Below are 226,880 nucleotides of genomic sequence, written 5' to 3'. Positions count from 1 at the left end.
CGTGCTATTGGCCCGGTGCAGGCCCAATGCCGAGTTGTCCAGCATGTTCGACCAGATGCGCTCGGCGGCTTGTTCCCCGTCCTGGCGACGGGCGGCTTCGAGTAGTTGGCGCGGGGTCCAGGCGTTGGGGTCGAGGCGGTAAAGGTCGAAGGTGATGTCGTGGGCGCGTTGTACGTCCCAGACCGGCAGGTTGAGTGCGCTTTGCGGATTGTCGTTCTTTTCGAACTGTATTTGACGGCGTTTGTAATCCTCCTGGATCAGTTGCTGGCCGAAGGCTTCCCACTCGCGTTCGGTGAGCGCGCGGCCACCGTGTTGTTGGGCATAAGTGTTGGCCACCTTGCCGGGCATGTTGTCGTTGCGCACCACGCCCAACGCCAGCAGGCCGTAGCCGTCGTTGCCAGGCAGATGCGCGAGGTAGTTCCAGTAAAGCTCGCGGTTTCTTCCCACCTCGGCGTAGTGCTTGAGGATGTTCAGGTCTTGCCGGGTCAGGCCACTCATCATTGCTCCCCTTTCGTCTCAATGTCGATATGGAACTTTGCCATCAGTTCGCGGTAGCGTGCTTCGATCCGCGCCCAATCGCGCATCAGCACGCGCGGATAGTCCGCTTCCACGGACAAACCATACTCCGGTATCGCGAAGCTGTGCGAGCACTGGGCGACACGCGGGTTGTCGTCCTCGATCACCGTATCGCCCTGGATGATCAAGCCATCCGGCATCTCCCGGTGGGAGCAGCGGATAAAGGTCAGGTTATGCCCTTGCGCGTCCCGGCGCACGAACCAGTCTTCGATATCCCAGGGGCCATCGGGCAGGCCATAGCGATCGCGCTGCCCTTCGGTCAGCTTGAGATAGCGCGCCTTGTCCGCTTCGCTCACGTACCAGCGCTCCAGGCCCCGCACGTCCTCGCCACGGGTGCGATGGGAAATGTTTGACATGGGATCCTGCCGCAGGATCGGGTCGTCCGAGAAACTTCTGCCGTCGCTGTCCATCGCCTCCTGCAACGGCCGCTTGTCGATATAGGTGAAACCCGCGCGAATCTGCCGGTTGAACTCGTTCATACTCATCTCGCGCCGCCGGCCGGGAGGGAGTGGCTCCAGTTTTGGCCAGACGAGTTCCATGCTCACGCTGCCTTGGAAATCCGGGCCGATCTGATCGGTGAAGTAGTTGGCCGGGATCATGAAACGATGCGGCCCGAGCCGGGCCAGTTTTGGCGCGTTGGTATAAGTGTAGTCACCCACCGTGGGGCCGATGACCAAGGGTTCCTTCAGCGTGGACATGTCGATCTTCCTCTCGGTTTTCTTGTCGGCCGGTGGGGCGGGTTCAGCGGCGCAGGCCCACAACAGGCCGGCAACGATCAGCGGGAAAAGCAGTGCGCCGGTCACGGTGCGCGTCCGGTCTGTGCCGTTCGCGGCGAGCTGGTGCGCGAAAGTCGTCGGGAGGCGGGCTCGGGTTTCATTTGGATGCGCTCGATTCCCGGGTTCCGCCCGTGGGCGGGACAGGCAGCCACGCCACATCGCATGTTTGCCGCCTTTTCCGCATGCCGTGTCCGTGTCGGATCATCTCGAAATCGCGGTACTTGCCCATGCGATACATGCCCTTGGCCAACCCTAGGTGGGGCCAGTATAGGCATAGGCGGCTCACCCCCTTGGACAGGGAGGCGGGATAAAGAAACGCGCCGTCGAACATCGACTCGCCATTGCCCGGACATGGCCGGCAACGGATATCGATTCGACTCGATGCAAAACGATCCGCGTGAAATTTTCCGGGCGCGTCATCACCATGCATGCCCCTGGCAAAACGCTCCGGGGGGCGGGTTACACGCGAATCGGGTTCAACCGGGCATCCCGCCCCGAGGCGGGAGAGTTCCAGGTGCGTTGGGACGACCTGGAACCGTCACTTCAAGCCGCGCCGTCAATAGAACGGATCGAACGGGTCCTGCAACACGATGTTGGCATCGCGGTCGGGGCCGGTGGAAACGATCGCCAGCGGGCAGCCGGCCAGTTCTTCCAGCGAGCGCAGATAGGCGCGCGCGGCGGGCGGCAGTTTGTCCCATTCGGTGATGCCGTGGGTGGTTTCCTGCCAACCGGGGAACTCCAGGTAGACCGGGGTGATTTCCTCCCAACCCTTGGCGTCCAGCGGCGCGTATTCGGTGCGTTTGCCACGGTATTCGTAGGCGATGCACATCTTCAGCGTCTCCATGCCGTCGAGCACGTCGAGCTTGGTGATGCACAGGCCGGTGATGCCGTTGATCGCCACCGCGCGCTTCAGCGCCACGATGTCCATCCAGCCGCAGCGGCGCGGCCGGCCGGTGGTGGCGCCGTATTCCTGGCCGCGGTCGCGCAGGCCCTGGCCGATGTCGTCGTCCAGTTCGGTCGGGAACGGGCCGCTGCCGACGCGCGTGGCGTACGCCTTGGCGATGCCGAGCACGTAATCGATATCGCCAGCGCCCACTCCGGTACCGGCATAGGCGCCGCCCACCGTGGTGTTGGAAGAGGTGACGTAGGGATAGGTGCCGTGGTCGATGTCGAGCAACGAACCTTGCGCGCCTTCGAACAGCACCTTCTTGCCCTGCCGGCGCAGCTCGTGGAGGATGCCGGCCACGTCCGCCTTCATCGGCTGCACGTATTCGCCGAAGGCCAGCGCCTCGTCCAGCGTCTGCTGGAAATCGACGCCTTCCACGCCCAGGTATCGGGTGAGTACGAAGTTGTGGTAATCGAGCGCGCTGCGCAGCTTGTCGGCCAGCTCGTCGGGATAGTGCAGATCGGCGATGCGGATACCACGACGCGCCACCTTGTCCTCGTAGGCCGGGCCGATGCCGCGGCCGGTGGTGCCGATGGCCTTGCCGCCGGCCGCCTTTTCCCGCGCCTGGTCGAGCGCGATGTGGTAGGGCATGATCAGCGGCGTGGCCGGCGAAATCTTCAGCCGCGAGCGCACCTCGACGCCATTGCCCTCCAGCTCGGCGATTTCCTTCCGCAACGCCCCCGGGTGCAGCACCACGCCATTGCCGATCAGGCATAGCGCGTCCTCGCGCAGGATGCCGGAAGGGATCAGATGCAGCACGGTCTTCTTGCCGCCGATCACCAGCGTGTGACCGGCATTGTGGCCGCCCTGGAAACGCACCACCGCGCCGATATTCTGCGTCAGCAGGTCGACGATCTTGCCCTTGCCCTCATCGCCCCATTGCGCACCCAATACAACGACCGATTGGCCCATTTTGCCGACTCCATACGTGAGAAAAGCCGGGCGGGGCAACGTCCCCGACCGGCTTTTGGAAATGATACCGATGGCGCTCGGGCTTTGCCAGCACCGCTTCTTTCAGCGACCGGCCCCGACCAGCGGCGGCAAGGCCGGTGGCGCCCGCGTCCAGTCGCGTAGGAAACCGCCCTCCAGCGCATAACGGCCGAGCCAGCCTTGCTGGGTCCCGGCCAGCACGCGCAGCATATGGCCGCGCCCGCCGGGCAGCCGACCGGCCGGCAGGAAGGCAAGATCGCGCAAACGCGCCAGCCAATCGTGATGGGACTGGAACAGCGGCGTCAGCCAACGGCTCCAGCGGTGATAGGCGGCCAGATGCAAGCGACGCGCATCGGCATAACGGGCCAGCGCCTCACCCAAATCACGGTGCGCGGCCAGCGCATCGGCCAGCGTCACCGCATCCACCAGCGCCATGTTGGCGCCCTGCCCCAACTGAGGACTCATCGCGTGGGCGGCATCGCCCACCAACACGCTGCGCCCACGGTGCCAGACGCCCATCACCGCATCACGATAGGCGGCACGCGCCAGCAGGCCGACATCGAAGCCCTCGCCCAGCAGTCCGCGCGCTTCCGGCCAGACCGCCGCCAATTCGTCCAGCCATGCATCGCGACCCGCTTCGCGCCAATGCTCGAAGCGCTCGGTGCGCAGGCTCCAGAAGAAGCTCAGCTTGGGAACGTGATCGTCGGGCAGCGTACCGACCGGCAGCAAGCCGACCATATGCCGCGCCAGTACGTAGCGCTGCCGCAGTTCATCCAGCCACGGCCAATCCCCGGCCGGCAGCAGGCACCACAACGCGCCCCACGGATAAGGCTGGTTGATGCGGGGCGACGAAACCGTTTCGCGCAGGCGCGAGGCCGAGCCATCGGCGAGGATCACCAGATCGAACGGGCCGTGCCAATGGCCGAGATGATCGCGGACGCGTCCGGCCTCGTGGTCGATGGCATCGATGGCAAGGCCGGCATGCATCGTCGCGCGCCGGCCGATGGCCCGGTGCAGGATCGTGAACAAGGCGCCGCGCTGCATGCCGAGACCGCACAGGCGCGGGTCGAGATCGGCATAGCGCATGTCCATCACCGCGCGCCCGTGCACCGTTTCGCCATAGAGCCGCCCGACCGGCGCGCCGTGGCGACGCACCTCGTCGAGCAGGCCGAGCCGCCACAACGCCTGAAGGCCCGTCGGTTGCAGCAGGAAACCGGCGCCGACCGGGCCAGGTTCCGGCACGCGCTCGAAGATCTCGACTTCGATGGCCTCACCGGCCAACGCATGCGCGCAGGCCTGGCCCGCCGTGCCGTAGCCGACGATCGCGACGTGGCGTTTGCGCATCAGAGGGCGAGCAGGCGCTCGATGAGACGCGGCACCCGATCCATCGCCGCGCGCACGTTGGTCAGCACTTCCTCCATGGTGATCGCCTCGTCCGGGTCCGGTCCGGCGCCGGCGGCCCAGTTGGCGACGATGCCGAGACAGGCGTAGTCCAGCCCCAGCTCGCGGGCGAGGCCGGCTTCCGGCATCCCGGTCATCCCGACCAGATCGCAACCGTCGCGCTTCATCCGCGCGATCTCGGCCCGGGTTTCCAGCCGTGGCCCCTGAGTGGCGCCATAGCAGCCGCCGGCCATCAGATCGATGCCGATCATGCCGGCGGCTTCCAGCACGCGCCGGCGCAGCGACGGGCTATAGGGGTCGCCGAAATCGACGTGCAGCACCTCGCTGCCCGGCGCTTCGCCGAAGGTGCTGATCCGGCCCCAGGTGTAGTCGATCAGTTGATCGGGCAACACCAGCGCGCGCGGCCCGCAGTGCGCGCTGATGCCGCCGACGGTATTCAGCGCCAGCACCGTCTGTGCGCCCAGTGCCTGCAATGCCGCCAGGTTGGCGCGATAGTTGATGCGATGGGGCGGAATCGAATGGCCCTCGCCGTGGCGGGCGAGGAAAGCCACGCGCTTGCCGGCATAGCGGCCGATCCGCACCGGTCCCGAGGGCGGGCCGTAAGGCGTGAGGGGCTGCTGGGTGTCGGCATCGGCCAGTTCGGCCAATTCGTAGACACCGGTACCGCCGATGATGGCGAGATCGATGGTGGATGCGGAGGCGTTCATTCCATGGCCCGTGCGAGTCGAATGCGGCGCTTATTTTCGCATGCGCGCCAAGGCGGGCCGGAAACCCGGAAAGCGACGCGGGCGATGCGCCGCTTTCCGCATGTCAGTCCTTCAACGCATAGATCGCCGGCAGATTCCGCCCCTGCTCGTGGTAATCCATGCCGTAACCGAAGACGTAGCGATCCGACACTTCCAGCCCGAGGTAGTCGGCGCGGACGCCATCCACGCAGCGGTCGTGGTTCTTGACCACCAACACCGCGATGCGCACGTCCTGCGCGCCCTGATCCTCGCACCAGCGCTTGACCGCCAGCATGGTGTGGCCCTCGTCGAGAATGTCGTCGGCCAACAGCACGCGCCGGCCGCGCATCGAGGTGGCCGGACGGTGCAGCCAGGCGAGGCCCGAGCCACTGGTCTGGCCGCGATAACGGGTGGCGTGGAGGTAATCGAATTGCAGATCGAGCCCGCGCGCGCCCAATGCCAGCGCCAGGTCGCTGGCGAACGGCAGGCCGCCGTTCATCACGGTGAGATAAAGCGGCGGCGGCTGGCCGTCGTCGTAGTCGGCACGGATGGCATCGGCCATGCGCTCGACCGCGGCGCAGATGGCGGCGTAGTCGTGGATCAAGTCGGCATCGACCAGGGCGGCGGACAAGCTCGGCGTCATGCAATGTTTCCCGTGTCATAGGCACCGGATTCGCCGGTACAGGTCTGGATGTCGTCCAATTCGCGCGCGAGTGCGTTGCGCGCGTCGTGGTAGCGGGCATCGGCCAGCAGCTGGCTCCAGCCCATCGGCCCGCGTCCGATCAGGCCGGTCAACGCCAGCGTATTGAATTCGCGTCCTTCGAGCGCCGCCAGCGACTCCGCCACCAGTTCGGGATGGCAGACCAGCACCGCATCGCAACCAGCATCCAGGTGGGCGTCGATACGCGCCTTGACGCCGCCGGCGGAAAACGCCGCCGCCATGCCGATATCGTCGGAGAACACCACGCCGTTGAAGCCCATCTCGCCGCGCAGGACGTCGCCGATCCAGCGCGGCGAATACCCGGCCGGCGCCGGCGCGACCCGCGGATAGACCACGTGCGCCATCATCACCGCGTCGGCGCCGGCATCGATGCCGGCGGCGAACGGCAGCAAATCGAGCTGGCGGAGTTCTTCCAGCGGACGCGCGTCGATGGCTTCGTCGTAGTGCGTGTCCTCCAGCACCGAACCGTGGCCGGGGAAATGCTTGAGCGTGGCCGCCATGCCGGCATCGTGCATGCCTTCGACATAGGCACGGGTGAAATCGGCCACCACCCGCGGATCGTCCGAAAACGCGCGGTTGCCGATGGCGCGGTTGCCCCGGCCCAGGTCGACCACCGGCGCGAAGCTCAAATCCACGCCGGTCGCACGGATTTCGCTGGCCATGAGCCAGGCGTGCTCCCGGGCGAGATCCAGCGCCGCCTGGCGGTCGCGCGCATGCAGCGCGCCGAAGCCTTCCAGCGGCGGCAGCTGGCTGAAACCCTCGCGGAAGCGCTGCACGCGCCCGCCCTCCTGATCGACGCAGATGAGTTGCGGGAAGCGCGCGGCCTCGCGGATCGATTGCGAGAGTTCGGCCACCTGCGTCCTGGATGCGAAATTGCGCGCGAACAGAATCACGCCGGCGCAGGCATCGTGACGCAGCCAATCGCGCTCCTCGGCGCTGAGTTCATGTCCGGCGATGCCGATGACGAGCATGGATGACCTCGATGCGATGAAAAAAAACGCGCTGTGTGCGGCTTGCGTATTGTCGCCCATCCCGGAGCGAAGGCGCGAAACGGCGGATCGTTTGACCCTTCTGCCATTGGGCGAGGCGTCACCGGCGCCGACGAGTTCCCGAGCCGCCGGACCATGCCCGCCGGCCACCATCAAGCCGGGTGACGCGCCTCGTCGTTCCATTTCGAAAACGGATGCGCCACCAGATTGAGGTTGTAGTAACGCGGCAGATGCGTCACCTCGCGTCCGGCCCAGTCCGGCATGGCGAAGGCTTCGTCCTCGGCATCCAGTTCGACTTCGGCCACCACCAGCCCGGCGTTGTCGCCGAGGAACTCGTCGATCTCCCATTCGTGGCCCGCATGATGCACGAAGTAGCGGCGCTTGAGCACGGTGCCGCCGACGCAAAGCGCGACCAGGGCACGGGCATCCTCGACCGGAATCGGGTAATCGAACTCCTGCCGCGAGGCACCCATCTCGCGCGACTTGATGTTGAGCCGCGCATCCTCACCCTCCAGCCGCACCCGCACCGAGGCGTTCTGGCGGCCGGCCACCACCGATTCGCTGTCGTTGAGATAGCCCTGCGCCATCTCGACGACACGATGGGCCGCCTGGCGCCAAGCATCCGACGTGGTGAGGAACTTACGCTCGATCTCGATACCCATGGCTCACTCCTTCTCGAACACGGCGATGGATTCGACGTGCGCGGTATGCGGAAACATGTCCATCACCCCGGCGGACGTCAGCCGCCAGCCGCGCTCGCCCACCAGATAAGCGGCATCGCGCGCCAACGAACCAGGATGGCAACTGACGTAGACGATACGCTTGATCCCATCGAGCGAGAGCTGCTTCAGCACCTCCAGTGCACCGGCGCGAGCGGGATCGAGCAGCAGCTTGTCGAAGCCCTGCCCGAACCAACGCTCCTGGCGCAGATCGGTGGTCAGATCGGCCATGTGGAACTCGACATTCTCCAACCCGTTGTGCAACGCGTTGGCGCGCGCGCGCGCGACCAGCCCGGCATCGCCCTCCACGCCCACCACTTCCGAAGCGACGCGCGCCAGCGGTAAGGTGAAATTGCCCAGCCCGCAGAACAGGTCGAGCACGCGCTCGCCCGGCCGCACATCGAGCAACGCCAGCGCGCGGGCGATCATCTTCTCGTTGAGCCCGCCGTTGACCTGGATGAAATCGAGCGGACGGAACCGAAGCTCGACATCCCAGGGCGCCAGCTTGAATGCCAGCGGCGGCGGCGGGGTGTCGTCGAGCGGATGCACCGAGTCGATCCCCTTCGGTTGCAGGAAGATGGCGAAGCCGTGCGCGGCGGCGAAATCACGCAACTTCCGCAAATCGTCTTCGCTCAAGGGTTCGAGGTGGCGAAACACCAGCGCGCGCGCCGCGTCGCCGGCGATGAACTCGATCTGCGGCAGCGCGCGTCGCGCATCCATCGAATCCACCAACGCCGAGAGTTCGGCAATCTTGAAGCCGATCTCCGGCACCACGGTATGGCACTCGCCCAGGTCGGCGACGAAACGGGGGTCCCGCTCGCGGAAACCGACCAGGGTCTTGTTCTTCTTCTCCACCCGGCGCACCGAGAAACGGCCCTTGCGGCGATAACCCCACGCGGCATCGACCAACGGCGGCAGCACCTCGCCCGGCGCCACATGGCCGATGCGCTCGAAGTTCTCCAGCAACACGCGCTGTTTGGCATGGATCTGCTTGTCTTCGTCGAGATGCTGCAACACGCAGCCGCCGCAGGTGCCGAAGTGTGGGCAGCGCGGCTTGACGCGATCGGGCGAGGCATCCAGTACCTCGACGGTTCCGGCCTCGTCGAAACTGCGCGAACGCGCGGTCTGCCGCGCCATCACGGTCTCGCCCGGCAACGCGCCGGAGACGAATACGGTCTTGCCGGCATGCGCACCCGCCTCGCGGCGGGCAACGCCGCGGCCATCATGGCTCAGGTCGAGGATACGGGCCTGGAAAGGCGTCTGGTCGATGCGGGCCACGGCGTCACGCGAAGAAAAAAGGGCGGGCATTCTCGCATGCCGCCCAGGCGCCGCATCGGCGGCGCAGTCATTTTCTGGCGGAATAATGGGCGTAGCGGGCCTTGGCGAAGCCGTTGCAGGTCCGTACCTGCCTCGCCAATTCGGCCCGGTTGGGCTTGTCCGGGGTGCCGATGCGCTTCATCAACTGGTCGGTCCAGCGCTCGAACTGCGGCTTGCCGACCCCGGCGTCCTGCATGGTGCGATCCATCAGGCCGCCCAGCCTCACCAGGTCGTCCTTGTGCGAGGCGTTGACCGGCAGGCCGGCGGCGATCTTGTAGATCACGAAACACTGGCTGGCCTGCTGGCCGAGGTTGGAATTCTGGGCCTGCGCCCCGGTGAACAGCCCAAGGCCGGACAAGGCCACGCCGAAAACGGCGATACGGAGACTCCTCATGATTCGTCCCCGGGTTTATTTCTGCTTCCAACTGCCGCCGGACTGGTACCACCAGCCGCTCCTGGCCCGCTCGATCCACTGTTTGGCGAACACCTCGCGGATCCTCGGTTCCCAGTCGGGCTGGCCGTTGGCGACGGCGACTTCCCGATACAGCGCTTTGCGGTCGCGGTTGTCGTCGGCGACGGCGCTGTTGATCGCCACGCGATCCTTCAGTTCCAGCTTCGAGGCATCGCGCACGGTGATCATGCCATCGGCGGTGAAACCGAGCGCGCCGGCATCGAAGCCCTTGCGCAGGCTGGCGTCGAAACGCGACTGCATCTGCGACTGGATGGCGCGGATCGCCGGCGTGTCGATGGTGATGTCCGGCGCGGACTGCGCGTAGGCGCTGCCGATGCCGATCAGCGACAGCGGGTCGATGCGTGTCCGCAGCACCGCCATGCCGCCGCCACTGCCGGGCTTGGCTTCGGGTTTGGGCGTGGCCGGCTTGCCATCCTCGCCGATCACCTTGTCGACGAACTCGCGGGCGGCTTCTTTCGCCTCCGCGGCGGGAAAATAGACATTGATGGTCACGCAGGCGGCCAGCGCCAACGCGGCCGGGACGGGCATCCAGTGTTTCATCGCCATGACGGGCTCCTTGGGTTATTCGATGACAGGCTTGAGATCGCCGCTACCCACCGCCTTCAGTCGCTCCAGCAGAGTCGGCCAATCGACCCGGCGATGGTAGCCGACCACGGTAAGGCGCGGCAGGCCGGCCCCTTCGACGATAGTAAAGCCGGCCGCGTCTGAACGGCGTGTGTTCGCCGCCAAGTCGTCCAGCCCGCCCATCGCGCAGACTTCGTTTTCCAGCCGGCAGCGGATGCCGATGCGGGCATAGCCGAAATCGTCGAACAAGCCGATCAGCCGTCCTTGCAAGCTGCCGACCAGACTGGCATCGCCGACGCTTGAGATGTTCTGCACCGCGCGCTGGCTGATGCGCTGGCGCACGCCGGGTTTGCGATCGGTCACCAGCAGGGCGTCGAAGCGCACCGGCGTCCAGTTCACCAGACGCAGGCCGCGAACCCGGCCGTCGAGTCTGCCGGTGATGCTGCCGAAGCCAAGCACTTCGGTCAGCCGCCACAAATCCAGGTCGTTGAAATCGAGATCGGCCGAGAGCGTGGGCGCGGTGCCGAACGGGCGCTCCATCGAAAGCTCGGTGACTTGCACGGTGCCATCGAACACGCCGATGGAAAGGCCGCCATCGAACGCCAGCAGGTCGTTGGCGTAGCTGACACGCGGAATCTCGCCGTTCAATTCGCCGCGAAACTCCGGCAGGCCGAGCGCCTTCGCCATCCGCCCGACATCGATGCCGGCGAGGTCGAGGCCGAATCGCATGCGCAGGCCGTCGGCCGCGCGCGGCGGTTCGATGCGCAAGTCGTGGATATCCATGCGGCCGCCGAAGATCGGCAGCCTGGCGCTGCGTTGCAGGGCCAGCACGCCATCACGGCTCTGGAACGGCAGGGTGGTCGGACCAAAAGCCAGGCCCAGCACGTCGGCGGCCCGCCAACGCAGCATCGAGGCCACTGGCGCGTCGAACGAGAACGCGACGTCGCCATCCACGCCCCGCAAGCGGAAGCGGCCGCGCGGATCGACCAGATCGACGCCGGCCAATTCGGCGCGCGCCTGCCGCAGCCGGCCATCGGCGAACGCCAGTTGGCCGCGCAGGCGGCCACGCAGATCGACCTCGCCCATTCCCGCCTGTCCCAATAGGCCGCCAAGGTAGCGATCGCGCAGGCCGGCCGCCGCCTCGCTGGAGAAATCGGCGTGCAGTTCGCGCAACTGGCCGGCGGCATCGAAGCCGATCCGGGCGTCGGCGCGCAAGGTGCCGCCATCGCGCCATTCGAGCCGTGGCAGCCGCCAGCCGCCAGCCGATGTCTTTTCGGCATTCAGCGCGAAGCGCGCCGGCGTCCCGCTCAGCGACAGATAGGTCTGGCCAAACAGCGCCTCGCCGCCCAGCGCGCCATCGAGCGAGAGCGTGTCGTGTCCGGCCAGGGTGCGGTAATCGAGGCGGAAGCGACCCTCCAGGTTCTGCATCACCGTCGCTGCATCGGTGGTTTGCAGGGCGCCGTCGCGCAATACCAGGGTGCCGGCCAGGTGTCGTGGCGCCCGCGCCGGCGCGCGAATCTCCAGCGCGCCATCCACCCACCCGCGTTGCAGCCGCGCCGCCGGCCAGACTTGCGCCGCCAGCGCCGCCGCCCATTGCACCGGCACCCGCGTCAGCTCGATCCGGGTCAGGTCCGGCGTGGCGCCGCGCCGCGCCAACGCCAGCCGCGCATCACCCCGGGACAGCACGGCATCGGTACGGACATCGTCCAAGCGCAGCGCCAGCCGCATGGGCGCGCCGCCACGCCCGGCGATCGTCCCTTCGCAGCGCCACCCGCCGTTGGCCGCCGGCCGCAACGGGCAACGCCAGTCGAGGTCGTCGAAGCGATAGCCCAGATCATCCGCCCGCACCCGACGCGCTCGCAGGCGCAGGCCACCCGCGGCGGCACCCGCCGGCCAGTCCAGCAGCACGCTCACCTCTTCCAGCACCGCCACGGGCGTCGTCACCCGCGCGATTCGCAGGTGGGCGCTACGCGCTTCGGCCAGTCCGGGCCAAAGCGCGAAGCCAGCCAGCAGGGTTAGGATGCGCAGGTACATGGGGAAACGAGGATACGGAATGAAGGATCATCCGCCGATGAACCCACGCCTGCTGCTGGTCGAGGACGCCCCGGTCAGCCAGGCGTTTCTCGCCGAAGCCGCGCGCGCCGTGCCCGCCCACGTCGATGTCGCCGGCAGCTTGGCCGAAGCGATGACGTTGGCCACCGACTTCCGCTTCGACGCCTGGCTGATCGATGCCCATCTGCCCGATGGCCGGGGCATCGAACTCCTCGCGCGCCTGCGCGAGACGCTGCCAGCACCGCATCCGGTCGCGCTGGCGCACACCGCCTCGCACGATGCGGCCGAGCTCGCCACCCTGCGCGAAGCCGGCTTCGCCATCGTGGTGTCGAAGCCGCTTTCCGCCGCTGCCTGGCAAGCCGCCCTGCGCACCGCGCTAAGCGACGACAAAACCACCACCTGGGACGATGCCGCCGCGCTACGCGCGCTGAACGGCAATGCCGGCTCGGTGCGGGCGCTGCGCGGACTGTTTCTGGCCGAACTGCCGGAGCAGCACGCGGTCATTCTCACCGCGCTGGAAAACGGCCACCTGGATACCGCCCGCGGCGAACTGCATCGATTGAAGGCGGGATGCGGCTTCGTCGGCGCCACCCGCCTACGTGCCGCCGTGGATGCGCTGCATGCCGCCCCGGCCAGTCCAGCGCTGCGCCACGCCTTCACCGAGGCCGTGACCGAGCTACTGGCGCGACCCGCGCCAAACCCAGACTGAGCCACCCCCGACGGAAACCGAAAAAAGCCCGGGGCCGACGTTTCCCTCTGCCGGCCCCGGCCCCACACGAACCTTCCCGCCTGCTCAGTGCCGGGGCGAATGCCCCGTCCGCTGCGGATGCTCGGCCACCTTCCGGGCGTGCATGGCATCGAACTCGGCACGGGAAAGCTGACCATCGCCATTGCTATCGGCGGCCTTGAACCAGTCATCGCGGCGGGCCTTCATCCGCGCCTCGCGGTCGGCGCGGTCGAGAAAGCCATCCTTGTTGACATCGAGCCGGTCGAAACGCGCGGCCAGCGCCGGCTTGGCGGAAGCTTCCACACGGTTGATACGACCATCGCCATCCTTGTCCAGCCCGTGCCGGCCATGCCGGTCCTTGCCGCCATGTCCGCGGCCATGCGTGGCATGCGCGGCCCGCCGCTCATCGGCCGACAATTTGCCGTCCTTGTCGGTGTCGAGCCAGTCGAAGCGCTCGGCCAGACGTGGATGCCGCGCGGCCTCGGCGCGGGAGATGAAGCCGTCGCCATCGGCATCGGCCTTCGAAGCGGCCTGCCCGCCGGTCTGTCGAGGCGCGGCGCTGGCGATGCCACAAACCACCGCCAGCACGGCGACGACGGGCAGTGTGAATCGACTGGAACGCATTGGGATACTCCTGTTGCCTGATCGTTGCCAGATCAACGCGCCGGCATGGGCGGGGTTGACCGCCAGGCCGGCCGGTTCAGCCGGTGGCCAGTCAGCGCCGACGAAACCCGGCACGGCTATCCTCTCGGCATGCGCGAAGTACCGGCCAACCACCACGACATCCGCCTGTTCCAGACCAGCGAATACATCTGCGGCTACTGGCGCGACCGCCCGGCGTGCGACCTGGTGATCGAACCCGGCGATCCGCGCCTGCCCGACATCTATGCACATGCGCTGGAGCTGGGCTTTCGCCGCACCGGCGACCTGATCTTCAGCCCGAACTGCCACGGCTGCCGGCTGTGCGTGGCGGTTCGCATCCCGGTCGCCCACTTCCGTCCCAATCGCGGCCAGCGCCGCAACCTCAGGCGCAACGTCGATCTCGCCACACGCGTGATACCCGCGGTTCGCGGCGAGGAACACTTCGCGTTGTACCGCCGCTATCTGCAAAGCCGCCATCGCGGCGGCGGCATGGAGAACCACGGCCCGGCCCAGTTCGACCAATTTCTCTCCGGCACCTGGTCGGACACGCGCTTCCTCGAAGTCCGCCGCCGGCGCGAGCACGGCCTTGGCGAACTGCTCGCGGTCGCCGTCACCGACCGCCTGCCGCAAGACCTGTCGGCCGTCTACACCTTCTACGACCCGGCCGAAACGGCACGCGGCCTCGGTACCTTCTGCGTGCTGCGACAAGTGGACTGGGCGCGCCGCGAAGGTCGCCGGCATCTTTACCTCGGCTACTGGATCGCCGGGCACCCGAAGATGGACTACAAGCGCCGCTTCCGCCCGCTCGACGGCTACGATGGCCAACGCTGGCGTCCCCTCGAATACACCCTGCCCGAGCCCCCATGAAACCCGCCGCCCGATTCCGTCTCGCGCTCGTCGCGCTCGCCACTCTCGCGCTCGCCGCCTGTCTACGCATCCACGTCGAGGGCACGCCAGACCCGCGAGCGCTGGACCAGTTGCCCGGCGAAATGGCCCGCGCGATCCGCGACTCGCTGCCGCCGGTGCGCTTCGCTACCTACAACGTCTCGCTCTATGACAACGAGGCCGGCGGCTTGGCGAAACGGCTTCGCGAAGGCGACAGCGGCGCGCGCAAGGTCGCGGCGGTGCTGCAACGGGTACGCCCGGACGTGGTGCTGCTCAACGAATTCGACTACGACGAAGACGGTCGCGCCGCCGACCTCTTCCAGCGGCGCTATCTGGAAGTCGCCGCGCACGGCGGCCGGGCGATCCACTATCCCTACCGTTACTTCGCCCCGGTCAATACCGGCGTGCCGAGCGGCCTCGACCTGGATGGCGACGGCAAGGCCGGCGGCACCGGCCGCGCGCGCGGCAACGATGCCTGGGGCTATGGCCTGCACCCGGGCCAGTACGGGATGCTGGTGCTGTCGATGTACCCGCTCGATCCGGCGCGGGTGCGCGGCTTCCGGTTGCTCAAGTGGTCGGCGATGCCCGGCGCGTTGCGGCCGGTCGATCCGGCCAATGGCAAGCCCTGGTATCCCGACTCCGTCTGGCGGCAGCTACGGCTGTCATCCAAATCGCACTGGGACGTGCCGGTGCTGACGCCGCAGGGCGAGATCCATTTTCTGGTCGGCCATCCCACGCCGCCGGTGTTCGATGGCCCGGAAGACCGCAACGGCGCGCGCAACCATGACGAAATCCGGCTGTGGGCGGAATACCTTTCCGGCCGCGACCCGCCCTGGCTGTGCGACGACCGCCAACGCTGCGGCGGCCTGCCGGGCGGCACAGCCTTCGTGATCGCCGGTGACATGAACGCCGACCCGGCCGATGGCGACGCCCGGCCCAACGCCATCGCGCAACTGCTGGCGCACCCGCGCGTGTCGCCCCACCCCGCGCCCCGCAGCGCCGGCGCGGCCGCGCGCGCCAGGCGACACGGCATTGCCCGGCGCGGCGACACCGCCACCCACACCGGCGATTTCGGCGCAGAATCCGGCACCTTGCGGCTGGACTACGTGCTGCCCTCGCGCGAGCTGGCGGTGCGCGATACCGGCGTATTCTGGCCCGCGCCGAGTACGCCCGAAGCGCGCATCAGCGATGGCAGCGACCACCATCTGGTCTGGATCGACGTGACACGGCAACCTTGAGCGCGCGCCCCGCTACAGCAGGGCCACTTCCGCCTTGCGGCCAAAGCCGAAACGGCCGTCGTGCTTGAGCGTGACGATCATCCGCACCATGTTGGCGGGCAGCATGAGTTCCACTTCCAGCGGCCCGCCCTCGGGGTTCTCGATCGCCAGCGTCATCTCGATCAGCACGCCGCCGGTATCCACCTCCCGGCATTGCAGGCAAGGCTCGCCCCCCGGGTGGCTCAGATAGGGCTGGACGATGCCGCCCAGCGCCTCGACCGCGGCCGGGAATAGATAAACCGCGTAACCGTCCTCGGGCGGCGGGATCGCCGGCGGGCCGGCCTTGGCGGGCGCGGCGGCGTCCGGCGCCGCGGACGTCGCGACATCGGGCAATGGCGCGCCAGCCACCGTCACCTTCACGCCCGCGCCGGATTTACCAGCCCAGGGCTTGCCGCCCGGCAGTGCGTTCTTGGTTTCGATCACGACTTCGTCCTCAGACCAGTTCGACCGTCAGCGCGCCGGCGGCCTCCCGGGCCTTGGCGCGCGCTTCCTCCACCGAATCGGCCCGCGCCAGCGTGACCGCGACCCGACGCCGGCCCTCCACCCGTGGCTTGCCGAACAAGCGCAGCGCCGTGCGCGGCACCGCCAGGGCGGTATCGACAGCGGAAAACACCGGCACGCCATGCCCTTCGGCCAGCACCGCGCAGGAGGCCGAAGGCGCAACGCAACCGATCCATCCCTCCGCGTCCGCGCCCACCGGCAGGCCGAGGATGGCGCGCGCGTGCAGGGCGAACTCGGAAAGCGTCTGCGAGACCAGCGTCACCAGCCCGGTATCGTGCGGCCGCGGCGAAACCTCGGAGAACCACACCGCGTCGCCCTTGACGAAGAACTCCATCCCGAACACGCCCCATCCGCCCAGGCTGTCGGCCACCTGGCGGGCGATCTCACGCGCGCGCGCCAGCGCCCGTGGCGACATCGGCTGCGGCTGCCAGCTTTCGCGATAGTCGCCATGCGCCTGCCAATGGCCAATAGGTGGGCAAAAGGCGACGCCGCCGGCATGGCGCACGGTCAACAGAGTGATTTCGTATTCGAAATCGACGAAGCCCTCCACGATCACCCGCCCCCGCCCGGCGCGGCCGCCGGTCTGGGCGTAATCCCAGGCCGGCTCGACGTCGGCCTCGCGCCTGAGCGTGGACTGACCCTTGCCGGACGAGGACATCACCGGCTTGACCACGCAAGGCAGGCCGATCTCGCCGATGGCGGCCAGATAATCCTCGCGGCTGTCGACGAAGCGGTAGGGCGAAGTCGGCGCGCCCAGTTTCTCGGCGGCGAGGCGGCGAATGCCCTCGCGGTCCATCGTCAGCCAGGCCGCGCGCGCGGTGGGGATCACCCGCAGGCCGGCATCGCGCTCCAGCTCGACCAACGTGGGGGTATGAATGGCTTCGATCTCGGGCACCACCAGATGCGGCTTCTCCGTCTCGATCAAGGCACGCAGCGCGGCGCCGTCGAGCATGTCGACGACATGGCTACGATGCGCCACCTGCATCGCCGGGGCATCGGCATAACGGTCGGCGGCGATCACCTCCACGCCGAAGCGCTGCAACTCCAACGCCACTTCCTTGCCAAGTTCGCCCGAACCGAGCAGGAGCACGCGGGTGGCGTGCGGCGAAAGCGGGGTGCCGATCGTGATCATCGCGCGCTTGCATGGGGAGAGGGCGGCCAGTTTATGCCCATCGACGCATCTGTCATGCTTCGCCGATGCGCCCCCCCGTCCCCCGATTCGCGGGCTTCGCCATTGCCTGCGCGCTCACGTTCGCGCTGACCGCCTGCGCCGACGGCGGCGGAGCGGACATGCCGACGCCGCAAATCGCCGGCCTGATCACCGATGGCGCGCTGGACGAAATCAGCGGCATCGCCGCATCGCGCCGGCACGATGGCGTGCTGTGGGCGATCGATGACAGCGGCAATCCGGCGCGGCTGTATGCCATCGGCCGGCGCGGCGGACGTCTCGGCACCTACCAGGTCGAGGGTGTCGAGAAGACCGACTGGGAAGACATCGCCGCTTTCGAACTGAACGGCAAGCCCTATCTGCTGGTCGCCGATACCGGTGACAACGGCGGCATCCGCAAACTGCTGCAACTGCACGTATTCGAGGAACCCGAGGACGCCGAAGCCGACGGCACGCTGCGCCCGGCCTGGTCGCTCCAGTTCCGCTGGCCGGATGGCGCCCGCGATTGCGAGGCCGTAGCGGTGGATGCCGAGCGCAATCAGATCATCCTGATCAGCAAGAAGCGCCAGCCGCCGCAGGTGTTCACCCTGCCGCTGCAACCACGCGCCGGCGGCAAAGGCCCGAAGACCGAGACCGCGGCCCTGGCCGGGACGCTCGCCGGCGCGCCGCAGGCCGATGCCCGCGAGCGCCGCGACAACCCGACGATGGCGCGCCTGAGAAGCCAAGTCACCGCCGCCGACATCGCCCCGCATCGCGACGCTATCGCCGTGCTGACCTACGACAACCTGCTGATCTACCGCCGCAAGCCCGCGCAAACCTGGCCACAGGCGCTGGCCTCGGCGCCGCAGGTAGTGCGTCTGCGCTTCCTGCCGCAGGCCGAAGCGGTGGCCTGGTCACGCGGCGGCGGCGGCATCTACGCCACCGGCGAATTCAACCCCGCGCCAATCATGTACCTGCCCTGGGCACGCTGATCCGGGCCATCGATTGGCCTGCCCGGCCACGCTTTCCACGCCCCCCCGGTGGCGCCGGCGCTCAGCCGCCGGTGAACATCACCCGGTATTCCGGCGCCAGATACGGGCGCAGCACCGCGACCGGCACCTCGACCGTCTGGGTGCCATCCGAATAGGGGCCGACCTGATAGGGCGGAAACACGAAACGCAGCCCGAACCAACGGCCATCGGCGGCCGGAATCGGCTCGAACTGGGCAAAATTACCGGCATCCGGCTCGGTACCGGCATCGATCATGCTGGCGGCGTTCTTCAGCATTTCGGCGCGCTCGTCCTCCGGCACTTCGTCCTCGACTAGACGCGTCGCCACTTCCTCGCGCAATTGCTTGCGGACGTAATCCGAAATCACCTTCCAGCCATCGGCCGAGGGAATCAGTTCCCGTGGCGACAGCAGGCGATCCTCCTGCCGTAGATAAGTGAAGCGCGCGATCAGCGGAATACCATGAGCGCCGCCCGTGTACAGGCTGCCGTCGGCCGCGATCACCACCACCTGAGGCGTGTTCATCAGCTCGGTGAAATTGAGGCTGAGATCGTAGGGCATGCCGGCGCTTCCGCTCCCCGCGGAAAGCCCGACCGCCTCGTCGAGATCCCTGCGAGCGGTATTGGCGTAGACGCGCAGCGCCTCGGCCAGCCGTGGGTGACGGTTGGCCACCTCGGGATAAGTGATGCCGATCAAATACCTGGGGTCGCGCTCGATGACATCCTTCAGCGGCGCATTCGGAGCCGGTACCTCGGCCTGTTGAATCCGGCCGGTCGTGACCGTTCCGGCCGAGGGCATCTTGCGGTCGCAACCGGCGACCAGCGCCAGCGCCAGCAGTGGGCAGAAGAGCAGATGACGACGCATGGGACAGCTTGAAACCGATATCGAGACGAGGCAAACACGGCCAGCCTAGCGGCAACCACGTGATACGTGGATCAGCATCGCATGATGACCGCGTGCATGGTCGCGCAGTGCTGTGTGGAAAGTGAAAAGAAGAACCCGGCTTGCGCCGGGTTCCGTATTGCGATGATGCGCTGGCTTACAGCGCCTGGACTTCGTCCGCCTGAAGGCCCTTCTGGCCCTGCACGACCTTGAAGGTCACTTTCTGGCCTTCCTGCAACGACTTGAAGCCATTGCCCTGAATGGAACGGAAGTGGACGAAAAGGTCGCTGCCGCTTTCGGGGGTGATGAAACCGTAACCCTTGGCGTCGTTGAACCACTTGACGGTGCCGGTCTGACGATCGGACATGTTGCTACTCCTGGAAAACAGTGGATGAAAACACGGCGCTGACGCCGGACTGTCGAGCAAGAGGCAACACGCAAGCGATGAAGCGACCACACGATCAACCACATCCGATCACGATGTCCAGTGATCCCGCTGAAACAGTACGCGCACCATACCCTACTTTGATGACCGCGTGTTGACATTTCCTACACACCCGTCCCGACGGGTGGCCCGCCCGGCCTCAGTGGTGAAAATCCCGGTACCAGGCCACGAAAGCGGCGACGCCCTCCTCCACCGACACCCTCGGCCGATAGCCGACATCGGCCACCAGGTCGGAGACATCGGCCTCGGTATCCGGCACGTCGCCGGCCTGCAACGGCAGCATTTCCATCACCGCCTTGCGGCCCAGCTCACGCTCCAGCACTTCGATGTAGCGCAGCAACTCGACCGGGGCTTCGTTGCCGATGTTGTAGAGCCGATACGGTGCGACGCCGCTGCTGGCGGGATCGGGCGACTCGCCACGCCAATCCGCGTCCTTGCCGGGGACGCGGTCGAGGGTGCGAACGACGCCTTCCACGATGTCGTCGATATAGGTGAAGCTGCGTTTGTGGCGGCCATGATTGAAGACCTTGATCGGCTCGCCGGCCAGAATCGCCCGGGTGAACAGAAACAACGCCATGTCCGGGCGGCCCCACGGCCCGTAGACGGTGAAGAAACGCAGCCCCGTACTGGGAATGCCGTACAGATGCGCGTAGCTGTGCGCCATTTGCTCGTTGGCCTTCTTGGTGGCCGCGTACAGCGTGAGCGGGTGTTCGGCCGACGCGTGCTCGGAAAACGGCATCGCCCGGTTCGCGCCGTACACCGAACTGGTGGAGGCGAAGACCAGATGTTCGACCCCATGCTGGCGGCAGCCCTCCAGCACATGCAGGAAGCCGGTCACGTTGCTGCTGACGTAGATATGCGGGTTCTCCGCGGCGTAGCGCACCCCGGCCTGGGCCGCCAGGTGAACGACGCGCTCGGGCCGATGGCGGGCGAACGCCTGCTCGATCGCGGCGCGGTCGGCCAGGTCGGCGGCGATGTGGGTGTAGCCGGGATCATCGGCGAACAAGGTCAGGCGCGCCTGTTTCAGGCCGACGTCGTAATAGTCGTTGAGGTTGTCGATACCGACCACCTCGTCGCCGCGCGCCAGCAACCGCCGGGCGACGTGCGAGCCGATGAAGCCGGCGCTGCCAGTGACCAGAACCTTCATGCTCAGAGCCTCCCATCCACCTGTTCGCGCGGCAACACGCCCTTGACATCGAACAGCACGCTGGCGGCCGGGCGACCGTAAGCGCGCGCACCCTCGCCGCCCAGCCGGCGGAATGCCTCGTGCGGCACCGCCAGCACCACCGCGTCGTAAGCGCCGATGGCGGGTTCGGCCACCAGCCTCAGCCCGTATTCCGCGTGCGCTTCGGCCGAGTCGACCAGTGGGTCGTGGACATCCACCGCCACATGGTATTCGCGCAGAGTGTCCACGATGTCGACCACCCGGGTATTGCGCAGGTCGGGGCAGTTTTCCTTGAACGCCAGCCCCAGCACCAACACGCGCGCGCCCACCGGGTTGATGCCCTTGCCGAGCATCCGCTTGAGCACCTGCCCGGCGACGAAGCCGCCCATACCGTCGTTGGTGCGGCGCCCGGCCAGGATCAACTGCGGGTGATGGCCGACCTGCTGCGCCTTGTGGGTCAAGTAATACGGATCGACGCCAATGCAATGCCCCCCCACCAGCCCGGGCCGGAACGGCAAGAAATTCCACTTGGTGCCCGCCGCCTCCAGCACTTCCAGAGTGTCGAGGCCGAGCTTGTCGAACAGGATGGACAAATCGTTGACCAGGGCGATGTTGAGATCGCGCTGGGTGTTCTCGATCACCTTGGCCGCCTCGGCCACTTTGATCGAACTCGCCTTGTGGGTACCAGCGGGGATGATGCCGGCGTACAGCGCATCGATGAAATCGGCCGCCTCGGGCGTGGAGCCGGAGGTGACCTTGAGGATCGAAGTCAGACGATGCCCGCGATCGCCCGGGTTGATCCGCTCCGGACTGTAGCCGACGGCGAAATCATGCCCAAGCCGTAGGCCCGAAGCCTGTTCCAACACCGGCACGCAGACTTCCTCGGTACACCCGGGATAGACGGTGGATTCATAGACCACCACGTCACCCGGCTTCAGCGCGGCCCCCACGCTGCGGCTGGCCACGACCAGCGGCCCCAGGTCGGGACGCTTGGCGGCGTCGATCGGGGTCGGCACGGTGACGATGAAGACGTCGCAACCGGCGATGTCCTCGGGCCGCTGGCTGAAGCGCAGCCGCCGCGCGGCCGCCAGTTCATCGGACCGGACCTCGCGGGTGGCATCCTCGCCACGGCGCAGGGCATCGACCCGCGCCGGATCGATGTCGAAGCCGAGCGTGTCGTGGCGCTTGCCGAACTCCACCGCCAGCGGCAGGCCGACATAGCCCAGCCCGATCACCGCGATGCGGGCTTGCGACAAACGCGCTTGCTGCTCCATTCCTCGGTATTCCCCGCTGGCGAGAGCGGCGGATTATCGCACCGATGGCGCGACACCCGCCGCGCGCGCCGAACAGGCACTCATGACGCGCGCAACGACGCGTACTGCGGATGGCGCGACATCCAGCCATCGGCATAGGAACAGGCCGGCCTGACCTTCCAGCCCTCGGCACGCGCATGGTCGAGCGCCGCCCGTACCAGTTGCCCGGCAATGCCGCGCCCACCGATCGCGGGCGGGACGACCGTGTGCGTGATCACCATCACGGAGCCGTCGCGCTCGTAATCGAGGCGGGCGGTTTCTCCATCGGTCTCGATGCTGAAACACTGGCCGGCGGGGTCGTGCCGAATGACGTCGCTCATAACATATCTCCTCGTGAAGGATGCTGAGAACCACCAAGCCCGGCACGCGGCGGCCCTCAGCCGCCGATGCCCAGCTCGCGCAGGAAGTGTGCCGGTAGGCCCCGCCAGGTGACGAGCATGAACAACATGCCATACGCCGCGCCGAACAAGTGCGCGCTGTGGTTGATGTTGTCGCGGCCGCGCCGGTCCATCCAGATCGAATAAACGGTGTAGAGCACCGCGAACAGGATCGCCGGGATCGGCACCGGAATCGGAAAGATCAGCAACTCCGACCACGGCGAAAACAGGATGAAGGCGAACAGCACTGCGGAAGTACCGCCCGAAGCGCCGAGGCTGCGGTAATGGCTGTCGTCACGGTGGCGGAGCCAAGTGGGCAGGATCGCCATCACGATGGCCGAAAGATAGAAGAACAGAAAGCCCAGCGCGCCGGCCATGCCACCACCGAACACCTCTTCGATCTGCCGGCCGAAGAAAAACAGCGTGACCATGTTGAAGATCAGGTGCATCCAGTCGGCATGGATGAAGCCGTGGGTCAACAGCCGGTCGTATTGCCGGTACCGGCTGATCGCCGGCGGCCAGAGGATCAGCCGATCCAGCAACCGGGCATCGCTGAACGCCCGCCACGACACCAGCACGGTCACGACGATGATGGCGATAGTCATCATGTGGCGTCCCCATCCCCGTCTCGGTAGAAGTCCTGCATCGGGTAGCACCGCGCGTACAGACCGAAGACCAGCGCCGCCAGCAGCGCGAAGCCGGCGAAGAAGAACATCAGGAAGGCCGTCTCGCCGAGGCCGGTCGCGACGATCCCGCCTTCCACCACCGGATTGCGCAACGCCGCGTTGGTCAGCAGCACCCACAGATTGCCGATAGTCACCGACAGCATCCAGAAACTCATGATGCTGCCCTTCATCGACGGCGGCGCCTGGCTGTAAGCGAACTCCAGCCCGGTGGCCGAGACCAGCACCTCGCCAAAGGTCAACAGCGCGTAAGGCAGCACCTGCCAGACGATCGAAGTCGGCGCGCCGCCATCGATCTGCAACTGCAACAGACCGGCCACGACCCAGGCCAGGGCCGAGAAGACGATCCCGCTTCCCATCCGCCTGAGCGGAGTCGGCTCGAAACCGAACCCGCGCAGCGCCGGGTACAGCACCAGGTTGTTGAACGGGATGATCAACATCACCAGCAACGGATTGAGCGCCTGCATCTGCGCCGACTGGAACCAGTCGGGCTTGGTCATCGCCTCGCCCTGCAACACCCAGGTCGAGGCTTTCTGGTCGAACAGCGACCAGAACGGCGTCACCAGCGCGAACACGATCAGGATGCGCAGCACCGCGCGCACGCCATCGACGGCGGCATCGGGATGCCTGCCGCGAACGAGGTCGAGCTGCATCGCGGCGCCGATGCCGCCGCCCGCCATCGCCAGCACCAGCGCCAGACAGAACGCCGGCACGAAATCCAGCTTGCCCAGCGGCCACATCGCCAGGGCGAGCAGCGCCAGCAACAGACCGAAACCGGCCACCGCCTTGCCCGCGCCGCCGGCCATCGCCGCATCACGCGCCACCCGCAGGAAGGCATGCGGATCGGGCGGACTGGGCGGCATCATCACGTACTTGTGGCCGCCCAGCCAGAAGATCACGAGCGCGATCGCCATCAGCAGCCCAGGCACGCCAAACGCCACCGAAGGCCCGTAATTCCTCAGTAGCACCGGCATCAACAAACTGGCGAAGAAGCTGCCGAAGTTGATCGTCCAATAGAAAGCGTCGTAGACCACCTTGGCCCTGTGCTTGTTGGCCTGGCTGAACTGGTCTCCGACGAAGGCCGACACCAGCGGCTTGATGCCGCCCGACCCCAACGCGATCAGAAACAGACCGGCATAGAAGCCGGTGCGGTTGTCCTCGAACACCGCCAGGCAGACATGGCCCAGCACGTAGACCACCGACAACCAGAAGATCGTCCTGTACTTGCCGAAGAAACGGTCGGACAGCCAGCCGCCAAGCAGCGGGAAGAAGTACACGCCGATGACGAAAGTGTGGAAGACATCCTTGGCGATGCCCTGGCGCTCCGCCTCGGGGGCGTAAGCCAGCATCAGGCTGGTGATCAGGAACGGCACCAGGATGTTGCGCATGCCGTAGAAGCTGAAACGCTCGCAGGCTTCGTTGCCGATGATGTAGGGAATCTGCCGCGGCAGGCGCGCATCGGCCGGAGAGGAAGCGGTATTCATGCGTGGCGGGGGTTAGTCGCGATCGGGAAAGCGGCCAAGCCTAGCACCCGCGGCATGACCTTCGGCGCTGGCGGCCCTCCGACATGCGGCTAAGATCGACGCCCCACATCCATCGGATGCGCCCATGCCACGCCACGCCGCGCTCGGTCTCGCCCTTGCCTCGCTCACCCTCGCCACGCCGCCGATGCACGCTGCAGCCGCCGACCTGACCACGCTTTCCGAACACAGCGGTTTCATCCGCACCGGACGCTATGCCGAGGTGATCGCCTTGTGCGACGCCTTCGCCAAGGCATATCCGGAATCGGCGCGCTGCTTCGATTTCGGCATGACGCCCGAAGGCCGGCCGATGAAAGCGCTGGCGGTCTCCACCGGCGGCGCCCTGACGCCCCAAGCCGCGAAGGCGAAGCAACTGCCAGTGGTGCTGGTGCAGGGCGGCATCCACGCCGGCGAGATCGACGGCAAGGACGCCGGCTTCTGGCTGCTGCGCGACCTGCTGGCGGACAAGCGCGCGCACGGCGTGCTGGATCGGCAAGTGATGCTGTTCGTACCGGTGTTCAATATCGACGGCCACGAGAATTTCCGCGCCTGGAACCGCCCCAACCAGCGTGGCCCCGAGGAAATGGGTTTCCGCGTGACCGCCCAACGCTTCAACCTCAACCGCGATTACGTCAAGGCCGATACGCCCGAGATGCGGGCACTGCTGGCCTTGGTCAACGATTGGGACCCGCTCGTCGAAATCGACCTGCACGCCACCGATGGCGCCCAGTTCCAGCACGACATCTCGATCACCGCCCAGCCGGTCAACGCCGGCGACGCCGGCTTGCGGGAAGTCGGCCGCCGCCTGCGCGACGGCCTCATCGCCGATCTGGCCCTGCGCGGCGCCAGGCCCGTGGATTTCTATCCGAGTTTCATCGAGAACGACAACCCCGCTTCGGGCTTTTCGGAAGGCGTGCCGAGCGCACGCTTCTCGCATGGCTATTACATGCTGAGAAACCGCATCGGCATCCTGGTCGAAACTCATAGCTGGCGCCCCTACCCCGAACGCGTGCGCACCACCCGCGACACCCTGGAAAGCCTGCTGACCCGGGTCGCCCGCCATGGCCGCGACTGGCAGGCCGAAGCACGCGCCGCCGACACGAGAGCGCTGGCGCTGGCCGGACAATCGGTGCCGCTGGCATGGAGCGTCCTGGACACGCCGAAGACCATCGAGTTCCACGGTTACGCCTACACCCGCACGCCCTCGGAAATTTCCGGCGCGCTGATGACCCGTTACGACGAATCGAAGCCGGAAGTCTGGAAAGTGCCGTTGCGCAATCAAGTGACGCCGGCCATCGAAACAACCGCCCCTCGCGCCGGCTATCTGGTGCCGGTGGCCTGGGCCTCCTACGTCGAACCGACATTGAAGGTGCACGGCATCGAATACCGCCGCATCGACACCCCTTTGCCAGGTATCGCCGTCGAAACCTTCCACGCCCGCGAGGCGAAATTCGCGCCGAATTCGGTCGAAGGCCACCAGCGCATCGGCCTGAAGGGCGAATGGCGGGCCGACCGCCGCGACCTCTCCACCGGCGCGTTATTCGTGCCGATCACCCAGCCGAAGGCGCGGTTGGTCATGCAATTGCTGGAACCGCTGGCACCAGACGCACTCGTGGCCTGGGGCGCGATGAACAACGCCTTCGAACAAAAGGAATACATGGAGGACTACGTTGCCGAGGCCGAAGCACGCCAGATGCTGGCAAACGACCCGGCATTGAAAACCGAGTTCGAACGGCGCCTCAAGGACGACCCGGAGTTCGCCCGCTCGCCCGAGGCCCGGCTGGACTTCTTCTACCGCCGTCATCCCGCCTACGACCGCGACCTGCGCCGCTACCCGGTACTGCGCACCGCCAACGAACCGGTCAGAAGATGAATCCATGACGCGTCACGCAGTCGCAGGCTTCAAAAAGCATCCTGAAGCCAGTGTGTGAATGCACGAAGGTGGAGCGACAGGCGACTTGGCGCTTCGTGTGGAATCAACGACGCCGTGACGACGACAGGGGTGACGGACACCAATCTGCCCCCCCGGACGATCTAACCCAGCGACAACGCCCTGGCCTGCGTCTGTTGCTGTGCCTGCTGCTGGTTCTGCGCCGCCAGTCGCTCCTCGCGTTGCTGGTTGGCTTGCAGCGTCTGTTGGATGCTCTCTTGCGGCGGCGCTTCGGCGGTCACGTTCAGCCAGATGCGTTGGCCCGGCGTCGTGCCGATCACGTGTAATTGGTCGCCCAGCATCGTCACACCGGCCACTTGTTCCGTCTCGTGGATGCCATTGCGCCTGGCTTCCAGCAACGCCTGCGCGACCACTGCGTCGCCAACGTGGGCGGGCGTTTGGCCGCGCAGTGCGCTGAACATCGCCCGATCGTCGGGGGGCAGCATCCGCAGGCTGTATTCATGGGCTTCGCTGCGTTCAGTTGCTGGTTGCGTCGAGACGTAGTGCGCCGACTTCGCCGCCAGCCAGCGCGCCCCCGAGGTTTCCACCGGGATCGATGTGGCCTCGGCCGCGGGCAGGCCGAAGCGCCTGCCTTCGTCCTCGGCGTAGTGGCGCTCGATGGCGTGAATCCAGCCGTCCTTGTCCATCTCCACCCGGGTGATGCCCTGCTTGCGCTCGGCGGCTTCCGCGGCGAGGCGGGCGGCCAGCCATTCGGTATGCGGGCCGGGGGCGATGCCTCGTTCGGCCTCCATGCGTCGCACGGCTTTCAGGGTGTGGATGTAGGCGTCGTGGCCGGGGTGGTCGGGTTGGCGGATGTCCGAGCCATGCTTCAGCGCCGGGGCGAAGCCGGGCGGCAGCGGCGGATGGGCGGGGGCGGATTCGGCTTGCTGGATAGCTTGCCGAGCATCCGGCGGCTGGGCGTCCGGCTGCGGCTCGCCCTGCGCCAGGGTCTTGGGGCTGGGCAGCAACTGGCGGTGCGGGTCGTCGGCGTGGAACTGATTCGACTTCTGCTGGCGTTCGAGGCGGAGTTGGCGGGCGTCGTCCAGCTTTTGGATGTCCTCCCGGTCGAGTATCGGGAAGGCGCTGAGCCGGGGAATCGTTCTGATCCTCAGCCAGATGTCCAGGCCGTTGACGTGCAGAGCGCTGTCGGCCTTGTTGCCGATGTGGTCGGGATTTTTCCTATCCAGCGATACCGCCGCCACCGCGCTGGCGTAGCCGAGGCCCATGAAATAAGCATTGCCAGGCGCGCCCGGCAGGTAACGCTGGATGTCACTCAGCGTGCTATTGGCCCGGTGCAGGCCCAATGCCGAGTTGTCCAGCATGTTCGACCAGATGCGCTCGGCGGCTCGCTCACCGTCCTGGCGGCGGGCGGCTTCGAGTAGTTGGCGTGGGGTCCAGGCGTTGGGGTCGAGCTCATGATCGCTGAAAGTCTTGTCGTGGGCTTCCTGCACGTCCCAGACTGGCAGGTTGAGTGCGCTTTGCGGATTGTCGTTCTTTTCGAACTGTATTTGACGGCGTTTGTAATCCTCCTGGATCAGTTGCTGACCGAAGTGCTCCCATTCGCGTTCGGTCAGTGTGCGGCCACCGTGTTGCTGGGCATAAGCGTTGGCGACCTTACCGGGCATGTTGTCGTTGCGCACCACGCCCAAGGCCAGCAGGCCGTAGCCGTCGTTGCCAGGCAGGTGCGCGAGATAGTTCCAGTAAAGCTCGCGGTTTCCCTCCTTGGCGTAATGCTTGAGGATGTTCAGGTCTTGCCGGGTCAGGCCACTCATCATTGCTCCCCTTTCGTATCAATGCCGATGTGGAACTTTGCCATCAGTTCGCGGTAGCGTGCTTCGATCCGTGCCCAGTCACGCATCAGTACCCGTGGATAGTCCACTTCCACGGACAAACCATACTCCGGTATGGCGAAGCTGTGCGAGCACTGGGCGACGCGTGGATTCTCATCTTTCACAACATCATCGCCCTGGATGATCAAGCCATCCGGCTTACTGGGCGGATCACAGCGGATGAAGGTCAGGTTATGCCCTTGCGCGTCCCGGCGCACGAACCAGTCTTCGATATCCCAGGGATTCACTGGCCAGGCATAGCGATCGCGCTGCCCTTCGATCAGCTTGAGATAGCGCGCCTTGTCCGCTTCGCTCACGTACCAGCGCTCCAGGCCCAGCACGTCCTCGCCACGGGTGCGATGGGAAATATTGTCGGTCGGATCCTGCCGCAGGATCGGGTCATCCGAGAAACTTCTGCCGTCGCTGTCCATCGCCTCCTGCAACGGCCGCCTGTCGATATAGGTGAAACCCGCGCGAATCTGACGCCTGAACTCGTTCATACTCATCTCGCGCCGCCGGCCGGGGGGGAGTGGCTCCAGTTTCGGCCAGACGAGTTCCATGCTCACGCTGCCCTGGAAATCCGGGCCGATCTGGTCGGTGAAGTAATTGGCCGGGATCATGAAACGATGCGGCCCGAGCCGGGCCAGTTTTGGCGCGTTGGTATAGGTGTAGTCACCCACCGTGGGGCCGATGACCAAGGGTTCCTTCAGCGTGGACATGTCGATCTTCCTCTCGATTTTCTTGTCGGCCGGCGGGGCGGGTTCGGCGGCGCAGGCGGCACCAAGCAGGCCGGCCAAGGCCAGCGCCAGGGAGAGCAAACGGCGCATGACCTGGGCACCGCCTGGCGATATCGGGCTTCTCGTCATGCCAACAGCCGATTTGGTCGGGAATGGCGGTTGATGGATCAGGCCGCGTATTTCACGCGGGTCCATTCGCATCGCGCCCGGCGAGATCACGGCTCGACCACCTTCAAATTCGAGAGGCTGGACTTGCCGATCCCGCGCAAGGTCGGCCGGTACATGTCCTCCACCAGCGGCGGCGGCACCACGTAGCTGCCGGGGCTGACCGCGCGCACCAGATAGAACACTCGCGCGGTGCCACCGGCATCGAGTTTGAGCGCGGCCACGTAGCGGTCGTCGCGAAATTCTTCGTGGGCGATCTCGGCGGCGCGACCGCGATCGCTGAGTTGAACGCCATCGATGGCGACATCGGCCCATGCACGGGCATCGCCGAGGTTGAGGTTCTCCACTTCCAGCCCGGCCGGCAGCAGGTCGGTCAACAGCGCGTTGGGCATATAGGTTTTGCTCTTGATTTCGACCGTCGCGATCAAGGCATCGCCCTCCTTCAGCGTACCGCCGCTCCACGGCTTGCCGTCGGTGCGGAAATAGCGGCGGCTGATATCGAGATCGGGGTTGTCGGGCGCGGGAGCGACCAGCGGAACGCCAGCCACTTCCTGGCTGACGTGGAACGCGCCCTCGCCTTCCGGGTCGAAGCTGGCGGCAAGCAGGGCCGGCACGCCGAAGCGGCGCGCGGTCGAGGCCGTATTGGCCACCCGGTCGCCACCACCATCGAAGCGCCAGGCGCCCGAGAGCCGGCCCTTGCCGCCCGCCAGCAGCGCCTTGCCCAGGCGGGCAATGGCGTTTTGTTCCTGAGTCGACAACCACAGCCAGCGGCTTTCCTCGCGGCGCTGTTCGATCAGCCGGGCCAGGGCGGCATGGCGCGCTTCGTCGCCGGGGCGGCCCATGCCACGCTCGCGCAGCAGCGCCAGCATCATCGCCTGGTCGCGGATGGCGCTGGCGTAATCGCCGAACCAACGGCCCTTGGGATACGGCTTCGCCAGCCCTTCGTCGATCGCCTTCCGCCCGCGCACCTTGTCGCCCTGGAGGCTGAGCGCAATGCCCAGCCGCACCAGCGGCAAGCCGGTCAGGCTGTCGCCGCGGCGGTTGTCGTAGAGCGTGCGCAGGACGCCGAGCGGCGCGCGGTTCTGCCGCGCCAGCACGTAACCGGCATAGGCGTGGTAGGCGAAGCGCAGGTGGTCGCGTTCGTCGCCGGGATAGTCGTAGAAACCGCCACGGCCGCCAGCCAGCAGGTCCTCGTTCATCCGCTCCAGCGATTTCCGCAACATCGATTCCGGGATGGCGAAGCCGCCTTCGCGCGCATCGAGCAGGAATTCGGCGACGTAGGCGGTGAGAAAGCCGTCGGTTCGGCCATCGCCGCCGCCCCACAGGCTGAACGCGCCGGAATGGGCCTGCATCGAGGCCAACCGGCCAAAGGCGCCTTCCATGTAGCGCTGGCGCTCGGAGGCGGCCAGCGGTTTGACGCCCAGTGCGGTGGAGGTGGCGGTATCCAGTTCCAGCGCGGCGTAGCCCTTGCTGGCGGTCTGCTCGACGCAGCCATAGGGGTAATCCAGTGCGCCCTGTAGGGCGGCGGCGAATGGAATCGGCGGCAGCACGCCGACCACCATCCGCGCATCGACCGAACCGGGCATCAGACCCTCGGCCAACGCCGGGTCGAAACGGGCCGCTTCGCCCGCCCGCACGGTGCTCTCGCGGGTGCGCAGCACCATCGGCCAAGCCGCGCGCACTGGCAGGTCGTATTCGCGGCGCACGCGATGACCGCCGCCTTCGACATTCACCGTCACCTTCGCCACCGCGTAGCCGGGCGTGGCGGTGACGGGGAAGCTCAGCGTGCGTTTGGCGCCGTTGTCCAGACGCAGCGTCCGCGCGACTCCATCGACCCGCACCGGGCCACTGGCCGACAGGCCGACCTTGAACTCGCCGGGCTTGCCGCTGAAGTTGCCGACATCCACCGTCACCCGGCTGGCATCGCCCGGCGCCAGCACGCGCGGCATGCTCGGCTCCACCACCACGGGCGCGCGCGACACCATCTCGCGCGATTGCGCGCCGTAGCGATCGGCGGCATAGACCACCGCCGAGACCCGCAAGGTGCCGTTGAAATCCGGCAGTTTGAGCGGGATACGGGCGATGCCCTTGGCATCCAGCCTGAGCGGCCCGGCATGCAGGTCGGCCATGCGCAACTTCGCCGTGGGCCGCAACGCGCGCGCGGGCTTGGCGGCCTCGGCATCGCCGCCGTAGCGCAGCTTGGCCATGCCGCCTTCGAAACTCTCGATCACCCGGCCGTAGACATCCCAGCTGTCGATGCCGAAGCGGCGCTTGCCGAAGAACCAGCCCCAGGGGTCGGGCGCCGGGTATTCGGTGATGTTGGTAATGCCGACATCCACCACGCTCAGCACCGCATAGGCTTCCTGCCCGGCCAGTTGCGGCGCGGCCACGGTGACGTTGATCGTGGCCTCGGGCCGCGCCATCGCCGGCACCGCCAGCCCGACCGCCACCTTGCGGGCATCGCGGCCCATCGGCACATGCACCTCGCCCACCGCGCGCGCCGGCGTGACCTGGCGCTTGGCGCTGCCACCGCGGAACACCAGCGCGGTGATGTAGACGTCGTGGCGTTCCCAGTCGGCCGTCACCGGGAGGGTGAAGGTGCTGCCCGGCTTGGCATCGATTTCCTGCACATGGAGCAGTTTGTCGGACTCCACCAGCAGCAGCCCCTTGCCGGCCTGCGGCGGCGTCACCGTGACCTTGAGCTTGTCGCCGGCGGCGTAGCGGGTCTTGTCCAAGGCCAGTTTGACCTTGTCCGGGCGGGCGTCGAGGCCGCGGTTGTCATCGCCCCAGCTCCAGCCGGCGGTGAACGGGAAGCGCGTGGTGAGCCGGGTCGAGGGGTCGAACACCTCCAGCCGGTAATCGCCCCACTCCACCGGGAAACCGATCTTCGCCGGCGCGCCGCCGGCATCGACCTTCTTCTCGGCCACGGTCTCGTAGCGGCTGGTGTGACGGTAGCTCCAGCCGCCCTCATCATCGAAGCTCCAGTGGTAATCGCGCAACTCCCGCACCAGCTTCACTTGCAGCCCGGCCTGTGGCTTGGGGGTGCCGGCGCGGTCGTAGCGGGCGATTTCGAAGCCGGCTTCCTGGTTGGCGTCGCTACCTTCCTCGGGGTCGAACAGCGGACGCACGCCAACCAGCGCCGATGCCGGCCACAGGATGCGTTTCACCATGCGATCGACGCTGCGGCCGCCGGTTTCGTAGAGGCTGCCCAGCACCTGCACGCTTACCGGCGTGACCGGCGCCAATCCTTCGGGCAGGACGATGTCCCGCGCCAGCTTGCCGTCGTCATCGAGCTTGGCGTCGATACCTTCCTCGTCCGCCGGGGGCAGCTTGACGGTGGGGTCGCCGAAGAACCAGCCCGGCAGTTTCGCCAGCGGGTGCCGTTCCACCCGCCACTGCGCCGTGGCGCCAAAGCGGTTGCCGGCCGCCGGCGCGCCGTACAGGTAGCGGCCGGTCACCCGCAACGGCACCGGCTCGCCAAAAGCCAGCTCCGGCCTGGCGGTATCGAGGTCGAGCTTCATCCGCTCCGGCAGGAACTCCTCGACGTGCAGCTTCATGCCCTGCACGGCATCCTTCGATTGCGGGTCGAGGCGGAATTCCAGTCTCCATTCGCCAGTCGGCGCATCGGCCGGAATCTCGCGCAGGAGGCGGTAGTAACCCAGCGCGCCCGGCGTCATCCGGGTATCGAGGAAGGTCTTGCCATCGGGTTGCAGGAAGCGCACGAACAACGGTTGCGCACCCTCGCCGGCGGCCTTCAGCGGCTTGCCGTCGGCATCGCGCAGGAGCGCCGATATCTGCACAGCCTCGCCCGGGCGGTAGAGGTCGCGGCCCGACCACGGATAGACCTCGAACAAGCCCTGCGGCCGGCCGCCGACATCGAACTCGGAAAGATCCAGCGCAGGCTGGTTGAACGGCAACAGCGAGACGTTGCCGCCCTTCGTCGCCACCAGCACGTGCGCGGCATCCAGCGTGTAGGGCAAGAGCGCATTGCCGTTGCGGTCGCTTTCGGCTTCCATCACGGCGTTGCCCTTGCCGTCGAGGAGGCGCAGTTCAACGCCCGAAAGCGCGCCGCCATCGGCCAGCGAGGCGGTGTGGACGAACATCTTGTCGCGGTAGGCGCGCGCGTGCAGACCGATGTCGCTGATGGTGAAGAAGGTGGTGGGAAATTCGTCGCCGAAGCTGCCCGCCCGCCTCATCACCGCGAAATACAGGCCCGGCTCGCGCAGTTCCTCGATATCCTGGATCGGTAGATAGCTGACCGCGCGCGCGTTGCGTTTGGCGTCGAGCAGGAAGCGGTTGACATACACCGATTCACCGAACTTGCCGATCCCGCTTTCGCTGTATTCGCCCGCCAGGTTCCACAGGCTGCGATTGCCGGGCTTGCGGTATTCGGCGAAGAAGGCCGGCAACCGTTTCTCGACGATGCGGAAGAACTCGACGTCGATCTCGCCGACGTTCATCGAGACCACCGGCAGGCCGCGGCTGTCCTTGGCCGGCAACACGCTGCCTTGCGAGGCGAAGCCGGCCGAGGGCTTCATGTCGCCGCTGAAGACCTTTTCCTCGCGATCGTTGCCGAGGACGCGGCCATCGGCGGCGGAGAGCTTGCCGGAAATCAGCAGGGTGTACTCGGTATCCGGCTCGACGAACTGGTAACGCAAAGTGCGGTTCTCGCCGTCATCGGCCAACACCCAGCCGCCCTCCTCCTTCAGCGTGTCCTTGAAGCGCAGCAGTTGGTTGAAATCCTGGGTGCCGGCCAGCGGCTGGGAAAACTCCAGCGCCAGCACGGCGCGCCCCTCCCGGGTTTCCGGGTAGGCCCGCAGCAGTTTGAATTCCTTGATCGCCTCGCTGGCGGCCTTGATCGGCTCGCCGCTCATCTTGGGCAGTTGCCCCCCTTCCCGGTTGCAGCCGGCCAGCGCCAGCACCGCCAGTACCAGGGCGGCGAACATCGTCCGCCATGCCCGGGGCGGGCTCATCGCGTCCGCTCCCTGTCGCTTCGCCACGGCTGTATCCATCCCGAAACCCCGCTTGATCGTGATGGGCGCCAGTCTATGCCAGCCACATGGGCGGCGATACCGTCCCGCTCAGCGGCGCAGCGTGTCCAGCAGGCTGACCAGTTGATGCGCGGCGGACAATTCCTGTTCCCCCCAATCCTCGCAAGCGCCACGCCGCAATTCGCGCCAGACGCTGAAATCGGCGCGCGGGGCGATGCGCAAGCCGCCATCGGCGATCTGTTCGACGTGCTTGTCGGGAATGCCGGCCCAGCGGATTTCCCGGTCGTACGGGCGGCGCAGGAACAGCAGCCAGTCGTCCCCGGAGGCCGCCATCCTCACCGCCAGCACGCCGGCGACCACGGGCGCTTCCACGCCTGCGCCCTCGCGCCATTCGCCACGGCTGACGGCCGCCACCCAGCCATCCTGGACAGCCAGCCAGCTTTCCAGCGATGCGCGCTCATCGGCATCGAGCAGGCCGGCATCGTCGCGCCAGCGGCCGGCGCGGTACATGGCGATGCCGTCGCTTTCGACCAGCCGGGCCATCAGCGGCAGTTCGCGCTCGATCGCGGCATCGTGATCGGCCGCACTGCCGATCTGGTCGCGCAAGACGGCGCAGATGCCCTCGGTACGGCGCGCCCACGCGCCTTGCTCGGCCTGCAAGTGCGCGGCCACCCGCACCGAGAAGAAGGCGCCCAGCAGGTCGAGCGCGTTGCGCGCCTCGGCCGAAACCCGCCTCGGTTCGCGGTGCTGGAACAGGATCATGCCCCAGAGGCGGCCGTCGAACACGACCGAAATCGACATCGAGGCGCCGACCTCCATGTTGCGCAGGTATTGCAGATGCACCGGCGAAATGCTGCGCAGCACGTTGAAACTCATGTCCAGCGGCATCCCCGCCCTTTCCCGTGCGGTATACAGCGCTACCGGCACGTAACGGGTATCGGGAATCACCCGGATGCGGTTCTTCAGATACAACGCCCGCGCCTGCGCCGGAATATCGGAAGCGGGATAGCGTTGGCCGAGCCACGGCTCCATCCCCTCGGTCACCGCCTCGGCCATCACTTCGCCGGTAGCGTCGGGCAGGAAACGGTAGGCCATCACCCGGTCGAAACCGGTCAGTTCGCGCAGTTGGGCCACCATTTCCCGCGCGAACGAAACGAGATCGGGCTTGCCCGCGGTGCGAAGCGCGGCCGCATGCGCGCTGGCGGTGAAGTTGCGCGCCTGCCGGGCGGCCGGCGCCAGTTCGATCTCGATTTGCAGCAAGCCATCCCCGCAATGGGTGGAAACATCGCAAAGCCAGGCCATATCGCCGATGTTGTACTGGCCGACGTGCTGGGCGGAACGCAGATCCAGGCAGGCGTGCGCCTGTTCGAGACAGGTGCTCACCAGGCCTGCTTCGAGGAAGTCCGCCAACGGCGCGTCCAGCATGGCCTCCGCGCCGACGCCGAACAGCTCGGCCATGTTGGCGGATACGTGCGTGACGGCCAGCGTCCGCTCGTCGGCCACCAGCAGCCAGCCTTCCGGCTGGATCGCGCCCACCAGATGAATCGGCTCGCGGGCGCAAACGATGGCGGCGATCTCATCGGTACGGGGGGCGCTCATGCGGATGCCTTGGCAGGGGAGGAATGGATGGCGGCGGCGCGCGCCGCACCGACGGCCGACACCCTTCGCCACAGCGATGCGATGGTGAAACCGAATATCACGCGCCGGCCCGCATGCGTCACGATACCCCTCAAGCGGACACGTATGCCGAAACGGCCGGCTCGCAAAGGTATTCCATACGGATTCCCCCGCGAACATTCAGAGAATCGCTGGGCCGCGCAGGACAAGCGGCGGCGCGGACGCCACGCCGCCGCTCACCACGCGGAGCCGGCACTCAAACGCTGCTATCCGGCTCCTCGCCATTCTCGTCGAGCGATACGTCCAGGCGCTCGATGGCCTGCAACTTCTCGTCCTTCGCCACTTTCATCAGTGTCACACCCTGGGTGTTGCGGCCCACCTGGGCAATCTGCGAGGCCGGCGTGCGCACCAGGGTGCCGCCATCGGAAATCAGCAGTACATCGTGGTGATCGGTGAGCTGGATGGCGCCGATCAGGCGGCCGTTGCGCTCGGTGGTCTTGAGGGCGATGACCCCCTGGGTGCCGCGCCCCTTCTTGGGGAACTCGGCCAGTTCGGTGCGCTTGCCGAAGCCGTTCTCGCTGGCGGTCAGCACATCGCCCTCGCCATCGACCACGATCAGGCTGACCACTTCCTCGCCTTCGGCCAGCCGCATGCCGCGCACGCCGGTGGCGGTCCGGCCCATCGAGCGCACGGCGTTCTCGTCGAAGCGCACCGCCTTGCCGTTGGAGGCGAACATCATGACGTCGCGCTCGCCATCGGTGAGTTCGGCGTTGACCAGCGCGTCGTCCGCATCCAGGTTGATGGCGATCTTGCCGCGCGCCAGGCGGAAGGCGAACTCGGTCAGCGGGGTCTTCTTGACCGTGCCGTGGCGGGTGGCGAAGAACACGTACTTGCCCTGTTCGTATTCGCGCACCGGCAGCACCGCCTGCACTTTCTCGTCGGCTTCGAGCGGAATCCAGTTGATGATCGGGCGGCCGCGCGCGTTCGGGCCGGCATCGGGCAACTGGTAGACCGAGAGCCAGAACACCCGACCGGCGCTGGTGAAGGTCAGCAGCGTGTCGTGGGTATTGACCAGCCACAACTGGTCGATGAAATCCTCGTCCTTGGTCGCCGCCGCGTTGCGGCCCTTGCCGCCGCGCTTCTGCGCGCGGTAGGTGGTGGCCGGCTGGCGCTTGGCGTAGCCCGAATGCGAGAGCGTCACCACCACATCTTCCGGCGCGATCAAGTCGAGGATGTCGAGATCCTCCTCGCTGGCGCGAATCTCGCTGCGGCGCGCATCGCCGAACTCGGCCTTGAGGTTCGCCAACTCCTCGCGGATCACCCGCATCAGCACGCCCGGCTGTTCGAGGATTTCGATCAACCCGCGGATGGCATCGAGCAGTTGCCGGTACTCCTCGGTCAGCTTTTCCTGCTCCAGCCCGGTCAGGCGGTGCAGGCGCATTTCCAGAATCTGCTGGGCCTGCGTCTCGGTGAGCTGGTAGACGCCCTCGATCAGACCGACGCCCTTCGGCAGCCCTTCCGGCCGCGAGGCTTCCGCGCCGGCGGCGGCCAACAGCGCCCCCACCATGCCCGGCTGCCAGCGCCGGGCCAGCATCTTCTGCCGCGCCTCGTCCGGGTTGGCCGAGGTCTTGATCAGCTCGATCATCTCGTCGATGTTGGCGAGCGCGACGGTCAGCCCTTCCAGGATGTGCGCGCGCGAACGCGCCTTGCGCAGCTCGAAGATGGTGCGGCGGGTCACCACCTCGCGGCGATGGCGCAGGAAGGCTTCGAGAATCTGCTTGAGGTTGAGCAGCTGCGGGCGGCCATCGACCAACGCCACCATGTTGATGCCGAATACCGATTCCATCGGCGTGGAGGCGTAGAGGTTGTTCAGCACCACCTCGGCGGATTCGCCACGCTTGACCTCGACGTAGATGCGCATGCCGTCCTTGTCGGACTCGTCGCGCAGCTCACTGATACCTTCGAGCTTCTTTTCCTTGACCAGCTCGGCGATCTTCTCGATGAGTCGCGCCTTGTTGACCTGGTAGGGAATCTCGGTGACGACGATCGCCTCGCGGCCGTTGTCGTTCACCTCGATGTCGGCCTTGGCGCGCATCCGTACCCGGCCCTTACCGGTGCGGTAGGCGTGCTGGATGCCGCCCACGCCGTTGATGATGCCGCCGGTGGGGAAGTCCGGGCCGGGGATGTATTCCATCAGCCCGTCGATGTCGATCCCGGGCGTCTCGATCATCGCCAGCAGCGCATCGACCACCTCGTTGAGGTTGTGCGGCGGGACGTTGGTCGCCATGCCCACCGCGATGCCGGCGGAACCGTTGACCAGCAGGTTCGGGAACCGGGTCGGCATGACCGTCGGCTCCAGCTCCTTCTCGTCGTAGTTGGGCTGGAAATCGACGGTTTCCTTGTCGATGTCGGCCATCAGCTCGTGCGCCATCTTCGACATGCGCGCCTCGGTGTAGCGCATCGCCGCGGCCGGATCGCCATCGACCGAACCGAAGTTGCCCTGCCCGTCCACCAGCAGGTAGCGCAGCGAGAAGGGCTGCGCCATGCGCACCAGCGTGTCGTAGACCGATGCGTCGCCGTGCGGATGGTATTTACCGATCACGTCGCCGACGATGCGCGCCGATTTGTAGTACGGCTTGTTGCTGTGCGCGCCCAATTCGTTCATGGCGAACAGCACGCGGCGATGCACCGGCTTCAGGCCATCCCGGACATCCGGCAGGGCGCGCCCGACGATCACGCTCATCGCGTAATCGAGATAGCTGCGGCGCATTTCGTCTTCGAGATTGACCGGAATGATTTCGCGGGCGGAGTCGGTCGATTGGGACATCAGCGTTCCGTGTTCGGGTTCGGATGGGCGGCGTTTCGGTCAACCGCGCAAGGCCCGGAGGGGGCGCTTCGCGCGCGCGCCTCGGGCCGCATCGGAAAGACGCGGGATTTTAGCATCCGACAGCCCCCAGCGACAGTTGCAAGCCACGGAAAAACAAGGGGTTGCCGTGCGCCGCCGCCCCGCCGGGGCCAGCCACGGCAGTCGTCTCAGATGCTTGGCGGCGCATGCGCGGATCGCCGCCGGGACGCCCTTCGCCAAGCATCCGTGTCTCAGTGATCGGCGGCGGCCCATCACCGGCAGCCGGCCTTCAGCGCCTTCAAATCGCCCCGGCCGCGCGCGACACGGCCGGAACGTCATGAGTGAGGCGTCAACGCTTGCCGAACGTCGCGTCCATCGCGGCCGCGTTCGGCCGCGTCACCACGCCGCGCTCGCTGACGATGGCATCGATCAGCCCGTGCGGGGCGACATCGAACACCGGGTTCCAGGCCCGCACGCCTTCGGCGACGGTACGCTCGCCGTGCCGAGTGAGCAGCTCGGCCGGGTCACGCTCCTCGATTTCGATGAGATCGCCCGAAGCCGTGGCCATGTCCACCGTCGAGGACGGCGCCACCACCATGAATTTCACCCCATGGTGGCGGGCGGCGATGGCGAGCTGGCGGGTGCCGATCTTGTTGGCGGTATCACCGTTGGCGCAAATCCGGTCGGCGCCGACGACCACCCACTGCACCCGCCCGGTGCTCATCAGATGCGAGGCGGCGGCATCGGCGATCAAAGTGGCATCGATGCCGTCCTGTTGCAGCTCCCACACGGTCAATCGCGCGCCCTGGTTCCATGGCCTAGTCTCCCCGGCGAACACCCGCGCGATGCGGCCCTCGGCCACGCCGGCGCGAATCACCCCGAGCGCGGTGCCGAAACCGGCGGTGGCCAGCGAGCCGGTATTGCAGTGGGTCAGCACGCCGCTTCCCGGCGCGATGAGTGCGGCGCCGGCCACGCCCATGGCCCGGTTCGCGGCCAGGTCCTCGGTTTCTATGGCCCGGGCCTCGCGTTCAAGCACTTCGCGCCAGCCGGCGCCGGCATCGTGCAATACCGCGCGCATCCGCGCCAGCGCCCAGGCCAGATTGACCGCGGTTGGACGCGCCGCGCCGAGGCGCCGCATGGCGGGCGCGAGCTTCGCCATGGCTTCGTCGCCATCGGCGGCCTCGACGTCGCGGGCCGCCAACAGCACACCCCAGGCGGCCGAAATACCGATGGCCGGCGCGCCACGCACGATCAGCCCGCGGATGGCCGCCGCCACTTCATCGCTGCTGGCGGCGCGGGCATATTCGGTGACGAACGGCAGTTTGCGCTGGTCGAGCAATTCCAGCGCGTCGCCGCGCCAGCGGATCGGACGAATGCGGTCGTAACGGGCGTAGTCGAATGCGCTCATGCGCGGAGTCTACCGGGCGCGCCGTCACGGGCACGGATTCCGCGCGGCGGCGGGCCGCATGCGTGCCACGCCGCAATCCGGTCTTCAATACGGCCCTCGGGAAAGGCTAAAGGGCCAACCCGGCTTTTCAACGCACCCACGCCCGGCCATGCACCTTCACCGCAAACCCGGTTACCAGACCATGAATTCGGCGCGGCAGCCCTTGTCGACCCAGACCTCACGGCTGTCCCAGCCCCAACCGCTGCCGCGCTTGCAGGCGGCATTGGAAAGTTGCCGCACCAGTTCGACCTTGCCGGCCGGCGGCTTCAGCGCGCATACCTGCCGCTGCGCCTTCAGCGATTCGCAACGCAACGGCCGTCCGGTCGCGTCATCGCCGGGCATGGCGGCCGAGGCGCCCTGCACCGGCTTCTTGCGCTGGAACAACCGGCCGAAGAAGTTATCGCCGCGCTTATTCGCGCCCACCAGGAATTCGGCACGGCAACCGCGCGAGACCCAGACCCCTTCTTCGTCATAGCCCCAACTGCGCCCGAGTTCGCAATCGATGGAAGACAGTTGCCGGGTCAGGCGCACGCCCTGCCCGGTTTCGGCCGGGCAGCGCGTATGGGCGCCATTGCGCGATTCGCAGCGCAGCGAACGCATCCGCGCCGCCGCGCCGGCCTGGGCCTGCTCGCCATCGAGGGTCGGGCCGAACTCGGCGCGGCAACCACGCGACACCCAGACGCCCTGCGCGTCCTGGCCCCAGGAATAGTTGCGGACGCAGGCATTGCGCGATAGCTGACGCAGCATGGCCGCCTCGCCCTTGAACGGCAGCGGGCAGTGGCTCCAGCGCTCGGCGACGGATTCGCAGCGCACCCGCTCCGGCGTACCGGCCGACGCGGCCGGCGGCGACCCCATCCCCGCCAAGGCGATCAGGAGGAGGCAGGCCAAGCGCGGCGATGTCGGATAGTTCCCCATGCGCGCAATGTAACGCGCCGAGATGAACGCCAAGAGAAACCCGACGGACTCAGGCGCGGGCGAAATCGAAGGCGAGCACGTCGGCGATGCGGGCGGTCTCGCGCATCGCCATCAGCAGCCGGTCGATGCCGAGCGCGACCCCGGCGCAGGCCGGCAGGCCATGCGCCAGCGCGTCCAGCAGATGCTGGTCGATCGGCGGCGCGGCGCCATCGCGAGCCAGCCGTGTATCGACATCACGGCGGAAGCGCTCGCCCTGCTCGGCCGCGTCGCCCAGCTCGTGATAGCCGTTGGCGAGTTCCAGCGGGCCGAGGTAAAGCTCGAAACGCTCGGCCACGGGGTGGCCGTCGCCATCGTCGCGAAGCCGCGCCAGGGCGCATTGCGATGCCGGGTAATCGTGCAGTACGGTGATCGCATCGCACGGAAACAGGGGCTGGATGCGATGGGTCATCAGCAAATCGAGCCAGTCGTCGCGGGTCAGGCCGGCGGGATCGATGACGACATCGCCGAGCGCCGAGCGCAGATCCGCCACCGGGGCGGTGAACGGGTCGATGCCGAGCGAGCGCCGGTACAGCTCGCGGTAGGTCACGATCTCGACCGAAGCCGCCGCGCGCCCGACCAGCGCCAGCGCCGCCCGCACCAGCGCGACCGTCTCGCCGACCAGGCGATGGTGATCCCAGCCAAGCCGATACCACTCCAGCAGGGTGAACTCGGGATTGTGGCGGCCGCCGGCCTCGCCATCGCGGAACACCCGGCCCAGTTCGTAGCAATCGCCAAGGCCAGCGGCGAGCAGGCGTTTCATCGGGTATTCGGGCGAGGTGCGCAGCCAGCGCGTGCGTGGCGCGCCATCGGTGCGGCCGGAGAATTGCAGCGAAAACGGCGCGATGTGGATGTCGGTGACGCCAGCCAGCGACATCATCGGCGTTTCCACTTCCAGCACGCCGCGCGCATGGAAGAATTCGCGGATCAGGCGGTTCAGCCCGGCGCGCAGGCGCAGGCTTTCGAACGATGCGGAGGGTTGCCAGTCGCGCATGGAGCGTCAGGCCAAACCACGAGGCCGCGCACGGCGCCGCGCGCGTCCACGCGATCCAAGATATCGAAGACTGCGCTTGCCGGTTCGCAGGAACGCCGCGCGGACGGGCGGCATCCGCGCATGGGGCGTGCGGGCGGCGTGGCGATTCAGGAAACGCAGCAGCGCCGCTTCGTCCCAGATGTCGAGGCCAAGCGCTTGCGCCTTCGCCAGCTTGCTGCCAGCGGCCTCGCCGGCCACCACGATGCCGGTCTTCTTCGACACGCTGCCGCTCACCTTCGCGCCCAGCGCCTCCAGTCTCGCCCCCGCTTCATCACGGGTCATGCTGGCGAGCCCCCCGGTCAGCACCACGGTCTTGCCGGCCAGCGGCCCCTCGGTCGAACGCCGCGGCGTGCCTTCCGGCCAGTGCACGCCACCGGTGCGCAGGGCGGCGATCACCTTGCGGTTATGCGGCTGGGCGAAGAAGTGGACGATATGCGCGGCCACCACCGGGCCGACGTCGGGCACTTCGTGCAGTGCGGCTTCGTCGGCGGCCATCAGCGCGTCGAGCGCGCCGAAATGGCGGACCAGCGTTTTGGCGGTGGACTCGCCGACATCGCGAATGCCAAGCGCGAACAGCAGCCGCGCCAGCGTGGTGGCGCGGCTGGCATCGATGGCGGCAACCAGGTTTTCCGCCCATTTGGTGGCGATCTTTCCGGCCTTCACCGTTTCCGGCACGCTGCCGTCGCGCTCGTCGGCGCGGCGCTTCATCTCGATGAAATCGCCGACGGCGAGCTTGTAGAGATCGGCCACGGTCTCGACGTAGCCGAATTCCACCAGCGCCTCGGCGAAGCGCTCGCCCAACCCTTCAATATCCATCGCCCGGCGCGAGGCGAAATGGAACAGTGCCTGCACCCGCTGCGCCGGGCAGAACAGGCCGCCGCTGCAACGCGCGACCACTTCGCCATCCTCACGCTCGACCAGCGAGCCGCAGACCGGGCAATGGGTCGGCAACGCGTATGGCGGATGCAACGGCTGGCCCTCGGCATCCAGCGGGCGCTGGCATTCCACCACGCGCACCACTTCCGGGATCACGTCGCCGGCGCGGCGGACGATGACCGTATCGCCGACGCGCACGTCGAGCCGGGCGATCTGATCGGCATTGTGCAGGGTGGCGCGGGCGACGGTGACACCGCCAACGTGTACCGGTCGCATCAGCACCCAGGGCGTGACCGCGCCGGTGCGGCCGACATTGACCTCGATCGATTCGACCGTGGTGCTGGCTTCCTGCGCCGGGAATTTGTGGGCGATGGCCCAGCGCGGCGCGCGCGAGACGAAGCCCATCGCGCGCTGCTGGTCGAAACGGTCGAGCTTGTAGACCACGCCGTCGATGTCGTAGGGGAGCGCGTCGCGACGGGCGCCAATCTCGCGGTAATAGGCCAGCAGGCCATCGCCACCGCATGCCACCCCGGCTTCGGCACTGACCGGGAAGCCGAGCCGGCCTAGCCATCGCAGGGTTTCCGAGTGGGTCGGCGGCAGCGCGGCGCCTTTCACCTGGCCCAGCGCATAGGCGAAGAAACTCAACGGACGCCGCGCCGTGATGCGCGGGTCGAGCTGGCGCAGGCTGCCGGCCGCGCCGTTGCGCGGATTGGCCAGCAGCTTGTGCCCGTTGGCCAGCGCCCAGGCGTTGTAGCGTTTGAACGCGGCTGTCTTCATCACCACCTCGCCGCGCACTTCCAGTACGTCGGGCGCGTCGTCGAGGAGCCGCAGCGGGATCGATTTCACCGTGCGCAGGTTGAGGGTGACGTCCTCGCCGGTGGCGCCGTCGCCGCGGGTGGCGCCGCGCACGAACACCCCGCCCTCGTAGCGCAGGCTGATGGCGAGGCCGTCGAGCTTCGGCTCCACCGAAAACAGCGGCTCGGCATCGCCGGTTTCCTTTTCGATGCGGGCGACGAACTCGCGCACTTCGTCGTCGTCGAAGGCATTGGCGAGCGACAGCATCGGCACCGCATGGGCCACGCTCGCGAACTTCGCCGACGGCGCATCGCCCACGCGCTGGCTCGGCGAATCGGCCGTGACCAGTTCGGGATGCGCCGCTTCCAGGGCGATCAACTCGCGCATCAGGGCGTCGTAATCGGCATCGACGATGTCGGGATCGTCAAGCACGTAATAGCGATGATCGGCCGCGCGTATACGGGTGGCGAGATCGGCGTGGCGGCGGGCGGCGTCGGTCATGCGGGAATTTTACCGGCGAGGCGAAGACTTGCCGCCATGCTGGCGACGATTCGTTCGATGGCGCTTGGCCACGGGCCTCCCCGTCCGTCCCGCCGCCGCCGCGAACCAGTTGGCCGCGGCCGCGCGACTGGCGGCGACACAAGCCCTCGATCGATCAGGCCGACCTCACCAGCGCCCCGGCCTGGTCAGCGGCGGCGCCTCGCGCTGGCGGTCGTAGGCGCGCAGTTCCTCACGGATGTGGCCGATGCGCTGGCGGCCCAGCGCGTTGCGGTCGGAGTCCAGCACCACGCCGTCGAGCAGTTCCGCCATGCGCTGAGCGGTCGGCTCCATCGTTTCCCAGGCTTCCAGCGCGCTGACCGGCGCGGGCAAGGTGAGGAAAAAGGCGATAGCCGGCGTTTCCACCGCATGGATCCCGGCCATATCGAAGCTGCCGGGCTTCATGATGTTGGCGACGCTGAACACCGGACCGTCCTCCGGCTTGCGGTCGATCAGGCGATGAAACACGTTCATGTAGCCGAACACCAACCCGGCCTTTTCGGCGGCGACCACGATGTCCGGGCCGCGCAGGGTGCGTCCGGCGCGCGCGGCGACGAACAGCGAGACGATCTTGTCGAATTGGTCGTCGGCGCGGCGGCCGAGTTCGTGCTTCTGCACCGGCGCATCGAGGCCCAGCTCCGGCTGCGCCGTCGCCCCAGCGGCCTCGGCTTCGTCCAGTTCGGCGCGGATGCCATCACCCAGCGTCGGCTCGCTGCGCCCGCCCGCCCCGCGCACCCGGCGCCCCTGCCCGGCCTTCTCCGGCCGCCGGCTGGCCAGCCAGATGCCCAGGAAGAGAATCGCACCCGCGATCAGGATGCCGATGCGAATGAGCGTGGTGTCGGACATGAGGTATCCCGTTGATGGCTTACGAAGCGCCGACCATGCGCGAGGCTTCCGCAAGATCCACGGACACCAATCGGCTCACGCCCGGCTCACGCATGGTAACGCCGGAGAGCTGCTCGGCAGCCTCCATGGTCGCCTTGTTGTGGGTGACGAACAGGAATTGCACGGCCTGGCTCATCTCCTTCACCATCGCGGTGAAGCGGCCGACGTTGGCCTCGTCCAACGGGGCGTCGACCTCGTCGAGCAGGCAGAACGGCGCCGGGTTGAGCTGGAAGATGGCGAACACCAGCGCCACCGCGGTCATCGCCTTCTCGCCGCCGGACAGCAGAGAGATGTTGGAAACGCGCTTGCCCGGCGGGCGCGCCATGATGGCGACGCCGGTATCGAGCAAGTCCTCGCCGGTGAGTTCCAGATAGGCGTGGCCGCCGCCGAAGAGGCGCGGATACAGTTCCTGCACGCCGGCGTTGACGCGGTCGAAGGTGTCCTTGAAGCGGCCACGGGTCTCGCGGTCGATCTTCTTGATCGCGTCTTCCAGCGTTTCCAGCGCCAGGATCAGGTCGGCATCCTGGGCATCGAGGTATTTCTTGCGTTCCTCGGCCTCGGCGTGCTCGGCGATGGCGGCCAGATTGACCGGCTCCAGCCGGCGCAGCTTGGCATCGAAGTCGGTCACGGCCTTTTCCCAGGCGCCCGCTTCGGCATCGTGGGCCAAGCCGTCGATGACCTCCTGCAACACAAAGCCGGCTTCGACCACCTCGGTGGACAAACGGTTGGCCGCGATCATCGCCGCCTGTTGGTCCAGCTTGCGCTGGCCGATGGCCTCGCGCTGGGCCAGCGATTGCCCATCGCGCTGCTGGCGGGTCTGCTCGAAAGCGCGCAGTTCGGATTCGATGGTTTCCAGCGCGGCGCGCGCAGCGGCCAACGCCTGGTCGACGCGCACGCGCTCATCCAGCGCCGATTGCCGCTCGGCCTCCAGCGCCTGCACCGGGCTGTCGCCCTGCGCCAGTTGCGCGGACAACTCGCCCAGGCGCGAATCCAGTTGCCCACGCTGCTGCCCCATGCGCGAAAGCGCTCGGGTCAGCGAGTCGACCTGGGTACGCTGGGTTTCCACCGTCAACGCCAGTGCGTGCGCGGTCTCACGAGATTCGCGGGCGCGCTCGCGGGCGGCGTCACGCGCTTCGGCCAGCCGGCGGCGTTCGGCATCCAACACTTGCCGGGCATCCTCCAGTTCGGCCATGCGTTCGATGGCGGTTTCGAGTTTTTCCCGCGCCTCGCGGGTCTGCGCTTCGCCCTCGGCATTGCTCTGGGCGATCTGCGCCAGCTCCTGGTCGATGTGGGACAGCCGGCCGCGCGCCGATTCCAGCCGCCCCTTCTGGCTCTGCAACTGCCCGGCCAGTTCGGATACCGCCCGATGCGCCTGGTAGAGCGCGCGCTGGGCCTCCTCGCGCGATTGCTCGGCGGCCAGCGCGCGGTCGCGGAGCGTGGCGATCCGCTCTTCCAGCGCGCGCTCGTTTTCCTGCAACGATTCGATCTCGGCCCGCAGCGCCTGAATCTCGCGCTCGCGCAACAGCGCGCCCTGCTTGGCCGCGCCCGAACGCAGTACGCGCAGCCAACCCGCGCCGATGCGCTCGCCGCCACGGGTGATGACCGAAGCGCCCTCGGGCAAGCGCGGCAGCATGGCGCGCGCCTCGGCCAGCGATTCGGCCGTGTGCAGGTTGGCCAGCATGCGGCGGATCGCCAACGGGCCGCGCACCTTGGCCGCCAGCGAAGTCGGCGCGAACGCGGCTTCGCCCGCTTCCGGCGCGACCAGCGCCAGCCGGCCCTCGCCCAGTTCGCCCAGGACATCGACCAGGCTTTCCGGCGAGGCCACCAGCACGCCTTCGATCATCTGCCCGAGCGCGCCTTCCACCGCCGCTTCCCAGCCGGGCTCGACCGTCAGCGCCTCGCCGACGCGCGGCGCGCTGTCGAGCCCGCGCGCGCGCAACCAGGCCACCGCGGCGCCCTGCTCCTGCCCCAGCGCGGCGCTCTGCAACGTTTCCAAGGAACTCAGGCGGCCGCGCTTCTCCTGCGCCGATTTGCGCGCTTCGGCCAGGCGCGATTGCAGTTGACGCTGCTCTTCCTGCAAGTCGGTGACGGACTGCTTGCGCGTCTCGACCTGCGTTTGCAGGGTGTCGATGCCGGTTTTCTGCTCCTCGTGGCGCAGCTCCAGTCCGGCGAAGGCTTCGGCCAGGGCATCCAGGTCCAGCGCGGCGCGCTCCTCGGCCAGCTTCTCGCGGCGACGCTCGGCATCCAGCAGTTGGCGGTCGAGATAGCCCACACGGGTGCGCTCGACATCGCCGGCGCGCGCGGCCTCGGCCTGCTCGCGGCTCTGCGTCTCCCAACGCTGCTGCCAGTCGCCCAGCTTCGATTCGGCCTCGCGCAGGGCCTCCTGCCGCGCTTCGTCACCCTCGCGCAACTCGGCCAGGCGTGGCTCGGCGTCCAGCAGGCTTTCCCGCAGCATCTCCAAGGCTTCCTCGTCGCTGCCGATGTGGGCGACGACTTCCGAAAGCGCGGCCTCGGCCTCGTCGCGCGCGGTGACCAAGCGGGTGGCGAGTTCGTGCTGATGCTGAATCTGCTGTTCCAGCCGCGCCAGCACGCCGCCGACGCGGTAGACCTCGGCCTGCGCCTGCGCATGGGCATCGATCGCCGACTGGTGACGCTCGCGCCCGGTCTCGATCTCGCGCTCGGCCTGGCGCTGCTCGGCGACCAATTGTTCGAGTTTCGTCTCGTCGGCGGCCAGCGCCTGCCGGTGCCGTTGCAGGTCGGCATCCAGCGCGCGGTATTGCAGCGCCTTCCATTCGGCGTCCTTGATCCGCCGCTCGGCCTGGATCGCGGTGTACTGCTCGGCCTGACGCGCCTGCCGGGCCAGATGGTTCAACTGCTTGCCGACTTCATCGCGCAGGTCGGTAAGGCGCTCAAGGTTCTCGCGGGTGGCGCGGATGCGGTTCTCGGTTTCCTTTCGCCGCTCCTTGTACTTGGAGATGCCGGCGGCCTCTTCCAGGTAAACGCGCAGTTCCTCGGGCTTCGCCTCGATGACCTGCGAAATCATGCCCTGCTCGATGATCGAATAACTGCGCGGCCCCAGGCCGGTGCCGAGGAACAGATCGGTGATGTCCTTACGGCGCACCTTGGCGCCATTCAGGTAATAGCTGGACTGGCCGTCGCGGCCCACCGAGCGCTTGACCGATATCTCGTTGAAGGCGGCGAATTCGCCGGTGATGGCGTGGTCGCTATTGTCGAAGAGCAACTCCACCGTGGCCTGCGAGACCGGCTTGCGCGAATTGGAGCCGGAGAAGATCACGTCGGTGGAGCTGTCGCCGCGTAGGCGGCTGGCCGAGGATTCGCCCATCACCCAGCGCACCGCGTCGATGATGTTGGACTTGCCGCAGCCATTCGGCCCGACCACACCGGTCATGTTGGTCGGCAGATGCAGGGTGGTGGGATCGACGAAGGACTTGAAGCCGGCAAGCTTGATGGTGGACAGGCGCATGGGCGATACAGGTGGCTCCGCGATCGGGTTCACGGACAGGATTTGGATGAACTCTCGCCCGCCTCCGTGGATTGGAGGGAGGCATCTCATCATCGGCATCGGCAATCCGACACGCGAGTATACCGGTAGCGCCGCCGTTGTCGGGTCGCGCCGGCACGGCCCGTTTCCGCCGATGCGCCGGGGGCCGCCCGAATGGCGTGGCCGGGCTTCAGGCTGGCGCGCGCGCCTCGATCGCCAGCGCGTGAATGTCCTCGCGCATCATCTCGCCAAGCGCGGCGTAGACGGCGCGATGACGGGCCAGCGGCGTCATCCCGGCAAACCGAGCGCTGACGATGCGCACGCTGAAATGCCCATGGCCGTGCGCGCCGCCGCCATGACCGGCATGTTTGTGGCTGTCGTCGCGGATATCCAGTTCGGTGGGCGCGAAAGCCGCGCCGAGCAATTCGCGCATGCGCTCGATGCGCCCCGGGTTGAGCCGGGGGATATCGGCTTCGGTACGGCTCATGGCAGCACCTTGCGAAACGGGCGCACCTCGACCCGCGCGTAAACGCCGCCAGTCAAGTAAGGGTCGGCCTCCGCCCACGCGCGCGCGGCGTCGAGCGAGGCGAACTCGGCGATCACCAGGCTGCCGCTGAAGCCGGCCGGGCCGGGGTCCTCGGCATCGATCGCCGGACACGGCCCGGCCACCAGCAGGCGGCCTTCATCGCGCAATCCCGCAAGCCGCGCCAGATGGGCGGGCCGGTGCAGGGCGCGCCGCGGCAGCGCTTCGGCGCCGTCGAAACCTTCGATCAGATACCACATCGCAATGGAGGACGGATTGAGGGTGGGCGAGCGTAGCAGACCGCGCCCAGGGCCGCTCGACCTGCTTTACATGCCAACCGCATTGCGCTTACCCTTAGCCGCACGCGAGGCCCGACGCGTCCGTCATCCGGCGCCGCCGCTCGCCTTCCTCCCGATTTCATGCGCGACCCGCCCCCGTGGCGAGACGGTCGTGGATCGGATGTTGTATCGATGCCCTTTCCTCCGCCGCGGCTCCGGCCCGGCCCTTCCCGCATCCATGACCGAAGACCGCGCCGACGAGGCCACCGCACCCGCCATGCCCACGCATCCCCAGCAGCAGGAAATGCCGCTGGCGACGGTGCTCGGCCAGCCGGTGCTGGAAATCCCGAAGGATCTCTACATCCCGCCGGACGCGCTGGAAGTGATCCTCGAAGCCTTCGAAGGGCCGCTCGACCTGCTGCTTTATCTCATCCGCCGGCAGAATCTCGACATCCTCGACATCCCGGTGGCGGAAATCACCCGCCAGTACGTCGACTACATCCAGGCCATGCACGAGATGCGTTTCGAGTTGGCCGCCGAATACCTGGTGATGGCCGCGATCCTGGCCGAGATCAAGTCGCGCATGCTGCTGCCGCGCCCGGTCAACGACGAAGGCGTCGAGGAAGACCCACGCGCCGATCTGGTGCGCCGCCTCCAGGAATACGAGCGCTACAAGCAGGCCGCCGAGGACCTGGACACCCTACCCCGGCAGGAGCGCGACACCACCTGCGCCGCCGCCCAGCACGTACCCGACCACAAGGTCTCGCGCGAGCCCCCGCAAGTGGATCTGCGCGAAATGCTGCTGGCGTTGCACGACGTGCTGAAACGCGCCGAACTGTTCACCCAGCACGCGATCAGGCGCGATGCGCTCAGCGTGCGCCAACGCATGAGCGAATTGATGGAATTGCTGGGCGATGGCGCCTTCCACCGCTTCGAATCGCTGTTCACCGCCGAGGAGGGCCGGCTGGGCGCGGTGGTGACCTTCCTCGGCCTGCTGACTCTGGCCAAGGAACAGTTGGTCGAGATCGTGCAGGAAGCCCCCCTCGCCCCTATCTACGTCAAATCACTCGCCCTCGGCGAGGACGCCCAGGCCGAGATACCGCGGAGCGAGTTCGACGACGCCGAGCCGGCCACCGAGGCCGCCAGCGAATGACCCCCGATGCCGTCCATGCCCCGGCATGACGAAACCGAAGACCTGATTGCCATGGAACAATCCCTGATCAACCGCATCGTCGAAGCCGCGCTACTGGCGTCCGGCATGCCGCTCACGCTTACCCAGCTCGCGGCGTTGTTCACCGTGGACGAGCCGCCCCCGGAAGGCGGCCTGCAAACCGCGCTGGCCGAATTGCGGAACGCCTGCGAAGAACGCGGCATGGAACTGGTGGAAGTCGCCAGCGGCTGGCGCTACCAGGTCAAATCCGATGTCCACCCGTGGGTCTCCCGGCTGTGGGCCGAACGCCAGACCAAATACACCCGCGCCACCCTGGAAACCCTGGCGCTGATCGCCTACCGCCAGCCGATCACCCGCGGCGAGATCGAGCAGATCCGCGGCGTCGCCACCAACAGCAACATCATCAAGGCGCTGGAGGAGCGCGACTGGATCCGCTCGGTCGGCCACCGCGACGTCCCCGGCCGCCCGGAACTGCTCGGCACCACCAAGACCTTCCTCGACTATTTCGGCCTGAAGAAACTCGACGAACTACCGCCGCTGTCGGAACTCAAGGACTTCGGCGAACTCGACCCGCAATTCAACTTCAACGATGCCCCAATCGCCGCCGGCGCCAACGCCGACATGGCGGCGGAACCGCCCGGCGCGGCCAACACCCGCGACGAGCCCCCCCTGCCCGAACATCCCGCGGGCGATGGCGAAGAAACCGAAACCGCACCGGCATCCGCCGATGACCGGCAAGCCGCCAACGCCGCCGCCCCCACGCCGGACGATGCCGCCGAAGCCGCATCGCCCCCTTCCTCCCCTCCCGAACACGAAGAACACGACATCGCCGCCGATGGCGAAGTCAGGAGCATGCAATGAGCAACAACAACGAACGCCGCAGGCTGTCCTTGAAACGCGACGGCGCCGAGCCCGCCACCGCCAAGCTGGAAGAACGCCTGCATAAGGTACTGGCGCAGGCCGGGCTTGGCTCGCGCCGCGCGCTGGAACAGCGCATCGCCGATGGCAAGGTGATCGTCAATGGCGAGCCGGCCAAGGTCGGCATGTCGGTCAAGGCCGGCGACAAGATCGACATGGATGGCCGCAGCTTCATCGCCAGCGCGCTGACCGAGTCGCCGCGCGTCCTCATGTACAACAAGCCGGAAGGCGAAGTCACCACCCGCGAAGACCCCGAAGGGCGCCCGACCATCTTCGATGGCCTGCCGGTACTGAAAGGCTCGCGCTGGATTTCGATCGGCCGCCTCGACATCAACACCAGCGGCCTGCTGCTGCTCACCACCGATGGCGAGCTGGCCAACGCGATGATGCACCCAAGCTTCGATGTCGAACGCGAATACGTCTGCCGCGTGCGCGCGCCCGAAGGCGAGGAGACGGTCGGCGAAAAGCTCGTCGAGCACCTGCGGCGCGGCGTGACGTTGGAGGACGGCCCGGCCAAGTTCGACGCCATCGAGCGCATGTCCGGCACCGATTCGCACGACTGGTTCCGCGTCACCCTGACCGAAGGCCGCAACCGCGAAGTGCGCCGCCTGTGGGAATCGCAGGGCTGCCAAGTCTCGCGGCTGAAGCGCATCCGTTACGGCAACGTCAGCCTGCCGCAGCCGCTCCTGCGCGGGCAGTCGCAGGAACTCACCGATGCCCAGGTCACGGCGTTGCAGAAATCCGTGGGGCTGGAAGACAGCATCCCCGCCGCCCTGACGCTGCTGCCGGTAATCGGCCAGCGCCGCGCGGCGAAATCCACCGTGCACCTGGGGGGCGAGCGCAGGAGCCAGGGCGGCTACATCGGCGGCCACAATACCGCCGACGAAGGCCGCGAGCTGCGCCGCTTCGACCATGTGCGCGAAGATCGCGGCCGTCGCGGCGCCCCCCGGAAAACCGGGGGCCTGACAATCAGCGGCGAGGCCGCCGCCAAGCAGGCCAACAAGACCTTCAAGCCCAAAGGGCCGCGCCCGCAGGGCCAGCGCATGCGTCCGGGCGAACAACGTGGCGACAGCAACCCGGCGGCGATGCGCACCTGGTACGTGCCCGAGGGCGTCGATACCGGCCCCACCGGCCACCGCAACGCCGATGGCCGCGGCCCAAAGAAACCGTGGGGCAATAAACCGCGCGGCAAATCGGCCGGCCCCAATGCCGGTGGCGGCTTCCGCCAGGGCGAAGGCAACCGCGGCCAGCCCGGCAAACCGAAACACCCCTACGGGCATCCCGGCAACGCCCCCAGCTTCCCCTCCGATCACGCCACGCCCGGCTTCAACCCATATGGCCAGGCCCCACGCCAGAACCGCGGGCCTCGCCCCGGTGGCCCCCGCCCGCCAGGCAGCCGCGGCCCTAAACCGGGCGGCCCCAAACCCGGCGGCGGCAATCGCGGCCCGCGCGGGCGCGGTTGAGCTGACCGACCACGAAAACAATGACCGAGAAAACGCCGGGATTTTCCCGGCGTCTTTCATTTAAGTGCGGCAATTCCCCGGCAATTTCGGCTACGCGCCACGGCAACGCCCCACACCGGAACCGAATTCGGCGCCATCCCCCGATGCCCCGCCCACGCGCACGGAACGAGCGGCATGCCCCCCCATGCCTCCGGTATACACGCAGTTCATTAGCGCAGCTCCGCCATATGAATACGCGTCATTGCCAAATTGCCTGGCGTATCGCCTGGAAGCCTGGAAGCCTGGAAGCCTGGAAGCCTGGAAGCCTGGAAGCCTGGAAGCCTGGAAGCCTGGAAGCCTGGAAGCCTGGAAGCCGGGAAGCCGGGAAGCCGGGAAGCCGGGAAGCCGGGAAGCCGGGAAGCCGGGAAGCCGGGAAGCCGGGAAGCCGGGAAGCCGGGAAGCCGGGAAGCCGGGAAGCCGGGAAGCCGGGAAGCCGGGAAGCCGGGAAGCCGGGAAGCCGGGAAGCCGGGAAGCCGGGAAAGCGTATGCGAGCCTTCCGAGGCTTGCCTGGATCGTCCCCATCATGAACGCCGAAAACCATATTCACCTGCAATTCCCCAATGAACCGCCCCGGGGCCGATAACGCCTGGAGAACAACGCGCTCCCACCCAGCCATCCACGAACCAGTGGCTGGCATCGGCACTCGAATCAAGTGATTCGATGCTCATGGCCCTTTAATCAACGTCGATGGCTCAGCACAACTCGAAGGAACTGGCAATACGCGCTAACGGAGTGTATGTTGTCAACGGCAACAAGCAGTTCGGGGAATACAAGGCACACCATGCGATTGGCAGATCGGTGGCAAGACCTTGGATCGATCAAAGTACGAATCCATCAACCTGGCAACGGATACAGCGGCCAGGCGGAAGGGCTGACAACAACCAGATGGGGAACCCATGAAAGCAAAGATCTTCGCACTCGTTATCGCGGCAGGCGTCCTGACGGGGTGTGCCAGTAATCCACCACTCAACTTTTCTGTTCCGGATGTCGGCATAAGCCAGCAAAAGATTGATGCCGAAATGCGCTCGCTCACCGTAACGCTTGCGCGGCCAGACGAAGCGAAGGGCAAGATCCCGGCACCCGCTCAACATGAAGTGCCGCAAATGTGGCAGACCGCACTCACTGAAGCCATCAACCGCATGGCAATCTTCAAGGATGACGCACCTCGCAAGCTAAGCCTGTCGGTGAAGATACTCGCGCTTGACATACCTAACTTCGGCGCATCCATGACCACCAAGACCATCGCCCGCTACGAACTGATCGACCGCGCGACTGGCGGCATCATTTATACGCAAGATATCGAGGCGGAAGGCACCGTACCGTTCGACTATGCTTTCGTTGGCGTCATTCGCGCCCGCGAATCCATCAATCGGTCGGCGCAGAACAACATCGCCAAGTTCCTCCAGGCGCTTGAGACCGTTGACGTATCACGCCCGATGTTCCCCGCCGACCTGAACAAGGCCGAGTAGATGCGTGGACTCACGCTATCGCTTTTATGCGCGCTTGCCCTCCCGGCCTGCACGCCGAACGTCCGCCCGGATAGCTACTCGATTGGTAGCGTTGGACAAGTCAATCGATCTGTCGGTGCGACAATAATCAGCGCACGCCCAGTACGCATTGACGGATCACGCGGCGTTGGAACCGCCAGCGGCGCTGCCGCTGGCGCGGTCGTGGGCTCGAACGTTGGAGGCAGTGATTCCGCCAACGTGATCGGCGCCATCGGCGGCGCGGTAGTCGGCGGAATCGTTGGGGCGGCCGCCGAACGTGGTGCCAGCGCTACAACCGGTATTGAATACGTCGTACAGACAGAAAACGGCAACCTAATGAGTGTCGTGCAAGGCCCCGAGCCGGCACTTCAAGTGGGCGCGAAAGTATTGCTACTGTACGGCTCGCCAGCACGCTTGATCGCAGACCCAAGAAACTGACACAAAAGCCCGCCGAAGCGGGCTTTTCTCCATGCCCTGCCCATGCGCGCCGTATCTCCGCCTTTATAAAAGCCCGTCAACGATGAGGACGGACATGAAGAAATATCACTTCACCACCAAACAAATCAGTCGCTGCCGAATTGGCCGGCAACGAGGCTTTGCCCCCTAAGCACTCCATACATAGATACGGTGAACGGGACAGTGACAACACCCGATGTCTATACAAGTGAGAGGAAGAGAGCAGCCGGTTCGAGCAGCCACCGCGAAAGCCCTGGCGGGAATGTCAAACGACAAGGATTTGCTTCAGGGTAAAACGCCAGCCAACCAACGCAAGCGCGAGGGCGACTCTCCGTAGGCTACTGCGAGAGCTCGCCATCAAAACGCCAGCCCCCCAACCCGGGACGCGAGAGCGGCTCTCCCATACGCATCCTGCCGCCTTATCCGGCATCTGCGCGACTTCGTCAAGGGCAACCGTTGCCGATTGACCGCTGGAAGCGACTCCGTGAGGGTAGCAACCCTCCACGGGCCTATTGGGCTGCCCCCGCCCCTGCCAGTTGCCCCCGGATTCAATCAACCCTCCCGGGACGCCACAGACAGCCGGACAACAAAAAACCCCGGAATTTCCGGGGTTTTCTGGATTTCCCGAAACGTTCCGGGAAGCCGAGCCGCATAGGGTGGCAATAGGGTGACACCCTATGAAGACAAACGGCAACACAGAGCTAAGTCCATGTTGCCGTTGACTTTTTTGGTCGGGGTAGCCGGATTCGAACCGACGACCACTTGTCCCCCAGACAAGTGCGCTACCAGGCTGCGCTATACCCCGAGAGGCCGGCCATTATAGACGATGTGCAGCCGCTTAGCGCTTCAACAAGTGCAGGACCTCTTCCAGCTCCAACCGCACCTGCTTGATGATCTGGCTGGACAGCGCGGACTCCTGCTTGCCGCTTTCGCCCTCCAGTTGCAGGCGGGCGCCGCCGATGGTGTAGCCCTGTTCGTAGAGCAAGCCACGGATCTGCCGCACCATCAGCACGTCGTGACGCTGATAGTAGCGGCGGTTGCCACGCCGCTTCACTGGGCTCAGGCTGGGAAATTCGGTCTCCCAGTAGCGCAGCACATGCGGCTTGACATCGCACAGCTCGCTGACTTCGCCAATCGTGAAATAGCGCTTGGCCGGGATCGGCGGCAGCTCCTTGTTGCTACCTGGGTCCAGCATAAGCCTCCACTCGCTCCTTGAGCTTCTGCCCGGGGCGGAAAGTCACCACCGTGCGCGCGGTGATCGGGATTTCCTCGCCAGTCTTGGGATTGCGGCCGGGACGCGGGTTCTTCCGGCGCAGGTCGAAGTTGCCGAAGCCGGACAGCTTCACCTGCCGTCCGCCTTCCAGCCCTTGCCTCAAGGTGTCGAAAAACGCATCCACGAACTCTTTCGCCTCGCGCTTGTTGAGGCCGACTTCATCGAAAAGACGCTCGGCCATTTCCGCCTTGGTCAACGCCATCGCCACTCATCCCCTGATATTGGCACCATGTTCGCGCGCCAGCGCTTCGATCACGCTGGCCACCACTTCGTCCACTTCAAGCTCGGTCAGCGTGCGTGATTCCTCCTGCAAAATCAAGCCCATAGTGAGACTCTTGAAACCTGAATCGACCCCTTTGCCGACATAGCGGTCGAACAGGCGCAAGTCGCGCAGCAGCCCCCCCGCCGCCTGCCGGACGGTATCGGCCAGCGCCTGCCATTCGACCGCCTCGGGTACCAGGAGGGACAGGTCCCGGCGAACCGAGGGAAATTTCGAGGAAGCCTCGGCCCGACGTGCGCCGCGACGCGCCAGCATGGCCAGATCCAGTTCGAAACCGACCACCGGCAGGCCGATGCCAAGCTCATCCCAGAGGCCGGGATGCAGTTCGCCGATCCAGCCGATGCGCCGGCCGTCGCGATACACGTCGGCGGAGCGGCCCGGGTGCCCGAAGGCTTCGGTCCCACGACTGAACGCCAGCCGGGCACCGGACAGGGCCGCCAGCGATTGCAGATCGCCCTTGAGATCGTGGAAATCGACCGGACGCGAGGCCAAGCCCCACTGCTCGGCTACCGCATGACCACAGGCAACGGCCGCGATGCGTTCGATTTCCACCGGCGCCTCACCAGCCGCGGCGGGCGCGGCAAAGACGCGACCGATTTCGAACAGGCGAACCCGCGATTGCTGGCGCGCCACATTGCGCCCCAGCGCGGCCGTCAGGCCCGGCAGCAGCATCGGCCGCATCACGCCCAATTCGGCGCTCAAGGGATTAGCCAGCGCCACGCCGCCCTCGACCTGCCATTTGGCGAGCAGACCGGCATCGACGAAGGCGTAATTGATCGCCTCCTGCCAATCGCGCGCGGCCAACTGACGGCGCTGATCGCATTCCGGCACCCGCCCGGCATCCGGCGCGACCACGCGCGCCGCGCCGCCCGGCAACCTGACCGGGATGCGGTCGTAGCCATGGATACGAGCGACCTCTTCGATCAAGTCCTCTTCGATGGCGATGTCGAAACGGCGGGTCGGCGGCGTCACCCGCCAACCCTCGGCATCGCCAGCGAAAACAAAGCCAAGCGCGCCCAGGATGCGTTCGATGTCGGCATCGGCGATGTCGATGCCCAGCACCCGGGCGATGCGGCCACGGCGCAGCCCGATCGAGGCGGGCTTCGGCAGGCCGGCGGCGTCGACCGCCTCGACGACCGGACCGGGCTGGCCACCGGCGATGTCGAGGATCAGCTTCGTCGCGCGTTCGATGGCGATGCGCGGCAGTTCGGGATCGACGCCACGCTCGAAGCGGTGCGCGGCATCGGTATGCAGGCCGAGCTTGCGCGAACGTCCGATGATCGCCTCGGGCGCGAAATGCGCGGCTTCCAGGAAGACGTTCCGGGTGGCGTCGCTCACCCGGCTGTCGAAGCCGCCCATCACCCCGGCCAACGCCACCGGCTTGTCGGCATCGGTGATCAGCAGGAATTCGTCATCCACCGCCACGTCGCGACCATCCAGCAGCTTCAGCGTTTCGCCCTTGCGCGCACGGCGCACACCAACCGGCCCGCGCAGCAGGTCGCGGTCGAAGGCGTGCATCGGCTGGCCCAGTTCCAGCATCACGTACTGAGTGACATCGACCAGGAAACTGACCGGACGAATGCCGCTGCGACGCAGGCGCTCGGCCATCCACAATGGCGTACGCGCGCCGGCATCCACCCCTTCGATGACGCGGCCGACGTAACGCGACGCATCGGTGCCGGCATTCAACTCCACCACCATCGCACTATCGATGACCGGCGCGACGGTCTCGATCTCCAACGCGGAAAGTTCGCCGCCGGTCGCCGCGACCAGGTCGCGGGCAATGCCGCGGATACAGAAACAATCGGCGCGGTTGGGCGTCAGGCCCAGCTCGATCACGTTGTCCGGCAGGCCGAGATAATCGGCCAGCGGCGTGCCGGCCGGGGCATCGCCAGGCAGCTCCAGAAGCCCGGAGGCATCATTGTCCAGGCCCAGTTCCTTGGCCGAACACAGCATGCCGCTGGATTCCACGCCACGCAGTTTGGCCGTCTTGATGACCATCTCGCCCAGCTTCGCGCCCACCATTGCCAGCGGCACCTTCAAGCCCGCCCGCGCATTGGGCGCGCCGCAGACGATTTGCAACCGGCCGTGCGCGCCGGCCTCCACCTCGCAGACCTGGAGGCGATCGGCTTCCGGGTGCTTGGCGGCGGAAACGATCTCGGCCACGAGCACTTTGTCCAGCGCGACGCCGAGCGCCTCGATGCTTTCCACTTCCAGCCCGATCATAGTCAGGCGGCGTTCCAGCGCGGCGGTGTCGATGTCGGTGGCGACATGCTCACGCAGCCAATTTTCGGAGAATTTCATGGCACAGATATCATCGTGATGGAAGATGGATGCCGCCGCGGGCGGGCGGAACGCAAATCAGGCGAAACGGCGCAGGAAGCGCACGTCGTTCTCGTAGAAGGCGCGCAAGTCGTTGACGCCCTCGCGCAGCATGGCCAAGCGCTCCACGCCCATGCCGAAGGCGAAGCCGGTGTAACGCTCGGGGTCGAGACCGACCGCCTTCAGCACATTCGGATGCACCATGCCGCAGCCCAGCACTTCCAGCCAGCGCGAGGCGCCATCCTCCATTTCCCAGCGGATCACCACGTCCGCGCCGGGTTCGACGAAGGGGAAATAGGTCGGCTTGAACAGCATCTCGAAATCCCGCCCGAAGAAACCGCGCAGGAATTCCGCGATCGTGCCCTTGAGGTCGGCGAAGGTGGCACGCTCGTCCACCAGCAGACCTTCGAGCTGATGGAACATCGGCGAGTGGGTCTGGTCGGAATCGGAACGGTAGACCTTGCCGAGCGCGATCATCCGCAATGGCGGCTCCCGCTCGGCGCGGACGTGATCGAGCATGTAGCGTATCTGCACGCCCGAGGTGTGCGTGCGCAGCAAGCGACCATCGGGAAAGTAGAAGGTATCGTGCATGGCGCGCGCCGGGTGGTGCGGCGGAAAGTTCAGCGCCTCGAAGTTGTGCCAGTCGTCCTCGATTTCCGGCCCTTCCGCCACCTCGTAGCCCATCTGGCCGAAGATCGAGACCATGCGCTCCATGGTGCGCGTCAGCGGGTGCAGCGTGCCCGTCTCGCCAGCGCGTCCCGGCAGAGTGATGTCGATGGATTCGCTGGCCAGGCGCGTATCGAGCGCGGCAGCGGCCAACACGGCCTTACGCTCGGCCAGCGCATCGGCAATCGCGTCACGGGCGCGGTTGATGACCTCGCCGGCCGCTTTGCGCGCCTCGGGCGGCAATGCGCCCAGCGTCTTGAGTTGCGCGGTCAGCCTGCCGGACTTGCCAAGCAGGGAAACGCGCAGCGTTTCAAGCGCATCGGGCGCATCGGCGGCGGCGATGGCGGCCAGCGCCGCGGATTGCAAGGTGTCGATTTCACTCATCGGAAGAGGGTAACGCCGGTTGGAAGATGACAAAAGGAAACGGGGAAGGACTCGCGCCCTTCCCCGTCGGTACGACTCGTCGGCAACCCGCGCATGCAGCGCGCGGGCACGATCAGGCGGCGTGGGCGCTCTTGGCCTTTTCCACCAGTGCGGCAAAGCCGACCGCATCGTGTACGGCGATGTCCGCCAGCACCTTGCGGTCGAGGGTGATGCCGGCCTTCAAAAGGCCGTTCATGAAGCGGCTGTAGCTCAGACCGTTGGCGCGCGCGCCGGCGTTGATGCGGGCGATCCACAGGCTGCGGAACTGACGCTTCTTCAGCTTGCGGCCGATGTAGGCGTACTGCTGCGCCTTGGTGACCGCCTGCTTGGCGACGCGGAAAACCTTGCGGCGGGCGTTGTAGTAGCCCTTCGCCTGGCTGATGATCTTCTTGTGACGGCGACGTGCGGTGACGCCACGCTTGACTCGTGCCATGGTTCAGTCCTCCTCAGGCGTAGGGCAGCTGGCGCGCGATGCGGCCGGCGTCTTCGGAGCGCACATAAGCCGGCTGGCGCAGGTTGCGCTTCCGCTTGGTGGCCATCTTGGTCAGGATGTGGCTGCGGTTGGCGCTGCCACGCTTGAACTTGCCGCTGGCGGTTTTCTTGAACCGCTTACCGGCAGCACGATGCGATTTGATCTTCGGCATGGTGATTCCCTTTGAATGTGTCGACTGACCGAGGCGGCGGTGGCAACCGCGCTTTCCTTCCCTGCCCTGATCGGTGATGGGCCTGTCGCCAGGGCGACAGGCGGGTCCTGCTCCCCGCCCGGAGGCGGAGAGCCAGGCATTATGCGGACTTTCCATCGCGCCCGCAAGCCGGGCGATCCGGCGCGGCCTCGGGCTCTATCCAGCCGTAATCCAACGCCTCGGCTTTGCCGCCGAAAACCCGGTAGGCGAACACCGTGTAGGCCAGAATCACCGGAAGCACCACGCAGGTGCCGATGAAAACCACCATCAGCGATTCCGGCGCCGCCGCCGCATCCCAGATGTTCAGCCGGTCCACCACCAGCCACGGGAACAGGCTGTAGGCCAAGCCATAAAACGCCAGAACGAAGATGCCGACCGCGGCCGCGAACGGCACCCAGATACCGTATTCATTGCCAGCCGCCAGCCGCAGCGGCAACCGACTCAGACTGCGCCAAAGCACGAAAAACAATATCGCGGTGGCAATGGGCACCAGCGCCAGCAGCGGCAGGCGCTCGAGCGTGAACCATTTGTCGAAGACGTAGGGCGACAACATCGGCGTGGCCACCGAAACCGCCAGGACACCCAGCGCGGTCCCCCACCACGCCCAGCGTGCCCAGTTCACCGCCTTCGCTTGCAGCGCGCCTTCGGCCTTGACGATCAACCAGCCGGCTCCCAGCAGGACGTAGCCGGCGGCAACGCACAAGCCGATCAAGGCGGCGAACGCATGCGCCCAGAAACCGCTATCGAACCCCATCACCAGCAGGCCCAGCATGTAGCCTTGAGAAAGCGCGGCGCTCAACGAGCCGATGAAGAAGGCGCGATTCCACCACGGTTTGTGGCGCAGATCGGCCTTGACCCGCAGATCGAAAGCGACTCCGCGCAGAATCAGGCCGAACAGCATCAGCGCCACCGGCAGATAGAGGGCGCCGAGGATTTCCCCATGCGCGGCGGGAAACGCCACCAGCAGCACCCCCACGCCCAACACCAGCCAGGTTTCGTTGGCATCCCAGAACGGGCCGATCGAGGCGAGCATCAGGTCCTTCTCGGCATCGCCCGCGCCGCGCATCAGAATACCGACGCCGAGATCGAAGCCATCGAGCAGCACATAAAGCAGCATCGCCAGTCCCATCACCGCCAGGAAGGCCAGCGGCAGCCAGCCGGCGGGGGTGGTCAGATCAATCATCGTGTTTCTCCTTGCCCAGGGTCATCGTCCCGGCGTCTTCGACCGTCGTCGTCTCATCGGCGACGAAAGCCATCACTGGCGGCCCTTCGGCCTCCGGCTTTCCGCGCTCGGCCACCGCCTTGGCGGCGAGATGGCGCAGCGCTCCGAGATAGGCGGCCAGCAACACCGCATAGACGGCCAGGTAGCCCGCCAGAGTCAGGCCAATCTGCGTGCCCGGCACGGTCGAAGCCGCATCGGCGGTACGCAACACCCCCTGCACCAGCCACGGTTGACGGCCGACCTCAGTGGTATACCAGCCGGCCAGCACCGCGACCCAACCGGAAAAGGTCATCGCCACCAGAACGCGCGCCAGCCAGGAGGTGGGCTCGCCGCGCCGCCACAGCCGCCATGCGCCCCATATCCCCACCAGCAGCATCAGCACGCCGATCCCGACCATCAGCCGGAAGGCGAAGAACACCGGCGCGACCGGCGGATGTTCGCCGGCAAACTCGGAGAGCCCGCGCAATTGGCCATCGGAATCGTGGGTGAGAATGAGTGAAGCGAGCCTGGGGATTTCCACCGCATAACGGGTCTGGCGCGCGGCTTCATCGGGCAAACCGAAGGCAACGAGCGGCGCCCCGCGTTCGGTTTCCCAGACCGATTCGATGGCGGCGATCTTGGCTGGCTGGTGCTCCAGCGTATTAAGGCCATGCAAGTCGCCGATGAAAATCTGCAAAGGGATCAGCGCCATCGCGAGGAATACGCCGGTACGCATCGCCGCCGTCACGTCGGCGCCACGATCGCCGCGCAGCCAACGCCAAGCCGAGAGGCCGGCAATCAGGAAGGCCACGGTCAGGAACGAAGCCAGCACCGTATGCCCCAAGCGGTAAGGCATGGATGGGTTGAACACCACCGCCCACCAGTCGGTGACGTGCGCCACGCCTTCGCGCAACTCGAAACCCGTGGGAGTATGCATCCACGAGTTCAGCACCAGAATCCAGAATGCCGACAACAGGGTGCCACCGGCCACCAGCAGCGTCGCCAGCGTGTGCATGCGGTTGCCGACCCGGCGGAATCCGAACAGCATGATGCCGAGGAAGGCCGCTTCAAGAAAAAACGCGGTCAACACCTCGTAGGCCAGCAGCGGTCCGGCAATGTTACCGACGGTGTTCATGAAGCCCGGCCAGTTGGTGCCGAACTGGAAACTCATGGTGACGCCGCTGACGACACCCATCGCGAACGACAACGCGAACACCTTGACCCAGAAGCCATAGGCATCCATCCAACGCGCGTCGCCACTGCGATTCCAACGCCATTTGAAGTAAAGCAGCACCCAGCTCAGCGCAATGGTGATGGTCGGAAACAGGATGTGGAAACTGATGTTGGCGGCGAACTGAATGCGTGCCAGCAATAGTGGATCGAGTCCTTCAGTCATCTGACTTTCCTCCTCCAATGAAACGGTCGCGCACGTCCAGCAACTTGCCTACCTTGCGCCCAAGCTGCATCAGCTCGACCAGGCGCTCGCGATCCATGCGCTGCAATTCGTCGAACCAGCCAGTGGCGAGTTCGATCAATTCGTGCATCTCGCGCATGCGCGTCTGGGCGTGACGGTCGTCGGCTGCCTCGGGGGATTCCAGCAAGGCGGCGCGCAGCACGCTGAGCGTCGGCTCGATCTCGCGTTTGCGGCGCTCCGCGGCCAGGGTCTGGAAGATGGCCCAGACATCCTCGGGCGCGGAAAAATACTCGCGACGGTCCCCTTGCAAGTGTTGCAGTCGCACCAGCCGCCAGCTCTGCAATTCCTTCAGCCCCATGCTGACGTTGGAACGTGAGAAACCCAGCGCCTCGCCGATCTGGTCGGCATTGAGCGGGCGCGGCGACAGAAAGAGCAAGGCATAGATCTGCCCGACCGTGCGGTTGATGCCCCAGCGACTGCCCATCTCGCCGAAATGCAGCACAAAACCCTGAACCAAGGGACTCAGCATGTCTATTTCCGAATTTTCAGAATTTACTGAAATTGCTGGCATGATGCCATGAATTTGATCCAAATCAAATTTTCAGCACGCGGCCATACAGGGAACGGCGCGCCACCCGGCCGGACGATGCAACGTCGTCATCGGCACGAGGCGCGCGCCAGCCCCACAACTCATTCGATCATTCGGCTGCCCGCGGAGTGGCCCACCGGCAACACACCCGATGTCCCATAAGGCCGCCCCGCCGAAGTGGGACGCACCCACTTCGCCGAGCTTTCGATCACGACGCCGAAGCCGCCCGGCGCCCCTGTACGCCTTTCGTATTGTTCAGAGACCGCGCGGCATGGTCTGCTGCTGATGCGCCTGTTGTTCGGCCTGCGCCGTGGAGGCGGACAGCGCCTGCTGGTATTCGGCCTCGGCACGCTGGCTGCTCTGGAGCAGCGAGGTATGGACACCCTGCGAGGTTTCCACCATCACCAGATTCCGCCCATCCGGTTTGCTCGCATCGTATTCCATGGCGAACGCACGGCTGCCGTCATCGCTCACCAACACCTGGTCGATATTGCGCACACCGGCATGGCGCGACTCGGCCGCCAATGCGCCAGCCAAGTTCACCGTATGGCCACCGGATACGACACCGCGCGCCTCCTCCCATTGCCGGAGCCCGTCGTAGGACTGCCGGTAGAGCGCATGGTCGCGGTGTGAAGGGTCGTCGAGCAGGCGAATCGGCGGTTCCTCCAAAGGCTTGCCCGGATGACCGCCGGGCGTGAGTCGTCCAAGACCGGAACGATCCTCCACCCCGCCTTTTCCAGGCTCTCGGAACAGTAATCCGTCACCGTCACGCTGAAGCGCATCCTCCCGCTGTGGACGCCATTCCGGATAGCGTTGATCCATCGAATCGATCACCGCATGGATCAGGTGCAGCTTCACGCCTTGCTTGATTGTCACCGGCACGTCGGGATAAGGGTTGGGAAGATCGATCTGCACGCCCACGGCATCCGGCATCATCGACCGCAGAATCGGGGTTTTTTCCTGCACCTGGGTCAGGATGTCGCCATCGACGCGGTAGCTGCGTATGTTGCCCGCGGCGGCGATCTCCCTGGCTTCGTCGAACGATACCCCGAACCTTTCCACTGTCCGGCGGTGAACGCCGGCAGCGTTGTAGGTCAACGCCGGAACGCCAGTCACCATGGAAGCCGAAGCGGCAAGCCCGCCGCCCAACGACTGCCCACTCAAGACCAGATTGTCGCCGAAGGCTCTCTGCGCCTCCTGGGCAAGACGGATCGCCTGGCTGTATTGCGCGGTCTCGAAACCCAGACCTTGGCCGAAATTGGTCGGAATCCAGTCCTTGAATTCGTTGGAGCCGGCATAGACCAGGGCAAAATTGCCCTGGTCGTCGGTATAGACCTGCGAGAGCAGGCCATTCTTCTTGTTGACCTGCAACGCCGGATCGACACCGTATGCGCGCAGCTCCTCGTCGCGCAAGGGACGCCAGTCCAAAGCGCCATCCAGACGCCCGTTGCCGTCGTAATCGTAGATGTCGTAGATCAATTTCGGCATCACCACGTCGAGCGGTTTCGGCTCGGTGCCATGCAGCCGCTCGGCGAGCGTGCCGCCATGGGTAGGCGAAACCACGGCGTTCATTGCGGCCTGCCTTCGGCTTCAACGCCGTTCGCCAGCAGCCAGGCGCGTATCTCGCGCTGTCCCTCCTTGGCCTTGGCATTCAGCGGCACGCGCTTGGCATCCGGGAAAACGAAACTCTGAAAAGTCGCACCGTTCTTGCTGCGCGCCCGTGGATCGGCCCCATGCTTGAGCAGCACCAGAACCGAATCGTAATCACGCAACATGGCGGCGGCATGCAGCGGCGTGTAACCCACCAGATTGGCTTGGTCGGGCTTGGCGCCCGCCTCCAGCAGCATCGACAGGTGGTCCTTCCTCGCCGCATCCAGCGCCGAGACCAGGGCGTTGGTCTGGCTACGTGAGAGCGCATTGGCATCGGCCCCCGCCTTCAACAAGGTTTGCAGATAGACCAGATCGTCCGCCTGCGCCGCCAAGTGGATCACCGTCTCACCATCCAGCCCCTGCTGCGACGGATTGGCACCCACCTCAAGCAAAGCTTTCAGCGAGCCGGGACGCTTGTTCAATACCGCCCATTCCAGCAAAGTGACGCCATCGCGCCCCTGTGCATTGAGATCGGCCTGCGGGGCAAGGCGCCGGATCGCCACCTCGTCGCCTTTCGCCACCGCGCGCGCCAGTTCGGCAACCGCTGGTTGGAGGAATACCTGTTCCGCATCCGCGCTGGACATCTTCTGCTCTCCGTTGACAGGGCCGGCGGCGTCGCACCACGAAGGCGACAGCCCCAGGACAATCACCATCGGCAACAACATCGATCTCGGCATGACCGCACCCTCGACGATTAGGGGTGCCGCATTCATAACACATCAAGCGTGGGTAAAGTGTTCAGACAAGTTAACTGGCGCCATGGGAACTTCACATGGCGCGCACTCCCCGGCACTCTATAGCGCCTTGACTATCTTTAGCGGGAAAGAAAAACGACTGCTGGCGGCCCGGGCCGCCGCCGTCACTTCTTCTTCGGTGCGATCATCATCACCATCTGCCGGCCTTCCAGACGCGGGCGGGATTCGATCACGATGTCCTCGCCAAGGTCGGCCTCGATCCGGGCGGCCATCTCGCGGCCCAGCTCCTGGTGGCTCATTTCGCGGCCGCGGAAACGGATGTTGACCTTGACCTTGTCGCCTTCCTCAAGGAAACGACGCATGTTGCGCAGCTTGATCTGGTAGTCGCCCTCGTCAGTGACCGGGCGGAACTTGAGTTCCTTGATCTCGACCTGCTTCTGCTTCTTCTTGGCTTCGTTGGCCTTCTTCTGCTGCTCGAACTTGAACTTGCCGAAGTCCATGATCTTGCAGACCGGCGGGTCGGCATTGGGCTGAATCTCGACCAGATCGAGTTCTTCCTCCCCGGCCATGGACAAGGCCTCGTCACGCGAGAGGACACCGATCATTTCACCGTCGCTGCCGATCACGCGCACGCGCGGCACGCGGATTTCATGGTTACGACGGTTCTGCTTCGAATCGAACGTGCTGATATTGCAATCTCCGAAAGGAATCGAGCCGGCCCGCGTTTCTCATCACGGGCCGGGCTTGCTCACGCGGCGGGCCGCGCCCGTGGCGCGTGCTCCGCACGCAGGCGCTCGGCAAAGGCTTCGATGCTCATGCAGCCCAAGTCTTCGCCCCCGCGCGTGCGCACCGCGACGTGGCCGTTCTCCTTCTCGCGGTCCCCGACCACGAGAAGGTACGGCACGCGCTGTAGCGTGTGCTCGCGAATCTTATAGCCGATTTTCTCGTTCCGCAAATCGGAATCGACCCGGAAACCTTGATCCGAAAGGGTTTTTCGGACACCTTCGACATACTCGGCCTGAGCATCGGTGATGTTCATCACCATCGCCTGCACGGGGCTGAGCCAGGCCGGGAACTGGCCGGCATGGTGCTCGATGAGAATGCCGATGAAACGCTCCATCGAGCCAACGATGGCCCGGTGCAGCATCACCGGGTGGCGACGCTGGCTGTGCTCGTCCACGTATTCCGCACCCAGCCGGCCGGGCATCATGAAATCCACCTGCATGGTGCCGAGCTGCCAGGTACGGCCGATGGCATCCTTCAGGTGGTACTCGATCTTGGGACCGTAGAAGGCGCCCTCGCCCGGCAATTCCTCCCATTCCACCCCCGCTCCGCGCAGGGCCAAGCGCAGTGCGTCCTCGGCCTTGTCCCAGGTGGCGTCGTCGCCAAGGCGCGATTCCGGCCGCAACGCGATCTTGATCTGGATGTCGCTGAAACCGAAATCCGAATAGACCTTGAGCGCCTGCCGGTGAAAGGCGGCGACCTCGGATTCGATCTGTGTTTCGGTGCAGAAGATGTGGCCATCGTCCTGGGTGAAGCCGCGCACGCGCAGGATGCCGTGCAGCGCACCGGAAGGCTCGTTGCGATGGCAGGCACCGAATTCGCCATAACGGATCGGCAGATCACGGTAGCTGTGCAGGCCCTGGTTGAACACCTGGACGTGGCCGGGACAGTTCATCGGTTTCAGCGCGTAGGTGCGCTTCTCCGACTCGGTGAAGAACATGTTGTCCTGGTAATTGTCCCAATGGCCGGATTTCTGCCACAAAGAGACATCGAGGATCTGCGGGCAGCGCACCTCGCCATAGCCGGTCTCGCGATAGACGCCGCGCATGTACTGCTCGACCACCTGCCAGATCGACCAGCCCTTGGGATGCCAGAACACCAAGCCCGGCCCTTCCTCCTGCAAATGGAACAGATCCTGCGCCTTGGCGATCTTGCGATGGTCGCGCTTCTCGGCTTCCTCGATCTGGGTGAGGTGGGTCTTCAGATCCTTGTCGTTCAACCAAGCCGTGCCGTAGATACGCGAGAGCATCTGGTTGTTATGGTCGCCACGCCAGTAGGCGCCGGCCACCTTCATCAACTTAAAGCTGCGCAATTTGCCGGTTGCCGGTACGTGCGGGCCGCGGCAGAGATCGGTGAACTCGCCTTGCGAATACAACGACAAGTCCTCGTTCGCCGGGATCGATTCGATGATTTCGGCCTTGTAAGCCTCGCCCATGCCTTTGAAAAAGGCCACGGCTTCGTCACGCGATTTCACGCTGCGACTGACCGGCAGATTCTCTTTGACGATCTTCTGCATCTCGGCTTCGATCGCCGGCAGGTCTTCCGGCGTGAACGGACGTTCGTAGGCGAAATCGTAATAGAAGCCATTGTCGATCACCGGGCCGATGGTGACTTGCGCCCCCGGATACAAGCGCTGCACGGCCTGCGCCAGCAGATGGGCGGTGGAATGGCGAAGGATGTCGAGCGCCTCCGGCGATTTGTCGGTGACGATGGCGAGTTCGGCATCGCGGTCGATGCGGAAGCCGGTGTCGACCAGTTGACCATCGACCTTGCCGGCCAACGCGGCCTTGGCGAGGCCCGCGCCAATCGATGCGGCGACCTCGCCGACGGAAACGGGATGTTCGAATTCGCGACGGGAGCCGTCGGGGAGCGTGATGTTGATCATGGAGATACGGAAATCGTAGGGACTGAAACACGAAAAAGGCGCCGCGGCGCCTTTCATCGGATGAAATGCGTCGGCAAGTCAGGGTTGGACGTGGGTAGTGTTCATGTCACACGCTCGACCGGCGTTTCCGCGGGCCACCTTGTTCGACCGCGCCCGGCGCAGCGCCGGAGCTCCCGCGATTCTAGCGCCGGCCGCTTCAACGGGACAAGCCAGAACGGCGCCCCGCCCGACGGGAGCGTTCCAGTTGCGCCGCGTCGATGCGTTTCGAAGTCGAACCACCGAAGTCCTCTTGCGGATATCCAGTGGAGCGGAACTCGGTCGCCGCCGGTGCGCCGCCTTCGGCCACGGGAAGAAGCCACTGAAGCACAGGTGCCGCTCGCGGGTCTCGCGGCTCTCCGGGGATCCGCGCCATGCGACGAGCCGGGCTGGGAACCGCTTGGGGACTTCGGTCTTGGTCATCACGCCCGCCAGGTCATTGAAGCGCGCGAATGCACTTGCCCTGGCGTGCGGCCACGAATAACCCGGCACGATGGCCGGGTTATTCCAAATCTCACGAAAAGCCACATGTTCCAGGGTTTTCGTGGTGGGCGGTACAGGGTTCGAACCTGTGACCCCTACCATGTCAAGGTAGTGCTCTACCGCTGAGCTAACCGCCCGAAGGGAGCGAAATGTTAGACGCCCAAGGGATTCGTGGCAAGGGGGGCGAAGAAATCGGGCGTCCCGGGGACGCGGCTTCGGCACGGCGCCTTGCCAGCGGAAGGCCGCCGTGCCGGCAACGCCAACGCGATGTCCGTTGCGCGGGCATGACGGCCATGCTTCCATCGGCGCCGCCATACGGCGCCGATGCGGGTTTCGGGCGGCAGATGCGCCCCCGGGGCGGACATCACTAGCCCGCCTCCTTGTCGCGGTAGACCAGCAGGCGCAGCGCGTTGAACACGACGAGCAGCGTGGAGCCTTCGTGAATGGCCACGGCCGGCCCGATGCCCATCCCGAGGATGGTCGCCGGCACCAGGAAGGCAACGATGCCCAGACTCACGAAGACGTTCTGGCGGATGATCCCGCGCGTGTGCCGGCTCAGGCCGACGGCAAAGGGCAGGTGGCGCAGGTCGTCGGCCATCAGCGCGACGTCGGCCGTTTCCAGGGCCACGTCCGAGCCGACCGCCCCCATGGCGATGCCGACGGTGGCATTGGCCATGGCGGGCGCGTCGTTGACGCCGTCTCCCACCATCGCCACCTTGTCCTCGTCGCGCAACTTGCGGATCGCCTCGACCTTGTCCTCGGGCATCAAATCGCCCCAGGCCTCATCCAGCCCCACGTCCTTGGCGATAGCCTCGGCCACCTTCTGATGGTCGCCGGAGATCATGATCATCCGCGAGATGCCCAGCTCACGCAGGCGCGCCAGCGCCGCGGGGGCGCCATCGCGCGCGGTGTCGAGCAAGCCGATGGCGCCAAGATCGCGGTCGCCCTGGCGGATGACCATCGTCGTGCGGCCTGCCTGGCGCAATTGGTCGATGGCGGCCGTGGCCGACGCGCCCAGCGGTGCGATTCCGTCGCTTCCGAACATCTCCGCCTTGCCGATCCAGACCGTCTCGTCACCCAGGCGAGCGCTCACGCCGCGGCCCACCATGTTTTCCAGGTTGCCGGCGGGCGGGATGGCCTCGTCGCCCAGCCGCTCTCGGCCATCGCGGCTGATGGCGGCGGCCAGGGGGTGGTCACTCAGCGATTCCACCGCGACCGCGACCTTCAGCAATTCCTGCTCGGTGACGCCATCGACCGGCACCACATCGGTGATGCGGGGACGGCCTTCGGTCAGCGTGCCGGTCTTGTCGAACGCCATGGCCTTCAGCGAGCCGAGTTCCTCCAGAGGCGCGCCGCCCTTGATCAACACGCCACCACGCGCGGCCCGGGCGATGCCGGAAAGCACCGCGCTTGGCGTGGCGATGGCCAGCGCGCAGGGGCTGGCGGCCACCAGCACCGCCATCGCGCGATAGAAGCTGTCACGGAACGGTTCGTCCACCACGACCCAAGCGAACAGCAACACCACGGCCAGCAGCAGCACCGCAGGCACGAAAACGCGCTCGAAACGGTCGGTGAAGCGTTGCGTGGGGGATTTTCGCGTCTCCGCTTCGCTGACCATGCGAACCACGCGCGCCAATGCGGAGTCGGTGGACTTGCGGGTCACTTCCACCTCGATCGCACCGCTGCCGTTGATGGTGCCGGCGAACACGCGCGAAGCGGCTTCCACGCCATCGGGCCGCTCGCGGGCCATCGCCGGATCGGTGACGGGCCGCTTGTCGACGGGGATGCTCTCGCCCGTGACCGGTGCCTGATTCACTGTGGAATTACCCGCCACCAGGAAACCATCGGCCGGCAGGCGCTCGTTGGGCTTGACCAGCACCACGTCGCCAATGGTGAGGTCTTCCACCGGCACCGTTTGCACTTGTCCACCACGACGCACCGTGGCGGTCTTCGGCGCAAGTTCGGCCAGGGCTTCGATGGCGCGCTTGGCGCGCCCCATGGCGTAGTGCTCAAGCGCATGCCCAAGGCTGAACAGGAACAGCAGCAGCGCGCCTTCGGCCCAGGAACCCAGCGCCGCGGCACCCGCCGCCGCGACCAGCATCAAGGTGTCGATCTCGAAACGACGCGCGCGCAGATTGTCGATGGCCTCGCGCAGCGTGTAGAAACCACCGAAGAAATAGGCACCGATGTAGCATGCCAATGGCCACCAGGACGGGAGGCCGGCCCAAAAACGCTCGCTCAGATAGCCAGTCAGCAGCAGGCCGCCGCACAGCAAGGCGAAGATCAGTTCCGTATTGCGGCCCAGCGGCCCGCCGTGACCATGATCGTGCCCATCATCGGCCGAGTGTTCACGCACCTCGGCACCGGCACCGACACTGGGCGCCTCCTGGTCGACGCCGGCGTCGCTGGCTTGCTTTTCCACCGGCTCGACGCGCAAATCGGCAAGTACCTCAAGAATACGCGCCTCCTGGATACGGGAGCGATCGAACTCCACGCGAATCAGGCCGGCGGCGCTGGCCTGCGCTTCCAGCACACCATCGAGCGCCTGAAGCCGCTCGGTCACGCCGCGCGCGCGGCGCGAATGGCCGATGCCATCCACTTTCCACACGACATGCCCGTAGCGGCCACTGATGCCCGCGCCAGCGGCCTCGACCAGTTCGCGGATACGGGCCAGCGGCAACGCGTCCGCGTCATAGTGCACGCACAGTTGCGCGGGCGTGTCGCCCTCGGCCTGTCGCACGTGCACCCGCTCAATTCCATTGCGACCGGCAAGTTCCTGAACCAGACGATCCACGCAGGCATCGGCCTGATCGGGAACGTCGGGAAGCAGAATTTGCAAATCGGTTCGTATTGTTGCGGTCATCGGAAAACTCCTGTAACAATATGACAGTTAATGAAGGCGGACTTACCGAACGACAGCATGACTGGCGTCCGACGCATACCCGAAAGCACTCCGCCAATAATTCCCGTCAAACTCTACAGGTGGTAGAGCATTGGCGAAACCGTCATTTGTCTTCCCGTGGACGAATATGTCGATCGCTCCTCATCCCCGCGGACCGGCCGTCGTGCTTCCATGCCCGCTCATGGCGCGATTGCATGCCAAATCTGGAAAAGCATCGCCAACCCCACTCCGCCACACGCCGGCACATCGCCCCGGGCCGATCGTGCCGGATGCCGGCGACACGCCAAGAACAAGCCGCGCACGAAAAAGCCGCCCTCGTGGAGCGGCTTTTCCGAGATCGGGGTTCGATCAGTTGTCGGCCGGAATGCGCAGCACCTGACCCGGGTAGATCTTGTCCGGGTCCTTCAACATCGGCTTGTTGGCCTCGAAGATGGCCGGGTACTTGCTGGCATCGCCGTACATTTCCTTGGCGATTTTCGACAACGTATCGCCCTTTTGCACCGTGTACGTACGCGAACTCCACTCGCCGCCACCGGTGCCAACCGTGGCCGAGGAGCCGCCCGTCACCGCGCTGAAATCGGTACCGCCGGATACCGCCGCGGCAGCCGCCGCCACCGTCATGCGGTCATCGACCTTTTCGATGCCATCGACGTTACCCGCCACCAGTACCGCCCGCTCACGGGTGGCGATGTCCCTGGCCTGCCCTTCGATGGCCGCGGTACCGCCATCGACTTCCACCTTCAGCCCGCTGATGTCCAGCCCGTAACTGTTGATGTGCTTGACGATGGCATCCTCGGCCTTGGCCTCGCCCGGCTTGAAAATCTTTTCGCCGGCGTTCTTGATGAAATCGAAAATACCCATGTTGCCTTGCTCCGTGGTGTGGGAATCAGACGACAGGATTGCAGGCGCGGCGTTACGGCCGCATCAAAGCGATGAACCGACGCGGAACCAAACCGGTGGAAACGCTACAGCGCAACCTCGCGCAGTTTCTGCAACTCGTCGCGGACGCGGGCGGCTTCCTCGAATTCCAAGTCGCGGGCGTGACGATACATCTCGTCCTCCAGCGACTTGATCTTCTCGGCCAGCTTCCCGGGCGGCATCGCGGCGTAATCCTCGTGCGCCTCCGCCACCCGACGCTGCCCGCCACGCCCCTTGGCCTTGCCCGCCCGGGTCTCGGCGGCATCGGCGCGCGCGCCTTCCATGATGTCGTCGATGGCGCGCACCACCGATTGCGGGACGATGCCATGCTCGGCATTGTGTTCGAGCTGTTTCTCGCGGCGTCTGGCGGTTTCGTCCAGCGCCACCCGCATCGAGCGGGTGATCTTGTCGGCGTAGAGAATCGCCTTGCCGCGCACGTTACGGGCGGCCCGGCCGATGGTCTGGATGAGCGAACCGGCCGAGCGCAGGAAGCCCTCCTTGTCGGCATCGAGGATCGCCACCAGCGAGACCTCCGGCATGTCCAGGCCCTCGCGCAGCAGGTTGATGCCCACCAGCACGTCGAACTTGCCGAGCCTCAGGTCGCGGATGATCTCCACGCGCTCCACGGTATCGATATCGGAATGCAGATAGCGCACCCGGACATCGTGCTCGGAGAGATACTCGGTGAGGTTCTCGGCCATGCGCTTGGTAAGCGTAGTCACCAATACACGGTCGCCCATCGCCGCCCGTTCGTGGATCTCGGACAGCAGGTCGTCCACCTGGGTGGCGACGGGACGAATCTCCACCGGCGGATCGATCAGCCCCGTCGGACGCACCACCAGTTCCACCACCTCGCCCTGCGATTTTTCCAATTCATACGAGCCGGGCGTGGCGGAGACGAAGACGGTGCGCGGCGAGCGCGCCTCCCATTCCTCGAAGCGTAACGGACGGTTGTCCAGCGCCGAAGGCAGGCGGAAACCGAAATTCACCAGCGTTTCCTTCCGCGCGCGGTCGCCGCGATACATGCCGCCGATCTGCGGCACGGTGACGTGGGATTCGTCGACCACCAGAAGCGCGTCCGGCGGTAGGTAATCGAACAATGTCGGCGGCGGCTCGCCCGGCGCGCGCCGGGTCATGTGCCGCGAGTAGTTCTCGATACCGTTGCAGAAGCCGACCTCGGCCATCATCTCCAGATCGAATTGCGTGCGTTGCTGCAAACGCTGCGCTTCCACCAGCTTGTTCTGCGCATACAGGGCTTCCAAGCGCTCCGACAGTTCCAGCTTGATGGTGTCGATGGCGCTCAGCACGCTTTCCCGGGTGCTGGCGTAATGGGTCTTCGGGTACACCGTATAGCGCGGGATCTTGCGCAGCATCGCGCCGGTCAGCGGATCGAACAGCGACAGTTGCTCGATCTCGCCATCGAACAATTCGATGCGCAGCGCCTCCATCTCCGATTCCGCTGGATGCACGTCGATCACCTCGCCACGCACGCGGTAGGTGCCGCGACGAAGCTCGGTGTCGTTGCGGATGTACTGCAACTCGGTGAGATGACGGATCAGATCGCGCTGCTCGATACGCTCGCCCCTGGCCAGGATCAGGCGCAGCTTGAGGTAATCGTCCGGATCGCCCAGCCCATAGATCGCCGAGACGGTGCCAACGATGATGGCGTCACGCCGCGACAACAGCGCCTTGGTCGCCGACAGGCGCATCTGTTCGATATGCTCGTTGGTCGAGCTGTCCTTCTCGATGTAGGTATCGGAAGACGGCACATAGGCTTCGGGCTGGTAGTAGTCGTAATAGCTGACGAAGTACTCGACCGCGTTGTGCGGGAAGAAACTCTTGAACTCGCCATAGAGCTGCGCCGCCAGCGTCTTGTTGTGCGCCATCACCAGCGTGGGCCGCTGCACGCGCTGGATCACGTTGGCGATGGTGTAGGTCTTGCCGGAGCCAGTGACCCCGAGCAACGTCTGCTGCGCCAGGCCGGCCTCGAAACCGGCCACGAGCTTCTCGATGGCCTGCGGCTGATCGCCGGCGGGCTGATAGGGGGAAACGAGGTGGAAGCCGGCATCGGAATCGTGATCGCGCATGCGGCCATGATACGGACCGGCCCGGGAACGGAACCTCAACAAACCGCTCATGCCCACCCGGGCGGCCGGGGAAATTCCCACACGCCCGCCCACCGCCGCCTGATGGGCGAATCCGCAACCGCTTGTGAAGCTGGGCCTCCTCATCACGGAAACCGGCATGCACGGCGCAACCAAGCGGCAATACGGCCTCACCCTGACCGAAGCCATGACCACCCTGGCCATGCTGGCGATATTGACCGGGATCGCCTTGCCCGGCACGCAGACCCTGCTGAAAGCCAGCCGCATCCGCACGACCGTTTCGGAGCTCGGCAGCGATTTCGCCCTGGCCCGCATCTCGGCGATCTCGGCCAACGCTCCAGTGGTGGTTTGCCCGAGCGATGGCAAACACTGTGTCGGCGACAACCAATGGGCGCGCGGTTGGATCGTCTTCCGCGACACTGACCGCAACCACCAACCCGACAGTGCCAATGACATCGTGCTGGTACGCCAGACCCGCAACGGCCACCTGAGGATCGTCACGAACGCCGGCCGCCCCCACCTGCGCTACCTACCCAACGGCATGAGCCAGGGCAGCAACCTCACCCTCAGCATCTGCGATGGCGTCAGACTGGCGGCGCAGATAGTTGTCAACAATACCGGGCGGATCAGGACCCGACGGCCCCAGGACACCACGCCGTGTCCGGGCTGAAGCGCAAACCGGCAGCGCGCCTTTGGCCATGCCGGCACCGGCGCTCAGTGCGGCGAGTTCGGCCAGCATCCGCTTCCGAGTGATTTCCACGCCACCGCCGGATTCACGGACTTCCAGCGGGCGCACTGGCATAGAAAACGTGCGGGATGACTGCAACAGGGCTTCGGCGGCGGCCCCAATGAGAGACCACGAAAGCTTCGGGGAAAAGTAGAGGCGCATCCATGCTTCAACACTGCTTCGCCATATACCTACTTTAGCGCTTAACCAAGATCAGTCCGGCTTCCAGTTCCGCCAGTTACGAAATGGCACAGCAGACGGCACAGGTACCAGGGTAGGAGCTTCCTGTCCTGCCGATGATTTCCGATTCGATTCTTCAGTGCCCACAGTGGTTGGTGCCGAGTTGGAGCCAGAGGCGGCAGCGGGAACCTGCGCCGGTGCGGTGGTTGCGACCTCTGGCAGACCAGGATCTGCCTGCGCAACGACGTTAGGCTGCACGCCCCCGACCAATACCCCAAGCATGGGCTTGCGTGTTTCGTCGTTGCGGCGGTCAAAGGAGCGGTATTCCCCGAATACCAGCCTGACCCAAGCGGGGTAGGAGTGGTTCGCGCCAGTCCCGGCATCCACTGCCATCCCCACCAGGCCGCCGATAAGAATGTTCCCCAAGCCCGCGTAATTGAGGTTGGAAACCAGCCGCCCTTCAGCGTCAGGGAGGCCAGCGCTTTTGCATTCGATGTTCAGATCACTTTTGTCGCGCCTAATCCGCACCTCAAGACCGGAGCGGAAGGTGGTTGCGCGCTTGCCGTTGGTAGCCGTGCATTCCGCGCCTTCAACCGCCACCCCATCGGGGCGTACCGTATCGAACCTGATGGATTGAGTCGTTCCTTTCGTGATGCTGGCGCATCCAGCCATCATCATGATGATGGCCACGCATGATAGATGTTTCATCACTATCCCCTGAAGTCAGGGCCAAACCATATCATGAACAATAGATAAGTAGTTTTGCGTTCATGATGCTTGTCCGATAGGACGAATTTCAGCTATTCGGTCTTGAACTCGAAATTGATAGCTCGCCGGTGGCGGTGACGACCGCCCTCACCCGCTTTCCTTCAGCCATCGCCTGATTGACACTGGGCTGGCTCTCGGCAGTCATGCGGGATAGTTCACGCTTAAAAAAAGAACACCCGCGGCATATCCTGAAGAATGCCGACCATCGAGGCGCGTTCCACATCGAAGGTCGCTCCAAGGCGTGGCCCGCTGCCGGTTTCGTGGAAAGCGAGACAGGGTGTTTGACGGAACTGGATATCTGAAATGCAGAGAAGGAAATTCAGCTACGAGTTCAAGCTTGAAGCGGTAAGACTGGCGAAAGATCGAGGTGTTGCGGTAGCGCAAGCAACAAGCGACCTCGACCTCCATGAGAATGTGCTGTGGAATGGGGCGCGATCTGACGAGGAATCCGCGGCATGCATTTCCCGACCATGGGTAGATGAAGCCGAAGCGGCAGCGTGGGAAATTGACCGGCTGCGCAAGGAAGTGGTGAAGCTGAAGACGGAGCGCGGCATCCTAAAAAAGTCGCAGCCTTCTTCGCGAGGGAGGCGATATGAGGTTCACTTTCATCGCGAAGCACCGGAACATCCGGTCGGCGGCATGGCTGTGCGACGCGCTGGATGTCTTCCGCTCGGGCTTCCATGTCCGGCTCAACCGCGTCCCCAGCACCCGCTCCCGGCACGACGAGATACTGGTGACGACGATCGATCGCAACTCCAAGAACAACGACCGAACCCATGATGGTGCTCGCCGTGCCTGGCACGATGTGCTGGCCGAGGGTTTCTCCTGCGGCCTGCATCGTATCGAGAGACTCATGCGCCAGAACGGACTGCATGCCCGGCCGCGGCATCGTGAGCTGCTGAAGGATGCAGACGAGCGATCCACGGTGTCGGACGACCTGCTCGACCACGCTTTCGAGACATCGACCCCGAACCAAAAGTGGGCGGCCGACTTCGCCTATATCTGGATCGCCGAAGGATGGCGCTACGTTGCGGCTATCGTCGACCTGTTCTCCAGACGCGTCATCGGCTGGACGATGAAGGCGGAGCTGACGGCTCAGCGCGTCACCGGCGCGCGCGTCATGGCGATCTGGCGCGGAGTTCGACCCGACGGGCGCTGCACCACGGCGACCAGGGCGGCCAATATACGAGCGAGCAGTTTCGGTGGCTGATGGCCGACCACGGCATCACCTGCTCGATGAGCCGGTCGGGCAACGTCCGGGACAATACTGCGATGGAGAGATTCTTCTCGTCACTGAAAACCAAACGGACAACCCGCAAGGTCTACAGGACGGGGGATGAGGCAAGGGCCGATGGTTCGATTACATCGAGCACCTCTACAATCCCCGGCGACGGCACTCGACACTGGGCTATATGAGCCCCGTCGAGTTCGAGGAGAAAGCCAGGCTAGCTTAACCTGGTGTCCGAAAAAGCCGGCAGCGGGCCAAATCTTCGCGGCGCCCTTATCGTTTCATGGCAATCGCATCAAAGACAGGTACCCGCCTATACGTCGGTGATGTTGTCCCGCCCCCTCAAGGATCACGCGCTTGCCGCTGGAGACGAAGCGCCGGAAGCCCGTGTATCCATCGAAGTCATTCTCAGCGTTGACCCGGCCGCAGGCCGCCACGCCGAACTCCTCCGTGTAGTTGGCGCGCACATTCCGGAACTGCGCGGCGTCAGGGTCCTTCAGCTCACCCCTCACCGCGCGCTCGGCCGCCACGATCGTCTCTGCGCCGAACCACTTCTCCTGCTGCGCCTTCTTCTCCGCTGCCGTCATTGGGCGATCCAGCTCTGGCTTCGGTGCCTCGGTTTCTTGTGCCTGCTTCTCCGGCACCTCGGCCACTACTGCGGGCGCCTTGGCAACCACAAGCTCACTGCGCGGCATCAGCCTCGACCCGATCCAGGCCAAGGCCACCGGAACGACCCAAAGAACCCCTATCCGCTTCATGCCCCCTCGCCGAGCCAATGTGACTAAAAAGTCCATTTTTGACTAATCCAATACGGACTCTAGCGAGCGGTGACCCGCCGGCCACCGCTCGATGGCCCAATCGACTCATAACCACGATTACCAATTCCTGCTGGCCGTCCCGAAGGCGGCCCGCGAGCGGGTGGGCGTGACGCAGATCGAGCTGGCCGAGCGCCTTGGCAACACGCAGACCTTCGTCTCCAAGTGCGAGCGCGGGGAGCGGCGCATCGACGCCGTTGAGCTAGTGGAGTTCGCTGAGGCTCTGGGTGTGACGCCTCAGAGCTGCTGGGCGAATACTTGGCGCAGCGTGGGCATGCGACGCCACCGAAGACACGGAAGGGATCTAAGCAGCGAGGGTGACGCTTCCATGTTGCTTTCGTGTTTTCAGCAACCCACAAAAGACGAAAGCCGCGACGATGCGCGGCCTAAGTACATGATGCATATGGCGCCCGAAGTTGGACTCGAACCAACGACCCCCTGATTAACAGTCAAGTGCTCTAACCGGCTGAGCTATTCGGGCGGAGGCGCGCATGATAGGTGGCGATGGAATTCAGGTCAAGCCAGCCGGCCCTTGATCACGGACACCGGGCGGCTCGGGATCAAACGCCGACGTCATCTGCCGTTGTGCAACAGGCAGCTAGGCACAGCAGGCGGGATCGCGGATGAAGAGAAGCCGCTTACGTAGCCGACGATCATGCCCACGCAAGTGGCGCCCCGTCTTACGCATGACGACGACCTCTCCGCTCCCCGCGAACGAAGCCGGGCAAGCATCGGGGAAGGCTTGCCGAGCCAAATCATCGGGCACGCGTCCGGACAAGTTCAGGAAGGGGCGATCCTGAAGCCCGGCCGGATTTGGGGGAAACGCCTGTCGAGTCTTCGCCCTCCCGGCCGCAAGGCGGCCCCTTCATCAACCTCACCAGAGCTTCAGGCCAGCGTGAAGACATCGCCATCGCGCAGTGCCGGGAAACGCTCACGAAACGCTTGCAGTTCGTCCCATTGCAGGGTGGTGGTGCTCACCAGCGGGCGCGGGCCGTCCTCGCTGACCGAGTGGCCGAGAAAATCCACCACCCTGCTGTCGCCGGCGTACTCCAGCCCATTGCCGTCGCGGCCGACGCGATTGACGCCAGCGACGTAGCAGACATTCTCGATCGCCCGCGCCGCCAGCAGTGTCTTCCATGGATATGCGCGCGCCGCCGGCCAGTTGGCGACATAGATCAGCAGGTCGTAGTCCGGTGCGCCGGGGCGTTCGACATCGAAGCGGTTGCGCGAGAACGCCGGGAATCGCAAGTCGTAGCACACCAGCGGGCAGATGCGCCAACCGCGCCATTCGACGCTCAACCGCGCGCGGCCGGCGGCATAACGTTCGTGCTCGTTGGCGAAGGTGAACAAGTGGCGCTTGTCGTAGTGCGCGACCGCGCCGTCGGGGGTGACGAACAGCAGGCGGTTGAACACCGCGCCCGCCACCTTCAGCTGAACGCTGCCGCAGACCGCGGCATCGAGCAGCGCCGCCTGCGCGCGCAGCCAGGCGACGGTCGGGCCGTCCATGCCCTCGGCGCTCTCGATGGCTTCGTTGGAAAAGCCGCTGGTGAAGGTTTCCGGCAGGATCACCAGATCGGTCAAGCCTTTCAGGTGCGAGATCGATTCGCCGTAGCAGGCGCGATTGCCGGCAGGGTCGTGCCAGCGGGTGTCGCCTTGAACGAGGGAAATACGCAGATCGTTCATCAAAAATCCTCGGATATCGATCGTCAGCGGAGAAACGGACGCCCGTGTCTCGGTCCATGAGACGGCCCGTCATCAAAATTGGCCCGCCATCAAAGGCAGACCCTCTTTTCACGGAAACCACGAATATGCCGAAGTTCATCCTCAACGCCAACCCACAGACGAACGGAGACCATGAGGTACACAACGTAACGATCGGTTGTACCTACATGCCCGCCGCTTCGAATCAGATTGATCTTGGATATCACGCTGACTGCCAGGGCGCGGTCGCGGAGGCGAAGCGCCGCTGGCCGAATTCTCGCATCAATGGCTGTTTTTACTGTGCGAATGCCTGCCATACCGGTTGACGAGTCAAGCCCGGCGGCCAGGCCGAAACCCAGGGGGCGCGGACCATCGAGTCGCGCCCCGCCAAGCCGATCACGCCGGGAAATAGTCAGGGCGCGTCCGGAACGAACTTCAACACGTTGCCGTTGATGCAGTAGCGCTTGCCGGTGGGCGGCGGCCCATCGTCGAAAACGTGGCCGAGATGGATGCCCGAACTCTTGCTGAGCACCTCCACCCGGCGCATACCGAGGCTGTTGTCCGTGCGCATTTCCAGCGCACCCTCGACCGGGTTGAAGAAGCTGGGCCAGCCGCTATCGCTATCGAACTTGGCATCGGAGCGGAACAGTGGCGCGCCGGTGATCGGGTCGACGTAGGTACCGGCCCGCTTCTCGTCCAGATGCGAACCGCTGCCGGGCCGCTCGGTGCCTTGCTCGAAGGCGATGCGCTGCTGTTCGGGCGTCAGCAGGTGGAAGCCCAACCATTTCCAGAACCACGCCCGGTCGCCGTCGTAGCCGGTGTAGCGGGCAACTTCACGGCCGTTTTCGAACAGCACGATGGTCGGGGTGGCGAACAACGCCTTCTCCAGCCGCCAGCCCACTGGCGGTTGCGACGAGAGCGAACGCGCCACCGGCACCTCGGCCCGCCAATGGTCGAGTACGTCGGCCTTGAACTTCTCGCAATACGGGCAGTTTTCCGCCTCGAACACCACCAGTTGCCGCTTGGCATCGAGCGTGGTGGGATCGAGCGGCTTGTGCGCGCCGCCGGATTCGCCTTCGATCGCGTACTTCACCCCGGTGCCGCCCAGCCCGCAGTAACCCTTCGGGTTCTTCACCAGGTAGTCCTGATGGTATTCCTCGGCCCGGATATAAGCCTTGAGCGGCTCGATCTCGGTGACGATCGGGCCGAACCCCTCGCGGGTCAGCGCGGCTTGGTAGATGTCCCGGGTCTGTTTCGCCAGGGCGAGCTGTTCCGGCGTGGTGGTGTAGATGGCGCTGCGATAATTGCTGCCGATGTCGTTGCCCTGCCCGTCGGCCTGGGTCGGGTCGTGGTTTTCCCAAAACGCGGCGAGGATGGTCGCCAGTTCCACCTTCTTCGGGTCGAAGCTAACCTTCACCACCTCGGCATGGTTGCGCGCGGTGGAACGGCCGCGCTTGATCTCACGCTCCAGCGCCAGCACGTCGTTGTAGCCGGCCCCGGGCGCATCACCGTTGGCGTAGCCGGATTCGACATCCAGGACACCCGGTATCGCGGCCATCCGCTTCTCGGCTCCCCAGAAACAACCCATTCCGAAGACAATGGTTTGCGTATCCGCTGTCATGTGTTTTTCTCCCGAGGGAAGCAAGGGGGCGGCCTGCGGCGGGCGCAGGGCGAACAGGGCCAGCAGCGAGGCGACGGCGAACGCGGCGGCGATGGCGACGAGGTTCAGAGGTTTCATGGTCGTTCTGACCTCGAGGCGGGCCGAATGTTCCGTCATCGCGTCCGCCCTGGCATCCGCGTCTAGAGCCGCGCGAGCCGCTCGATGGCCGCATCGAGGGTGTCGTCGCTCTTGGCGAAGCACAGCCGCAGCAGGCGCTGCCCGGCCGGCGGCTCGGCGTAGAACGGCGACAGCGGCACGCCGGTGACGCCGTGCTCGATGGTCAGCCAGCGGCTGAATTCGAGATCGCTCATGTCGCTGAGTCCGGAATAATCGACCAATTGGAAATACCCGCCCGGCACCGACAGCGGGCGGAACCTGGTGCCTTCGAGCTGTCGGCGGAAGCGGTCGCGCTTTTCCTGGTAGAACGCGCCCAGCGTCTCGTAATGCCCGGGTTCGGCCTCGATCATCTCGGCAAACGCGGTCTGCGCCGGATGGAAGGTGCAGAAGGTGTTGTACTGGTGCACCTTGCGCAGTTCGGCGGTGAGCGGTGGCGGCGCCACCACGTAGCCGACCTTCCAGCCGGTGCAGTGGTAGGTCTTGCCGAAACTGGAAATGACGAAAGCACGCTCGCGCAGCGCCGGGTGGCGCAACGCCGATTCGTGGCGGGCGCCGTCGAACACGATGTGCTCGTAGACTTCGTCGGAGATCAGCCACAACCCGTGCCCGACCACGATGTCGGCCAGCTCTCGCATGTCGGCCTCGCCGAGCATCGCCCCGGACGGGTTGTGCGGGCTGTTGACGATGATCAGGCGGGTGCGCGCCGTCACCGCCTCGCGCACTTTCCGCCAGTCGGGCGCGAAGGTTTCGGCATCCAGCGCGACGTGCACCGCGCGGCCGCCGGCCAGCTCGATCGCCGGCTCGTAGATGTCGTAGCAGGGATCGAGCACGATCACCTCGTCACCCGCCGACACCACCGCCTGCACCGCATCGAAGATCGCCTCAGAGCCGCCGCTGGTGACGGTGATCTCGCCATCCGCGTCGGGACACACGCCGTACATGCGCTCGGTCTTGTCGGCGATCGCCCGCCTGAGGCGCGGGGTGCCGGTCATCATCGCGTACTGGTTGTCGCCGGCGCGCATAGCGCGCTCCAGCGCGTCGATCAAACGCGCGGGCGGCGGAAAATCGGGAAAGCCCTGGCCCAGGTTGACCGCCTTGTGCTCGACGGCCAGTTGCGACATGACGGTGAAGATGTTAGTGCCGACCTTGGGAAGCTTGCTCTGCATCGGGTGCTGCCGGGGTGAGGAAATCCGAGTGTACGCGGCGCAAGTTAAGATGAAGCCCCTTTCCGCGCCCGCCCACCGTGCCGCCCACGCCTTCCTCGCCCCTCTTCGCCGTGCGCGGCCTGTCGTTCTCCCGTAATGAGGAACCGTTGTTCGGGCCGCTGGATTTCGTGGTGGAGGCCGGTGAGGCGCTGCTGGTGCGTGGCGACAACGGCGTCGGCAAGACCACCCTGCTGCGCATCCTCGCCGGGCTGCTGCGCGCCGACACCGGCACGCTGGACATCGCCGGCCACGCCGCCGACCGCGAATCGCGCGCGCGGGCCATCGCCTACCTCGGCCACCTGCCCGCTTTCAAGGCCGATCTCTCCGCGCTGGAAAACCTCGAATTCCTCTGCGCCCTGCACGGCCGCCGCGGCGAGCGCGGATTCGATCAGGCGATGGCGCGGGTCGGCCTGGCGGGCTACGAGGACAGCCCGGCGCGAACGCTCTCGGCCGGGCAGAAGAAGCGGCTCTCCCTGGCTCGGATGTGGCTGTCGCCGGCGCCGCTGTGGCTGCTCGACGAGCCGTACGCCAACCTCGACCTGGATGGCATCGAGCTGGTCAACCGGCTGATCGTCGACCATCTCCGCGATGGCGGCGCGACGCTCGTCACCACCCACGGCGCCTATGCCGCCCCGCCGGTGCGCACCCGCGAGCTGGTGATGACGCGCGCGCACTGGGAGGCCACGGCATGATCGCCGCCGCGCGCGCCCTGCTGCAACGCGACCTGCGCCTGCTCTGGCGTCGCCGTGGGGACGCCCTGCAACCGGCCCTGTTCGCCCTGATGGTGGTGGTGCTGTTCGCGCTCGGCCTGGGCGACGACAAGGCGATGCTGGTCAAGGTCGCCCCTGCGGCGCTGTGGCTGGCGGTACTGCTCTCCGGCCTGCTGGCGCTGGACACGCTGTTTCGCGGCGATGCCGAGGATGGCTCGCTCGACCAATGGTTGCTGGCGCCGGTGCCGCTGTCGTGGCTGGTCGCGGTGCGGGTACTGGGCCACTGGCTGACCACCGCGCTGCCGGTACTGATCGCCGTGCCGCTGCTGGCGGAGCTGCTCCACCTGCCACGCCCGCAACTGCCGCTGCTGATGGCCACGCTCGCGCTGGGCACCCCGCTGCTCAGCCTGATCGGCGCTGTGGTGGCGGCGCTGACCGTGGGCATGCGCCGCGCCGGCATCCTCTTGGCGCTATTGGCCCTGCCGCTGTACGTGCCGGTACTGGTGTTCGGCGCCGGCGCGGTGGTCGCCGCCGGACAGGGGCTGGATGCCTCCGGCGCACTGCTGATGATGGGCGCAGGACTGGCCGCCGCGACGGTACTGGCGCCACTGACCGCCGCCGCCGCGCTTCGCATCGCCCTGACCGGCGAATAACCCGAAACCCGAAATCCACCCGGCTTGAGCGAAGTCAACTCTTTCCCGACCTCCGGTGAACGACAATGGCCGCCGTCATGCGCAAATGACGTTGTTGTGCCTAGCCGCACGCCACACACACAACGGAGATCCCTATGAAACTGCGTTCCACCCTGTTCGCCACTTCCGTCCTGCTGGCGATGGCCGCTTGCAACAAGCCGGTCGATGCCCCAACCGAGACCCCGACTCCGGCCCCCGCCCCGGCCACCACCGAAGCCCCCGCGGCCGAAACGCCCGCCGAGGCTCAGCCCGCACCATCGCCGGCTCCCGAAACCGCCGCCGCCCCCGAAACCGCTGCCGCCGCCCCTGTGGATGGCAAGGCCGTCTACGATCAGATTTGCTTCGCCTGCCACAAGGACGGCATCGCCGGCGCCCCCAAGACCGGGGATGCGGCCGTCTGGGAGCCGCGTGTCGCCCAAGGCGTCGATACGCTCTACAAGCACAGCATCGAAGGTTTCACTGGCAAGACGGGCATGATGCCGGCCAAGGGCGGCAACCCCTCCCTGACCGACGAGCAGATCAAGGCGGCGGTCGATTACCAGGTCGCGCAGCTCAAGAAGTAATCCCGCCGCACGCTCCGGGACACTTTTTCGAAAACAGGAACGCCCGCCCCGCGCGGGCGTTTCTCCATCGGCCGCCAGCCGAGGCGGCCCCGCCCCGGGTTCCGGACTGTTATTCTTCCCCCCGCATCACGCGCCCGCCGCACTCCCGCCGCCGCCCCGTGCCGGCCCGCCCGAAATCCGCAATGAATCCTGTCGTCCGCTGGTTCCATCAACTCGGTTCGCCCCCTTACTTCGACCGCTTCGCCGCGCGCTGGGCGCCATGGGCCTATGGCATCGGCGGTTTGTTGATGGCCCTCGGCGTCGCCTGGGCGCTCAACTGGCTGGCGCCGCTGGGCGGCCGCTTCGACATCCCCGGTGACTACCAGCAGGGCGACAGTTTCCGCATCCTCTACATCCACGTACCCGCCGCCTGGATGAGCATCGGCGTGTTCGCCGGCATGGCGATCTACGCCGCCATCGCCCTGATCTGGCGGATCAAGCTGTGCGAGATCCTCGCCATGGCCTGCGCCGCGCCCGGCGCCGCCTTCACCCTGGTCACGCTGGTCACGGGGATGATCTGGGGCAAGCCGATGTGGGGCGCCTGGTGGGACTGGGACCCGCGCCTGACCACCGAACTGATCCTGCTGTTCCTCTACCTCGGCGTGATCGGCCTCTATCACGCCATCGAGGACCGGCGCGCCGCCGCGCGCGCCGCCGGCCTGCTGGCGGTCGTCGGCGTGGTGCTGCTGCCGGTGATCCGCTATTCGGTGGTGTGGTGGAACTCGCTACACCAGGGCCAAACCATCCGCATGTTTGGCGAATCCTCGATGGACCCGTCGATGCAGGGGCCGCTGTGGCTGATGGTGCTGGGTACCCACGTCTGGTTCATCGGTTCGCTGCTGGCGCGCGCGCGCGCCGACAACCTGCGCCGCGAGGCCGGCAAGGATTGGGTACAGCGCAACGCCGGAGCCGGCGCATGAGCTACCGCGAATACGTCACCGCCGCTTACGTCATCTTCGCCGTCGTCATGGCCTGGGACTGGCTGGCGCCGAAGCTGCAAATCGCCCGCGCCCTGCAAGCCGCGCGGCAACTGGCCCGACGCCGCGCCGCCCGCGCCGGGCAGGGAGAAAAAACCGCATGAACCCGACCCGCAAGCGCCGGCTGATCGCCGTGCTGCTGATCCTGGCCGCCGCGGCCATCGCCGTCGCCCTGGGCGCGCTGGCGCTGCAACGCAACGTGGCCTATCTCTACACCCCGGCCGAAGTGCTGCGCGGCGAGGCCGGCGACAAGGCCCGCTTCCGCCTCGGCGGGATGGTCGCGGAGCACTCGTTCAAACGCGCGCCAGGCTCGATGGAAGTGCGTTTCGAAGTGGATGACGGCGATGCCCGCCTGCCGGTGGTCTACAACGGCATCCTGCCCGACCTGTTCCGCGAAAAGCAGGCGGTGGTCGCCACCGGGCGGATGGAAAACGGCGTGTTCGTGGCCGAACAACTGCTGGCCAAGCACGACGAAACCTACATGCCGAAAGAAGTCGCCGACAAGATGGGCCAGGCGCACAAGAAACACAGCGTGGACGACGCCCAGCCGGCGGCCGCCAACTGATGCTGGGCGAACTCGGGCATTACGCACTCTGCCTGGCGCTGCTGGTGGCGGTGCTGCAATCGGTGATCCCGCTGGCCGGCGCCCATACCGGACGCGGCGACTGGATGGCCGTGGCGCGGCCGGCGGCCCATGCCCAGTTGGGTCTGGTGCTGTTTTCCTTCGTCATCCTGACCCACGGCTTCGTCACCCAGGACTTCTCGCTGCGCTACGTCGCCGAGAACAGCAATTCGCTGCTGCCGCTGCTGTACCGCTACACCGCCGTCTGGGGCGCGCACGAAGGCTCGCTGCTGCTCTGGGTGCTGGTGCTGTCACTGTGGACGTCCGCGGTGGCGCTCTTCTCTCGCCATCTGCCGCTGCCGGTGGTGGCGCGGGTGATGGGCGTGATGGGCGTGGTCGCGATCGGTTTCATCGCCCTGCTGCTGTTCACCAGCGATCCGTTCGAGCGCCTGTTGCCGGCCGCGCCCCAGGGCCGCGATCTCAACCCGTTGCTGCAAGACCCGGGCATGATCATCCACCCGCCGATGCTTTATCTCGGCTATGTGGGCTTTTCGGTACCCTTCGCCTTCGCCATCGCCGCCCTGCTCGACGGCAAGGTCGACGTGCGCTGGCAGCGCTGGACGCGGCCGTGGACCAACGCGGCGTTCGGCTTCCTGACGCTCGGCATCGGCCTCGGCAGTTGGTGGGCTTACTACGAGTTGGGCTGGGGCGGCTGGTGGTTCTGGGATCCGGTCGAGAACGCCAGCTTCATGCCGTGGCTGGTCGGCGCGGCGCTGATCCATTCCCAGGCAGCGACCGAGAAGCGCGGCAGCTTCGCCAGTTGGACGCTGCTGATGGCGATCGCCGCCTTCTCGTTGTCGTTGCTCGGCACCTTCCTGGTGCGTTCGGGGGCGATCACCAGCGTCCACGCCTTCGCCGCCGACCCCGAGCGCGGCACGTTCATCCTCGGCTACCTCGGCGTGGTGGTCGGCGGCTCCCTGCTGCTCTACGCCCTGCGCGCGCCCGGCGCCACGCCGGAGGCCCGGCCGTTCGCGCCGTTCTCGCGCGAGACCCTGCTGCTGGTCAACAACCTGCTGCTCTCGGTGACCTGCGCGATGGTGCTGCTGGGCACCCTGTATCCGATGTTGGCCGACGCCCTCGACCTCGGCAAGATTTCGGTCGGCCCGCCGTATTTCTCGCTGATGTTCGTCATTCTGATGACGCCGATCGCCCTGCTGTTGCCATTCGGGCCGCTGACGCGCTGGCAGCGCGAGGAGCCGCGCACCGTGCTGGCGATACTGGCCCCCTGGGCGCTGCTGGCGTTCGTCGCCGGCGCCGCCGCCTGGTGGCTGGCGCCGCAAAGCGCGGCCAAGAGCGCGATCGGCGTGGCCGCGGCGGCCTGGATCGCCCTCGGCACCCTGCGCTTCGTGTACGAACGCCTGAAGAAAAGCGGACGGATGACCCGCGAAATGTGGGGCATGGCGCTGGCGCATCTGGGCGTTGGCCTGTTCGTGGTCGGCGCGCTTCTCAACGCCGCGCTTGACGAGCAGCGCGAACTGGCGCTGAAGCCGGGCCAGAGCATCGTCCTGCATGGCGATGAATACCGCTTCGAAGGCGTGCGCCAGGCCACTGGCCCGAACTACACGGCCGACGTCGGCGATATCAGCATCAACCGCGACAGCCGCAGGCTGGCGATCCTCCACCCCGAAAAGCGCGCCTACGCCAGCGGCGGCCAGGTGATGACCGAAGCCGCCGTGCAATCCGGCCTGTTCCGCGACCGCTACGTGGCGCTGGGCGAATCACTGGGTGATGGCGCCTGGGCGATACGCGTGCACAGCAAGCCGATGATGGGCTTCATCTGGCTGGCGGTGATCCTGGTGGCGTTGGGCGGGTTCATCACCGCCGCCGACCGCCGCTTCCGTCGATACCAAGAGGAGAAACCGACATGAACGGCAAACGCTGGTTGCCCCTGGCGGTGTTCCTGGCGCTGGCCGCCCTGCTCGCCGCCGGCGTGTGGATGAGCCGCCGCCCCGACCGCGACGCCCTGCCCTCGCCGCTGATCGGCAAACCGGCACCCGAATTCGCCCTGCCCGAATTGTTCGACCCGCAACGCACCGTCACCCTTGGCGAGCTGCGCGGCGCCCCGTTCGTGATGAACGTCTGGGGCAGTTGGTGCGTGGCTTGCCGCGAGGAACACGCCGCCCTCTCGGCCTTCGCCGAGACCAAGCGCGTGCGCGTCATCGGCTACAACTGGAAGGACGAGCCGGAAGACGCCAAGCGCTGGCTGGAACAGCTCGGCAACCCGTATTACATGGTGCTGCAAGACATCGAGGGCCGAACGGCGCTCGACTTCGGCATCTATGGCGCGCCGGAGACATTCCTGGTCGACGGACGGGGCATGATCGTCTGGAAACACGTCGGCGTGCTGACCCCGGCACTGATCCGCGACGAACTGCTGCCTGCGCTGACGAAAGCGGAACAACGCCCGTGATACGTCGACTCATCGCCCTCGCCTGCCTCTGTCTGCTGCTGCCGCTGGCCGCGCCCGCCCAGGTCAAGGGCGACGTCGCCCCGCCCGAGTTCCGTGACGGTTTCGAGGAAACGCGCTTCCGTCAACTCACCCACGAACTGCGCTGCGTGATGTGCCAGAACCAGTCGCTGGCCGATTCCAACGCCGAGATCGCCCGCGACCTGCGCAACGAAGTACTGGTGCTGATGCGCCAGGGCAAGACCGATGCCGAGATCCGCGACTTCATGGTGGCCCGCTACGGCGAGTTCGTTCTGTACAAGCCTCGGCTGGAATCGCACACCCTGCTGCTGTGGTTCGGCCCGGTGGCGCTGGTGCTGATCGGCGGCGCGCTGGTCTTCCTGCTGGTGCGCCGGCAAGGCCGCAAGCAATCGGTGCCAACCGACGACAAGCAGGAGTGGTGAATGATGAGCGCCTTTCTCGCCGCCGCCGGCTTGTTGCTGCTGCTCACGCTGTTCGCCGTGCTGCGCCCGCTGGCCCGGCGCCAGCGCCCCCTGGCCGGCGCCACCGCACTGGCGGTGATCCTCGCAAGCGGCGCGCTGTACTGGCATTTCGGCACCCCGGCCGCGCTCGACCCGGCCATGCTGAAACCGCCGACCACCCTGGCCGAAAACCGCGCGCAGTTGGAAACCCTGGCGAAGATGCAGCCGGACAACGCCGAGGTCTGGCGTCGGCTGGGCTACGTCTACGCCACTGAAAAACGCATGCGGCTGGCAGCCGACGCCTTTACCCGCGCCGCCAGGCTCATGCCGGAGGATGCGGACATCCTGACCGAAGCCGCCAAGGCACGCTCGATGGCGCGCGACGACCGCGCCTTCGATGCCGAAGCCATGGTCATGCTCGAAACCGCGTTGAAAAACGCCCCTGACCACGCATCCGCGCGCCTGTTCCTCGGCATCGCCCAACACCAGGCCGGCCAGGCCGCGAAAGCCGCCGAGACCTGGATGCCGCTGCTCTCCAGAATCAACGCGAAGACTGGCGAAATCCTCCTGGCGCAGATCAACCAGGCGCGCACCGAAGCCGGACTCGCGCCGATGACCATGCCGACCCAGGCCGCGGAAACGGCCGGTTTACGGGTGGAAGTCGCTTTCGATTCCACCTTCATCCGCGACGCCAAACTCCAGCCCAGCGCGCGCATCTTCGTGATCGCCCGCGCCGCCGGCGGCCCGCCGATGCCGGTCGCGGTACAAAAACTGGAAGCGGATGCACTGCCGGCATCGATCGTCCTGACCGATGCCGACAGCCCGATGCCGACACTCAAACTATCCGCCCTGAAGGAAGTCGAGGTGCTGGCGCGGCTCTCGATGAGCGGCCAGGCCAACCGCCAGGACGGCGACATCGAATCGGCCGCGGCAAAGGTCAAGCTGCCATCCCGCCAACCGGTCAAGCTCACCCTCGGCGGGAATTGAGCCGGCCACGTCAAGCCTCCGGTTGTGGCACATTGCCGCAATGCACCACCGCACCCGACCATGACCGATCCCGCCCCGCCCGGTAGCCGCTTCATCGCGCTGCCCTCGCCGTTTCCGATGAAACGCGGCGGCGCATTGCACGGCGCGCGCATGGCCTACGAAACCTGGGGCGAACTCGCCCCCGGCGGCGACAACGCCCTCCTCATCCATACCGGTCTCTCGCCCGATGCCCACGCCGCCAGCCATGCCGGCAATCCGGCGCCCGGCTGGTGGGAACGGATGATCGGCCCGGGCAAATACATCGACACCCGGCGCTGGTTCGTCATCTGCGTCAATACGCTGGGCAGTTGCAAAGGCTCGACCGGCCCCGCCTCGACCAACCCGACCAACGGCCGTCCCTACCGGCTGGATTTCCCCGCACTCTCAATCGAGGATTGCGCCGATGCCGCCGCCCACGTGGTGCGTGCGCTCGGCATCGAGCAGCTCGCCTGCGTGATCGGCAACTCGATGGGCGGGATGACCGCGCTGGCGATGGTGGCGCGCCACCCCGGCCTCGCGCTCAACCTGCTGGACATCTCCGGCGCGGCGCGCGCGCTGCCCTTCGCCATCGCCATCCGCTCGCTGCAACGCGAGGCCATCCGCCTCGACCCGAACTGGAATGGCGGCGACTACGACGACGCCCGCTATCCCGAGTCCGGTATGCGCATCGCCCGCAAGCTGGGCGTCATCACCTATCGCTCCGCGCTGGAATGGAAGGGCCGCTTCGGCCGCATCCGGCTGGAAACCGATGCCCGCGACGAGGACACGCCGTTCGCCGCCGAATTCGAAGTCGAAGGCTATTTGGAGCACCATGCGCGCCGCTTCGTCCGTCGATTCGACCCCAACTGCTATCTCTATCTGGGCCGGGCCATGGACTGGTTCGACATCGGCGAAGGCGCGACCCGGCGCTGCGGCGATCATCACGTTGACGCCCTCGGCGTGCTGGCCATGCTCAAACTGGAACAGGCGCTGGTGATCGGCGTCGAAACCGACCTGCTGTTCCCGCTGGAGCAACAGAAGGAAATCGCCGACGGCCTGCGCCAGGGTGGCGTCAACGCGCGCATGCTGGCGATGTCCTCGCACGAAGGCCACGATGCCTTTTTGGTGGACTTCGCCCGCTTCGGCCCGGCAATCCGCAATTTCCTCAACCGTCTATAGGGAAGGTCTGAACAGCGCCACTTGGCGTTGCCATCCCCATCAAGCCCGGCCCGGCGCATGAATCCATCACTTTTCACGGATTCGAACGCGGCCCTCCATGGCCGCTGGCAGCTCAATGGCACACGCCCTACACTTCGACCATGAACGCCGAAAACGCCTCGCTACGCGACTTCCCCGGACGCGACCATCTGATCGCCGCCATCGACGAGGCCGTCTCCCGGGGCGAATGCACCGCCATCGTCCGCCAACTTCGCCACAAGCTTTGCCTGTTGATGCGCGAAGGCACCGTGCGATTACCCACCTGCGTGCGGCAGGCCGTGCCCGGCCACTACGCCCGCCGCGAGTTGTACCGCAGCCAGGAGCATGGCTATGCCGTCATCGCCATGACCTGGGGCTCGGGACAGGGCACGCCGATCCACGACCACCACGGCATGTGGTGCGTCGAGGGCGTCTGGGCCGGGCAACTGGAAATCACCCAGTACGACCTGACCGAACGCGACGGCAGCGATTTCCGCTTCATCGAAGTCGGCACCCTGATCGCCGGCACCGGCAGCGCCGGCAGCCTGATCCCACCACACGAGTACCACGCCATCAAGAACGCCAGCGACCGCGAAATGGCCGTCTCCCTGCACATCTACGCCGAGCCGATGACCCGCTGCGGGGTATTCGCCGAAAGCCCCCGCGGCGAAGGCTGGTACCGGCACATGGAGAAACAATTGTCGCTGGACGCGGCGGCCTGAGTGGCGGGCATCACGGTGCGCCAACCGGCCGCGCCGCACCTTGCCCTCCTCCAATAACGGGATTTTTCATGGCTGCCGGATTGACATCTCCGATTGCAACGGCAGAGATGATGGCCGCCGCCCAGAACGTAGCCGAACTGGGGCAGCAAGCCCTTGACCTGCCCCACACTAAAATCCGGGCCCCAAAACAAAAAAGGCTAGGCCGCGAAGCCTAACCTTTTGTCTACCTGGTGCCGAAGGTGGGACTCGAACCCACACGCTTTTAAGGGCGGCGGATTTTGAATCCGCTGCGTCTACCGATTCCGCCACTTCGGCGCGGGCGGCAAGTATAGCGGTTCGAGCGGGCGCAAGACAGTACCGTCATGCTCCGATGGCTGGAAACGATACGGGCACGCGCCAATGGCGGCTGCCCGGTTCCGCATAGCTGGCAAGTCGGCCATCGCGCGGAAATGGCCATCTCGCTGGCGCCTCAACACCCCTTCCATGGCCACCAGCCACGCCCGGTCAGGGCATAGCGGTCGGCGGCGCGTTCCAGCGGGTTCCGCACGCCGACCCCACCAAGCAGGAAATACAGCGGCAGGAACAACGGGCCCAGCAGCATGTACTGATAGACGTGGGCACGCTCGTGGTCGCCCAGGCGCATTCGCGGCTCCTCGCATTCACCGGCGCGGTGGGCATAACTCAGGCATTCGGCATCGAGGCCATCGTTGGTGTTGAGAATGACATTACCCAGTGTCATCGCCCCGCCCGGCCCCCAGGGCCAACGATCGAAGACCAGCGCCCGCTCGCCCCGGCTCCAACGCGCATGCGCGCCGCGCGCGAGGCCGGCGGCGCCAAGCAACAGGCCGATCAAGGTATTCGGCAGCGTCCACAGCATGCCAAGCCCCAACAACAGGCGGGACGCGGGAGGCGGCATCACGGATTCAATCGTTATCCAGCGGCATCAGCCACCAGAGCACCCCATAAACCAGGATGCCCGGGAACGCCGCCGAAACCACCGACAGCAGCACGAAGGCGATCCGCAGCACAGTGGCGTTCCAGCCGAAGCGGCGGGCAATGCCCCCCATCACGCCGGCAATCAGGCGGTCGTGGCGGGTGCGGGCAAGTCGGGAATCATGCGACAAGGCGGCGGTCTCTTGGTGAAGGCGCTCAATCATCCCATAGCGCGCGTATCGACGCCCTACACGCCCCCGGGGACAGGCCATCGGCGAACATCCGCGCCGCGTCGCGCCACGAACGAGCGGGCGCGTTGGAAGCCTTATTTCCGAGAAACCGGCACTTCACCGCCAACGCCGATATCGCGCCTGGCCGCATCAGCGTTTCTTGAGCCAGGAATGGATGGTATCCGGCACTTCCTTCTGCGCGCGGCTGGAGACGTAGATACCGATGTGTCCGCCACGGAAACTGAGTTCGGTGTAATCGTCGCTGCCAATCAAGCCCTTCAGCGGACGCGAAGCATCGGGCGGCACCAGGTGGTCCTGCTCGGCATAGATGTTGAGCACCGGCATGTCGACGAAACCGAGATCGACCTCCTCCCCGCCGATTTCCACGCCACCGTTGATCAACCCATTTTGCTGATAGAACTGCTTGATGAACTGGCGGAAAGCCTCACCGGCCTGGTCGGGGGAGTCGAATATCCATTTCTCCATCCGCAGGAAGTCCTCCATCGCCTTGGCATCGTCGAGGATGTCCACCATGCCGACGTACTTTTGCAGGTTGAGCCTAAACGGCTTCAACATGAGGTAGGAAAAATTCATCAGGTCGGCCGGAACGTTACCCAGCGTATCCACGAACAGATCCACGTCCATCGCCCGCGTCCAGTTCGACAGCATGTTGTCCGGGGTCTGGAAATCGACCGGCGTGACCATGGTGATCAGATTGCGCACCTTCGCCGGATTCAGCGCCGAATAGCACAACGCCAGCACGCCGCCCTGGCAGATGCCGAGCAGATTCACCGCTGAAACGCCATGCGATTCGCATAGATGATCCACCGCCCCGCCAATGAAGCGCTGGATGTAGTCCTCCAGATCGAGCCAGCGGTCGGAACGGTCGGGATAGCCCCAATCGATGACGTAGACATCCTCACCGCGTTCCAGCAAGCCGCGCACCAACGAGCGGTTGTCCTGCAAGTCGATCATGTAGGGACGGTTGACCAGCGCGTAGCTGACCAGGATGGGAACGCGCGCGCGCGGCGCCTTCGGCCCGATGAAGCGGTACAACACGGTCTTGCCGTCGCGCCAGACTTCCTCGCGAGCGGTGGCGCCATAATCGAAGTTGCCAACCTCACGCAGCGTTTCCAGCCCGCTGACCAGTTTGGATTGCATCCTGATCGCCTCGTTGGCGAGTTCCTCGGGCGTGAGCTTCAGCGGGCTGGTCATGTCAGCGGTTCCGTTTCACGGTTTTTTGGGGAGTCTTGCGCGCGGGGGCTTTCTTCGCTGTCGCATTTTTCTCAGGGGCTTTCCTGGCGACGGTTTTTTTCGCCACGGGCTTCACCGAGGATGGCTTCGGTGCCGCCTTGCGTGCCGGTACCGGCTTCGCCGACGAGTGCTTGGCTGGCGCGGCGTGTTCGCGCGTGGTCGAAGCCGCCTCGCTGCGCTGCATGCGTCTCACCGCCCGCTCCAGTTCGGCAATTTTGCGGTGCGCCGATTCAATCTCGGTGCGGGTCGGCATGCCGATCAGGCTGGTGGCGTGCTCGATTTCCTTTTGCACGTCCTGGCGCAGCTTCATCTGCGCATTGACCATCCGCCCATAGACCTCCCGATAATCGGCCGACAGCGCCATTTCGGAGAAGGCGTCCTCGGCGGCGTCGATCCAGAGATCGAACAGGGCGCGCGCACTGGTGATCTCCAGCCCCGGCGCTTCGTGCTCCGACAATTTTTCCTCGAAATTCTCATAGGCCCGCTGCGCCGAATGCGCCAATGCGGTGCGGTACGCCGCCAGCGTGTCCTGATAATCGAGTTGGGCCTGCATCAATTTCTGCAAGCGCTCCTGATGCTCCCGGGCCAGGCCCATGGTCGGCAGGCCAAGCCAGCCACGCGCCTCGCTGCGCCAGCCGGCCAGCAACGGCTGCACCGCTTCGTACCATTGCTCGAAACCATGCGCCTGCGGCGACTGCATGGCGCGGAACATTTCCAGCCAGGCGCCTTCGCCGTTCTGTTCCAGCAGCGTCTTCCACTTGGCGGCGATCTCGGCCGCGCCCATGCCCTGCCCAGCCACTTGCGCGGCCAGTTGCTGCATGCGTCCGTACCAGTTACCGGCCTGGGACTGGAAGCGGCCGAAAGTATCGTTGAGCGTGCCGGCAAGATCGGGCTGCGGCTGCCCGCCCAACGATGCCGCCAGCCGGCTCCACTGCCCCAGCATGTCCTGCCAGCCGCCCATGCCGGACACGCCGATACCGGGCGTGGAAAACGGCGAGGCGGCAAAGGCCGGGCCATTGAAGCCCGGTATCGAGAAGCCCGGCGCGGAGGTGAACGGCGATGGATGAGCCACGTCGGCGACTTGCCGCATCATCTCGTTCCAGCCACGCCAGTATTGCTGTGCCAGCGCCTCGAAATCGCCCGGCCAATTCGCTTGTTTCGCCATAGTTCCTCCGTGTTCGGGTCGATGCTAGCACGCGCGCGCGGCGCGATTATGGCGATCCCGGCAGCGGCGAAATCGCTCAGGGCTTGGGGATGCGCAGCGTCTTGCTGATCATCAGCGAGCCGGAAACGGCGAACATCAGCACCAACGGATGCAGTTGCCATGGCCCCAGTTCGACCACGCCGAACCAAAGCCGCTCGCCAAGCGCGCCCTGCCACACGGCCACCGCCAGTACGATCACCAGCGCCAGACTGGTCGGTATCGGCGTGCCCTCGAAATGCCTGACTTTGCCCTCGTCCCCGGAAAGCCGCTCGGCGGTGACGTTGTAACGCGCCAGCCGGCTGACGCCGCAGCCAACGAAGTAACTCAGCACCGCCCAATCCCAGCCGCCCTGCATGCCGCAGGCATAGGCCAACGCGGCCGGTGCCACGCCGAAGGAAATCACGTCGGCCAGCGAATCCAGTTCCCGCCCCAGCGTCGAAGCTACTCTGCGCCAGCGGGCGATGCGGCCATCGAGCGCGTCGAAGACGAAGGCCAGCGGGATCAACACCATGCCAACCAGAAGATCGCGCACCACGCCATCTTGCAGGAAGCGCATCGCGGCGAAGATCGCGCCGGTACCGCAGAAAGCATTGGCCAGGGTGAACCAATCGGCCAGGTGGAAATCGCGCAGCATGGAGAAATGACGTTGTTTCATCTTGGATCGCATCGGTATTCGATGGCACAAGCATACCGGCGCCAACGTCGGCGCGAGGCGGTGACGCGAGGGCGCGCGCGAAGTCACGCGCCACGGCCGGAAACCGGCCGAATCAGGCCCGCGCATGGTCAGGCAAACACGGACCGCCAACGATCCCGCCCCCGGCCCGCAACGACGAATCACCAACATCGCGCCGGCAAAGAGAAAGCGGGCCGAAGCCCGCTTTCCGAGAACGCGACGATGATGCGCGGCTTATTCGGCCGGCGCGCCTTCGCCTTCTTCCACTGCCTTCATCGACAGGCGGATGCGGCCCTGCTTGTCGACCTCCAGCACCTTGACCTTGACCACGTCGCCTTCCTTGAGCTTGTCGCTGACTTTCTCGACGCGCTCGTTGGAGATCTGCGAAACGTGCACCAGGCCGTCCTTGCCCGGCAGGATGGTCACGAAAGCGCCGAAATCCATGATCTTGGCCACTTTGCCTTCGTAGATGCGGCCCGGCTCGACATCGCTGGTGATCTGTTCGATGCGCGCCTTGGCGGCCAGCGCGGCGGCGTTGTTGACCGAGGCGATGGTGATCGTGCCGTCGTCCTGGATGTCGATCTGGGTGCCGGTTTCCTTGGTGATGCCCTGGATGGTCGCACCGCCCTTGCCGATCACTTCGCGGATCTTGTCCGGGTGAATCTTGATGGTCAACAGACGCGGCGCGTACTCGGACAATTCGTCGCGCGGCGCGGTGATCGCCTTGGCCATCTCGCCCAGGATATGCAGGCGGCCTTCCTTCGCCTGCGCCAGCGCCACCTTCATGATTTCCTCGGTGATGCCCTGAATCTTGATGTCCATCTGCAGCGCGGTGATGCCGGCCTCGGAGCCCGCCACCTTGAAGTCCATGTCGCCGAGGTGGTCCTCGTCGCCAAGGATGTCGGACAGCACGACGAAATCGTTGCCTTCCTTCACCAGGCCCATGGCGATGCCCGCGACCGGACGTTTCACCGGCACGCCGGCGTCCATCAGCGCCAGGGAGGAGCCGCAGACCGAAGCCATCGACGAGGAGCCGTTCGATTCGGTGATTTCGGAAACCACGCGCACGGTGTAGGGGAATTCCTCGATGCTCGGCATCATCGCCAGCACGCCGCGCTTGGCGAGGCGGCCATGGCCGATTTCGCGGCGCTTGGGCGCGCCGAAGCGGCCGGTCTCGCCCACCGAGTAGGGCGGGAAGTTGTAATGGAACAGGAAGTTCTCCTTCCACTCGCCGGCCACGTCGTCGATGACCTGGCCATCGCGGGCGGTGCCCAGCGTGGTGATGACCAGTGCCTGGGTTTCGCCGCGGGTAAACAGCGCCGAGCCGTGAACGCGCGGCAGTACGCCGATCTTGCAGCTGATCGGGCGGACGTCGGTCAGGCCGCGGCCGTCGATACGCTTCTTGGTGGACAGTACCGACTGGCGCATGGTCTGGTATTCCTGCTCGCCGAATTCCTTGAACAAGTCGGCGATCTTCCAGCCTTCGGCCTCGACCTTCGGCGACAGATGGTCGGCGATGTCCTGGCGCAGCGTGTTGATGGCATCGCGGCGATCCAGCTTGTCGATGATGGCGAAGGCGCTCTTCAGCTTGTCGCCGATGTTGCCGACCAACTCGCCAATCAGGTTTTCGTTCTTGGCCGGGGCTTCCCAGCCGGACGGTTCGACACCGGCTTCGGCCACCATCTCGTTGATGGCATTGATGGCGCTCTGCAACTCGCGGTGGCCGGCCATGACCGCGCCCAGCATCACGTCCTCGGAAAGCTCCTTGGCTTCGGATTCGACCATCAGCACGGCGTCGCGGGTACCGGCGACGACCAGCTCCAACTCAGAATCCTTCATCGCCTCGACACCCGCGTTCAGCAGGTACTGGCCGTTCTTGTAGCCGACCTTGGCCGCGCCGATCGGGCCCTGGAACGGCGAGCCGCACAGCGACAGCGCGGCGGAGGCGCCGATCATCGCCAATACGTCACCTTCCACTTCCGGGTTCAGCGAGACCAGCTGCGCGATGATCTGGACTTCGTTACGGTATTCCTCGGGGAACAGCGGGCGGATCGGGCGATCGATCAGACGGCTGATCAGGGTTTCCTTCTCGGTCGGACGACCTTCGCGCTTGAAGAAGCCGCCGGGAATGCGACCGCCAGCATAGAACTTCTCCTGGTAGTCGACCGTCAGCGGAAAGAAGTCCTGCCCCTCGCGCGCCGTCTTGGCGGTGACGGCCGTGGCGAGCACCACGGTGCCTTCGCAGGACACGATGACTGCGCCACCGGCCTGGCGGGCGACTTCGCCGGTTTCAAGGGTGACGGTCTTGCCGCCGTACTGGAAGGTCTTGGTGATTTTGGCCACGTGTGTTCCTTGGATGCTTGCGCTAGCTTGCGAATGAACCGGCGGACCCCTGCCCGGCCGGCGTGTGTGTTGCGGGGTGAGGCGATATTGCGATAACGCACAAACGAAACCGCGGCGTTTTCGACGCCGCGGTTGGGGTAAGTCTTAGCGACGCAGACCCAGCTTCTGAATCAAGGCCTTATAGCGCTCGGCGTCCTTGCGATGCAGATAATCGAGCAGGCTGCGACGGCGATTGACCAGCTTGAGCAGGCCGCGACGGCTGTGGTGATCCTGCTTGTGCACCTTGAAGTGCTCGGTGAGCTGCTGGATGCGCGCGGTGAGCAGGGCGACCTGGACTTCCGGCGAACCGGTGTCGTTGGCGCCGCGCTTGTTGTCTTCGATGACTTTGGCGGTGTCGATGGACATGAACGTCTCTCTTGGTAGATGCGGAATCCACAGGAACGCCCTGTCCGCCATGGGCTTCAGGGGGCGCACCGCGGGTTCGCCGCGAACTGTGATGATTGAAAATCGCCGAAAAAACGGCGCGCGAATTGTAGCCCCGATGAAGATGCCGGGCAAGGCGGCACTGTGCCCGAGGTCAAGCCATGGCGTCGGGCGATCCGACGATCCGACGATCCGACGATCCGACGATCCGACGATCCGACGATCCGACGATCCGGCGATCCGGCGATCCGGCGATCCGGCGATCCGGCGATCCGGCGATCATCGTTGCGGCTCGGTCGCTGGCAAACGGAGGTCGCGCATCGCCCGCTGCACCGCGATCACGCTGGCCAGTACCGTCACCATCCCCAGCATCGACCAGCCGCGCATGGCCTCGCCAAGCCATATCCAGCCGATCAGCACCGCGCTCAGCGGGCTCAGCAAGCCAAGCGAGGCCACCGCCACCGGCGATAACCGGGTCAGGCCACGGAACCACAGGGCATAGGAAATCACCGCCCCGAACAGGCAGAGATAGCCATACCCCAGGAGATGGCGCGGCGTCATCGCCGCGGGCCATCCCTCGCCCGCCAGCACCAGCGGCAACAGCAGCAGACCGCCAAGCAACAACTGCCAGCCGGTCAGGGCCAGCACCGGCATCGGCAGGCGCCAACGCTGGATGAGCCAGGTGCCGACGGCCATGCAGACGGCACCGGCGAGCGCCGCCAGCACACCGATGGCATCCCAGCGCGCGCCCGGCGCCAGCAAGAGCATCACCATGCCGACGATTCCCATCGATGCCGCGAGCACCGCGAAAATCCGTGGCTTTCGGCTATCGAAAGCCCAGATCAATGCCATCACGATCAGCGGCTGGATCGCGCCGAGCACGGCCGCCAGCCCCCCCGGCAGCCGGTACGCGGCCACGAACAGCAGGGCTTGGAACACGGTGATGTTGAGCGCCCCCAACGCCAGCAACTTCAGCAAGGCGGACGGACCAGGCCGGCAGCGTGTCCATGCCACCAGCAACAGGCCGGCCGGCAGTACCCGCAGCAGGGCCGCGGTGAACGGCTTGCCGGGCGGCAGCAGTTCGGTGGTGACGATGTAAGTGGTGCCCCAGATCACCGGCGCCAGCGCGGTCAGCAGGACCTCGCCCCAGCCGCCACGCGGACGCGTCGTCGTATCGGTGCTCAACCGCCGTTCCCGGCATCGTCGGCCGCCCGCGGCATGCCCGCGTTGAGCCGCCCGGCCCGCGCCATCACGTCATTCATCGCCTTGACGGCGGCTGCCTGGCCACGGCCGGGACAAGACGGACAAAGAGCGAGAACAGGCACGAAAACAACGAATGGGCGATACATGACGCCGACTCCGCCGGGAAACCGGCGACTATAGCGCCAAGCGGAAGGACCAGGCTCAGACCGGGCCGCCCGCGGCCCAGGCAAACAGGCGCTTGCCACGCAGGTCGCCGGTTTCGTCCACCTGGGCCAGGCCGAGCGCGCGGCCTTCGGTGTCGCAGGCCACGACTTCTCCACGGCAGCGGAAGGGGCCTTTCAATTTCTGGCCTTGCCCGAATTTCACTGCCTGCGCCTCGCTCAGCCGCACCTCGGGCCAGGCCACCATCCCGGCTTCGATCGGCAGCACGCAAGCGTCGAGATGATGTTCACCGCGTTCGGCCATCGCCTCCAGCGCTTGTAGCGTCCACATTCGTGGTTCGCGAAAAGGATCGACCCAGAGCCGACGCAGTTCGGCGACGTGCGCGCCGCAGCCGAGCAGTTCGCCCAGGTCGCGTACCAACGCGCGTACATAGGTGCCGCTGCCGCATTCCACATGCAAGCGCAGCTTGGGTGCCGGGTCGAGCAGATCGGCCGACGATTGCAAGCTGAATTCGTGGACATCCACCTCGCGCGGCTCGATCTCGATCGTCTCGCCGCGCCGGGCCTTGGCATAGAGCGGCTCTCCACCGCGCTTGAGTGCCGAATAGATCGGCGGCACCTGCCGGATACGGCCGCTGAGCGCCGCCAAGGCGGCATCGATGGTGGCGATGTCGAGCGCTGGCACCGGGCGTTCGCGCAACGCTTCGCCCTCGGCGTCGTCGGTATCGGTGGTGACGCCGAGCCGGGCCACGGTCTCGTAGGCTTTGCGCGCGCCCAGCAGCCCGCCGGCAATCTTGGTCGCCTCGCCAAAACAGATCGGCAGAAGGCCGGTGGCCAGGGGGTCGAGCGCGCCGGTATGCCCGGCTTTCTCGGCGCGGAACAGGTGACGCACCCGTTGCAAGGCCTGATTGGAGCTGGGGCCGCTGGCCTTGTCCAGCAGCAGTATGCCGTGCAGTTTGCGGAAGCGGTGGCGGGTACGCGGTTTCGACATGCGGAAAATTGTAGGCGACGAAAACGAAGACGCCGGGCGAACCCGGCGTCGGTCATTCCTGTTGGCCGCTCGTATCGGGCAGATCGCGCAGCAATGCGTCGATGCGCTCGCCGCGATCCACCGAGTCGTCATAGTGGAAATGCAGCTCCGGCACATGGCGCAGCTTCATCGCCTGCGCCAGTTGGAAGCGGATTTCCCTGGCGTGCCGTTGCAGTCCGGCCACGGCCTCGGCCGAGTTTTCGCTCATGAGCGCGGTGACGAAAACCTTGGCATGGGCCAGATCGCGGGTTACTTCCACATCCGACACGCTGACCGAGGGCAGGCCGAGTTCGCGCACCGCTTCGTGGACGAGGCTGCCAAGGTCGCGGCGCATCTGCGCCGCCACCCGGTCGGTACGATGAAACGACTTGCGCTGCCCGGCCATCGCTTACAGCGTCCTCTGCACTTCGATGCGCTCGAAGCACTCGATCTGGTCGCCGGCCTTGACGTCGTTGTAGGCCTTGACGCCGATGCCGCATTCGGTGCCTTCCTTGACCTCGTCGACATTTTCTTTGTAGCGACGCAGCGATTCCAGTTCGCCCTCGAACACCACCACCGAATCGCGCAGGACGCGGATCGGCTTGGATTTGCGCACCACGCCCTCGACCACCATGCAGCCGGCGACGGCGCCGAACTTGGAGCTGCGGAAGACGTCGCGCACCTCGGCGATACCAATGATCTCCTCGCGGATTTCGACGCCGAGCAGCCCCGAGGCCACCTGCTTCACCTGATCGATCACGTCGTAGATGATCGAGAAGTAGCGCAAATCGACACCGTTGCCTTCGATCACCTTGCGCGCGGAAGCATCGGCGCGGACGTTGAAGCCGATCACCGTGGCCTTGGAGGTGGCGGCCAACTGGGCATCGGATTCGGTGATGCCGCCCACACCCGAACCGATCACGTGGATGCGGATCTGCTCGTTGGAGAGCGCGGTCAGCGCCTCGCGCAGCGCCTCCACCGAACCTTGCACGTCGGCCTTCACCACCAGGTTGAGCTGCTGCTGCGCCGCCCCCTGGCCCATCTGCGCCATGACGTCTTCCATGCGGTTGCCGGCCTGCTTCATGAGGCGGGTTTCGCGGCGCTTGGCATCGCGCTGCTGCGCTACGTCCTTGGCCAGTCGCTCGTCGGCGACGACCACGAAATCGTCGCCCGCGTCCGGCACGCCGGACAGGCCCAGCACCTGCACCGGGATGGACGGCCCGGCCGATGGCACCTGGCGACCGGTCTCGTCGAACAGCGCGCGCACGCGGCCGTACTGCACGCCGCACACCAGGTAATCGCCCTTGGCGAGCCGGCCCTGCTGCACCAGCACGGTGGCGACCGGGCCACGGCCCTTGTCGAGCGCGGATTCGATCACCACGCCCGCGGCGCGGCCTTCATCCACCGCCCTCAGCTCCAGCACCTCGGCTTGCAGGCTGATCGCATCAAGCAGATCGTCCACGCCCTGGCCGGTCTTGGCGGAAAGCTCGACCATCTGAGTATCGCCACCGAATTCCTCGGCAACCACTTCGCTTTCCAGCAGTTCGTTCTTGATCCGCATCGGATCGGCGCTGGATTTGTCGATCTTGTTGACGGCGACGATCAACGGCACCTTGGCCGCCCTGGCGTGCTGGATGGCCTCGCGGGTCTGCGGCATGACGCCGTCGTCGGCCGCCACCACCAGCACCACGATATCGGTGAGCCTGGCGCCACGCGCACGCATCTGCGAGAACGCGGCATGGCCCGGCGTATCGAGGAAGCTGATCACCCCCTTCGACGTTTCCACGTGGTAGGCGCCGATGTGCTGGGTGATGCCGCCGGCCTCGCCGGTCGCCACCTTGGTGCGGCGGATGTAATCCAGAAGCGAAGTCTTGCCGTGATCGACGTGGCCCATGATGGTGACCACCGGCGGGCGCGAGTTGGCCTCGCCCTGACGATCCTCGACGTGGGCGAGCAGTTCGGTCTCGGCGTCGCCGGCATCGGCGCGCATCGCCTTGTGGCCGAGTTCCTCCGTGACCAGCACCGCGGTGTCGTGGTCGATGGTCTGGGTGATGGTCGCCATCACGCCCATCTTGAACAGCGCCTTCACCACCTCGCCGCCCTTCAGCGCCAGCTTCTGCGCCAGGTCGCCGACGGTGATCGCCTCGCCGATGGCGATTTCGCGCACGATCTTCTCGGTCGGGCGCTGGAAACCATGCTCGCCGCCGCCGCTGCGCGACTGCTCGACGCGACGCCCCCTGGACTTGCCGCGACTGACGCCGCGACGGGCGCGATCGGCGGCCGAGAGATGCAGCTGGCCGGCGAAACGGGCGGTGCTGTCGTCATCCTCGACGCCCGACACCATCGCGTGCGAACCGCGCGACTTGTGCCCTTTGCGATCATCCCGGGCCGGCTCGGGGCGAACCACGCGCGGCGCGGCAGGCGCGGCATTCGCATTCGGAGCGGGCTTGCGCACGGCGGGCGCCTCGGAGATTTCCGGCTCGGCGGTGGCGGCGGCGGCCTCGGTTGCGCGGCGGGCCGCTTCATCGGCGCGCTGACGCTCGGCTTCGGCTTCTTCCGCGCGCCGGCGGTCGGCCTCGGCCAGGCGCTGCTGCTCTTCGAGGTTGCGGCGCTTGGATTCTTCCAGCTTGCGCAGGATCTCGGCGTGCTCGTCATCCACCGGCACGATCTTCTTTTCCGCCGCCGCGGCGGCCGCGCCTCCCGGCGCCGGCTTGCGCGCGAGCACCACTTTCTTGCGCACGGTGACATCGACGGTCTGCTTGTTCTTACCGCCGCCGACAGTAATTTCCTCGGTCTGGCGCCGCTTCAGGGTGATCTTCTTCGGCGCGGCGGTTTCGCCGGCGGCCTCGTCGCCCCGGCCATGGGCGCGGCGCAGGAAGCCGAGCAGCTTGATTTTCTGCGCGCTCGTTACTTCCTCGTCGGCGTCCCTGAACGGCATCCCGGCTTCGGAAAGTTGCTCCAGCAGCTTCTCGACCGGCGTGTTGACCAGTTCGGCGAGCTTGCGGATGGTGGTTTTCTGCGACATGCGATTCCCTGTTGCGGGCCGGCGGCGGGAGCCGGCGGCCGGTATTCGATTTTACTGCGGGCTTACATGGTTCGTTACTCGAACCAGTGCTTGCGCGCTTCCATGATCAGCGCCGAAGCGCGCTCCTCGTCCATGCCCTCGATGTCGGTGATCTCGTCCACCGCCAGCTCGGCCAGTTCCTCTCGGGTGCGCACGCCACGCGAAGCCAGCACATAGGCGGTGGCCTCGTCCATGCCTTCGAGCGTGAGCAGGTCCTCGGCGGGCTGGTTTTCCTCCAGCTCCTCTTCGGCGGCCAGCGCGTCGTTGATCAGCGCATCGCGGGCGCGGGCGCGCAGTTCCTCGACGATGTCCTCGTCGAAGCCTTCGATGGCGAGCAGTTCGCCGACCGGGACGTAGGCGATTTCCTCGACCGTCGAGAAACCTTCGCCGACCAGGATGCCGGCGATTTCCTCGTCCACTTCCAGCTTGTCCACGAACAACTGACGCGCCGCGATCTGCTCGGCCTCGCTCTTGGCCTGCACCTGGTCGGCGGTCATCACGTTGAGCTGCCAACCGGTCAGGCGGCTGGCCAGGCGCACGTTCTGGCCGCCCTTGCCGATGGCCTTGGCCAGCAGTTCCTCGGCCACGGCCAGATCCATCGAGTGTTTGTCCTCATCGACGATGATCGACTGCACCTCGGCCGGCGCCATCGCGTTGATGACGAACTGCGCCGGATTGTCCGACCACAGCACGATGTCCACGCGCTCGCCGTTCAGCTCGTTGGTCACGGCCTGCACGCGCGAGCCGCGCATGCCGATGCAGGCGCCGATCGGGTCGGTACGGTTGTCGTAGGCCAGCACGGCGATCTTGGCGCGATCGCCCGGATCGCGCGCGGCGGCCTTGATGTCGACCAGGCCCTGGCCGACCTCCGGCACTTCCAGCCGGAACAGCTCCATCATGAATTCCGGCGCGGCGCGGCTGATGAAAAGCTGCGGGCCGCGCGGCTCGCTGCGCACGTCGTAGAGATAGCCGCGCACGCGGTCGCCGGTGCGCAGGATGTCGCGCGGAATGCCCTTGTCCTTGGGGATGAAGGCTTCGGCGTTGCCGCCCAGATCGACGTAGATGTTGCCGCGCTCGACGCGCTTGACGGTACCCGTGACCAGCTCGCCGACACGGTCCTTCCAGGCATCGACCACCTGCTGGCGCTCGGCCTCGCGCACGCGCTGGACGATCACCTGCTTGGCCGCCTGCGCCGCGATGCGGCCGAACTCGGCATTCTCGATCTGCTCCTCGATGAAATCGCCGACCTCGGCGCCGTCGCTTTCATCGACCGCGTCCATCAGGCGGATCTGGCGGTCGGGCGATTCCATCACCACGTCGTCGGCCACCACTTCCCAGCGGCGGAAGGTCTCGTAGCTGCCGTCCTTCGGATCGATGCTGACGCGGATGGCGACATCCTGCTCGGGGTAGCGCTTCTTGGCGGCGGAAGCCAGCGCGGCCTCGATCGCTTCAAGGATGACTTCATTCGGCACGCCCTTCTCGTTGGCGACCGCTTCGACAACCAGCAACAGCTCCTTGCTCATTCTTCAGACTCCGCATCGGCGGGTTCGTCCGCCTCGTTGGGGGTGGATTCGGGTTTCTTTTTCGCACCGGCCTGTTTGCCCGGCTTGTCGGCGGCATAGCCCAGCGCGGCCCAGTCGGGAACGATGCGGGCCTTGTCGATGTTGTCGAAGGCGGCCACGAAGGGCTGCCCATCGACATCGAAATGGATACTGTCGCCCTCGACCTTGACGATGCGCCCGGTCAGGCGGCGGCGGCCGTCCTGCGGCAACTTGAGGCCGACCTTGGCGCGCTCGCCGGCGAAACGGGCGAACTGCGCCGGGGTGAACAACGGGCGGTCGAGGCCGGGCGAGGACACTTCCAGCGTGTAGTGGCCGGAGATCGGGTCTTCCACGTCCAGTTGCGCCGACACTTCCCGGCTCACCTGCTCGCATTCGTCGATGCCGACCAAGCGCGGGTTTTCGCCTTCGGCCTCGGCCGCGGGCACGTCGATGTACAGACGCAGCACCGCGCCGCCCGGCATGGTCAGGTATTCCACGCCAAGCAGGTCGAGCCCGAGCGCGGCGACCGTGGGCGCCAGCAGTTCGCTGATTTGTCGTACCTTGTCCATCGTGTTGTGCAGATTCCGAAGCGGGAAAACAAGCAGGGGCCGCGAGGGCCCCTGTCCGGTACAGCTGGTTTCCGGTGCCACGAGGCGCGATGCGCGGCCCGTGGCGGCCCGAGCCGGCAAGCGCGCTCTGTCCTGCGGCTTGCGAAGCTGGTGACGGCAACCGCTGGGCGGCCCCGACCAAGCGCGACATGATAAGACCGGGAGAGCAGGCGCACAAGGGCATGCAAACCCGGGCAAGCCCGGCCCGGCGCCGAAGCGGGATGACACGCTCCGCGATGGCGCGTGAAGCTGCTAGCCTTGGCAAGATGAACGCCAGCTCGCTTCTGGTCGCCGACGACCATCCACTGTTCCGCGCCGCGCTCAAGCAAGCGGCGCAGGACGCGCTGGGCGATGCGGTGCCGCACGAAGCCGGATCGCTGGACGAGGTACTGGCGGTGTTGGATGCGCATCCAGGTATCGACCTGGTGCTGCTCGACTTGCACATGCCCGGCAGCCACGGGCTGGCCGGACTGGCCGCGGTGCGCGCGCAACACCCCGAAGTGGCGGTGATCGTGGTCAGCGCCAATGACGACCCGCGCGTGGTCCGGCGCGCGCTCGACCACGGCGCGGCCGGCTACCTGCCGAAAAGTGCCGGTCTTGATGAACTGCGCGAGGCCATCGTCAGCGTGCTCGATTGCGAGACATGGCTGCCGGCCGGGCTGCGCGAAGCGGTCGCCAACGCGGCTTCCGCACCGGTGGATGCCACCCTCGCCGCCCGTCTCGCCAGGCTGTCTCCGCAACAGTTCAGGGTTCTGGCGCTGGTCGCCGAGGGGCTCATCAACAAGCAGATCGCCGACCGCCTGCAAGTGCAGGAGCGCACGGTCAAAGCGCATCTCTCGGCGATCTTCGAGCGGCTCGGCGTGCGCAACCGCACCCAGGCCGGCGTGGTGCTCCGCGAGCTGGAGTTGAAAGACCCCACGCTCATATCCATCGACTGAAGCCGGGTGGAAGCCGCGCCGGCACCGGCGCGCAGGCTGGCGAAAAAAACGCCACTTTTCTCCAAGCCTTGCGGGACAAGGGCAGCGCGGGTTTTCCACAGACTTGCCGACAGGGGCATCCACACCGGCTGTGGAAAGCGCGGCCAGGCGTGGCGAATTTTTCGCCACCTTCGCGATTACCAACAAGGACGCGGCCAAATGCAGTTATCCACAGGCTTGCCGACAGGGGCCTGCACATCTTCTGTGGACAAATGCCCGGCCGCTCTCCGGCCTCGGTTCACGGCGCGCCGCGTGCGGCCAACAGCCGGTCCAGCATCGACTTCAAAGCCAGCGCCCGCACCGGCTTCATCAACAGCGGCAAGCCGACTTCCTGCGCGGCGGCGCGAACGGCCCCAGTCCGGTCGGCGCTGAGCAGCAGCGTCGGCGGCGGAACGAAATATTGCGACAGTCGTCGATACAGCGCGATGCCGTCATCGCCGTCATCTAGGTGATGGTCGAACAGCCAGAGATCGGCCGCTTCCTCCTGTAGCGCGGCCAATGCCGATACGCCATCGCCACAGGCCGCCACCTCGCAGCGCCAGCCACGCAGCACGGTGGCGAGCGCATCGAGCGCGGCGCAATCGTTATCCACCGCCAGCACGCGCAGGCCGGCCAGTCTGCCGCCCCCCTGGCGCGATGTTTTCGACGGCGTGGCACGCGGCAATTCGATGTCGAAGACGCTACCGCGCCCCACCCGGCTACGTAGGCCGATCGGCGCCCGCAGCACTTCGGCGATGCCCCGGGCGATGGCAAGGCCCAACCCCAACCCCTGCCCGCTGGCGTGCTCGCCACGACGGAACTCCTCGAAGATCAACGCGCGCTGTGCCTCGGCAATGCCCGGGCCGGTGTCGTGCACCTCGATCCGCAGCCGCCGGCCGGCGCGGCGCACGCCGACCAGCACGCGGCCCCGCGCGGTGTGCCGCAGCGCGTTCGACAGGAAGTTCTGTACCACCCGGCGCAACAGTTGCGGGTCACCGCGCACCCAGGCGCTGCTGGCGACGAAGCGCAGCCGCAACCCGCGTTCGGCGGCCATCGCCCTGCCCTCGCTGAGCAATGGCTCCAGCACTTCGCGCAGGGCGAACGCGCGCGGCTCCGCGACCAATCCGCCGGCCTCCAGCCGCGACATGTCGAGCAGGTCGGTGATGAGCGCGGTGGTGGAATCGAGCGCTCCGGTCAACTGCTCGGCCAGGCGACGCGATTCTTCCGCGCGCACCCGTCGCCGCAAGGCGGCGGCGAACAGGTGCGCCGCATGCAGCGGCTGCAAAAGGTCGTGGCCGATGGCGGCCAGGAAACGGCTCTTGGCCTCGCTGGCGCGCTCGGCCTCGCGCTTGGCGCCTTCAAGCAAGGCGGTGCGCTCGCCGACGCGCTGTTCCAGCATCTCGTTGACGGATTTCAGTTTGCTCTCGGCCTGGCGGAACGCGGTGACATCGGTGAAGGTGGCGACGAAACCGCTCCCTGGCATGGGGTTGCCGCGAATCTCGATGATGCTGCCATCCGGCAACACGCGTTCCGACAGGTGCGGCGTGCCGGTGCGCATGTGGGCCAGGCGACGTTGCAACCCGGCTTCGATGTCGTGCCGCTCCGGCATCCGCGCGAGCGCGAAGCGGCTGGCCTCGGCGATCGGCAAGCCGACCTTCAGCAGCCCCGGCGGGAAACCGAACATCTCAGCATAGCGGCGGTTCCATGCCACCAGCCGCAAGTCGGCATCGACCACGCTGATGCCCTGGCTCATGTTCTCCAGCGCCGCTTCCAGCACCCGCTGGTTGAAACGCAGATCCTCGGCGGTTTCGTCGACGATGTCGGCGACGGTATCGAGGTCGCGCCCGGTCTCGCGCCGCGCCGCGTTGAGCAACACCCGCGCCGAAGCCGCGCCGATCACCGCCGCCAGTTCGTGCTCCACTTCGTCTTCGACCGTGCCCGGCACGATGGCCCCGCCCGGCAACCGCGTCAACAGCGCATCCACCCGCGATGGCGGCAGGAAACGTTGCGCCAGTGGGCGCAGCACCTGCACCGACAACCCGCGTCGCGCCCGCCGCGCGGCCGGGCGCCGCCAGGCGGCGAGCAGCCACGTCACCACGGCGCCGATCAACAGGCTGGCCGTGACGGCGCGCCCGAGCCGGCTCCAGCCAATCAAAGCGAACAGACCATCCGGCGCCAGCCAGGCGATGCCGAGCGGGCCTTCGCGCAGCCAGGCGGGCGCGACGGGCGTGGCTTCGAGCATCAGCGGCAATGGCAAGGCCCAGATCCAGGCGAGGAAGCCCGCGACGATGCCCAGCGTCACCGCCAAGGGCGGTGTTCTCGGCCGCCACACGGCGAAAGCCAGCGCCGGCGCCAACGTCGCCAGCGCCGAGAACGACAACGCACCGACATCGGCCAGCGTGGAACTGCCGGCGATCGAGCGGCTGAACGCCCAGGCCAGCAGCATGATCGTGACGATACCGAGACGCCGCAGCCGCAGCACCGTCCCCCGCAGATCACTCTGTCCGGCCCGGCCCCATTCGCGCGATAACCACGGCAACAGCCAGTGGTTGCCGATCATCAAGCTGAGCGTCAGCGTACTCACCACCACCATGCCGGTCGCCGCGCTGAGGCCGCCGAGGAAAGCCCACAGCGCCATGCCGCCGTGCCCTTGCAGGAGCGGCAACGCCAGCACATAGGAATCGGACGGTACCGTCTCGCCCAGCACCGCCTGGCCGATCCGCGCCAACGGCAGCACCGGCAGCGCGATCAGTACCAGGTACAGCGGAAACAACCAGCGCGCCGTACGCACATGCGAGGCGTCCCGGCATTCCACCACGCCCATGTGGAACTGATGCGGCAGCGTGAACATCGCCAACGCGCCCAACACCACCAGCGGCACGAAGCCATCGGCGGCCGGCGGCGGTGGCGGCCGCCGGGGCATCGCATCGCCCAGCGTCCACCACACGAACACGCCCAGCGCCAGCATCGCCACCAGCTTGAACAGCGAGTCGAAAGCCATCGCCAATACCAGGCCACGATTGTGCTCGGCGGCATTGGCATGGCGGGCGCCGAAGGCAATCGCGAAAGCCGCCATCGCCAGTGCGATGAGCAAGGTACTGTCGCCCCAGCCGGTCGATTGCGCGACATCGCCGACCAACAGCCCGAAGCCCGAGGACACCGCGCGCAATTGCAGGGCGATGTAGGGAATAAGACCCAGCGCGGCGACCAGCGTGACGGTCGCCGCCAGCCAAGGATCCTTGCCGAGCCGGGTGGCGATCAGATCGGCGATGGACGTGGCGTTCGACGCCCGCGACAACCTGACCAGCCGCACCAAGGCCACCGCCGCGAAGGCATACAGCAGCAGCGTGCCGACGAAGGTGGGCGGCAACGGCCAGCCGTAGCCCGCCGCTTGGGTGACGATGCCGAAGAAGGTCCACGAGGTGCAATAAACCGCCAGCGACAACGCATAGACATGCCGCCAGTGGCGCGCGAACGCCTGCGGGCGGCGCTCGGCGTAAAGCGCGACGGCGAACATCAGCAGCAGCCAACCCAGCCCGCTGGCGATGACGGTAATGGCGCTCAGCATGTCGGTGTGACGCGGAAGCTCATCGGAGAAGCATAGGCGAGCGGCGGATACGAAAACACCACCGACACCCAGCCGCTCCCCAGAACACCGCGCCGCCAGCACCCGCCACGGCGCAGCCAGTGCCGGAACCCCGCGACCGGCGACACGCCGGCCTTGCGGCGGCACCCGTACCGTGGCCGGTGGCCGCCCCCCCACGCCGGCCAACCCACCCGCTGGAGCGGCCCGCCCCGCCCGCCGCATCGTACTTTCGGACAATGGGACGCCCGCCGCGCCCGCGCCAGACTGCGCCGATGTTTCCGCCATATGGCGAGGGGGTTGTCGATGTCGTTCCTGATCGTGCTGGGCGCGTTGTGTTTCCTCATGTTCGTGGCCTACCGCGGCTACAGCGTGATCCTGTTCGCGCCGGTGGCGGCGCTCGGCGCGGTACTACTGACCGACCCCTCGCTGGTGGCGCCGATGTTCACCGGCCTGTTCATGGACAAGCTGGTCGGCTTCCTCAAGCTGTACTTTCCGGTGTTTCTGCTTGGGGCGGTATTCGGCAAGCTGATCGAAATCTCGGGTTTTTCGAAATCCATCGTCTCCGCCACCATCCGCTTAGTCGGCGCCGAGCGCGCCATGCTCGCCATCGTGCTGGTCTGCGCGCTCCTGACCTACGGCGGCGTATCGCTGTTCGTGGTGGTCTTCGCGGTCTACCCGTTCGCCGCCGAGTTGTTCCGCCAGGGCAACATCCCCAAGCGGCTCATCCCCGGCACCATCGCGCTCGGCGCCTTCACCTTCACCATGGACGCGCTGCCGGGCACCCCGCAAATCCAGAACATCATTCCCACCACCTTTTTCAAGACCGACACCTGGGCCGCCCCCGTGCTGGGCATGATCGGCGGCATCTTCATCCTGCTGGTCGGCCTGACCTACCTCGACTGGCGGCGTCGCTCCGCCCAGAAAAACGGCGAGGGCTATGGCGATGAAACCGCGCTGGTCAACGAGCCGGTCGCATTCTCCGGCGGCGCGCTGGCACATCCGCTGATCGCCTTGTTGCCGCTACTGCTGGTGGGCGTGAGCAACAAGCTGTTCACCCTGGTGATCCCGAAAATCTACGGCGCGCAGCACGAATTCGTCCCGGCGGTGATCGGCAACCCGGCGCCGGTCGTATTGGAAATTTCGAAGATTTCCGCGATCTGGGCGGTGATGGGCGCGTTGATCGTCGGCATCCTGTGCGTGTTGGCGTTCGCCTGGAAGCCGGTTGTCGCAAGCTTCGCCGAAGGCACCAAGTCGGCCATCGGCGGCTCGCTGCTGGCGTCGATGAACACCGCCTCCGAATACGGTTTCGGCGCGGTGATCGCCGCCCTGCCAGGCTTCCTAATGGTGGCGAAGGGGCTATCGGCGATCCCCGACCCGCTGGTCAACGAAGCGGTCACGGTGAGCGCGCTGGCCGGCATCACCGGCTCGGCCTCGGGCGGTATGTCGATCGCGCTAGCGGCGATGGCCGATACCTTCATCGCCAGCGCGAACGCCGCCGGCATTCCAATGGAAGTGCTGCACCGCATCGCCTCGATGGCCTCCGGCGGCATGGACACCCTGCCCCACAACGGCGCCGTCATCACCCTGCTGGCCGTCACCGGCCTGACCCATCGCCAAGCCTACAAGGACATCTTCGCCATCACCCTGATCAAGACCCTGGCGGTGTTCGTGGTGATCGGGGTGTTCTACGCCACCGGCTGGGTGTGAATCGTCCAGCCGGCGTCACGCAAGTCGCCTTGGAAAAGAGAGTCGCGCGCGGGTATTGGCCGGACGGCTTCGCCGACCCCGCGCTGGAGATCACCCGGAAAAAACAATGGTGCGAAAGGCGGGACTCGAACCCGCACTCCCTTTCGGGAACTGGAACCTAAATCCAGGGCGTCTACCAATTCCGCCACTTTCGCGATACGGCAAGTCTATCCCCACCGACGGGAAAAACACCGTGCCATGCCGGCACTTTCCAGAGGCGGCGGCCCAAGGATTCGAGCCTCGCACCGAACCGCCCCGCCCCGCCCCGCCCCGCCCGATGGCATTCTCCATGCCCAACAAGAAAAAAGCACCCGATTCACTGGGTGCTTTTAAAGATGGTGGGCCGTCAAGGATTCGAACCTTGGACCTACTGATTAAGAGTCAGCTGCTCTACCAACTGAGCTAACGGCCCGAGCGGGAGATTGTAGCAGAGGATTTCAATCCCGCAACAAAAACCGCCAAGTGGTGGATGAGGAAATGCCGCCGCCCATCCGTTATCGGAATAAATCCACAACGCAAACTCCCTCGACGCCGGATGGATCTCCGGCCCAACCCATCGTTTCCGAAGGACTTCACGAGGAAGTAAGTGGGGTGGCTGAGGGGATTCGAACCCCCGACCACTGGAATCACAATCCAGTACTCTAACCAACTGAGCTACAGCCACCACAGAAACCGGCACGGTCCGCCAGAGACTGGCGCGCCCGGCAGGAATCGAACCTGCAACCACCGGCTTAGAAGGCCGGTGCTCTATCCGATTGAGCTACGGGCGCTCGCTGCGGATTGTCGCACGACCCTTGACCGGATGGTCGGGGTAGAGGGATTCGAACCCCCGACATCCTGCTCCCAAAGCAGGCGCGCTACCAGACTGCGCTATACCCCGCCGGAGAACCGCGCTCCGCGCCGGCCCGATGCCGCTGGACGCCGCGAAGGCCGAGCATTGTCCGGCCTGCGGCACGCACTGTCAAACGCTCTCCGCGGGAAAACGCTCATGGCGCCCGTGTATCCTTGGCGGTCAACACATCCATCGGCCTGCAAAGGGGACACACATGCTTCGCAGCGGCAATCCCGCCCTCAAGGAATCCACCTTCCTCGACCTCGGCACCGGTTCGGTCATCACCCGCGACGCCGACGCAATGACGCTCAACGGCACCGTCCACAAGACCGGCCTGCTGCTGTTTTTGGCGGTACTGACCGCCGCCTTCGCCTGGTCGCGTACGCTTGGCGCCGACGGCCAGTTGGCCCCCGGGGCGATGGCCTACGTCTGGGGCGGCGCCATCGGCGGTTTCGTGCTGGCGATGATCACCGTGTTCAAGAAAACATGGTCGCCGATCACCGCGCCGCTGTATGCACTGGTCGAGGGCTTCTTCCTCGGCAGTATCTCGGCGATCTACAACGCGCGCTTCGAAGGCATCGTGTTCCAGGCCGTGCTGCTGACCTTCGGCACCCTGTTCGCACTACTGTTCGCCTACCGCTCGGGCCTGATCAAGGCCACCGAGAACTTCAAACTGGGCGTGGTGGCGGCCACCGGCGGCATTTTCCTCGTCTATCTGGCGACGATCGCGCTGGGCTTCTTCGGCGTCAAGATTCCGATGATCCACGACTCCGGCATCATCGGCATCGGTTTCAGCCTGTTCGTGGTGGTGGTCGCCGCGCTCAACCTGGTGCTGGATTTCGACTTCATCGAAACCGGCGTCGAACAGGGCGCGCCGAAGTACATGGAATGGTACGGCGCATTCGGCCTGATGGTCACGCTGGTCTGGCTCTACATCGAATTCCTGCGCCTGCTATCCAAGCTGCAATCGCGAAACTGATACCCGAACTTCCGCGATGACGAGGCCGCCGATCAGGCGGCCTCTTTCGTTTCCGGCAGTACGTCGGCGCGGCGCGGCCACAACATAAAGCCGAGCGCGACGACGCCAAGCAACCAGCAATACCAGACCTGGCCGGCGATCGACAGCGGCGAAACACCCGCCAGCGATGCCGCCAGCAATATCTGTGCGCCCCACGGGATCAAGCCCTGCGCCACGCAACTGTAGATATCGAGCAGGCTGGCGGCACGGCGCGGACTGACACCGTGCTGGCCGGCAATGTCTTTCGCCAGCGGGCCGCTGACCAGGATGGCGACGGTGTTATTGGCGGTGAAGACATCGGTGGCGGTGGAAAGCGCGGCGATACCGAGTTCGCCACTGCGCGGTCCGCGACGACCGCCCGCGAGCCGGGCGATTTTCTCCGATATCCAGGCCAGCCCGCCGCTTGCGCGGGTCAGCTCGGCCAGGCCGCCAATCAGGATCGACAGTAGCAGTATCTCGGTCATCCCTTCGAAGCCGCTCCATATGTCGTTGGTCCACCTGACCACGTCATAGCCCTGAGCGCCGTAAAGCACACCGGCCAACGCCGCGGCGACGATACCGACCCCGAGCACGACCAGCACGTTGAGACCGGATACCGCCATCACCAGCACCAGCAGGTACGGCGTCACCAGCCACGGCGAAGCGGCGGCCTGCGGCGCATGGCCACCGCCCTCGCCGCCTTGCGCGGCCAGGAGCAGCACGGTGGCGACGGCGGCCGGCAACGCGATCTTCAGGTTCTCGCGAAACTTGTCCTTCATCTCCGCGCCCTGGGTGCGGGTGGCGGCGATGGTGGTATCGGAAATCACCGAAAGGTTGTCACCGAACATCGCCCCGCCGACCGCGCTGGCCACCACCAACGCCAGCGGCAACCCCGCCGCCTCGGCCACGCCGAGCGCGATCGGCACCACCGCTGCCAACGTGCCCATGGAGCTGCCGATCGCCAGCGAGATGAACCCGGCGACCACGAACAGCCCCGGCAGCACCAGCGCGGGCGGCAGATGACCGATGCCGAGCGCGACCACCGCATCGACCGCGCCGACCGCCTTGGTCACTGCGGCGAACGCGCCGGCCAGCAGGAAGATCAGGCACATCAGCATGACGTTGGAATCGCCCATGCCCGAGAGCAGCGCGCGACCGGCATCGACCCCGCGCCGGCGCGCCCACCACGCCGCCAACGCCAGCGCCGGCAGGATCGCCACCGGCGCGCGCAAGGCGTAGAAACCCATCGGATCGCCCTGCGCGGTGAAATACACGCCGGCGCCGAAGAACAAGGCGAGGAACAGCAGCAGCGGCAACAATGCGGCGGCACCGGGTTTCAGATTCATCGCACTATCCGAATAAAAGGATGGATTCAGCATTGTCGACACCGGCGGCGGCCATGTCCAGCCGCGCGGCTCCCTGTCATCCCTGTCATCCCTGTCATCCCTGTCATCCCTGTCATCCCTGTCATCCCTGTCATCCCTGTCATCCCTGTCATCCCTGTCATCCCTGTCATCCCTGTCATCCCTGTCATCCCTGTCATCCCGGCTGCCGCGAAACGCGAACGGGACGCCGAAGCGTCCCGTCCCGTGAATCACGATGCCGCCCGGATCACAACCGAGAGGCGATCGCCCCGGCAAAACTCATCGTGGAGCCGGTGCCGCCGAGATCCGGCGTCAGCTGGTCGCGCGCCTCCAGCGTGGCGACGATCGCCTTGCGCAGCCGCTCGGCTTCCTGCGGCATGGCGAGATGATCCAGCATTTGCGCCGCGCCAAGCAGCAAGGCGCACGGATTGGCCACGCCCTTGCCGGCGATGTCCGGCGCGGAACCGTGCACGGCCTCGAAGATCGCCGCGTTCTCGCCGATGTTGGCACCCGGTGCCAGGCCGAGGCCACCGACCAGACCGGCGCAGAGATCGGAAATGATGTCGCCGAACAGGTTGGTGGTGACGATGACGTCGAACTGCTCCGGGCGCATCACCAGTTGCATGCAGGTGTTGTCCACGATCATCTCGTTGACCTCGATGTCGGGATACTGCGCGGCCACTTCGCGCGCGGTCTTGAGGAACAGGCCGCTGGTGGATTTCAGGATGTTGGCCTTGTGCACCACCGTGACCTTCTTCCGCCCCGTCTTGCGGGCCAGCTCGAAGGCGTAGCGGACGATGCGCTCGGAACCGCGGTGGGTGATCTTCTGCACCAGGGTGGCGACCTCGCCATCCTCGCTGACCTGCTGGCCTTCGCCGGAGTACGCGCCTTCGGTGTTCTCCCGCACGGTGATGAGATCCACGCCCGAGGCGAAGCGCGACTGGGTGTTGGGGAAGCTCTTGGCCGGCCGCACGTTGGCATACAGGTCGAAGTGACGACGCAACTGCACGTTGATCGAGGAAAAGCCCTCGCCCACCGGCGTGGTCAGCGGCGACTTCAGCGCCACCTTGTTCTTGGCAATCGAGTCCAGCGTGGCCTGTGGCAGCAGCTCACCGTGTTTTTCCATCGCCACCAGGCCGGCATCGGCCTCTTCGTAGCGGAGACCGAGGTTCATCTGGTCGAGGACGTGCAGCGTGGCGGCCATGATTTCCGGGCCGATGCCGTCGCCGCGGATCACGGTGATGGTATGCGTCATGTGGGGTGTTTCCTGCGTTGGGGCCAGCGTGCGGAGCCGGCGCGGAGTTAATCGGTCAACTCGCTATTATGCCGCGCAGCCCGAAGCTCCGCATCGAAGCACGTATCCAACGATGGCCGCGGGGCCACCCGCGCGCTTTCCAGCCGGACGAGATTCAATCGCCGTGCGCATGTCCGGCCGGCGGTTCGACCCGCCCCGACTCCAATTGGTCGAGGAAATCCACCGCACGGCGCAGATGCGGAATGACGATGCTGCCCCCCACCACCAAGCCGACCGAAAACACCTCGAACATTTCCTCCCGATCCACCCCGGCCTCGCGGCACTGGGCGACGTGGTAGGCGATGCAGTCATCGCAGCGCAGCACCAGCGAGGCCACCAGCCCGCACAGTTCCTTCGTCTTCACGTCCAGCGCGCCGGACTGGTAGGCCTGGGTATCGAGCGCGAAGAAACGCCGCACCACCTGGTTCGGCTCGGCCAGGATGCGCTCGTTCATGCGCTGGCGGAAGGTGGTGAAGGCGGCGACGCGATCCTGGTCGCTCTCGCCGGGTTCCACGCTCACGCCCGTTCGCCCAGTAGCGGCTCGAACCCGCCTGCCCGGTGCAGGGCCATCATGTCGTCGTAGCCCCCCACATGCACCTCGCCGACGAATATCTGCGGCACGCTGGTGCGCTTGGCCTTCGCCACCATCCGCTCGCGCTCGGCCGGATCCTGGTCGATGCGCACCTCCTGCCATTCGAGCCCCTTGCTCTTCAGGAAGTTCTTGGCCGCCACGCAATACGGGCAGACCAAAGTGGTGTAGACGACGATTTCGGGCCGGGCCATGCGGCGCTCCGTAACGAGTGGGAAACCGCCACCATAAGCAGCCCGCGATTAACGCGCAATTCACGCCGCCGACGTGGCCCCCGGGCATGCTTGGCGAATGAGCGAAATCGCATCGAAACTCCGCCCGGCCCTGCTCGTCCTGGCTTGCGTGGCGGGCCTGGCCACGGCCACCGCGCAGGAGGCGCGATTGCCCGACATGGGGTCGTCGGCCGGACGCGTGCTGTCGCCGGCGCAGCAGCGCGAATACGGCACGATGCTGCTTTCGCAACTGCGCCACCGCAATTACACGCTCAACGATCCGCTGCTCAACCAGTGGCTACAAGGCGTCGGCCAGCGTCTGGGCGCGGCCAGCGACCGCCCCGACCAGCCCTTCACCTTCTTCCTGCTGAAGGATCGCCAGATCAACGCCTTCGCCACCCTCGGCGGCTACATCGGGGTGAACGCCGGGCTGATCCTGATGTCCGAGCGCGAAGACGAGCTGGCCGGCGTGCTCAGCCACGAAATCGCCCACGTCACCCAGACCCACGTACTGCGCGCGGTCGAACGGGCGCAGCGCGACCAGGTGCCAATCCTGCTCGGCATGCTCGCGGCGATCGCCGCCGCGCAGTCGTCCAACAGCAGTTCATCGGGCAATGCCGCGATGGCCGCGGTGCTCGGCGCGCAGGGGCTGATGATCCAGCGCCAGATCGATTACACCCGCAGCAACGAATCCGAGGCCGACCGTCTCGGCATCCGCACGCTTGCCCGCGGCGGCTACGACCCGAAAGCGATGGCCAACATGTTCGAGCGCATGCAGGCGGCCACCCGCGCCAACCGCGGCAGCGAGGAATCGCGGGTGCCCGATTACCTAATGACCCACCCGGTCACCACACTGCGCATCGCCGAGGCCAAGGAGCGCGCCGGCCGGGTCGAACGCGCGCCCCTCACCCATGGCGCGCTGTCGGTCAGCGACAATCCATTGCTGCCCGCCGGGCTGCGGCTGCGGATCGAACAAGGCGGCGGCGCCAGCGGCGACTTCGCCTGGGCGCGCGAGCGCCTGCGCGTGCTGAGCGCGCGCAGCCCGCGCGAAGCGTTGACCGAATACGAGCGCCTGTCGCGCCAAAAGCCGCTGGACGAAGCCGGCCAGTACGGGCTGGCGCTCGCACAGCTGGGCAGCAACCAAACCAAAGCGGCCCGGCAAACGTTGAGCACATTGCTCGACAAGCATCCCGGCGAGCGCTGGTTGCAACTGGCGATGGCCGAGGCCGAGGCCCGCGGCGGCCAGACCACGGCGGCCGACGAGCGCTTCGAACGCCTGCGCGCGCGCTTTCCCGCCGACCGGGCGGTGGCGGTGATCTGGGCCCGGCTGCTGACCGAGCGCAACGATGCCGAGGCCGGTCGCCGCGCGCTGACGATACTGCGCCCGCTGTTGGGCGGCGCCGGCGACGATCCCGACTTCCAGCGCGCCTTCGCCCGCGCCAACGAAATCGCCGGCGACAACATACGCGCCGGCGAGGCGTATGCTGAAGCCGAATTCCTGACCGGCAACGCCGAGAACGCGCTGCTCCAGCTCGACACCCTGCGTCGCCGCCCGGACCTGGACTATTACGCCCGCACCCGCATCGATGCCCGCATCGCCGCCATCACACTGATGATGGAGAGGCTGCGCTGACCCCGGACGGGCGGCATGGAGCCCGGACGCGCCAGGCCCCTTCCCGGCCGATGGCGGCTGAATGCGCACGCCACCATACGCCCGGCGATGCCGTCATAATTGTCACGGAATAGTCACCGAATTGTCGTTTACTGCCATTGCCCGCTCTTCTGGTTGGAAAATCCGTGCAGAAACGCATCCTCATCGTCGACGACGAACCCGCCATCCGCGACATGGTGGCTTTCGCGCTCCGCAAGGGCGAATACGAACCGATCCACGCCGGTGACGCCCGCGAGGCGCAGACCGCCATCGCCGACCACCGCCCCGACCTGATCCTGCTGGACTGGATGCTGCCCGGCACCAGCGGCCTGGATCTGGCCCGTCGCTGGCGCAAGGACAGCATGACCCGCGACGTGCCGATCATCATGCTGACCGCCCGCGGCGAGGAAAACGACCGGGTCAGCGGGCTGGAAGCCGGCGTGGACGATTACGTCGTCAAACCGTTCTCGGCGCGCGAGCTGCTGGCCCGCATCCGCGCGGTCATGCGGCGCTCGCGCGAGGACGACGAGGAAGGCAACGTCAGCGTCGGTCAATTGCGCATCGACGGGGCGGCCCATCGCGTATTCGCCGACAACGGCGGCGAGGCGGTGCCGGTGCAGATCGGCCCCACCGAATACCGGCTGTTGCACTTCTTCATGACCCATTCCGAACGCGTCTACACCCGCTCGCAATTGCTCGACCACGTATGGGGCGGCAGCGTGTACGTGGAGGAACGCACCGTGGACGTGCACATCCGCCGCCTGCGCAAGACCCTGGAACCATTCGGCCTGGACAACATGGTGCAGACCGTGCGCGGCGCCGGCTACCGCTTCTCGACCTCGATCGGATGACCCGCAGCGCCGCCCGCGAGGCCTGGCAGAAGACGCTCGGCACGCTGGCGCTGGTGCTGGTCATGGCCGCCCTGTTCGGGCTGGCCATCGGGCGTTTCTGGATGGCGCTGGCGATCGCCGCGCTCGGCGTGCTGGTCTGGCATTACTGGCGCCTGCACGGCATCCTGGCCCGGCTGACCGCGCGCCAGCGCTTGCCTCCCCCTGAAGGCAACGGTATCTGGAACGAGCTGGATCGGCTGCTCTCGCGCTCCCAGCGGGAGATGCGGGCGCGCAAACGGCGACTGATCTCGATGCTGCGCGCCTACCGCGCCGCCACCGCCGCCCTGCCCGACGCCATCGTCGTGGTGGACCGCAATACCCAGCGCGCGCAATGGTTCAACAAGTCGGCCGAGCGCCTGCTCGGCCTGGCCTGGCCGCGCGACCTCGGCATCCCGCTCGGCCCCGTGCTGTCCGGCCTGTCGGTGCCGAACTGGCTGGCCAACGGCCGCCACGCCGAGATACTGCTGGACGAATCCTCGCCGGCCAACCCCTCGATCCGCCTAACCCTGCGCCTGATCCCGTATTCAGAGGAGCTGTGGCTGCTGGTGGCGCGCGATGTCAGCAAACTGATGCGGCTGGAACAGGTACGCCGCGATTTCGTCGCCAACGTCTCGCACGAGCTGCGCACGCCGCTGACCGTGCTGCACGGCTACCTGGACATGCTAGAGCCGGACGAGAACGCCGAATGGCATGGCATCGTGCCGGAGATGCGCAAGCAGTCCGAACGCATGAACCAGTTGGTCGAGGACTTGCTCACGCTCTCACGGCTGGACGCCCACGAACGCTCGCCGGACGAAGTGGTATCGATGGCGCCGATGCTCGTGGCGCTGCGCCGCGAGGCCGAGGCGTTGAGCCAGGGCCGCCACCGGATCAGCCTGCGCGACGACGCCAGCGTCGATCTCTGGGGATCCACCAAGGAGCTGCATAGCGCCTTCTCCAACCTGGTCAGCAACGCCGTACGCTATACCCCGGTCGGCGGCCACATCGAGATCCTCTTCGAACCCGTGAATGGCGATGTGGCGCTGCGCGTGCGCGACAGCGGCTACGGCATCCCGGCCCAGCACATCCCGCGCCTGACCGAGCGCTTCTACCGCGTCTCGACCAGCCGCTCGCGCGAAACCGGCGGCACCGGGCTTGGCCTTGCCATCGTCAAGCACGTGCTCGGCCTGCACGGCGCCCGTCTGGACATCGAAAGCGAGGTCGGGCGCGGCAGCGTGTTTTCCTGCGTGCTCCCGCGCGAACGGGCGCACCCGCGCCGCAACGCGGCGGCGACCCCCGCCCCCCCTCACCCGAGCCCGATGCAATGAACGCCGCCCCCCACGCCACCGGCGTCGATCTCGACGATCCGACGCTGTACTTCAACCGCGAACTGTCCCAGCTCGATTTCAACTTCCGCGTACTGGCGCAGGCGCGCAATCCCGACGTACCGCTGCTGGAGCGCCTGCGCTACCTGTGCATCTCCTGCACCAACCTGGACGAATTCTTCGAGATCCGCGCCGCCACCGTGCGCCACGCGCAGGATCTCGGTATCGGCCGCGGCGCCGACGGCCTCTCGCACGGCAGCATCCTGACCCGCATCCACGACCGCGCCGCCGAGCTGGTGGACGCCCAGTACCGCTGTTTCTACGACGAACTGCGCCCAGCGCTGGAAGCCGAGGGCATCCGCCTGCTGGATCGCTCGGAATGGACGCCGGAACAGACCGAATGGCTGCGCGAGTACTTCCGCCGCGAGATCATGCCGGTGCTCTCGCCGCTGGGCCTGGACCCAGCCCACCCGTTCCCGAAGATCCTCAACAAATCGCTCAACATCGCCGTGCGCCTGGAAGGCCGCGACGCCTTCGGCCGCGAGGCGCATCTAGCCATCGTGCGCGCGCCGCGCTCGCTACCGCGCATCATCCGCCTGCCCGACGCCGATGGCGACGGCGACCGCTTCCACGATTTCGTCTTCCTCTCCTCCCTGCTCTCGGCCTTCATGGACGAATTGTTTCCGGGGATGCGGGTCAAGGGCGCCTACCAATTCCGCGTGACGCGCAATTCCGAGCTGATCGTGGACGAGGAGGACATGGACAATCTGGCGCTGGCGTTGCGCGACGAGCTGATCGGCCGCGGCTATCTGCGCGCGATGCGGCTGGAAATCGCCGCGACCTGCCCGCCCGACATCGTGCAGATGCTGCTGGAGAACTTCGAACTGACCGAGAACGCGGTCTACCGGATCGACGGGCCGGTCAACCTCAACCGCGTGATCCAGGTCTACGACGCGGTGCGCCGGCCGGAGCTGAAATTCCCGCCCATGCACCCCCGCGTACTGGACGACGCCGAGACGGTGTTCGCCCGCGTGGCGCGCGGCGATCTGCTGCTGCACCATCCCTTCGATTCGTTCAACCCGGTGCTGGAGCTGATCCGCGAGGCCGCCGAAGACCCGGCCGTGCTGGCGATCAAACAGACCCTGTACCGCACCGGCAAGGACTCGCCGATCGTCGAGCACCTGGTGCAGGCCGCGCGCAACGGCAAGGACGTCACCGTGGTGGTGGAGCTGCGCGCGCGCTTCGACGAGGAAGCGAACCTCGGCCTGGCCGACCGCTTGCAGGAGGCCGGCGTGCAGGTGGTGTACGGCGTGGTCGGCTACAAGACCCACGCCAAGATGCTGCTCATCGTACGGCGCGAGGCCGAGGGCCTACGGCGCTACGCGCACCTGGGCACCGGCAACTACCACAGCGGCACCGCGCGGGTGTACACCGACATCGGCCTGCTGAGCGCCGACCCGGAGATCGGCGCCGACGTCCACCAGATATTCCAGCAACTGTCCGGGCTGGCGCCGGTGGTGCACCTGAAACGCCTGCTGCAATCGCCCTTCACCCTGCACACCGGGATGCTGGAACGGATCGCGCGGGAGGCCGAGCACGCCCGCCACGGCCGTCCCGGCCGCATCATCGCCAAGATGAACGCGCTCAACGAACCGAAAGTGGTGCGCGCGCTGTACCGGGCGTCGCAGGCCGGGGTCGAGATCGACCTGATCGTGCGCGGCGCCTGCACCTTGCGCCCGGGCGTGCCCGGCGTGTCGGAGAACATCCGCGTGCGTTCGATCGTCGGGCGGTTCCTCGAACATCACCGCGTCTACTGGTTCGGCAACGACGGCCGGCCCGAACTGTTCTGCTCCAGCGCCGACTGGCTGGAGCGCAACCTGCTGCGCCGGGTGGAAACCTGCTTCCCGATTCTCGACGCGGAACTGGCGAAACGGGTCAAGGCCGAGACGCTGGACAACTATCTGGCCGACAACCAGAACGCCTGGGAATTGCAGGCCGATGGCGCCTACCGGCGGGTCGAACCGGCAAAAGATGCGCTCCCCCATTCCGCACAGGCCACTTTGCTTGCGAAAATCTGCGGATGACCTCAAGCCTCCGCCGCACCGCGCTCAGCGCCCCCCTGCCGCTTGAAGACGGCGACCTGATGGCCGCCATCGACATGGGTTCCAACAGCTACCACATGATCGTGGCGCGCTACGGCCAGGGAATGTTTCGCGTGGTCGACCGCATCCGCGAGATGGTGCGAATGGCCGAGGGGCTGGATGGCCGCGGCGGGCTGTCCGCGCCGGCGCGCTCACGCGCGCTGGAATGCCTGTCGCGCTTCGGCGAGCGCATCCGTGACATTCCCCAGGAGCGGGTGCGCGCGATCGCCACCAACACCGTGCGCCAGTTGCGCGACCCACAGGCTTTCCTGATGCCGGCCGAAAGCGCGCTCGGCCATGCCATCGAAATCGTTTCCGGACGCGAGGAAGCGCGCCTGGTCTATCTCGGCGTCGCGCACGCGCAACCGTCCAATCCCGGCGAGTTGCGGCTGGTGATCGACATCGGCGGCGGTTCCACCGAGTCGATCATCGGCAGCGGGTTGGACGCGATCGAGCGGGAAAGCCTGCAGATGGGCTGTGTCGCCACCACCCGCCGCTTCTTCGGCAACGGCAAGCTCGGACGCAAGAAATGGAAGCAGGCGCTGGACGAGATCGGCGCGGAGTTCCAGCAGTTCGCCCAGCATTACCGCTCGGTCGGCTGGGACGACGTGCTCGGCTCCTCCGGCACGATCAAGGCGATCGGCAAAATCTGCGCCGAGATGAAGCTGACCAAGGGGGCGATCACCGCGGCGGCCATCGCACCGCTGCGCGAGCGCCTGCTGGCGGCGGAGAGCATCGACAGAATCGACCTGCCCGGCCTGTCCGGCGACCGCAAGCCGGTGATCGCCGGCGGCATCCTGATCCTGGAGGCGGCCTTCGAGGCGCTCGGCATCGAGCGCATGGCGGTGAGCCGGGCGGCGATGCGCGAGGGCATCCTCTACGACATGATCGGCCGCGGCGGCGACGAAGACCCGCGCGATGCCGCCATCGACCTGCTGATGGCGCGCTACGACGTGGACGAGGCGCAGGCGGCGCGGGTGGAATCCACGGCGATGCACCTGTTCGATCAGGTCGCGCGGAACTGGACGCTGGAGCCGGAGGACCGCGCCAGGCTGGGCTGGGCCGCCTGGCTCCACGAAATCGGCCTGGCCATCGCCCACAGCGGCTACCACATTCACGGCGCATACCTGCTGGAGCACTCGGACATCTCCGGCTTCACCCGCCAGCAGCAGCAGGTGCTGGCCGCCCTGGTGCGCTGCCAGCGCCGCGGCATCCCGAAGAGCGCCTTCGAGGCGATTCCCGACCGTCTGCTGCTGCGCACCCAGCGGATCGCCGCGCTGCTGCGGCTGGCGGTGGCCCTGCACCGCTCCCACGAGGCGGTGGACCTGCCCAGCCTGAAGCTGCGCGCCGACGGCCCGCAGCTCACCCTGGGCCTGCCCAAACGCTGGCTGGACGCCCGTCCCCTGCTGAAAACCGACCTGTCGGGCGAACCCGACGACATGCAGGCGCTGGGCATCGAGCTGCGCGTGCATACGGGTTGAACGCCCGCACACTTTCATCGCGCGGTCATGGTTCTGCCATTCCCGGGTCATCGGCGCTGTTCAGGCTTCATGAAACCGGAGCCTGCCCATGCGCTACTGCATCGTCACCGAGACGTACCCGCCGGAGGTCAACGGCGTCGCGCTTACCGTACAAAGCCTGGAGCGCGGACTGCGCGAACGCGGCCACCAAGTGGACGTGGTGCGGCCGCGACAATCGCCGGCACAGTTGCCCGAAGCCCACGAGACGCTGGTCACGAGCGCGCAAATCCCGAAATATCCCGGCATGCGCTTCGGCTTCCCGGCCAACCGGCTGCTGCGCAGGCGGTGGCGGGAAAAACGCCCGGACGCGATCTACGTCGCCACCGAAGGCCCGCTGGGGTGGTCGGCGATGCGGGTGGCGGCGCAGCTCGGCATCCCCAGTTCGTCAGGCTTCCATACCCGCTTCGACGAATACATGCGCGATTACGGCGTCGGTTTCCTGCAACCGTTGGCGGTGCGTTGGATGCGCCGTTTCCACAACACTTCGGCGGCCACCATCGTCCCGACCTGCGAGCTGATGGAGTTCCTGCAAGGGCTGGGTTTCGATCAGGTCACGCACATGCCGCGCGCGGTGGATACCGCGCTGTTCGACCCGGCCCGGCGCAACGACGCACTGCGCGCCGAATGGGGCCTCGGCCCGGACGATCTGGCGGTGATCTACGTCGGCCGGGTAGCCGCCGAGAAGAACCTGCCGCTGGCGGTGCGCGCCTTCCGCGAACTGCAAAAACAACGCCCTGACGCGAAGTTCGTCTGGGTCGGCGAAGGCCCGGAGCTGGCCGGCATCGCCCGCGACAACCCGGATTTCGTCATCCGCGGCGTCCAGCGCGGCGAAGACTGCGCGCGCCATTTCGCCAGCGCCGACCTGTTCCTGTTCCCCAGCCATTCCGAAACCTTCGGCAACGTCACCATCGAGGCGATGGCCAGCGGCGTGCCGACCGTGGCCTTCCACTACGGGGCCGCCCGCGAGCACCTGAAGGACGGTCTGCACGGCGCTTCGATCCGCGGCCGCGATGACGACGCCTTCATCCGCGCCGCCTGCCGCATCGCGCTGGATGACGCCGCCCGCCGCGAAATGGGCCGCAATGCCCGCGAGGCGATCTCGCGGCTGCGGCCGGAGCAAGTCGCGGCGGATTTCGACGACATTCTGCAACGCATCGTCGGCGCCGAGGTGAACCCGTATGCGCGCGCTGCCTGAATCACCGGACACCCTGCGGCCACGGGCCAACGCGGCCACGCGCGGACGCCGGCGGCGCTTCACCCGCCGCGAGGGCCATTGGTGCCGCCGCGCCAACGGCCTTGGCGCGTTCCGCGGCTCGCGCGCCTACTTCGCCACGATCAGCCGGCTCGGCGATGGCCTGTTCTGGTACGCGCTGATAGGCGCGATGATCGTGATCGACGGCCTGCGCGGGCTACAGGTCTCGGCCCACCTGGCCGTGGTCGGCGCGGTCTCGCTGCTGCTCTACAAGGCGCTGAAGCGCTGGACCAGACGCCCACGCCCATTCGCCGCCGACCGCCACATCCGCGCCTGGGTGGCCCCGCTGGACGAGTTCAGCTTCCCTTCCGGCCACACGCTGCACGCGGTCGCCTTCACCATCGTCGCCCTGGCCTATTACCCGGCGCTGGCCTGGCTGCTGATCCCCTTCACCGCCAGCGTGGCGCTCTCGCGGGTGGTGCTGGGCCTGCACTATCCCAGCGACGTGCTGGCCGCCACCGGCATCGGCGTGCTGCTCGCCGGTCTGTCGCTATGGCTAGCGCCGGGGGCGTATTGAAATTGAAGCGCACGCGGTGCCCTCGCCCAGGTTCTGGAATACGCGTGGCGTCTCGTGTCTTGAAGCACGTGCGTACGGCGCGGGGCCGGATATCCAGCCCAACGTTTCAAATCCTGCGGTGCTGGAAGCCCCCGGCCCCGCCGGGTGACGCCCGGGCATGCGCCGCGCCGGACGCGCCAGGCCTCTCGCCACGGACAAGCCGGCCGGGTCAGGGCTTGGCCGCCTCGTCCACGAACAGCTTGCGCGGCAATTTCTCTTCGCGATTGGCCGCCTGCCAGGCGAAGAAGGCGATCACCGCCGCCGCCTGCTTCAGGTCTTCGGGCTGAACGTGATCGTAGGTGTCGAGATGGCTGTGATGGACGTTGGTGAAGTAATCGAGACGATCCTGCACGAACTGGAAACCCGGCAAGCCGACGCGATCGAACGGGATGTGGTCGGTGCTGCCGGTGTTGCGGCTGACCACGACACTGGCGCCGACATCGTTGAACGGTTTCAGCCAAGCCTCGAAGATCGGCATGGCGGCCAGATTTTCCTGCGCGTAGATGCCACGAATCCTGCCGCTGCCGTTGTCCATGTTGAAGTAGGCCGAGAGCCGGCCGTGATCGCGGGTGCGGGCAAGCGGGCCGGTCGGCGCACGCAGCGAAGCCGGCAACGCCTGCTCCGCCGGATCGGCCGGCTCGGGACGGCGGGCGAAATGGCGCGCCACGTAATCGCTGGAGCCGAGCAGGCCCTGCTCCTCGCCCGTCCACAGGCCGAGGCGGATGGTGCGGCGCGGCTGGGCGCCGACCGCCTTGAGGATGCGAATCGCCTCCATCATCACCGCCACGCCGGCGGCGTTGTCCGCCGCGCCGGTGCCGGTGTGCCAGGAGTCGAGATGCGCGCCCAGCATGACGATCTCCTCGCGCCTGCCGCCGCCGGGCAGCTCGGCGATGGTGTTGTAGCCGGAGCGATCGTCCGTATCGGTGAAGCGGGCATCCACCGCCAGTCTCAGCCGCACTTTTTCCTTGCGCTCCAGCGCGCGCATCACCGGGTTGTAGTGTTCGGCGATCATGACGAGGTCGGGCACGCCGACCGGCTCGCCAGCCTTGCGCGAGCCGCCGCCGCCCACGCGGATGATGCCGTTGTCCCAGCCGCTGATCGAAACGGTCGCCAGCACGCCCTCCTCGACGAGAAAACGATTGAGCGCGCGGCTGAATTCGGCACGCTCGCGAAAACGCTTGACCTCGGCGGCGCGATCCGGCGCCGGGCGATCCTTCGGGATGGCAAAGCGCTGCAACTCGGCCAGGCCGGCTTCGTCGTGGCGGTGAAAATCCGGCTCGGTGCCGGGCTTGTATTCGCGCGCGTCGGACAGGAACAGAATCCTGCCGCGCAACTGGCCCTTGTATTTCTCCAAGTCGGCCGTCTTCTCCAGCTTGAGCGCCATCGCCTCGCCCTCCACCGTGCCCGGCGTGCCCGGGGTCCACGCTTTAGGCAGCGCGTGCAGCGGCAGGCGGCGCGGGCTCAGCATCTCCACCTTGACGCCGCTGAACTCCCAGCCACGGCCAAGGCCGGCGACTTCGTCCAGATGCACGTTCGACAGGCCCCAGTCGCGCAGTTGCCGCATCGTCCATTGGTTGGCGCGGCTCATGGCCGGGGAATTGGTCAAGCGCGGGCCGATGTCCTCGGTCAGCCGGGTCAGCGTCTCCATCACCCGCGAGCGCTGGAATGCCTCCTGGCGGATGCGCGCGGCCATCTCCACGTCGACCAGCTCGCGCGCCGCCCGCATCTCGGCCGATGCCGGCGGCTGCGCCATCAGCCCGCCCAATCCCACGCACAATGCCAGTACGCCACCGTGCAGACCGTTTCGCGTCACGCCCATCTCGTTGTCCCGGTTCGGATCGACCGCTGACCATAGCCGCCGCGCCGCGCGCCGCCCCCTGCCATCGGTCATGCCCGGGGCGGCCAGCGCGGCGCCTGCTGAAGGTCGCCGCGCCCGCATCGTTCAACCCGGCGACAACGGCGGCGGCAGGCGCCCGCCGCCAAGCGCGTACCAGTCCATCTTGCGGGTCGCCACCATGATCGCGGCCAGGATCACGAACAGCAGGCCGGAACCGACAGCCAGCGCGTTGTCCTCCATCAACAACAGCCCATAGAGCGCGGCGTAGAGCGTGGCCAGCATCGCCGCGAAACCGAGCCCACGGCCGATCCCCCCAAGCACCGCGCTCAGATAGAAGCCGATCAGGCCGACGCAGGCGCTGGCCGCGGCGAGGTAGGCCCAGCCAAAGGCGATGTGCTCGGACAGGCTGAGCAGGAGCAGGAAGAAGATGGCGATGGCGAGGCCGACCAAGCCGTACTGGATCGGGTGGACGCGCACCTGCCGGATCAGCTCGAACATGAAAAAGCCGGCGAAGGTCAGCGCGACGAACAGTACGCCGTATTTGGTGGCGCGCTCGGCCATCAGATAGGGATTGACCGGATCGACCAGCACGACACGGGCGACATCCCGCGAATCATCCACCCAATCGCCCTCCCTCCAGCGCTGCTGGGCGTCGGTGGCCAGCGCATCGACCTGCCAATACGCGTCGAAGCCCTGCGGGTTGATGTCGTGGCGGGGCAGGATGCCGGAGAAACTCGGATGTTCCCAGTCCGATTTCAGGACGATGTCATTGCTGCGCGCCAGCGGCAGGATGCCGAAACGCTCGGTGCCGGCCAGGGTGATGGCGAGACGGGTACCGAACTTCATCGCCCGCCCCGGCGCGACGGCGGGCAGCACGACGTGCAACCCGGCGCGACCGGCCACGCCGCTACCTTGCCGCGGCGACACCTTGCGACCATCGACCTCGACCACCGGCGTGCCGCGCAGGCCACGCACGTCGGCAATGCCCCAGGACAGATAGGGCTGACCGAGCCGACGCTCCACGCCGGCCGGCGCTATCGGCAGGGTGACATCGAAACCGGCCGCCAGTTCGCCCCGCCAGTGGTAGGTGCGTACCGCGTGCAGGCCGCGCGCGTGGATCGATGGCGTCAGCACGCCGCCGGATTTCAGCGTTTCCGGGAAGAAATATTCACGCAGCTCGCGCTGCTCGCGCACCCGCCGGGTCGCGCCCTTGTCGTCGGTCGTTTCCTTCTCGACCGTATCGACGTACGGCACCACCAGCACCGGCCCGGCCAGGGTCTGCGCCTGCCCGACGTTGCGGGCGATATCGAGCACCACCTCCTGGCGGTAGCGCTGGCGCTCCTGAATCACGCCGAAAATCATCATCAGGGGAACGAGGATGGCCAGCGTCATCGCCGCCGCCACCGCGATCTTGAGCCACAATCGCATCGGGAATCTCCGGTCATGGAATTGCCCGGCAGCATCGGCCACCACCGGGGAGCGACGATGGGGCCACGGTGAAGCCACCATGAAGCGGCCGGGCCCACCATTCGCAGGCGTTTTGAGCCTCGGCGGCAATTGCTAAAATCGGATAAAGACCGCCGGGGAGCGGACGGCCCATGCCACAACAACTCGCCAACCAACTCCTGGCCATTCTCAATGCCATGCCAGACCCCACCTTCGTGCTGACCCGCAGCGGCCGCTACGCCGCGATCTACGGAGGCACCGACGAGCGCTACTACCGCGAGACCCGCTGGCTGATCGACAAACGGCTCACCGAGGTGTTTTCCGACGAAAAAGCCCAGTGGTGCCTGCAATGCATCGCCGACACGCTCGATAAGCAGCGATTGCAGGTAGTGGAATACGAACTCACCGAGAACGACCTGCCGCCCGCCCTGCTGGGCAGGCCGAGCGGTTCGATCTGGTTCGAGGGCCGCATCCAGGCGCTACCGTTCCAGATGGATGGCGAAGACGCGGTGATCTGGGTCGCCCGCAACATCAGCACACGCTATCAGATGGAAAAACGCCTACGCACCCTCAACGAGACCGACGAGCTGTCCGGGCTGGCCAACCGCCGCCATCTGATGGACCGGCTCAACCAGCAATTCATCCTGTTCCAACGCGCGGGTATTCCGTCGAGCATCATCTATTTCGACATCGACCTGTTCAAATGCATCAACGACGCCTACGGCCACGCCGCCGGCGACGACACCATCCGCCAGGTGGCGCGCATCTGCCAGCAGTTAATGCGCGAAAGCGACCTCGGCGCGCGCATCGGCGGCGACGAATTCGTCCTGCTGCTCGGCAATACCAGTGGCGAAGCCTGCCTGCTCGTCGCCGAACGCCTATGCAGCCGCATCCGCGCCCAGTTGGCCGACAGCTACGGCGGCGTCACCGTCAGCGGGGGCGTCAGCTACTTCGAGCAGGGCGACGGTCTGGCCGATGACGTTCTGCGCCGCGCCGACAAGGCGCTCTACCGCGCCAAGCACGCCGGCCGCAACCGGGTGATGTCCAGCCAGCCTCAGGCAACCGGCAACGCCAGCGCGGCCCGCGCGCCGCTGCCCTCCGCGTTCCTCAAGGCCGTTTCGCCGCCGTGCAGCGCCGCCACCTCCGCCACGAAAGGCAAGCCCAGCCCGCTGCTGCGGCTGCCACCACCCGGCCTCGCCAGCGAATAGAAGCGGTCGAACACCCGCCCCATCGCGTAATCCGGCACACCCGCCCCGTAATCGCGCACGGCGATGACGACGCGCGCCCCCTCGCGCCGCGCCGTCACTTCCACCCGCGCGCCGGCTGGCGAGAAGGCGATGGCGTTGTCGATCAGGTTGCCCACCGCCTGACGCAACAGGAAACGGTCGCCCTCGACCGTCAGCCCGTCCTCCGCCTCGATGACCATGACGACGCCGGCGGCATGCGCCCGCGACGCGCAATCGCTCGCGGCCTCCGCCAGCAAATCGTCCAGCCCGACCCGCTGGGGCGCGTCGATTCCCTGGCGATGCTCCACCGCCGCCAGCGCCAGCAATTTGTCCACCATCTGCGCCAATCGCTCCCCCTGCTCGCGGATGGCCCGGATGAAGCCGGCGCGCTCGGTCGCGCTCATACGGCCACCCTGTTCTTCCAGCAGTTCGGCGCTGCCGCGGATCGCCGCCAGCGGGCTTTTCAGCTCGTGGGTCAGCGCGTGGACGTATTCCTCGACATATTGCTTGCCTTCCAGTTTCTCGCGCATCGTCGCCAGCGCCCGTCCCAGCGCGCCAAACTCGCCATGCGCCTTCGGCAGGGTGGCGCGTTCGCCGCGCGTCACCGCATCGGCGTAGCGGCGCAGGCGCGAAAGCTGGCTGGCAATCCACCACGCCACCGCGATGCCGACCGCCAACGCCCCCGCCAGCAGGGCGATACCGGCCTCCCTCACCTTCTTCTGGCTGCGCTCGATGAACGGCGCCACGATCCGGTTCGGCTTGGCCACCGTCAGCACGCCGATGATCCGACCGCTATCGAGCACCGGCGCGGCGACGTGCATCACCGAGTGCTCGCCGCCCGGCGTTTCCGGGCTGGAGCGCGCGCCGTAGCGGCCACGCAAGGTCAGATGGACATCGCGCCAGCGCGAATGGTCACGCCCCAGCGCGCGGCCTTCGGAATCGAACACCACGATGCCGCGCGCGTCGGTCACGATCACCCGGTACGAGGTGCGCCGCTTGCTGAAGCCGTAGATCTCGGCGCCCACCTCGCGCAACTGGTTCGCCCGCACCGCGGCGGAGAACGAGCCCTCGGCGATGCGCCCGGCCTTCAGATCGGCCGCCGCCAGCTCCGCCAGCAGGTTGGCGGTGTCGATCAGCGTGTCCTCCATCGCCTGGCGCACGCCCGGCTTGATCTGCTGCACGAACACCTGGGCGATCAGCACCGCCGCCAGCGCGACGATCAGGAAATAGCCGAACAGCACCCGCAGGCCGATGCGCATCTCAGCCGTGCGCTCCCCGCCCGTCGGTATCCAGCGCATAACCGATGCCGCGATGGGTGCGGATCGGATCGCTCTCCGGCGCGATCTCGCGCAATTTGGCGCGCACGGTCTTGACGTGGGTATCCACGGTGCGCTCGCCGCTGTCCGGGGCGTCCTCCCAAACCCTGTCCATTAGCTGGGCGCGGGTCAGCACCGCGCCCGGCCGCGACAGCAACGCCGCGAGCAGGCCGTATTCGTAGCGGGTCAGGTCGAGTACCCATCCATCGAAACGGATGCGGTGGCCGGATTCGTCGATGCCGAAGCGGCCGTGCGCGCGCCAGCCGCCCGCCGGCACCGGCGCCACCCGCCGCAACCTCGCCCGCACCCGCGCCACCAGTTCACGCGGCGAAAAGGGCTTCGGCACGTAGTCGTCGGCCCCCAGTTCCAGCCCCAGCACGCGATCCACCTCGCCATCGCGGGCGGTGAGGAAGATCACCGGCAATGGGTTTTCGACCCGCAACGCGCGGCAGACCTCGAAGCCGCTGATATCCGGCAGCCCGACATCGAGGATCACCAGATCGACCCCGCCACGCCGCAGCCTCGGCAGCACTTCGTTACCCAGCATCACGTGCTCGGCCTGCCAGCCCTCGGCGCGCAACGCGAACAACACCGCCTGGGCAATGGCGGATTCGTCTTCGGCAAGCAGGATCGTCGGCATGGCCGCATGCTAACCGGCGGCCGCGCCCGGTTTGTGTGGCCGGCGCGAAGTGGATGAGAAAATGCACCGATGAACTACCGCCACAGCTTCCACGCCGGCAACCACGCCGATGTTCTCAAGCACGTCGCCCTGCTCGCGCTCTGCGATGCGCTGACGGCCAAGCCGGCCGCGCTGTTCGCGCTGGATACCCACGGCGGGCGCGGCCTGTATCGGCTGGCCGGCGCGGACGCGCTGCTCACCGGCGAGGCCACCGGCGGCATCGGCCGGCTGCGGCCCGGCCTCGACCCGGCCATCGACCGCTATCTCGCCGCCATCACCGCCTGCCGCCAAGCCCACGGCGAGGACGCCTACCCCGGCTCGCCCTGGCTGCTGGCCCACGCGCTGCGCGCCGGCGACCGTATCGCCGCCTGCGAACTGCAACCGGACGAAGCGGCGCTACTGAAGGCCAACGTCGCCAACGATCCGCGCATCGCCCTCCATGCCCGCGACGGCTATGCGGCGATGAAGGCACTGCTGCCGCCCAAGCCGGGCGGCCTTCGCCTGAACCGGGGGCTGGTGCTGACCGACCCGCCCTACGAGGCGCAAGCCGCCGAATTCGACACCGCGCTCGCAGCGCTCGCCGACGCCCTGGCGCGCTGGCCACAGGGCGTATACGCGCTCTGGTACCCCATCAAGCAATCGCGCACGCTGGTCGCCTTCCACCGCCGCGCCGCCCGGCTGGCGGCCAAGTCGGTGTTGTGCCTGGAACTGCTGGTGCGCCCGGACGACTCCCCGCTGCGGATGAACGGCAGCGGCCTGATCGTCTGGAACGCGCCCTGGCGCTTCGACGAAACCCTGCGACCGGCCCTGGCCGCGCTCGCCTCGGCGCTGGGCGAAGACGGCCGAGGCCGCGCGCGGCTGGAATGGCTGCGGCGGGACTGAGCCACGCCCCCGCATCGCCCGGGCGGACTCGCGCCGCCCCCGGCGTCGAGATGCGGCGCCGGATACATCCCCCGCACGCCGATATCGGATACTCCCCGACACCCGGGCCGCCGGCCCGGCTTTCTTCCGCCCCCGACATTGCCCCTGCGTCCTCATCCTCCCAACCGATCACCGCCCATGGCCTCCAGCTTCTTCGCCCTGTTCGACGACATCGCCACCCTCCTCGACGACATCTCGGTGATGACCAAAGTGGCCGCGCGCAAGACCGCCGGCGTGCTGGGCGACGACCTCGCCCTCAACGCCCAGCAGGTCACCGGCATCCAGGCCGACCGCGAACTGCCGGTGGTCTGGGCGGTGGCGAAAGGCTCGCTGCTCAACAAGGCGATCCTGGTGCCGGCGGCGCTCGCCATCGCCGCGCTGGAGCGCTGGCTGCGCGCCCGTGGCATCGACATTGCGCTGATCACGCCACTGTTGATGATCGGCGGCGCCTACCTATGCTTCGAAGGCGTGGAGAAACTGGCGCACAAGTTCCTGCGCAAGCGCGAGGACGGGCCCCGCCACGAGACCGACCTCACCGCGCAGATGGCCGATGAGGCCAGTCGGACGAACTACGAGCGGGACAAGATCAAGGGCGCGATCCGCACCGATTTCATCCTCTCCGCCGAGATCATCGTGATCTCACTGGGCACGGTGGCCAACGCGGCCTTCATGAAGCAAGTCGGCGTGCTGGTCGCCATTTCGCTGCTGATGACGGTCGGCGTATATGGCCTGGTCGGCCTGATCGTGAAATTGGACGATCTCGGCCTGCGCCTCACCGCTCATGGCCGCCGCACGCAAGGCATCGGCGCGGCGATCGGGCGCGGCATCCTGACCGGCGCACCCTGGCTCATGAAGGGCCTCTCGGTGGCCGGCACCGCGGCGATGTTCCTGGTCGGCGGCGGCATCCTGGTACACGGCATCCCGGCCCTGCACCCCCTGAGCGAAGCGGCCTCGCACATTCCGCCGGGCTGGCTGTGGAACGCCCTGCTCGGCGCCCTGGTGGGCGTGGTGGCCGGCGTCATCGTGCTTGCCGGGGTGCAACTGTTCCAGCGCCTGCGCGGCGGCGGCCCACTGAACCGCTCCCCGGAGTGAACAATCCATCACGCCATTTCGTGGCAGGATAGGCGCCATGGTCGCACGCAACCGCCTGCCCCCCTGGCACGAATCGTTCTGCCTGCCCAATGGGCGGGAGATCTTGATCCGCCCCATCCGCCCCGAGGACGGCCCGCCGATCCAAGCCTCCTTCGGCCTGCTGGAGCCGGATGAAATCCGCAACCGCTACCTGCACACCGTGCAGAACCTGTCCGACGCCGACGTGCGTCGGCTGACCCACCCCGACCCGCGTACCGAATTCGCCCTGGTCGCGGCCGAGCCTTATCCGGTCGGGGAGGCGCTGGTCGGCGCGGTTGGCCGGGTGTTCCTGATCCCCGGCACCCGCGATGCCGAATATTCGATCCTGGTCAGCAAGTACGTGCGGGCGATGGGCCTGGGCCGCCATCTCATGTTGCGGCTGGTGCGCTGGGCGCGCGGACAAAAAGTCGAGCGGCTGTGGGGCGATGTCTTCGACCAGAACCAGCCGATGCTGGCCCTGTGCGAATCGCTGGGCTTCACCCGCCAGCGCGACCAGGACACTCCCGGCCTGTTCCGGGTGGTGCTGGATCTTCACGAACAGCACCCGGACGAGGAACAGGGCTGAGCCGCAAACGGTAAACTGCGCGGCCCATGTCGTCCCTCCCCGATTTCTCCCCCTTGCTGCCGCAGGCCGGGCATGCCCGCGCCTGGTGGCGCGCGCCCGGCAGCCCCTCGGGCCTGGCCTGGGCCATCCTGCAAGCCGCCCGCGCCCACGCCCACGCCGGGCCGCTCCTGGTCGTCACCGCCGACAATCATCAGGCGCACCAGATCGAAGCCGATCTGCGCACGCTGATCGGCCCCGACGCCGCCCTTCCGGTCCTGCCCTTCCCCGACTGGGAAACCCTGCCCTACGACAGCTTCAGCCCGCACCCGGACATCGTTTCCCAGCGGCTCGCCACCCTGCACGCATTGCCGGCGCAGACGCGCGGCGTCGTCATCGTGCCGGTGCAGACGCTGCTGCAACGGCTCGCCCCGGTCTCGCACGTCGTGGGCGGCAGCTTCGATTACCGCACCGGCGCCCGGCTCGACCTCGATGCCGAGAAACGCCGGCTCGAATCCGCCGGCTACCGTCACGCCCCGCAAGTGCTCGACCCCGGTGATTTCGCCGTGCGCGGCGGCCTGCTCGACGTCTATCCGATGGGCACCGCCACGCCTTATCGCATCGAGTTGTTCGATGACGAAATCGATTCGATCCGCGCTTTCGACCCCGAGACCCAGCGCTCGGCCGACAAGGTGGAGGCCGTGCGCCTCCTGCCCGGCCGCGAAGTGCCGATGGACGAGGAATCCCGCGAACGGGCGCTGGCGTCGCTGCGCGAGGAACACGGCATCGATACCCGCAAATCCGCGCTCTATCAGGATCTGAAAAATGGCCTGGCGCCGGCCGGCATCGAGGCGTGGCTGCCGCTGTTCTTCGCGCCGCGCCGCGATGGCGAGCGCACCTCCACCCTGTTCGACTACCTGCCGCCACAAACCCTGCCGCTGCTCGCCGAGGGCGTGGCCGAGGCGGCGGAAAAATTCTGGCTACAGACCGGCGAACGCCACGAGCAGCGCCGCCACGATGCCGAACGCCCGCTTTTGCCGCCCACCGCGCTCTACCTCAGCCCCAACGCCCTGCGGGAAAAACTGAACGAGGGCCGGCGAATCGAGGTGCTTGGCAGCGGCCATCCACGCCACGGCGAGGCACATCCGCTCGGCGCCCAGACCGTCCCCAACCTACCGCTGTCCGAACACCACGCCGAGCCGGCTTCCGCGCTCAAAGCCTTCCTGCGCGGCTACCCGGGCGAAGTGGTGATCGCCGTGGAATCGCCCGGCCGCCGCGAAGCGCTGCTGGAAGTGCTGGCCGCCGCCGGGCTGGAACCGGACGTGCTGGCGGATTTGCAGACCACCGCCAGCGCACGTTTCGGCATCGCCGTCGCCCCGCTCGACGACGGCTTCGCCACCGACGCGCCCGCGCGCGCGATCCTCACCGAGCGCCAGTTGTTCCCCGAGCGCGCCGCCCAGCCGCGCCGCCGCAAACGCGCCGGAAGCGCGCCGGAAGCGATCATCCGCGACCTCGGCGAACTGAGCGAAGGCTCGCCCATCGTCCACGAGGACCACGGCGTCGGCCGCTATCGCGGTCTCATCGTGCTGGAGACCGGCGGCGAGCGCGGCGAATACCTCGACATCGAATACGCCAAGGGCGACCGCCTGTACGTGCCGGTCGCCCAATTGCACCTGGTCAGCCGCTATTCCGGCGCCTCGCCCGACACCGCTCCGCTGCATTCCCTGGGTGGCGAACAATGGACGAAGGCGAAGAAGAAAGCCGCCGAGAAGGTGCGCGACGTCGCCGCCGAACTCCTCGACATCCAGGCCAAGCGGCGGGCCCGCGCCGGCATCGCCATCGATGTCGACCGCGCGATGTACGAACCCTTCGCCGCCAGCTTCCCGTTCGAGGAAACGCCCGACCAGCACGCGGCCATCGAGGCGGTGATCCGCGATCTCGCCTCCTCGCAGCCGATGGACCGCGTTGTCTGCGGCGATGTCGGCTTCGGCAAGACCGAAGTCGCCGTGCGCGCCGCGTTCGCCGCCGCCACCGCCAGTAAACAGGTCGCGGTGCTGGTACCGACCACCCTGCTCGCCGAACAGCACTACCGCACGCTGCGCGACCGCTTCGCCGACTGGCCCTTGAAAGTGGAAGTGCTCTCGCGCTTCAAATCGGCCAAGGACACCAAGGCCGCGTTGGAGAAGGTCGAAGGCGGCGGGATCGACGTGATCGTCGGCACCCACAAGCTCTTGCAGCCGGACGTGCGCTTCAAGGATCTGGGCCTGGTCATCGTCGATGAAGAGCAACGTTTCGGCGTGCGCCAGAAAGAAGCGCTGAAAGCCTTGCGAGCCAACGTGCACCTGTTGACGCTCACCGCCACGCCGATCCCGCGCACACTCAACATGGCGATGGCCGGCCTGCGCGATCTCTCCATCATCGCCACCCCGCCGGCCAACCGCCTCGCCGTGCAGACCTTCGTCACCGCCTGGGACAGCGCGCTCCTGCGCGAAGCCTTCCAGCGCGAACTCGCGCGCGGCGGCCAGCTCTATTTCCTCCACAACGACGTCGAGAGCATCGGCCGCATGCAGCGCGAACTGGCCGAATTGGTGCCGGAAGCGCGCATCGGCATCGCCCACGGCCAGATGCCCGAACGCGAGCTGGAACAAGTGATGCTGGATTTCCACAAGCAGCGCTTCAACGTGCTGCTCGCCTCCACCATCATCGAATCCGGCATCGACATTCCCAATGCCAACACCATCATCATCAACCGCGCGGATAAATTCGGCCTGGCCCAATTGCACCAGTTGCGCGGACGTGTCGGTCGCTCACACCATCGCGCCTACGCCTATCTGGTGATTCCCGAGCGCAAGTCGATCAGCGAGGACGCAAGGAAACGCCTCGACGCCATCAGTTCGATGGACGAACTCGGCGCCGGCTTCACCCTCGCCACCCACGACCTGGAAATCCGCGGCGCCGGCGAATTGCTTGGCGAGGAACAAAGCGGACAAATGGCCGAAGTGGGATTCAGCCTCTACACCGAGCTGCTGGAACGCGCGGTCAAATCGATCAAGCAAGGCAAGCTGCCGGATGCCGATGCGCACGACCACCGCGGCGCGGATGTGGAATTGCACGTTCCCGCGTTGATTCCCGAAGACTACTTGCCCGACGTCCACGCCCGGCTCACGCTGTACAAGCGCATCAGCGCCGCGCGCGACGCGGAGGCGCTGCGCGAACTCCAGGTCGAAATGATCGACCGATTCGGTCTGCTGCCCGACCCGGCCAAAAACCTGTTCGCCATTGCCGAGCTGAAACAGCAATCGACCCTGCTCGGCATCCGCAAACTGGAACTGGGCGAAAACGCTGGCCGCGTGCAGTTCGAAAAAACCCCGAACGTCGACCCGATGTCGGTGATCCGGCTGATCCAGGGCCAGCCCAAACATTATCGAATGGACGGCCCGGACAAACTGCGCATCACCACTCTCGACTTGCCCGATGCCGAAGCGCGTCTGAAAACCGCGCGCGGATTGATCACCCTGCTGAAGGGCGACACCGCCTGAATTGGAGAATACCTGGGCGGCAGAGCCATCCCGGCGCTGCCGCGCGCGCCGCATCCTGCAAACATCCGGGCGTGTCTCACTGCCGCCAAGCTCTTTGTCAGGCGCCAAGCTTCGCCGCAACCACCAGCATCGTTGCGAGATACCCTTCCAGCGGCAAATCTCGCTTTGCCACCGCGCGGCCACCGCCATCCCGGCGACGCCTCCACCCATTCGGAATAGATGGGCATACCCGCGCTTGTTTTTCACCCGCGCCCCAAAACAGACCACCCCTCGCGGCCAAGTAATTCCGGGCATCTCGCAGTTCATCAGCCCAGACATCGCAAGATCCCACCTCCCTCCCCTGGCCGCACCGGGGGAGCGCACTCATGCCATTGGTGACTTTGCCACGCGCCTCTGCTAGGGTGCCAGCAGCGCACTCAAGCCGGTACCGCTTCGCCGCGCGGCTTGATTCGGGCACAATATGCTTCTCATCCAGGGAGATTGGTTCATGAAACGCAGCGTGGCGATTTCACTCATTGCATCAGTCGTGACATTCCTTGCATTATGTTTACTATTCTCCGGCGCACCCGACAACGCGGGGCTGCTTGCGTCCATTAATCCGGCAAACGCGGTAAACGGCCTGGCCTTTGCACTGTCATTTGGGGCCGGCATACCCAGCACGATTGCAATCATCATCTCCATTTCGGTTTTCGTACTGGTTCCCGTCAGCGTGTTCTGGGCCGCGCACCGCCTTCTGCGTCGTCACGATAATTAGCCGCCACACATGAATTTGGTGGCCCTTACCATTCCGCGCCACCCCATAATGCGTTCAAGCCGGGCCCGCTTCACGGCCTTGTTCACGCGCTGACACACACTTGGCTCTCGGCTTCGCGGCTGGGCGAATCGAAGACATGGAGTATCGCCACGCCCGATTGATGGCGGCTACTTCAACTGTCGTATTTGATACCTGGCAAGCTGGAAACCCACATTGAAACAGGAGAGAACGAATGCTTAGTCACGTCATGGTTGGTTCCAACGACATCGAACGCTCGAAACGTTTCTACGACGCGGTGCTGGCCGTATTGGGAGCGGGTGAACCTTTCCGCAACCAAGCCCCCACTGGACACACAAGGCTTTTCTACCAGAACGACGGAAGCACCTTCTGCGTCGCCGAACCCATCAATGGCGAGGCGGCCACCACGGCCAATGGCGGAACGATCGGCTTCAAATGCGACTCCCCGGAGCAAGTACACGCCTTCCACGAAGCGGCGATCGCAAATGGCGGGCAATCGATCGAAGACCCGCCCGGGCCGCGCCAGGGCGGTTTTGGCCCGCTTTACCTCGCTTATGTCCGGGACCCGGATGGCAACAAGCTCTGCGCGCTTCATCGCATCAAGCCACAGAGTTGATCCCCAGCTCCGCATCGCGCGGTCCGGCTCGTTTTCTGGCGGACATCGATAATGACCGTTTGCATATCACGCACTTCGCTGCCGCCTGATACGTGAGGTCAACGCATCCCTGTTCGCGGGGGAGCGATTGGCTCAAGCTCCCAGACGCGTGGATGGAGCCTGTGCATGACCCGGAAATATTCCGAGCTTGGTTTATTGACACTGCTGGCCGTTGCGGGCATGACCTCAATGTACGGGAGGAACCCTGCCAGCACGGAGCCGGGCAACCAGACACTTTCCAATCACCAAAACACGGCGCCTGCTGTAGCCAAATAGTCGTCAACCGAGCATTTGTACGTCAGGCCAACATCCGCCAACCAAAGAGCGTCCCCCAACGGAAAAGCAGTTGGCGATTACAGTCGCGGCCAGAAAGTTTCCATCCATGAGAAAAAAGGGTGACTCAGAGCTTTGCCATCCGACGAGCCAGCCCAATGGATATCGCACACGGTAACTTGCAACGGAAGTGCTTGTTATCGGGCTGCCTCAAGCAACGGGCCAAACCTCGGGAAACCTCGAACAATGCACACACGCCTTAATTCTTCGAATCGCGCCACGAATGGCATCGACCGATCCTGCACCTGATCCAATGGCAGGAATTGCTTTGGCCCGCGCGAGTGTGGAAATTGAAACGCATTGCGATAATGCGGACTTGTTGTTTGCAAAGTCATACCATTGCGGGCATGGGAATTGAAACAGATCAGCCAGTTTTCTGCTACGGGTGCGGCCTCGTCATACCATTGCGGCATGAGAATTGAAACATAGCGGCGCATCGGCCTCCGGGGGCATAATCTTATGGGTGCGGGAATTGAAACGTCCTACCACCGAACGTCGGAAGATGACCGGTACGTCACGCCCACGCGGCAGACGTTATTGCATCACTTCCAGTGGCAATAAACGGTGCAGGTAAAACCCGGCCATCCATTCAGACAGATACTCTGTCACTGGCACTCCCGGTAAGCTATGGCAATGCTTCGCCCCGCCGGCGCCGTGGAGCATCACTTGAATCTTCGGCTTTCGAATAGCCACGTTTTGGAGGGCGGCCACACCCGACGTTCGACCGCACGAAAATGCAAACGGCCGCCCTTGGGCGGCCGTTGCGGCAATCGCGTAAGACGGCGAATTATTCGGCGGCAGCGGCAGCGGCAGCCTTGGCTTCGGCCTTGGCCTTAGCGACGGCGGCCAGATCTTCACGGATGCGGGCAGCCTTGCCTTCCAGGCCACGCAGGTAGTACAGCTTGCCGGCGCGCACGGCGCCACGGCGCTTGACCTTGACCGACTCGATGGCGGCGCTGTGGCTCTGGAACACGCGCTCGACGCCATAACCATGCGAGATCTTGCGTACGGTGAAGGCGGAGTTCAGGCCCGCGTTCTTCTTGGCGATGACCACGCCTTCATAAGCCTGGACGCGCTCGCGGTTGCCTTCCTTGACCTTGACGTTGACGATGACGGTGTCGCCCGGGCCGAATTCCGGCAGCTTGCGTTCGGCCTGGGCCGATTCGAACTCGTTGATGAGGTTGTGCAGAGAGGGCTTGCTCATGGTTTTGCCTGTGTATTTGTGGTTTATAGGCGCGAGTGCACGCGGACCCGCGTCCTGGCTGGTGGAACGAAGCCGCCAAGTATAGCGGATTTTCCTCGCCGCAACAGGCGCTTAGGTGGATTCGCCACCTTGCCCGTCCGCCGCTTGCAGCCAGCGCCGATCGGCGGCGGTCAGCGGCGCGGTCTCCAGCAGGTCGGGGCGGCGCGCGAGGGTTCGCGCCAGGGATTGCTCGCGACGCCAACGGGCGATATCGGCATGGTTGCCGGACAGCAGCACCGGCGGCACCTCGCCATGAGAATGCCGAAGCGGCCGGGTGTAGTGCGGGCAGTCCAGCAATCCGTTTTCGAAGCTGTCCTGCGCGGCCGATTCGGCATCGTTCAAAGCGCCTTCCTGCAAGCGGGCGATGGCATCGACCAGCACCGCCGCCCCCAGTTCGCCGCCGGAAAGCACATAGTCGCCGAGCGAGATTTCTTCGTCCACCTCGCGCGCGATGAAGCGTTCGTCCACGCCTTCGTAGCGGCTGGCGACGAGGACGAGCCGCGGCATCAGCGCCAGTTCGCGCACCCTCGCCTGCATCAGCGGCCGGCCCTGCGGGCTGAGATGGATGACGTGGGCCGGGCCTTCCACCGCGGTACGCGCGGCGGCCAACGCGCGCGAAAGCGGCTCGACCATCATGACCATGCCGGGACCACCACCGAACGGACGGTCATCGACGCGACGATAATTGCCCTCGGCGTAATCACGCGGATTCCACGCCTCGACCTGCAACAGGCCACGCTCGCAGGCGCGCCCGAGCACGCCGAAGGCAACCGCTTGGCGGATGAAATCGGGAAACAGGGTGAGGACATCGATGCGCATCGCCGCGCCTCAGAAATCGGGGTCCCAGTCGACCACGATCAAGCCGGCATCGACGTCCACCTTCGTCACCACATCGGGCTGGACGAAGGGAATCATCCGCTCGCGCTCGCCGCGCACGCTCAGCACGTCGTTGGCGCCGGTGGAAAAGACGTGATCGACGATGCCGAGCGCGATGCCCTCGACCGTTTCCACCCGCAGCCCTTCCAGGTCGACCCAGTAGTACTCGCCGGGCTTCGGCGGCGGCAGCGCTTCGCGTGGGACGAGGATTTCGACGCCGCGCAACGCCTCGGCGGCCTCTCGGTCCTCGACGCCGGGCAGCGTCGCCACCACGCCCTTGGCGGCGGCGCGCCCCTTCGCCCCCACGACTTCGCGCTCGTTCCCGTGGGCATCGCGCAGGCACCAGGGCTGGTAGCGGAAGATCGCCGTCTCCGGCGCCGTGTGCGATTGGATTTTCAACTCCCCACGAACGCCAAACGCACCCATGATCTTGCCGATCAGGATGCGTTTGGAGGGAGCGACGGAAGCGTTCATCCGATTTCCGTCATCGATGCGGGCGCGGTGGATGCGCCCACGGCATCAGGCGGCGGCCTGGGTCTTCTGCGCTTCCTTGAACAGCGCGCCGACCTTCTCGGTCATCTGGGCGCCGTGGCCCACCCAGTGCTTGACGCGCTCGACGTCCATTTCCACCCGCTTCTCGTTGCCGGAAGCCACCGGGTTGAAGTAACCGACGCGCTCGATGTTGCGACCATCGCGGGCGCTGCGGCTGTCGGTGACGATGATGTGGTAGAAGGGGCGCTTCTTGGCGCCGCCACGGGTAAGGCGAATCTTGACCATTGTCTTGTCTCTGTGTAGCCCGGTCGGCGGGGTGCCGAGGTAAGCCGCGAAGTATAACGGCAATGGCGGATGGCGGTCAAAAGCGGCCAGCGATCAGGGCTTGGCCGCCTGTTCCGCCGCACGCATGCGCGCCTGGCTTGAGGGGTGGGTGGAGATGAAGCTGGCGATGTCCCCATCATCGCTGCCGTTGGCCTGGCTCAGCCGGGCCATCAGGGTGGCGAAATCGCGCGGCGAGCGGCCCCGGCGCTTCAGCAAGTCGAAGGCGTAGGCGTCGGCCTCGCGTTCGTGGTCGCGCGAGAAACCATTGCTGAGCAGAGTGGCCGGCAACGACACCGCCAGGGAGGAACCCGAGGCATCGCCCAGCAGCAATCCGGCCAGGACGAAGACCGAAGCCCCTTCGATCGCCCCGCGCATACCATGGCGGTGGACGTGATGCCCGGCCTCGTGCGCGAGCACCGCGAGCAATTCATCGTCGTTCCTGGCCAGTTCGACCAACTGGTCGGTCAGGTAGATGCGGCCATCGGGCAACGCGAAGGCATTGGGGCCGATATCCGACGCATCGACCAGATGCAACCGCATCTGCCCGGCGCGTGGTTCGCCCGCCACCAGTTCGCGGAATGCCGCCGCTAACCGCGCCTGACGCGCTTTGGGCAGTTTCGAGGCTTCCACATGGAAGCGTTCCAGAATCCGCACCACCTGATCGCTGGAGTTTTTTTCGACACTGGGCGGGATACGCTCGGCGATGCGATGCGCGCCCCACGGTAAGCCGAACTGCACGAAGCCAATGATGCCGGCCACGACCAGCAGCGCCGAGGCGAGAATGGCGTAGCGCCGCCGCTCCAGCCAATCGGCCAGCGCCTCCATCCGGCTCGGCGCGCGCGGGAACCAGACATCCAGCAGCGGCGCATCGGCAAGCTCCATTCGGCCGCCGTCGGGCAGCGCCAACGTGCGTGGCGTGCGCGCCAGCCGCGGGCTGATGCGGATGTCGGCAAGCGGCCATTCGCGCACCTCGCCATCGGCGGATTCGCCGCGCAGCAACGAACCGACACGCGACAGACGCAGCGGCCTGACGCGACTCGCGCGGCCGTCAGACCACAGCGCGTCGAGCGCTTCAGAGTCCAAAGTCGAATCCGGTATCGAGGGCATCCACCAGTTCGGCGCCAGTGGCGCGCACGCGCATGTCGGAAGAGGCGACGAAATCGTCAAGATCGCCCATCGCCACCAGCGTCCAGTGCCGGGCGCGGTAGCGTGCCAGGCGGATCATCGCCCACGGCACCGCGAGCCCCAGGCTGAACACGATAGCCAGGGCATTGCTTGCGTATATCCAGATCACCTCGCGGGCACGCAGGGTGGACTCGAAACGATGCGGCCCGAGCGCGGCGTTCCCCCACAACAGGTTGGTGTAGCGCACGCGCAGGAAGACGAGCAGCACGAAGAACAGCAGATAGAACGCGCCGACCACGATGAAGAGGCTGGTAATCAGTACATCGCTGCCATTGATGCCCGTGGCCTGCCTGACGAAGAAGCCGATCACCGCCGTCAGCACGCCGATACCGACCATCACGGCGACGCCAAGCGCCAGCGAGGCGAGGAATTCCTTGTAGTAATCGCCCAACTCGCCCTGGAAACGGAAGCGCTTGACGCCGTAACGATGCCCTTCCACCACGAATTCCTGCTGTTTCATCCGCGCCACCGGCGAGAGCAGGCCCAGGCTGATGCTCGACAGAATCTTCCACAAGAAGAACGGCATATAGCCATCGCCGAGCGGTTGGTCGAAACGGAAACCGAGGCCGCGCCAGAGCGAGTTGCGGGCACGGAAGCGCAGCGACCACACGATGAAGGCCGGCATCGCCACGAACACCAGCATGATGAGCGCGAGATACAGCAATTTGAAGAAGTGCGAGCTCAGCACCAGCACGATCACGATCGCGTAGGCGATGAGACGTCCTTTGAGGATGGCGATGGGGTCGGCGATGTATTCGAACGCCGCGCCGGCCAGCCGGGTATTGGAATAGAAATAGCGCTCGGTACGCACCTTGGCCCAGGCGGAATAGATGCCGAGCGTCAGGATCGACAGGAGCAGGTTGACGAACCAGATGCCAAAGAACTCGCGCGCGCTCCCCGAGAACTGCGGGCGATGGTGCGATTCCGGCAACGGTGGAGGCCCGGGCGGCAGCGACGGCGCGTCCGGCCAGATGCGGTATTCCATTTCGCGACTCCCCTATTGCGCCATCCCCGTGCGCCCCGACTAACGATAACGGATGCGCGGCGCATCGGCCATACACGGGCCGGGCACACGATGGCCACGCCCGGCGCGCGTTGCCGCTCAGCGCATCGGCGGCAAGCCTCCGCCCATCATGCCGCGCATACCGCGCAACATGCCCTTCATGCCGCCACGCCCCAGCTTGCCCATCATTTTTTCCATCTGCTGGTACTGCTTGAGCAGGCGGTTGACGTCGGCCGGCTGCTGGCCAGAGCCACGGGCCACGCGGGCGCGGCGCGAGCCATTCAACAGCGCCGGGTTGCGGCGCTCTTTCGGCGTCATCGAATTGATGAGGGCGATCATCCGCGGCACTTCCCTGCCGGTGACCTGGTTCTTGACCGCATCCGGAATCTGGCCCATGCCCGGCAGCTTGTCCATCAGCCCCGAGATGCCGCCCATGCTCTGCATCTGCTCAAGCTGGTCGCGCATGTCGTTGAGGTCGAATTTCTTGCCTTTGGCGACCTTCTCGGCCAGTTTGGCGGCCTTGTCCTTGTCGACGTTGGCTTCGACCTGCTCGACCAGCGAGAGGACGTCGCCCATGTCGAGGATGCGGCTGGCGACGCGGTCGGGGTGGAACACGTCGAGGCCGTCGGGCTTTTCACCGATGCCGATGAATTTGATCGGCTTGCCGGTGATGTAGCGCACCGAAAGCGCCGCGCCACCACGGGCGTCGCCATCGGTCTTGGTCAGCACCACACCGGTCAAGGGCAGCGCCTCGTTGAACGCCTTGGCGGTGTTGGCGGCGTCCTGGCCGGTCATCGAATCGACCACGAACAGGGTTTCGACCGGGCTTACCGCCGCGTGCAGCGCCTTGATCTCGGCCATCATCGCTTCGTCGATGGCGAGGCGGCCGGCGGTATCGACGATCAGCACGTCGGCGAACGATTTCTTCGCCGCATCGATGGCGGCGCGGACGATGGCCTCCGGCTTCTGCGTTTCATCGGAAGGGAAGAATTCGGCGCCGGTCTGGCCGGCCAGGGTCTGCAACTGCGCGATCGCGGCCGGGCGGTAAACGTCGGCGCTGACCACCATCACCTTCTTCTTGCGCTTTTCCTTGAGGTGCTTGGCCAGCTTGCCGACCGTGGTGGTCTTGCCCGCCCCTTGCAGGCCGGCCATCAGGATCACCGCCGGGGCCGGCACGTTGAGGTTCAGCTCGTTGGCCTGCGCGCCCATCACGTTGGTCAGCTCGTCGCGCACCACCTTGATCAACTGCTGGCCGGGCGTCAGCGATTTCAGCACTTCCTGGCCCAACGCGCGTACCTTGATGCGCTGGATCAACGCCTGCGCCACCGGCAATGCGACATCCGCCTCCAGCAGCGCGATGCGAACCTCGCGCAACGCTTCGGTGATGTTGGATTCGGTCAGGCGGCCTCGGCCGCGCAGGCGGTTGATGGTGCCGGACAGGCGCTCGGTGAGTGATTCGAACATGGCGAAGGGGGCGGAAAGCAGGCGCGAAGTATAACGGCCGCTGACTTCGGCACACGCGACATGCGAAACTGCGGGGATGATCGTCGCGCTCGCCGCCATTGCCCTCTACCTCGCCGCCGCCATCGTGCTGGGCACCTCGCTAAACCAGCAGGAGCGCAACGGCAACCGCAGCTGGCTGCCATTGGCCGTGCTCGCCATGGTTTTCCACGGCGAGCTGCATGCCGAGGCTTGGCGCATCGCGAACGGGCCGGACATGCATTTCTTCGCCGCGCTCTCGCTGGCCGCCCTCGGCATGGCCGCGCTGACCACGCTGATGGGAACGCTGGGAAGGATGGCCGCGCTTGGGGTGATCGTGTTCCCGCTGTCGGCGATGTTCGCCCTGCTCTACCGCCTGACCGGCAACGCCCACCCGATGGCACTGGGCTGGCAATTGCAGCTGCATGCCTGGAGCGCGCTGCTGTCCTACGCCACGCTGGCGATCGCCGCGCTGCTGGCGATCCTGCTGTGGGTGCAGGAACGCGCCCTGCGCCGGCGCAAGTTCCACCGCTGGCTGCGCATCCTGCCACCGTTGACCGAGCTGGAAACCGTCCTGTTCCGCACCATCGCGCTGGGTTTCGCGCTGCTCTCCGGCGCGCTGCTCTCCGGCGCATTGTTCGTGCAGGATATGTTCGGCCAGCAACTAGCGCACAAGACCGTGCTCTCCCTGCTGTCGTGGCTGGTGTTCGGCGTGCTGCTGTTCGGCCGTTGGCGCTGGGGTTGGCGCGGCAACAAGGCGGTACGGCTGACCCTGGTGGCGATGGCCCTTTTGGTACTGGCCTTCTTCGGCAGCCAGTTCGTCTACGACGTAATCCTGAAACAACATTGAGATAGAGATGCCCATGCCGGCGGAACGGACCGTTGCCATCCAAATATTTGCCTTTACAACTATTGCATTGGCTACCATAATGCCCGGCCATGAATCCGACCTCCCCCGACAACGCCGCCGCCTTCGGCATCCTGCTTCGCCAGGTGCGCGACCTCTCGCGCCTGGCGCTGGAGAGCGAACTGGCCGCGGCCGGCCACGAGTTGACCTTCAGTCAGTACATCACGCTGAAGAAGCTCGGCACGGGCCAAGCCAGCGCCAGTGAGCTGGCCTGCGCGGCCGATCTCAATCCCGGCGCGATGACCCGCCTGCTCGACCAACTCGAAGCCAAGGGCTTGCTGCGGCGGATGGCCGACCCCGACGACCGCCGCGCACTGCGGATCGAGCTGGATGCCAGCGCCGTGGCACTGCTGCCTTCGATGCGCGCCTGCGGCGAACGCGTGCTCGAACGCGCCCAGGCCGGGCTGAGCCCACGGGAGCAAGCCGAGTTCCGCCGTCTGCTCGAACAGATCCGCGACAACCTCCTCGACGCCCGCGCAGGCTGACTCATGTCTCCGCTCCTTTCCTCGTGCCGCCGCCCGCTGCCGGCGCTGCTGGCGATCCTGCTGGCCGGCTGCGCCAGTACCCATGGCCTCGCCCCCCAGGCATCCGCGCCCGCCGATGTCGACCGCCTGAGCGCCGGCGACAGTCTGCGCGACGCCACGCTTTCCCCCGCCGCCTGGCCCGAACACGACTGGTGGCGCGCACTCGGCGACCCATCGCTGGACGCGCTGATCCAACACGCATTGGCCGCCGCGCCCTCGCTGGATGCCGCCGACGCCCGCCTGCGGCGCGCCCTGGCCCAGGCCGGGATGGCCGAGGCCGGCTTGCGTCCAACACTCGGCGCGACCGCCCAGCAAAGCCGCATCGACCTGCCCGATGCCTTGCCCGCGCCGGTCGGCGGGATGAGTGTGGATTCCACCCTGTCAAGCCTGCGCTTCGCCTGGGCCCCCGACCTCTGGGGCGGCCAGCGCGCGCGCCTCTCGGCGGCACTGGGCGCGGCGCACGCCACCGCAGCGGAAGCACAAGCCGCCCGGATGACGCTGGCCGGCAACATCGCCCACGCCTGGGTCGCCCTGGCGCAGGCGTATGACACGCAGGCGGCCGCACGGGCCGAACTGCGACGCAACGCCAAGCTGAACGCACTTGGCGAACAACGGGTCAGGGCTGGAATCGACAACCGCATCCCGCTCGAACAAAGCCGAAGCGCCGAGGCCGCCGCGCGGGCGCAGGTCAAAGCCGCCGGCCAGCAGATCGAGGCGCTTCGCAACACCCTGGCGATACTGGCCGGCGAAGGCCCGGACTTCGCCCACACCCTTGCCAGGCCAAAGCCACTCACGCCGGCCATCGCCCTGCCCGCGCGGCTGCCCAGCGAGCTGATTTCGCGCCGGGCCGATGTCGCCGCCGCGCGCTGGCGGGTCGAGGCGGCGCTACGGAACATCCAGTCGGCCAAGGCCGACTTCCATCCCAGCCTGAATCTGGCGGCGATGGTCGGCGTGGTTTCCCCATCGCTAGGCCAGTTGTTCAAACGCGAATCCGGTTTCACCTACGCCGCGCCGGCCATCAGCCTGCCGATCCTCGATGGCGGCCGCCTGCGCAGCCAGTTGGCCGGCCGCCACGCCGAGTTCGATCTCGCCATCGCCGAACACGACCAGACCGTGCTGACGGCCATCCACCAGGTCATCAACGCCGTGCAGGCGGCGCGCGCGCTGGATGCGCGGATCGCCGCCGCCATGCACTCGCGCCAAGCCGCCGCCCAGGCCACCGATCTGATGCGCCAACGCCGCCAGGCCGGGATTGCCAGCCAACTCGACGTGTTGAACGCCGAACGCCCGCTGGCCCAGCTCGACCAGCAACTCGCGCAACTGCGCGCGCGCCGGCTGGATGCCGCCATCGACCTCGATCTCGCGCTCGGCGGCGGCCTGCCCGCCACGCCGCTCCCCGCATCGCACGAAAAGACCGCCACCCCATGACCAGCGAAATCCATTCCACCCCCGGCGCTCCCGTGGCCGCCGCGCCGCTGCCCCCCGCCAACCCCGACGCCACTCCGCAAAAGCGCAAGCGCCGCAAAGCACTGCTGGCGCTGACCACGGTGATCGTGCTTGGCGGCCTTGGCTGGCTGACCTGGCACCTGCTGGTCGGGCGCTGGCAAGAGGAAACCGAGGACGCTTATGTGCAAGGCGACATCGTCACCGTGACGCCCCAGACCGGCGGCACCGTGGTCGCCATCGGCGCGGAGGACGGCCAGAAGGTGCTGGCCGGGCAAATACTAGTGCGCTTCGACCGCGCCGATGCCCAAGCCGCCTATGCCCAGGCCGAAGCCGGCCTCGCCACGGCCGTGCGCCAAGTGCGCGGGCTGCATCGAGCGGTCGAAGCGGGCCAGGCCGAAAGCCGGGTGCGCGCGGCATCGGTGCAACAGGCGCGGACGACGCTGGCCGCCGCCGAGGCCGATGTATCGCGCCGCACCGGACTGGTGGCGACCGGCGCGGTCTCCGCCGAGGAACTGGCACATGCGCGCAGCCAGCGCGACAACGCCCGCGCCGCCCTGGCCGCCGCCGAAGCCGCCCTCTCCAGCACGCGCGACAACATGGAACGCAACCGCGTGCTGGTGGAAGGCACGGACGTGCGCGACAACCCCCAGGTACTGGCCGCCGCCGCCCAATTCCGCCAGGCGTGGATCAATCGTCAGCGCACCGAAGTGATCGCGCCGGTCGATGGCTATGTCGCCAAGCGCAGCGTGCAACTGGGCCAACGCATCGCCCCCGGCACGCCATTGATGGCGGTGATCCCGCTGCAAGACGTATGGGTGGATGCCAACTTCAAGGAAACCCAGTTGAAGAAGCTGCGGCTGGGACAACGCGTCGAGCTGACCTCCGAACTGTACGGTGACGAAGTGATTTACCACGGCAAGCTGGAAAGCCTTGGCCTCGGTACCGGCAGCGCGTTCTCGATCCTCCCGGCGCAAAACGCCAGCGGTAACTGGATCAAGATCGTGCAGCGGATACCAGTGCGCATCGCGCTCGACCCGAAAGAACTGCGCGAGCACCCGCTGCGGCTGGGTCTGTCGATGGCGGTGAAGGTGGACCTGCGCGATGCGGGCCACGGCCTGTTACCGGCCGCGCCCACCACCGCACCGGCGCAGGGCACCGATGCCTATGCGCGCCAGTTGACCGAGGCCGAAACCGCCGCGGACAAGATCATCGCCGCCCACCTCGGCGGCTGAGTATGGCCGTATCGCCCGCCCCCCATACCGACGGCGGCCCGCCACCGGCCACCACCACGGCGAACATGCCGGGCTTCGCCCCGCCCAACCGCGCGCTGACGACGATCGGCCTGGCGCTGGCGAGCTTCATGCAGGTGCTCGACACCACCATCGCCAACGTCTCGCTGCCCACCATCTCCGGTAACCTCGGCGGCAGCGCCAGCCAGGCGACCTGGGTCATCACCTCGTTCGCGGTCTCCACCGCCATCGCCTTGCCACTGACCGGCTGGCTGACCCGCAAGTTCGGCGAACGCAAGCTGTTCATGTGGTCGACGATGGCCTTCGTCATCGCCTCCTTCCTATGCGGCATGGCCCATTCGATGGGCCTCCTGGTCGCCGCGCGCGCCTTGCAGGGCCTGGTGGCGGGGCCGATGTATCCGGTGACGCAAGCCCTGCTGCTATCGATCTACCCGCCGGCCAGGCGCGGTCAGGCGATCGCATTGCTGGCGATGGTGACGGTGGTCGCCCCCATCGCCGGGCCGATCCTCGGCGGCTGGATCACCGACAACTACAGCTGGGAATGGATCTTCTTCATCAACATCCCGCTGGGCATCTTCGCAAGCCTGGTGGTCGGTACGCAGTTGAAAGGCCGGCCCGAGCGGCTGGAAACACCGAAGATGGACTACGTCGGCCTGGCCACGCTGGTGCTCGGCGTGGGCGCGCTGCAATTGCTGCTCGACCTCGGCAACGACGAGGATTGGTTCAATTCGACCAAAATCGTGGTGCTGGCGATCGTCGCCGCGATCTCGTTGGCGACGTTCGTAATCTGGGAGCTCACCGACGACGACCCCATCGTCAACCTGCGGCTGTTCCGCCATCGCAACTTCACCGCTGGCACCATCGCGATGGTGCTGGCCTACTCGGCGTTCTTCTCCGTCGGCATCCTGGTGCCACTGTGGCTGCAACGCAACCTGGGCTATACCGCGATCTGGGCCGGCCTCGCCACGGCTCCGATCGGCGTGCTGCCGGTGCTCATCGCGCCACTCATCGGCCAGCACGGCGGCAAGATCGACCTGCGCATCCTCGCCAGCGGCGCTTTCATCGTGATGGCGATGACCAGCTTCCTGCGCTCGTATTTCAACCTGGACGTCGATTTCGGCCACGTCGCCTGGATACAGTTCCTCCAGGGCCTGGGCGTGGCGCTGTTCTTCATGCCCGTGCTGCAAATACTGCTCTCCGACCTGGAGCCGCACGAGATCGCCGCCGGCTCCGGCCTCTCCACCTTCCTTCGCACGCTGGGCGGAAGTTTCGCCGCCTCGCTCACCACCTATGCGTGGACGCAACGCAGCGCCGTTCACCACGCCCAACTGACCGAACACCTACCCGCCACCGATCCAGCGATACTCGACACCGTGTCGCGCTACGGCATGGGCGAGCTGCAACGCGGCGCAATGGTGCTGGAACGGATGATCGGCCAGCAGGCGATGCAGATCGGCTTCAATGAAATCTTCCATCTGCTGGGCTGGATATTTCTCACGGTGATCGCCTGCGTGTGGATCGCCAAGCCACCGTTCGCGGCGAAGGCGGGGGCCAGCGCCGCGGGCGGCCACTGATTTGCACTTCCACCATATGGAAGATAATCTTCGCCATATGGACAGATCCCCACCCCGCTTCCATACCGCCGAAGCCGCCGCCGCATATCTGCCGACCACGCCCTATTCGCAGATGGCGGACCTGCTCGACGCCGATATCGCCAACGAGGCCGACATCGTGCGCCTGACCGAAACCGGCGTCGGCGCCCGCGCCTACAAGCGCGCGGCCAAGGTGCTGGGCTTCCCGCATTCGCTGATCGCGCCGGAAACCACCGTGCGCCGCCGGCTGAAGGAAAACGCCCGTTTTTCCGAAGCCGAATCCGAGCGCCTGATCCGCCTCGCCCGCGTCTATGCCGAGGCGGTGGCATTGTTCGGCGACGAAGCCGCCGCCCTGCAATGGCTCAACACGCCACAAGCATTCATCCCCGGCGATGCGCCGGTCAGCCCGCTGCGGCTTTCCGCCAAGGATTCCGGCGCGCGGCTGGTGGAATCGCTGATGCGCCGCACCGCCCACGGCATGTTCTGAAACCGGCATGGCGGCCGACCCGACGCCATTGCGTCCACGCGCGAAACCGGCCGGCAAGCCGGCGCCCGCTCACGGCCGCGCGGAGGCGGGAGAACTGGCCGGGCCGCTCCGGCTCTGGCGCATCTCGGCTTGGCCCGGCCTGTCCGGCATCGGCGGGCACCACGGCGACGGCCGCTGGCATACCCAGCCGCGCAGCGTGCTCTATGCCGCCGAACACCCGGCGCTGGCCGCGCTGGAAGTCATGGCGCACATGCGGCTCTCGCTCGCCAACATCCCGGTCACGCTCAAACTGATCGCCATTGATGTGGGCAAGGGCGCCTTACAAGCCGCCCCGCCGGAACTGCCGGACGGCTGGCAAGCCAACGAACCGACCACCCAGGCGCTGGGCAACCACTGGCTGGACGACGGCGAAGCCCTGCTGCTGCCGCTGCCTTCCGCCGTGATGCCGCATGCGCGCAATTACCTCGTCAACCCCGCCCATCCCCAGGCCCGGACGCATCTGAACGAAGCGCGGGTGGAACCCTTCTGGTTCGACAAACGCCATTTACGCTGAACGAGACCGGCGCCCGGCCCATTGCCTCGATGCCCGCCACGGGCCCACGACAATTCGGTTTGGGACTCACGGCCCATGCGCGGTTTCTCCGCCCCGACCGTGAACTCATCGTTAACGGTCGCTTGGCTGCGTTCGGTTTTCTTAGCGGCCCGCGCGGCCGCGAACTGGCGCGTGATGGTTACAGGTGCAGGACTTGTTTCTTAACGACCTGCGCGACCACGAACCCCGTGCGTGATCGTCAACGATACCGAGCGCTTTCTTAGCGGCCTGCACGGCCGTGAACGCCATCCCCAGCCAGACTGGGAACCGTCCCACCTTTCTTAGCGGCCTACGCAGCCGTGAACGCTCTTGCATGCGATATGACGCACGCCGAATTTTTCTTAGCGGCATACGCGAGCGTGAACGGTCAAAGGCAAGACGTTCTCAACCCGCCGCCTTTTTAAAGCGGCCTGCGCGCCGTGGGCCCCATGCGGTCATCCGTCGCCTGCCCTACATTTCCAAGCGGCCTGCGCGGCCGTGAACACGCCCAACCGCGAGGACAGATACACCACCGATTTCCAAGCGGCCTACACAGCGGTGAACACGCCCAAGAAGGCGAACTTCGGGCTGTGCTTTTTCCAAGCGCTCCACGCGGCTTCGTGAAGCTGCATTCCATCCGCCCCACTCGAGGCCGAAACTGGCGTGCCGCCAGCTAGGTCACGACACACGACGTCAACCGCCTCGCCATTGGCGTCGCCGGCGCGGCGCTCACGCTTGCTCCAGCGCCTCGGCCAGCCGTTCTACCGCGATCACCTCCATCCCGTTGATCGAACCGGACTTCGGCGCGTTCGCTTTCGGCACGATGGCGCGCCTGAAGCCATGCGTGGCGGCTTCCTTCAAGCGCTCCTCGCCGTTGGGCACCGGGCGGATTTCGCCGGAGAGGCCGATCTCGCCGAACGCGATGGTCTTCTCGGCCAACGGCTGGTCGCGCAAGCTAGACAGCACCGCCAGCAGCACCGGCAGGTCGGCAGCGGTTTCCTGAACGCGGATGCCGCCCACCACGTTCACGAACACGTCCTGGTCGCCCACCATCACGCCGCCATGGCGATGCAGCACCGCCAGCAGCATCGCCAGGCGATTGCCTTCCAAGCCCACCGCCACCCGGCGCGGGTTGGACAGCGGCGAGGCATCGACCAGCGCCTGCACCTCCACCAGCAACGGACGCGTGCCTTCGCGCGTCACCATCACGCAACTGCCGGGCTGATGCGTACTGCCGCCGGAGAGGAAGATCGCGGACGGGTTCGGCACCTCGCGCAGGCCACGCTCGCCCATTGCGAACACGCCCAGCTCGTTCACCGCGCCGAAGCGGTTCTTGAACGCGCGCAGCACACGAAAGCGGCTGCCGGAATCGCCCTCAAAATACAGCACCGCATCGACCATGTGCTCCAGCACGCGCGGCCCGGCGATGCCGCCTTCCTTGGTGACGTGGCCGACCAGAAACACCGCGGTGCCGGTCTCCTTGGCATAGCGCACCAGCCGCGCGGCGGATTCGCGCACCTGGCTGACCGAGCCGGGCGCGGCGGTGAGCGTTTCCGTCCACAGGGTCTGGATGGAATCGGCAATGATGAAGCGCGGCCTGGCGACGATGGCCTGCTCCAGGATGCGCTCGACGCAGGTCTCCGCCAGCGCTTGCATGCCGTCGAGCGGTAGGCCCAGGCGCGAGGCGCGGCCGGCCACCTGCCCCAGCGATTCCTCGCCGGTGACATACAGGCCATGCAAGGCACCGGCCATCGAGGCCAGTGCTTGCGTCAGCAGGGTCGACTTGCCGATGCCGGGATCGCCGCCGATCAGCACCACCGCGCCCTCCACCAACCCGCCCCCCAGCACGCGATCGAACTCGCCGATGCCGGTGGATACCCGTGCCGCCTCGGTCTGCCGCACGTCCTTCAGCGCGGTGATCTTCGGCGCATCCACCTTGCCGGCCCAGCCGCTACGGCGACCCGCCGGCGATTTCGCCGCCGCCGCGCTTTCCAGCGCGATTTCGCTCAGCGTGTCCCACGCGCCGCACGCGCCGCACTGGCCCTGCCACTTCGGATGATCGGCCCCGCACTCTCGGCAAACGTAGGCGGTGCGGGCTTTGGCGGCGGTCTTGGCCATGCGGAACTCCTGTGAGATGCCGAAAGCTTAGCGGCGCGGCATCTCAAGCGCCGAGATGCCCGTGGAAAAACATCGAAAATGGGATGCCGTCTGACACAATCGGGAGCATTTCCTCGACAAGCGCTTTAGAATTCCCCGGCCAGCCAGCTACCCCGTTACGGGTTTCGCCAGCGAAATGCTCGTCGCTCGTGGAACTCCCAATGAAAAAACTCGCGCTGGTCATTCTCGCTTCAATGTCCGTTTCCGCCACCTTTGCCGGTGACCGGCCCGGCAATGCGGTCGCGGCCCCCTCCCCCGATACACGAAAGCCACGCGATGACGGCCCCGTGCCGTACCTGCTCGATCGCGTCCAGGTCATCGGACAACGGTTGTTCCCGTACCAGGAAGGCGTCAGCATCGATGAAAAATACGTTCAATCCCAGGCCAAGGGCAACGGCGACATCGGCACCCTGCTACGCGTGAACCCCAGTGTTCAGTTCAGCGACACCGCGCAAACCTCGCGCAACATGGGCGAAATCCGGCCGGCGAACATCAGCATCAACGGCGGGCTGTTCTACCAGAACAACTTCCAGATCAATGGCGTGTCCTTCAGCAATGACCTGGATCCCGCAAACGACAACCCGCAGCATCTCAGCAAGCCGCCCAGCGACGCCCAGGGCCTGGCGGTGGACACCGACCTGATCGCCAACCTCACCGTTTACGACAGCAACGTCCCAGCCGGTTTCGGTGGCTTCAACGGCGGCGTGGTGGACCTGGTCACCCGCAAGGCCGCCAACCGCTCCGGCGGCAGAATCTCGTGGCGCGCCAGCCGCTCGGCGTGGAACCGTTACCACATCGATAAAGCCGCGCTGGCAACGTTCGAGGCATCCGCCTCGCAATCGGCCCAGCCCGTCTACGACAAGCAGAAATATTCGATCATGCTCGAAAACCGCTTCGGCAACGGCCTCGGCCTGGTGGCCGGCATCTCGCGCCTGCGCTCGGAGATACCGCTGCGTGGCTATGTCGCGGGCTACATCCCCGAACACGACGAGGCCACCAAGTACAACACCCGGCAGAACACCAGCTACAGCCTGCGGGCCGACTGGGCGCCCGCCAGGAACTGGGAAATCGACCTGGCGCTCAACTACGACCCGACGGACGAGCGCTACTTCATCGTCAATACCCGCAACTCGTGGTTCGATCTCCAGCGCGGAGGACATGTGGCCACCCTGCGCGCCACGCGCAGCGGGACCTGGACGGTGGCGCAGGCACTCAGTCACTCGCGCCTGGACAGCTCGCGCGACGGCCGTGGCGTGCGCACCTGGCATACATGGGCCTGGTCGAAGGACAAAAACTGGGGCAGGCCGGAAAAGAAGCAAAGCCAGGAAGGCAACTGGGGCGACATCGACCAGCAAAGCCGCAGGACGGAATACAAGCTGACGGCGGACCGGGAGGCGTTCGACTGGGCCGGCATGCGCCACCGGATACAACTCGGCTTCTCGGCATCCACCCGCAAGGGCACCTACCACCGCCTCAACGATCACCACGTCTACATTCGTCCAGCCGCCACCACCAGTTGTACCGCCGCCGATGGCACGACCGATACGGTGGCCTGTTCGCTGGATGCCGTCCCCGGTTACGGCGGTAAGGGGCAATACCTCCAGATCATGGATGTTTATCGCGCGGGATATTTCGAAGTGCGCGCCGATGCGCTTTCGCTCTTCATGCAGGACGACATCCGCTGGAAGCGATGGAGCCTTCGTCCCGGCCTGCGACTCGATCATGACAACCTGAGCAGGCAATGGACGCTGTCGCCTCGCCTGGCCGTCTCCTGGGACATGTTCGGCGATACCCGCAGCCTGCTGACTGGCGGCATCAACCGTTATTACGGCCGCAACCTGTTCGCCTACAAGCTGCGGGACGGCCGGGAGTCACTGAGAACCCGATACACCCGGACCCGTTCGGGGCCCCATGCGCTGATGTGGCGCGCGCCGCAGACCGCCCGCGACCAAAGCGCCTTCGCCGACATCAAACTGCCTTACAGCGACGAACTGACACTGGGCATCAACCAGGCATGGGCCGGCATGGACTTCAACCTCAAATGGGTCAGCCGGCGCAACCACGACGAGGTGATGCGCCAGAGCATCAAGCAGGAAGGCATGCAACTGCCGACCTACACCTACGTCAACGCCGGCCATGCCAGGTCGCGGACCCTGACACTGGGAATCAGTCCACACAAGCCCTGGAAATGGAACGGCATATCGACCACGGCCATCCTCGCAATGGACAAGACCCAGGTAAATCGGAATTTCAGCGTCAGCGGCAGTGACTACGATTCGATCCTGAACGACGACTACCTCAACAGCCGTGTGCGCTACCGGGGAAAATTGATGCGGGCCGATGAAATCCCGGCCAGGGATTTCAATCGCCCATGGACCGCACGACTCGCCATCCAGACCCGATTCGGTGACAGCGGGCTGTCGTGGAGCCACTTCCTCCGCTACCGCTCGGGTTTCATGGGAATGATCCAGCGTGAGTCGGAAGTCATCGATGACGAAGTCGTCCGCGTCTACGACAGGCAGCCATTCCCCCGCAGCTTCACTTGGGACACCACCCTCCAGTACGAAATCCCGACGCTCCGGAACATCCGGCCCTACGCGCGCGTGGAGGTCACGAATCTCCTTAACCGCGCCAACCTCATCAACGCCGCGCTTTATGAACCGGGCCGCAGCTATTGGCTCGAAACCGGCATTCGCTTCTGAAGACCGATTCGCCAACCATGCATCGTCGCACCCTTCATCGCACACGCCACCTGCCCGCTTGCCTGGCCGGCGCCCTGCTTGTCGTGCTGCTTCCGCTGCCCGCACGGCAGGCGCCCACAGGCAGCCCGGCACTCGAAAAGTGCGGACGCGCCATCGCCATCAGCTCCGCCACACCCGATTTCGATTGCCTGCGCATGATTTACGAACGGCCTGTCCGGGAATGGCCCGCGCCAGAAATCGATATCGGGGTTGCATGGCGGGAAATGGCCCCCTTGTCCACGACCCCGCCGGAACCCGCCTACAACCGAGCGACACCCCAGAAGATCGCACTGGGGAAAAGGCTGTTCGACGACCCCAGGCTCTCGCTATCGGCGCAAATCGCCTGCGCCAACTGCCACGACCGCCAACTGGGCTGGGGCGATGGGCGCAGCGTGTCTTTCGGCCACGACCGGCAAGCCGGACGCCGCAACGCCATCGGCGTGGCCACCAGCGCTTTCTCCGCCGCTCTATTCTGGGATGGGCGGGCAACCACGCTGGAGGAGCAGGCATTGCACCCGATCGCCGATGCCAAGGAGATGGCCTTCGACCCTGAGAAAGCAGCCAAACGCTTGCAGGCAAGCGGTGACTACGACGCCGCCCTCATCGCGGCATTCGGCGATGCCAGGATGACCCCGCGGCGCATCGCCTACTCGCTTGCCGCCTTCCAGCGCAGCCTGGTTCCACGCTTCAACCGCTTCGACCGGTTCATGGAAGGCCACCACAAGGCTCTCACCAATCAGCAGGTCTGGGGCTTGCACCTGTTTCGCACTCGCGGTCGCTGCATGAACTGCCACTCCGGTCCCGCGCTGAGCGACGACGGATTCCACAACCTCGGCCTGCACTTCTACGGGCGCGCACGCCAGGACCTTGGCCGATATGAAGTGACCGGCAACCCGGCCGATAGCGGTAAATTCCGCACGCCCTCCTTGCGCAACGTGGCGAAAACCGGCCCCTGGATGCACAACGGGATATTTCCGGACTTACGCGGCCTGATAAACATGTACAACGCCGGGATGCCACGCCCGCAACCGCGCGAGGGGCAGGAGACCGACCCGCTGTTCCCACGACCCGACCCGCTGTTGAAACCGCTTGACCTGCATCGCGCCGAAATTGAAGCCATCACGGCATACCTGCACACGCTCTGATCCGCTTCCGGGAAGGCCCCCCGCCACGTCGATCAACCCGACAAACGCACACGGCGGCGCGGGCTTCGGCGGCGGTCTTGTCCATGCGGAACACCTGTGCGATGCCGGAAACCCAGCCGCGCGGCATCCCAAGCGCCGAGGTTGCCGCACGCGCGTCATCATCGCGGGCCATACTGGCGTATCGTTTCGTTCCAATGATGGTGCCTCGATGCTGCCGAGATTCCTCCTCGCCCTCGCCCTGTTGATGCCTGCCGCCAACGCCGCCGCCGAAACCCGCATGCCCGCCGCCAAACCGATGGTCATCGCCCATCGCGGTGCCAGCGCGCTGCGGCCGGAACACACGCTCGCCGCCTACCGCCTGGCCATCGAACACGGCGCCGACGCCATCGAACCCGATCTGGTGATGACCCGGGACGGCGTGCTCGTCGCCCGCCACGAGAACGAAATTTCCGGCACCACCGATGTCGCCGCGCATCCCGAATTCAGCACTCGCAAGACCCGCAAGCGCATCGACGGCCAGTGGGTGGAGGGCTGGTTCAGCGAGGACTTCACCCTGGCCGAACTGAAAACCCTGCGCGCCCGCGAACGCCTGCTGCAACTGCGCTCCACCGCCTTCGACGGCCAATTTCCCATCGCCACGCTGCCCGAGATCATCGAACTGGCCGCCGCCGAATCGGCGCGGCTTGGCCGCGACATCGCGCTGGTGCCGGAAATCAAGCATCCCAGTTATTTCAAGGGCATCGGCCTGGCAATGGAGCAGCCCCTGATCGACACGCTCGACCACCACCAATACACCCGCCGCGCCCCGGTCATCATCCAATCCTTCGAAACCGGCAACCTGCGCGAACTGCGCGCGAAGCTCGGCACACGCGGCAATATCCGCCTGCTGCAACTGCTGGACGAGGCCGGCGCCCAGCCCCATGACTTGGTACTGGCCGGTGAAAACACCCGCTACGCCGACCTGATGACGCCCGACGGCCTTCGCCGCATCGCCCGCTACGCGGATGCCATCGGCCCGTGGAAGGGGCTGCTCGACCTGCAACGCGGCAAAGACGGTCGCTGGCACAGCCGGTTGATCGACGACGCCCATGCCGCCGGCCTCGATGTCATCGCCTATACCTTCCGGCCCGAGAATCACTTCCTCCCGGAAGATCATCGCGATGCCAAAGAAGCCACGGCCCGCAACGAATCGGGTGCCATGCGCGAAATCCGGGAATACACCGAAGCCGGGTTGGACGGCCTGTTCGCCGACGATCCGCAACTCGCCCGCCGCGCCATCGACAACCGCCCCTGAGTAACGGGCAAGAAAGCCGCCCATAAACGGCTCCACTCGGGGAAACAGAGTAGAGTCCGGGCGACTTTTGGCTTTTGGCTTTTGGCTTTTGGCCAACGTTTTACCGCTTCGACCCAATGAGAGCTAGCCGCATCTTTGGACAGACTACACTCCAAGGCAGAGCAGCAGGAGAACCGCATGGCCTCTGGGAATCATCGGACAGGTAGCTCTGCTCGTCTGCACGCGGGCGCGCTGCTATCGCATTCTGGGGTCATAAAGACAAACGCGGTATTTCTCGTCTTCGCTCTGTCTGCATGTCGGCAGGCAGTACCAAGTGCTATGCCTGCACCCTCTCCGCAGGAACCCACCGCACGGACCATCCCAGCGTCAGGAGTTGTGCCATCTGCATCCACTCCTACGACTGAAGATTGGAAACTCTCGGTGTCTCCAGGCGAAGGCGGGAAATATCGCATCCACATTACCGATGCAACCGGCCGAGAACTTCAAGTCATTGATGGACAGGAAGGCAAGCCCCCTTACGAAGCTGCCGCTCTATTAAAGCTCGATGATTTCACGGGGGATGGAAAGCCCGACATCCTTGTTCGTAGCCTCTCTGCAGGCGCTAGTGCGCTGACGAGTGAAAGCATCTATGTGTACGACGCAAAGTCAGGCCACTTTCTCGACGCCGAGCTTTTCGAGAACGATGGCGAGGTCACAAAGACCGGGCCAGGATGCATAGCGGTGGAACACCGTAATCTAGACAACATGACCTATGCAAAGGACCAGTACTGCTGGGAAGGGAGTTGGGTTTTCAAAGGGAATAAGGACTGATGTCATTCGATCAGGAACGGTACGAGCAGCTTCGTATGCAGTTGGTGGGCCGCAATGAAGCGAATGTAGGCAACATCTATCTCGATGTACTTGGCATCCCTACCGTAGGACTTGGTGTGGCGCTAACCGCCCGTCAGGCGGATCGGGGATCGCCCCGCGAAGGAGAATGTCGTTTCGGCCGCGGACCTGCTCTCGCCCTATGACGACCCCATGCTCCGTGCCGAGATGGACGAGGTGCAAGAGCGCCTAGTTACCCTTCCGAACTTCATCCCCTGCAGATCTCAGATAACCGCATCGGGCACAGGCGGGCGCGCCTTCAATGGCTCGCCTGCCCGGTGGTGGTGCTATCGGCCTTTCTGGGGGCGAAGTGTGTGCAGGCGGGGGGCAAGGCGTGGGCGGTGCCAGCCGTCCATCGGCTTGTCCCCCGCCTGTGTCCACGGTGGCCGCAGGCCATCGTCCCCAGTTGGGCAGCAGATCGCTGGGCGTTGCGCCGACAATCGAGGCGTTCTCTGACGCCGCAGCAGGAAAATTCCTAGCCCGGAAAGGTAGGACCAGAGTCCATCTTTGGCTAGACTGCGACCCATGTAATAGGTGGCAGGAGAACCGCATGGCGACTATTGGTAATCATCCAACATGCGATGCAGCTCGTCAGAGCAAAGCTACGTGCGGACCAGTCTCGCGCCTTTTACACCCCATCCTGCTTTTCTTAGTCTCCATCTCAGCTGCGACAGGATGCACTGCCATGAGCGATGCCGACACATCTACCGAGCCATTTCGAGATCAGCAATCCACCGCAGAGGCCAAGACCCAGATCGGACACTGGATCGTTCCCGAGATGCCCCTTGCTGATGCCGTGCAGGCTCTTGGGGCACGAGGCTTCTCTTGTAAGCCTGCTGACACAGCACCGGGAGAATTCCAATCGTCGATCCTTTGCCTTTACTCGACACCGCCATCTCCACCACCGGACCAGCGCGTAACGGCTCCAACTACACCGATAAATTGGTTCGTCACGCTGAACTCCAAAGATGGAGCATTGGTCACTGACTTCCAGGTGGCGCGCACGCCTAGAGAAATTGGAGGCTGAAAATGCCAGGCGATGAAGCAAAAATTATCGTAGGGACGAGTCCTGTTGCCGCTGACAGACGGCACGCGTATCTCCTCTTCGAACGATCCGATGGTAGCCAAATTGTCGTCCGTGGCGGCCCGGATGCTCGCGCAGAAGGCAACGATCTCGCCAATTTCGCGGAAAGCACGCTGCTAGGTTCCGACAAGTTTGGCAACATCCGCGTTGATGCAGCGCCCTACGTCCCGCCGTACAACGCCGTCTATCAAAAGCAAGCGGACGGGTCCATTCGCCCAATACCTGTCGATCAAGCCAACCCCAGCGACCCGGCACTTTTTCGAGATGCACAAGGAAACGTTGTCGTGCAGCAGGAAATCGCGCCAGATTGGCCGCTCCCGGGTGAAAAGCACGAGCGCGTGGTTGTCTGGCAAGGAACGGGTCAAGAACTTGAGAAGAAGCTGAATACTGTGCTTGCGGCAGGACAACAGATCAATGATGCAAAGCTTGAGTATTCTCCGCTGTACAACAACAGCAACGGTCCGGAAAGGTAGGACCAGAGTCCATCTTTGGCTAGACTGCGACCCATCTGATAGGTGTCAGGAGAACCGCATGGCCTCTGGGAATCATCGGACAGACAGCCCCCCTCGTTTGCTCGTGGGTACGCTTCTGGCTTTGTGCGTCGGCATGGTCGCCTGCGCTTCTAGCCAGTCAGCAAAGGCTGATTTCAATGGCGTCTGGTCGGTCAAATTGTGCGACGAAGCAAACCCACAATTGCAATGCGGTAGCTTCGATCTGTATCTCACCCAGAACGGCGATAGGATCTGCGGAGACCACTTCGTTGCCACTCCAGGACTATCTCGGCTTGATGAAAGTGATCCTGGAACCGTGCTCGGCACATTCAACGGAAAAAGCGCGGTCCTTCTGATAAAGAGCACGCGAAACAACGCTTGGTACTTGGCGAAGGGTAAAATTTCCGGAACGGACCTTGTATGGCGCCGCGTGGGCATGGCGGTGGCTGGGCTGGATGACGAGCCGCCGATCATTCCAAAGGAAAGCACACTATCCCAAACAACCGCGCCCGAATACGTCAAGCATCTTAAAGAACTTGAATCAGCCCCGTGCCAGTGGGCAGACCAGCAGGGCTGAAATCACCAGCCCAAGGCGAACGAAGGAGGCGTTAAATGCCAATCGACTATAGAGAGCGCACGGAAGATCAGTATCGCCAGCGGGCCAGCGTGATGATCCAGAACTTCGAGGGATACCGTGCTGTGCCTTACGACGCTCGCGACGATATGGCAACTATCGGGTATGGGTACCCTTTCAATAGGGACAACAATGTCGAACTATGGGACAGGGCTGGCGTACAACTGTCTCAAGCCGAGCGCCAGCAGCTAGCTGCTATCGACAGAGCGCCTGCGGGGCAGAGAACTGCCTTGCGACTTGCATTCAACGTACGAATTACACGCGATGAAGCCAGCAGCTTGCTGGAAAACGCCAGCATATCCAGGTACGAAGGTCATGCCACGAACCTGAACATGCCATTCTCAGATGAGCGAGCTGTTGTCGTGTCACTTACATACAACCGTGGTGCCGGACGCATGGTGACCCACATGCAAGGGTTCAATGATGCGATCAGAGATGGCGACCGCGTGAAGGCATGGTATCAACAGTGAAGCATGCTCAGGCGGGGCCTGCGGATCGCAGGTAACCGCATCGGGCACAGGCAGGCGCGCCTTCAATGGCTCGCCTGCCCGGTGGTGGTGCTATCGGCCTTTCTGGGGGCGAAGTGTGTGCAGGCGGGGGGGGCAAGGCGTGGGCGGCGCCAGCCGTCCATCGGCTTGTCCCCCGCCTGTGCCCACGGTGGCCGCAGGCCATCGTCCCCAGGCTGAAGTCAACAGATCGGGGCGTTCTCCGATGCCTCCGCAGGAAAACTTCTACACGGGGAAGTGGGACCAGAGTCCATCTTTGGCTAGACTGCGACCCATGTGATAGGTGGCAGGAGAACCGCATGGCAATCCGAAGATCCACAGTCGGCGCACTGGCGAGTTTTCTGCTCGCCTCGTGCGCTAGCTTGGCCGCTTGCACGTCCAGCCCACCAGCGCAAGCTGCGAGGGCAGATTTCAATGGCGCATGGTCGGTGAAGTGGTGCGACCAATCAAAACCTGACGCAGATTGCGGGGGGTTCAACCTTGATCTAGTCCAGGACGGAAGCCGACTGTGCGGTAGCTATGACAGCGCCCGCGTCGGATTGTCCCAGATCGACGAGGGCGGAAGAGTCTCAGGCTCCACAAATGGTAACAGCGCAGTTCTAACGGTGGAAAGCGAGCGCAGTGGTGCGAAGTACGCCGCCCACGTAGTGCTCGACGGCAACCAAATCCATTGGAAGCTGGGAGAAACCATCCGAGAGGCTGACCAGGACATCGACATCGTTGCGATTGATGAAAAGCTTGATCGAAGACCACTTCAGGGCGATCTGGCTTTGAAACACGCCGAGACCGTATCGGACTGCCAAGCTCAATGGAGCAAGAAGTAGGGAAACATCGAAACCGCCGCAATTGGGAGCGCATATGGACTACCGCGAGCTGACCGAACAGGAATACTACGACCGCCTTCGCATCGTGGTGGCTGGTGCCGAAGGACTCCACGCACGATCCCAGGATGTAGGCGACGGCATGGCCACCATCGGCTATGGCTACACGTTCAATCGGGGCAACAACGCTGATATCTGGCAAGCCTCAGGCATACAGCTGACACCTCAGGAAGTCGCGGCCCTGGAAGCCATTGATGCTGCCCCCGCAGCAAACCGAACGCGCCTTGGACTTGCCTTCCCTCGCGAACTTACCGCAGCAGAGTCGGAGCAATTGCTGCGGGCCTCCATGCGCGAATACGAAGGACCAGCAAACTCTCTGAATATGCCGCTGTCCGAAGAGCGTGTTGCCATGGTCTCGTTGACTTACAACCGCGGTGCCGGAGCATTGACGGGCAACACGGCTAGGGACATCCCGGAACATCCCATCATGGATGCCATCCGGGATGGGAACAGGGCCGAAGCATGGTTCCAGATGCGATACAACTGCTGGGGCTCTGCAGATGCGCAGTTCGAGGGCGGTCTGCGCAAGCGGCGGTTCGCCGAGGCGCAAGTGTTCGGGCTCTACGACGATCCAAACAACGTGTCGCTGGATGAGGCACGCAGCGTTGCCCAGATGTACGGCCTGCATCGGGATGAGATCGATCAGGTGGAGCGAGCCCATGGCGTATCGATCGACGGCGATCTGGCCAGGCGGAACCGAATCGCGGAGGCGAACCGGGACTACCCTGCCCTCGTCCGCGAGTATGGAAGTGTCCAAACCATCGCGGACTCACTGGAGCCGGCTCGCCAGATGCTGTTGAGGCAGGCCCGCGAGGAAAACCCTGCTTTGGCGGATCGGGTCACACCAGAGAGCTTCACTGCGGATCGGATTCATCTTGATCCGAATCGAGATTTGCGGGATGCGACCAGCGTCGACCAAGACCTAGCAAACATGCGCAACCAACGCAACCCACCAAGGGCTGCGACGATTAATGCCGTCGGCCGAGAACAGCGCAACTCGACCACAGAGGATGTCGACCCGAACCATGCCACAACTATCGATTCTCGACGGATGTCGCGCGGGCAGAATCCACAGGAGATTGCTAGCAACGACTTGCTGATGGGACAAGGCGGCGACGACACCCTGCGCTCCCACCGTGGCGATGACATCCTGATCGGCGGGCAGGGCCGAGACCGGATGGAAGGCGGTGAAGGCCGCGATACCTACGTGATCGGCGCCGGCGACACCGTGATGGACAGCGACGGCGTGGGTGAGGTGCGCTGGGGCGGGCAGCAGCTGACGGGCGGCAGGCGTTCGGAGTCCGATCCCGCCAATACCTACCGCAGCGAAGATGGGCGCTTCATCTACACCCTGGAAAACAACAACCTCTCGGTCACCGACACGTTGGCCACCGATCAGGCGCTACGGGAACGGGCGGTGATCGAGAATTTCCAGAGCGGCCAGTTGGGGATCACCCTGAGCGGACCGGGTGGTGGCGGCGCAGATCCGCAGGTGGACCCGCAGCGCCCGGACGACCAGGAGCACCGTCGCATGATCGACGATGACCGCGACCGCCGCAACGACATTCAATCCCCTGCTCCCGGCGCCGAGCTGCCCGATCGAGAGGAGGTGCGGGCCAGGGAGAACCCGCAAGCATTCACTACCGGCGACCCTGACCTCGACAAGCTGGCCACCGCACTGTTTGCCAATGACGAGGCCGCGATTTCGCGCGTGTCCGCACAAATCGAGCAGTCCCCTCAGGTGCAATCGTTCGAGCAGTGGGGGCGCGACCTGGTTGCAGCCCAACAGCGAGAAGAGCTCCAGCAGCAAGAAATGACTCGGCAGATTCAAAACCCCGTAATGCGAATGTGATCGTCCATCGGTATCGGAACCCCCATGTCCAACGAACAAGCACTTCCCACCCTACTGGCATCGCTTCAAAACACACTCAAACTGCAATCCGCCTTGCTGGCCAAGTTCGAGCAACGCGAGGCACGCATGCAAGCCGCATTCGACCAACGAATGCGGGCATTGCAAGGCGAAGTCGCGCAGGTACATCGGCGGGTGGATGGCATCGTCAGTGGCGCCAGCACTCAGATCGCCAAGGAGGCCAAGGACGCGGTGTCACCCGTCGCCCGGGAATACGACCGAGCCGTCTCGGCCACCTCCGCGCATTTGCAGGGGGCCAGCAAGACCGTCTGGCTGTGGTTCGCCGCCGCCGGTACGATCCTGTTGCTCGTCCTTCTCGTCGGCTGGGCCGTATTGGGCTATTACCACCGCGAACTCTCCGCCGCCAAGGAAGAACTCCAGCGTTACGAAAACGCCATCCCCATCCTCCAAGCGTATTACGCATCCGATGCGGTCATCTGCGGTGGCCGTGTGTGTACCAACACCGATCCCAATGGGCAGCGAACGGGCGACAAGCGCCAGTACCGGCAAGCCAAGCCACGTCCCAAGCAGTGAGATTGGGGGAGTATGCGAAATTGAGCTTTCCGGGGGTGAAGCATGCTCAGGGGGGGGGTGAGGTGTGGGCGGCGCCAGCCGTCAAGCGACCTGTCCCCGACCTGTGCATACAGTGCCCGCAGGCTATCGCCCCCAGTTGAGTGGCAGACCTCCGAGCATTGCGCCGCCAATCGAGGCGTTCTCTGACGCCACAGTAGAAAAATTCCCAGTCTGGAAAGGCAGGATCAAAGTCCATCTCTGGCTAGACTGCGACCCATGTGATGGGTGGCGGGAGAACCGCATGGCAATCCGAATATCCACACTCGGCACACTAGCGAGTTTTCTACTCGCCTCATGCACTGGCTTGGGTGCTTGCGCATCCAGCCAGCCGAGGTGCGCCTACCCGTATCTCAACCGGTCGGCCCAGCACTTGGTCTCTCGGTCCACGTACAGGTCCAGCGCGCGGCAGTACGGTATGCCCGCGAGGCGCGCCGCGTCGTCGAAGTATTCGGAGTACGGGCGGACGCCCGCGGCCTCGGCCCGCTCAGCCAAGGACGCGAGGAGGTCGCCGCCCGTGCGCAGGGTGCTGACCATGCCGGACAGCGCGATGGCCACCGGGTGGTCGATCGAGTAGTGGGCCAGCTTACGCATCGTCGCTCCCGATCAGGTCGTGGTCGATGTCGCGCTCGCGCATGGCGAGCTGGAGCGAGCCGAGCGGGTTGGACTTGCCGGCGTTCCAGGCGCGGATGGCGACCAGGATGCCCTGGAGGCGCGCGTCGCCCAGCTTGATGTACTCCTAGACCTTCAGGAAGTCGTCCTGCTTCATCGCCGACGCCAGCTCGGCCGGGCCGACCGGGCGGTCCTTGCTGGGCATGCGGTCGATCAGGGACAGCACGGCAGACGCCAGTGCGACGTTGCGCGTGTCTACGGCGACCTGGGCCATGTGGCCGAGCTCGGCGGGGCCTGCGTGCTGGAGCTGCTGGAGGTACTCGGTGCGCTTCGGGTCGCCCTGGGCCGCGCGGCCCAGGACCTTCGCCGGGGAGTCGTAGAACTGGCGCTGGCCGATCAGCTGGGCGTGCGGGGCGCCCGCGTCCTTGAGGATATTGTCCAGCTCGGCCTTGGAGTTGTCCTTGATCTCGCGGACGGTGGAGACCGTCTCGTGCTCGGCGAAGCGGGCGACTTCGCCAGCACCGATGCCGGGCGCGCTCTTCCAGCGCGCGGCGATCTGCTGCTTGCGGGTCGCGATGTCCTTGTTCAGCCGCTCGATGGCGGTGAGGGTGCGCTTGTGCAGCAGGTCGAGGGTCGAGGCGAGCTCGCCGATCTGCTGGGGCGTGAGTAGGGGGGTGTCGCTGAGGGTGATCTTCATGGCTCGTTTGCTCCTGTGAGGTTGGTCCTCCGGTCGCCTGTCACGAGCGCATCCCCAACCGTGGGGTGGTCTGCGCGCCAATGCGCTGACCGGATGCCTTCAATGTGTCGCGGAGCACTGGCCGCGAACGCCATTGTTTCCCGGGCGTGTTTCCCTCGGAGCTGCCGCCGTCACCGCGGCTTGCGGATCATGGGCTTGGCGTCGCGCCGCCCGCCGATGCGATGTCAGGCGTCCCTGTCCGGGCGCACACCGACGGCCCAGCCTCCGGAGCCGCCGCACTCCACGCACACGCGGGCGCGGGCCACGTCCTCCGAGAAGTGGGGACGGCCGCAGCACATGCAGCGGAGCCAACCGACCCAGCGCACAAGCCGTGGGGGATCGAAGTTCGTGTCCATCACGGGCGTGCGTCGCGCGCCGCCGTCGTTCGGCCACCGTGCGGGCGCGATGAGCTCCCTGCCCATCCGCACCGTCGCGGGATCGTGCACCTGGCGCTTTGCGGGCGTGGCGCCGAGCCATCGGTAGTCCGGGTGCCTGGGGTCGTGCGCGCGGGCCGTGACCATGCTGTAGCCCACGCCGAGCGCCTGGGCCGCCGACCTGGCGGAGGGGTATCGCACCCCGTCCACCTCGACGGCGACCGCGTGGCCGTTAGTGCCCGCGGTTGACGCTGCCATGCTCGCGCCACCCCTCGTATTCCTGTGACATGCGCTCCCAGGTCTCGGCGTCCAGGCGCGACACCGGGCCGATGCAGGTCATCTCGCGGTGCCGACCTTCCGCATTCCCTCACCCATCGGCTGGCCCTTCGCATACTCGCGCAGGTCGCCCATGCGGTAGCGGATCAGCTTCGGCCCGACGCGGACGTACTTCGGGCCCCCGCCGTTGCAGCGGTACCAGGACAATGTGTTGTACTTGAGGCGCAGGAACGCGGCCGCCTCCTGGGCGGTAGCCAGCGCGTCGTCGGGGAGCGCGTGCAGCTCCGCCAGCTCCTCGGGGGAGAGCTTCTTTGGTTCGTAGGGGGTAGCCATCTCGGCCTCCAGGTCAGTCAGTGCGGCGGTGCCGCGGGATGACTGCCTGCTGTTCGTCGCAGAGATGGACCCGTGCTCCCCGTCAGTCGGTGTCGGGGCGGGCCTCAGCTGTTCTTGCCGCCAAAGGCACTTCTGACCGCCGTAGCAACTGCCGGCAATCCTCGGGCAGATCGCCAGCCCGATTAACTCACATAGTACCGGCCCGACTCACGCGCCGACACCAACATGTCCGTGCTCCCCGGTGAGCCCGGGCCACTCGGCGCTGCCCGGGCAACCAAGCTCCGAGGCCACGGCGCCCGGACGCGCTACGGGCCGCCTGGTGCGATCCAAGTCACGTTAAATACACGAGGCTTCTCGTGCATGAAAAATCAGGTCGTACGGAGGGTCTGCATCGTTGTTGGCAAATTTGCCAAACTTTCCGTTATCCGCGATAACGAAGAAGCACCTTATTGGCCTCTCAAATATGTCTTGAGCAAGGATCGAAGAATGGGTCATCTCACTCCATCCAACTCCAATAGGGTATGAGAACCTAAAAAATCAAGCTCCTTCAACGAGCCCCAATCGGATTGTCCGATGTCTTCAACGACGGCAAACCTCGTCGCCCCGCTTTCTTTTGTGCGAGCGACAAATGATGAAAACTCGTCTTCTGTGAAGAGTATCCCTCCCTGCATGAAGTCAGCGACCAGGTTGCCGGCGACAGATACTTTTCCGGAAGCTCGCTTGAATACGGATTCGAGGAGATACACCCAATCACGCTTAAACGATTCGCGATCGGTCCAATAGTTTTCGAGATACCGGACCGTCCTCTCATCCAAGCTATTCGACGAGTACCCTTCTATCTTGGAGGCCAAGAAGTCGGCGGTCATTTCTTCGGCTCTTCCACTCGGATCTTGTAGATTTGATTGCCTTCATTCCTGGTCATCCATCAAAAATGACCAAGGCGTTATGGGAAGCACAAACTACCGTGTGCAATAGTAGGGATAAACGGGAAATGATAGCGATCGAGCGGGGTCAACTGCGATTACTTCCGCATCACCAAATGCTGCGTAGGCAATGCTTGCCCGTAAAGTTTGGCCTGGCTCCAAGCGAACCTCACCACATCCTCCGGGGCAATATGCCGTCATGGCTGCTTTCGGATGCAGAGGACCGGTGGTCGTGGTCAAGACTGCACCTTCGTACCCCATCGGAAATGTGCCGTCTTCGGCAGGCCAGCTTTCCTTCGAAAGGCATAAGGGCGCGCCGACGGCAGACGTTAGGGCTACGTCGTATCGCTTCTCCGTCGGATTATCAACCACCGAAACACTGAAATCCTGCGGTTCTGCGCGTCGAAATGGACTAGCACAGGCAGTTATCGCCATGCACAGCAAGGCGACTGCCAGAAACCTGCTCATCGAGCCTGGTCCATGATGTGGTCAGGATTGATAAGGCGCTGCCGGCTGGGCAGCGTCTTGAAGATATTTTGTTGCTGAGGTGTCCCGAACTTGTATGCCGTGTCGCCATTGAAGAACTGGTCCTTATACCCCAGCACGGCATGCCCCGTTTCGTGACCCGCACCCCAAGCTAACCTCGACGGATCATTGAAACTCGCATGCGTAGTATTGACGATGACCATTTTCGGCCCGGTGGTAGGCACCCCCGCCAAGGTATCTCCACCGGCCCCATACGTGGCATTGATTTGTGCGCCCGTCATTCCATTAGCTGGAATAGCTCCCGCACTGGTATCTCGCAATGCCGCAGCCATTGAACTCATATCTGAGGCAGCCTTGGCCATGTTCTCTGGCGTAGCTGAGCCAGCACCGAAGTTACGTTCGAAAGACTTCTCAGCACGCTGGAGCGCCTTGCCACCTTCGGCCAGTGCACTGTTGATCTTGCCCGCCGCCTTTTCCAAGCTGCCGGCGGCGCTCTGCTGGGCGCGGTCGAACTGCTTCCACTGCCTGTCCGTCCAGCCAGTGCCACGCGACAGGCGCCCGTCCGGGTCGGTGAAGCGATAGGGATTGTTGTTCCCGTACCAGTAGCGGTTGTAGTTGGCGCCCGTATTCGGGTCGGCTTGTACGGGGTCGGCTGAAACGAACCGAGCCGACGCGTCGGAGGCGATGGCGCACAGCACCACGGTCAACAGTCCTGGAATGGCAAGCGCATCACTGTCCCCTTTTCGCGCGTTCGCGCTGAATGGATTGTAGGTAGCTGGCTTCCTGCTCCGGCGTTTTCTGCGTCCAGCCGAGCGATTCGGCCTTGGCGAACCATGCCAGATTCTCTTGCGACAGGCACCAGTATTCGTCATGCAGTTCGGGCGGCACGTCCGCGGCGTTCGGATACTTGGACCGGATGCGCTGGTCGGTCTGGATGTAGTAGGCGTTGGCCTTCCAGATCATCGCCACCGGGTCCTTGGAGTTGGCGGCCAGCGCCAAGTCGGCCACGGCCATGAGCGCGTCGGCGTCCTTCTTCTCGCCGTAGTGCTCCATCAGCGTGCCGGCGATAGCACCCACGCCCTCGTGCGGCAGCAGCGGGCGCAGGTATAGCCCGTTGTTCAACGCAGTCTCTGTGATGCCGGTTTCGCGCTGGTAACTGCTGTCGTATTTGAAGCCGCCTGCGGTGGCTTCGATGTTCAACCACATCTGCTGCTCGTCGTCGGCGAACTTCACCAACAGGTGGTTGGGTGCCGTGGCCAGCGCAACGGTCAGCCCCAGCCGCTGGCCCAAAATGACAAAGAGGGTGGGCATTGAAACGCAGTTGCCCTTGCGCGTCGCCAAGTAGGTGGCTAGCTGCTTGTTCTTCGGGTTTTTACCCAGCGGGTCCGACAGGTCGTAGGTGAAAGGCTTGTCCTGGTTCCACTCGCCAGGCACGTAGAGCGTCTTGAGCAAGGCGTCGAGAACCTGCCGCGCAGTCGGGGTGGCGGGCACGTTGCCGCGCACAGCGCGTTCCCATTGGTCGAGTTGCCGGCGCACGGCCGCGGTATCGGTGGACGGGTCGATGATGCTGTTCACCGCCAGCTTGGCGGTGGCGTAATCGACACGATCGTCGGGCAGTTGGAACTGGGCTCGCAACGGCGAAAGGTCAGAGGCGGCCAACGTAAGCGGGGCCAGAGCGAATAAACACACGCCCCAAGCCCATTCGATCCATCGGCGGCTCGCCCATCTCCCCATTTCAATCCTTTCCCCCGCTCGTTGATGATCCTAGACCCTGTCAATTGCTGCTGTCCAGTTGCTCACCCTAGGCCTACAGACAGGCGCCGGCCCAGGCATCCGCGATGTTGTCCCGGCCCTCAAGGATGACGCTCCTGCCGCCCGACACGAAGCACCGGAAGCCGGTGTACCCACCGAACTCGTTCTTGCCGTTGACCCGACCGCAGGCGACCACGCCGAACTCCTCGGTGTAGTTGGCGCGCACGTCGCGGAACTGCGCGGCGTCCGGGTCCTTCAGCTCGGCCCTCACGGCGCGCTCCGCAGCGACGATCGTTTCGGCGCCGAACCACTTCTCCTGCTGCGCCTTCTTCTCGGCCGCCGACATGGGGCGATCCGGCTCGGGCTGTGGCGCCGCAGGCTCTTGCGCTTGCTTCGGCGACGGCTCTGCCGCCGCTATAGGCGCGGGGGCGACTGTCGACTCACTGCGCGGCACCAGCTTCGACCCGATCCAGGCCAAGACCACCAGGACAACCAGAGGAACCCCTATCCGCTTCATGCACTCCCCCTAAGCCAGCGCCAGTAAATAGTCTGTTTTGGACTAATCCAATACGGACTCTAGCGTGCGGTGACCCGCCGGCCACCGCGCGATGGCCCAATCGACCCACAACCCCGACCGACTATCAACTCCTACTGACCGTCCTGAAGGCGGCCCGCAAGCGGGCGGGCGTGTCGCAGGTCGATCTGGCCGAGCGACTTGGGAACACGCAGACCTTCGTGTCGAAGTGAGAGCGCGGGGAGCGGCGCATCGACGCCGTGGAGCTGGTCGAGTTCGCTGAGGCGCTCGGCGTGCCGCCGCTCGGATTGCTGACGGAATACCTGGCGCAGCGCAGCGCGGGGAGCTTCCCCAAGGCCAGAAGGACAAAGAACGTGCAAAGCAAGAAGGGCAGCCTTGTGGGCTGCCCTTCTCACCTTTAGGTGGTGCCGGAGATAGGAATCGAACCTACGACCCCATCATTACGAATGACGTGCTCTACCAACTGAGCTACTCCGGCGGAAACCTGAAACTTGTTCAAACCGTGTCCGCGCTACCTCACCATCGGTCCGCTGGCGGCCCTAAAGCCTTCTACCGCATGCCTTTTGCCTCCGCCACCACGACAACCGCGTCGCGATTACGAATGCGCCGCTCTACCAACTGAGCTACTCCGGCTCGGGGCGTGGATTATAGGGCTTCGGCACGCCTCGCATCAATCGATCAGGCGCAGGCGCAGTTCTTTGGGCAGGGCGAACACCATGTTCTCCGGTTCCCCATCCAGTTCGCAACAACGTTCACCCGCGCCCAATTCACCCAGGCGATCCAGCACGCCCCGCACCAGTACGTCCGGCGCGGAGGCGCCGGCGGATACGCCGACCTGACGTTTGCCGGCCAGCCAATGCGGGTCGATCTCGTGCGCGCCATCGATCAGGTGCGCTTCCACGCCCTCGCGCTCGGCCAGTTCGCGCAGGCGGTTGGAATTGCTGCTGTTGGGCGAACCGACGACGAGGATCAGGTCGCACTTCGCCGCCAGTTCGCGCACCGCGTCCTGGCGGTTCTGGGTGGCGTAGCAGATGTCGTCGTTCCTCGGCCCCTGCATCGCCGGAAAGCGCGCGCGCAAGGTGGCGATGATGTCGCGGGTGTCATCCACCGACAACGTGGTCTGGGTGGTATAGGCAAGGTTGCCGGGCTGTCCGACTTCGAGCGTGCGCGCGCCGTCGATATCCTCGACCAGATACATGCGGCCGCTGGCGCCCTCGCGCGCCCACTGGCCCATCGTGCCTTCCACCTCGGGGTGCCCGGCATGGCCGATCAGGATCATGTCGCGGCCATTGCGGCAATGCCTGGCCACTTCCAGGTGCACCTTCGTCACCAGCGGGCAGGTGGCGTCGAACACTTTGAGCCGGCGGCGGTCGGCTTCGTCGCGCACCGCCTTCGATACGCCGTGCGCGGAAAAGATCACGGTGGCGCCATCCGGCACTTCGTCCAGTTCCTCAACGAACAATGCGCCGCGCTGCTTCAGGTCATCGACCACGAACTTGTTGTGCACCACCTCGTGACGGACGTAGATCGGCGCCCCCAGCATCTCGATGGCGCGCTTGACGATCTCGATGGCGCGATCGACGCCGGCACAGAACCCACGCGGGTTGGCGAGCAGGATGTCCATGTTCCGAGCCTAAGCCCCCTGCGCTGAATCTTTCTTGCCACCGCCCAGCACGCCGAACAGCACCATGCCGATGGCGCCGCCGACGATCGCCGAATCGGCCAGGTTGAACGCCGGCCAGACGTAATCGCCCGCATACCATTTGACGAAATCGATGACGTGGCCGTGCTGCAAGCGGTCGATGACGTTGCCCAGCGCACCGCCGATGATCAACGCGTATGGCGCGGCGGTTTTCCAGTCGCCGCGATGCGTGCGGTACAGCCAATGAACCAGCAGCCCACAGATGACGAAAGCGAGCACGGTGAAGAACCAGACCTGCCAGCCGCCGCCGTTGGCGAGGAAGCTGAAGGCCGCGCCGGTGTTGTAGGTGCGGTACCAGTTCCAGAAACCGGGGATCACCACGATGTCGGTGTATTCCGGCAATGCGCGCAACACCCAGTTTTTCGTCCATTGATCGAGGGCGATGACCAGCACGGACAACGCCAACCACGGTAGCGCGTTCGGTTTCGGGGCCTTCATCAGAACCACCTCCGGTCTTCGCCCTTGCCTTCGATATTGTCGACGCAGCGACCGCATAGTTCCGGGTGTTCGGCATGCGTTCCCACGTCGGCGCGATGGTGCCAGCAGCGCACGCATTTGGCCTTCACGCTCGGCGTGGCCAGCACCGACGGCACGCCGCTTCCCGACTGCACGCTCACGTCGCCGCTGATGAACAAAAAGCGCAGTTCGTCGGCCAACGGGGCCAGCCAAGCCAGCGTTTCGTCATCCACCGACAGCGTGATCTCGGCCTCCAGCGCGGCGCCGATCTCGCCGGCGGCACGCATCGGTTCGAGCCGCTTCGCCACCTGTTCGCGCAAGTCGAGCAGCCGGTCGAAGCGAGTGGCGGAGATCGGCGCATCCGCATCCAATTCCGCCAGACCGTCGTACCACTGGGCCAGCATCACGTCCCCGCCGCGAACACCCGGCAGGTGGCGCCAGATTTCGTCGGCGGTGAAGGCCAGAATCGGCGCGATCCAGCGCGCGAACGCCTCGGCGATGCGATACATCGCCGATTGCGCGCTGCGGCGGCCGCGCGAATCCTGGCGCATGGTGTAGAGGCGGTCCTTGGTCACGTCTAGGTACAGCGAGCCGAGTTCCACGCTGCTGAAATTCGCCAGCAGCTTGACCACCTCGGCAAAATCGTAGCGGGCGTAGGCTTCGACGATCTGCCGCTGCAACAGCGCCGCTCGATGCACGATCCAGCGATCCAGCGCGACCATGTCGTCGAGCGGACGCAGCTCGCGCGCCGGGTCGAAGCCATCCAGATTGCCAAGCAGGAAGCGCGCAGTATTGCGGATGCGGCGGTAAGCATCGGCATTGCGCTTCAGAATTTCCTGCGAGAGCGACATCTCCTGCGAGTAATCGGCGGAAGCCACCCACAGGCGCAGGATGTCGGCGCCGTACTGCCTGATGATCTCGTCCGGCTCGATGCCATTGCCGAGCGACTTGGAGAATTTGCGCCCTTCGGCATCCACCACGAAACCGTGGGTCAGGCACTCGCGGTAGGGCGCGGCCTTGTTGATCGCCACCGAGGTCAGCAGCGAGGACTGGAACCAGCCGCGATGCTGATCGGAGCCTTCCAGGTACAGATCGGCGGGCAGGTCGTAGCCGCGCGCCTTCAGTACGCATTGATGGGTGACGCCGGAGTCGAACCAGACATCGAGAATGTCGCGCACCTTGTCGTACTGCGACGCCTCGCCGCCCAACAACTCGGCGGCGTCCAGCGCGTACCACGCATCGATGCCACCCTGCTCCACCTTCAACGCGACCTGCTCCAGCAACTCGACGGTGCGCGGATGCGGCTCGCCGGTTTCCTTGTGCACGAACAGGGCGATCGGCACCCCCCAGGTGCGCTGGCGCGAGATCGTCCAATCCGGCCGGCCCTCGATCATCCCGGCGATGCGCGCCTCGCCCCAGCCGGGATACCACTTGACCCGCGGGATCGCGGCCAGCGCATCGCCGCGCAGGTCCGCTTGCCGCATCGAGATGAACCACTGCGGCGTGGCGCGGAAGGCGATGGGCGTCTTGTGCCGCCAGCAATGCGGGTAGCTGTGCAGGATGTCGTGCCCGGCCAGCAACGCGCCATTGGCGCGCAGGGCATCGACGATCGGGCCGTTGGCCTTCCAAATGTGCATGCCGGCCAGCGCCGTATCCCCAATCGGGGGTGTCGACGGCAGGTAAACGCCACGCCCGTCGACCGGATTCAACTGGCCAATCGAATAGGCATCGAGCAGCCCGGCGCCCTGCGCCACCGCGAAGTCTTCCTGGCCGTGACCGGGCGCGGTATGCACGGCGCCGGTGCCGTCCTCGTCGCTGACGTGATCGCCGGTGAGCACCGGGATGTCGCGTTCGGCATAGAACGGATGCGCGAAGCGCTCGCCCGCCAACGCCGTACCGGGGATCGCATGACCATGCACCGTCATCCCGTCCACGCCGTAGCGCTTCAACGCGCGCTCGGCCAATGCGGCGGCCAGCACCAACCAGCGCCGCGCGCCGGCATGCGCCGGGCCTTCCACCAGCACGTAATCGATCCCGGGGCCAAGCGAGACGGCGAGCGAGGCCGGCAGCGTCCACGGCGTCGTGGTCCAGATGGGGACGGCGACCTCGACGCCTTCCGGCAATCTCGCGCCGAAGCGCGCGGCGATGGCGGACGAATCCCGCGCCGGATAAGCGACGTCGACCGCCGGCGAGGTCTTGTCGGCGTATTCGATCTCGGCCTCGGCCAACGCCGAGCCGCAATCGAAGCACCAATGCACCGGTTTCACGCCGCGCGCCAGATGGCCGTTGCCGATGATCCTGGCCAGCGCGCGCAGTTCGTCCGCTTCGTACTTGAAATCGGCGGTGACGTAGGGATTGCCCCATTCGCCCAGCACGCCCAGGCGCTTGAAGTCGGTGCGCTGCAAATCGATCTGCGCGCGGGCGTATTCACGGCATTTCGCCCGGAAGGCATCGGCATCCAGCTTGTTACCGACTTTGCCGTACTTCTTCTCGATGGCGATCTCGATCGGCAGGCCGTGGCAGTCCCAGCCGGGAATGTAGGGCGCATCGTATCCGGCCAGCGTCTTGCTGCGGGTGATGATGTCCTTCAGCACCTTGTTGACCGCATGGCCCAGATGGATCCGGCCGTTCGCATACGGCGGGCCATCGTGCAGCATGAATACCGGCCGGCCTTTGGCGGCCTCGCGGATGCGGCCATACAGATTCTCGTCTTCCCAGCGCGCCAACGTCACCGGCTCGCGCTTGGGCAGATCGCCGCGCATCGGGAAATCGGTGGCGGGCAGCAGAAGGGTGGATTTATAGCGGTGGCTGTCGGCTTCGCTCATCGTGATGTCGTTTCAGGCGCGCCCGTCGGCGCGCGGGTGGTCGAGAATGTGCCGGGCGGCTTCGGCATCCTGCCGCATTTGCACGGTCAATGCGTCCAGCGTGTCGAATTTTTCCTCGTCGCGCAGCTTGGCGACGAACTCCACTTCGATATGGCGACCATACAGATCGCCCTCGAAATCGAACAGATGCGCTTCCAGCAGCGGCTCCACGCCATCCACCGTGGGCCGGGTACCGAAACTCGACACCGAAGGCCAAGGCGCCTCGCCGACACCACGCACCCAGGTGGCGTAGACACCCTGCAACGCGGGTTGCCTCGGGAAGCGCAGGTTGGCGGTGGGGAAACCAAGCGCGCGGCCAAGCTGCCGGCCGCGCACCACCCGCCCGCCAATGGCATAGGGACGGCCGAGCAGCTTTTCCACCCGCGCGAAATCGCCGGCGGACAGCGCCTCGCGGATGGCCGAACTGGACACGCGCTCGCCCGCCACCTTCAGTGGCTCGATGGCGTGCGCGGTGAAGCCATGACGCGCGCCTTCGTCGCGCAGCATCGCCAAGTCGCCACGGCGCCTGTGACCGAAACGGAAATCCGGGCCGACCCAGACCTCGCGCGCCGCCAGCCGCGCCGCCAGCACTTCTTCGATGAAGGTTTCGGCACTCATCGCGGTCATGCTGGCGTTGAAGCGCAGCAGGCCGATGCCGCGCATCCCCGCGCCGCCCATGCCGATGATCTTGTCGCGCGGCAGCATCAGCCGTGGCGGCGGCGCATCCGCCGCGAAGAACTCCCGCGGCAATGGCTCGAAAGCCAGCGCCACCGCCGGCAGACCGAGCACATGCGCGCGCATGGCGGCGTGGCGCAACAATGCCCGATGGCCGAGATGCAGGCCATCGAACGCACCGATGCAGACCACGCTGCCTTCAGGGCACAGCGGCCCACCGGAAGCGTCGCGGAAGAGGAAATTCATGAACTGCCCAGTATACCGGCCAGCACGGCGCGCTCAGTGCCGCAGATGGCGCGGGCGCAGACCCATCGCCACTTGGGCGGCGGCATAAGCCAGCGCGCCGGCCGCGATCGCCAGGAACAGCCACAGCACACGCGGCCAGACGCCGGGCAATTGATTCCATTCGCCCACGTGGTGGCGGATCGCCAGCACCACCGCGCTCATCGCCACGCAGGCGACCAGCAGACGCAGCAGGTAGCCGCCCCACCCCGCCTGCGACCGCAGCAGCCCGCCCCGCCGCAGATAGCGCCATAGCAGCCAGGCATTGACGAAACCGGCCAGCGCGGTCGCCAGGGCGATACCGCCATGCGCCCCTTCCACCTTGTAATGCCACAGTGGCGTGGTGATGGCGATGGTGAACAGCACATTGGCCACCACCGTCCAGATCGCCGCGCGCATCGGCGTTTTGGTGTCCTGGCGGGCATAGAACGCCGGCGACAGCACCTTGCTCAGCATGAAGGCCGGCACGCCCAGGCTCATCGCCGACAGGCTGATCGCCGCCATGCGGGTGTCGTGGGCGGTGAAACGGCCGCCCTGGTACACCACCGAAGTCAACGGCTCGGCCAGCAGCAGCAGGCCAAGCCCCGCGGGCACGCCAATCAGAAGCGACATACGGATCGCCCAATCGAGCGCCGCGGAATAGCCGGCCGCATCGGTGGCGGCATGGCGGCGGGAAAGATGCGGCAGGATCACCGTGCCGATGGCGACCCCGAACAATCCCAGCGGGAATTCGACCAGACGATCGGAAAGGTACAGCCAGGTCTGGCTACCCGTCACCAGCGCCGCCGCGAAACCGGTACCGACCAGCAGGTTGAGCTGCGCCACCGAGGACGAAAACAGCGTCGGCACCATCAGCCTGGCCACCCGGCGCACGTCCGTATTGCCGAAACCCGGCTTGAGCCTCGGCCGCAGACCGAGCCGGCCCAGCGCCGGCCACAACACCGCCAGTTGCAGGATGCCGGCCGCCAGCACCCCCCAGGCCAGCGCCTTTGGACGCAACCCTTCCGGGAACAGCGGGGCGAGAAACAACATGGCCGCGATCACCGTCAGGTTGTGCAGCACCGGCGTCACCGCCGGCAGCGCGAACTTGCCGAAACTGTTCAGCACCGAGGCCACCAGCGCCATCATCGAAATGAAGACCAGATAAGGGAAGGTGATTCGCAGCATGTCGGCGATCAGCGCCATCTGTGCCGGGTCGCCGGCCGCGCCAAAGGCGAAAATCCGCGCCACCCACGGCGCCGCCAGCATGCCGATGCCCGCGACCACGAACACCGCCGCGAACAACGCCCCGGCCATGCGGTCGATGAATTCCTTCAGCGCGGCCTTGTCGCCACGCTCGCGGATTTCGTTCAGCACCGGCACGAAGGCCATCTGCATCGAACCCTCGGCGAATATCCGGCGCAGATAGTTGGGGATGCGGTAGGCCACGACGAAAGCATCCATCGCCGGCGAGGCGCCAAACAAGCGCGATTGCAGCGCATCGCGCACGAAACCGGCGATGCGCGAGAGCATCGTCATCGAGCTGAACGCCGAAATCGACCTCAGCAGACCCGGACTGGCCACCGCCGACTTGCGCCCACCCGCGCTCATCGCTCACCCGTCTTGTTGACGCAGCCCGCTGGACCGGCCATACTTTCCTGTCTCGCGTTCCGCGACCTCATTCTTTCCTGTTTCCTCGAAGGTTCCACCGTGGCCAATATCAAGTCCGCCAAGAAGCGCGCCAAGCAGACCATTGTGCGCAATGCGCGCAACAACAGCCAGCGCTCCATGCTCCGCACCTCGGTCAAGAAGGTACTGAAGGCCCTGCACGCCAACGATGCCGAAGGCGCCGTCGCCGCGTTCGCCGTGGCCCAGCCGCTGCTCGACCGCTTCGCCTCGCGCGGCCTGATTCACAAGAACAAGGCCGCCCGGCATAAAAGCCGCTTGAATGCCCGCATCAAGGCGCTTAAAGCCGCTTGACCCGGCCTGCTCGCCGCCACCGGCGGCGCATGGCGTGAAAACGAAAGCCTCGCGGAGCACGCGAGGTTTTTTAGTGGGTGGAATTCAGAATATTCCACGCACGAGGCCAACCCTGCCCAGCCCCGATGAAAATGGCGGCGGTTTGTTGGTAGTGGAATGAAGCGGGCCGCCGCCCAGTGGCGACATGCCCGCTACCCGCTCAGGCGAGTTCGGCCGCTTCGGCCTCCAAACGCTTCCGCTCGTCGAGGAAAGCTTGCACCTTCAGCATCACCTCACGGGTGCCTTCGTGGGCCAGGCCAGAGACGATGAACCACGGTGCTTGCCAACCCAGTTCCGCGACAGTGCTGTCCGCCTGCGCGCGGGCGTCCTCGGCCGTCAACAGGTCGGCCTTGTTGAACAGCAACCAGCGCGGCTTATCCATCAGACCGGCGTCGAATTTCTCCAATTCGTTCTCGATGGCACGCACCTGATCGGCGGCACGCGCGCCATCTAGCGGCTCAATCTCGACCAGATGCAACAGCAAACCCGTACGCTGGATATGGCGAAGGAACAACGCGCCAAGACCAGCGCCATCGGCCGCACCCTCGATAAGCCCCGGGATATCGGCGATCACGAAGCTGCGATGCGGCTCCACGCTGACCACGCCGAGATTCGGGTAGAGCGTGGTGAAGGGATAATCGGCCACCTTTGGCGTGGCGGCGGAAACCGCGCGGATCAAAGTGGACTTGCCCGCATTGGGGAAGCCCAGCAGGCCGACATCCGCCAGCAACTTCAGCTCCAGCCGCAGCACGCGTTCCTCGCCCGGCGTTCCCGGCGTGGACTGACGCGGCGAACGGTTGATCGAACTCTTGAAGTGCATGTTGCCGAGACCGCCCTTACCCCCCTGCGCCACCAGCAGACGCTCGCCATGGCGGGTCAGGTCGCCGATGACTTCATCGGTGGCGATGTTGACGACCACGGTGCCGACCGGCACGGTAATGACCAGATCGTCACCCGCCTTGCCGTACATCTGCCGCCCCATGCCGTTCTCGCCGCGCTGGGCGCGGAAGAGTTTCTGGTGGCGAAAATCGACCAGCGTGTTGAGATTCTCGTCGGCCAGCAGCCACACGCTGCCGCCATTGCCGCCGTCGCCACCATCGGGGCCGCCCAATGGAATGAACTTCTCGCGGCGGAACCCCACGCAGCCATTGCCGCCGTTGCCGGCGGTCACGGTGATTTCAGCTTCGTCGACGAGTTTCATGCGGGGAAATTCCTGTGCGTTCGGGGCAAGTGTAGCGATGAAGACGCCCCGGCCCGGTCATCGCAAACGAAAAACCCCGCCGAAGCGGGGCTTTCCGCGTGGGAGCGGGTAGACGCCTTACTCGGCGGCGACCACGCTCACGGTACGGCGCTTCTGCGGCCCCTTGATGGAAAACTCCACCGTGCCGTCCTGCAACGCGTACAGGGTGTAGTCGCGGCCGCAGCCCACGCCCGGACCCGGATGGAACTGGGTGCCGCGCTGGCGGATGATGATGTTGCCGGCTTCGATGGCCTGGCCGCCATAGATCTTGACGCCCAGGTATTTCGGGTTGGAGTCGCGGCCGTTGCGCGAGGAACCTACGCCTTTTTTGTGTGCCATGACTGCTTCTCCTTACTTCTTGTCGCCACCGGCGATGCCGGTGATCTCGATTTCGGTGTAGTGCTGACGGTGGCCCATCTGCTTGCGGTGGTGCTTGCGGCGGCGGAACTTGACGATCCTCACCTTGTCGGCGCGGCCGTGGCCCACCACCTTGGCCGAAACGGCGGCGCCCTTCAGCGCATCGCCCAGTTTCACGCCCTCGCCATCGCCCAGCATCAGGACGTTGTCGAACTTGATCTCGCTGCCGGCTTCGACATCGAGTTTCTCGACGCGGAGCTTTTCGCCCTGCATCACGCGGTATTGCTTACCGCCAGTTACCAGTACTGCGTACATTGCCATCTTCCTTTGTCGTTATCGTGGCTTCAGCCGCCCGCTGGCGGACTGAACCGGCGATTATAGCCACTTGACGGCCGGAAGTCAGTCCCTGCGGGGAATGCCGGCCCGGCGCGCAGCCGGCTTGCAAAACCGGCCCGCCGTCGCCATCTGAATCGCGGGCAAAGTCATCGGTTGCCCGTTCTCCCCCGCCCGCTTAGGCTGGCCGATCGCCTGCCGTAAGGAACCCCCGCCCGTGGCATTGGACACCATCCGCATCCGTGGCGCACGGACGCACAACCTCAAGAACTTCGACCTCGACCTGCCGCGCGACAAGCTGATCGTGATCACCGGCCTGTCCGGTTCCGGCAAATCCTCGCTGGCCTTCGACACCATCTATGCCGAAGGCCAGCGCCGCTACGTGGAATCGCTCTCGGCCTACGCTCGGCAATTCCTTTCGGTGATGGAAAAACCCGACCTCGATCACATCGAGGGGCTTTCGCCGGCGATCTCCATCGAGCAGAAATCGACCAGCCACAACCCGCGCTCGACCGTCGGCACGATCACCGAGGTCTACGACTATCTGCGCCTGCTCTACGCCCGTGTCGGCATCCCGCGCTGCCCGGATCACCACTTTCCGCTGGAAGCGCAGACGGTCAGCCAGATGGTGGATCAGGTGTTGGCGCTGGCCGGCGATCCCGGGTCGTCCGGGCAGCGTTTCATGCTGTTGGCGCCGGTGGTGCGCGAGCGCAAGGGCGAGCATGCGCAGGTGTTCGAACAATTGCGCGCACAGGGCTACGTGCGCGTGCGGGTGGACGGCGATCTGCACGAAATCGACGCCGTACCGCCACTGGCGCTGCGCCAGAAGCACACCATCGAGGCGGTGATCGACCGCTTCAAGGTGCGCGAGGACATGCAGCAAAGGCTGGCCGAATCCTTCGAAACCGCATTGAAGCTGGGCGAAGGCATGGCCATCGTGCGGTCGTTGGACGATGCCCGGGCCGAGCCGCTGCTGTTTTCCTCGAAATACTCCTGCCCGGTCTGCGATTACGCCCTGCCCGAACTGGAACCGCGCCTGTTCTCGTTCAACGCGCCGATGGGCGCCTGCGAAACCTGCGACGGTCTCGGCGTGGCGCAGTTCTTCGACCCGGCCCGGGTGGTGACGCACCCGGAGCTTTCGCTCGCCGCCGGCGCGGTGCGTGGCTGGGATCGCCGCAACACCTATTACTTCCAGATGTTGCAATCGCTGGCCAAGCACTATGGCTTCAAGGTCGATACGCCATGGCAGGCACTGCCGGAATACATCCGGCAAGCGGTGCTGCACGGCAGTGGCGAGGAAAACATCGCTTTCACCTACCTCAACGACGCGGGCAGCCGCACCACGCGCAAGCACCGCTTCGAGGGCATCATCCCGAACCTGGAGCGGCGTTACCGCGATACCGAATCCAACGCGGTACGCGAGGAACTGGCGAAGTACATCAGCGAGCGCCCCTGCCCCGATTGCAACGGCGCACGCCTCAACCGCGCCGCGCGCAACGTGTTCGTCGGCGAGCGGCCGATCCACGAAGTCACCCAGCAGCCGATCGACGAGGCGCTGGCGTTCTTCTCCACGCTCAAGCTACCGGGCTGGCGCGGCGAGATCGCCGCCAAGATCGTCAAGGAAATCGGCGAGCGGCTCGGCTTTCTGGTCGATGTCGGCCTGGATTACCTGACGCTGGAGCGCAAGGCCGACACGCTGTCCGGCGGCGAGGCGCAACGCATCCGCCTGGCCTCCCAGATCGGCGCCGGGCTGGTCGGCGTGATGTACGTACTGGACGAACCCAGCATCGGCCTGCACCAGCGCGACAACGAGCGCCTGCTCGGCACCCTCACCCGTCTGCGCGACCTCGGCAACACGGTGATCGTGGTCGAGCACGACGAGGATGCGATACGCCTGGCCGATCACGTGGTCGACATCGGCCCCGGCGCCGGCGTGCACGGTGGCGAGGTGATCGCCCAGGGTGACGTGAAAGCGATCATCGCCTCCGAGCGCTCGCTCACCGGCGACTATCTCTCCGGCCGCAAGGCGATCGAGATTCCGGCCAAACGCCACGCGCCCAGCAAGAAGTTCATGCTCAAGCTGAAGGGCGCCAGCGGTAACAACCTGAGGAACGTCGACCTGGAAATTCCCGCCGGCCTGATGACCGCCATCACCGGCGTCTCCGGCTCGGGCAAGTCCACGCTGATCAACGACACGCTGTATGCGTTGGCCGCCAACGAAATCAACGGCGCCTCGCACACGCCGGCGGCGCACAAGGAAATCAAGGGGCTCGACCTGTTCGACAAGGTGGTGGACATCGACCAATCACCGATCGGGCGCACGCCACGCTCCAACCCGGCCACCTACACCGGCCTGTTCACGCCATTGCGCGAGCTGTTCTCCCAGGTGCCGGAAGCGCGCGCGCGCGGCTACGCGCCAGGCCGCTTCAGCTTCAACGTGCGAGGCGGCCGCTGCGAAGCCTGCCAGGGCGATGGCCTGATCAAGGTGGAAATGCACTTTCTGCCCGATGTCTACGTGCCCTGCGACGTCTGCGGCGGCAAGCGCTACAACCGCGAGACATTGGAAATCGTTTACAAGGGCCACAGCATCCATGACGTACTGGAAATGACGGTCGAAGACGCCGCCAAGCTGTTCGAGAACGTGCCGGCGATCAGCCGCAAACTCGACACGCTGATCGACGTGGGCCTGGCCTACATCAAGCTCGGCCAGTCAGCAACCACGCTCTCGGGCGGCGAGGCGCAGCGCGTCAAGTTATCGAAAGAACTCTCGCGCCGCGACACCGGGCGCACGCTGTACATCCTCGACGAGCCGACCACCGGCCTGCACTTCGCCGACATCGAGCATCTGCTCACCGTACTGCACCGCCTGCGCGACGAAGGCAATACGGTCGTCGTCATCGAACACAATCTCGACGTCATCAAGACCGCCGACTGGATCGTCGACCTCGGCCCCGAGGGCGGCCATCGCGGCGGCGAGATCATCGCCACCGGCACGCCGGAAACCCTCGCCCAACTGCCGCATTCGCATACCGGCCGCTTCCTCGCCAAGCAGATGGAAGAGGACGCCCGCCGCGCCAAACACAGGAAAAACGCATGAACGACGCCACGCCCGCCCACTGCTACCGGATGGAACTCAGCCCGCGCTGGGGCGACCTCGACGCGATGAACCACGTCAACAACGCCACCTATCTACGTTACCTGGAGGAAGCGCGCATCCAGTGGCTGAACGACCAGGACACCGCCTGGTTCGACGCCGACAACGCCCCCGTGCTGGCCTCGGCGACGGTCAACTACCGGATGCCCATCGAATACCCCTCGCGCATCGCCATCGAACTGTTCGCCCTGCGCATCGGCACCAGCAGCCTGACCATCGGCCATCGCATCCTCGATGCAGGCAACGGCGCGCTGCATGGCGACGGCCACGTCGTGGTGGTCTGGATCGATCGTGGGAGCGGCAAATCCTCGCCCTTGCCGGAAGGCATCCGCAGAGCGGCGGAGAAGATCGCACGGGCGGAATGACCGGCGCGGCATCGCGCAAGCGCCGGCTCAACGCGACGCCTTCGCCCTGACCTCACCCTTGCCGACCGGGTTGCGCGGGTCGCTGCCGGCCCGCATCGCGCCATCGCGCTTGTCGTATTCGACGGCTTGCAGGTTGCCCCAGGCATCCGAGGAACGCTGGCCCTGCACCTCGCCCGGCACGATCACCGTATGACCCATCGCCCGCAACCTGGCGACGGTATCGGCGGATAACGCCTGTTTCTCGATGCCGATGGCATCCGGCAACCATTGGTGATGGAAGCGCGGCAAGGCGGCGACTTCCTGTGCGCTGAGCCCGGCATCGAAACCGAGAATGCCGATCAGCACCATGGTGATGATGCGGCTGCCGCCGGGCGTGCCGAGCACCGCCACCCGGTCCTTCGATTCCATGAAGGTCGGCGTCATCGAACTCAGCATGCGCTTGCCCGGGCGCGGCGCGTTGGCCTCGTAGCCCATCACCCCGAAGGCATTGGGCGTACCGGGCTTGAGCGCGAAATCGTCCATCTCGTTGTTGAGCAACACCCCGGTGCCGGGCGGGATCAGGCCGGAACCATAGAGCAGGTTGACCGTCTGGGTGCCGCCGACACGATTGCCATCGGCATCGATGATGGAAAAATGCGTGGTTTCGGGGTGCTCGTCGAAAGGCGTGGGCACGCCGGGCAGCAAGCGGCTGGGCGTGGCCTGGGCGGGGTTGATGGTGCTGCGCAGGCCGGCGGCGTAGTACGGCGAGAGCAACGTCCGCTGCGGAACATGGGTGAAATCCGGATCGCCCAGGTAGAAGGTACGGTCGTGGTAGGCGCGGCGCATCGCCTCGACGACCAGATGCGTCCGCGCGGCCTCGTCCATCGCGCGCAAGTCCCACGGCGAGAGCATCTGCAACATTTCCGCCAGCGCGATGCCGCCAGAGGACGGCGGCGGCGCGGTGACGATCCGCCAGCCGCGCCAGTCGAAGCGGATCGGCTCGCGCTCCCTGACCGCGTAGCCGGCCAGTTCCCCGGCCGTCCAGCGGCCGCCTTCACGCTTGACCGCATCGAGGATGCGACGCGCGGTGACGCCACGATAGAACCCGTCGAAGCCCTTGTCGGCCAGCAGTTGCAGCGTGCGCGCCAGATCGGGCTGGCGCAGGAGGTCGCCCTCGGCCAGCGGCTTGCCGTTCTTCAGGAACACCGCACGGGTGCCGGGATAACGCTCCATCACCTCGCGGCGTTCCACATAGCCCTTCACCAGCCGGCCATACATCGGGAAACCGTCGCGGGCGATGCGGATCGCCGGCCGCAACGAATCCTTCAACGGCAGCCGGCCGTATTTCTCCGCCATGTGCACCAGCGCCGCCGGCAGGCCGGGGATGCCGGCCGACCACGGGCCATTCACCGAACGGTCGCGATCAAGCTCGCCTTTTTCGTCGAGAAAGGCTTCCGGCGTGGCGCTGGCCGGCGCGGTTTCGCGCGCGTCGATGAAGACATCGCGCCCGCTCTTCGCCTCGTGCAGCAGGAAAAAGCCACCGCCACCGATGCCGGAACTGATCGGCTCCACCACCGAAAGCGTGGCGGAGACCGCGACCGCCGCATCGAAGGCGTTGCCGCCCCCGGCGAGGGTTTCGAAGCCGGCATCGGTCGCCAACGCGTGGGCCGAGGCGATTGCCGCGCCCCGCGGCGCGACGCCACGCGACGCCTCGCGCGCCTCGGCGCCGGCAACCACGAACAGCAGCGCCAGCACGAGCCAGGCGCGGCGCGCGGGCGCGAAAAATCCCATCATGCGGCGTTCTCCAGCCGGTTGAGCTTGGCAAGCAGTTGTTGCTCGCTTTCGACGTGCTCCGGGTCGTTCTCGATACATTCCACCGGGCAGACGATCACGCACTGCGGCTCGTCGAAATGCCCCACGCACTCGGTGCAAAGCGCGGGGTCGATGACGTACACGGCTTCCCCCTGAGAAATCGCCTGGTTCGGGCATGCCGGCTCGCAGACATCGCAGTTGATGCAGGTATCGAGGATTTTGAGGGACATCTCGACCTCCCGCGTCCGCCCGGGCGGACGCAGGCCGGATCGCCACTTACTTGGCGGTGGAAACGAATACGTAGTTGAGGCCGGCCGGGGCGACGGCGGCGGACACGCGATCCTTGTCGGCCGGGTTGCCGACGAAGACCACCTTGACCTCCTTCATCGTGTTCGGCTTGACGTCCTTGAAGGCTTCGACTACCAGATCGGCCAGTTGGGTCGAGGACGAGACCGGCGAGCCGAACATCAGCATGTTGCCGCCGATGATGCCGCGCGACAGATCCATCTGCACGCGTTCCAGCAGGCGGTCGTACTCGCCCTGGAAATCCTCGCTCGACGCGGCGGGCAGGAAGTAGGCGAACGGCGCGTTGGAAACGCCATCCATGTTGGCTTCGGCCACCGAACCGAGATAGCTCTGCCAGGAGGCGCGATCCTCCCCGGCGGGCACGGCGGCCGGCGCGGCGACGGCTTCGGCCGACTGTGCCTCTTCCTTCTTGCAGGCGGCCAGCGACAGGGCGGCCAGGCAAGCGGCCAGGAGCACGCGATGGGTGTGTTTCATGGGATTCCCCCGTATCAGGACGTTTGTGGGTGACGCTGCCTTTCGGCCTGCAGCGCGGCGGCCACCGCTGGCGGCACGAAAGCGGAAACATCCCCGCCCAGGCGGGAAATCTCGCGTACCAGCGAAGATGAGATGAAGCCGTATTTCTCGGCCGGCGTCAGGAACAACGTTTCCACCTCGGGGATGAGATGGCGGTTCATGCTCGCCAGTTGGAACTCGTATTCGAAATCGGAGACCGCGCGCAGGCCGCGAATCAACACCCCGGCGCCGGTCTCGCGGACGAAATGCGCCAGCAGGGTATCGAAGCCGCGCACCTCGACGTTGCCGATGCCCGCCAGCGCCTCTCGCGCCAATTCGACCCGGCGTTGCAGCGAGAACGCCGGGCCTTTGCCGGAGCTGTCGGCCACGCCCACCACCAGTCGCTCGAACAGCGGCGCGGCGCGCTGAACGAGATCGACGTGCCCAGAAGTAATCGGGTCGAAAGTACCGGGATAGATGGCGATCCGCTGTCGTGGCATCAGTCAGGGCCGGGCCGTGGGGGTCATTTCGGGGAGTGTAGCAGCGCCCTCCCCGCGCCGGTAAAGGCGGTAGGCCACCTCGCGGGTGACGCCCTCGCGGTGCGGACGCCACCCGCCAGGCGTCACCGGCGGCGGCAAGGCCAGCGGCATTTCGACATAGAGCATGGCAACGGCATCCATCAGCGGCCCCACCCCGGCCAATGCCGCCTGCCAGAGATCCCCGGCGAACGGGGGATCGACGAAAGCGATGTCGTAGCGACGCCCCTCGCCCGCCGCCCGCCGCAGCCAGGCCAGCGCATCGCCATGCACGACTTCGACCACACCGGCGCCCGGCAAACGCGCCCTGGCTTCGCCGAGCGCGCGCGCCAGTGCCGCATCGCGCTCGACCAGCGTGGCCGACGCCGCCCCGCGCGAAATCGCTTCGAGCCCCAACACGCCGCTGCCGGCGAAAAGATCCAGCACGCGCGCGCCCGGCAGCCAGGGCATCAGCCAGTTGAACAGCGTCTCGCGGACGCGATCGGAAGTCGGCCGCAGGCCGTCGACATCCGGCACCGCCAGCCGGCTACCGCACCATTGCCCGCCGATGATCCGCACCGCGCCGGGCCGGCCAGCGGCGGGCGGATGGCCTATTGGCGAGCGTCGCGGTTTCGTCATGGGGTGGAAAGGTCCGGTGCTAACATGCGCGCATTGTCCGCTACCCGACCGCGCATGGTTAACTGGTTCTGGCGCAAGAAGCCCGCCGAGAGCGAAAAACCCGCCGAACAGCCGCCTTCCGCCCCCCCACAGGCGGGGCCTGAAACCGCACCAGAACCCGCCACGACGCCGACCGGCGTGGAGCCGGCGAACACGACGCTGCTCGAACCCGCCCCGGTTGCCGGCGGCGATGACGAATACGCCAACGCCATACCCGCCGCCCCGGCCGGAAAATCCGGATGGCGCGACCGGCTGAAGGGCAGCGGCTTCGCCCGCACCTTCGGCGGGCTGTTCTCGCGCAACCCCAAACTCGACGATGACCTGCTGGAAGAAATCGAAACCGCGCTGCTCACCGCCGATGTCGGCGTCAAAGCCACCACGGCACTGATCGACGAGCTGCGCGCGCGGATGAACCGGCGCGAATTCGCCGACGCCAATGCCCTGCTCGACGCACTCCGCGGCGACCTGGTGGAGATGCTGCGGCCGGTCGCGCGACCGCTGCTCATCGACCACGGCGTCAAGCCCTTCGTGATCGTCACCATCGGCGTCAACGGTGCCGGCAAGACCACCACCATCGGCAAGCTGGCGCGCAAGTTCCGCGACGAGAACCGCAGCCTGATGCTGGCCGCCGGCGACACCTTCCGCGCCGCCGCCGTCGCCCAGTTGCAGGCGTGGGGCGAGCGCAATGGCGTCACCGTGGTCGGCCAGGGCCAGGATGCCGATGCCGCCGCGGTGGCCTTCGACGCCTACACCTCGGCCAGGGCGCGCGGCAGCGACATCCTGATCGCCGATACCGCCGGCCGACTGCACACCCAGAGCGGGCTGATGGAAGAACTCGCCAAGATCGTGCGCGTGCTCGGCAAGCACGGCGACGGCATCCCGCACGAAGTTCTAATGGTGATCGACGGCACCACCGGCCAGAACGCGATCTCGCAGGTCCGCGCCTTCAATGCCAAGGTGCCGGTGACGGGCCTGGTAGTCACCAAACTCGACGGCACGGCGAAGGGGGGCGTGGTGTTCGCATTGGCGCGCGAGTTCGGCATACCGATCCGCTGGGCCGGCATTGGCGAGCGCCCGGAAGACCTGCGCGTATTCGACCCCGAAGCCTTCGTGGACGCGCTGCTGCCGGAGTCGCTCGGACAATGAGCCGGGCAGCGGCGGCCCGGGACGAACCATCGCCGTCCCGGCCGCAGCACAAACGAGGCCGGCGGCGGGCGTTGGCGCTGCCGCTGGCCCTGGCCATCGTCTTCGCCATCGCCCTGGGCATCGCGCTGCGGCCGCAATTCGCCACCGGCGTGATTCTCGACCAGGCCGGTCGCGCGCTCGGTCTCGAAATCACCGCCAACGGCCCGGCCGAGTACGGCATCCTCGGCACTCCACGCATCGTCCTGCGCGATGTCCATGCGCGGCAGCCGGGCGCGATGCGCGAACTGCTGGCGGTCGAACGGCTTTATCTTTCCGTGCCCTGGCGGACGCTGACAAGCCGTGGCGCAACCCCCGACATCGAACGCATCGAGCTGGATGCACCGAAGCTCGACCTCTCCGCGCTTGCCCAATGGCGCAAGAGCCAGCCCCCTTCCACGCAAACCCGGCTGCCCACGCTGGAGCGCGGCCTACGCGTGACAGGCGGTGAAGTGATCGGCGAAGGCTGGCGCCTGGACGGCATTGGCATCGACAGCGCGCATCTGGCCCCGAAGCAAGCGTTTGCAGCCCGCCTGCGCGGCCGATACAGCGGCAACGCACTGCGCCTGCCCTTCGACCTGCAACTGAAACTCTCTCGCCCCGAATCACCCGCCGCGTTCGGGCTGGCGGGGCGGGTCGAACCGCAATCCGGCGACTGGCGATTGCCCACCTACCTGCGATTGTCCGCCCCGCTGCGCTGGGGCGATGACGGCCTGCATCTTGCGCCGGCCAGGATCGGCGCACGGCTGCGATACGAAAATGGCGACGAGCCGATTCCGTTCTCCATCGGCCTATATGGCCCGGTGCGGATTTCCACCGAAGGTCTCGCCTGGCCCCGACTGGCGCTGGCGCTGCGCGGCAACGGCCCGATCCCACGATTGGAAGGCACCGGCCAGCTGAATCTTGGCGAACGCCTCGCGCTGGCGCTCGATGGCCATGTCGCCGAATGGCCGCGGGCCTGGCCGGCACCGCCCGCACCGCTCTCCACCTCGCGCTCGCCGCTGCGCTTCGTGCTCGGCTACGACGGCGCGCCCGGCCTTGGCGAAGTGATCGCCCTGCGCCTGCAACGCGACGCCGCCCATTTCGACAGCCGGCTGCGTCTGCACGAAATGCTGGCCTGGCGCGATACCGCGCAAACCGGCTCGCCCCTGCCGCCACTCGATGGCCGCCTGAGCATCCCCCGGCTGGAAATCGACGGCGCGGTGCTCGAAGGCGTGGAAGTCGACATCGACGACCCCGGCATTGCGCCGCTGAAACCGTCGAAATGATCCCCATGGAATCTCCGCCCACCGAAGCGAACGGTGGCGACTTCTTCGCCGCCCGCCTGCTGGACTGGTTCGATGCCCATGGCCGCCATGACCTGCCGTGGATGCACCCGCGCACGCCATATCGCACATGGCTTTCTGAAATCATGCTGCAACAGACCCAGGTGGCGACGGTCATTCCTTATTTCCTGCGCTTCGTCACCGCTCTGCCCGAGCTGCCCACGCTCGCCGTCACCGCCCCGGATGAAGTGCTGGCGCTGTGGTCGGGGCTGGGCTACTACAGCCGCGCGCGCAATCTGCATGCCGCCGCCAAGTGCTGCATGGCGGCGCACGGCGGCGACTTGCCCCGCGATTTCACCGCCCTACTCGCCCTGCCCGGCATCGGCCGCAGCACCGCCGGCGCGATCCTCGCCCAAGCCTGGGGCGAGCGCTTCCCGATCCTCGATGGCAACGTCAAACGCGTATTGACAAGGCTTTACGGCATCGATGGCTGGCCCACCGCGCCGGCGGTGGAGAAACGACTGTGGGCGCTGGCCGAAGCCGCCCTGCCGTCATCGCCCGCCACACGGCCGCGCATGGCCGATTACACACAGGCGCAGATGGATCTCGGCGCCACCGTCTGCACCCGCGCGCGGCCCCGCTGCGATGAGTGTCCATTCACCGATACCTGCGTGGCGAAACGAGAATCGCGCACCAGCGAGCTACCGACATCGCGCCCGAAAAAAATCATCCCCCAGCGCGAAACCCGCATGTTGTGGCTGCGCGACATCGAAGGCCGCACGCTGCTGGCGCGACGACCGACCAGTGGTATCTGGGCCTCGTTGTGGTCGCTGCCGGAGGCCGACGACCAGGACGGCATCGACCGCTTGGTTGCGCGCCATGCCCACGCCAGCGAAATGCCCCGTGGCGAGGCATTACCCCCGATCGAACACGCCTTCACCCATTTTCGCCTGCGTATCCGACCATGGCGGCTGGATGGCATCGCGCCACGCGCGCGGGTCGGCGACAATGACGACCTGCGCTGGGTCGCGCCGGAAGCATTCGCCGCACTCGGCATCCCCGCCCCGGTACGCAAGCTGATCGAGGAAAACACACCATGAGCCGCACCGTCTTTTGCCAACGCGAGCAGCGCGAAACCGAGGGCCTGGATTTCGTACCCTGGCCGGGCGAGCTCGGCAAACGGGTATTCGCCCACATCGGCAAACCCGCCTGGGCCGCGTGGCTGGCACACCAGACCATGCTGATCAACGAAAACCGGCTATCGCCGATGAACCCCGAGCACCGCGCCCTGCTGGAACGCGAGATGGAGAAATTCCTCTTCGGCGATGGCGCCGAGAAGCCCGCCGGATACGTGCCTGAAAGCGGCGGCTGAAGCCCCGCTCCCGTCAGTGCGATTTCCCGGCCCCGGCCTTCTCCCCGGCGCGAACGGCCTTCAGATCGACCGGCCGAATCTCACGGATCGGACAACGCATGTCGGGCTGCGAAGACGAAGTGACCGCATCGAAATTCACGCTCAATTGCCCCATCTGCGATGTGACGAGCAGCACCGGCGATGCGGCGTCGTAACGCAGGCAGGGCGGCGACACCCTGAGCAGCCAGTTGCGACTCGACCCCTGCATCAACAGGACGTGCTCGTCGTCGATCACGTCGAAGCCCGTACTGCTCGTGTAATAGGAAATGCTGCTCACCGGCTTGCCCGCGTGCGCCAGATAACGCGCCAACCTGTCGGTGTCGCTCTCGCGCGGCATGCCGGCGCACGACGACAAAGCGACGAGGGCGAGCATCGCCGCGGACAGAGGGAGGAATCGTGGCGACATCTTCATCTTCCGGCTCCGAGGCTAGGATTTCCCGGCATGATGCGCCCGTCGACAATCATTTCGGAAGCCGGGCGACGCCCGTACTCAAGCGCCATTCATTGCACCCCATTGCCAGCGACAAAATGAATGGGTAAGATGCGCGGCTCGCTTCCAGCGAAACCGATGGCCGGGTAGCTCAGTTGGTAGAGCAGGGGATTGAAAATCCCCGTGTCGGGGGTTCGATTCCCTCCCCGGCCACCATGTAAATCAAGTGGTTACAAAGCCCGCGCACGTCGTGGGTTTTTCATGGGTACACCTCCGGAACGGAAGCCCCATGGCCACCATCGTCAAGACACCCTCCGGCACCTGGAAAGCGGTCATCCGCAAGCAGGGCTGGCCGACCGCATCCAAGACCTTCCGCACCAAGCGCGACGCCGAGGACTGGTCGCGGCGAGCCGAAGACGAAAGGGTGCGTGGCGTGTACATCGATCGGACGAGCGCCGAGCGGCTGACCTTCGGCAAGGCGCTGGATCGCTACCTGTCCAAGGTGACGCCGACCAAGAAGCCCAGCACGCAGGCGGCCGAACGGAAGAAGGCCGAGGCCTTGCGGGACTTTTTTGGCGACTATTCGCTGGCAGCGATCAGCCCGGATCTGATTGCAAACTATCGGGACGAGCGCTTGGAAACGCCCCGCACCGTCCGGGAGGGCAAGAAGCGGGTCAGGAAGCCTGACGCCGGCACCCTCAGCGCCAACACCGTGCGTCTTGAACTGGCGTTGATGAGCCATCTCTACACCACGGCCATTCGGGAATGGCGGCTGGGCCTCATCCTCAATCCGGTAGCGAACGTCCGCAAGCCATCGCCAGGGGACGGCCGGGATCGGCGGCTGTCCGAGGACGAGGAGCGTGCGCTGTGCGCCAGGATCCAGACACACTCCAACCCCATGCTCGGCTGGATATTCACAATCGCGATCGAGACCGGCATGCGCTCGAGCGAGATCGCAGGCCTTCGTCTGAATCAGGTGGATCTGAAACGGCGCGTGGTGCGCCTGGCGATGACCAAGAACGATAGTGCCCGGACTGTCCCGCTCACGCAGGTGGCAACCAATGCGTTCGTTGAGGCAGTTGCCAATCCGACTCGGCCGGAGGATTGCAAGCTGGTGTTCTTCGGCGAACCGGGGCGCGACGGTGTGCGCAAACCCTATGCGTTCAACAAGACCTGGCATGACATCAAGACGGAGCTTGGCATCCAGGATCTACGATTCCACGATCTTCGCCCGAGGCGGTCAGCAGGCTTGTCGAGGCGGGCTTCAGCGACCAGGAGGTGTCGGCGATCAGCGGGCACAAGTCCATGCAGATGCTCAAGCGGTACACACATCTGAGGGCCGCGGATCTGGTCTCGAAGCTGGACAATCTGCCGGGAGTTGCCAAGGTCGAGGCGAAAGCCGAAGTTCCGACGGCACGAAGAATGCGACAGAGGAGGTTGCTTGATATGGGGAATTACACCTATGAGATGGTCGTCAAGTATGAGGTTGCGCGCGACCTGCTCAATGGCCGCATTACGACGATTTCGGAGCAGATCGCCGAGGAAGAAGCCAGAGCCGTGCCGGACACCCAACTCATCGAGCAGTTGGAGGAGCTGATGACCGCCATTGGTGCGTCGATTTCCGAGTTGGACGTTACCGACGAAGCTCGCCTCGATGCCGTGATTGCCGCCCATTCGAAGTCAATGGATATGTGAGAGGTGTGCGCAAATTCGACACTTTTGGACTGCCCAATTTCAGCAAGAATGAGTTACAAAATTGCATGAAATGGCTAAGCCAAATTTGGTAAAAATTTCTTTTATTTCAATGTGTTGCAAACTACGCCCGGATGCGTAGCCTAGCTTCGCGCGAAGGTTAATATGACGAGTGATATTCCTGCTCGCAGACCCGCCAAGGGCAATTTGCGTCCCAAGATTCGTTGCTTCGACGAAACAGGATACGGGCTCCAAAACAGCCCTGACAGCCAGGAACAGGCACTGGCTACCGCGCACGACCTTCACCTTCCAAAGGTGCGCACAGCATGCAGAATCCAGCCACTGCGCCTGGCCATCGGGCCAGCGCTACGTTTTCGACCTCGGTTGATCCATCTCTAAGCCCTACCCTGCTTCAACGTTACGGTCCGCTGATGACCCTGCAGCAGATTGCAGAATTGCTGGACAGGTCGCCTGCAGGTATCAGGGGCGGCTTGTACGCCGACAACGAAACATCCGCGCTGCTTGCTCCCGCAAAGATCAAGATCGGGCGACGCCTTTACTTTCGTACGGCAGTGGTTGGGGAGGCCCTAGATTCCTTGGGCGCGACAGCGAACCGGGCCGCGGTGGCTGGATGAACCATGATCAGTCAAAGACTGCCGGAGGAACGCGTCGAGGGCATTAGACGTGCACCTCGAAGGGAAGCGTACGAGAACCTTCCTCGGTCGCTGATTCGGGACAGCAGGATCTCATATCGGGCTTTGGGAGTGCTTACCAGGCTGCTGTCGAATGCGGACAACTTTCGCATGTCTTCTACAGCCCTGGCTCATGAGCGGAAGGAAGGTCGAGAAGCGGTTCGAGCTGCACTACGAGAGTTAGAAGCCGCAGGCTACATCATGCGGGAGAAGCGGCAGAACAGTCGAGGTCAATGGTCGACTGTCATGGTTGTATCCGAGACTCCACAGCCCTCCTCTGCAACTGGCGGAGGATCACAGTCTGCTGATTTCCGGGCGTCGGTTTCCCGGTCCCCGGATAACCGGTCGCCGGTTTCTCGGGCGCTAAAAAGCAGTACTACTAACGATCATTGCCAAAAGACTACTACTACAGATGTGGCGAGCCTTGTTCCACCCAGCTCGCTGTCTGATGCGGATGGTCGCTTTGCGGTGGCAATGGTTTCGGATTCAGTCCGCGATGCGCTGCTGGCGCAGCAACTGCTGGATGTGTTGGACGAAGCCAACTCTAAAGGACGAATCAAACGCCCGTGGCCGAACTACCTCCACGGACTGATCTCAAGTGCCACCGCTGGAAGCTTTAATCCGGCAGCAGGGAAGTCCGTTGCTGAACGTAGGCGTCCGCAGCCATCTCTCCGTGAAAAGATTGGCCTCCCGCCTCCAGAGAGAGTTGCCTCAAGAGAGACAGCTGATGCGGCCATCGACGCGGCCAGGAGGACTCTCGGCCTTCGGGTCGGAGGCGCGACGTGAGCAAGGGCATTGTTCTGAGCGTAAGGATTCCTGTCGAGCTGAAAGCCGAATGGGAAGCGCATTGTCGATCCAGGAACCAATCACCGAGCCATGCGATTCGCATGGTTATCCGACATCTGTTGAAGCATGGAAATAAATAAGAACCGGCTCGAATTTCCGCGCATGATCCAGATGAATCCAGAGCAAGAATCGAGCTTCGCCTGACTCTATCCGAGCGTGAGTTCATCGAGCGCATTGCGGAGCATGTAGGCACGTCACCAAACAAGTGGACCTCATATCTTGTTCGGGCGCACATCGCGCATGAGCCTCAGTTCGGAATGCACGAATTACAGGCAGTTGGGGAGTCGAACAATCAGCTGCGGGCCATAGGACGGAACCTCAACCAAATTGCGTTGATGCTGAATCGCGGCGAGCAGGCCGGAGATCTATCGGCAGTTGTTGCCCGGCTGGTCAATGAGATCAATCAGCACACTGAGAAGGTGCATGCCGTCATTCGCTCCAACCTTGAGCGGTGGAGGGTCACATGGCGGTGATCGTCGATGGTGTTTTGCAGGATTGGGGTGAGCGGCTGTTCTATCGAACGCCTCGCAAGGGCCGCAGATGCGTCACTGTCACCGGCACCAAGATCGTCAAGGATCAGGGGCCGGGTGCCGTGGTTCGTTCTCCTCGCGTCTTGAAGTCTGCGATCAAGGCAGTTGCCAGGAAAGCGCCGGAAGTGATGGTCAAGATCTCCGGCGCCGGCAAGGGCGTGGCGCAGTTACGCGCCCATCTTGAGTACATCTCCCGCAATGGGAAGCTGTCCTTGGAAACCGATGACGGTCAGCAGGTAGAAGGCAGATCGGCAGCTCGCGATCTGGCTGAAGAATGGAAACACGGCCTGTTCGGTATGCCGGAGGAAGGCAGGAGGCGGGAGAGTTTGAACATCGTCCTGTCGATGCCTCCTGGCACGGATCGTGATGCAGTACGAGCGGCAGCGTCGGAGTTCGCCAGGAAGCAGTTCGGCAATGATCGCCCCTATGCCTTCGTGGCTCACCACGACGAGAAGCACCCTCACGTCCATCTTTGCGTCAAGGTGCTCGGTCGGGACGGAACGCGCCTGAACCCCCGGAAGGCGGATCTACCGCTTTGGCGGGAACAGTTCGCGGAATCTCTGCAGGCTAACGGGGTTGATGCGAGCGCCACGCCTCGGATGTCGCGTGGAACGCGACGAAAGACGGTCAGCCAGGCGCGCTATCACCGCAAGGGGATCGAAGCCGGGCAGGCGCAGGAAAGGAAGGTCTATCCCAGCGAGGAATCGCAGCTAGCCAGCTACGCCATGTTGGCGAAGCAACTTGCCGCCACCGATAGCGGGGCCGGCTTTGCCCTTGATATCACACGTGTTGCCAGCCGCATGGCGGGTGTCCAGGAACGCTTGAAAGCGAATCAGCCTCGGAACACTCCTCGAGAGCGTATCCCCACCAAGAACCAAGAGGAACCGGGCCAAGAGCGTGGCTGACCGGTAGCCACACAACCCCAGCGAGGAGAGAAAAATGAAGCGCGCAGTATTCCTGATTGCTTTCGGCGTTGCCACGATGGCTGACAGCGGTCATATGTCGGCATCGGGCATCCCAGTCATCGACGTGACGAAGATCGTGAACGACACACAGAACCAGTCGGTGAGCGTCGCCATGTACATCGAGATGATCAATCAGTACAAGACGCAGATTGACCAGATGAAGCAGCAGTACGACTCGCTCACTGGCAGTCGCGGCTTGGGGATGATCCTCAACAATCCGGAGCTGCGCGATTACCTGCCTGCGGAATGGCGGGAGGTCTACAGCAGCATCAACAACGGCGGCTACCAGGGTCTGAGCGGCGCGGCAAAGGCGATCCTCGATGCCAATGGGCTGCTCAATGCCTGTGAGAAGCAGTCCAGCGCCAACAAGGGCTTCTGTGAGCGTCAGCTGGCCAAGGCCGCGCAGGACAAAGCCTATGCCTTGCAAGCGTTCGACATGGCCCAGGATCGGTGGAGCCAGATCCAGTCCCTCATGGGGCAGATCAACAGCACTACCGACCCGAAGGCGATTGCGGAGCTGCAGGCCCGGATCAACGCCGAACAAGCGGCAATCCAGAACGAGCATACCAAGCTGCAGATGTTCCAGATGCTCGCCCAAGTGGAGGAACGGTTGATCGAACAGCGGCAGCGGGAAGTCAATTCACGAGATCTCGCGCGACGCGGCTACGTCAAGCCGGCACCGGTCGATTTCGGGAACTGAGAAGGTGCCATGAACATGATCTACGGAATCATCCTCATGCCATCCGCGCTTTCGATCTGCGTCATCGCCATGTACTGGCGATCGCTTGCCCGCATTGGCTTCGTCGGTGAGGTTGTCGGGCGAGCTCCCAACATGCTGATCTTTGATTTGATGGCGATCTACGCTGCCTTGATGGTGGGCTATTGGAGCCTCCATGCATGGACGGGACATGCCTTGACCGTATTCCCATCAGCGCCACAGACGGATGCCGGGACGCTATTGGCCGCACTGGCCTGCTTCTTCGCCCTGGTGATGATCCTTCGGCTCAACGCCGGCGACAGGTTCACGACACCGACTGTTGCAGGAATCAGAGAAGCAGCGGTCAGATCGTTACTCACGCTTCGCATTATCGACCACGCCGAGGATGTATTCCGGAGCAGGGTTGCGAGGAGAAATGTATGAAATTGCTCATTGCGCCCATGCTTATGGCGATCGCATTGGCGGCCTGTTCTGAAGCCGAGCCGCGATCGGTTGAGTGGTTCACGGAGAACGGAACCGATCGTGAAGCTGTCCTGGCCGATTGCGCCAGGCACGCAGTTCCAAGTTCCATCGAATGCATGAATGCGCAGAAAGCAAAGGACTCGCTCGCCCTGAAGCGGCGCGGGTACGTCAGGCCTGAACCTGTCGATTTCAGCAAGGAGAAATGAGCCATGCCTGATCCTGGAATCTTCCAGTTCATCGGCGAGTCCGTCGATGCGGCCCTGATCTCATTCGTCATGGCAACGGCAGCGGAGGTGATCGCAGCCATTATGCCAATTGCCACGTTGGGCGTGACGATCTATTTCGCGATCATGGGCCACATGATGATCGCCGGGCGCCTGCAAAATCCGGCTGGCGCAGTCATGATCCAAAGCGTCAAGTTCCTCGCTATCTCGGCGCTGGCGCTGTCTGTCAGCGGATACAACACCTAGGTTGTCGATGTTATCCGCGGTCTGGAGGATGGATTGGCATCCGCCTTCTCCAGAACGGCGACAGGATCGCCCATGTCGGTCTATGCCACGATCGACACGACGCTTGGCCAGGGATGGGACATAGCGGCCGACCTATGGGAACAAGCAGGCGACCGAGGGCTCACCGAGAGCCCAATGGCGATTGGAGAGTACGTCAATGCCATCGCTATCGGCATTGCCACCTTGATCGTTGGCCTCCCTGCTGGCGCCATGATCGTGGTCGCCAAAGCCACCTTGCCCCTGCTTCTCGGAATCGGCCCCCTATTCGTCATGTGCCTGATGTTCCCGGTGACAGCCAAATGGTTCGAGCAGTGGTTCGCCCAAGTCATGACAGCCATCATGACTATCGCCCTGGTGGCAGCCGTGGCCGCGTTCATGATGAAGATCTTTGCGGCCTTCATTGGAACGGTGGACATTACTGGCGAGCAGAACACGCTGTTCACGGCCTTGTCGCTTAGCGTGCTCTCCATCGTCATCCTGCTGCTTCTGTACCGCGTGGGCGGGCTGGCGGCAGGCTTGGCCGGTGGCATGTCTGCGGCGGCCATCACCTTCGGCCAGATGGCGGCAGGCGCCGCATCGGTGGCACGCATGCCGGGGCGGCTGGGGCGTGGCGCCAACGACATGCTGAACCCGGTATCCAACCGCCTTGACCCTAGAACGGGCCTTCAAACTTCTTCCAGGCGGCTGGAGCATGTGGCAATGGGACGCTCGGTATTCGTTCCGAATCCTGCTTATCGGAACGCCTTGCAGGAGCGCCTGAAATCGACACTGCCATCCAAGAACACCGTCAAGGAGGGGAAGCAATAATGACGAAGCACGAGGGTGCCTGTAAGCGCCGCAGAAAAGCTAGGGGCACAGGAGAGGCCCATAGCTTCGGCTATCGGTTTGATCCCAAGAAAGGGGTCGTGATCTGTCAGATTGCGGAGTCGGTGACAAAGGAGGGATGGCAGGAAATCGAGGAACTGATCCAGTTCTTCAGATGCTTTGCCCCAGGCTTGGACAGCTTCCATGTCGAACTAAGACGATAGAAGTCCCGGCTACCTCCATTCCTAGATCGCGACGACCAGCTTCTGCCGCTCCTGCAGGAACGCTAGGTAGGCGGCGTCCTCGTCGGGCTGCTCATATGTGGTCACAGTTGTCCCTTTGGGCCATTTTCTCATGAGAAAGCCTATCCTCCCGCCGACCACCCTGCAAACCCGCTTTTCAAGACCGTCCTGCACAAGGGCGGTTTTTTTTCGTACGTACGAAAGGGAAAAGAGGAGGAGGACTATTGCAGGATAGGCTGTCGCCGGTATGTGTCACACAGTGATGGGAGCGGTCCGTGATAAGCCGGCTTAGCCCGTGATGAAGCACGCGCCGGGCTGGGCATCTATGGGGATGCCCTACGACCGGCGCGGCTCAAAGTGGAAGAACTATCGGAATGGGGGCTAGTCGAAGTGGCGCCGATAGAGCAGCTCTCCACAACGCTTGCTTACAGCCGTGAACAGGAACGCTGCCGAGGCGATCATTCCCAAGTACGCGGAGACGACCAAGCCAAGCCAGGAAAGAGCTTCGTTGGAGCCAATCGCCTCAACATAGAGCGGCCAGATCTGTGCGAGGAAGTAGGCAGTGAGCGAGGAGGCAAATACGCCGAGGCCACCCAATACCGCCAGTTGCCAAGCCTTCAGGTCCTTGAAGGCTCGTGCCTTGAAAGGCTTCCTTTTTGTTGGCTGCTCCCCTTGCCTGTCGTGCCGATGCGGATCGTTCATCGTTGCCTCCTTCTTGCCGGCTGCGGTAGAGTAGGATTAAATCCCATTAGGTTCTTGGAGGCTCGCCATGCGATCAACCCGGCAGCTGAGTATCACGCTTCCCAACGAGATGGCCGATCTGGTCAAGGCTAAGGTCGCGGCGGGCGAGTACGCGACAGAGAGCGAGGTTGTCCGGGATGGCCTGCGCACGCTGCTGGCCCGCGACCGGGCGATGGAGGCGTGGTTGCGTGAGCAGGTGGTGCCGGCGGCTCAGGCCTTGAAGGCCGACCCGGAGCGTGCCCTGTCGGTTGGCCAGGCTCGCGAGCAGTTGGCAGAGAAGCGTCGGCGCCGCGCGTGAGCTTCCGGGTCGAGTTCGCACCCGAGGCGATCGCCCAGCTCGCCGCGATCGAGGAATACATCATCAGTGCCGGGGCGACGTTTGCAGCCATCCGCTACATCGATGCCATCGTGGCCTATTGCGAGGGGCTGGAGACGTTCCCGGAGCGGGGAACAAAGCGAGACGATCTTTTCCAAGGTCTTCGGATTACCAACTACCGTGGCGCCGCCGTGATCGCGTTCCTAGTGGACGCCGAACGGGAAGTGGTGTCGATCCTCGGCGTGTTCTACGGTGGCCAGGACTACGAAGGGGCGTGGCGCGATTCCTGAGGTACACCACAGGTACAGTGCGCAGTTTTCGCGCACTTCTTCAGGCTACGCTAACCTACTGTTTCACAACTGCTTTTGACTTCCAGGTACTACGCTGGACTTCGCCAAACAATCAATAAGTTATTGATTCCAAAGAAATTGAAAATCCCCGTGTCGGGGGTTCGATTCCCTCCCCGGCCACCATCCAGGTGGTTGGCATTGCGCCGAAACATCCAAAAAGCCCGCAGAAATGCGGGCTTTTTGCTCTCCGGCATCCACCGCTGTCCGGGGCTGCCTCCAGTGCTATCCAGCAATTCCGGCCGCCGACCATGTCGGTAACACGACGCCCGTCCGAGCAGTTACCGCCACGCCGCTGGCGATATCGCCATCCGCGAGGCCAAGCCCGCGACCCAGCCCATCAAGCCCACCAATGGAAGCCAGCCAGACCTGCCGCTGCCCCCGGCAACGCATCCCGGTGGCACTGAGCCACCGCCCCACTCACCGGCAAACGCGCACGCCTGTGCCTCGATGACTATCCGAGGCCGGCGCGTGTTGTCCACCTTAAAGCAGCATGACGGCATTGCCGGGCATGGGCATGGGCATGGGCATGGGAAAGATAACGAAGCACGAGACCGGCCAACGTTTGCGGTAGACGCACGTAATGGATCGTAAGGTCTGCCCACCCAGGATCACTGCACTGCCTTGCCCCCGGCCACCCACAACATCAGGCGCAGGCGTTGACCACGACTTCGAAGCAGCCGAGCTGCGACCAATGCCAGGGCCTCTGATAGAAACGGCTTATGGTTCATCGACTCGACCTTGCCATGCCGCTGCTCAGGAAGTTACGGGGAGACGCCAAACATCGGCGATGGTTTTCGCGCCGGAAAGCCACCTGACCGACCAATATCTCCCACGCCATTCATTTCGGAATCGAACTGTAGCGCGAATACAAGGCCCTGTTCCAGGTAATCAACGGCGCCATACCGTGAACGGCTACCGTGGCGGTTATTTCAAAAATTCCGCCCACCATTCAATTAATCAACAGTTGCGCCGGCAACTTCCTGGACGGGCTCCGCCCACTCATCAGCCATTAATGGCTTCCGTAACGCAACAACCATGTTCGCCAACGGAATATGGGCTATTTATATATTCTCCATTTAATTGGCAGCACGCACCCACTGTTCGGATAAAGTTTATCACGAAGCCGCTGAGAGCCTGCGTCAAGAACATCAATATGAAAATTCTATTAAAGAAGAATTTCTGTCCATTCGATATTGACAACGGTGCGAGCATCCTGCACGCCGCCCTCTTCTTTGCGGTGGATGCCAATGAAATCCGGCCCTATCAAGACCGGAACGACACCCCTCCCCCATGACAGCGTACCCAAGCAATAGCCAACACCAATAACCCAAGGCTGCATATCGGACAGTTGCCGCCTGTTGGTCAACAGTCTCAAGTGTTATTCAAGCACCACCTATCGCTCATTGACGGCTGGCATCGAGCACCGCGCCTATCCGGTACGACCGACCTACACCCGGTACAAAACCCATGCCCTGGATTTCAGCCGCGCGACATTCCGGGCCACGACCGGATTCAATTGGAACGGCTTGCGCAGCAGCTCGTTTCGCAAGGTACTGCCATGAGTAACCGTCTTGAAAGTCAAGCGCCATGAAGCGATTCGTCCCAAGGCTTGTTGGTGCGAACCATGGCGTTGATCACGGCCAGCTACTCACGGCCCTTCGCGGCAACGCAATACGAGCACCCGCGCTCGGTTTCGATCAGCGCCACGCGCGATCAATCGGGCGACGGTAGCATCCACCACGCCGCGACCAGCTACGTGATGGCCCGGCTGGGGCCGTTCTCCGATACCACGGCCTTGTCGATCGCCGGCCAAAACAAGTCCATGCAAAGCACATTTACCGTGGGGTATGGCATGACGGGCGCGGCATTCGTGCGCAACGGTTACGGTCTCATCGGCAGCGGCAGCCTGTTCGATGGCAAGGGGTTGGCGGTGAATAATCGTTCCCGCGACCCGCAAACCGCCATCGTCAATGGCGCGACGGTGCAGGTGCCCGCACGCACTAGCGTGCTGATTCCATTGAGTTCCGGTTACATCCATGGCGTTGGCGTCTCGCCTGGGCCAACGTTGAGTGAGCAAGAGGCAAAATCGGGGCAGTATTTGTACAAGGGCAACATCAAGCCGGTGATCATCGCCGGTGGCTTTTGGGTAATGGCGCGATTCGAGTCACCGGAAGGCCATGCGCTTCCGGTGCAGTTCACCCGCAAACGGCCCGGCGAAAAACTGGAGCGCCTGTACCTGGACTCCCGCCAGCGGGCCATGCTTTTCGAGTTGCGCAAAGACGGTCCCGACATCGAACGCTACGTCACTACCGAAGCTGACCAGGACACACCCGCACAGGAATACCGCTGCGCCGTGACGCAATCGCGAGGACCACGGGACGACCACCGGGTCTCGACTTATCAGGAACTGATCTACACCTGCGTCCAGGTGGTGGACGCGGGGCTGAAGACAGCCAGGCGGCGGTAGCCGTGGGCCGCATACCGGCACTGCCAGTCACAGGCTTCGGGATAAAAGCCTGGATGAGAATGAGGGAAACATGAAACAGGCATGGAAACACCAAAGCCATGAGCACCGGGCCAGTGCGCCTTGGCGATGGCTGCCCAGCGGAGTCCGCAAATGGCTGTGTCTGCTGAGACTCTCCGCCATGACACTATGGCTGCCCAAGTCACGCGGTATGACGCAAGACGTCGATCGCGCGCAATGGCGGGCAGGCCAAGTCGAGTCGCTTATCCGCCGGATGCGTGGAAACCATGGAGGCGACCGGCAGGCAATCGATTGCTACCAGGTCGGCCTTGCGGTGGGTTATTACCGTCTGGAGGGCATCGGTCAACCTTATTCAACGAATCCTGTGACTGCTTCCGCATGGCGGCGGGGCGAGCTCGAAATGTTGCGGTGTATTGGATTGAAGCACGGAAAGGCCATCCGGCACCGCCGTGACCGCCGGTACGCCGCCCAATAACGGAGCGTTTGGCCTGGGACGATGTCGCCGAGGGGGGGCTTGAAATGCGTTACGTCATCAACGGGCGTCCGCATCGATTCGGACTCACGCGACTTCATGCGGCGCTACCCCGCCAATCTGGCGTTTTTACTGATTGAGCCGCCGCCTCCCGGCCGATGCGCCCCCACCCGCAAGGGAGAGAGCCGCATCGCCCGGGAGGCCCGGAAACATGGCCTCAACCCGGACACGCGGAAGGCGGGCCATGCCGCCGCCGCCCCCGAGCTTGGCCGAACAGTTTTGTTTACCGACGCGGCCTCAGCGCTCCAGTGTCTGCGCCGGCACTCGCACCGCGCCTTCCATCAACACGCGCGCGCTGCGGCTCATCACCGCTTTCTTCACCGTCCACTGGCCGTCGATCCGTTCCGCCGCGGCGCCGACGCGCAAGGTGCCGGAAGGATGGCCGAAGCGCACCGCCTCGCGCGCGCCGCCACCCGCGGCCAGGTTCACCAACGTGCCCGGCACAGCGGCGGCGGCGGCGATCGCGACCGAGGCAGTGCCCATCATCGCGTGGTGCAGCTTGCCCATCGACAACGCGCGCACGCGGAGGTCGATTTCGTCGGCACGGACGCGCTTGCCGCTGGAAGCCAGATAATCGGCGGCAGGGGCGACGAAAGCCACTTTCGGCGTGTGCTGGCGCTTGGCGGCCTCCCCGGCTTCCTTGATCAGGCCCATGCGCAGCGCGCCGGCGGTCCGAATCGCCTCGAACATCGCCAGCCGCGCGGCATCGGTGTTGATGTCCTTTTGCAACTCGCCGCCCTCAAGGCCGATGTCGGCGGCGTTGACGAAGACGGTGGGGATGCCGGCGCTGATCATCGTCGTCCTCAGCTTGCCCACGCCCGGCACGTCGAGCTCGTCAACCTCGTTGCCGGTGGGGAACATCGCCCCGCCGGCTTCGCCGTCGTCGGAAGGGTCGATGAACTCCAGCACGATCTCCGCCGCCGGGAAGGTCACGCCATCCAGCTCGAAATCACCGGTTTCCCGCACCTCGCCGTCGGCGATCGGCACGTTGACGATGATGGTCTTGCCGATGTTGGCCTGCCACACCTTGACCGCGAACATGCCGTTCTCCGGCAGGCGCGACTTGTCGATGAAGCCATTGGCGATGGCGAAAGGACCGACCGCCGTCGAGAGGTTGCCGCAGTTGCCGCTCCAGTCCACGAAGGCTTCGCCGATGGCGACCTGGCCATACAGATAATCGACGTCATGGCCGGGCCGCGTGCTCGGCGAGATGATCACGCATTTGCTGGTACTGGAACTCGCGCATCCCATGCCATCGATGTGCTGGGCATAGGGGTCGGGCGAACCGATCACCCGCATCAGCAGCGCATCGCGCACCGGGCCGGGCACGCGCGCGGCTTCCGGCAGATCCTGCGAGCGAAAGAACACGCCCTTGCTGGTGCCGCCGCGCATGTAAGTGGCGGGAATCCGGAGTTGTGGCTTCGTGCTCATCTCAAGCCGCCTCGCTGTTGGATGCCAGGAAATCCTGCGCGAAGCGTTGCAGCACCCCGCCCGCGCCGTAGACCTCGACCTCCTCGGCGGTATCGAGGCGGCAGGTCACCGGCACCTCCACGCGTTCGCCGTCCTTGCGATGGATCACCAGGGTCAAGGTCGCGCCCGGCATGCGCTCGCCGATCACGTCGAACGTCTCGGTGCCGTCGATGGCCAGGGTCTTGCGGTCGGTGCCCGGCTTGAACTCCAATGGCAGCACGCCCATGCCGATCAAATTGGTGCGGTGGATGCGCTCGAAGCCCTCGGCGACGATCGCCTCCACCCCCGCCAGCCGCACGCCCTTGGCGGCCCAGTCGCGCGAACTGCCCTGGCCGTAATCGGCGCCGGCGATGATGACGAGCGGCTGTTTGCGCCGCATGTAGGTTTCGATCGCCTCCCACATCCGCATCACCTCCCCCTCCGGCTCGACGCGCGCCAGCGAACCCTGCTTCACTTCGCCATCGACCACCGCCATTTCGTTGATCAACTTGGGGTTGGCGAAGGTCGCGCGCTGCGCGGTCAGGTGGTCGCCGCGATGCGTCGCGTAGGAATTGAAATCCTCTTCCGGCAGGCCCATCTTCGCCAGGTACTCGCCGGCGGCGCTTGAGGGCAGAATCGCGTTGGAAGGCGAAAGATGATCGGTGGTGATGTTGTCACCCAGCACCGCCAGCGGACGCATGCCGCGCAACGTGCGCTCGCCCGCCAATGCGCCTTCCCAATACGGCGGGCGACGGATATAGGTCGATTGCGGCCGCCAGTCGTACAACGGCGTGGCGCGCCCACCGCCTTCCACCCGCAGTTTGAACATCGGCTCGTAGACCTGGCGGAAGAACTCGGGCTTGACGCTGGCCTTCACCACCGCGTCGATTTCCTCGTCGCTTGGCCAGACGTCCTTCAACCGCACTTCGTTACCTTGCGCGTCGATGCCCAGCACGTCTTTTTCGATGTCGAAACGCACGGTGCCGGCGATGGCGTAGGCGATCACCAGCGGCGGCGAAGCCAGGAACGCCTGCTTGGCGTAGGGGTGGATGCGGCCATCGAAGTTGCGGTTGCCGCTCAGCACCGCGGTGGCGTACAGGTCGCGGTCGATGATCTCCCGCTGGATCGCCGGATCGAGCGCGCCACTCATGCCGTTGCAGGTGGTGCAGGCGAACGCCACGATGCCGAAGCCGAGCTTTTCCAGTTCCGGCAACAGGCCCGCCGCTTCCAGATACAGCTCGACCGCCTTGGAGCCGGGCGCGAGCGAACTCTTGACCCACGGCTTGCGAACGAGTCCGCGCGCGTTGGCGTTACGCGCCAGGAGGCCGGCGGCGATGACGTTGCGCGGGTTCGAGGTATTGGTGCAGGAGGTGATCGCGGCGATGATCACCGCGCCATCGGGCATCAGGCCACGGGCTTCCTCGGCGCGCGCCCGATCGAGATCGACGGCGATGCCGCGCGTGGCCAGCTCGCCGACCGGCAGGCGGCGATGCGGATTGGACGGCCCGGCCATGTTGCGCACCACACTGGAAAGATCGAAGCGCAGCACGCGCTCGTATTCGGCATTCTTCATCGCATCGGCCCACAACCCGGCGGCCTTGGCATAGGTTTCCACCAACCGCACCTGCGCCTCGTCGCGGCCGGTCAGGCGGAGGTAATCGATGGTCTGCCGGTCGATGTAGAACAACGCGGCGGTGGCGCCATATTCCGGCGTCATGTTGGAGATGGTGGCGCGGTCGCCGACGGTCAGGTGCCCGGCGCCCTCGCCGAAGAATTCGAGGTAGGCGCCAACCACTTTTTCCTGGCGCAGAAACTCGGTCAGGGCCAGCACGACGTCGGTGGCGGTGATGCCCGGCGCGGGCTTGCCGGTCAACTCCACGCCGACGATATCCGGCAGGCGCATCCACGAGGCGCGGCCAAGCATCACGTTCTCCGCTTCCAGCCCGCCCACACCAACGGCGATCACGCCCAGCGCATCGACGTGCGGCGTATGCGAGTCGGTGCCCACGCAGGTATCGGGGAAGGCCACACCTTCGTCGACGTACACCACCGGCGACATCTTCTCCAGATTGATCTGGTGCATGATGCCGTTGCCCGGCGGGATCACGTCGACGTTCTTGAACGCCTTCTTCGTCCATTCGATGAAATCGAAACGGTCGGCGTTGCGGCGGTCCTCGATCGCCCGATTCTTGGCGAAGGCGTCCGGGTCGAAGCCGCCGCATTCCACCGCCAGCGAGTGGTCGACGATCAACTGCGTCGGCACCACCGGATTGATCTCGGCCGGGTCGCCGCCGGCCTCGGCGATGGCATCGCGCAGGCCGGCCAGATCGACCAATGCCGTCTGGCCAAGGATGTCGTGGCAGACCACGCGCACCGGGAACCACGGGAAATCCAGCTCGCGCTTTCGCTGGACGAGTTGGCCGAGATAGCTGTCGAGCTTGTCCGGCGCGGCGCGGCGCACCAGGTTCTCGGCATGAATTTTCGCCGTATACGGCAACCTGTCCCAGGCGCCGGCTTGCAGCGCCTCCACCGCCTCGCCGGCATCGAACCATTCAAGTTGCGTCCCCGGAAGGGGTTTGCGATAGGCGTGATTCGACATGACCGGCTCCTGCATGGGGAAATGAAAGGCGGCATGCGTCGATGGGTGGCGCGTTGCTGCCCGGTGAACCCGCGTATTTTGCCAGAGGCATGTGAGCGCTCCGGCTTGGACGATGGTCGAGGACGGCGGGCGAACCCGCTTCGCCAACCGCTGGCAAGGATGCTCGCCTCGTGCCATACGCAACTGTATGCTTTCCCGATGGATACGACCGCCACGCGCTACCCGCACCTGTTCACCCCGCTCGATCTCGGTTTCACCACGCTGAGAAATCGCGTATTGATGGGCTCGATGCACACCGGGCTGGAAGACCGCGCCCGGGATTTCCCCAAGCTGGCCCGCTATTTCGCCGAGCGCGCGGCGGGCGGTGTCGGCCTGATCGTGACTGGTGGCTTCTCGCCCAATCTCTCCGGCTGGGTCAAGCCGTTCTCCGGCACGCTGCAATGGCCGTGGCAACGCGGCCGCCACCGCGAAGTCACCCGCGCCGTGCATGGGCACGGCGGCAAGATCTGCCTGCAACTGCTGCATGCCGGGCGCTACGGCTTCCACCCACTGATCGTCGGCGCCAGCGACAAACCATCGCCGATCACCCCGTTCAAGCCGCGCGCGCTCTCGGCACGCGCCGTCGAACGCCAGATCGACGCCTTCGCCCACAGCGCGAAGCTGGCGCGCGACGCCGGCTACGACGGCGTCGAGATCATGGGCAGCGAAGGCTATCTGCTGAACCAGTTCACCGCGCCGCGCACCAACGACCGCGCCGACGCCTGGGGCGGCGATGCGGAAAAACGCATGCGCTTCGCGGTGGAAATCGTGCGCCGCGTGCGCGAAGCCTGCGGGCCGGACTTCATCCTGGTCTATCGGCTGTCGATGCTCGACCTGGTCGAAGGCGGCAACGATTGGCCCGCCATCCTCGCCCAGGCACAAGCGGTGGAAGCCGCCGGCGCGACCCTCATCAACACCGGCATCGGCTGGCACGAGGCGCGCATCCCGACCATCGCCACCTCGGTGCCGCGCGCGGCCTTCACCGGCGTCACCGCCAAGCTGCGCCCGCACGTCGGCCTGCCACTGGTCGCCACCAACCGCATCAACATGCCGGACGTGGCCGAGGCCGTGCTGGCGCGCGGCGATGCCGACATGGTCTCGATGGCGCGGCCGTTGCTGGCCGACCCAGAGTGGGTCAACAAGGCGCATGCCGGACGCGCTGGGCACATCAATACCTGCATCGCCTGCAATCAGGCTTGCCTCGATCACGTATTCCAGAACAAGCCCGCCACCTGTCTGGTCAATCCACGCGCCTGCCGCGAGGACGAGTTCGTCGCCACGCCCGCCACCGCGCCGAAGCGCATCGCCGTGGTTGGCGCCGGCCCGGCCGGACTCGCCTGCGCCAGTACGGCCGCCGAACGCGGCCATCGCGTCACCCTGTTCGATGCGGCCGGCGAAATCGGCGGTCAATTCAACCTGGCGAAGCGGATCCCCGGCAAAGAGGAATTCCACGAAACCCTGCGCTATTTCGGCCACCGTATCGCCGATGCCGGCGTCGAACTGCGGCTGGACACGCGCGCGGACGCCGCGATGCTCAAGGCGTTCGACGCGGTGGTCGTCGCCACCGGCATCTCCCCACGCCAGGTCGACATCCCCGGCGCCGGCCACCCCAAGGTGGTGAGCTATCTGGACGTGTTGCAAGGCCGGGTCAAGGTCGGCGGCCGAGCGGCGTTGATTGGCGCGGGCGGCATCGGCTTTGACGTGGCGGAGTTCCTGGCCCAGGACGATGCGCCCGCTCCCAGCCTCGATCCCGCGCTGTGGATGCGGGAATGGGGCGTCGATCCCGGCTTCGAAAGCGCCGGCTCGCTATGCAAGCCGCAACCCGACGCCGCCGCCCGCAAGCTGTGGCTGCTGCAACGAAGCCCCGGCAAACCGGGCAAGCGGCTGGGCAAGACCACCGGCTGGATTCATCGCGCCACGCTCAAGGCGAAAGGCGTGACCATGCTGGGCGGCGTGGAATACCTCGGCGTGGACGACGCCGGCCTGCGCATCGCGGTGGATGGCAAGCGACAGACGCTGCCGGTCGATCACGTCGTCGTCTGCGCCGGACAGGAGCCGCGCCGCGAACTGGCCGACGAACTGCGCGCGCTAGGCATCGAACCGCACGTCATCGGCGGCGCCGACGTGGCGGCGGAACTCGACGCCAAGCGGGCGATCGAGCAAGGCACGCGGCTGGCGCTGTCGATCGGCTGAGCGCCGCAATGTCTTCGACCACGGCGGCGACCATCGCCCGCTGAGCGCCGACGATCCGGCCGGCGGGAAGCGACCCTCGGCATTCCGCGCCACTCGTCGCCGCGCCTGGGCGGCCGAGGCGACGGCATCGGGCCCGGATCGGCCCGGACACGCTGTCAACGCATGCCGAGCAATTTCAGCACGTTGTAGACCGCCATTAACAGGACCGCGACCAGGCAGGAATAAACCACCGCAACCGCAACGAAAAATTCAAGGAACGAGATTCGCCTATAGCGCCAACCGGCAATCAGCAAGAGCAAGAAACGCCTGCGAAATGCGGGCTCCATACGCTTGATCCGGCGCGTCGTCTTGCGCGCCCGGCTGCTACCGCTGAAGGCATTGTCCAGAAACTTCCCGACATTTGCGTGTGCCGCCAGGAGCGCTATCGAAAGCAGCCCCAACACCAGAAGCGCGCGCCCCGCGTTCGCCATGGCGAGAACCGGCGGCTTTATCTGGGACAAAACGACAATGGCCGCCGAGAACAAAAGCGCCTGCGGGGTGAGGTTCCTCAGGAACTCCAGGAAAGCATCCCGCCCAGGCCCGAGGATATGCACATGCGCCCCGGCGTATTTTCAACAATCGGCGGGAGCGATGGGCAAACACATTCCCGCCGCTCCTGCCGTCCGTCTCAACCGCGCTTGCCAATCGGCACGAACTTGCAATCCTCCGGCCCGGTGTAATGGGCGCCGGGGCGGATGATCTTGCCGTCCTGGCGCTGCTCGATCACATGCGCCGACCAGCCGGTGGTGCGGGCGATGACGAACAGCGGGGTGAACATCGGCGTCGGCACACCCATCATGTGATAGCTGGAAGCGCTGTACCAATCGAGGTTCGGGAACATCTTCTTGGTGTCCATCATCAGCATCTCGATACGCTCGCTGACGTCGAACAGCGCCTGGTTGCCGCCATCCTTGCACAGCTTCTGGCTGAGCTTCTTGATGATCGGGTTGCGCGGATCGCCGATGGTGTAGACCGGATGGCCGAAGCCGATGATGATCTCCTTCTTCTCCATCCGCGCGCGGATGTCGGCCTCGGCGGCCTCGGCGCTCGCATAGCGGCTGATGATGTCCATCGCCACCTCGTTGGCGCCGCCGTGTTTCGGCCCGCGCAAGGCGCCAATCGCGCCGGTGATGCAGGAATACATATCGCTGCCGGTACCGGCGATGACCCGCGCGGTGAAGGTGGAGGCGTTGAATTCGTGTTCGGCGTAGAGGATCAGCGATTTGTCCAGCGCATCGGCATGCAGATCGCTGGGCGGCTCGCCATGCAGGAGATGCAGGAAGTGCGCGGCGACCGAATCGTCATCGGTCTCGCAATCGATGCGGCGGCCGTTGCGGGTGAAGTGCCACCAATACAGCAGCATCGAGCCGAAGCTTGCGATGAGGCGGTCGGCGATATCGCGCGCCTCGGATTCCGGGTGCCCCTCGCGCTCGGGCAACACCGTGCCCAGCACCGAGCAGCCGGTGCGCATCACGTCCATCGGATGGGCATTGGCCGGGATCATTTCCAGCGCTTCCTGCACGATGGCGGGCAGGCCGCGCAGGCGCTTCAACTTGGCCTTGTAGGCTTTCAGCTGCGAGGCGGTCGGCAGCGCGCCATGCAGCAGCAGATGGGCGACCTCCTCGAACGTCGCCTTGGTGGCCAGGTCTTTGATGTCGTAGCCGCGGTAGGCCAGGTCGTTGCCGGTGCGGCCCACCGTGCACAACGCGGTGTTGCCGGCGGCGGTACCGGACAGGGCGACGGACTTCTTCACCTTGGGCGAGGCGGGTACGGTGGCTGCGGGCGTGGCTTTGCTCTTGCTCATGCGCGGGGCTCCTGCTCAGGATTTTGGTTTGGAGAACAACTGGTCGAGCTTGTCCTCGTAGGCGTGATAGCCGAGGAAATCGTACAACTCGGCGCGGGTCTGCAACTGCTCGACGGTGTTCTTCTGGGTGCCTTCGCGCCGCACCGTCTCGTAGAAGCCCAGCGCGGCCTTGTTCATCGCGCGGTAGGCGCCGCAGCAGTAGAGGGCGATGTCCACGCCGGCCTCGCGCAACTCGTCCACGGTGAAGAACGGGGTGGAACCGAATTCGGTCAGGTTGGCGAGAATCGGCACCCCGACCGCCGCCTTGAACTTGCGGTAATCCGCCAGCGTCTTCATCGCTTCGGGGAAGATCATGTCGGCGCCGGCCTCGACATAGGCCACCGCGCGTTCGATGGCCGAATCGATCCCCTCGACCGCCGCGGCATCGGTGCGCGCCATGATGACGAAGCCGGCATCGGTCTTCGCATCGACGGCGGCCTTGACCCGATCGACCATCTCCGCCTTCGACACCACTTCCTTGCCCGGGCGGTGGCCACAACGCTTCTGCCCGACCTGATCCTCCATGTGTACGGCGGCCACGCCGATGCGCTCGAAATTGCGGACGGTGCGGGCGATGTTGAACGCGCCGCCCCAGCCGGTATCGATATCGACCAAGAGCGGCATGCCGGTGGCATCGACGATGCGGCGCGCATCGGTCAGCACGTCCTCCATCGTCGAGATGCCGAGGTCGGGCATGCCCAGCGAATTGGCGGCGACGCCGCCGCCGGAAAGGTACAGCGCGCGGTAGCCGACACGTTTGGCCATCAGGCCGGCGTAGGCGGTGATCGCCCCCATCACCTGCAATGGCGATTCTTCGGCGAGCGCGGCGCGGAAACGTGCGCCGGCGGAGTCTTTGGCGGTCATGCGTGCTCCAACGGTGGTGAAAGGATCATTCTAGGCGATGCGACGTGCCCGGCCCGCCGGGGCCCCATGTGGGCCGGGCTTGCACGTCCCCGCCCGGCAAGCACCCGGCCGGTCAAAACGGCGCCGACGAGGCCATCGCCATCGGCTCACCGCTGGCGGGATGGGTGAAGATCAGCCCCAGGGCGTGCAGACAGACGCGGGCGGCCGGCGCCGCGCCATAGAACACGTCGCCGACGATGACATGACCGATGCTCGCCATGTGCACGCGCAACTGATGGCTGCGGCCCGTGACCGGCTCCAGTTCGATGCGGGTCCGGCACGCGGCTTCGTCGCGCGCCAGTACCCGCCAACGCGTCAATGCGGGCTTGCCGGCATCGGCATCCACCTTCTGCCGGGGCCGGTTGGCCCAGTCGCAGATCAGCGGCAAGCTGATCTCGCCGGCATCGGCCTGAATCAGGCCCTCGACCAGCGCTTCGTAGCGTTTCAATATCTGCCGCCGTTCGAACTGCATCGACAGCGCTTGCTGCATCGCCGCGCCACGCCCGAACAACACCAGTCCGCTGGTCACCTGGTCGAGCCGATGCACGGTCATCGCATCGGGAAACTCGTATTGCAGGCGTGTGATCAGGCAGTCTCGATTTGCTGGTAGACGACCCGGCACACTGAGCAAGCCGGCCGGCTTCTCCGCCGCCAGCAGATGGGCATCGACATGATGAAGGGCGATACTCGGGCGGCTTCCCTCTTCCGTCATCCGCATACTCAAGGCTTGCCGTCCCCGCCAGCCACGGCCTTGGCCGGCGCGTTCTTCACGTAGCGGTCGAACCAGTTCAACATCTCGTAAACCACCTGCTCGTTCGATTCCATCGCGGTATACCAGTGCGGCTCGTGCGGCAGCATTACCAGCCGCGTGGTGCCGCCGAGTCCGCGAATCGCCTGGAACAACTTGGGCGACTGCACCGGCTCGGTGCCAGGGTTGGCGTCGTCCGCGCCGTGCACGATCAACAACGGCACCTTGATCTTGTCGGCATGCTGATAGGCGGAGACTTCGTCGTACACCTTCGGCGCCCGCCACAGCGAGCGGCGTTCGTTCTGGAAGCCGAACGGCGTCAGCGTCTTGTTGTAGCCGCCGCTGGTGGCGACACCGGCGCGGAACAGGCCGGTATGCGCCAGCAGATTGGCGCTCATCAGCGCGCCATGGCTATGGCCGGTGACGCCGATGCGGTCGCGGTCGACCACGCCTAGCGCCACCGCCTTGTCGATGGCGGCCTCGGCGTTCGCCACCAGTTGCTCGGTATAGGTGTCATAGGCGGTGCGCGGGTCGCCGACGATCGGGAACGCGGCGTTGTCGATGATGGCGTAACCGGCCAGCAGCAACAGACGATGGCCGCGCAACACGTCGAAACGCTGTTCGGAACCGCTGATCTGCCCGGCCTGCGAGGGGTCGGCGAAATCCTGCGGATAAGCGTAGAGAATGGCCGGCAGCTTCGTGCCTTCCTTGTAACCCGGCGGCGTGTAGAGGGTGAACGAGAGCGCCACGCCATCCTTGCGCCGATAAGTGACCAGCCGCTTGCCGATGCCGCGCACCTGCGGGGTCGGATCGGGGATGCGGGTGATCGGCTCGGCCTTCGAGGCGAATGCCGGCTCGCCCTTGGCGGCCGCGCCGACGGCCGCGCCCAGCGTGCGGAGGAACAGATTGGGCGGCTCCGCCGGCGATTGCCGCACGGTGATGAAGCGCCGGCCGCCGGGCAGGACGGTGACTGGCTGCTCCAGCCCGTCGTCGCCGCTGCGGAACAGGCGTTCGGTCTTGCCGGTGGCCAGCGAATAACCATCGAGGAACGGACGGTCGCCCCGCGCGGTGCCGCCAGGGCCGGCCAGATAGACCCGGTCGCCTTCCTGCAACACCACCGCGCTGCCGTCGGGCCGTGTGCGCATCAACAGCGAGCCGGGATTGTCGTAGCGCTCGTTCTGCGAGTAATCCCAGACCACCCGCGCCGGCTTGGCGGGATTGGCCATGTCGATGCGGCTGACCCGTATCCACTGGCGGTTGGCATCGTATTCGTAGACGAACGGTTCGCTGCCTTCGGCCAGCCAGCGCGCGCCGCTGTAACGCTGGACGATGCGCGCCACCTCCCGCGGCCGGCCGTCGAACGGCGCGGCCCAACGCATCAGCCTGTCGCGATGCGGCACCTCCACCTTCCAATCGCCGTTGTCGAGCGCTTCCGGCCAGACCAGGGTGGCCGGCACGTTGGCCTGCCATGCGAAACCGCGCGGGCCGACCGGCACCCCGCGCACCGGCACGCGATCGGCGATGGGCAGCGAGGCCACCCGCGCCGACTTGCCGGTCTCGACATCGACCACATCGACATCGCGCGCGAAGCGCTGCCAAGTGGTCACGTAGGAATACGGCCGCTTCAGCGTTTCCACCCGTACGTGGCGGCCATCCGGCGCCGCTTCGACATCGGCCAGCGCACCCGGCTCACCCACCGTGCGCACCCCGCCGCTGGCGGCATCGACCACGGCCAGCTGCGCCGTGGCGTAATACTCGAACAGAGCCTCGTCCTCGGGGCTGCCCAAAGTATCGCGGGCCTCGTAGGTGCTGCTCTCGCCCTTGCCGGCAATGGCCTCGCGGATCTCGGGGCCGATCGCCCGCCTCGGCGCCGGGCCAAGGTTGGCCGGCAACTGCTTCACCAGCAGGCTGTCGCTGCCGCGCAGCCATTGCACTGCGCTTTCCAGAATCGGGTTCAGACGCAAGCCCTCGATGCGACGCGTCCTGCCGCTCGTCGCATCGCCCAGCCACAATTCGGTATGAGTGGCGGTGGTATTGGTGAAAGCGAAACGTTTGCCATCCGGCGACCACGTCGGCATGCCGATACAGGCGTTGACCGGCAGCGCCACCGGCGTCTGTTGGTGGCTGGCGATGTCCTCGATGCTCACGCCCCGCAAGCAGGTGCGGATGCCGTAGCCGTTGGCGGCATCGTGGCGGCTATGGTTGCGCGGTTCGATGCGCACGCCGGCCAGCTTGAGGTAAGGCTCGGCCACGCGCTCGATCGACGGGTATTGCGATTGCTGGATCAACAGCATGCGCTGGCGGGTCGGGTCGAGCAGCGGCACCGAGGGCAGCGGCGCGCGCAGCACGCCGAGCAAGGGTTCCGGCGGCTTGTCGTAGCCGGCGAGCGCGAGTGGTGCAAGCACGAAGGCGCAGGAAAGCGTGACGAGCGCCGTGCGGACGGCGTGCGATCTGGGTATGAACATGGCTTGTCCTCCTGATCACGCCACGCTACACCAGTGCATCGGCGCGAGGCCGTGTCGAAAGTCATGGCGGACGGCCAAGAAAAAACGGGGCGGCCTTCGCCACCCCGTTTTCGTCAACATCCCGCCATCGCGGATCAGAGCAGATGGGCGACGCCCGAACGCTCCTCTTCCAGCTCGGCCAGGGTCTTGTCCATCGCCGCGCGGCTGAAATCGTCGATCGGCAAGTCCTTGATGACCGTGTATTCGCCGTTCTCGCAGATCACCGGCACGCCGTAGATCACGCCTTCCGGAATGCCGTAGGAGCCATCGGAAGGCACGCCCATCGTCACCCACTCGCCGCCCGTGCCCAGCGCCCAGTCGTGCATGTGGTCGATGGCGGCATTGGCGGCCGAGGCGGCCGAGGACAGGCCGCGCGCCTCGATGATCGCCGCGCCGCGTTTGCCCACGGTGGGAATGAAGGTGTCGGCGTTCCATTCGGCATCGCCGATCCTGTCCTTCAACGATTCGCCGTTGACGGTGGCGAAGCGGTAATCCGGATACATCGTCGGACTATGATTGCCCCAGACCACCAGCTTCTCGATGTCGGCCACGGCCACGGCCGCCTTGTTGGCGAGCTGCGACAGGGCGCGATTGTGGTCGAGACGCAGCATAGAGGTGAAATTCTTCGCCGGCAGCTCCGGTGCCGACTTCATGGCGATATAGGCATTGGTATTGGCCGGATTGCCCACCACCAGCACCTTCACGTCGCGGCTCGCCACCTTGTTCAGCGCCTTGCCCTGCACGGTGAATATCTCGGCGTTCTTCAGCAGCAGATCCTTGCGCTCCATGCCCGGGCCGCGCGGCATCGCGCCAACCAGCAGGGCGTAATCGGCATCCTTGAAGGCGACTTCCGGATCGTCGGTGCCGACCATGCCGGCCAGGAGCGGGAACGCGCAGTCCTCCAGTTCCATCATCACGCCCTTCAGCGCGGCCTGGGCCTTCTCCATCGGCAACTCCAGCATTTGCAGGATGACAGGTTGGTCCTTGCCGAGCATCTCGCCGGAAGCGATACGGAACAACAGGGCGTAACCGATCTGGCCGGCGGCGCCGGTCACGGCAACACGGACGGGTTTTTTCATGGAGGCAATCCTCGGGGTCTGGGGGAGAAAAGCTCAGTACACGCGGTAGCCGAGCGGTGAAAGATAGGTCTGCAAACGCGCGGTATCGTAGCCGTGCACCACGTTCTGGCCGATCACCGTGACCGGCACGCCACGCGCGCGCAGCGCCTGCATGGCACGATCGCCTTCCAGCGTATCCACGTCGAGCCCGGTATAGCGCAACCCGGCACGCTTGAAATCGGCCCGCAGCTTGCGGCAATAGCCACACCATTCGGCATAGAGCAATACGATGCCCCGCTCCCCGCTGATGCGGCGCGGGTCGTCCGAGTGCAAGCTGCCGCTGTCCTGGCGCGTATCGCCATCACCCAGGCCGCCGCTTCTGCCCGAAAAATGGAACAGCGCGCCGACCAGTGCGAACAGCAGCAGGAACCCAAGTACGCGCATCGCCGCCGGCTCAGGCCATTTCCGCGAAGAATTCCTTGATGCGCTCCAGGCCCGGCGCCAATTGCGGCGTCGGGCAGGTATAGCTGATGCGCAAGGCACGCGGCTCGCCGAAAGCGGAACCGGGCACGCAAGCCACGCTCTTGGCTTCCAGCAGCGCATTGCACAGTTCGATGTCGTTGCCGATCACCCGGCCGCCATGCGATTTGCCGAAATAGGCGCTGACGTCCGGAAACACGTAGAACGCCCCCTCTGGCTTGGGGCAGACGATGCCGGGAATGGCCGCCATCGCCGCCATCACCTGGTCGCGCTTGGACTGGAACTCGCGGCACTTCTCTTCCGGCACGTCCTGCGGGCCGGCCAACGCGGCAACGGCGGCCGCGGTGACGATCTCGGGGATGTTGGTGATGTGGTTGGAATTCATCGTAGTCACCGCCTTGGCCACGACTTCCGGCCCGGCCATGAAGCCGACACGCCAACCCGGCATGCCGTAGGTCTTGGACAGCGAATCGACGAAGATCAGCCGATCCTTCAGTTCAGGACGGACGTGGATGAAATTGTGGTAGCCCACGCCGTCGAACACCATCGTGTTGTAGATATCGTCGGTGACGATCCAGGTATCCGGATACTTGACGATGACCTCCGCCAGCGCGGCGATCTCGTCCTTCGTATAGACCATGCCGGTCGGGTTGGAGGGATTGTTGAACAGGAACACCCGTGGCTTCTTCGCCAGCGCGGCATCGAGCTGTTCCGGGGTCAGCTTGTAATGCTGCTCCGGGCCGCAAGGCAGCAGATCGACCTTGGCGTTGACGATTTCGGCGATGTCCAGGTAGCTGGTCCAGTACGGGGTCGGGAAGGCGATCGTGTCGCCCTCGTCCAGCAATGCTTCCGCCAAGTTGTAGAGGATGTGCTTGGCGCCGATGCCGGTGGCGCAATTGGCGCGGCCATACCCGGTCAAGCCAAGTTTCTCGATATGCGCGAGGAAGGCGTCCAGCAGCGCATCACTGCCACGGTTGCTGCCGTACTGGCCACTGTCCTTCGCCAGCGACTCGCGCGCGGCCTCGTACACGTGCGGGCCAGGCAGGAAATTCGGCACGCCGATGGAGAAGCTAATGATGTCGCGGCCTTCGGCCTTGAGCTGCTTGGCCTTTTCGGCGACCGCCATGATGGCGCTGGGTTTGGCGCGACCGATGCGCGTGGCAAGTTGGGGCATGTCGGGATCTCGTACGTGGGATCGAAGGAAGCACCGGACGAAGCGACCATTGAGCCGCATCGCAGCCCCGCGACTTTACCACGCGCGCACACCGCGACCAGCTACAACTAACGAAGTGCGAACCACGGCACGAAGAAGAACAACAGCACCCCAATCTTGTACGCCGCCAGGCCGCCGTAATGCAGCGCGTCGAAGGCTTCCCGGCCCAGCCTGAACCAGCGCGCGTGCAAGCGGTACAGCCCATCGCCGACAAAAACGAAGACACCGAACCACACCAACAATACGGCGTAATGGCCCAACACGCACAACCCAAGGAAACGACGCAGGATTTCAAGTTCGCTCACGTCCTCACCGCCCATGCCCGATCGGAGCGTGCAACATCGTGGATTCCGTTCGGATGATCCAGTCATCCAGCCGGGCTGGCCGCCGCAAGGATATTTCTGTCTGCTGAAGAGTCCCCCTTCCTGCCTGCCATTACGACTGCCAAACGGGCATCGTCTCGTTACCTTCCACCGCGTTCCAGCCCAGCCAAGCCCCCACGCACAGCACCGGCCTCAATTGCCGTGATCCCACCGAGGTGACATCAGCCCCTTAGATCATGTTAGCTTGCAAGTCAAGGAGGGGAATGACGATGACGCGCTCAGCACTCTTGCTGCTATCGGCCGCCGCGCTTGCCGCCTGCGCCGGGCCGACCCGCGCCGTACAAACCGGCGCTTCACCGCCACAGAGCCGCCTGCCCGACACAAGGCCGCCAGCCGGCCCGCCCGGCAACCATGCCGCCCCCCCGCCCGCAAAGCCCCAGGAGAATCCCGCGATGAACACTCAGGAAGCCCAGCCCCCCCCCAACCCGACACTGAGCGCGGAAGAGGTGGGGCGACGTTTCCTGAAGTTCATCGAAGGCGTGGAATCCCGGGATGACATCACCCTTGAGCGGGTTCAGGAGGTGATGGGGTTGACACTCGACAGGTCAGGCCCGAACGGCCCCTTTTTCCATCAGCCATTAGGTAATGGCTGGTCATTTAACCTTCAGTTTATTACCAAAAAATCAAAGACACGATGGGGCGTTGAACTGGATTTCAGTAAAGAAGGGCGGGAGGGAACAGACACGCCTCCAACCTGCCCCATGGATTTCAAGGGATACCACGAATCACTGACATCCATGGGATATCAAGAGCGCCCTCACCATGACCAGATAAATGGAGATATTGGCCGTTTACTTAACGTAATCTATCAAAGAAATGGGCTGACAATAGGAATAACTCCAGAATTAAAGCAATTCCCCAATGGGGGGATATACCCATCATGCATCAAAAGAATAGCGCTACAAGTCACAGAAAGCGGGGTTTAAGATGACCAATTCGAAAGGCCAATATATCAATGCGAAACTTGAAGCCATCCTCGTCCAATTCGGCCAACAACCTGGCATATCTCCCGACCAGGAAGCCCAGCTACGCGCAGCCATCCTATCCGATACCGAACTGCTCGGAAAACTGAACCTGGCCACACAGAACAGTC

198 protein-coding genes, 11 tRNA genes and 6 pseudogenes are annotated in these 226,880 nt (G+C 65.5%); 84 read left to right on the top strand and 131 right to left on the bottom strand.

The features are described 5' to 3' along the window. From EBB59_RS02490 to EBB59_RS02430, 12 genes and pseudogenes are all read right to left on the bottom strand, one after another. A pseudogene (locus tag EBB59_RS02490) lies at positions 1 to 498 on the bottom strand (XVIPCD domain-containing protein); the annotation flags it as partial. Next, entirely contained in the window at positions 498 to 1,379 is an 882-nt protein-coding gene (locus EBB59_RS02485) for a hypothetical protein (protein ID WP_122100554.1), read from the bottom strand. The pseudogene EBB59_RS02490 and the gene EBB59_RS02485, both read right to left, overlap by 1 nt. 529 nt (positions 1,380 to 1,908) lie before the next feature. Then, positions 1,909 to 3,210: an adenylosuccinate synthase gene (locus tag EBB59_RS02475; protein WP_122100552.1), complete on the bottom strand. Its 1,302-nt coding sequence runs from the start codon at positions 3,208 to 3,210 to the stop codon at positions 1,909 to 1,911. 102 nt (positions 3,211 to 3,312) lie between these two features. Continuing rightward, positions 3,313 to 4,575, bottom strand: a complete 1,263-nt coding sequence (locus EBB59_RS02470) for an FAD-dependent oxidoreductase (protein ID WP_425451784.1) — start codon at positions 4,573 to 4,575, stop codon at positions 3,313 to 3,315. Further along, positions 4,572 to 5,336: an S-methyl-5'-thioinosine phosphorylase gene (locus tag EBB59_RS02465; RefSeq protein ID WP_122100550.1), complete on the bottom strand. Its 765-nt coding sequence runs from the start codon at positions 5,334 to 5,336 to the stop codon at positions 4,572 to 4,574. Before EBB59_RS02465 ends, EBB59_RS02470 begins: the two co-directional genes overlap by 4 nt. A gap of 103 nt (positions 5,337 to 5,439) precedes the next feature. Next, positions 5,440 to 5,997 (bottom strand): hypoxanthine-guanine phosphoribosyltransferase, encoded by a 558-nt coding sequence (locus EBB59_RS02460; RefSeq protein ID WP_122100549.1) that lies wholly within the window; start codon positions 5,995 to 5,997, stop codon positions 5,440 to 5,442. Then, complete coding sequence (nagZ, locus tag EBB59_RS02455; protein WP_122100575.1) at positions 5,994 to 7,046, bottom strand: beta-N-acetylhexosaminidase; 1,053 nt, start codon at positions 7,044 to 7,046, stop codon at positions 5,994 to 5,996. The genes EBB59_RS02460 and nagZ overlap by 4 nt, the downstream gene beginning before the upstream one ends. 170 nt (positions 7,047 to 7,216) lie before the next feature. Then, the gene (locus tag EBB59_RS02450) at positions 7,217 to 7,726 is read right to left on the bottom strand and encodes a CYTH domain-containing protein (protein ID WP_122100548.1); all 510 of its coding nucleotides are present in this window, start codon (positions 7,724 to 7,726) and stop codon (positions 7,217 to 7,219) included. Between the two features lie 3 nt (positions 7,727 to 7,729). Then, positions 7,730 to 9,091 (bottom strand): 23S rRNA (uracil(1939)-C(5))-methyltransferase RlmD, encoded by a 1,362-nt coding sequence (gene rlmD / locus EBB59_RS02445; protein ID WP_122100547.1) that lies wholly within the window; start codon positions 9,089 to 9,091, stop codon positions 7,730 to 7,732. A gap of 37 nt (positions 9,092 to 9,128) precedes the next feature. After that, entirely contained in the window at positions 9,129 to 9,494 is a 366-nt protein-coding gene (locus tag EBB59_RS02440) for a hypothetical protein (RefSeq protein ID WP_147455485.1), read from the bottom strand. Positions 9,495 to 9,509: 15 nt separating this feature from the next. Continuing rightward, entirely contained in the window at positions 9,510 to 10,118 is a 609-nt protein-coding gene (locus tag EBB59_RS02435; RefSeq protein ID WP_122100545.1) for a YdbL family probable chaperone protein, read from the bottom strand. A gap of 15 nt (positions 10,119 to 10,133) precedes the next feature. Beyond that, a complete protein-coding gene (locus tag EBB59_RS02430) occupies positions 10,134 to 12,170 on the bottom strand; it encodes a translocation/assembly module TamB domain-containing protein (RefSeq protein WP_147455484.1) in 2,037 nt (678 codons plus the stop codon). Between the two features lie 37 nt (positions 12,171 to 12,207). Here EBB59_RS02430 and EBB59_RS02425 point away from each other — a divergent pair, with 37 nt between their 5' ends. Then, positions 12,208 to 12,897, top strand: a complete 690-nt coding sequence (locus tag EBB59_RS02425) for an Hpt domain-containing response regulator (protein WP_158601690.1) — start codon at positions 12,208 to 12,210, stop codon at positions 12,895 to 12,897. Between the two features lie 84 nt (positions 12,898 to 12,981). Here EBB59_RS02425 and EBB59_RS02420 read toward each other — a convergent pair whose 3' ends face one another. Next, the gene (locus EBB59_RS02420) at positions 12,982 to 13,539 is read right to left on the bottom strand and encodes an EF-hand domain-containing protein (RefSeq protein WP_122100542.1); all 558 of its coding nucleotides are present in this window, start codon (positions 13,537 to 13,539) and stop codon (positions 12,982 to 12,984) included. On the opposite strand from EBB59_RS02420, the pseudogene EBB59_RS02415 reads away from it, so the two are divergent. Both EBB59_RS02415 and EBB59_RS02410 read left to right on the top strand, forming a co-directional pair. Further along, a pseudogene (locus EBB59_RS02415) lies at positions 13,520 to 14,424 on the top strand (arginyltransferase). The gene EBB59_RS02420 and the pseudogene EBB59_RS02415 sit on opposite strands and share 20 nt — an antisense overlap. A gap of 122 nt (positions 14,425 to 14,546) precedes the next feature. Next, positions 14,547 to 15,680 (top strand): endonuclease/exonuclease/phosphatase family protein, encoded by a 1,134-nt coding sequence (locus EBB59_RS02410; protein WP_245978953.1) that lies wholly within the window; start codon positions 14,547 to 14,549, stop codon positions 15,678 to 15,680. A gap of 12 nt (positions 15,681 to 15,692) precedes the next feature. On the opposite strand, the gene EBB59_RS02405 is transcribed toward EBB59_RS02410, so the two are convergent. Both EBB59_RS02405 and purT read right to left on the bottom strand, forming a co-directional pair. Further along, complete coding sequence (locus EBB59_RS02405) at positions 15,693 to 16,142, bottom strand: hypothetical protein (RefSeq protein ID WP_122100539.1); 450 nt, start codon at positions 16,140 to 16,142, stop codon at positions 15,693 to 15,695. Positions 16,143 to 16,152: 10 nt separating this feature from the next. Then, positions 16,153 to 17,352: a formate-dependent phosphoribosylglycinamide formyltransferase gene (purT, locus tag EBB59_RS02400; RefSeq protein WP_122100538.1), complete on the bottom strand. Its 1,200-nt coding sequence runs from the start codon at positions 17,350 to 17,352 to the stop codon at positions 16,153 to 16,155. A gap of 65 nt (positions 17,353 to 17,417) precedes the next feature. Here purT and EBB59_RS02395 point away from each other — a divergent pair, with 65 nt between their 5' ends. Next, positions 17,418 to 18,359 carry a hypothetical protein gene (locus tag EBB59_RS02395; RefSeq protein WP_122100537.1) on the top strand — a complete coding sequence of 314 codons (942 nt, stop codon included), beginning with the start codon at positions 17,418 to 17,420 and terminating at the stop codon, positions 18,357 to 18,359. Between the two features lie 61 nt (positions 18,360 to 18,420). Here the strand turns inward: EBB59_RS02395 and EBB59_RS02390 are convergent, their stop codons facing one another. The 7 genes from EBB59_RS02390 to EBB59_RS02360 all read right to left on the bottom strand — a co-directional run bounded on the left by EBB59_RS02390 (position 18,421) and on the right by EBB59_RS02360 (position 24,724). Continuing rightward, positions 18,421 to 19,239 carry a DUF3298 and DUF4163 domain-containing protein gene (locus tag EBB59_RS02390; protein ID WP_122100536.1) on the bottom strand — a complete coding sequence of 273 codons (819 nt, stop codon included), beginning with the start codon at positions 19,237 to 19,239 and terminating at the stop codon, positions 18,421 to 18,423. A gap of 175 nt (positions 19,240 to 19,414) precedes the next feature. Next, a complete protein-coding gene (locus EBB59_RS02385) occupies positions 19,415 to 19,624 on the bottom strand; it encodes a cold-shock protein (RefSeq protein ID WP_122100535.1) in 210 nt (69 codons plus the stop codon). Between the two features lie 217 nt (positions 19,625 to 19,841). Continuing rightward, a complete protein-coding gene (locus tag EBB59_RS02380) occupies positions 19,842 to 20,849 on the bottom strand; it encodes an NAD-dependent epimerase (protein WP_122100534.1) in 1,008 nt (335 codons plus the stop codon). A gap of 2 nt (positions 20,850 to 20,851) precedes the next feature. Beyond that, a complete protein-coding gene (locus EBB59_RS02375; protein ID WP_122100533.1) occupies positions 20,852 to 22,141 on the bottom strand; it encodes a nucleotide sugar dehydrogenase in 1,290 nt (429 codons plus the stop codon). An 80-nt stretch (positions 22,142 to 22,221) separates the two neighbouring features. Further along, positions 22,222 to 22,500 carry a GNAT family N-acetyltransferase gene (locus tag EBB59_RS02370; protein ID WP_122100532.1) on the bottom strand — a complete coding sequence of 93 codons (279 nt, stop codon included), beginning with the start codon at positions 22,498 to 22,500 and terminating at the stop codon, positions 22,222 to 22,224. Between the two features lie 56 nt (positions 22,501 to 22,556). Beyond that, positions 22,557 to 23,165, bottom strand: a complete 609-nt coding sequence (locus tag EBB59_RS02365; RefSeq protein ID WP_425451781.1) for a rhomboid family intramembrane serine protease — start codon at positions 23,163 to 23,165, stop codon at positions 22,557 to 22,559. Beyond that, entirely contained in the window at positions 23,162 to 24,724 is a 1,563-nt protein-coding gene (locus EBB59_RS02360; RefSeq protein WP_122100531.1) for a POT-type proton-dependent oligopeptide transporter, read from the bottom strand. Before EBB59_RS02360 ends, EBB59_RS02365 begins: the two co-directional genes overlap by 4 nt. A 124-nt stretch (positions 24,725 to 24,848) precedes the next feature. On the opposite strand from EBB59_RS02360, the gene EBB59_RS02355 reads away from it, so the two are divergent. Next, positions 24,849 to 26,633, top strand: a complete 1,785-nt coding sequence (locus EBB59_RS02355; RefSeq protein ID WP_122100530.1) for a M14 family metallopeptidase — start codon at positions 24,849 to 24,851, stop codon at positions 26,631 to 26,633. A gap of 161 nt (positions 26,634 to 26,794) precedes the next feature. On the opposite strand, the gene EBB59_RS02350 is transcribed toward EBB59_RS02355, so the two are convergent. The 13 genes from EBB59_RS02350 to EBB59_RS02290 form a co-directional block, all read right to left on the bottom strand. Further along, on the bottom strand, positions 26,795 to 28,462 hold the full coding sequence (locus EBB59_RS02350) for an XVIPCD domain-containing protein (protein WP_122100529.1): 1,668 nt from the start codon (positions 28,460 to 28,462) through the stop codon (positions 26,795 to 26,797). Continuing rightward, positions 28,462 to 29,346 (bottom strand): hypothetical protein, encoded by an 885-nt coding sequence (locus EBB59_RS02345; protein ID WP_122100528.1) that lies wholly within the window; start codon positions 29,344 to 29,346, stop codon positions 28,462 to 28,464. Before EBB59_RS02345 ends, EBB59_RS02350 begins: the two co-directional genes overlap by 1 nt. Positions 29,347 to 29,471: 125 nt before the next feature. Further along, the gene (locus EBB59_RS02340; RefSeq protein ID WP_122100527.1) at positions 29,472 to 34,394 is read right to left on the bottom strand and encodes an alpha-2-macroglobulin family protein; all 4,923 of its coding nucleotides are present in this window, start codon (positions 34,392 to 34,394) and stop codon (positions 29,472 to 29,474) included. A gap of 108 nt (positions 34,395 to 34,502) precedes the next feature. Next, on the bottom strand, positions 34,503 to 36,011 hold the full coding sequence (locus tag EBB59_RS02335; RefSeq protein ID WP_158601689.1) for a GAF domain-containing protein: 1,509 nt from the start codon (positions 36,009 to 36,011) through the stop codon (positions 34,503 to 34,505). 274 nt (positions 36,012 to 36,285) lie between these two features. After that, positions 36,286 to 38,856: a DNA gyrase subunit A gene (gene gyrA / locus EBB59_RS02330; RefSeq protein WP_122100525.1), complete on the bottom strand. Its 2,571-nt coding sequence runs from the start codon at positions 38,854 to 38,856 to the stop codon at positions 36,286 to 36,288. 367 nt (positions 38,857 to 39,223) lie between these two features. Next, on the bottom strand, positions 39,224 to 40,282 hold the full coding sequence (gene mtnA / locus EBB59_RS02325; RefSeq protein ID WP_122100524.1) for an S-methyl-5-thioribose-1-phosphate isomerase: 1,059 nt from the start codon (positions 40,280 to 40,282) through the stop codon (positions 39,224 to 39,226). Between the two features lie 171 nt (positions 40,283 to 40,453). Then, complete coding sequence (locus EBB59_RS02320) at positions 40,454 to 41,209, bottom strand: DUF3011 domain-containing protein (RefSeq protein WP_245978941.1); 756 nt, start codon at positions 41,207 to 41,209, stop codon at positions 40,454 to 40,456. A 76-nt stretch (positions 41,210 to 41,285) separates the two neighbouring features. Continuing rightward, on the bottom strand, positions 41,286 to 42,266 hold the full coding sequence (gene epmA, locus EBB59_RS02315; protein ID WP_122100523.1) for an EF-P lysine aminoacylase EpmA: 981 nt from the start codon (positions 42,264 to 42,266) through the stop codon (positions 41,286 to 41,288). Positions 42,267 to 42,272: 6 nt separating this feature from the next. Then, the gene (ligA, locus tag EBB59_RS02310; RefSeq protein ID WP_122100522.1) at positions 42,273 to 44,477 is read right to left on the bottom strand and encodes an NAD-dependent DNA ligase LigA; all 2,205 of its coding nucleotides are present in this window, start codon (positions 44,475 to 44,477) and stop codon (positions 42,273 to 42,275) included. Between the two features lie 165 nt (positions 44,478 to 44,642). Continuing rightward, positions 44,643 to 45,359: a cell division protein ZipA gene (gene zipA, locus EBB59_RS02305; protein ID WP_122100521.1), complete on the bottom strand. Its 717-nt coding sequence runs from the start codon at positions 45,357 to 45,359 to the stop codon at positions 44,643 to 44,645. Between the two features lie 19 nt (positions 45,360 to 45,378). Then, positions 45,379 to 48,882: a chromosome segregation protein SMC gene (gene smc / locus EBB59_RS02300; RefSeq protein WP_122100520.1), complete on the bottom strand. Its 3,504-nt coding sequence runs from the start codon at positions 48,880 to 48,882 to the stop codon at positions 45,379 to 45,381. A 208-nt stretch (positions 48,883 to 49,090) separates the two neighbouring features. After that, positions 49,091 to 49,333, bottom strand: coding sequence for a BolA family protein (locus EBB59_RS02295; RefSeq protein WP_425451783.1), 243 nt, complete (start codon positions 49,331 to 49,333; stop codon positions 49,091 to 49,093). A gap of 50 nt (positions 49,334 to 49,383) precedes the next feature. Beyond that, positions 49,384 to 49,683 (bottom strand): YciI family protein, encoded by a 300-nt coding sequence (locus EBB59_RS02290; protein ID WP_122100518.1) that lies wholly within the window; start codon positions 49,681 to 49,683, stop codon positions 49,384 to 49,386. A 256-nt stretch (positions 49,684 to 49,939) separates the two neighbouring features. Here EBB59_RS02290 and EBB59_RS02285 point away from each other — a divergent pair, with 256 nt between their 5' ends. The 4 genes from EBB59_RS02285 (at position 49,940) to EBB59_RS02265 (ending at position 54,761) form a co-directional block, all read left to right on the top strand. Then, positions 49,940 to 50,854, top strand: coding sequence for a segregation and condensation protein A (locus EBB59_RS02285; RefSeq protein WP_122100517.1), 915 nt, complete (start codon positions 49,940 to 49,942; stop codon positions 50,852 to 50,854). 51 nt (positions 50,855 to 50,905) lie between these two features. Beyond that, entirely contained in the window at positions 50,906 to 51,733 is an 828-nt protein-coding gene (gene scpB / locus EBB59_RS02280; RefSeq protein ID WP_122100572.1) for an SMC-Scp complex subunit ScpB, read from the top strand. Further along, positions 51,730 to 53,253, top strand: coding sequence for a pseudouridine synthase (locus EBB59_RS02275; RefSeq protein ID WP_122100516.1), 1,524 nt, complete (start codon positions 51,730 to 51,732; stop codon positions 53,251 to 53,253). Before scpB ends, EBB59_RS02275 begins: the two co-directional genes overlap by 4 nt. A gap of 935 nt (positions 53,254 to 54,188) precedes the next feature. After that, positions 54,189 to 54,761, top strand: coding sequence for a YajG family lipoprotein (locus EBB59_RS02265; RefSeq protein ID WP_122100514.1), 573 nt, complete (start codon positions 54,189 to 54,191; stop codon positions 54,759 to 54,761). 1,202 nt (positions 54,762 to 55,963) lie between these two features. On the opposite strand, the gene EBB59_RS02255 is transcribed toward EBB59_RS02265, so the two are convergent. The 18 genes from EBB59_RS02255 to uvrB form a co-directional block, all read right to left on the bottom strand. Next, positions 55,964 to 56,040, bottom strand: a tRNA-Pro gene (locus tag EBB59_RS02255). A gap of 33 nt (positions 56,041 to 56,073) precedes the next feature. Further along, on the bottom strand, positions 56,074 to 56,430 hold the full coding sequence (locus tag EBB59_RS02250) for a MerR family transcriptional regulator (RefSeq protein WP_122100512.1): 357 nt from the start codon (positions 56,428 to 56,430) through the stop codon (positions 56,074 to 56,076). Then, positions 56,414 to 56,710, bottom strand: a complete 297-nt coding sequence (locus EBB59_RS02245; RefSeq protein ID WP_122100511.1) for an integration host factor subunit alpha — start codon at positions 56,708 to 56,710, stop codon at positions 56,414 to 56,416. The genes EBB59_RS02250 and EBB59_RS02245 overlap by 17 nt, the downstream gene beginning before the upstream one ends. A 6-nt stretch (positions 56,711 to 56,716) precedes the next feature. Then, the gene (gene pheT, locus EBB59_RS02240) at positions 56,717 to 59,092 is read right to left on the bottom strand and encodes a phenylalanine--tRNA ligase subunit beta (protein ID WP_122100510.1); all 2,376 of its coding nucleotides are present in this window, start codon (positions 59,090 to 59,092) and stop codon (positions 56,717 to 56,719) included. 57 nt (positions 59,093 to 59,149) lie between these two features. After that, a complete protein-coding gene (pheS, locus tag EBB59_RS02235) occupies positions 59,150 to 60,160 on the bottom strand; it encodes a phenylalanine--tRNA ligase subunit alpha (protein WP_122100509.1) in 1,011 nt (336 codons plus the stop codon). Positions 60,161 to 60,272: 112 nt separating this feature from the next. Continuing rightward, positions 60,273 to 60,632 carry a 50S ribosomal protein L20 gene (gene rplT / locus EBB59_RS02230; RefSeq protein ID WP_122100508.1) on the bottom strand — a complete coding sequence of 120 codons (360 nt, stop codon included), beginning with the start codon at positions 60,630 to 60,632 and terminating at the stop codon, positions 60,273 to 60,275. Positions 60,633 to 60,645: 13 nt separating this feature from the next. Beyond that, positions 60,646 to 60,843: a 50S ribosomal protein L35 gene (gene rpmI, locus EBB59_RS02225; RefSeq protein ID WP_122100507.1), complete on the bottom strand. Its 198-nt coding sequence runs from the start codon at positions 60,841 to 60,843 to the stop codon at positions 60,646 to 60,648. A gap of 139 nt (positions 60,844 to 60,982) precedes the next feature. Then, entirely contained in the window at positions 60,983 to 62,065 is a 1,083-nt protein-coding gene (locus tag EBB59_RS02220; RefSeq protein ID WP_122100506.1) for a cytochrome d ubiquinol oxidase subunit II, read from the bottom strand. Continuing rightward, the gene (locus EBB59_RS02215; RefSeq protein WP_122100505.1) at positions 62,058 to 63,479 is read right to left on the bottom strand and encodes a cytochrome ubiquinol oxidase subunit I; all 1,422 of its coding nucleotides are present in this window, start codon (positions 63,477 to 63,479) and stop codon (positions 62,058 to 62,060) included. Before EBB59_RS02215 ends, EBB59_RS02220 begins: the two co-directional genes overlap by 8 nt. Beyond that, entirely contained in the window at positions 63,472 to 64,026 is a 555-nt protein-coding gene (locus tag EBB59_RS02210) for a GbsR/MarR family transcriptional regulator (RefSeq protein ID WP_122100504.1), read from the bottom strand. Before EBB59_RS02210 ends, EBB59_RS02215 begins: the two co-directional genes overlap by 8 nt. A 315-nt stretch (positions 64,027 to 64,341) precedes the next feature. Next, positions 64,342 to 65,658, bottom strand: coding sequence for a Tle-like phospholipase domain-containing protein (locus EBB59_RS02205; protein WP_122100503.1), 1,317 nt, complete (start codon positions 65,656 to 65,658; stop codon positions 64,342 to 64,344). Further along, positions 65,655 to 66,413 (bottom strand): ankyrin repeat domain-containing protein, encoded by a 759-nt coding sequence (locus tag EBB59_RS02200; RefSeq protein ID WP_158601688.1) that lies wholly within the window; start codon positions 66,411 to 66,413, stop codon positions 65,655 to 65,657. The genes EBB59_RS02205 and EBB59_RS02200 overlap by 4 nt, the downstream gene beginning before the upstream one ends. Before the next feature lie 182 nt (positions 66,414 to 66,595). Next, complete coding sequence (gene infC, locus EBB59_RS02195; RefSeq protein WP_245978951.1) at positions 66,596 to 67,120, bottom strand: translation initiation factor IF-3; 525 nt, start codon at positions 67,118 to 67,120, stop codon at positions 66,596 to 66,598. A 59-nt stretch (positions 67,121 to 67,179) separates the two neighbouring features. Beyond that, complete coding sequence (gene thrS / locus EBB59_RS02190; RefSeq protein ID WP_122100571.1) at positions 67,180 to 69,099, bottom strand: threonine--tRNA ligase; 1,920 nt, start codon at positions 69,097 to 69,099, stop codon at positions 67,180 to 67,182. A 581-nt stretch (positions 69,100 to 69,680) separates the two neighbouring features. Continuing rightward, positions 69,681 to 69,755 (bottom strand) — tRNA-Val (locus EBB59_RS02185). Between the two features lie 230 nt (positions 69,756 to 69,985). Continuing rightward, complete coding sequence (locus EBB59_RS02180; RefSeq protein ID WP_122100500.1) at positions 69,986 to 72,481, bottom strand: heavy metal translocating P-type ATPase; 2,496 nt, start codon at positions 72,479 to 72,481, stop codon at positions 69,986 to 69,988. Positions 72,482 to 72,868: 387 nt separating this feature from the next. Further along, on the bottom strand, positions 72,869 to 73,381 hold the full coding sequence (locus tag EBB59_RS14515) for a LysM and BON domain-containing protein (protein WP_122100499.1): 513 nt from the start codon (positions 73,379 to 73,381) through the stop codon (positions 72,869 to 72,871). 104 nt (positions 73,382 to 73,485) lie between these two features. Continuing rightward, positions 73,486 to 75,525 carry an excinuclease ABC subunit UvrB gene (gene uvrB, locus EBB59_RS02170; protein WP_122100498.1) on the bottom strand — a complete coding sequence of 680 codons (2,040 nt, stop codon included), beginning with the start codon at positions 75,523 to 75,525 and terminating at the stop codon, positions 73,486 to 73,488. Between the two features lie 157 nt (positions 75,526 to 75,682). Here uvrB and EBB59_RS02165 point away from each other — a divergent pair, with 157 nt between their 5' ends. Further along, positions 75,683 to 76,213 (top strand): GspH/FimT family pseudopilin, encoded by a 531-nt coding sequence (locus tag EBB59_RS02165; RefSeq protein WP_122100570.1) that lies wholly within the window; start codon positions 75,683 to 75,685, stop codon positions 76,211 to 76,213. Positions 76,214 to 76,483: 270 nt separating this feature from the next. On the opposite strand, the gene EBB59_RS13390 is transcribed toward EBB59_RS02165, so the two are convergent. Further along, entirely contained in the window at positions 76,484 to 77,158 is a 675-nt protein-coding gene (locus EBB59_RS13390; RefSeq protein WP_147455482.1) for a hypothetical protein, read from the bottom strand. A gap of 363 nt (positions 77,159 to 77,521) precedes the next feature. On the opposite strand from EBB59_RS13390, the pseudogene EBB59_RS02160 reads away from it, so the two are divergent. Then, a pseudogene (locus EBB59_RS02160) lies at positions 77,522 to 78,672 on the top strand (IS3 family transposase). Between the two features lie 55 nt (positions 78,673 to 78,727). Here the strand turns inward: EBB59_RS02160 and EBB59_RS02155 are convergent. After that, a complete protein-coding gene (locus tag EBB59_RS02155; protein ID WP_122100497.1) occupies positions 78,728 to 79,204 on the bottom strand; it encodes a hypothetical protein in 477 nt (158 codons plus the stop codon). Between the two features lie 91 nt (positions 79,205 to 79,295). Here EBB59_RS02155 and EBB59_RS02150 point away from each other — a divergent pair, with 91 nt between their 5' ends. After that, positions 79,296 to 79,703 (top strand): helix-turn-helix domain-containing protein, encoded by a 408-nt coding sequence (locus tag EBB59_RS02150; RefSeq protein ID WP_211327677.1) that lies wholly within the window; start codon positions 79,296 to 79,298, stop codon positions 79,701 to 79,703. On the opposite strand, the gene EBB59_RS02145 is transcribed toward EBB59_RS02150, so the two are convergent. Beyond that, positions 79,666 to 79,742, bottom strand: a tRNA-Asn gene (locus tag EBB59_RS02145). The two genes, EBB59_RS02150 and EBB59_RS02145, sit on opposite strands and share 38 nt — an antisense overlap. Positions 79,743 to 80,146: 404 nt before the next feature. Beyond that, positions 80,147 to 80,944 carry an amidohydrolase gene (locus EBB59_RS02140; protein ID WP_122100496.1) on the bottom strand — a complete coding sequence of 266 codons (798 nt, stop codon included), beginning with the start codon at positions 80,942 to 80,944 and terminating at the stop codon, positions 80,147 to 80,149. Positions 80,945 to 81,069: 125 nt separating this feature from the next. Here EBB59_RS02140 and EBB59_RS02135 point away from each other — a divergent pair, with 125 nt between their 5' ends. After that, positions 81,070 to 81,288, top strand: coding sequence for a hypothetical protein (locus EBB59_RS02135; RefSeq protein WP_122100495.1), 219 nt, complete (start codon positions 81,070 to 81,072; stop codon positions 81,286 to 81,288). A gap of 86 nt (positions 81,289 to 81,374) precedes the next feature. Here the strand turns inward: EBB59_RS02135 and msrA are convergent, their stop codons facing one another. Together msrA and EBB59_RS02125 are read right to left on the bottom strand one after the other, a co-directional pair. Continuing rightward, positions 81,375 to 82,700, bottom strand: a complete 1,326-nt coding sequence (gene msrA, locus EBB59_RS02130; RefSeq protein WP_122100569.1) for a peptide-methionine (S)-S-oxide reductase MsrA — start codon at positions 82,698 to 82,700, stop codon at positions 81,375 to 81,377. Positions 82,701 to 82,762: 62 nt separating this feature from the next. Further along, positions 82,763 to 83,905, bottom strand: coding sequence for a pyridoxal phosphate-dependent aminotransferase (locus tag EBB59_RS02125; protein ID WP_122100494.1), 1,143 nt, complete (start codon positions 83,903 to 83,905; stop codon positions 82,763 to 82,765). Between the two features lie 77 nt (positions 83,906 to 83,982). Here EBB59_RS02125 and ccmA point away from each other — a divergent pair, with 77 nt between their 5' ends. The 12 genes from ccmA (at position 83,983) to EBB59_RS02065 (ending at position 93,339) form a co-directional block, all read left to right on the top strand. After that, entirely contained in the window at positions 83,983 to 84,636 is a 654-nt protein-coding gene (gene ccmA / locus EBB59_RS02120) for a heme ABC exporter ATP-binding protein CcmA (protein ID WP_122100493.1), read from the top strand. Continuing rightward, complete coding sequence (ccmB, locus tag EBB59_RS02115; protein WP_122100492.1) at positions 84,633 to 85,307, top strand: heme exporter protein CcmB; 675 nt, start codon at positions 84,633 to 84,635, stop codon at positions 85,305 to 85,307. The genes ccmA and ccmB overlap by 4 nt, the downstream gene beginning before the upstream one ends. 134 nt (positions 85,308 to 85,441) lie before the next feature. Beyond that, positions 85,442 to 85,909 (top strand): c-type cytochrome, encoded by a 468-nt coding sequence (locus tag EBB59_RS02110; RefSeq protein WP_122100491.1) that lies wholly within the window; start codon positions 85,442 to 85,444, stop codon positions 85,907 to 85,909. 182 nt (positions 85,910 to 86,091) lie between these two features. Then, entirely contained in the window at positions 86,092 to 86,868 is a 777-nt protein-coding gene (ccmC, locus tag EBB59_RS02105) for a heme ABC transporter permease CcmC (RefSeq protein ID WP_122100490.1), read from the top strand. Next, positions 86,865 to 87,029 carry a heme exporter protein CcmD gene (gene ccmD / locus EBB59_RS14510; protein ID WP_122100489.1) on the top strand — a complete coding sequence of 55 codons (165 nt, stop codon included), beginning with the start codon at positions 86,865 to 86,867 and terminating at the stop codon, positions 87,027 to 87,029. The genes ccmC and ccmD overlap by 4 nt, the downstream gene beginning before the upstream one ends. Then, positions 87,026 to 87,490: a cytochrome c maturation protein CcmE gene (gene ccmE / locus EBB59_RS02095; protein ID WP_122100488.1), complete on the top strand. Its 465-nt coding sequence runs from the start codon at positions 87,026 to 87,028 to the stop codon at positions 87,488 to 87,490. The genes ccmD and ccmE overlap by 4 nt, the downstream gene beginning before the upstream one ends. Then, positions 87,490 to 89,415 (top strand): heme lyase CcmF/NrfE family subunit, encoded by a 1,926-nt coding sequence (locus EBB59_RS02090; RefSeq protein WP_122100487.1) that lies wholly within the window; start codon positions 87,490 to 87,492, stop codon positions 89,413 to 89,415. The genes ccmE and EBB59_RS02090 overlap by 1 nt, the downstream gene beginning before the upstream one ends. Beyond that, entirely contained in the window at positions 89,412 to 89,957 is a 546-nt protein-coding gene (locus EBB59_RS02085; RefSeq protein WP_122100486.1) for a DsbE family thiol:disulfide interchange protein, read from the top strand. Before EBB59_RS02090 ends, EBB59_RS02085 begins: the two co-directional genes overlap by 4 nt. Further along, positions 89,954 to 90,397: a cytochrome c-type biogenesis protein gene (locus EBB59_RS02080; RefSeq protein WP_122100485.1), complete on the top strand. Its 444-nt coding sequence runs from the start codon at positions 89,954 to 89,956 to the stop codon at positions 90,395 to 90,397. Before EBB59_RS02085 ends, EBB59_RS02080 begins: the two co-directional genes overlap by 4 nt. A 3-nt stretch (positions 90,398 to 90,400) precedes the next feature. Beyond that, positions 90,401 to 91,402, top strand: a complete 1,002-nt coding sequence (locus EBB59_RS02075; protein ID WP_245978939.1) for a tetratricopeptide repeat protein — start codon at positions 90,401 to 90,403, stop codon at positions 91,400 to 91,402. Between the two features lie 60 nt (positions 91,403 to 91,462). Then, on the top strand, positions 91,463 to 92,599 hold the full coding sequence (metX, locus tag EBB59_RS02070) for a homoserine O-acetyltransferase MetX (RefSeq protein ID WP_122100483.1): 1,137 nt from the start codon (positions 91,463 to 91,465) through the stop codon (positions 92,597 to 92,599). A gap of 140 nt (positions 92,600 to 92,739) precedes the next feature. Next, positions 92,740 to 93,339, top strand: coding sequence for a cysteine dioxygenase family protein (locus EBB59_RS02065; RefSeq protein WP_122100482.1), 600 nt, complete (start codon positions 92,740 to 92,742; stop codon positions 93,337 to 93,339). Positions 93,340 to 93,567: 228 nt separating this feature from the next. Here EBB59_RS02065 and EBB59_RS02060 read toward each other — a convergent pair. The 15 genes from EBB59_RS02060 to rimP form a co-directional block, all read right to left on the bottom strand. Further along, positions 93,568 to 93,654, bottom strand: a tRNA-Leu gene (locus EBB59_RS02060). 154 nt (positions 93,655 to 93,808) lie between these two features. Further along, complete coding sequence (locus EBB59_RS02055; RefSeq protein WP_122100481.1) at positions 93,809 to 94,255, bottom strand: hypothetical protein; 447 nt, start codon at positions 94,253 to 94,255, stop codon at positions 93,809 to 93,811. Between the two features lie 7 nt (positions 94,256 to 94,262). Beyond that, complete coding sequence (locus tag EBB59_RS02050) at positions 94,263 to 94,496, bottom strand: PspC domain-containing protein (RefSeq protein WP_122100480.1); 234 nt, start codon at positions 94,494 to 94,496, stop codon at positions 94,263 to 94,265. A gap of 156 nt (positions 94,497 to 94,652) precedes the next feature. Then, positions 94,653 to 95,717, bottom strand: coding sequence for a class III poly(R)-hydroxyalkanoic acid synthase subunit PhaC (locus EBB59_RS02045; RefSeq protein WP_122100479.1), 1,065 nt, complete (start codon positions 95,715 to 95,717; stop codon positions 94,653 to 94,655). A gap of 1 nt (position 95,718) precedes the next feature. Continuing rightward, the gene (gene phaE, locus EBB59_RS02040; RefSeq protein ID WP_122100478.1) at positions 95,719 to 96,921 is read right to left on the bottom strand and encodes a class III poly(R)-hydroxyalkanoic acid synthase subunit PhaE; all 1,203 of its coding nucleotides are present in this window, start codon (positions 96,919 to 96,921) and stop codon (positions 95,719 to 95,721) included. Between the two features lie 76 nt (positions 96,922 to 96,997). Further along, entirely contained in the window at positions 96,998 to 97,627 is a 630-nt protein-coding gene (locus EBB59_RS02035; RefSeq protein WP_211327676.1) for a CDP-alcohol phosphatidyltransferase family protein, read from the bottom strand. Positions 97,628 to 97,867: 240 nt separating this feature from the next. Continuing rightward, positions 97,868 to 99,976 carry a polyribonucleotide nucleotidyltransferase gene (pnp, locus tag EBB59_RS02030; RefSeq protein WP_122100477.1) on the bottom strand — a complete coding sequence of 703 codons (2,109 nt, stop codon included), beginning with the start codon at positions 99,974 to 99,976 and terminating at the stop codon, positions 97,868 to 97,870. Positions 99,977 to 100,120: 144 nt separating this feature from the next. Further along, complete coding sequence (rpsO, locus tag EBB59_RS02025; RefSeq protein ID WP_122100476.1) at positions 100,121 to 100,381, bottom strand: 30S ribosomal protein S15; 261 nt, start codon at positions 100,379 to 100,381, stop codon at positions 100,121 to 100,123. Between the two features lie 172 nt (positions 100,382 to 100,553). Next, entirely contained in the window at positions 100,554 to 100,682 is a 129-nt protein-coding gene (locus tag EBB59_RS14355; RefSeq protein ID WP_281273203.1) for a hypothetical protein, read from the bottom strand. Further along, a complete protein-coding gene (locus EBB59_RS02020) occupies positions 100,679 to 101,584 on the bottom strand; it encodes an EamA family transporter (RefSeq protein WP_122100475.1) in 906 nt (301 codons plus the stop codon). The genes EBB59_RS14355 and EBB59_RS02020 overlap by 4 nt, the downstream gene beginning before the upstream one ends. A gap of 219 nt (positions 101,585 to 101,803) precedes the next feature. Next, entirely contained in the window at positions 101,804 to 102,754 is a 951-nt protein-coding gene (gene truB / locus EBB59_RS02015) for a tRNA pseudouridine(55) synthase TruB (RefSeq protein WP_122100474.1), read from the bottom strand. A 52-nt stretch (positions 102,755 to 102,806) separates the two neighbouring features. After that, entirely contained in the window at positions 102,807 to 103,178 is a 372-nt protein-coding gene (gene rbfA / locus EBB59_RS02010; RefSeq protein WP_122100473.1) for a 30S ribosome-binding factor RbfA, read from the bottom strand. 3 nt (positions 103,179 to 103,181) lie between these two features. Continuing rightward, the gene (gene infB / locus EBB59_RS02005; protein ID WP_122100472.1) at positions 103,182 to 105,797 is read right to left on the bottom strand and encodes a translation initiation factor IF-2; all 2,616 of its coding nucleotides are present in this window, start codon (positions 105,795 to 105,797) and stop codon (positions 103,182 to 103,184) included. Between the two features lie 74 nt (positions 105,798 to 105,871). Further along, complete coding sequence (gene nusA / locus EBB59_RS02000) at positions 105,872 to 107,359, bottom strand: transcription termination factor NusA (protein WP_122100471.1); 1,488 nt, start codon at positions 107,357 to 107,359, stop codon at positions 105,872 to 105,874. After that, positions 107,356 to 107,946, bottom strand: a complete 591-nt coding sequence (rimP, locus tag EBB59_RS01995) for a ribosome maturation factor RimP (protein WP_122100470.1) — start codon at positions 107,944 to 107,946, stop codon at positions 107,356 to 107,358. Before rimP ends, nusA begins: the two co-directional genes overlap by 4 nt. 260 nt (positions 107,947 to 108,206) lie before the next feature. Between rimP and EBB59_RS01990 the strand changes: the two genes are divergently transcribed. Then, the gene (locus tag EBB59_RS01990) at positions 108,207 to 108,923 is read left to right on the top strand and encodes a response regulator transcription factor (RefSeq protein WP_245978928.1); all 717 of its coding nucleotides are present in this window, start codon (positions 108,207 to 108,209) and stop codon (positions 108,921 to 108,923) included. Between the two features lie 277 nt (positions 108,924 to 109,200). Here the strand turns inward: EBB59_RS01990 and EBB59_RS01985 are convergent, their stop codons facing one another. Then, entirely contained in the window at positions 109,201 to 112,509 is a 3,309-nt protein-coding gene (locus tag EBB59_RS01985) for a hybrid sensor histidine kinase/response regulator (RefSeq protein WP_122100468.1), read from the bottom strand. A gap of 321 nt (positions 112,510 to 112,830) precedes the next feature. Between EBB59_RS01985 and EBB59_RS01980 the strand changes: the two genes are divergently transcribed. Further along, the gene (locus tag EBB59_RS01980; protein WP_122100467.1) at positions 112,831 to 114,234 is read left to right on the top strand and encodes a GntP family permease; all 1,404 of its coding nucleotides are present in this window, start codon (positions 112,831 to 112,833) and stop codon (positions 114,232 to 114,234) included. A 107-nt stretch (positions 114,235 to 114,341) separates the two neighbouring features. Here the strand turns inward: EBB59_RS01980 and EBB59_RS01975 are convergent. The 5 genes from EBB59_RS01975 to EBB59_RS01955 all read right to left on the bottom strand — a co-directional run bounded on the left by EBB59_RS01975 (position 114,342) and on the right by EBB59_RS01955 (position 115,153). Then, positions 114,342 to 114,428 (bottom strand) — tRNA-Leu (locus tag EBB59_RS01975). A 181-nt stretch (positions 114,429 to 114,609) separates the two neighbouring features. After that, positions 114,610 to 114,685: transfer RNA gene (locus EBB59_RS01970), tRNA-Lys, on the bottom strand. A 175-nt stretch (positions 114,686 to 114,860) separates the two neighbouring features. Further along, positions 114,861 to 114,937, bottom strand: a tRNA-His gene (locus EBB59_RS01965). Between the two features lie 29 nt (positions 114,938 to 114,966). Then, positions 114,967 to 115,043, bottom strand: a tRNA-Arg gene (locus tag EBB59_RS01960). A gap of 33 nt (positions 115,044 to 115,076) precedes the next feature. Next, positions 115,077 to 115,153, bottom strand: a tRNA-Pro gene (locus EBB59_RS01955). A 166-nt stretch (positions 115,154 to 115,319) separates the two neighbouring features. Between EBB59_RS01955 and EBB59_RS01950 the strand changes: the two genes are divergently transcribed. Next, on the top strand, positions 115,320 to 116,084 hold the full coding sequence (locus EBB59_RS01950) for a Bax inhibitor-1/YccA family protein (RefSeq protein WP_122100466.1): 765 nt from the start codon (positions 115,320 to 115,322) through the stop codon (positions 116,082 to 116,084). A 32-nt stretch (positions 116,085 to 116,116) separates the two neighbouring features. Here the strand turns inward: EBB59_RS01950 and EBB59_RS01945 are convergent, their stop codons facing one another. The 4 genes from EBB59_RS01945 to grxC form a co-directional block, all read right to left on the bottom strand. After that, positions 116,117 to 117,448, bottom strand: a complete 1,332-nt coding sequence (locus EBB59_RS01945; RefSeq protein WP_122100465.1) for a Na+/H+ antiporter NhaC family protein — start codon at positions 117,446 to 117,448, stop codon at positions 116,117 to 116,119. A 265-nt stretch (positions 117,449 to 117,713) separates the two neighbouring features. Next, the gene (locus EBB59_RS01940; protein WP_122100464.1) at positions 117,714 to 118,721 is read right to left on the bottom strand and encodes an isocitrate dehydrogenase; all 1,008 of its coding nucleotides are present in this window, start codon (positions 118,719 to 118,721) and stop codon (positions 117,714 to 117,716) included. A 154-nt stretch (positions 118,722 to 118,875) separates the two neighbouring features. Further along, the gene (locus EBB59_RS01935) at positions 118,876 to 119,214 is read right to left on the bottom strand and encodes a carboxymuconolactone decarboxylase family protein (protein WP_122100567.1); all 339 of its coding nucleotides are present in this window, start codon (positions 119,212 to 119,214) and stop codon (positions 118,876 to 118,878) included. Positions 119,215 to 119,276: 62 nt separating this feature from the next. Beyond that, entirely contained in the window at positions 119,277 to 119,543 is a 267-nt protein-coding gene (grxC, locus tag EBB59_RS01930; protein WP_122100463.1) for a glutaredoxin 3, read from the bottom strand. A 97-nt stretch (positions 119,544 to 119,640) separates the two neighbouring features. On the opposite strand from grxC, the gene EBB59_RS01925 reads away from it, so the two are divergent. The 7 genes from EBB59_RS01925 (at position 119,641) to EBB59_RS01895 (ending at position 128,836) form a co-directional block, all read left to right on the top strand. Further along, the gene (locus tag EBB59_RS01925; protein ID WP_122100462.1) at positions 119,641 to 121,194 is read left to right on the top strand and encodes a M48 family metalloprotease; all 1,554 of its coding nucleotides are present in this window, start codon (positions 119,641 to 119,643) and stop codon (positions 121,192 to 121,194) included. 164 nt (positions 121,195 to 121,358) lie between these two features. Next, positions 121,359 to 122,063 carry a phosphate regulon transcriptional regulator PhoB gene (phoB, locus tag EBB59_RS01920; protein WP_122100461.1) on the top strand — a complete coding sequence of 235 codons (705 nt, stop codon included), beginning with the start codon at positions 121,359 to 121,361 and terminating at the stop codon, positions 122,061 to 122,063. Next, complete coding sequence (phoR, locus tag EBB59_RS01915) at positions 122,060 to 123,409, top strand: phosphate regulon sensor histidine kinase PhoR (protein WP_122100460.1); 1,350 nt, start codon at positions 122,060 to 122,062, stop codon at positions 123,407 to 123,409. Before phoB ends, phoR begins: the two co-directional genes overlap by 4 nt. Continuing rightward, on the top strand, positions 123,406 to 125,490 hold the full coding sequence (ppk1, locus tag EBB59_RS01910; RefSeq protein ID WP_122100459.1) for a polyphosphate kinase 1: 2,085 nt from the start codon (positions 123,406 to 123,408) through the stop codon (positions 125,488 to 125,490). Before phoR ends, ppk1 begins: the two co-directional genes overlap by 4 nt. Continuing rightward, the gene (gene ppx, locus EBB59_RS01905; RefSeq protein ID WP_122100458.1) at positions 125,487 to 127,028 is read left to right on the top strand and encodes an exopolyphosphatase; all 1,542 of its coding nucleotides are present in this window, start codon (positions 125,487 to 125,489) and stop codon (positions 127,026 to 127,028) included. The genes ppk1 and ppx overlap by 4 nt, the downstream gene beginning before the upstream one ends. A gap of 88 nt (positions 127,029 to 127,116) precedes the next feature. Beyond that, on the top strand, positions 127,117 to 128,262 hold the full coding sequence (locus EBB59_RS01900; protein ID WP_122100457.1) for a glycosyltransferase family 4 protein: 1,146 nt from the start codon (positions 127,117 to 127,119) through the stop codon (positions 128,260 to 128,262). Then, positions 128,246 to 128,836, top strand: coding sequence for a phosphatase PAP2 family protein (locus EBB59_RS01895; protein WP_122100456.1), 591 nt, complete (start codon positions 128,246 to 128,248; stop codon positions 128,834 to 128,836). Before EBB59_RS01900 ends, EBB59_RS01895 begins: the two co-directional genes overlap by 17 nt. Before the next feature lie 208 nt (positions 128,837 to 129,044). On the opposite strand, the gene EBB59_RS01890 is transcribed toward EBB59_RS01895, so the two are convergent. Further along, on the bottom strand, positions 129,045 to 130,694 hold the full coding sequence (locus EBB59_RS01890) for a M20/M25/M40 family metallo-hydrolase (RefSeq protein ID WP_425451782.1): 1,650 nt from the start codon (positions 130,692 to 130,694) through the stop codon (positions 129,045 to 129,047). 123 nt (positions 130,695 to 130,817) lie between these two features. Continuing rightward, complete coding sequence (gene creD / locus EBB59_RS01885; RefSeq protein ID WP_158601686.1) at positions 130,818 to 132,140, bottom strand: cell envelope integrity protein CreD; 1,323 nt, start codon at positions 132,138 to 132,140, stop codon at positions 130,818 to 130,820. Positions 132,141 to 132,310: 170 nt separating this feature from the next. Between creD and EBB59_RS14455 the strand changes: the two are divergent. Next, positions 132,311 to 133,192 (top strand): annotated as a pseudogene (locus EBB59_RS14455) (GGDEF domain-containing protein); the annotation flags it as partial. 20 nt (positions 133,193 to 133,212) lie between these two features. Here EBB59_RS14455 and creC read toward each other — a convergent pair. Both creC and creB read right to left on the bottom strand, forming a co-directional pair. Continuing rightward, positions 133,213 to 134,643, bottom strand: a complete 1,431-nt coding sequence (gene creC / locus EBB59_RS01875) for a two-component system sensor histidine kinase CreC (RefSeq protein WP_122100454.1) — start codon at positions 134,641 to 134,643, stop codon at positions 133,213 to 133,215. Between the two features lies 1 nt (position 134,644). Then, a complete protein-coding gene (creB, locus tag EBB59_RS01870) occupies positions 134,645 to 135,340 on the bottom strand; it encodes a two-component system response regulator CreB (RefSeq protein ID WP_122100453.1) in 696 nt (231 codons plus the stop codon). A gap of 69 nt (positions 135,341 to 135,409) precedes the next feature. Between creB and EBB59_RS01865 the strand changes: the two genes are divergently transcribed. The 6 genes from EBB59_RS01865 to EBB59_RS01840 all read left to right on the top strand — a co-directional run bounded on the left by EBB59_RS01865 (position 135,410) and on the right by EBB59_RS01840 (position 142,899). Next, positions 135,410 to 136,261: a 23S rRNA (adenine(2030)-N(6))-methyltransferase RlmJ gene (locus tag EBB59_RS01865; RefSeq protein ID WP_122100452.1), complete on the top strand. Its 852-nt coding sequence runs from the start codon at positions 135,410 to 135,412 to the stop codon at positions 136,259 to 136,261. Between the two features lie 177 nt (positions 136,262 to 136,438). Further along, a complete protein-coding gene (locus tag EBB59_RS01860) occupies positions 136,439 to 137,392 on the top strand; it encodes a DUF808 domain-containing protein (RefSeq protein WP_122100451.1) in 954 nt (317 codons plus the stop codon). Positions 137,393 to 137,429: 37 nt separating this feature from the next. Next, positions 137,430 to 137,996, top strand: a complete 567-nt coding sequence (locus EBB59_RS01855) for a GNAT family N-acetyltransferase (protein ID WP_122100450.1) — start codon at positions 137,430 to 137,432, stop codon at positions 137,994 to 137,996. A 26-nt stretch (positions 137,997 to 138,022) separates the two neighbouring features. Further along, on the top strand, positions 138,023 to 141,511 hold the full coding sequence (gene mfd / locus EBB59_RS01850) for a transcription-repair coupling factor (protein WP_122100449.1): 3,489 nt from the start codon (positions 138,023 to 138,025) through the stop codon (positions 141,509 to 141,511). A gap of 487 nt (positions 141,512 to 141,998) precedes the next feature. Next, positions 141,999 to 142,265, top strand: a complete 267-nt coding sequence (locus EBB59_RS01845; protein ID WP_147455481.1) for a hypothetical protein — start codon at positions 141,999 to 142,001, stop codon at positions 142,263 to 142,265. 232 nt (positions 142,266 to 142,497) lie between these two features. Beyond that, positions 142,498 to 142,899, top strand: a complete 402-nt coding sequence (locus tag EBB59_RS01840) for a VOC family protein (protein WP_122100447.1) — start codon at positions 142,498 to 142,500, stop codon at positions 142,897 to 142,899. 1,159 nt (positions 142,900 to 144,058) lie between these two features. Here EBB59_RS01840 and rplS read toward each other — a convergent pair. From rplS to ffh, 7 genes are all read right to left on the bottom strand, one after another. Beyond that, the gene (rplS, locus tag EBB59_RS01835; protein ID WP_122100446.1) at positions 144,059 to 144,475 is read right to left on the bottom strand and encodes a 50S ribosomal protein L19; all 417 of its coding nucleotides are present in this window, start codon (positions 144,473 to 144,475) and stop codon (positions 144,059 to 144,061) included. Between the two features lie 111 nt (positions 144,476 to 144,586). Further along, positions 144,587 to 145,333, bottom strand: a complete 747-nt coding sequence (trmD, locus tag EBB59_RS01830) for a tRNA (guanosine(37)-N1)-methyltransferase TrmD (RefSeq protein ID WP_122100445.1) — start codon at positions 145,331 to 145,333, stop codon at positions 144,587 to 144,589. A gap of 9 nt (positions 145,334 to 145,342) precedes the next feature. After that, a complete protein-coding gene (gene rimM, locus EBB59_RS01825) occupies positions 145,343 to 145,864 on the bottom strand; it encodes a ribosome maturation factor RimM (protein WP_122100444.1) in 522 nt (173 codons plus the stop codon). A 45-nt stretch (positions 145,865 to 145,909) separates the two neighbouring features. Further along, a complete protein-coding gene (gene rpsP, locus EBB59_RS01820) occupies positions 145,910 to 146,167 on the bottom strand; it encodes a 30S ribosomal protein S16 (protein ID WP_122100443.1) in 258 nt (85 codons plus the stop codon). A 93-nt stretch (positions 146,168 to 146,260) separates the two neighbouring features. Continuing rightward, positions 146,261 to 147,289, bottom strand: coding sequence for a M48 family metallopeptidase (locus tag EBB59_RS01815; protein WP_158601685.1), 1,029 nt, complete (start codon positions 147,287 to 147,289; stop codon positions 146,261 to 146,263). Further along, the gene (locus tag EBB59_RS01810) at positions 147,279 to 148,376 is read right to left on the bottom strand and encodes a YjgN family protein (protein WP_122100441.1); all 1,098 of its coding nucleotides are present in this window, start codon (positions 148,374 to 148,376) and stop codon (positions 147,279 to 147,281) included. The genes EBB59_RS01815 and EBB59_RS01810 overlap by 11 nt, the downstream gene beginning before the upstream one ends. A 117-nt stretch (positions 148,377 to 148,493) precedes the next feature. Then, on the bottom strand, positions 148,494 to 149,858 hold the full coding sequence (gene ffh, locus EBB59_RS01805; RefSeq protein ID WP_122100565.1) for a signal recognition particle protein: 1,365 nt from the start codon (positions 149,856 to 149,858) through the stop codon (positions 148,494 to 148,496). A 76-nt stretch (positions 149,859 to 149,934) separates the two neighbouring features. Between ffh and EBB59_RS01800 the strand changes: the two genes are divergently transcribed. From EBB59_RS01800 to EBB59_RS01770, 7 genes are all read left to right on the top strand, one after another. Then, positions 149,935 to 150,723, top strand: a complete 789-nt coding sequence (locus EBB59_RS01800; RefSeq protein ID WP_122100440.1) for a cytochrome C assembly family protein — start codon at positions 149,935 to 149,937, stop codon at positions 150,721 to 150,723. 89 nt (positions 150,724 to 150,812) lie between these two features. Next, on the top strand, positions 150,813 to 151,265 hold the full coding sequence (locus EBB59_RS01795; RefSeq protein ID WP_122100439.1) for a MarR family winged helix-turn-helix transcriptional regulator: 453 nt from the start codon (positions 150,813 to 150,815) through the stop codon (positions 151,263 to 151,265). 3 nt (positions 151,266 to 151,268) lie between these two features. Continuing rightward, the gene (locus tag EBB59_RS01790; protein ID WP_122100438.1) at positions 151,269 to 152,732 is read left to right on the top strand and encodes an efflux transporter outer membrane subunit; all 1,464 of its coding nucleotides are present in this window, start codon (positions 151,269 to 151,271) and stop codon (positions 152,730 to 152,732) included. Next, positions 152,729 to 153,982, top strand: coding sequence for an HlyD/EmrA/EmrK family protein (locus EBB59_RS01785; RefSeq protein WP_122100437.1), 1,254 nt, complete (start codon positions 152,729 to 152,731; stop codon positions 153,980 to 153,982). The genes EBB59_RS01790 and EBB59_RS01785 overlap by 4 nt, the downstream gene beginning before the upstream one ends. A 2-nt stretch (positions 153,983 to 153,984) precedes the next feature. After that, on the top strand, positions 153,985 to 155,574 hold the full coding sequence (locus tag EBB59_RS01780) for a DHA2 family efflux MFS transporter permease subunit (protein WP_425451779.1): 1,590 nt from the start codon (positions 153,985 to 153,987) through the stop codon (positions 155,572 to 155,574). Positions 155,575 to 155,611: 37 nt separating this feature from the next. Then, entirely contained in the window at positions 155,612 to 156,079 is a 468-nt protein-coding gene (locus EBB59_RS01775; RefSeq protein WP_158601684.1) for an antitoxin Xre/MbcA/ParS toxin-binding domain-containing protein, read from the top strand. A gap of 7 nt (positions 156,080 to 156,086) precedes the next feature. Then, entirely contained in the window at positions 156,087 to 156,632 is a 546-nt protein-coding gene (locus EBB59_RS01770; protein ID WP_122100435.1) for an RES family NAD+ phosphorylase, read from the top strand. A 747-nt stretch (positions 156,633 to 157,379) separates the two neighbouring features. Here the strand turns inward: EBB59_RS01770 and radA are convergent. Next, the gene (gene radA, locus EBB59_RS01765; RefSeq protein ID WP_122100434.1) at positions 157,380 to 158,768 is read right to left on the bottom strand and encodes a DNA repair protein RadA; all 1,389 of its coding nucleotides are present in this window, start codon (positions 158,766 to 158,768) and stop codon (positions 157,380 to 157,382) included. A 200-nt stretch (positions 158,769 to 158,968) separates the two neighbouring features. Between radA and EBB59_RS01760 the strand changes: the two genes are divergently transcribed. The 11 genes from EBB59_RS01760 (at position 158,969) to EBB59_RS14150 (ending at position 170,893) form a co-directional block, all read left to right on the top strand. Next, positions 158,969 to 161,509, top strand: coding sequence for a TonB-dependent receptor (locus tag EBB59_RS01760; protein ID WP_122100433.1), 2,541 nt, complete (start codon positions 158,969 to 158,971; stop codon positions 161,507 to 161,509). A 272-nt stretch (positions 161,510 to 161,781) separates the two neighbouring features. Next, positions 161,782 to 162,693 carry a cytochrome-c peroxidase gene (locus EBB59_RS01755; protein WP_211327674.1) on the top strand — a complete coding sequence of 304 codons (912 nt, stop codon included), beginning with the start codon at positions 161,782 to 161,784 and terminating at the stop codon, positions 162,691 to 162,693. A 208-nt stretch (positions 162,694 to 162,901) separates the two neighbouring features. After that, the gene (locus tag EBB59_RS01750; protein ID WP_122100432.1) at positions 162,902 to 163,987 is read left to right on the top strand and encodes a glycerophosphodiester phosphodiesterase; all 1,086 of its coding nucleotides are present in this window, start codon (positions 162,902 to 162,904) and stop codon (positions 163,985 to 163,987) included. Positions 163,988 to 164,407: 420 nt separating this feature from the next. Then, positions 164,408 to 164,797: a hypothetical protein gene (locus tag EBB59_RS14155; protein WP_245978926.1), complete on the top strand. Its 390-nt coding sequence runs from the start codon at positions 164,408 to 164,410 to the stop codon at positions 164,795 to 164,797. Positions 164,798 to 165,539: 742 nt separating this feature from the next. Further along, the gene (locus EBB59_RS13385) at positions 165,540 to 165,881 is read left to right on the top strand and encodes a hypothetical protein (RefSeq protein ID WP_147455480.1); all 342 of its coding nucleotides are present in this window, start codon (positions 165,540 to 165,542) and stop codon (positions 165,879 to 165,881) included. A 2-nt stretch (positions 165,882 to 165,883) separates the two neighbouring features. After that, positions 165,884 to 166,411, top strand: a complete 528-nt coding sequence (locus EBB59_RS13380) for a hypothetical protein (protein ID WP_147455479.1) — start codon at positions 165,884 to 165,886, stop codon at positions 166,409 to 166,411. A gap of 58 nt (positions 166,412 to 166,469) precedes the next feature. Then, positions 166,470 to 167,006: a hypothetical protein gene (locus EBB59_RS13375; RefSeq protein WP_147455478.1), complete on the top strand. Its 537-nt coding sequence runs from the start codon at positions 166,470 to 166,472 to the stop codon at positions 167,004 to 167,006. 35 nt (positions 167,007 to 167,041) lie between these two features. Further along, the gene (locus EBB59_RS01735; RefSeq protein WP_122100430.1) at positions 167,042 to 167,533 is read left to right on the top strand and encodes a glycoside hydrolase family protein; all 492 of its coding nucleotides are present in this window, start codon (positions 167,042 to 167,044) and stop codon (positions 167,531 to 167,533) included. Between the two features lie 575 nt (positions 167,534 to 168,108). Continuing rightward, positions 168,109 to 168,393 carry a hypothetical protein gene (locus EBB59_RS13370; RefSeq protein WP_147455477.1) on the top strand — a complete coding sequence of 95 codons (285 nt, stop codon included), beginning with the start codon at positions 168,109 to 168,111 and terminating at the stop codon, positions 168,391 to 168,393. 34 nt (positions 168,394 to 168,427) lie between these two features. Beyond that, positions 168,428 to 170,302, top strand: a complete 1,875-nt coding sequence (locus tag EBB59_RS13705) for a glycoside hydrolase family protein (RefSeq protein WP_158601683.1) — start codon at positions 168,428 to 168,430, stop codon at positions 170,300 to 170,302. Between the two features lie 24 nt (positions 170,303 to 170,326). Further along, a complete protein-coding gene (locus tag EBB59_RS14150; RefSeq protein WP_245978923.1) occupies positions 170,327 to 170,893 on the top strand; it encodes a hypothetical protein in 567 nt (188 codons plus the stop codon). A 378-nt stretch (positions 170,894 to 171,271) separates the two neighbouring features. On the opposite strand, the gene EBB59_RS01715 is transcribed toward EBB59_RS14150, so the two are convergent. From EBB59_RS01715 to EBB59_RS13365, 7 genes are all read right to left on the bottom strand, one after another. Beyond that, positions 171,272 to 171,523, bottom strand: a complete 252-nt coding sequence (locus EBB59_RS01715) for a hypothetical protein (protein ID WP_122100428.1) — start codon at positions 171,521 to 171,523, stop codon at positions 171,272 to 171,274. Between the two features lie 145 nt (positions 171,524 to 171,668). Next, the gene (locus EBB59_RS01710; RefSeq protein WP_122100427.1) at positions 171,669 to 172,238 is read right to left on the bottom strand and encodes a hypothetical protein; all 570 of its coding nucleotides are present in this window, start codon (positions 172,236 to 172,238) and stop codon (positions 171,669 to 171,671) included. Positions 172,239 to 172,987: 749 nt separating this feature from the next. Then, positions 172,988 to 173,260, bottom strand: coding sequence for a helix-turn-helix domain-containing protein (locus EBB59_RS01700; protein ID WP_122100425.1), 273 nt, complete (start codon positions 173,258 to 173,260; stop codon positions 172,988 to 172,990). A 491-nt stretch (positions 173,261 to 173,751) separates the two neighbouring features. Next, on the bottom strand, positions 173,752 to 174,126 hold the full coding sequence (locus EBB59_RS01695; RefSeq protein WP_122100424.1) for a hypothetical protein: 375 nt from the start codon (positions 174,124 to 174,126) through the stop codon (positions 173,752 to 173,754). A 521-nt stretch (positions 174,127 to 174,647) separates the two neighbouring features. After that, positions 174,648 to 175,370: a hypothetical protein gene (locus EBB59_RS01690; RefSeq protein WP_245978946.1), complete on the bottom strand. Its 723-nt coding sequence runs from the start codon at positions 175,368 to 175,370 to the stop codon at positions 174,648 to 174,650. A 28-nt stretch (positions 175,371 to 175,398) separates the two neighbouring features. After that, a complete protein-coding gene (locus EBB59_RS01685) occupies positions 175,399 to 176,304 on the bottom strand; it encodes a transglutaminase family protein (RefSeq protein ID WP_158601682.1) in 906 nt (301 codons plus the stop codon). Positions 176,305 to 176,476: 172 nt separating this feature from the next. Next, positions 176,477 to 176,767: a hypothetical protein gene (locus EBB59_RS13365; RefSeq protein WP_147455476.1), complete on the bottom strand. Its 291-nt coding sequence runs from the start codon at positions 176,765 to 176,767 to the stop codon at positions 176,477 to 176,479. 428 nt (positions 176,768 to 177,195) lie between these two features. On the opposite strand from EBB59_RS13365, the gene EBB59_RS14145 reads away from it, so the two are divergent. After that, positions 177,196 to 177,357 (top strand): hypothetical protein, encoded by a 162-nt coding sequence (locus EBB59_RS14145; protein WP_245978920.1) that lies wholly within the window; start codon positions 177,196 to 177,198, stop codon positions 177,355 to 177,357. A 1-nt stretch (position 177,358) separates the two neighbouring features. Here EBB59_RS14145 and EBB59_RS01670 read toward each other — a convergent pair. The 6 genes from EBB59_RS01670 to murJ all read right to left on the bottom strand — a co-directional run bounded on the left by EBB59_RS01670 (position 177,359) and on the right by murJ (position 184,525). Further along, a tRNA-Thr gene (locus EBB59_RS01670) sits at positions 177,359 to 177,434 on the bottom strand. Between the two features lie 192 nt (positions 177,435 to 177,626). Then, positions 177,627 to 178,580, bottom strand: a complete 954-nt coding sequence (ispH, locus tag EBB59_RS01665) for a 4-hydroxy-3-methylbut-2-enyl diphosphate reductase (protein WP_122100421.1) — start codon at positions 178,578 to 178,580, stop codon at positions 177,627 to 177,629. Between the two features lie 9 nt (positions 178,581 to 178,589). Next, entirely contained in the window at positions 178,590 to 179,096 is a 507-nt protein-coding gene (gene lspA, locus EBB59_RS01660) for a signal peptidase II (RefSeq protein WP_170156545.1), read from the bottom strand. Next, positions 179,096 to 181,939 carry an isoleucine--tRNA ligase gene (gene ileS / locus EBB59_RS01655; RefSeq protein ID WP_122100420.1) on the bottom strand — a complete coding sequence of 948 codons (2,844 nt, stop codon included), beginning with the start codon at positions 181,937 to 181,939 and terminating at the stop codon, positions 179,096 to 179,098. Before ileS ends, lspA begins: the two co-directional genes overlap by 1 nt. Before the next feature lie 12 nt (positions 181,940 to 181,951). After that, the gene (locus EBB59_RS01650) at positions 181,952 to 182,899 is read right to left on the bottom strand and encodes a bifunctional riboflavin kinase/FAD synthetase (RefSeq protein ID WP_122100419.1); all 948 of its coding nucleotides are present in this window, start codon (positions 182,897 to 182,899) and stop codon (positions 181,952 to 181,954) included. Between the two features lie 33 nt (positions 182,900 to 182,932). After that, positions 182,933 to 184,525 carry a murein biosynthesis integral membrane protein MurJ gene (gene murJ, locus EBB59_RS01645; RefSeq protein ID WP_245978913.1) on the bottom strand — a complete coding sequence of 531 codons (1,593 nt, stop codon included), beginning with the start codon at positions 184,523 to 184,525 and terminating at the stop codon, positions 182,933 to 182,935. A 99-nt stretch (positions 184,526 to 184,624) separates the two neighbouring features. Here murJ and rpsT point away from each other — a divergent pair, with 99 nt between their 5' ends. Continuing rightward, a complete protein-coding gene (rpsT, locus tag EBB59_RS01640; RefSeq protein WP_122100418.1) occupies positions 184,625 to 184,894 on the top strand; it encodes a 30S ribosomal protein S20 in 270 nt (89 codons plus the stop codon). 199 nt (positions 184,895 to 185,093) lie between these two features. Here the strand turns inward: rpsT and cgtA are convergent, their stop codons facing one another. From cgtA to rplU, 3 genes are all read right to left on the bottom strand, one after another. Continuing rightward, positions 185,094 to 186,134 carry an Obg family GTPase CgtA gene (gene cgtA / locus EBB59_RS01635; RefSeq protein WP_122100417.1) on the bottom strand — a complete coding sequence of 347 codons (1,041 nt, stop codon included), beginning with the start codon at positions 186,132 to 186,134 and terminating at the stop codon, positions 185,094 to 185,096. A gap of 117 nt (positions 186,135 to 186,251) precedes the next feature. Continuing rightward, the gene (gene rpmA / locus EBB59_RS01630; protein WP_122100416.1) at positions 186,252 to 186,512 is read right to left on the bottom strand and encodes a 50S ribosomal protein L27; all 261 of its coding nucleotides are present in this window, start codon (positions 186,510 to 186,512) and stop codon (positions 186,252 to 186,254) included. Between the two features lie 12 nt (positions 186,513 to 186,524). After that, positions 186,525 to 186,845, bottom strand: a complete 321-nt coding sequence (rplU, locus tag EBB59_RS01625) for a 50S ribosomal protein L21 (protein WP_122100415.1) — start codon at positions 186,843 to 186,845, stop codon at positions 186,525 to 186,527. A gap of 235 nt (positions 186,846 to 187,080) precedes the next feature. On the opposite strand from rplU, the pseudogene uvrA reads away from it, so the two are divergent. Beyond that, a pseudogene (gene uvrA, locus EBB59_RS01620) lies at positions 187,081 to 189,936 on the top strand (excinuclease ABC subunit UvrA); the annotation flags it as partial. A 20-nt stretch (positions 189,937 to 189,956) separates the two neighbouring features. Then, on the top strand, positions 189,957 to 190,382 hold the full coding sequence (locus EBB59_RS01615; protein WP_122100413.1) for an acyl-CoA thioesterase: 426 nt from the start codon (positions 189,957 to 189,959) through the stop codon (positions 190,380 to 190,382). Positions 190,383 to 190,409: 27 nt separating this feature from the next. On the opposite strand, the gene ggt is transcribed toward EBB59_RS01615, so the two are convergent. From ggt to rsmD, 5 genes are read right to left on the bottom strand one after another with little or no spacing between them, the layout of a single operon-like run. Continuing rightward, positions 190,410 to 192,155: a gamma-glutamyltransferase gene (ggt, locus tag EBB59_RS01610; RefSeq protein ID WP_122100412.1), complete on the bottom strand. Its 1,746-nt coding sequence runs from the start codon at positions 192,153 to 192,155 to the stop codon at positions 190,410 to 190,412. Then, positions 192,152 to 192,403 (bottom strand): YfhL family 4Fe-4S dicluster ferredoxin, encoded by a 252-nt coding sequence (locus tag EBB59_RS01605; protein WP_122100411.1) that lies wholly within the window; start codon positions 192,401 to 192,403, stop codon positions 192,152 to 192,154. Before EBB59_RS01605 ends, ggt begins: the two co-directional genes overlap by 4 nt. A gap of 46 nt (positions 192,404 to 192,449) precedes the next feature. Then, complete coding sequence (locus EBB59_RS01600; protein ID WP_122100410.1) at positions 192,450 to 192,953, bottom strand: hypothetical protein; 504 nt, start codon at positions 192,951 to 192,953, stop codon at positions 192,450 to 192,452. Positions 192,954 to 192,967: 14 nt separating this feature from the next. Beyond that, complete coding sequence (coaD, locus tag EBB59_RS01595) at positions 192,968 to 193,471, bottom strand: pantetheine-phosphate adenylyltransferase (RefSeq protein ID WP_122100409.1); 504 nt, start codon at positions 193,469 to 193,471, stop codon at positions 192,968 to 192,970. 3 nt (positions 193,472 to 193,474) lie between these two features. Next, positions 193,475 to 194,125: a 16S rRNA (guanine(966)-N(2))-methyltransferase RsmD gene (gene rsmD, locus EBB59_RS01590; protein WP_122100408.1), complete on the bottom strand. Its 651-nt coding sequence runs from the start codon at positions 194,123 to 194,125 to the stop codon at positions 193,475 to 193,477. Between the two features lie 246 nt (positions 194,126 to 194,371). Here rsmD and ftsY point away from each other — a divergent pair. From ftsY to EBB59_RS01570, 4 genes and pseudogenes are all read left to right on the top strand, one after another. Continuing rightward, a pseudogene (gene ftsY / locus EBB59_RS01585) lies at positions 194,372 to 195,310 on the top strand (signal recognition particle-docking protein FtsY); the annotation flags it as partial. A gap of 71 nt (positions 195,311 to 195,381) precedes the next feature. After that, positions 195,382 to 196,614, top strand: a complete 1,233-nt coding sequence (locus EBB59_RS01580) for an AsmA family protein (protein WP_211327673.1) — start codon at positions 195,382 to 195,384, stop codon at positions 196,612 to 196,614. 5 nt (positions 196,615 to 196,619) lie between these two features. After that, complete coding sequence (gene mutY, locus EBB59_RS01575) at positions 196,620 to 197,711, top strand: A/G-specific adenine glycosylase (RefSeq protein ID WP_122100557.1); 1,092 nt, start codon at positions 196,620 to 196,622, stop codon at positions 197,709 to 197,711. Next, positions 197,708 to 197,983 carry an oxidative damage protection protein gene (locus EBB59_RS01570; RefSeq protein WP_122100405.1) on the top strand — a complete coding sequence of 92 codons (276 nt, stop codon included), beginning with the start codon at positions 197,708 to 197,710 and terminating at the stop codon, positions 197,981 to 197,983. The genes mutY and EBB59_RS01570 overlap by 4 nt, the downstream gene beginning before the upstream one ends. 13 nt (positions 197,984 to 197,996) lie before the next feature. On the opposite strand, the gene EBB59_RS01565 is transcribed toward EBB59_RS01570, so the two are convergent. Beyond that, entirely contained in the window at positions 197,997 to 198,434 is a 438-nt protein-coding gene (locus EBB59_RS01565) for a DUF6491 family protein (RefSeq protein ID WP_147455475.1), read from the bottom strand. A gap of 158 nt (positions 198,435 to 198,592) precedes the next feature. Here EBB59_RS01565 and EBB59_RS01560 point away from each other — a divergent pair. From EBB59_RS01560 to EBB59_RS01520, 10 genes are all read left to right on the top strand, one after another. After that, positions 198,593 to 198,668: transfer RNA gene (locus EBB59_RS01560), tRNA-Phe, on the top strand. 73 nt (positions 198,669 to 198,741) lie between these two features. Beyond that, positions 198,742 to 199,788 (top strand): tyrosine-type recombinase/integrase, encoded by a 1,047-nt coding sequence (locus EBB59_RS01555; RefSeq protein ID WP_245978906.1) that lies wholly within the window; start codon positions 198,742 to 198,744, stop codon positions 199,786 to 199,788. Beyond that, positions 199,758 to 200,147 (top strand): hypothetical protein, encoded by a 390-nt coding sequence (locus EBB59_RS14140; RefSeq protein ID WP_245978900.1) that lies wholly within the window; start codon positions 199,758 to 199,760, stop codon positions 200,145 to 200,147. The genes EBB59_RS01555 and EBB59_RS14140 overlap by 31 nt, the downstream gene beginning before the upstream one ends. A gap of 1,792 nt (positions 200,148 to 201,939) precedes the next feature. Continuing rightward, complete coding sequence (locus tag EBB59_RS01545; protein WP_122100402.1) at positions 201,940 to 202,155, top strand: plasmid mobilization relaxosome protein MobC; 216 nt, start codon at positions 201,940 to 201,942, stop codon at positions 202,153 to 202,155. After that, the gene (locus EBB59_RS01540) at positions 202,146 to 203,117 is read left to right on the top strand and encodes a relaxase/mobilization nuclease domain-containing protein (RefSeq protein ID WP_122100401.1); all 972 of its coding nucleotides are present in this window, start codon (positions 202,146 to 202,148) and stop codon (positions 203,115 to 203,117) included. The genes EBB59_RS01545 and EBB59_RS01540 overlap by 10 nt, the downstream gene beginning before the upstream one ends. Before the next feature lie 34 nt (positions 203,118 to 203,151). After that, a complete protein-coding gene (gene virB5 / locus EBB59_RS01535; protein WP_122100400.1) occupies positions 203,152 to 203,877 on the top strand; it encodes a P-type DNA transfer protein VirB5 in 726 nt (241 codons plus the stop codon). A 9-nt stretch (positions 203,878 to 203,886) separates the two neighbouring features. Continuing rightward, positions 203,887 to 204,318, top strand: coding sequence for a hypothetical protein (locus EBB59_RS01530; RefSeq protein ID WP_122100399.1), 432 nt, complete (start codon positions 203,887 to 203,889; stop codon positions 204,316 to 204,318). After that, positions 204,315 to 204,563, top strand: coding sequence for an EexN family lipoprotein (locus EBB59_RS01525; RefSeq protein ID WP_122100398.1), 249 nt, complete (start codon positions 204,315 to 204,317; stop codon positions 204,561 to 204,563). Before EBB59_RS01530 ends, EBB59_RS01525 begins: the two co-directional genes overlap by 4 nt. Positions 204,564 to 204,566: 3 nt before the next feature. After that, positions 204,567 to 204,827 (top strand): hypothetical protein, encoded by a 261-nt coding sequence (locus EBB59_RS14135; protein ID WP_245978899.1) that lies wholly within the window; start codon positions 204,567 to 204,569, stop codon positions 204,825 to 204,827. A 12-nt stretch (positions 204,828 to 204,839) separates the two neighbouring features. Further along, positions 204,840 to 205,673: a TrbL/VirB6 family protein gene (locus tag EBB59_RS01520; protein WP_281273206.1), complete on the top strand. Its 834-nt coding sequence runs from the start codon at positions 204,840 to 204,842 to the stop codon at positions 205,671 to 205,673. Between the two features lie 620 nt (positions 205,674 to 206,293). On the opposite strand, the gene EBB59_RS01510 is transcribed toward EBB59_RS01520, so the two are convergent. After that, complete coding sequence (locus EBB59_RS01510; RefSeq protein ID WP_122100396.1) at positions 206,294 to 206,614, bottom strand: hypothetical protein; 321 nt, start codon at positions 206,612 to 206,614, stop codon at positions 206,294 to 206,296. A gap of 67 nt (positions 206,615 to 206,681) precedes the next feature. Here EBB59_RS01510 and EBB59_RS01505 point away from each other — a divergent pair, with 67 nt between their 5' ends. The 4 genes from EBB59_RS01505 (at position 206,682) to EBB59_RS01495 (ending at position 209,786) form a co-directional block, all read left to right on the top strand. Next, positions 206,682 to 206,951, top strand: coding sequence for a ribbon-helix-helix domain-containing protein (locus EBB59_RS01505; protein WP_122100395.1), 270 nt, complete (start codon positions 206,682 to 206,684; stop codon positions 206,949 to 206,951). Continuing rightward, positions 206,948 to 207,259: a type II toxin-antitoxin system RelE/ParE family toxin gene (locus tag EBB59_RS01500; protein ID WP_122100394.1), complete on the top strand. Its 312-nt coding sequence runs from the start codon at positions 206,948 to 206,950 to the stop codon at positions 207,257 to 207,259. Before EBB59_RS01505 ends, EBB59_RS01500 begins: the two co-directional genes overlap by 4 nt. Before the next feature lie 964 nt (positions 207,260 to 208,223). Further along, positions 208,224 to 208,613 carry a hypothetical protein gene (locus EBB59_RS13360; RefSeq protein ID WP_147455474.1) on the top strand — a complete coding sequence of 130 codons (390 nt, stop codon included), beginning with the start codon at positions 208,224 to 208,226 and terminating at the stop codon, positions 208,611 to 208,613. A 330-nt stretch (positions 208,614 to 208,943) separates the two neighbouring features. Then, complete coding sequence (locus EBB59_RS01495) at positions 208,944 to 209,786, top strand: hypothetical protein (RefSeq protein ID WP_122100393.1); 843 nt, start codon at positions 208,944 to 208,946, stop codon at positions 209,784 to 209,786. A 199-nt stretch (positions 209,787 to 209,985) separates the two neighbouring features. Here the strand turns inward: EBB59_RS01495 and EBB59_RS13700 are convergent, their stop codons facing one another. The 3 genes from EBB59_RS13700 to acnD all read right to left on the bottom strand — a co-directional run bounded on the left by EBB59_RS13700 (position 209,986) and on the right by acnD (position 214,384). Beyond that, the gene (locus EBB59_RS13700; protein ID WP_158601681.1) at positions 209,986 to 210,150 is read right to left on the bottom strand and encodes a hypothetical protein; all 165 of its coding nucleotides are present in this window, start codon (positions 210,148 to 210,150) and stop codon (positions 209,986 to 209,988) included. 423 nt (positions 210,151 to 210,573) lie between these two features. Next, complete coding sequence (gene prpF, locus EBB59_RS01490) at positions 210,574 to 211,767, bottom strand: 2-methylaconitate cis-trans isomerase PrpF (RefSeq protein WP_122100392.1); 1,194 nt, start codon at positions 211,765 to 211,767, stop codon at positions 210,574 to 210,576. Between the two features lies 1 nt (position 211,768). Continuing rightward, positions 211,769 to 214,384: a Fe/S-dependent 2-methylisocitrate dehydratase AcnD gene (gene acnD / locus EBB59_RS01485; protein WP_122100556.1), complete on the bottom strand. Its 2,616-nt coding sequence runs from the start codon at positions 214,382 to 214,384 to the stop codon at positions 211,769 to 211,771. 198 nt (positions 214,385 to 214,582) lie between these two features. Here acnD and EBB59_RS01480 point away from each other — a divergent pair, with 198 nt between their 5' ends. Beyond that, positions 214,583 to 216,616 (top strand): NADPH-dependent 2,4-dienoyl-CoA reductase, encoded by a 2,034-nt coding sequence (locus tag EBB59_RS01480; protein WP_122100391.1) that lies wholly within the window; start codon positions 214,583 to 214,585, stop codon positions 216,614 to 216,616. A gap of 155 nt (positions 216,617 to 216,771) precedes the next feature. Here the strand turns inward: EBB59_RS01480 and EBB59_RS01475 are convergent, their stop codons facing one another. From EBB59_RS01475 to EBB59_RS01435, 9 genes are all read right to left on the bottom strand, one after another. Then, positions 216,772 to 217,209, bottom strand: coding sequence for a hypothetical protein (locus tag EBB59_RS01475; RefSeq protein ID WP_122100390.1), 438 nt, complete (start codon positions 217,207 to 217,209; stop codon positions 216,772 to 216,774). Positions 217,210 to 217,283: 74 nt separating this feature from the next. Next, on the bottom strand, positions 217,284 to 218,459 hold the full coding sequence (prpC, locus tag EBB59_RS01470; RefSeq protein WP_122100389.1) for a bifunctional 2-methylcitrate synthase/citrate synthase: 1,176 nt from the start codon (positions 218,457 to 218,459) through the stop codon (positions 217,284 to 217,286). Between the two features lie 15 nt (positions 218,460 to 218,474). Further along, on the bottom strand, positions 218,475 to 219,362 hold the full coding sequence (prpB, locus tag EBB59_RS01465; RefSeq protein WP_122100388.1) for a methylisocitrate lyase: 888 nt from the start codon (positions 219,360 to 219,362) through the stop codon (positions 218,475 to 218,477). A 112-nt stretch (positions 219,363 to 219,474) separates the two neighbouring features. Then, entirely contained in the window at positions 219,475 to 220,113 is a 639-nt protein-coding gene (locus EBB59_RS01460) for an RluA family pseudouridine synthase (protein ID WP_122100555.1), read from the bottom strand. An 8-nt stretch (positions 220,114 to 220,121) separates the two neighbouring features. Continuing rightward, the gene (locus tag EBB59_RS01455) at positions 220,122 to 222,614 is read right to left on the bottom strand and encodes a S9 family peptidase (protein WP_122100387.1); all 2,493 of its coding nucleotides are present in this window, start codon (positions 222,612 to 222,614) and stop codon (positions 220,122 to 220,124) included. Positions 222,615 to 222,748: 134 nt separating this feature from the next. Continuing rightward, complete coding sequence (locus EBB59_RS01450) at positions 222,749 to 223,732, bottom strand: malate dehydrogenase (protein ID WP_122100386.1); 984 nt, start codon at positions 223,730 to 223,732, stop codon at positions 222,749 to 222,751. A gap of 33 nt (positions 223,733 to 223,765) precedes the next feature. Further along, complete coding sequence (locus tag EBB59_RS01445) at positions 223,766 to 224,155, bottom strand: glutaredoxin family protein (RefSeq protein WP_122100385.1); 390 nt, start codon at positions 224,153 to 224,155, stop codon at positions 223,766 to 223,768. A gap of 10 nt (positions 224,156 to 224,165) precedes the next feature. Beyond that, the gene (locus EBB59_RS01440; protein ID WP_122100384.1) at positions 224,166 to 225,365 is read right to left on the bottom strand and encodes a pyridoxal phosphate-dependent aminotransferase; all 1,200 of its coding nucleotides are present in this window, start codon (positions 225,363 to 225,365) and stop codon (positions 224,166 to 224,168) included. Between the two features lie 107 nt (positions 225,366 to 225,472). Further along, positions 225,473 to 225,709, bottom strand: coding sequence for a DUF6868 family protein (locus EBB59_RS01435; protein ID WP_211327672.1), 237 nt, complete (start codon positions 225,707 to 225,709; stop codon positions 225,473 to 225,475). A gap of 470 nt (positions 225,710 to 226,179) precedes the next feature. On the opposite strand from EBB59_RS01435, the gene EBB59_RS13355 reads away from it, so the two are divergent. Next, on the top strand, positions 226,180 to 226,713 hold the full coding sequence (locus EBB59_RS13355; protein WP_147455473.1) for a hypothetical protein: 534 nt from the start codon (positions 226,180 to 226,182) through the stop codon (positions 226,711 to 226,713). Positions 226,714 to 226,880 lie beyond the last annotated feature (167 nt).

It is taken from the genome of Solilutibacter pythonis, from assembly GCF_003697345.1.
In the GTDB taxonomy this organism is placed as follows: domain Bacteria; phylum Pseudomonadota; class Gammaproteobacteria; order Xanthomonadales; family Xanthomonadaceae; genus Solilutibacter; species Solilutibacter pythonis.
The sequence above is the reverse complement of the archived record's forward strand: the minus strand, read 5'-3'. Positions and strand labels throughout refer to the sequence as shown.

Coding starts and splice junctions, on each gene's coding strand:
- EBB59_RS02475 (WP_122100552.1), bottom strand. CDS start 3,210: ATGGGCCAATCGGTCGTTGTATTGGGTGCGCAATGGGGCGATGAGGGC.
- EBB59_RS02465 (WP_122100550.1), bottom strand. CDS start 5,336: ATGAACGCCTCCGCATCCACCATCGATCTCGCCATCATCGGCGGTACC.
- EBB59_RS02460 (WP_122100549.1), bottom strand. CDS start 5,997: ATGACGCCGAGCTTGTCCGCCGCCCTGGTCGATGCCGACTTGATCCAC.
- nagZ (WP_122100575.1), bottom strand. CDS start 7,046: ATGCTCGTCATCGGCATCGCCGGACATGAACTCAGCGCCGAGGAGCGC.
- EBB59_RS02450 (WP_122100548.1), bottom strand. CDS start 7,726: ATGGGTATCGAGATCGAGCGTAAGTTCCTCACCACGTCGGATGCTTGG.
- rlmD (WP_122100547.1), bottom strand. CDS start 9,091: ATGCCCGCCCTTTTTTCTTCGCGTGACGCCGTGGCCCGCATCGACCAG.
- EBB59_RS02440 (WP_147455485.1), bottom strand. CDS start 9,494: ATGAGGAGTCTCCGTATCGCCGTTTTCGGCGTGGCCTTGTCCGGCCTT.
- EBB59_RS02435 (WP_122100545.1), bottom strand. CDS start 10,118: ATGGCGATGAAACACTGGATGCCCGTCCCGGCCGCGTTGGCGCTGGCC.
- EBB59_RS02430 (WP_147455484.1), bottom strand. CDS start 12,170: ATGTACCTGCGCATCCTAACCCTGCTGGCTGGCTTCGCGCTTTGGCCC.
- EBB59_RS02425 (WP_158601690.1), top strand. CDS start 12,208: ATGAACCCACGCCTGCTGCTGGTCGAGGACGCCCCGGTCAGCCAGGCG.
- EBB59_RS02420 (WP_122100542.1), bottom strand. CDS start 13,539: ATGCGTTCCAGTCGATTCACACTGCCCGTCGTCGCCGTGCTGGCGGTG.
- EBB59_RS02410 (WP_245978953.1), top strand. CDS start 14,547: ATGGCCCGCGCGATCCGCGACTCGCTGCCGCCGGTGCGCTTCGCTACC.
- purT (WP_122100538.1), bottom strand. CDS start 17,352: ATGATCACGATCGGCACCCCGCTTTCGCCGCACGCCACCCGCGTGCTC.
- EBB59_RS02395 (WP_122100537.1), top strand. CDS start 17,418: ATGCGCCCCCCCGTCCCCCGATTCGCGGGCTTCGCCATTGCCTGCGCG.
- EBB59_RS02390 (WP_122100536.1), bottom strand. CDS start 19,239: ATGCGTCGTCATCTGCTCTTCTGCCCACTGCTGGCGCTGGCGCTGGTC.
- EBB59_RS02385 (WP_122100535.1), bottom strand. CDS start 19,624: ATGTCCGATCGTCAGACCGGCACCGTCAAGTGGTTCAACGACGCCAAG.
- EBB59_RS02380 (WP_122100534.1), bottom strand. CDS start 20,849: ATGAAGGTTCTGGTCACTGGCAGCGCCGGCTTCATCGGCTCGCACGTC.
- EBB59_RS02375 (WP_122100533.1), bottom strand. CDS start 22,141: ATGGAGCAGCAAGCGCGTTTGTCGCAAGCCCGCATCGCGGTGATCGGG.
- EBB59_RS02370 (WP_122100532.1), bottom strand. CDS start 22,500: ATGAGCGACGTCATTCGGCACGACCCCGCCGGCCAGTGTTTCAGCATC.
- EBB59_RS02365 (WP_425451781.1), bottom strand. CDS start 23,165: ATGATGACTATCGCCATCATCGTCGTGACCGTGCTGGTGTCGTGGCGG.
- EBB59_RS02360 (WP_122100531.1), bottom strand. CDS start 24,724: ATGAATACCGCTTCCTCTCCGGCCGATGCGCGCCTGCCGCGGCAGATT.
- EBB59_RS02355 (WP_122100530.1), top strand. CDS start 24,849: ATGCCACGCCACGCCGCGCTCGGTCTCGCCCTTGCCTCGCTCACCCTC.
- EBB59_RS02350 (WP_122100529.1), bottom strand. CDS start 28,462: ATGAGTGGCCTGACCCGGCAAGACCTGAACATCCTCAAGCATTACGCC.
- EBB59_RS02345 (WP_122100528.1), bottom strand. CDS start 29,346: ATGCGCCGTTTGCTCTCCCTGGCGCTGGCCTTGGCCGGCCTGCTTGGT.
- EBB59_RS02340 (WP_122100527.1), bottom strand. CDS start 34,394: ATGAGCCCGCCCCGGGCATGGCGGACGATGTTCGCCGCCCTGGTACTG.
- EBB59_RS02335 (WP_158601689.1), bottom strand. CDS start 36,011: ATGAGCGCCCCCCGTACCGATGAGATCGCCGCCATCGTTTGCGCCCGC.
- gyrA (WP_122100525.1), bottom strand. CDS start 38,856: ATGTCCCAATCGACCGACTCCGCCCGCGAAATCATTCCGGTCAATCTC.
- mtnA (WP_122100524.1), bottom strand. CDS start 40,282: ATGAGCGCATTCGACTACGCCCGTTACGACCGCATTCGTCCGATCCGC.
- epmA (WP_122100523.1), bottom strand. CDS start 42,266: ATGCGCGACTGGCAACCCTCCGCATCGTTCGAAAGCCTGCGCCTGCGC.
- ligA (WP_122100522.1), bottom strand. CDS start 44,477: ATGACCGACGCCGCCCGCCGCCACGCCGATCTCGCCACCCGTATACGC.
- zipA (WP_122100521.1), bottom strand. CDS start 45,359: ATGTCCGACACCACGCTCATTCGCATCGGCATCCTGATCGCGGGTGCG.
- smc (WP_122100520.1), bottom strand. CDS start 48,882: ATGCGCCTGTCCACCATCAAGCTTGCCGGCTTCAAGTCCTTCGTCGAT.
- EBB59_RS02295 (WP_425451783.1), bottom strand. CDS start 49,333: ATGCGCGAATTGCTCGGCGCGGCTTTCGCGCCCACCGAACTGGATATC.
- EBB59_RS02290 (WP_122100518.1), bottom strand. CDS start 49,683: ATGTGGTATCTGATCGAAGGTTTCGACGGCGCCGAAGCGCTGCCGCGG.
- EBB59_RS02285 (WP_122100517.1), top strand. CDS start 49,940: ATGACCGAAGACCGCGCCGACGAGGCCACCGCACCCGCCATGCCCACG.
- scpB (WP_122100572.1), top strand. CDS start 50,906: ATGGAACAATCCCTGATCAACCGCATCGTCGAAGCCGCGCTACTGGCG.
- EBB59_RS02275 (WP_122100516.1), top strand. CDS start 51,730: ATGAGCAACAACAACGAACGCCGCAGGCTGTCCTTGAAACGCGACGGC.
- EBB59_RS02265 (WP_122100514.1), top strand. CDS start 54,189: ATGAAAGCAAAGATCTTCGCACTCGTTATCGCGGCAGGCGTCCTGACG.
- EBB59_RS02250 (WP_122100512.1), bottom strand. CDS start 56,430: ATGCTGGACCCAGGTAGCAACAAGGAGCTGCCGCCGATCCCGGCCAAG.
- EBB59_RS02245 (WP_122100511.1), bottom strand. CDS start 56,710: ATGGCGTTGACCAAGGCGGAAATGGCCGAGCGTCTTTTCGATGAAGTC.
- pheT (WP_122100510.1), bottom strand. CDS start 59,092: ATGAAATTCTCCGAAAATTGGCTGCGTGAGCATGTCGCCACCGACATC.
- pheS (WP_122100509.1), bottom strand. CDS start 60,160: ATGAGTGAAATCGACACCTTGCAATCCGCGGCGCTGGCCGCCATCGCC.
- rplT (WP_122100508.1), bottom strand. CDS start 60,632: ATGGCACGAGTCAAGCGTGGCGTCACCGCACGTCGCCGTCACAAGAAG.
- rpmI (WP_122100507.1), bottom strand. CDS start 60,843: ATGCCGAAGATCAAATCGCATCGTGCTGCCGGTAAGCGGTTCAAGAAA.
- EBB59_RS02220 (WP_122100506.1), bottom strand. CDS start 62,065: ATGATTGATCTGACCACCCCCGCCGGCTGGCTGCCGCTGGCCTTCCTG.
- EBB59_RS02215 (WP_122100505.1), bottom strand. CDS start 63,479: ATGACTGAAGGACTCGATCCACTATTGCTGGCACGCATTCAGTTCGCC.
- EBB59_RS02210 (WP_122100504.1), bottom strand. CDS start 64,026: ATGCTGAGTCCCTTGGTTCAGGGTTTTGTGCTGCATTTCGGCGAGATG.
- EBB59_RS02205 (WP_122100503.1), bottom strand. CDS start 65,658: ATGAACGCCGTGGTTTCGCCTACCCATGGCGGCACGCTCGCCGAGCGG.
- EBB59_RS02200 (WP_158601688.1), bottom strand. CDS start 66,413: ATGCCGAGATCGATGTTGTTGCCGATGGTGATTGTCCTGGGGCTGTCG.
- thrS (WP_122100571.1), bottom strand. CDS start 69,099: ATGATCAACATCACGCTCCCCGACGGCTCCCGTCGCGAATTCGAACAT.
- EBB59_RS02180 (WP_122100500.1), bottom strand. CDS start 72,481: ATGACCGCAACAATACGAACCGATTTGCAAATTCTGCTTCCCGACGTT.
- EBB59_RS14515 (WP_122100499.1), bottom strand. CDS start 73,381: ATGGGTATTTTCGATTTCATCAAGAACGCCGGCGAAAAGATTTTCAAG.
- uvrB (WP_122100498.1), bottom strand. CDS start 75,525: ATGCGCGATCACGATTCCGATGCCGGCTTCCACCTCGTTTCCCCCTAT.
- EBB59_RS02165 (WP_122100570.1), top strand. CDS start 75,683: ATGCACGGCGCAACCAAGCGGCAATACGGCCTCACCCTGACCGAAGCC.
- EBB59_RS13390 (WP_147455482.1), bottom strand. CDS start 77,158: ATGAAACATCTATCATGCGTGGCCATCATCATGATGATGGCTGGATGC.
- EBB59_RS02155 (WP_122100497.1), bottom strand. CDS start 79,204: ATGAAGCGGATAGGGGTTCTTTGGGTCGTTCCGGTGGCCTTGGCCTGG.
- EBB59_RS02150 (WP_211327677.1), top strand. CDS start 79,296: ATGGCCCAATCGACTCATAACCACGATTACCAATTCCTGCTGGCCGTC.
- EBB59_RS02140 (WP_122100496.1), bottom strand. CDS start 80,944: ATGAACGATCTGCGTATTTCCCTCGTTCAAGGCGACACCCGCTGGCAC.
- EBB59_RS02135 (WP_122100495.1), top strand. CDS start 81,070: ATGCCGAAGTTCATCCTCAACGCCAACCCACAGACGAACGGAGACCAT.
- msrA (WP_122100569.1), bottom strand. CDS start 82,700: ATGAAACCTCTGAACCTCGTCGCCATCGCCGCCGCGTTCGCCGTCGCC.
- EBB59_RS02125 (WP_122100494.1), bottom strand. CDS start 83,905: ATGCAGAGCAAGCTTCCCAAGGTCGGCACTAACATCTTCACCGTCATG.
- ccmB (WP_122100492.1), top strand. CDS start 84,633: ATGATCGCCGCCGCGCGCGCCCTGCTGCAACGCGACCTGCGCCTGCTC.
- EBB59_RS02110 (WP_122100491.1), top strand. CDS start 85,442: ATGAAACTGCGTTCCACCCTGTTCGCCACTTCCGTCCTGCTGGCGATG.
- ccmC (WP_122100490.1), top strand. CDS start 86,092: ATGAATCCTGTCGTCCGCTGGTTCCATCAACTCGGTTCGCCCCCTTAC.
- ccmD (WP_122100489.1), top strand. CDS start 86,865: ATGAGCTACCGCGAATACGTCACCGCCGCTTACGTCATCTTCGCCGTC.
- ccmE (WP_122100488.1), top strand. CDS start 87,026: ATGAACCCGACCCGCAAGCGCCGGCTGATCGCCGTGCTGCTGATCCTG.
- EBB59_RS02090 (WP_122100487.1), top strand. CDS start 87,490: ATGCTGGGCGAACTCGGGCATTACGCACTCTGCCTGGCGCTGCTGGTG.
- EBB59_RS02085 (WP_122100486.1), top strand. CDS start 89,412: ATGAACGGCAAACGCTGGTTGCCCCTGGCGGTGTTCCTGGCGCTGGCC.
- EBB59_RS02075 (WP_245978939.1), top strand. CDS start 90,401: ATGAGCGCCTTTCTCGCCGCCGCCGGCTTGTTGCTGCTGCTCACGCTG.
- metX (WP_122100483.1), top strand. CDS start 91,463: ATGACCGATCCCGCCCCGCCCGGTAGCCGCTTCATCGCGCTGCCCTCG.
- EBB59_RS02065 (WP_122100482.1), top strand. CDS start 92,740: ATGAACGCCGAAAACGCCTCGCTACGCGACTTCCCCGGACGCGACCAT.
- EBB59_RS02055 (WP_122100481.1), bottom strand. CDS start 94,255: ATGCCGCCTCCCGCGTCCCGCCTGTTGTTGGGGCTTGGCATGCTGTGG.
- EBB59_RS02050 (WP_122100480.1), bottom strand. CDS start 94,496: ATGATTGAGCGCCTTCACCAAGAGACCGCCGCCTTGTCGCATGATTCC.
- EBB59_RS02045 (WP_122100479.1), bottom strand. CDS start 95,717: ATGACCAGCCCGCTGAAGCTCACGCCCGAGGAACTCGCCAACGAGGCG.
- phaE (WP_122100478.1), bottom strand. CDS start 96,921: ATGGCGAAACAAGCGAATTGGCCGGGCGATTTCGAGGCGCTGGCACAG.
- EBB59_RS02035 (WP_211327676.1), bottom strand. CDS start 97,627: ATGCGATCCAAGATGAAACAACGTCATTTCTCCATGCTGCGCGATTTC.
- rpsO (WP_122100476.1), bottom strand. CDS start 100,381: ATGTCCATCGACACCGCCAAAGTCATCGAAGACAACAAGCGCGGCGCC.
- EBB59_RS14355 (WP_281273203.1), bottom strand. CDS start 100,682: ATGATCGCCGGATCGCCGGATCGCCGGATCGCCGGATCGCCGGATCGC.
- truB (WP_122100474.1), bottom strand. CDS start 102,754: ATGTCGAAACCGCGTACCCGCCACCGCTTCCGCAAACTGCACGGCATA.
- rbfA (WP_122100473.1), bottom strand. CDS start 103,178: ATGGCCGGGCAGCGCAAGTCGTTTCATCGTACCGACCGGGTGGCGGCG.
- infB (WP_122100472.1), bottom strand. CDS start 105,797: ATGTCGCAGAAAACCACCATCCGCAAGCTCGCCGAACTGGTCAACACG.
- nusA (WP_122100471.1), bottom strand. CDS start 107,359: ATGAGCAAGGAGCTGTTGCTGGTTGTCGAAGCGGTCGCCAACGAGAAG.
- rimP (WP_122100470.1), bottom strand. CDS start 107,946: ATGGACAAGGTACGACAAATCAGCGAACTGCTGGCGCCCACGGTCGCC.
- EBB59_RS01990 (WP_245978928.1), top strand. CDS start 108,207: ATGACACGCTCCGCGATGGCGCGTGAAGCTGCTAGCCTTGGCAAGATG.
- EBB59_RS01985 (WP_122100468.1), bottom strand. CDS start 112,509: ATGCTGAGCGCCATTACCGTCATCGCCAGCGGGCTGGGTTGGCTGCTG.
- EBB59_RS01980 (WP_122100467.1), top strand. CDS start 112,831: ATGTCGTTCCTGATCGTGCTGGGCGCGTTGTGTTTCCTCATGTTCGTG.
- EBB59_RS01950 (WP_122100466.1), top strand. CDS start 115,320: ATGCTTCGCAGCGGCAATCCCGCCCTCAAGGAATCCACCTTCCTCGAC.
- EBB59_RS01945 (WP_122100465.1), bottom strand. CDS start 117,448: ATGAATCTGAAACCCGGTGCCGCCGCATTGTTGCCGCTGCTGCTGTTC.
- EBB59_RS01940 (WP_122100464.1), bottom strand. CDS start 118,721: ATGACGCATACCATCACCGTGATCCGCGGCGACGGCATCGGCCCGGAA.
- EBB59_RS01935 (WP_122100567.1), bottom strand. CDS start 119,214: ATGAACGAGCGCATCCTGGCCGAGCCGAACCAGGTGGTGCGGCGTTTC.
- grxC (WP_122100463.1), bottom strand. CDS start 119,543: ATGGCCCGGCCCGAAATCGTCGTCTACACCACTTTGGTCTGCCCGTAT.
- EBB59_RS01925 (WP_122100462.1), top strand. CDS start 119,641: ATGAGCGAAATCGCATCGAAACTCCGCCCGGCCCTGCTCGTCCTGGCT.
- phoR (WP_122100460.1), top strand. CDS start 122,060: ATGACCCGCAGCGCCGCCCGCGAGGCCTGGCAGAAGACGCTCGGCACG.
- ppk1 (WP_122100459.1), top strand. CDS start 123,406: ATGAACGCCGCCCCCCACGCCACCGGCGTCGATCTCGACGATCCGACG.
- ppx (WP_122100458.1), top strand. CDS start 125,487: ATGACCTCAAGCCTCCGCCGCACCGCGCTCAGCGCCCCCCTGCCGCTT.
- EBB59_RS01900 (WP_122100457.1), top strand. CDS start 127,117: ATGCGCTACTGCATCGTCACCGAGACGTACCCGCCGGAGGTCAACGGC.
- EBB59_RS01895 (WP_122100456.1), top strand. CDS start 128,246: ATGCGCGCGCTGCCTGAATCACCGGACACCCTGCGGCCACGGGCCAAC.
- EBB59_RS01890 (WP_425451782.1), bottom strand. CDS start 130,694: ATGGGCGTGACGCGAAACGGTCTGCACGGTGGCGTACTGGCATTGTGC.
- creD (WP_158601686.1), bottom strand. CDS start 132,140: ATGCGATTGTGGCTCAAGATCGCGGTGGCGGCGGCGATGACGCTGGCC.
- creC (WP_122100454.1), bottom strand. CDS start 134,643: ATGCGCATCGGCCTGCGGGTGCTGTTCGGCTATTTCCTGATCGTCGCG.
- creB (WP_122100453.1), bottom strand. CDS start 135,340: ATGCCGACGATCCTGCTTGCCGAAGACGAATCCGCCATTGCCCAGGCG.
- EBB59_RS01865 (WP_122100452.1), top strand. CDS start 135,410: ATGAACTACCGCCACAGCTTCCACGCCGGCAACCACGCCGATGTTCTC.
- EBB59_RS01860 (WP_122100451.1), top strand. CDS start 136,439: ATGGCCTCCAGCTTCTTCGCCCTGTTCGACGACATCGCCACCCTCCTC.
- EBB59_RS01855 (WP_122100450.1), top strand. CDS start 137,430: ATGGTCGCACGCAACCGCCTGCCCCCCTGGCACGAATCGTTCTGCCTG.
- mfd (WP_122100449.1), top strand. CDS start 138,023: ATGTCGTCCCTCCCCGATTTCTCCCCCTTGCTGCCGCAGGCCGGGCAT.
- EBB59_RS01845 (WP_147455481.1), top strand. CDS start 141,999: ATGAAACGCAGCGTGGCGATTTCACTCATTGCATCAGTCGTGACATTC.
- EBB59_RS01840 (WP_122100447.1), top strand. CDS start 142,498: ATGCTTAGTCACGTCATGGTTGGTTCCAACGACATCGAACGCTCGAAA.
- rplS (WP_122100446.1), bottom strand. CDS start 144,475: ATGAGCAAGCCCTCTCTGCACAACCTCATCAACGAGTTCGAATCGGCC.
- trmD (WP_122100445.1), bottom strand. CDS start 145,333: ATGCGCATCGATGTCCTCACCCTGTTTCCCGATTTCATCCGCCAAGCG.
- rimM (WP_122100444.1), bottom strand. CDS start 145,864: ATGAACGCTTCCGTCGCTCCCTCCAAACGCATCCTGATCGGCAAGATC.
- rpsP (WP_122100443.1), bottom strand. CDS start 146,167: ATGGTCAAGATTCGCCTTACCCGTGGCGGCGCCAAGAAGCGCCCCTTC.
- EBB59_RS01810 (WP_122100441.1), bottom strand. CDS start 148,376: ATGGAATACCGCATCTGGCCGGACGCGCCGTCGCTGCCGCCCGGGCCT.
- ffh (WP_122100565.1), bottom strand. CDS start 149,858: ATGTTCGAATCACTCACCGAGCGCCTGTCCGGCACCATCAACCGCCTG.
- EBB59_RS01800 (WP_122100440.1), top strand. CDS start 149,935: ATGATCGTCGCGCTCGCCGCCATTGCCCTCTACCTCGCCGCCGCCATC.
- EBB59_RS01795 (WP_122100439.1), top strand. CDS start 150,813: ATGAATCCGACCTCCCCCGACAACGCCGCCGCCTTCGGCATCCTGCTT.
- EBB59_RS01790 (WP_122100438.1), top strand. CDS start 151,269: ATGTCTCCGCTCCTTTCCTCGTGCCGCCGCCCGCTGCCGGCGCTGCTG.
- EBB59_RS01785 (WP_122100437.1), top strand. CDS start 152,729: ATGACCAGCGAAATCCATTCCACCCCCGGCGCTCCCGTGGCCGCCGCG.
- EBB59_RS01780 (WP_425451779.1), top strand. CDS start 153,985: ATGGCCGTATCGCCCGCCCCCCATACCGACGGCGGCCCGCCACCGGCC.
- EBB59_RS01775 (WP_158601684.1), top strand. CDS start 155,612: ATGGACAGATCCCCACCCCGCTTCCATACCGCCGAAGCCGCCGCCGCA.
- EBB59_RS01770 (WP_122100435.1), top strand. CDS start 156,087: ATGGCGGCCGACCCGACGCCATTGCGTCCACGCGCGAAACCGGCCGGC.
- radA (WP_122100434.1), bottom strand. CDS start 158,768: ATGGCCAAGACCGCCGCCAAAGCCCGCACCGCCTACGTTTGCCGAGAG.
- EBB59_RS01760 (WP_122100433.1), top strand. CDS start 158,969: ATGAAAAAACTCGCGCTGGTCATTCTCGCTTCAATGTCCGTTTCCGCC.
- EBB59_RS01750 (WP_122100432.1), top strand. CDS start 162,902: ATGCTGCCGAGATTCCTCCTCGCCCTCGCCCTGTTGATGCCTGCCGCC.
- EBB59_RS13385 (WP_147455480.1), top strand. CDS start 165,540: ATGAGCGATGCCGACACATCTACCGAGCCATTTCGAGATCAGCAATCC.
- EBB59_RS13380 (WP_147455479.1), top strand. CDS start 165,884: ATGCCAGGCGATGAAGCAAAAATTATCGTAGGGACGAGTCCTGTTGCC.
- EBB59_RS13375 (WP_147455478.1), top strand. CDS start 166,470: ATGGCCTCTGGGAATCATCGGACAGACAGCCCCCCTCGTTTGCTCGTG.
- EBB59_RS01735 (WP_122100430.1), top strand. CDS start 167,042: ATGCCAATCGACTATAGAGAGCGCACGGAAGATCAGTATCGCCAGCGG.
- EBB59_RS13705 (WP_158601683.1), top strand. CDS start 168,428: ATGGACTACCGCGAGCTGACCGAACAGGAATACTACGACCGCCTTCGC.
- EBB59_RS14150 (WP_245978923.1), top strand. CDS start 170,327: ATGTCCAACGAACAAGCACTTCCCACCCTACTGGCATCGCTTCAAAAC.
- EBB59_RS01715 (WP_122100428.1), bottom strand. CDS start 171,523: ATGCGTAAGCTGGCCCACTACTCGATCGACCACCCGGTGGCCATCGCG.
- EBB59_RS01710 (WP_122100427.1), bottom strand. CDS start 172,238: ATGAAGATCACCCTCAGCGACACCCCCCTACTCACGCCCCAGCAGATC.
- EBB59_RS01700 (WP_122100425.1), bottom strand. CDS start 173,260: ATGGCTACCCCCTACGAACCAAAGAAGCTCTCCCCCGAGGAGCTGGCG.
- EBB59_RS01695 (WP_122100424.1), bottom strand. CDS start 174,126: ATGACCGCCGACTTCTTGGCCTCCAAGATAGAAGGGTACTCGTCGAAT.
- EBB59_RS13365 (WP_147455476.1), bottom strand. CDS start 176,767: ATGTCGGCGGCCGAGAAGAAGGCGCAGCAGGAGAAGTGGTTCGGCGCC.
- ispH (WP_122100421.1), bottom strand. CDS start 178,580: ATGGACATCCTGCTCGCCAACCCGCGTGGGTTCTGTGCCGGCGTCGAT.
- lspA (WP_170156545.1), bottom strand. CDS start 179,096: ATGAAGGCCCCGAAACCGAACGCGCTACCGTGGTTGGCGTTGTCCGTG.
- ileS (WP_122100420.1), bottom strand. CDS start 181,939: ATGAGCGAAGCCGACAGCCACCGCTATAAATCCACCCTTCTGCTGCCC.
- EBB59_RS01650 (WP_122100419.1), bottom strand. CDS start 182,899: ATGAATTTCCTCTTCCGCGACGCTTCCGGTGGGCCGCTGTGCCCTGAA.
- murJ (WP_245978913.1), bottom strand. CDS start 184,525: ATGAGCGCGGGTGGGCGCAAGTCGGCGGTGGCCAGTCCGGGTCTGCTG.
- cgtA (WP_122100417.1), bottom strand. CDS start 186,134: ATGAAACTCGTCGACGAAGCTGAAATCACCGTGACCGCCGGCAACGGC.
- rpmA (WP_122100416.1), bottom strand. CDS start 186,512: ATGGCACACAAAAAAGGCGTAGGTTCCTCGCGCAACGGCCGCGACTCC.
- rplU (WP_122100415.1), bottom strand. CDS start 186,845: ATGTACGCAGTACTGGTAACTGGCGGTAAGCAATACCGCGTGATGCAG.
- EBB59_RS01615 (WP_122100413.1), top strand. CDS start 189,957: ATGAACGACGCCACGCCCGCCCACTGCTACCGGATGGAACTCAGCCCG.
- ggt (WP_122100412.1), bottom strand. CDS start 192,155: ATGATGGGATTTTTCGCGCCCGCGCGCCGCGCCTGGCTCGTGCTGGCG.
- EBB59_RS01605 (WP_122100411.1), bottom strand. CDS start 192,403: ATGTCCCTCAAAATCCTCGATACCTGCATCAACTGCGATGTCTGCGAG.
- EBB59_RS01600 (WP_122100410.1), bottom strand. CDS start 192,953: ATGAAACACACCCATCGCGTGCTCCTGGCCGCTTGCCTGGCCGCCCTG.
- coaD (WP_122100409.1), bottom strand. CDS start 193,471: ATGCCACGACAGCGGATCGCCATCTATCCCGGTACTTTCGACCCGATT.
- rsmD (WP_122100408.1), bottom strand. CDS start 194,125: ATGACGAAACCGCGACGCTCGCCAATAGGCCATCCGCCCGCCGCTGGC.
- mutY (WP_122100557.1), top strand. CDS start 196,620: ATGGAATCTCCGCCCACCGAAGCGAACGGTGGCGACTTCTTCGCCGCC.
- EBB59_RS01570 (WP_122100405.1), top strand. CDS start 197,708: ATGAGCCGCACCGTCTTTTGCCAACGCGAGCAGCGCGAAACCGAGGGC.
- EBB59_RS01565 (WP_147455475.1), bottom strand. CDS start 198,434: ATGAAGATGTCGCCACGATTCCTCCCTCTGTCCGCGGCGATGCTCGCC.
- EBB59_RS01555 (WP_245978906.1), top strand. CDS start 198,742: ATGGCCACCATCGTCAAGACACCCTCCGGCACCTGGAAAGCGGTCATC.
- EBB59_RS14140 (WP_245978900.1), top strand. CDS start 199,758: ATGCAGATGCTCAAGCGGTACACACATCTGAGGGCCGCGGATCTGGTC.
- EBB59_RS01545 (WP_122100402.1), top strand. CDS start 201,940: ATGCACGAATTACAGGCAGTTGGGGAGTCGAACAATCAGCTGCGGGCC.
- EBB59_RS01540 (WP_122100401.1), top strand. CDS start 202,146: ATGGCGGTGATCGTCGATGGTGTTTTGCAGGATTGGGGTGAGCGGCTG.
- virB5 (WP_122100400.1), top strand. CDS start 203,152: ATGAAGCGCGCAGTATTCCTGATTGCTTTCGGCGTTGCCACGATGGCT.
- EBB59_RS01530 (WP_122100399.1), top strand. CDS start 203,887: ATGAACATGATCTACGGAATCATCCTCATGCCATCCGCGCTTTCGATC.
- EBB59_RS01525 (WP_122100398.1), top strand. CDS start 204,315: ATGAAATTGCTCATTGCGCCCATGCTTATGGCGATCGCATTGGCGGCC.
- EBB59_RS14135 (WP_245978899.1), top strand. CDS start 204,567: ATGCCTGATCCTGGAATCTTCCAGTTCATCGGCGAGTCCGTCGATGCG.
- EBB59_RS01510 (WP_122100396.1), bottom strand. CDS start 206,614: ATGAACGATCCGCATCGGCACGACAGGCAAGGGGAGCAGCCAACAAAA.
- EBB59_RS01505 (WP_122100395.1), top strand. CDS start 206,682: ATGCGATCAACCCGGCAGCTGAGTATCACGCTTCCCAACGAGATGGCC.
- EBB59_RS01495 (WP_122100393.1), top strand. CDS start 208,944: ATGGCGTTGATCACGGCCAGCTACTCACGGCCCTTCGCGGCAACGCAA.
- prpF (WP_122100392.1), bottom strand. CDS start 211,767: ATGAGCACGAAGCCACAACTCCGGATTCCCGCCACTTACATGCGCGGC.
- acnD (WP_122100556.1), bottom strand. CDS start 214,384: ATGTCGAATCACGCCTATCGCAAACCCCTTCCGGGGACGCAACTTGAA.
- EBB59_RS01480 (WP_122100391.1), top strand. CDS start 214,583: ATGGATACGACCGCCACGCGCTACCCGCACCTGTTCACCCCGCTCGAT.
- prpC (WP_122100389.1), bottom strand. CDS start 218,459: ATGAGCAAGAGCAAAGCCACGCCCGCAGCCACCGTACCCGCCTCGCCC.
- prpB (WP_122100388.1), bottom strand. CDS start 219,362: ATGACCGCCAAAGACTCCGCCGGCGCACGTTTCCGCGCCGCGCTCGCC.
- EBB59_RS01460 (WP_122100555.1), bottom strand. CDS start 220,113: ATGACGGAAGAGGGAAGCCGCCCGAGTATCGCCCTTCATCATGTCGAT.
- EBB59_RS01455 (WP_122100387.1), bottom strand. CDS start 222,614: ATGTTCATACCCAGATCGCACGCCGTCCGCACGGCGCTCGTCACGCTT.
- EBB59_RS01450 (WP_122100386.1), bottom strand. CDS start 223,732: ATGAAAAAACCCGTCCGTGTTGCCGTGACCGGCGCCGCCGGCCAGATC.
- EBB59_RS01445 (WP_122100385.1), bottom strand. CDS start 224,155: ATGCGCGTACTTGGGTTCCTGCTGCTGTTCGCACTGGTCGGCGCGCTG.
- EBB59_RS01440 (WP_122100384.1), bottom strand. CDS start 225,365: ATGCCCCAACTTGCCACGCGCATCGGTCGCGCCAAACCCAGCGCCATC.
- EBB59_RS13355 (WP_147455473.1), top strand. CDS start 226,180: ATGAACACTCAGGAAGCCCAGCCCCCCCCCAACCCGACACTGAGCGCG.